161 protein-coding genes, 2 pseudogenes and 2 riboswitches (1 of these 165 only partly in view) are annotated in these 171,541 nt (G+C 52.0%); of the genes and pseudogenes, 54 read left to right on the top strand and 109 right to left on the bottom strand.

The genetic code is table 11. The features are described 5' to 3' along the window. Positions 1-409 precede the first annotated feature (409 nt). From mprF to ACX1DY_RS16015, 7 genes are all read right to left on the bottom strand, one after another. Positions 410-3,061, bottom strand: a complete 2,652-nt coding sequence (mprF, locus tag ACX1DY_RS16045; protein WP_458965184.1) for a bifunctional lysylphosphatidylglycerol flippase/synthetase MprF — start codon at positions 3,059-3,061, stop codon at positions 410-412. Positions 3,062-3,319: 258 nt separating this feature from the next. Beyond that, complete coding sequence (locus ACX1DY_RS16040; protein ID WP_458965183.1) at positions 3,320-3,679, bottom strand: FlxA-like family protein; 360 nt, start codon at positions 3,677-3,679, stop codon at positions 3,320-3,322. 101 nt (positions 3,680-3,780) lie between these two features. Then, positions 3,781-5,010 (bottom strand): multidrug effflux MFS transporter, encoded by a 1,230-nt coding sequence (locus ACX1DY_RS16035; protein ID WP_458965182.1) that lies wholly within the window; start codon positions 5,008-5,010, stop codon positions 3,781-3,783. 299 nt (positions 5,011-5,309) lie between these two features. Continuing rightward, complete coding sequence (locus ACX1DY_RS16030) at positions 5,310-5,930, bottom strand: alpha/beta hydrolase (RefSeq protein WP_458965181.1); 621 nt, start codon at positions 5,928-5,930, stop codon at positions 5,310-5,312. Continuing rightward, entirely contained in the window at positions 5,927-6,877 is a 951-nt protein-coding gene (locus ACX1DY_RS16025; protein WP_458965180.1) for a ring-cleaving dioxygenase, read from the bottom strand. Before ACX1DY_RS16025 ends, ACX1DY_RS16030 begins: the two co-directional genes overlap by 4 nt. Before the next feature lie 83 nt (positions 6,878-6,960). Then, positions 6,961-7,362, bottom strand: a complete 402-nt coding sequence (locus ACX1DY_RS16020) for a DoxX family protein (protein ID WP_458965196.1) — start codon at positions 7,360-7,362, stop codon at positions 6,961-6,963. Between the two features lie 206 nt (positions 7,363-7,568). Further along, positions 7,569-8,042, bottom strand: coding sequence for a MarR family winged helix-turn-helix transcriptional regulator (locus ACX1DY_RS16015; RefSeq protein WP_458965179.1), 474 nt, complete (start codon positions 8,040-8,042; stop codon positions 7,569-7,571). A gap of 1,029 nt (positions 8,043-9,071) precedes the next feature. On the opposite strand from ACX1DY_RS16015, the gene ACX1DY_RS16010 reads away from it, so the two are divergent. From ACX1DY_RS16010 to ACX1DY_RS15995, 4 genes are all read left to right on the top strand, one after another. Next, positions 9,072-9,773, top strand: a complete 702-nt coding sequence (locus ACX1DY_RS16010; RefSeq protein WP_458965178.1) for a futalosine hydrolase — start codon at positions 9,072-9,074, stop codon at positions 9,771-9,773. An 11-nt stretch (positions 9,774-9,784) separates the two neighbouring features. Continuing rightward, positions 9,785-10,624, top strand: coding sequence for a 1,4-dihydroxy-6-naphthoate synthase (locus ACX1DY_RS16005; protein WP_458965195.1), 840 nt, complete (start codon positions 9,785-9,787; stop codon positions 10,622-10,624). A gap of 457 nt (positions 10,625-11,081) precedes the next feature. Beyond that, positions 11,082-11,906, top strand: a complete 825-nt coding sequence (locus ACX1DY_RS16000) for a class I SAM-dependent methyltransferase (protein ID WP_458965177.1) — start codon at positions 11,082-11,084, stop codon at positions 11,904-11,906. A 135-nt stretch (positions 11,907-12,041) separates the two neighbouring features. Next, positions 12,042-12,716 carry a DUF559 domain-containing protein gene (locus tag ACX1DY_RS15995; protein ID WP_458965176.1) on the top strand — a complete coding sequence of 225 codons (675 nt, stop codon included), beginning with the start codon at positions 12,042-12,044 and terminating at the stop codon, positions 12,714-12,716. 1,078 nt (positions 12,717-13,794) lie between these two features. On the opposite strand, the gene ACX1DY_RS15990 is transcribed toward ACX1DY_RS15995, so the two are convergent. Genes ACX1DY_RS15990 through ACX1DY_RS15975 form a run of 4 tightly spaced genes read right to left on the bottom strand, consistent with a single transcriptional unit; the run spans position 13,795 to position 17,609 of the window. After that, complete coding sequence (locus ACX1DY_RS15990; RefSeq protein WP_458965175.1) at positions 13,795-14,868, bottom strand: ABC transporter substrate-binding protein; 1,074 nt, start codon at positions 14,866-14,868, stop codon at positions 13,795-13,797. Beyond that, on the bottom strand, positions 14,865-15,692 hold the full coding sequence (locus ACX1DY_RS15985; RefSeq protein ID WP_458965174.1) for an ABC transporter permease: 828 nt from the start codon (positions 15,690-15,692) through the stop codon (positions 14,865-14,867). The genes ACX1DY_RS15990 and ACX1DY_RS15985 overlap by 4 nt, the downstream gene beginning before the upstream one ends. After that, positions 15,689-16,495 (bottom strand): ABC transporter permease, encoded by an 807-nt coding sequence (locus ACX1DY_RS15980; RefSeq protein ID WP_458965173.1) that lies wholly within the window; start codon positions 16,493-16,495, stop codon positions 15,689-15,691. Before ACX1DY_RS15980 ends, ACX1DY_RS15985 begins: the two co-directional genes overlap by 4 nt. Continuing rightward, positions 16,485-17,609: an ABC transporter ATP-binding protein gene (locus tag ACX1DY_RS15975; protein WP_458965172.1), complete on the bottom strand. Its 1,125-nt coding sequence runs from the start codon at positions 17,607-17,609 to the stop codon at positions 16,485-16,487. The genes ACX1DY_RS15980 and ACX1DY_RS15975 overlap by 11 nt, the downstream gene beginning before the upstream one ends. Positions 17,610-17,928: 319 nt before the next feature. Here ACX1DY_RS15975 and ACX1DY_RS15970 point away from each other — a divergent pair, with 319 nt between their 5' ends. From ACX1DY_RS15970 to ACX1DY_RS15960, 3 genes are all read left to right on the top strand, one after another. Then, on the top strand, positions 17,929-19,029 hold the full coding sequence (locus ACX1DY_RS15970; protein WP_458965171.1) for an FUSC family protein: 1,101 nt from the start codon (positions 17,929-17,931) through the stop codon (positions 19,027-19,029). Between the two features lie 247 nt (positions 19,030-19,276). Continuing rightward, a riboswitch (cyclic di-GMP riboswitch) is annotated at positions 19,277-19,370 on the top strand. Positions 19,371-19,460: 90 nt separating this feature from the next. Then, positions 19,461-21,350: a flagellar assembly protein A gene (locus ACX1DY_RS15965; protein WP_458965170.1), complete on the top strand. Its 1,890-nt coding sequence runs from the start codon at positions 19,461-19,463 to the stop codon at positions 21,348-21,350. A gap of 37 nt (positions 21,351-21,387) precedes the next feature. After that, the gene (locus tag ACX1DY_RS15960; protein ID WP_458965169.1) at positions 21,388-22,167 is read left to right on the top strand and encodes an MBL fold metallo-hydrolase; all 780 of its coding nucleotides are present in this window, start codon (positions 21,388-21,390) and stop codon (positions 22,165-22,167) included. Positions 22,168-22,182: 15 nt separating this feature from the next. On the opposite strand, the gene ACX1DY_RS15955 is transcribed toward ACX1DY_RS15960, so the two are convergent. Both ACX1DY_RS15955 and ACX1DY_RS15950 read right to left on the bottom strand, forming a co-directional pair. Next, the gene (locus tag ACX1DY_RS15955) at positions 22,183-22,779 is read right to left on the bottom strand and encodes a flavin reductase family protein (protein WP_458965168.1); all 597 of its coding nucleotides are present in this window, start codon (positions 22,777-22,779) and stop codon (positions 22,183-22,185) included. 14 nt (positions 22,780-22,793) lie between these two features. Then, positions 22,794-23,684 (bottom strand): DMT family transporter, encoded by an 891-nt coding sequence (locus ACX1DY_RS15950; RefSeq protein ID WP_458965167.1) that lies wholly within the window; start codon positions 23,682-23,684, stop codon positions 22,794-22,796. A 95-nt stretch (positions 23,685-23,779) separates the two neighbouring features. On the opposite strand from ACX1DY_RS15950, the gene ACX1DY_RS15945 reads away from it, so the two are divergent. Both ACX1DY_RS15945 and ACX1DY_RS15940 read left to right on the top strand, forming a co-directional pair. Beyond that, positions 23,780-24,691, top strand: a complete 912-nt coding sequence (locus ACX1DY_RS15945) for a LysR family transcriptional regulator (RefSeq protein WP_458965166.1) — start codon at positions 23,780-23,782, stop codon at positions 24,689-24,691. A 24-nt stretch (positions 24,692-24,715) separates the two neighbouring features. Continuing rightward, on the top strand, positions 24,716-25,690 hold the full coding sequence (locus ACX1DY_RS15940) for an aldo/keto reductase (RefSeq protein ID WP_458965165.1): 975 nt from the start codon (positions 24,716-24,718) through the stop codon (positions 25,688-25,690). 212 nt (positions 25,691-25,902) lie between these two features. Here the strand turns inward: ACX1DY_RS15940 and hcp are convergent, their stop codons facing one another. Beyond that, positions 25,903-27,555 carry a hydroxylamine reductase gene (gene hcp / locus ACX1DY_RS15935; protein ID WP_458965164.1) on the bottom strand — a complete coding sequence of 551 codons (1,653 nt, stop codon included), beginning with the start codon at positions 27,553-27,555 and terminating at the stop codon, positions 25,903-25,905. A gap of 139 nt (positions 27,556-27,694) precedes the next feature. Between hcp and ACX1DY_RS15930 the strand changes: the two genes are divergently transcribed. Both ACX1DY_RS15930 and ACX1DY_RS15925 read left to right on the top strand, forming a co-directional pair. After that, positions 27,695-28,381, top strand: a complete 687-nt coding sequence (locus tag ACX1DY_RS15930) for a Crp/Fnr family transcriptional regulator (RefSeq protein WP_458965163.1) — start codon at positions 27,695-27,697, stop codon at positions 28,379-28,381. 107 nt (positions 28,382-28,488) lie between these two features. Continuing rightward, positions 28,489-28,884 carry a RidA family protein gene (locus tag ACX1DY_RS15925; protein ID WP_458965162.1) on the top strand — a complete coding sequence of 132 codons (396 nt, stop codon included), beginning with the start codon at positions 28,489-28,491 and terminating at the stop codon, positions 28,882-28,884. Positions 28,885-28,974: 90 nt separating this feature from the next. Here ACX1DY_RS15925 and ACX1DY_RS15920 read toward each other — a convergent pair whose 3' ends face one another. Continuing rightward, on the bottom strand, positions 28,975-29,595 hold the full coding sequence (locus ACX1DY_RS15920) for a sensor domain-containing protein (protein ID WP_458965161.1): 621 nt from the start codon (positions 29,593-29,595) through the stop codon (positions 28,975-28,977). Positions 29,596-29,762: 167 nt separating this feature from the next. Further along, the gene (locus ACX1DY_RS15915) at positions 29,763-32,729 is read right to left on the bottom strand and encodes an ABC transporter substrate binding protein (protein ID WP_458965160.1); all 2,967 of its coding nucleotides are present in this window, start codon (positions 32,727-32,729) and stop codon (positions 29,763-29,765) included. A 180-nt stretch (positions 32,730-32,909) separates the two neighbouring features. On the opposite strand from ACX1DY_RS15915, the gene ACX1DY_RS15910 reads away from it, so the two are divergent. Next, positions 32,910-33,887 (top strand): LacI family DNA-binding transcriptional regulator, encoded by a 978-nt coding sequence (locus ACX1DY_RS15910; RefSeq protein ID WP_458965159.1) that lies wholly within the window; start codon positions 32,910-32,912, stop codon positions 33,885-33,887. A 937-nt stretch (positions 33,888-34,824) separates the two neighbouring features. Continuing rightward, positions 34,825-35,286 (top strand): DinB family protein, encoded by a 462-nt coding sequence (locus ACX1DY_RS15905; RefSeq protein WP_458965158.1) that lies wholly within the window; start codon positions 34,825-34,827, stop codon positions 35,284-35,286. Positions 35,287-35,553: 267 nt separating this feature from the next. Here the strand turns inward: ACX1DY_RS15905 and ACX1DY_RS15900 are convergent, their stop codons facing one another. The 3 genes from ACX1DY_RS15900 to ACX1DY_RS15890 all read right to left on the bottom strand — a co-directional run bounded on the left by ACX1DY_RS15900 (position 35,554) and on the right by ACX1DY_RS15890 (position 39,335). Continuing rightward, the gene (locus ACX1DY_RS15900) at positions 35,554-36,645 is read right to left on the bottom strand and encodes a carbohydrate ABC transporter permease (protein WP_458965157.1); all 1,092 of its coding nucleotides are present in this window, start codon (positions 36,643-36,645) and stop codon (positions 35,554-35,556) included. Next, a complete protein-coding gene (locus tag ACX1DY_RS15895; RefSeq protein ID WP_458965156.1) occupies positions 36,645-37,727 on the bottom strand; it encodes a carbohydrate ABC transporter permease in 1,083 nt (360 codons plus the stop codon). Before ACX1DY_RS15895 ends, ACX1DY_RS15900 begins: the two co-directional genes overlap by 1 nt. Before the next feature lie 180 nt (positions 37,728-37,907). Continuing rightward, complete coding sequence (locus tag ACX1DY_RS15890) at positions 37,908-39,335, bottom strand: ABC transporter substrate-binding protein (protein ID WP_458965155.1); 1,428 nt, start codon at positions 39,333-39,335, stop codon at positions 37,908-37,910. Between the two features lie 287 nt (positions 39,336-39,622). On the opposite strand from ACX1DY_RS15890, the gene ACX1DY_RS15885 reads away from it, so the two are divergent. From ACX1DY_RS15885 to pepT, 4 genes are all read left to right on the top strand, one after another. After that, positions 39,623-40,636, top strand: coding sequence for an LLM class flavin-dependent oxidoreductase (locus ACX1DY_RS15885; RefSeq protein ID WP_458965154.1), 1,014 nt, complete (start codon positions 39,623-39,625; stop codon positions 40,634-40,636). A 503-nt stretch (positions 40,637-41,139) separates the two neighbouring features. Continuing rightward, positions 41,140-42,156, top strand: a complete 1,017-nt coding sequence (locus ACX1DY_RS15880) for a hypothetical protein (RefSeq protein WP_458965153.1) — start codon at positions 41,140-41,142, stop codon at positions 42,154-42,156. A gap of 31 nt (positions 42,157-42,187) precedes the next feature. Next, positions 42,188-42,853 carry a class D sortase gene (locus ACX1DY_RS15875; protein WP_458965152.1) on the top strand — a complete coding sequence of 222 codons (666 nt, stop codon included), beginning with the start codon at positions 42,188-42,190 and terminating at the stop codon, positions 42,851-42,853. A 95-nt stretch (positions 42,854-42,948) separates the two neighbouring features. Then, positions 42,949-44,181, top strand: a complete 1,233-nt coding sequence (pepT, locus tag ACX1DY_RS15870; RefSeq protein ID WP_458965151.1) for a peptidase T — start codon at positions 42,949-42,951, stop codon at positions 44,179-44,181. 102 nt (positions 44,182-44,283) lie between these two features. Here the strand turns inward: pepT and ACX1DY_RS15865 are convergent, their stop codons facing one another. The 8 genes from ACX1DY_RS15865 to ACX1DY_RS15830 all read right to left on the bottom strand — a co-directional run bounded on the left by ACX1DY_RS15865 (position 44,284) and on the right by ACX1DY_RS15830 (position 53,391). Then, positions 44,284-44,682, bottom strand: coding sequence for a winged helix-turn-helix transcriptional regulator (locus ACX1DY_RS15865; protein ID WP_458965150.1), 399 nt, complete (start codon positions 44,680-44,682; stop codon positions 44,284-44,286). 158 nt (positions 44,683-44,840) lie between these two features. After that, positions 44,841-45,977 (bottom strand): NADH-dependent flavin oxidoreductase, encoded by a 1,137-nt coding sequence (locus ACX1DY_RS15860; protein WP_458965194.1) that lies wholly within the window; start codon positions 45,975-45,977, stop codon positions 44,841-44,843. Between the two features lie 168 nt (positions 45,978-46,145). Continuing rightward, positions 46,146-46,520 (bottom strand): winged helix-turn-helix transcriptional regulator, encoded by a 375-nt coding sequence (locus tag ACX1DY_RS15855; RefSeq protein ID WP_458965149.1) that lies wholly within the window; start codon positions 46,518-46,520, stop codon positions 46,146-46,148. A 141-nt stretch (positions 46,521-46,661) separates the two neighbouring features. Next, positions 46,662-48,050, bottom strand: coding sequence for an ABC transporter substrate-binding protein (locus ACX1DY_RS15850; RefSeq protein ID WP_458965148.1), 1,389 nt, complete (start codon positions 48,048-48,050; stop codon positions 46,662-46,664). A gap of 90 nt (positions 48,051-48,140) precedes the next feature. Continuing rightward, positions 48,141-49,760 (bottom strand): response regulator, encoded by a 1,620-nt coding sequence (locus ACX1DY_RS15845; RefSeq protein ID WP_458965193.1) that lies wholly within the window; start codon positions 49,758-49,760, stop codon positions 48,141-48,143. Between the two features lie 7 nt (positions 49,761-49,767). After that, positions 49,768-51,540: a sensor histidine kinase gene (locus ACX1DY_RS15840; RefSeq protein ID WP_458965147.1), complete on the bottom strand. Its 1,773-nt coding sequence runs from the start codon at positions 51,538-51,540 to the stop codon at positions 49,768-49,770. A gap of 48 nt (positions 51,541-51,588) precedes the next feature. Continuing rightward, on the bottom strand, positions 51,589-52,449 hold the full coding sequence (locus ACX1DY_RS15835; protein ID WP_458965192.1) for a carbohydrate ABC transporter permease: 861 nt from the start codon (positions 52,447-52,449) through the stop codon (positions 51,589-51,591). Between the two features lie 45 nt (positions 52,450-52,494). Then, positions 52,495-53,391 carry a carbohydrate ABC transporter permease gene (locus ACX1DY_RS15830; protein ID WP_458965146.1) on the bottom strand — a complete coding sequence of 299 codons (897 nt, stop codon included), beginning with the start codon at positions 53,389-53,391 and terminating at the stop codon, positions 52,495-52,497. 237 nt (positions 53,392-53,628) lie between these two features. Here ACX1DY_RS15830 and ACX1DY_RS15825 point away from each other — a divergent pair, with 237 nt between their 5' ends. Next, positions 53,629-56,178 (top strand): heparinase II/III domain-containing protein, encoded by a 2,550-nt coding sequence (locus tag ACX1DY_RS15825; RefSeq protein WP_458965145.1) that lies wholly within the window; start codon positions 53,629-53,631, stop codon positions 56,176-56,178. An 89-nt stretch (positions 56,179-56,267) separates the two neighbouring features. Here the strand turns inward: ACX1DY_RS15825 and hxlB are convergent, their stop codons facing one another. Both hxlB and hxlA read right to left on the bottom strand, forming a co-directional pair. Then, positions 56,268-56,825: a 6-phospho-3-hexuloisomerase gene (gene hxlB / locus ACX1DY_RS15820; RefSeq protein WP_458965144.1), complete on the bottom strand. Its 558-nt coding sequence runs from the start codon at positions 56,823-56,825 to the stop codon at positions 56,268-56,270. A 6-nt stretch (positions 56,826-56,831) separates the two neighbouring features. Continuing rightward, positions 56,832-57,464 (bottom strand): 3-hexulose-6-phosphate synthase, encoded by a 633-nt coding sequence (hxlA, locus tag ACX1DY_RS15815; RefSeq protein WP_458965143.1) that lies wholly within the window; start codon positions 57,462-57,464, stop codon positions 56,832-56,834. Between the two features lie 275 nt (positions 57,465-57,739). Here hxlA and ACX1DY_RS15810 point away from each other — a divergent pair, with 275 nt between their 5' ends. After that, positions 57,740-59,125 carry an MATE family efflux transporter gene (locus ACX1DY_RS15810; RefSeq protein ID WP_458965142.1) on the top strand — a complete coding sequence of 462 codons (1,386 nt, stop codon included), beginning with the start codon at positions 57,740-57,742 and terminating at the stop codon, positions 59,123-59,125. Between the two features lie 108 nt (positions 59,126-59,233). Then, the gene (locus ACX1DY_RS15805) at positions 59,234-59,836 is read left to right on the top strand and encodes a class I SAM-dependent methyltransferase (RefSeq protein WP_458965141.1); all 603 of its coding nucleotides are present in this window, start codon (positions 59,234-59,236) and stop codon (positions 59,834-59,836) included. A 36-nt stretch (positions 59,837-59,872) separates the two neighbouring features. Here ACX1DY_RS15805 and ACX1DY_RS15800 read toward each other — a convergent pair whose 3' ends face one another. The 30 genes from ACX1DY_RS15800 to ACX1DY_RS15655 form a co-directional block, all read right to left on the bottom strand. Then, positions 59,873-60,757: a carbohydrate ABC transporter permease gene (locus tag ACX1DY_RS15800; RefSeq protein WP_458965140.1), complete on the bottom strand. Its 885-nt coding sequence runs from the start codon at positions 60,755-60,757 to the stop codon at positions 59,873-59,875. A gap of 28 nt (positions 60,758-60,785) precedes the next feature. After that, positions 60,786-61,667 (bottom strand): carbohydrate ABC transporter permease, encoded by an 882-nt coding sequence (locus tag ACX1DY_RS15795; RefSeq protein ID WP_458965139.1) that lies wholly within the window; start codon positions 61,665-61,667, stop codon positions 60,786-60,788. Positions 61,668-61,755: 88 nt separating this feature from the next. Beyond that, positions 61,756-63,111 (bottom strand): extracellular solute-binding protein, encoded by a 1,356-nt coding sequence (locus ACX1DY_RS15790; RefSeq protein WP_458965138.1) that lies wholly within the window; start codon positions 63,109-63,111, stop codon positions 61,756-61,758. Between the two features lie 113 nt (positions 63,112-63,224). Next, on the bottom strand, positions 63,225-64,025 hold the full coding sequence (locus tag ACX1DY_RS15785) for a response regulator transcription factor (RefSeq protein WP_458965137.1): 801 nt from the start codon (positions 64,023-64,025) through the stop codon (positions 63,225-63,227). Continuing rightward, complete coding sequence (locus ACX1DY_RS15780) at positions 64,009-65,781, bottom strand: cache domain-containing sensor histidine kinase (RefSeq protein ID WP_458965136.1); 1,773 nt, start codon at positions 65,779-65,781, stop codon at positions 64,009-64,011. The genes ACX1DY_RS15785 and ACX1DY_RS15780 overlap by 17 nt, the downstream gene beginning before the upstream one ends. Positions 65,782-66,016: 235 nt before the next feature. Then, positions 66,017-66,247, bottom strand: coding sequence for a cold-shock protein (locus ACX1DY_RS15775; RefSeq protein ID WP_458965135.1), 231 nt, complete (start codon positions 66,245-66,247; stop codon positions 66,017-66,019). Positions 66,248-66,377: 130 nt separating this feature from the next. After that, positions 66,378-66,578, bottom strand: a complete 201-nt coding sequence (locus ACX1DY_RS15770; protein WP_019914790.1) for a cold-shock protein — start codon at positions 66,576-66,578, stop codon at positions 66,378-66,380. 251 nt (positions 66,579-66,829) lie between these two features. Then, positions 66,830-67,108 (bottom strand): hypothetical protein, encoded by a 279-nt coding sequence (locus ACX1DY_RS15765; protein WP_458965134.1) that lies wholly within the window; start codon positions 67,106-67,108, stop codon positions 66,830-66,832. Positions 67,109-67,178: 70 nt separating this feature from the next. Beyond that, positions 67,179-68,285 (bottom strand): MBL fold metallo-hydrolase, encoded by a 1,107-nt coding sequence (locus ACX1DY_RS15760; protein ID WP_458965133.1) that lies wholly within the window; start codon positions 68,283-68,285, stop codon positions 67,179-67,181. A gap of 101 nt (positions 68,286-68,386) precedes the next feature. Next, entirely contained in the window at positions 68,387-69,100 is a 714-nt protein-coding gene (locus ACX1DY_RS15755; RefSeq protein WP_458965132.1) for an HAD family hydrolase, read from the bottom strand. 83 nt (positions 69,101-69,183) lie between these two features. Continuing rightward, complete coding sequence (locus ACX1DY_RS15750; protein WP_458965131.1) at positions 69,184-70,776, bottom strand: histidine kinase N-terminal 7TM domain-containing diguanylate cyclase; 1,593 nt, start codon at positions 70,774-70,776, stop codon at positions 69,184-69,186. 182 nt (positions 70,777-70,958) lie between these two features. Continuing rightward, positions 70,959-71,207, bottom strand: a complete 249-nt coding sequence (locus tag ACX1DY_RS15745; RefSeq protein ID WP_458965130.1) for a type B 50S ribosomal protein L31 — start codon at positions 71,205-71,207, stop codon at positions 70,959-70,961. A gap of 223 nt (positions 71,208-71,430) precedes the next feature. Next, on the bottom strand, positions 71,431-71,754 hold the full coding sequence (locus ACX1DY_RS15740) for a hypothetical protein (protein ID WP_458965129.1): 324 nt from the start codon (positions 71,752-71,754) through the stop codon (positions 71,431-71,433). Positions 71,755-71,815: 61 nt separating this feature from the next. After that, a complete protein-coding gene (locus ACX1DY_RS15735; RefSeq protein WP_458965128.1) occupies positions 71,816-72,700 on the bottom strand; it encodes a GNAT family N-acetyltransferase in 885 nt (294 codons plus the stop codon). Beyond that, positions 72,700-73,488 carry an SDR family oxidoreductase gene (locus ACX1DY_RS15730; protein WP_458965127.1) on the bottom strand — a complete coding sequence of 263 codons (789 nt, stop codon included), beginning with the start codon at positions 73,486-73,488 and terminating at the stop codon, positions 72,700-72,702. The genes ACX1DY_RS15735 and ACX1DY_RS15730 overlap by 1 nt, the downstream gene beginning before the upstream one ends. Before the next feature lie 167 nt (positions 73,489-73,655). Next, positions 73,656-74,312, bottom strand: a complete 657-nt coding sequence (locus tag ACX1DY_RS15725) for an alpha/beta hydrolase (protein ID WP_458965126.1) — start codon at positions 74,310-74,312, stop codon at positions 73,656-73,658. 91 nt (positions 74,313-74,403) lie between these two features. Further along, positions 74,404-75,258 (bottom strand): diguanylate cyclase domain-containing protein, encoded by an 855-nt coding sequence (locus ACX1DY_RS15720; RefSeq protein ID WP_458965125.1) that lies wholly within the window; start codon positions 75,256-75,258, stop codon positions 74,404-74,406. Then, positions 75,248-77,344 carry a cellulose biosynthesis cyclic di-GMP-binding regulatory protein BcsB gene (locus ACX1DY_RS15715; RefSeq protein ID WP_458965124.1) on the bottom strand — a complete coding sequence of 699 codons (2,097 nt, stop codon included), beginning with the start codon at positions 77,342-77,344 and terminating at the stop codon, positions 75,248-75,250. The genes ACX1DY_RS15720 and ACX1DY_RS15715 overlap by 11 nt, the downstream gene beginning before the upstream one ends. Before the next feature lie 29 nt (positions 77,345-77,373). After that, positions 77,374-78,624 carry a glycosyltransferase family 2 protein gene (locus ACX1DY_RS15710; protein WP_458965123.1) on the bottom strand — a complete coding sequence of 417 codons (1,251 nt, stop codon included), beginning with the start codon at positions 78,622-78,624 and terminating at the stop codon, positions 77,374-77,376. Between the two features lie 26 nt (positions 78,625-78,650). Further along, complete coding sequence (locus ACX1DY_RS15705; RefSeq protein ID WP_458965122.1) at positions 78,651-80,186, bottom strand: hypothetical protein; 1,536 nt, start codon at positions 80,184-80,186, stop codon at positions 78,651-78,653. Beyond that, positions 80,183-81,736 (bottom strand): glycan biosynthesis hexose transferase WsfD, encoded by a 1,554-nt coding sequence (gene wsfD / locus ACX1DY_RS15700; protein ID WP_458965121.1) that lies wholly within the window; start codon positions 81,734-81,736, stop codon positions 80,183-80,185. Before wsfD ends, ACX1DY_RS15705 begins: the two co-directional genes overlap by 4 nt. Before the next feature lie 33 nt (positions 81,737-81,769). Next, entirely contained in the window at positions 81,770-82,912 is a 1,143-nt protein-coding gene (locus ACX1DY_RS15695) for a hypothetical protein (RefSeq protein ID WP_458965120.1), read from the bottom strand. A 493-nt stretch (positions 82,913-83,405) separates the two neighbouring features. Beyond that, positions 83,406-84,386: a potassium channel family protein gene (locus tag ACX1DY_RS15690; protein WP_458965191.1), complete on the bottom strand. Its 981-nt coding sequence runs from the start codon at positions 84,384-84,386 to the stop codon at positions 83,406-83,408. Between the two features lie 37 nt (positions 84,387-84,423). Then, a complete protein-coding gene (locus tag ACX1DY_RS15685) occupies positions 84,424-84,816 on the bottom strand; it encodes a DUF350 domain-containing protein (protein WP_458965119.1) in 393 nt (130 codons plus the stop codon). Then, positions 84,813-85,469, bottom strand: a complete 657-nt coding sequence (locus ACX1DY_RS15680) for a signal peptide protein (protein ID WP_458965118.1) — start codon at positions 85,467-85,469, stop codon at positions 84,813-84,815. The genes ACX1DY_RS15685 and ACX1DY_RS15680 overlap by 4 nt, the downstream gene beginning before the upstream one ends. Next, positions 85,456-86,679: a glutathionylspermidine synthase family protein gene (locus ACX1DY_RS15675; protein WP_458965117.1), complete on the bottom strand. Its 1,224-nt coding sequence runs from the start codon at positions 86,677-86,679 to the stop codon at positions 85,456-85,458. Before ACX1DY_RS15675 ends, ACX1DY_RS15680 begins: the two co-directional genes overlap by 14 nt. Then, entirely contained in the window at positions 86,676-87,377 is a 702-nt protein-coding gene (locus ACX1DY_RS15670) for a hypothetical protein (protein WP_458965116.1), read from the bottom strand. Before ACX1DY_RS15670 ends, ACX1DY_RS15675 begins: the two co-directional genes overlap by 4 nt. Positions 87,378-87,401: 24 nt before the next feature. Then, entirely contained in the window at positions 87,402-87,608 is a 207-nt protein-coding gene (locus tag ACX1DY_RS15665; RefSeq protein ID WP_458965190.1) for a hypothetical protein, read from the bottom strand. Between the two features lie 682 nt (positions 87,609-88,290). Continuing rightward, positions 88,291-89,589: a nucleobase:cation symporter-2 family protein gene (locus ACX1DY_RS15660; protein ID WP_458965115.1), complete on the bottom strand. Its 1,299-nt coding sequence runs from the start codon at positions 89,587-89,589 to the stop codon at positions 88,291-88,293. Next, positions 89,583-90,197, bottom strand: a complete 615-nt coding sequence (locus tag ACX1DY_RS15655; protein WP_458965114.1) for a xanthine phosphoribosyltransferase — start codon at positions 90,195-90,197, stop codon at positions 89,583-89,585. Before ACX1DY_RS15655 ends, ACX1DY_RS15660 begins: the two co-directional genes overlap by 7 nt. 98 nt (positions 90,198-90,295) lie before the next feature. Beyond that, positions 90,296-90,399, bottom strand: a riboswitch (purine riboswitch). 212 nt (positions 90,400-90,611) lie between these two features. Between ACX1DY_RS15655 and ACX1DY_RS15650 the strand changes: the two genes are divergently transcribed. Further along, positions 90,612-91,196 (top strand): hypothetical protein, encoded by a 585-nt coding sequence (locus ACX1DY_RS15650; protein ID WP_458965113.1) that lies wholly within the window; start codon positions 90,612-90,614, stop codon positions 91,194-91,196. A 142-nt stretch (positions 91,197-91,338) separates the two neighbouring features. On the opposite strand, the gene ACX1DY_RS15645 is transcribed toward ACX1DY_RS15650, so the two are convergent. Together ACX1DY_RS15645 and ACX1DY_RS15640 are read right to left on the bottom strand one after the other, a co-directional pair. Further along, a complete protein-coding gene (locus tag ACX1DY_RS15645; RefSeq protein WP_458965112.1) occupies positions 91,339-92,019 on the bottom strand; it encodes an S-layer homology domain-containing protein in 681 nt (226 codons plus the stop codon). A gap of 84 nt (positions 92,020-92,103) precedes the next feature. Then, positions 92,104-92,487: a winged helix-turn-helix transcriptional regulator gene (locus ACX1DY_RS15640; RefSeq protein WP_458965111.1), complete on the bottom strand. Its 384-nt coding sequence runs from the start codon at positions 92,485-92,487 to the stop codon at positions 92,104-92,106. 130 nt (positions 92,488-92,617) lie between these two features. Between ACX1DY_RS15640 and ACX1DY_RS15635 the strand changes: the two genes are divergently transcribed. Together ACX1DY_RS15635 and ACX1DY_RS15630 are read left to right on the top strand one after the other, a co-directional pair. Beyond that, complete coding sequence (locus ACX1DY_RS15635; RefSeq protein WP_458965110.1) at positions 92,618-93,823, top strand: MFS transporter; 1,206 nt, start codon at positions 92,618-92,620, stop codon at positions 93,821-93,823. 53 nt (positions 93,824-93,876) lie between these two features. Further along, the gene (locus ACX1DY_RS15630) at positions 93,877-94,719 is read left to right on the top strand and encodes an aldo/keto reductase (protein ID WP_458965109.1); all 843 of its coding nucleotides are present in this window, start codon (positions 93,877-93,879) and stop codon (positions 94,717-94,719) included. Between the two features lie 337 nt (positions 94,720-95,056). On the opposite strand, the gene ACX1DY_RS15625 is transcribed toward ACX1DY_RS15630, so the two are convergent. Then, complete coding sequence (locus ACX1DY_RS15625) at positions 95,057-95,986, bottom strand: AEC family transporter (RefSeq protein WP_458965108.1); 930 nt, start codon at positions 95,984-95,986, stop codon at positions 95,057-95,059. Between the two features lie 178 nt (positions 95,987-96,164). Between ACX1DY_RS15625 and ACX1DY_RS15620 the strand changes: the two genes are divergently transcribed. Together ACX1DY_RS15620 and ACX1DY_RS15615 are read left to right on the top strand one after the other, a co-directional pair. Then, positions 96,165-96,503: a winged helix-turn-helix transcriptional regulator gene (locus tag ACX1DY_RS15620; protein WP_458965107.1), complete on the top strand. Its 339-nt coding sequence runs from the start codon at positions 96,165-96,167 to the stop codon at positions 96,501-96,503. Between the two features lie 149 nt (positions 96,504-96,652). Next, positions 96,653-97,372: an SDR family oxidoreductase gene (locus tag ACX1DY_RS15615; RefSeq protein WP_458965106.1), complete on the top strand. Its 720-nt coding sequence runs from the start codon at positions 96,653-96,655 to the stop codon at positions 97,370-97,372. A 58-nt stretch (positions 97,373-97,430) separates the two neighbouring features. Here the strand turns inward: ACX1DY_RS15615 and greA are convergent, their stop codons facing one another. Continuing rightward, positions 97,431-97,910: a transcription elongation factor GreA gene (greA, locus tag ACX1DY_RS15610; protein ID WP_458965105.1), complete on the bottom strand. Its 480-nt coding sequence runs from the start codon at positions 97,908-97,910 to the stop codon at positions 97,431-97,433. A gap of 211 nt (positions 97,911-98,121) precedes the next feature. Here greA and ACX1DY_RS15605 point away from each other — a divergent pair, with 211 nt between their 5' ends. Next, positions 98,122-99,567: an FAD-dependent oxidoreductase gene (locus tag ACX1DY_RS15605; protein WP_458965104.1), complete on the top strand. Its 1,446-nt coding sequence runs from the start codon at positions 98,122-98,124 to the stop codon at positions 99,565-99,567. Positions 99,568-99,653: 86 nt separating this feature from the next. On the opposite strand, the gene ACX1DY_RS15600 is transcribed toward ACX1DY_RS15605, so the two are convergent. Further along, positions 99,654-101,135 carry an MDR family MFS transporter gene (locus ACX1DY_RS15600; RefSeq protein WP_458965103.1) on the bottom strand — a complete coding sequence of 494 codons (1,482 nt, stop codon included), beginning with the start codon at positions 101,133-101,135 and terminating at the stop codon, positions 99,654-99,656. A gap of 191 nt (positions 101,136-101,326) precedes the next feature. On the opposite strand from ACX1DY_RS15600, the gene ACX1DY_RS15595 reads away from it, so the two are divergent. Then, positions 101,327-101,809, top strand: coding sequence for a MarR family winged helix-turn-helix transcriptional regulator (locus ACX1DY_RS15595; RefSeq protein WP_458965102.1), 483 nt, complete (start codon positions 101,327-101,329; stop codon positions 101,807-101,809). 470 nt (positions 101,810-102,279) lie between these two features. On the opposite strand, the gene ACX1DY_RS15590 is transcribed toward ACX1DY_RS15595, so the two are convergent. From ACX1DY_RS15590 to ACX1DY_RS15570, 5 genes are all read right to left on the bottom strand, one after another. After that, positions 102,280-102,567, bottom strand: a complete 288-nt coding sequence (locus tag ACX1DY_RS15590; protein ID WP_458965101.1) for a DUF6509 family protein — start codon at positions 102,565-102,567, stop codon at positions 102,280-102,282. Positions 102,568-103,018: 451 nt separating this feature from the next. Next, positions 103,019-104,116: a 23S rRNA (adenine(2503)-C(2))-methyltransferase RlmN gene (rlmN, locus tag ACX1DY_RS15585; RefSeq protein ID WP_458965100.1), complete on the bottom strand. Its 1,098-nt coding sequence runs from the start codon at positions 104,114-104,116 to the stop codon at positions 103,019-103,021. Positions 104,117-104,328: 212 nt separating this feature from the next. After that, positions 104,329-105,663: a polysaccharide deacetylase family protein gene (locus tag ACX1DY_RS15580; RefSeq protein WP_458965099.1), complete on the bottom strand. Its 1,335-nt coding sequence runs from the start codon at positions 105,661-105,663 to the stop codon at positions 104,329-104,331. A gap of 5 nt (positions 105,664-105,668) precedes the next feature. Next, positions 105,669-106,391, bottom strand: coding sequence for a hypothetical protein (locus tag ACX1DY_RS15575; protein ID WP_458965098.1), 723 nt, complete (start codon positions 106,389-106,391; stop codon positions 105,669-105,671). 221 nt (positions 106,392-106,612) lie between these two features. Then, positions 106,613-107,155, bottom strand: coding sequence for an acyl-CoA-like ligand-binding transcription factor (locus tag ACX1DY_RS15570; RefSeq protein WP_458965097.1), 543 nt, complete (start codon positions 107,153-107,155; stop codon positions 106,613-106,615). A gap of 54 nt (positions 107,156-107,209) precedes the next feature. Between ACX1DY_RS15570 and ACX1DY_RS15565 the strand changes: the two are divergent. Next, positions 107,210-107,362: pseudogene (locus tag ACX1DY_RS15565) on the top strand (group II intron reverse transcriptase/maturase); the annotation flags it as partial. 96 nt (positions 107,363-107,458) lie between these two features. Here ACX1DY_RS15565 and ACX1DY_RS15560 read toward each other — a convergent pair. The 12 genes from ACX1DY_RS15560 to ACX1DY_RS15505 all read right to left on the bottom strand — a co-directional run bounded on the left by ACX1DY_RS15560 (position 107,459) and on the right by ACX1DY_RS15505 (position 119,853). After that, positions 107,459-107,746: a hypothetical protein gene (locus ACX1DY_RS15560; protein ID WP_458965096.1), complete on the bottom strand. Its 288-nt coding sequence runs from the start codon at positions 107,744-107,746 to the stop codon at positions 107,459-107,461. A gap of 171 nt (positions 107,747-107,917) precedes the next feature. After that, positions 107,918-108,274 (bottom strand): nucleotide excision repair endonuclease, encoded by a 357-nt coding sequence (locus tag ACX1DY_RS15555; RefSeq protein ID WP_458965095.1) that lies wholly within the window; start codon positions 108,272-108,274, stop codon positions 107,918-107,920. 115 nt (positions 108,275-108,389) lie between these two features. Then, positions 108,390-109,385, bottom strand: a complete 996-nt coding sequence (locus ACX1DY_RS15550) for an NAD-dependent epimerase/dehydratase family protein (protein ID WP_458965094.1) — start codon at positions 109,383-109,385, stop codon at positions 108,390-108,392. 675 nt (positions 109,386-110,060) lie between these two features. Continuing rightward, positions 110,061-110,612, bottom strand: a complete 552-nt coding sequence (locus ACX1DY_RS15545) for a TetR/AcrR family transcriptional regulator (RefSeq protein WP_458965093.1) — start codon at positions 110,610-110,612, stop codon at positions 110,061-110,063. A gap of 236 nt (positions 110,613-110,848) precedes the next feature. Further along, complete coding sequence (locus ACX1DY_RS15540; protein WP_458965092.1) at positions 110,849-111,589, bottom strand: Bax inhibitor-1/YccA family protein; 741 nt, start codon at positions 111,587-111,589, stop codon at positions 110,849-110,851. A 77-nt stretch (positions 111,590-111,666) separates the two neighbouring features. After that, positions 111,667-112,899 carry a nitric oxide synthase oxygenase gene (locus ACX1DY_RS15535; RefSeq protein WP_458965091.1) on the bottom strand — a complete coding sequence of 411 codons (1,233 nt, stop codon included), beginning with the start codon at positions 112,897-112,899 and terminating at the stop codon, positions 111,667-111,669. Positions 112,900-113,118: 219 nt separating this feature from the next. Continuing rightward, positions 113,119-113,394 carry a hypothetical protein gene (locus tag ACX1DY_RS15530; protein WP_458965090.1) on the bottom strand — a complete coding sequence of 92 codons (276 nt, stop codon included), beginning with the start codon at positions 113,392-113,394 and terminating at the stop codon, positions 113,119-113,121. 87 nt (positions 113,395-113,481) lie between these two features. Further along, the gene (locus ACX1DY_RS15525; protein ID WP_458965089.1) at positions 113,482-114,903 is read right to left on the bottom strand and encodes a hypothetical protein; all 1,422 of its coding nucleotides are present in this window, start codon (positions 114,901-114,903) and stop codon (positions 113,482-113,484) included. A 133-nt stretch (positions 114,904-115,036) separates the two neighbouring features. Continuing rightward, entirely contained in the window at positions 115,037-115,720 is a 684-nt protein-coding gene (locus ACX1DY_RS15520; RefSeq protein ID WP_458965088.1) for a DUF6033 family protein, read from the bottom strand. A 153-nt stretch (positions 115,721-115,873) separates the two neighbouring features. Beyond that, positions 115,874-116,629 (bottom strand): class I SAM-dependent methyltransferase, encoded by a 756-nt coding sequence (locus ACX1DY_RS15515; protein WP_458965087.1) that lies wholly within the window; start codon positions 116,627-116,629, stop codon positions 115,874-115,876. Between the two features lie 289 nt (positions 116,630-116,918). Continuing rightward, positions 116,919-118,922 (bottom strand): FAD-binding protein, encoded by a 2,004-nt coding sequence (locus ACX1DY_RS15510; RefSeq protein WP_458965086.1) that lies wholly within the window; start codon positions 118,920-118,922, stop codon positions 116,919-116,921. Between the two features lie 109 nt (positions 118,923-119,031). After that, entirely contained in the window at positions 119,032-119,853 is an 822-nt protein-coding gene (locus ACX1DY_RS15505; RefSeq protein WP_458965085.1) for a MerR family transcriptional regulator, read from the bottom strand. 134 nt (positions 119,854-119,987) lie between these two features. On the opposite strand from ACX1DY_RS15505, the gene ACX1DY_RS15500 reads away from it, so the two are divergent. Next, positions 119,988-121,088, top strand: coding sequence for a UvrB/UvrC motif-containing protein (locus tag ACX1DY_RS15500; RefSeq protein ID WP_458965084.1), 1,101 nt, complete (start codon positions 119,988-119,990; stop codon positions 121,086-121,088). Between the two features lie 44 nt (positions 121,089-121,132). On the opposite strand, the gene ACX1DY_RS15495 is transcribed toward ACX1DY_RS15500, so the two are convergent. Further along, on the bottom strand, positions 121,133-121,999 hold the full coding sequence (locus ACX1DY_RS15495) for an SDR family oxidoreductase (RefSeq protein WP_458965083.1): 867 nt from the start codon (positions 121,997-121,999) through the stop codon (positions 121,133-121,135). A 255-nt stretch (positions 122,000-122,254) separates the two neighbouring features. Between ACX1DY_RS15495 and nudC the strand changes: the two genes are divergently transcribed. Then, entirely contained in the window at positions 122,255-123,097 is an 843-nt protein-coding gene (gene nudC, locus ACX1DY_RS15490; protein ID WP_458965082.1) for an NAD(+) diphosphatase, read from the top strand. A 38-nt stretch (positions 123,098-123,135) separates the two neighbouring features. Here the strand turns inward: nudC and ACX1DY_RS15485 are convergent, their stop codons facing one another. Beyond that, positions 123,136-123,723: an NAD(P)H-dependent oxidoreductase gene (locus ACX1DY_RS15485; protein WP_458965081.1), complete on the bottom strand. Its 588-nt coding sequence runs from the start codon at positions 123,721-123,723 to the stop codon at positions 123,136-123,138. A gap of 132 nt (positions 123,724-123,855) precedes the next feature. Between ACX1DY_RS15485 and ACX1DY_RS15480 the strand changes: the two genes are divergently transcribed. Continuing rightward, positions 123,856-124,293, top strand: a complete 438-nt coding sequence (locus ACX1DY_RS15480) for a MarR family winged helix-turn-helix transcriptional regulator (RefSeq protein ID WP_458965080.1) — start codon at positions 123,856-123,858, stop codon at positions 124,291-124,293. 37 nt (positions 124,294-124,330) lie between these two features. Here ACX1DY_RS15480 and ACX1DY_RS15475 read toward each other — a convergent pair whose 3' ends face one another. Both ACX1DY_RS15475 and ACX1DY_RS15470 read right to left on the bottom strand, forming a co-directional pair. Then, complete coding sequence (locus ACX1DY_RS15475) at positions 124,331-124,465, bottom strand: hypothetical protein (protein ID WP_458965079.1); 135 nt, start codon at positions 124,463-124,465, stop codon at positions 124,331-124,333. A 37-nt stretch (positions 124,466-124,502) separates the two neighbouring features. Next, on the bottom strand, positions 124,503-124,844 hold the full coding sequence (locus ACX1DY_RS15470) for a zinc ribbon domain-containing protein YjdM (protein ID WP_458965078.1): 342 nt from the start codon (positions 124,842-124,844) through the stop codon (positions 124,503-124,505). A gap of 171 nt (positions 124,845-125,015) precedes the next feature. Here ACX1DY_RS15470 and ACX1DY_RS15465 point away from each other — a divergent pair, with 171 nt between their 5' ends. Then, positions 125,016-125,501, top strand: a complete 486-nt coding sequence (locus ACX1DY_RS15465) for a GNAT family N-acetyltransferase (protein WP_458965077.1) — start codon at positions 125,016-125,018, stop codon at positions 125,499-125,501. A 17-nt stretch (positions 125,502-125,518) separates the two neighbouring features. Here ACX1DY_RS15465 and ACX1DY_RS15460 read toward each other — a convergent pair whose 3' ends face one another. Beyond that, a complete protein-coding gene (locus tag ACX1DY_RS15460) occupies positions 125,519-126,736 on the bottom strand; it encodes a chromate transporter (RefSeq protein ID WP_458965076.1) in 1,218 nt (405 codons plus the stop codon). A gap of 264 nt (positions 126,737-127,000) precedes the next feature. Between ACX1DY_RS15460 and ACX1DY_RS15455 the strand changes: the two genes are divergently transcribed. After that, positions 127,001-128,623 (top strand): histidine kinase N-terminal 7TM domain-containing diguanylate cyclase, encoded by a 1,623-nt coding sequence (locus ACX1DY_RS15455; RefSeq protein ID WP_458965189.1) that lies wholly within the window; start codon positions 127,001-127,003, stop codon positions 128,621-128,623. A gap of 48 nt (positions 128,624-128,671) precedes the next feature. Further along, on the top strand, positions 128,672-129,475 hold the full coding sequence (locus ACX1DY_RS15450; RefSeq protein ID WP_458965075.1) for an AAC(3) family N-acetyltransferase: 804 nt from the start codon (positions 128,672-128,674) through the stop codon (positions 129,473-129,475). Between the two features lie 65 nt (positions 129,476-129,540). Here ACX1DY_RS15450 and ACX1DY_RS15445 read toward each other — a convergent pair whose 3' ends face one another. Continuing rightward, complete coding sequence (locus ACX1DY_RS15445) at positions 129,541-130,083, bottom strand: hypothetical protein (protein ID WP_458965074.1); 543 nt, start codon at positions 130,081-130,083, stop codon at positions 129,541-129,543. A 114-nt stretch (positions 130,084-130,197) separates the two neighbouring features. On the opposite strand from ACX1DY_RS15445, the gene ACX1DY_RS15440 reads away from it, so the two are divergent. Continuing rightward, on the top strand, positions 130,198-131,112 hold the full coding sequence (locus ACX1DY_RS15440; RefSeq protein WP_458965073.1) for a phosphatidate cytidylyltransferase: 915 nt from the start codon (positions 130,198-130,200) through the stop codon (positions 131,110-131,112). Between the two features lie 292 nt (positions 131,113-131,404). On the opposite strand, the gene ACX1DY_RS15435 is transcribed toward ACX1DY_RS15440, so the two are convergent. The 3 genes from ACX1DY_RS15435 to ACX1DY_RS15425 are packed head-to-tail and all read right to left on the bottom strand — an operon-like array spanning position 131,405 to position 135,042. Then, a complete protein-coding gene (locus ACX1DY_RS15435) occupies positions 131,405-133,600 on the bottom strand; it encodes a carbohydrate-binding domain-containing protein (RefSeq protein WP_458965072.1) in 2,196 nt (731 codons plus the stop codon). Between the two features lie 22 nt (positions 133,601-133,622). After that, positions 133,623-134,306 (bottom strand): DUF4956 domain-containing protein, encoded by a 684-nt coding sequence (locus ACX1DY_RS15430; RefSeq protein WP_458965071.1) that lies wholly within the window; start codon positions 134,304-134,306, stop codon positions 133,623-133,625. Beyond that, entirely contained in the window at positions 134,299-135,042 is a 744-nt protein-coding gene (locus tag ACX1DY_RS15425; RefSeq protein WP_458965070.1) for a VTC domain-containing protein, read from the bottom strand. Before ACX1DY_RS15425 ends, ACX1DY_RS15430 begins: the two co-directional genes overlap by 8 nt. 317 nt (positions 135,043-135,359) lie before the next feature. Here ACX1DY_RS15425 and ACX1DY_RS15420 point away from each other — a divergent pair, with 317 nt between their 5' ends. From ACX1DY_RS15420 to ACX1DY_RS15385, 8 genes and pseudogenes are all read left to right on the top strand, one after another. Continuing rightward, positions 135,360-136,037: a response regulator transcription factor gene (locus ACX1DY_RS15420; RefSeq protein WP_458965069.1), complete on the top strand. Its 678-nt coding sequence runs from the start codon at positions 135,360-135,362 to the stop codon at positions 136,035-136,037. After that, positions 136,037-137,314: a sensor histidine kinase gene (locus tag ACX1DY_RS15415; protein WP_458965068.1), complete on the top strand. Its 1,278-nt coding sequence runs from the start codon at positions 136,037-136,039 to the stop codon at positions 137,312-137,314. The genes ACX1DY_RS15420 and ACX1DY_RS15415 overlap by 1 nt, the downstream gene beginning before the upstream one ends. 403 nt (positions 137,315-137,717) lie before the next feature. Continuing rightward, positions 137,718-138,950 carry a nitrate/nitrite transporter gene (locus ACX1DY_RS15410; protein WP_458965067.1) on the top strand — a complete coding sequence of 411 codons (1,233 nt, stop codon included), beginning with the start codon at positions 137,718-137,720 and terminating at the stop codon, positions 138,948-138,950. A 38-nt stretch (positions 138,951-138,988) separates the two neighbouring features. Next, entirely contained in the window at positions 138,989-143,197 is a 4,209-nt protein-coding gene (locus ACX1DY_RS15405; RefSeq protein WP_458965066.1) for a molybdopterin-dependent oxidoreductase, read from the top strand. A gap of 90 nt (positions 143,198-143,287) precedes the next feature. Next, positions 143,288-143,512, top strand: coding sequence for a small acid-soluble spore protein Tlp (gene tlp, locus ACX1DY_RS15400; RefSeq protein ID WP_458965065.1), 225 nt, complete (start codon positions 143,288-143,290; stop codon positions 143,510-143,512). 439 nt (positions 143,513-143,951) lie between these two features. After that, a pseudogene (locus tag ACX1DY_RS15395) lies at positions 143,952-144,113 on the top strand (ATP-binding protein); the annotation flags it as partial. Between the two features lie 80 nt (positions 144,114-144,193). After that, positions 144,194-144,658, top strand: coding sequence for a GyrI-like domain-containing protein (locus ACX1DY_RS15390; RefSeq protein WP_458965064.1), 465 nt, complete (start codon positions 144,194-144,196; stop codon positions 144,656-144,658). Between the two features lie 240 nt (positions 144,659-144,898). Beyond that, entirely contained in the window at positions 144,899-145,078 is a 180-nt protein-coding gene (locus ACX1DY_RS15385; protein ID WP_458965063.1) for a hypothetical protein, read from the top strand. A gap of 184 nt (positions 145,079-145,262) precedes the next feature. On the opposite strand, the gene ACX1DY_RS15380 is transcribed toward ACX1DY_RS15385, so the two are convergent. Further along, positions 145,263-145,937: a TetR/AcrR family transcriptional regulator gene (locus tag ACX1DY_RS15380; protein ID WP_458965062.1), complete on the bottom strand. Its 675-nt coding sequence runs from the start codon at positions 145,935-145,937 to the stop codon at positions 145,263-145,265. Between the two features lie 253 nt (positions 145,938-146,190). Between ACX1DY_RS15380 and ACX1DY_RS15375 the strand changes: the two genes are divergently transcribed. Both ACX1DY_RS15375 and ACX1DY_RS15370 read left to right on the top strand, forming a co-directional pair. After that, a complete protein-coding gene (locus tag ACX1DY_RS15375; protein WP_458965061.1) occupies positions 146,191-146,976 on the top strand; it encodes an SDR family NAD(P)-dependent oxidoreductase in 786 nt (261 codons plus the stop codon). 12 nt (positions 146,977-146,988) lie between these two features. Beyond that, the gene (locus ACX1DY_RS15370; protein ID WP_458965060.1) at positions 146,989-148,122 is read left to right on the top strand and encodes an SMP-30/gluconolactonase/LRE family protein; all 1,134 of its coding nucleotides are present in this window, start codon (positions 146,989-146,991) and stop codon (positions 148,120-148,122) included. A gap of 108 nt (positions 148,123-148,230) precedes the next feature. Here the strand turns inward: ACX1DY_RS15370 and ACX1DY_RS15365 are convergent, their stop codons facing one another. The 5 genes from ACX1DY_RS15365 to ACX1DY_RS15345 form a co-directional block, all read right to left on the bottom strand. Next, positions 148,231-149,199 carry a helix-turn-helix transcriptional regulator gene (locus ACX1DY_RS15365; protein WP_458965059.1) on the bottom strand — a complete coding sequence of 323 codons (969 nt, stop codon included), beginning with the start codon at positions 149,197-149,199 and terminating at the stop codon, positions 148,231-148,233. Between the two features lie 118 nt (positions 149,200-149,317). Beyond that, entirely contained in the window at positions 149,318-150,073 is a 756-nt protein-coding gene (locus tag ACX1DY_RS15360; protein WP_458965058.1) for a sugar phosphate nucleotidyltransferase, read from the bottom strand. A gap of 105 nt (positions 150,074-150,178) precedes the next feature. Next, a complete protein-coding gene (locus tag ACX1DY_RS15355; RefSeq protein ID WP_458965057.1) occupies positions 150,179-150,556 on the bottom strand; it encodes a RidA family protein in 378 nt (125 codons plus the stop codon). A 96-nt stretch (positions 150,557-150,652) separates the two neighbouring features. After that, on the bottom strand, positions 150,653-151,006 hold the full coding sequence (locus ACX1DY_RS15350; protein WP_458965056.1) for a helix-turn-helix domain-containing protein: 354 nt from the start codon (positions 151,004-151,006) through the stop codon (positions 150,653-150,655). Positions 151,007-151,032: 26 nt separating this feature from the next. Further along, positions 151,033-151,881, bottom strand: coding sequence for a DNA-binding protein (locus ACX1DY_RS15345; protein ID WP_458965055.1), 849 nt, complete (start codon positions 151,879-151,881; stop codon positions 151,033-151,035). 186 nt (positions 151,882-152,067) lie between these two features. Between ACX1DY_RS15345 and ACX1DY_RS15340 the strand changes: the two genes are divergently transcribed. The 3 genes from ACX1DY_RS15340 (at position 152,068) to ACX1DY_RS15330 (ending at position 153,256) form a co-directional block, all read left to right on the top strand. After that, positions 152,068-152,427, top strand: coding sequence for a helix-turn-helix domain-containing protein (locus tag ACX1DY_RS15340; RefSeq protein ID WP_458965054.1), 360 nt, complete (start codon positions 152,068-152,070; stop codon positions 152,425-152,427). Positions 152,428-152,529: 102 nt separating this feature from the next. Beyond that, positions 152,530-152,877: a helix-turn-helix domain-containing protein gene (locus tag ACX1DY_RS15335; RefSeq protein WP_458965053.1), complete on the top strand. Its 348-nt coding sequence runs from the start codon at positions 152,530-152,532 to the stop codon at positions 152,875-152,877. Positions 152,878-152,896: 19 nt separating this feature from the next. Further along, positions 152,897-153,256 (top strand): helix-turn-helix domain-containing protein, encoded by a 360-nt coding sequence (locus ACX1DY_RS15330; RefSeq protein WP_458965052.1) that lies wholly within the window; start codon positions 152,897-152,899, stop codon positions 153,254-153,256. Positions 153,257-153,361: 105 nt separating this feature from the next. Here the strand turns inward: ACX1DY_RS15330 and ACX1DY_RS15325 are convergent, their stop codons facing one another. The 9 genes from ACX1DY_RS15325 to ACX1DY_RS15285 form a co-directional block, all read right to left on the bottom strand. Then, positions 153,362-154,774 carry an alanine/glycine:cation symporter family protein gene (locus tag ACX1DY_RS15325; RefSeq protein ID WP_458965051.1) on the bottom strand — a complete coding sequence of 471 codons (1,413 nt, stop codon included), beginning with the start codon at positions 154,772-154,774 and terminating at the stop codon, positions 153,362-153,364. A 324-nt stretch (positions 154,775-155,098) separates the two neighbouring features. Then, positions 155,099-155,851 (bottom strand): alpha/beta hydrolase family protein, encoded by a 753-nt coding sequence (locus tag ACX1DY_RS15320; protein WP_458965050.1) that lies wholly within the window; start codon positions 155,849-155,851, stop codon positions 155,099-155,101. Between the two features lie 228 nt (positions 155,852-156,079). Next, a complete protein-coding gene (locus tag ACX1DY_RS15315) occupies positions 156,080-156,790 on the bottom strand; it encodes a DUF421 domain-containing protein (protein ID WP_458965049.1) in 711 nt (236 codons plus the stop codon). Positions 156,791-156,878: 88 nt separating this feature from the next. Next, positions 156,879-157,562, bottom strand: coding sequence for a hypothetical protein (locus tag ACX1DY_RS15310; protein WP_458965048.1), 684 nt, complete (start codon positions 157,560-157,562; stop codon positions 156,879-156,881). A gap of 93 nt (positions 157,563-157,655) precedes the next feature. After that, the gene (locus ACX1DY_RS15305) at positions 157,656-157,823 is read right to left on the bottom strand and encodes a hypothetical protein (RefSeq protein WP_458965047.1); all 168 of its coding nucleotides are present in this window, start codon (positions 157,821-157,823) and stop codon (positions 157,656-157,658) included. A 13-nt stretch (positions 157,824-157,836) separates the two neighbouring features. Beyond that, positions 157,837-158,484 (bottom strand): hypothetical protein, encoded by a 648-nt coding sequence (locus ACX1DY_RS15300; RefSeq protein ID WP_458965046.1) that lies wholly within the window; start codon positions 158,482-158,484, stop codon positions 157,837-157,839. Positions 158,485-158,711: 227 nt separating this feature from the next. Beyond that, positions 158,712-160,085 (bottom strand): sensor histidine kinase, encoded by a 1,374-nt coding sequence (locus ACX1DY_RS15295; protein ID WP_458965045.1) that lies wholly within the window; start codon positions 160,083-160,085, stop codon positions 158,712-158,714. Between the two features lie 10 nt (positions 160,086-160,095). Beyond that, a complete protein-coding gene (locus ACX1DY_RS15290; RefSeq protein ID WP_458965044.1) occupies positions 160,096-160,773 on the bottom strand; it encodes a response regulator transcription factor in 678 nt (225 codons plus the stop codon). A gap of 26 nt (positions 160,774-160,799) precedes the next feature. Next, positions 160,800-161,852: a DUF4097 family beta strand repeat-containing protein gene (locus ACX1DY_RS15285; protein WP_458965043.1), complete on the bottom strand. Its 1,053-nt coding sequence runs from the start codon at positions 161,850-161,852 to the stop codon at positions 160,800-160,802. Between the two features lie 180 nt (positions 161,853-162,032). Here ACX1DY_RS15285 and ACX1DY_RS15280 point away from each other — a divergent pair, with 180 nt between their 5' ends. The 3 genes from ACX1DY_RS15280 to ACX1DY_RS15270 are packed head-to-tail and all read left to right on the top strand — an operon-like array spanning position 162,033 to position 164,678. Next, complete coding sequence (locus ACX1DY_RS15280) at positions 162,033-162,407, top strand: BlaI/MecI/CopY family transcriptional regulator (protein ID WP_458965042.1); 375 nt, start codon at positions 162,033-162,035, stop codon at positions 162,405-162,407. Between the two features lie 20 nt (positions 162,408-162,427). Continuing rightward, positions 162,428-164,059, top strand: a complete 1,632-nt coding sequence (locus tag ACX1DY_RS15275; RefSeq protein ID WP_458965041.1) for a M56 family metallopeptidase — start codon at positions 162,428-162,430, stop codon at positions 164,057-164,059. 40 nt (positions 164,060-164,099) lie between these two features. Next, positions 164,100-164,678, top strand: a complete 579-nt coding sequence (locus ACX1DY_RS15270; RefSeq protein WP_458965040.1) for a class I SAM-dependent methyltransferase — start codon at positions 164,100-164,102, stop codon at positions 164,676-164,678. Between the two features lie 199 nt (positions 164,679-164,877). On the opposite strand, the gene ACX1DY_RS15265 is transcribed toward ACX1DY_RS15270, so the two are convergent. Further along, positions 164,878-165,387 (bottom strand): SRPBCC domain-containing protein, encoded by a 510-nt coding sequence (locus ACX1DY_RS15265; protein WP_458965039.1) that lies wholly within the window; start codon positions 165,385-165,387, stop codon positions 164,878-164,880. Between the two features lie 19 nt (positions 165,388-165,406). Then, a complete protein-coding gene (locus ACX1DY_RS15260) occupies positions 165,407-165,736 on the bottom strand; it encodes an ArsR/SmtB family transcription factor (protein WP_458965038.1) in 330 nt (109 codons plus the stop codon). A 204-nt stretch (positions 165,737-165,940) separates the two neighbouring features. On the opposite strand from ACX1DY_RS15260, the gene ACX1DY_RS15255 reads away from it, so the two are divergent. Then, the gene (locus ACX1DY_RS15255) at positions 165,941-167,329 is read left to right on the top strand and encodes a DUF2252 domain-containing protein (RefSeq protein ID WP_458965037.1); all 1,389 of its coding nucleotides are present in this window, start codon (positions 165,941-165,943) and stop codon (positions 167,327-167,329) included. On the opposite strand, the gene ACX1DY_RS15250 is transcribed toward ACX1DY_RS15255, so the two are convergent. Together ACX1DY_RS15250 and ACX1DY_RS15245 are read right to left on the bottom strand one after the other, a co-directional pair. Then, positions 167,291-169,006 carry an Imm51 family immunity protein gene (locus ACX1DY_RS15250; protein WP_458965036.1) on the bottom strand — a complete coding sequence of 572 codons (1,716 nt, stop codon included), beginning with the start codon at positions 169,004-169,006 and terminating at the stop codon, positions 167,291-167,293. The two genes, ACX1DY_RS15255 and ACX1DY_RS15250, sit on opposite strands and share 39 nt — an antisense overlap. A 112-nt stretch (positions 169,007-169,118) precedes the next feature. Further along, on the bottom strand, positions 169,119-169,577 hold the full coding sequence (locus tag ACX1DY_RS15245; protein ID WP_458965035.1) for an Lrp/AsnC family transcriptional regulator: 459 nt from the start codon (positions 169,575-169,577) through the stop codon (positions 169,119-169,121). A gap of 171 nt (positions 169,578-169,748) precedes the next feature. Here ACX1DY_RS15245 and ACX1DY_RS15240 point away from each other — a divergent pair, with 171 nt between their 5' ends. Continuing rightward, entirely contained in the window at positions 169,749-170,921 is a 1,173-nt protein-coding gene (locus ACX1DY_RS15240; RefSeq protein WP_458965034.1) for a serine hydrolase domain-containing protein, read from the top strand. Positions 170,922-170,944: 23 nt separating this feature from the next. Next, positions 170,945-171,541 carry the start of an MFS transporter gene (locus ACX1DY_RS15235; protein ID WP_458965033.1) on the top strand. Its footprint extends 609 nt past the window's final position, so the window shows 597 of its 1,206 coding nt (coding positions 1-597); the start codon lies at positions 170,945-170,947; its stop codon lies off the right edge, out of view.

Here is a 171,541-nt window from a genome sequence, read left to right as displayed (position 1 = left end):
GGGTACAATAGTCATCGAGTAGGGTTCCTCCTTGGTGGTTTCGCAATCCCGAGGATACCCTACTTTTTTGTTGCCTGGCTAGGCTCCAAATCTTGGTACACAACTTACTTTACGCCATCCATTCACTCTCTAACAACGGCATTTCTGCCGCTATTTCCGATCATTAGCCCTCAAAGAAAGAGAAAGAAAATCATATTCCCCTAAACAATCAAAAAATGGCGCCTGCACAGAACAGGAGCCATCTCAAAGTTGATGTGAATCTGGTTGCCAATTCTGCGGTTTCGATAATGGCAGATTGTATGTCTGTAACCTTTTATGTTGTGGATGGACATAGTATTACCGATTTCCGCCCAACCGTCTAGTATGTATCTCACCAGCACCATAGCAGTCCCCACATAGTAGTCTGCGGCTACTCCTTCCCTTCCGGGTGGCGGGAAACGAGTCTCACCAGGTCAAGCGTCAGAATCGACAGTGTCATCGAAGCGGGGTAGGCAAGATAACGCGGCTCCCACTCCGGGCTGAACTTCTCCTTGTACATCCGCAGGCCGGCGAACCCGTACCAGTGTCCGCCGCGCACAAATACCAGATGGGCCAGCTTCTCCTCCCGCAGCGCCCCGGAATTCTGGCCGACACTGGACAGCGGGGCATTGCCAAGGTTGAACCGGCGGTAGCCCTGCTCCTTCGCCCACTCCAGCAGACGGACAAACAAATAGTCCATGGTTCCATTCGGTGTTTTTTTCCGGTGGCGCATGAGGTCAACTGAAATCGTAATTCCCTTGTCATACCCCGGTGCAATGGAGGCAAAAGCCAGCACCTTGCCTGCCGCATCCCGCAGCAGCGCTACCTGTGCTAGCTGCAGATAAGACGGCTTGAACCAGCCGAGCGAAAAACCTTTTTCGCTGCGTCCGTTTAGCCACTCCCCGGAAACCCGGCGCAGCTCCTCAAGCAGCTCTGGGGAATGCGGCGCTTCCGCTATCTCGAACCTGTAATCCTCACGTTCGAAGCGGTTTTTCACACTCCGCAGATCCGAATTTTTTTTGCCGCTAAGTGTAAAATCAGCAAGAGAGATCATCGCCTCCTCACCGAGCTTGAAGAAGCGGTAGCCCTGCTCATGATAGACCGGCAGAAAGTCCGGGGTAGCCTGATAGAACACCACAGACAGACCGTATAAATCCGCAGCCTGCCGGAATTCGCTGATCGCTTCGCCTACCAGGGCACGGGGTCCCAGCGGATCACCCAGCACCACCAGCTTGTCCCGCGCTCTGGCAAAAGCAATCAGCACCTTGCCGCCCTGGGCCCAATAGAAGCTTTTGTCGCCCAGAAACAGCATATGGGTTAAGGCATTCCCCTCATTTCCCTCAAGAAATTGGCTTAGCCGCTTCATATCCTTGTCCGCCAGCAGTTCCTCCATCTTGTGCTGGGGCCGGAGGACTACCAGCATCGTCATCAGCAGCCAGGAGAGCACCAGCCCGCTGACCGCCGTAACCGCTACATTGCTGTGCCGGTGCAGCCACTCCGGGGGAATACCTACGGGGAGATGCTTCGGGAAGCCATGATGCACGTAGCTGCCCAGCAGGAAGTAAATAAACGCAATGGCAGAAGTCAGCACCAGCCACCAGATCGTGCTTTGCTTGCTGAACGGTACGCTGATCCGGTTGAAGCGGGCCCTGGATATCCAGAGGATGAGCGCTACAAGCAGCAGGAATAACGCTTCCTCGTAATCAAAGCCTTTCGTAAAGGTGAACACCGCCCCGCCAAACAGCAGCGCACAGGTCAAGATATACGCCCGGTGGACACGCAGCGAAATCCCGCGCGACAGAAGAATAAGCATGAAGCCGATCAATACGGATACATGATGTGAAATTCGCATCACCGGCAGAGAGAGCAGCTCCTCCGTTAACCGCAGCCGATACAGCAGCTCAGGCGTCGCCGCCGACAGCAGCAGGATCAGACCGCTGGCCAGCACCAGCTTGCCGAGCGCCCATATGCCAAGATCGCTCAAGAACGTATATTGGCCCGGCCAGCCCCAGATTTTCTGCCATAGATTAAGCGAAGGCTCGATGCCCACGTTACTCCGGTCAGAGCTTTTTTTACTCTGCAGTCCAATTTCCAGTGCAGCCATCACAAGGCCGATCAGCCACGGAATGAGATAATAGAACAGTCTGTAAATAACCAGAACAGCCATAGCCTTATCGCTTCCATAGCCCAATTGCGAAAGTCCGAGCAGGGCGATCAGGTCGAAGGCGCCGATGCCCCCGGGGGCCATACTTAGGATGCCTGCTATCGCAGCGATGACATAGATGCTGAAGACCGTAATGTAGCTGGCGCAGCCAAGCAGATGACTCGCAATGATGCAGAACGTGATTCCGGCGAACAGCCATTCCAGAAGCGATGCGCCGACCGAAGCCGCCACGGTGGTCCAAGGTGTTCGGCCCTGCCCCCGGTTAATCCATTTGGCAAACAGCGACGAACGCTGGATGATGATAAAAAGCGGCAAATAAAGCGCCATACCCCACACCGCAAACACCAGCCAACGGTGCGCGCGGAGCAGCTCAGCGGCCGGAAAAAATCCGAAAATATTGCCCCAGGATAGCAGTGACAGCCCTGTGATCATAAGCGGCGAGAGAAACACTATAGCCGGGGTCAGGACGGCAGTAGGCACACCGCTTTTTTTGTAAAGGAGCGTCCGCAGCCCAACCCCTGCCAGACCGGCAAAGCCGATCAGATTATTGAAGGTATTGGCAATCCACGAATAGCGGAACGTGCTCCAGTGGCTTATCTTCAAACGAAAATGCTGGCGGATCAAATAGTCATAAGCGCTCATCACAGCCACAGCGAGCAGGGCTGCCCCCATCATCTGTGCAATGGCCGCTGCGGGCACATGCTTCAGCTCGCGGATAATCAGACGGAGGTGTACCTTCTTCAGCTCATGCTGCCCCTCCAGATATACAAAGACTATAATAATCAGCGGAAAAAGCGCTCTGACCGCCCGCAGCCGGTAGATGGATATAATCAGCCTTACAATTTTGAAGCGTTCGAGCGATTGTTTTATCGAATGCATGACTTCTTTCTCCTGCCTTTACTGCCGGCTTGCACCCTTGTCCGGAGCCACCCAGCCGTGTTCATTCTTCCATTATACCAACACTATGAACAGAAGGCCCGTATAATGATCATCACTTAGGTTAGACACCCGGCAAAGGGCAATTCCCTGCAGCAGCCCGAAAAAAAGAAGACCCTGAACTATTGAACCGGAGCAATAAAAAAAGGACAGTCACCACGGCAAATGGCTGTCCTTTTTCTATGTACGCTGTGCCCGGGGTTACACCCGGATGTCAAATCTGCCTTCGCTGTTCGTGGTGGCAGTAGCGATCTCCTGCGCGCTGGCTGGAGCAAGCGCATTGCCGTTAGCCGACTTCTCAGGCGGCGGCGCACTGCTGCCTGCCGCAGAGGAACTGCTGCTGCTCTGCGATTTCTGCGCAATTTGCGCTTCGATCTGCTTGATCTGCTGCTGAAGCTGCTTGGTTTTGGTTTCCTTCGTTTTCTCGTCGTCCTTGCTGGATTGTACTTTCTCCAGGTCGGCTTCCAGCTTAGCTTTTTGCTTCTCCAGGGCGGCGGTATCGGTTGCGCTGGAGGAGGTGTACGAAGTGGAAGAGGCCGATGATACGGATGATATACTCATGCTCGTCCCTCCTTTCAATATCCAATATAACCCTTTCGAAGGAGCGGAACGTTAATTTGCGCTGAAAGTTTGCTGAAAGAACCGGACCAGTCCTTTACGGCTTATTTGCCTTTTTTCCCGCTGCAGAGCAGCAGATAGGCCAGTATAGAGCAGATGCCCGCTGACGCGATGACTACCGCCATCGGAAGCGCGGTTCTATCGCCGCCCAGTCCGACCAGCGGAGCCACGCAGCTACCGAGCAGCAGCGGCAGAAGTCCCAGCAGTGCTGAGGCGCTGCCTGCGGAATCCCCTTGATCCTGCATAGCCAGGGAGAAGCTGGTTGTGCCAACCATACCTACACTGGAAACAACGGCAAACAGGCAGATCAGGATCGGCAGCAGACCGCCGCCAGTCAGCACAGTCAGCAGCAGCAGAGCGCCGCCCGCCGTACACAGCAGCAGGCCGCTGACCAGGAGCTTGCGCTCACCGACTCTTCCGGCCAATCTGCCGGCCACTTGTCCCGAGATAATAATCCCCAGCCCGTTCACAGCAAAGATCAGGCTGTACATTTGCGGGGAGACGCCAAAAATATTCTGCAGCACAAACGAGGAGCCCGAAATATAAGCGAACATAGCCGCCGTAACCAATCCTTGAGTAAGCGCATAGCCCATGAACCGCCCGTTACGAAGCAGGATGCCGAAGGTACGCAAGGTTCCTTTCAGCCCGCTCTTGGAACGCCGCTCTTTGGGCAAGGTCTCGGGAAGCCGCAGCAGAATCGTGGCAAAAAAGATCAGCCCGGCGGCAAACAGCACCACGAACACTCCCTGCCACGTTGTGAATCGCAGAAGCTGGCCTCCGATGACCGGGGCCAGAATCGGCCCCAGCCCGTTGACAATCATCAGTAAGGAAAAGAATTTGGTTAATTCGGAGCCGCTGTAGAGGTCGCGCACTGCCGCCCGCGAGATCACTACACCCACTGAACCGGCAATCCCCTGGATAAACCGCAACACAACTAAAAGCCCGATTGAAGGGCTGAACGCACACAGTATTGAGGACACCGCATAGATGATCATGCCAATGAGCAGCGGTGTACGACGGCCATACACATCGCTTAGCGGCCCCGCCACCAGTTGTCCCGAGGCCAGCCCCAGCAAAAAGAAGGTCAGGCTAAGCTGCGCCAGCGCAGCCCCGGCCCCAAAATGCGCCCCAAGCTCGGGAAGCGCCGGCAAATACATATCAATGGACAACGGTCCAATCGCGGAAATGGCTCCCAGAATGACGGCGATTTGCAGCCGCTGCTTCCGCGATGGCCCTTCCGCCTCCAACATGCGACTATCAGTTTTTGTGATCATGATAAAAATGACGCCAACCTTTCTGTTAACAACCCTTAGGCCCTTTTGTATTTTGTATTCTTCATACTACCTGATGGCTGCCGGATTGTTCAATGCTTTTGTCACAGCTACGGTTACTGGTTGCACAAGAAGAAACGGCTTTGCCGTCCTCTGAAAGAGGTGGCGTCCGTTTCTCCAGAAAGATAAGGATAATTTGTAGCGTGAAACATATAAATTCTTATCTTTGCAAAAAACCGTCCGCAGGAGCTTCTAAGCGACATATATAGTCACTTATCGGCGGTCCTGCGGACGGCTATATGTTAAGCTTTGCCTGGTGTACCCCGCCCCTGCAGCCAATCTCTGGCGGCTTCGGCTTCAGCCGCGCTCAGGCGGTGGCCCTGATTGCCCCAGTGGGTGGTCACTTCAGCGCCAGCATCCTGCAGAAGCGACTCCAGCTCCCGGGTCTCCTCCACCCGGATGATCGGGTCATTGGTCCCCGCCCCAATGAAGACCGGGACTCCCTTCAGCGAAGGCAGCTTCAGGCCACGCAGCGGAACCATCGGGTGCAGCAGCACCGCTGAGCGGAAAATTCCGCCGTAATGGAACAGCAGGCTGCCGGCGATATTCGCACCGTTGGAGTAGCCTACAGCCACCAGGTTATCGGGATCGAAGCCGTACTTGGCAGCAGCCTCATCCAAAAACCCTTTAAGCTCATGGGTGCGGAAGACCAGATCCTCTTCATCGAAGATGCCTTCGGCCAGCCGCCGGAAGAAGCGCGGCATGCCGTTCTCCAGCACATTTCCCCGGACGCCCAGCACAGAAGCGCCGGGAGCGAGAAGTTCGGCCAGCGGCAGCAGATCACGCTCGTTGCCGCCGGTTCCGTGGAACAGGACAAGTGTCGGCAGACTTTCATCCGTTCCCTTGCGGAAGATATGGATCATCCCTGCTTCACCTCGATTTCACGAATTTCAAAAGGAGTCAGATTTTCTTCAATCAACGCGCGGTGCGGCTCGAACCAGGCCGGAAGCATCAGCTTTTGACCGAGGGCATCCGGAGCTTCATCACGGGCAAAGCCTGGAGGATCGGTTGCGATCTCGAAGAGAATTCCGCCTTCTTCCCGGAAGTAAATAGCGTTGAAGTATTGGCGGTCCTGAACCGGAGTCGGCTGATAGCCATGACTCTGGACGCGGCGGCCCCAATCCAGCTGCTCGGCATCGTCTTTGGCCCGCCAAGCAATGTGGTGGACGGTACCCGAGCCTCCGGCGCCATGCGGAACCGGCGTTGCCTTCAGGTCAATGATATTGCCAATGTCGCTAGTGGATCTGTAGCGGATATAACCGTCACCTTCAGCAATACGTTCGAGGCCCAGCGTGCGTGACAGGGTATCTGCTGTTTTGTCCGGATCTGTGCTGTAGAGAACGGCACCGCCGAAGCCTTTGATGGCATGCTCAGTTGGAACTCCGCCGAAGGACCATGTGCTCAGCGGACCATCTGCACGTTCCACAAGCTCAATCCGCAGCCCGTCGAAATCAGCGAATGAGAGATAGTTTTCTCCAATCCGGCTTACATGGGTAACCGGAATCTGGTAAGCGGCAAGCCGCTGCTCCCAGAAGCCCAAAGAGCCAACCGGCACCGCATAGGTGGTTACACCAACCTGGCCTCCGCCGATACGGCCTTTGCGTCCTGCCGCAAATGGGAAGAAGGTAATAATCGTTCCCGGCGCACCCTGCTCATTCCCGAAATAGAGATGGTAGACCTCTGGAGCGTCGAAGTTCACTGTTTTTTTCACAAGCCGCAGCCCGAGAATTCCGGCATAGAAATCGGCATTGCGCTGCACATCTCCAACAAAAGCGGTAATATGGTGAATCCCTTGGGTTTGCATAGTCATTAGTATAACCTCCTAAGTGTGGTGCGGTAGCTTGCCGCCCTAGATAAGACCAGAACAACCTTTTTTATATTTAAGCTAAGTTATCAGTTGAAAAAGAGTGCGTCGAGCGATATCGAACCCGGACCCGCGATTGCCACGCCTACAGCAACCACCAGCAGCGTCAGAGGGAACTCAACTCCGTTAGCTGTGGACCAGAATCCGTTGGGAGCATGCACCTTGACGATAGCGCCAAGCATGGCTCCGGCAATCAGTACAGCCGCCACCGGCGTCAGCAGCCCGGCTGCGAACAGCATGCCTCCGACAAGCTCCATCAGTCCCGCCAGCACCGCCATGAATACGCCCGGTTTAATGCCGATGGATTCCATCCAGCCGCCGGTTCCCTTCGGACCATATCCCCCGAACCAGCCGAACAGCTTCTGTGAACCATGCCCGATAAACGCAACCCCGATAAACAATCTCATCAATAACAATCCTACACTAACCATTTTGAACACTCTCCATTCTCTTGATTTTAATTATCTTAACCTTAAGATATTAGGTAAAAAAATTTTGGACTTCCTGTGATCTCCTGCAAATTCTCAATGCATAGGCATGATTGCTTGCCTCCATCTCCAACTCTCCCGCTAAAACTCCACTTGGCTTCAGCCCGGCTCTCCGCGCTTTGCTTCTGATCTTCGCGAAAAGCCTTATTCTACACGCCTTTGCCCAGCTTCTTCAGCAATTCAATCGCCTGACTCTTCTCTTGTTTATTTAAACCGCCCATCAAACTATGAATGGAGCTTGCATGACGGGGGAAAATATCATCGAACAGCTCGCGGCCCGCTTCCGTGATCTCCGCATAAGTTACCCGGCGGTCTTCATTGCATGGAACCCGTCTTAGCAGTCCCCTCTTCTCCAGCTTGTCGATGTTGTAGGTGATGCTCCCGCTGGTAACAAGAATCTTCCCGCCGATCTGCTGCAGTGGAATCCGGTTCCTATGATAGAGCACCTCCAGCACCATAAATTCAGCCGAAGCGAGTCCATGACTCTTCATATCCTTCACCGCCTGATCCATCAGGCTTCGGTATGCCTTGGACAGAACCACGAACAATTTCAGCGATGTCGCCTGATCCTCATCCGCCTGGCTTTCGGCCACCTTGCTTGCTGCCTCTTTATATTCACTCATCCTGCTCACCTCCCATTCGTTTTTTCATTTGTCTTTAAGTTAATTATCTTTAAGTTAAGATAAATATAATCCATTCTATATTCATTGTCAACACTTTCTTTAAAATTAAACAACTTTACCGTCCTCCGAAAGAAACGGCATTCGTTTCTCCAACAATAGAAGGATAATGGATATGTGAAATCCATGCTTTCTTCTACTTCAAAAAAAATTCGCCCGGTTTGACCTGACTTCTAAAACGGCGTATCCTTTTCCTTGGAAATGCAAGATACCTAGCCCGGGGAATGGGCGCCGGCTTAACAATAACTTGTACCAAATGAAGGGCTGACAACGCAGATTTATTAGTAAGCGGGACGCGGCTGTAAATGAAGCTGTCCGGCTCCAGGGTGATAGCGGATCTGCTGCATTTTGTACAGCAGAAGTCATTCAACAAAGGGCAAAATGCGGTTCTATTGCACTTTGTACAATCAAAGTTCGCGAAAAGCTTCCTTTTCGCGATGATCCGTTGATTCTATCCTGAAATAACGATGTCCGAACAGAGGACATTGTTATGGAAGCCTCGAATTTGGCGAAGCCAAATTGAGGGCCTTCTATGAAATTTCATCGTCTGAAGTGCCGCGAAAGAGCGGCATGGCTGTCTATTGTATGATCTGCAGCAGATTGCTTTTTTTGGGGTTGCTGGGGCTTATCTGCTGCATGTTGTGCAGCAGAATTCATTTAACGAAAGGCAAAATGCGGTTCTATTGCACTTTATACAATCAAAGTCCGCAAAAAGCTTCCTTTTGGCGCTTATATGTTGATTCTATTGTATGATCTGCAGCAGATTGCTTTTTTTGGGGTTACTGGGGCTTATCTGCTGCATATTCTGCAATAGATTGATTTCCCCGCTACCCGTACTCAATCTTATGTAAGTCTACATAGAAGCATTGCAGCTTCTCATGAGTTGGAGTTCGACACTATTACACTGGAGAATCTTCGTGCAAACAAGCGATATATGTACATGAGCACATTTATATAGAAGGAGGCTGAATGATGGAAGCATTCAATAGACAAGCTCCAGGTCCGCGAGGGAAAGCGGGGGATATGCCGCAGGCGCCGCGCATCCTGATTGTGACGGCTGTCGCGGCGGAGCGGGACGCGGTCCTGCGCGGCCTGAAGGGCAGCAGCAGGTTCCACGTCATTGCGGCGGGCGCCGGCACCGCCGCAGCGGCGGCGGGAACCGCCGCGGCACTGGCAGCCGGCTCCTACGGCTGCGTCATCAGCGCCGGGATCGGCGGCGGCTTCCCGGGCCGCGCGCCCGTAGGCTCGCTGGTCGTCGCCAGCGAGATGATTGACGCGGCCCTCGGCGCAGAGACGCCGGAGGGCTTCCGCAGCGCTGCCGAGCTCGGCTTCGGCAGCGTGTCCGTGCCGGCGGAGCGCGGCACGGTGCAGGTCCTTGCGGCCGCGCTTGCAGCGGCCGGGCTTGCGGTAAGCACGGGACCCGTGCTTACCGTGTCGACGGCGACCGGCACCGCCGGGACGGCCGCCGCTCTCGCCGCCCGCCACCCGGAGGCGGCGGCGGAGGCGATGGAAGGCCACGGGGTTGCCGTGGCCGCCCATGCGCTGGGGATCGCGGCGCTGGAGCTGCGCGCGATCTCGAACCCGGTCGGCCCGCGCGACCGGGCCGCGTGGAAAATCAATGAAGCCTTGGACATACTCGCGGCGGCGGCCGCTATACTTCAGGAGGTGCTGTAATGACAACAGGGCTGAATATCGCCTTTTCCCCTTGTCCTAACGATACATTTATATTCCATGCCTGGGCTCACGGCCTTGTGCCGGGCGCGCCCAAGCTGAATGTGACCTTTGCCGATATTGATATTACCAATAGTCTGGCTGCGGACGGTGCCGGACCCGAAGTGCTCAAAATCTCCTACGCCGCCCTCCCCTGGGTGCTGCAGCGGTATAAGCTTCTGCCCTGCGGCGGCGCGCTCGGACGGGGCTGCGGCCCGCTGGTGCTGACCCGCAAGGGAGCGGGCGCCATCAAGCATCCGGGTGAGCTGTCCGGGCGGCGGATTGCCGTTCCCAGCGAGCGCTCCACCGCGTATCTGCTGTTCCGCCTATGGGCGGCTCAGCAGGTGCCTGGCGGTCCTGCCGAAATCGTCGTCCTGCCCTTCGATGAGATCATGCCCGCGGTACGTGACGGGGAGATTGATGCCGGGCTGGTCATTCATGAAGCCCGCTTTACCTATCCGTCTTATGGCCTTAACCTGCTGACTGATCTGGGCAGCTGGTGGGAGGGCGACACCGGGCTGCCGATACCGCTCGGCGCAATTATCGCCCGCCGCGACCTCGACCACGAGGCCATTTCCGGCTGGATTCGCAGCTCGCTCCAATACGCCTGGGATCACCCGCATGATTCGCGGGAATATGTGATGGACCACGCTCAGGAGCTGTCACCGGAGGTTGCCAAATCGCACATTGATCTGTACGTCAATGAATTCTCGATGAATCTGGGCGAAGACGGCTATGCCGCCATCTCCGCCCTCTTGAACCGGGCCGCCGCTGAAGGCCTTGTTCCACCTATAGATCCGGCACTGCTGCGGTAGCGCTGCAAGCCAATTCGAAACTCAACGGCTCCTGGACAAGCTGCAACCAATCCCCGGGAGCCTGATTCTTTTACAGCTAATCTCACAGCTCAACGTTATGAAACCTACTCTATGATCTTGAACGTCCATCCCCTCGTTATGCCTTGAGCCGTGCTTATTTTTGGCCGCACATATTTATTTTTCCACCTTATTTATTGAACTATGCTTATTCACAAGGTCAACGCTCAGTATCCGTTCTCCATTCATTAAACGCTCTTTTCACATTTAAATTTGGTACCGGGCTTCAGACCGCATACAATAGACAGCCATGCCGCTCTTTCGCGGCACTTCAGACGATGAAATTTCATAAAAGGCCCTCAATTTGGCTTCGCCAAATTCGAGGCTTCCATAACAATGTCCTTCGGACATCGTTATTTCAGGATAGAAAGTAGACTAATACTCGTAAGGAGGATGTGTTGTGATTCCTAACGGCAACAGCAAGCCGAATATTGAACGCTTTTTGGGCTTTCAGGACGAATATGACCGCTACCGGCCCGAGGCTCCGCCTATGGTTATTGAATTACTGACCACATATCTGGGCCGCAGGCCTTCCCTCGTTGCCGATGTAGGCTGTGGAACCGGCCTGTCCACCTTTCTGTGGAAGGATGCGGCGGATGCTGTAACCGGAGTTGAGCCTAACCCCGATATGCTGGGCAAAGCGCTCGATAAGCTGCGTCATTTGGAGGATTCGGATCAATCGCTGTCCTTTGTGCAGGGTTATTCGAACCAGCTTCCTTTTGCAGGGGAGAGCGTGGATATCATCACCTGCTCGCAGTCCTTCCACTGGATGGACCCGTTCAGCACGCTGCAGGAAATATCCCGCTGTCTGCGCCCTGGCGGAGTGTTCGCCGCTTATGATTGCGACTGGCCGCTGGTGCTGCAGCCGGATATTGAAGCCCGCTACAATAGACTGATCGCTGGCGCGGATGATCTGCTTGCCGGGCTCCAGCCTGCCTCCGAGCAAGCCCACAAATGGGACAAGGAAGGGCATTTGGCCCGAATAAAGGCCAGCGGGGTATTTTCTTACGTGCGGGAAATTGTGTATCATCATACAGAGAGCTGCGACGCGCAGCGTTATGTCGGACTGATGCTCAGCCAAGGCGGAATCCAGACCGTGCTGAAGCTCGCTCCCGCCGCGCTGGAACAGGACATTGCCGGATTTACGGCAGACGTTGAACAGTTCTTTCAAGGCCGGACCCTGCCGGTGGTAATCAGCTACCGGATGAGAATTGGGGTTAAGTAGCCATTTTATAGCCGGCATATCTATCCATCCAGCAACATTTACTCTATACTAAAAGCAACGAGACGAAGAACGTCCCGGCCGCCCTCTAAGAGGGAAGCCGGGGCGTTTTCTATTTTTCCGGGGAGGGCGAGCATCTTGGAATTTGAAGAAGCGCATAAGCAATTTATTAACGGACATTTGTCTGGCAGACCTGCTGGAGAGCGGCGGGGACGTCTGGAGAGAGGGCATCGGCATGCCGAAACTTTGTTTTTGCGCAATGTCTGGTGGCCGCTGCGGGGGCATTTTACCGGGCTTCATCCTGAGTATGAGGTAACCGACTGGCGGGGAAGATCCTATTTCGCCGACTTCGCCTGGCTGCCCGGGTATGTAAAGCTGCTCATCGAGATCAAAGGCTATGCCTCACATGTACGCGATATGGACCGGCAAAAATACTGCAGCGAGCTGAACCGCGAAACCTTCCTGTATGCAATGGGTTATCATGTTATTTCGTTTGCCTACGATGATGTGGAGCAGCGGCCTGAGCTCTGCATGACCTTGCTGCGTATGGTGCTGGGCAGATATCAGCCCGCTGAATCGCCGGTGTCACCCCTCCAGCTTATGGAGCAAGAGGTAATCAGGTTGACCATTCGATTGGCACGGCCCATCCGCCCCTTGGATATTGAGCAGCATTTCGAAATTACCTACAAAACAGCGATCCGCCTCCTTCGCGGTCTGACTGAAAAAGGCTGGCTGCTCCCCGCTGCAGACGGCAAGCGGCAGAGAATCGTCCGCTATGAGCTGTCACGCGGGGTTTTGGAGTATTTTAGTTGATCCTAATAAGCAAAGCTGGCAGACCTGTGGCGGAAAGCATCTGCTGTTGGCCAGGTTTCCAGTTTCGTATGCGAATCGCTGGCTACTCATTTCGTTTGCTGGGCTACCAGTAACACATGCCGATTATTAGCTACTCACTCCAATTGCCGAGTTTCCCAGTAACGCATACCGGTTGCTAGTTCCTCACTCCGATTGCCGCGCTGCCAGTCACAAGTGCAAGTTACCGCATCAGCAGCCACCAACAGAATTAAGTGGAAAAAGGAAAACTAATTCGTGCGGTTTACCGTTTTTTCGATGATTAGGTGAAAAAAAGATACTTAATTCCCTCCACTTTCATCTATTCAGCGGTTTTGGGGTGATTTAAGTGGAGTTTTTCCACTAACCACCTCCGGGGAGGTAGCTCAGCAGAATTACATGGAGAAATTCCACCTAAGTGCCTCACTCCAATTGCCGGTTTTCCCAGTCACGCTTACCGGTTGCAGGTTTCTCACTCCGATTGCTGCGCTACCAGTCACGCATGCTGATTGCTGGCTACTCATTTCGTTTGCCGGGCTACCAGTAACGTGTTCAGGTTGCCATCATCAGCAGCCACCAACAGAATTATATGGAAAAAGGGAGACTAATTGGTTCGATTTTCCGTTTTTTTGACGATTAGGTGGAAAAAGGATACTTAATTCTCTCCATTTACTTCAGTTCAGCGATTTCGGAATGAATTAAGTGGACTTTTTCCCACTTGCCGGCACCGAGGAGGTTGCCATGTAGAATTATATGGAGAAATTCCAACTAAGTGACCCAGAGGTTGCCCATGTCCCATCTAACGCTACCCCGAGAATACCAAAGAGCACCTAAGCGCGGGATGCCCACGCTAGGGTGCTCTTCAACCAAGTAAGTATTTACACAAAGCCGCCGGAACAGGTACCTGTCTTCCGCATCACACCCTGCACCCGATTCCGGCCCCTCTCTCACCGCCGGATCAGGCACCCGCCTTATCCTGACATCCGCTCCTAAGCCTATCTCCCAGCGCCCCGCAATTTCAGCGGGCTCCACATACTTCCAGGCTAAATTACTCCCCGCTCCCTCACTTCTTGTTCATCTTGAACTTCAGGAACAGCTCGTTGTAGTGGGCGAGCATCCGTTTGCCGAGGTTGTCGTAGACCTCAAGGCGGTCGGTGATGTCCTTGGTCGGGTAGAAGCGGGTGTCGCCGGAGATTTCTTCCGGGAGCAGCTTCAGCGCCGGAACGTTAGGTGTGGAGTAGCCGACGTACTCCGCATTTTTGGCTGCCACGTCGGGACGGAGCATGAAGTTAATGAACTTGTGGGCTCCTTCCACGTTAGCCGCCGTGCGCGGAATGACCATGTTGTCGAACCATATGTTCGAGCCTTCCTCCGGCACCACGTAATCCAGCTTATCGTTATCGTCCATGATTTCCGAGGCATCGCCCGACCACACGATTCCAACTGCCGCCTCTTCGTTCGCGAGCATCATCTTGACCTCATCGCCGACAATCGCCTTTACGTTAGGTGAGAGCTTGTTCAGCTTGGCCAGCGCTTCCTGCAGATGCTCCTCATTCTTGTCGTTGACGGAATAGTGCAGGCTGTTCAGCGCCATGCCCATTACCTCACGGGCTCCGTCCACCAGGAAAATATTATTCTTCAGCCTGCTGTCCCACAGGGAATTCCAACTGCTGAAGTCCATGCCTTTTGTCATTTCCGGGTTGAAAATGATACCGACCGTCCCCCAGAAATAAGGCACCGAGTATTTATTGCCGGGATCAAAAGACAAATCCATAAACTGCTTGCCGATATTGGCCAGGTTCGGAAGCTTGCTTTTATCCAGCGGCAGCAGCAGATTCTCTTCCCGCATTTTGGCAATGGCATAGTCAGACGGAACCACGACATCGAAGGTGGTCCCCCCCTGCTCGACCTTGGTCAGCATGGCCTCATTGGAGTCGAAGGTCTGATAGATGACTGTAATTCCGGTCTCCTTCTCGAACTCCTTGAGCAGCTCAGGCTCAATATAATCGCCCCAGTTATAGATAGTCAGCGTATTCCCGCCGGTATACCCCTCGGCCGAGTTCAGCCGCGAAGCGAGAAACATCAGCCCGAAGGCAACGATGAGAATCGCCAGAAAAGCATTCACAAGCTGCTTCATCTAGGCACCCCCATTTCAGCGGCGGACTCAGCAAGCGGAGCTGCCGGACGGTGTTTGCGGCGATTCAGGAAGTAATACCCGATCACCAGCAGAATAGTGAAGAGGAAGATCAAGGTTGATAGTGCGTTAATCGACAGCGACACCCCTTGCCGCGCCCGGGAGTAAATCTCCACCGACAGCGTGGAATATCCGTTGCCCGTAACGAAGAAGGTCACCGCAAAGTCATCCAGCGAATACGTCAGGGCCATGAAGAAGCCGCTGAATATCCCCGGCTTGATGATCGGCAGAATAACCTTCGTCAGCACATCGCGGCGGCTCGCTCCAAGGTCGCGGGCGGCATCTGTCAGTGTCGGGCTCATCTCCTGCAGATGCGGCAGGATCATCAGCACGGCAATCGGCACGCTGAACGCCACATGCGAGAGCAGCACAGAAGTGAAGCCGAGCTTGATACCGACTATCGTGAACAGGATCAGGAACGAGGCCCCGATAATCACGTCCGGGCTGACGATCAGCACGTTGTTCAGCGAGAGCAGCGTATTTTTCGCGCGGCGGTTGCGGGTGCGCTGAATGGCTAGTGCGCCGATAATCGCAATCAGCGTAGCAATGGCCGAAGAGAGCAGCGCAATCACCAGCGTATTAATGACAATAATGATCAGCCGTGTATCCTGAAGGACCTCGCGGTAATAATCCAGCGTAAAGCCTTCAAATTTATGCATCGTGCCCCCGCTGTTGAAGGAGTAGTACATCAGATACAGGATCGGTACGTACAGTACGATGAAGACCAGCACCAGATAGAGATTCGCGAACCCGTTTTTATTCCTCACTGGCGTACCCCTCTCTTCGATCCGCCCGTCAGCACCATGAACAGCGCCATAATCACGATCAGGAAAACCGCAACCGTGGAGCCCATGCCCCAGTCCTGCGTCACGAGGAAATGCTGCTCAATCGCTGTACCCAGCGTGATGACGCGGTTGCCGGCAATGAGGCGTGTAATCATAAACAGCGACAGCGCCGGGATGAACACAGCCATACAGCCGGAGCGCACCCCCGAAATCGTCAGCGGAAAAATCACCCGCCGGAACGTCGTCCACCCGGAAGCGCCCAAATCGCGCGCCGCATCCACCAGCGATAAATTCAGCTCCTCCAGGGCGCTGAAGATCGGCAGAATCATGAACGGGATAAAAATATACACCGACACAAACACAAAGCTGAATCCCGTAAAGAGAATTTGCTGTTCTCCAATGCCAAGCAGATCGAAGAAATTGTTGACCGGCCCGAAGGTGCCGAAGATGCCGATGAAGGCATACGTCTTCAGCAGCAGATTAATCCACGTTGGCAAAATAATCAGCAGCAGCCACAGCTGCTTATGCTTCGTCCGGGTCAGCAGATAGGCCGCCGGATAAGCCACGAGGAGCGAGAACAAAGTGATCAGGAAAGCATACCAAAAAGAATTAAGCATCATTCTCATATACACCGGCGTAAAGAAATTCACGTAGTTATCCAGTGTTAAATGCCCGTCCAGGTCAAACAGGGAGTAATATATGACCAGCAGCACCGGGGCTATGACGAACAGCGCGATCCATAAGTAATAAGGGATGAGATAATACGACCGGCCCTTATTCTTCATGGCTCTCCACCTCGCCGTAAGCTTCCAGACGTTTGTCGAATTCTTCCTCCGTCTCACCGAAACGCATAACATGAATCGCTTCCGGATCAAAATAAAGCCCAATCTCGCTGCCAACCTCCGCCTTGCGCGTGGAATGCACCAGCCATTCATGGCCGGATTCATCGTAGCAGCTAATCTCGTAATGCACGCCCCGGAACAGTTGGGAATCTACACGCACGCGCAGCTTGCCCTGCTCAAGTCCGGTAATCTCCAGATCCTCAGGGCGAATAACGATTTCTACCGCTTCATTTGGCCTAAGCCCGGCATCCACACATTCAAAGCGGTGTCCATTAAATTCCACCAGATAATCCTCGATCATTACACCCGGTACAATGTTCGACTCGCCGATGAAGTCGGCCACGAAGCGGTTAATCGGCTCATCATAAATATCATTGGGCGTGCCGCTCTGCTCGATCAGTCCGCCGTTCATGACAAAGATCCAGTCCGACATCGCGAGCGCCTCTTCCTGGTCATGGGTTACGAAGATGAAGGTAATGCCCAGCCGCTGCTGCATTTCCCGCAGGATATACTGCATTTCCGTCCGCAGCTTCAGGTCAAGCGCCGACAGAGGCTCGTCCAGCAGCAGCACCTGCGGCTCGTTGACGATGGCACGGGCAATCGCCACACGTTGTCTTTGTCCGCCGGACATTTCGGTGATGGCGCGTTGATCATAGCCGGTCAGGTTGACGAAGCGCAGCGCCTCCTGCACCTTTTGCGCGATTACATCCTTCTTAAGCTTCTTGATGCGCAGTCCAAAGGCCACATTCTCGAATACGTTCAGGTGCGGAAACAAGGCATAGTCCTGAAAAACCGTATTGACCTGCCGCTCGTTGGCGGGAATGTGGTTGATAAGCTGGCCGTTCATCATAATAGAGCCTTCAGTCGGCTCGGCAAAACCGGCGATCAGCCGCAGAATCGTCGTCTTCCCGCAGCCCGAAGGGCCAAGCAGCGTATAGAATTTGCCGCGTTCAATTTCGAAGCTGACTCCCTTTAATACGGGCTCTTCGTCGTCATATTGTTTAATGACCTTATCAAAAGAAATAATAGTGCCTTCCGGGGTAGCTATAGCTAACAACCTCCCTTGTCATATGTAGTTTGATCTATTTTATCCGCTCCTTGCGGGAGATCATCCGAATGATGAGCATGTCCAGCGCGTGCAAGTGACAATTCCTTCCTTGCTTCGACATTCTTTCATATTATACAGCATAAAGGTTTAGCCCCATATATGCGATAACATACTTTGTAAAAAGCCGTAGCGTAAACTTAACAAGTTCGTAAAAATTAGTGCTCTCCAGCCCTATTTTGCGGTGCTATAATGAAAACGTCTGAAAAAGAGTTTCATTTTTCTTTACAATTCCGAAATTTTCTTAATATTCCGAAAGAAGATGACGTCCATGAACGAAGGCTTACAGGACCGCCTGGAGAAATTCGGTCTGTCTTTATATGTGATACGTGTTACAGTGGCTGCCTCTCTTTCCTGGCTCACAGTAAACACACTCTATCACGACAGCTACTTATATTTCGCCCCGCTGGCCGCGATTCTGATTACGCAGGGAAGCGTCAAGGCCTCCTTTGAAAAGGGCGTTTACCGCATGACCGGCGTTGTGCTCGGCGGAATCGTCAGCATGATTGTGGGCCGCTTCTTCCATGTTGGCGCACTCTCCATTCTGCTAATGCTGCTGATCGGGATCGGGGTTGCCACAGCGTGCCGGATCAATATTCAGGCCATCTCCCAGGTCGGCGTAACTTCTGTTCTGGCACTTACCTTCTATAATGGTCATTATATCGAGTGGCGTGTAGCCGAAACCCTGATTGGAGTAGCAATTGCTCTGATCATCAATATGATTATCGTTCCGCCCAAGGGGTTCGTCAAGGTAAAAAGCTTGGCACTGGAAGCAAGCCTGCTGCTGGCAGATGCCTTGAGCGGCCAGGCGGCCCGCGGAAGGGAAGCAGCTCAGGCCTCGGACGCACTGGGACGCTCCGCAACACTGCTGGGCAAGAGTGAACAGCAGCAGAAGGAGCTTCATTTTACTATTACCCATTATCAGTGCCGCAGTGAGCTGCGCGGATTATCACAGGCAACCGGACATCTCAAGAAAATTCATTCCTATGTAAAAGAAATCCGCACAGACATCACGCTGCTGCCTTCGCATTATGCTGCAGCCGATTGGATGGCCGAGGTCGTAACAGCCACCGCAGACTGCATCGCACTCTATGGCTCCAAGACCTTGTCGGACAACGAGTGCCAGCGTTCGCTTCCCGAAGCGCTGCACCGGGCCCGTGATCTTCAGCTGGCCTGTTTCTCCGACCTGCAGGGGCAATGCTCCCTGACCACCTTGCGCGATCTGGGTGCGGTCTTCTCCCACCTGAACCGGGTGCTGGAAGAAATTGAGCAGGCTGACTATCTGGTGATGTCGGCCGCGCCGGTGAAGGCCAAATCTGAAGCCGCACAAGCCGTACGCTTCGCACAAAAAGGACTCTCCCACAAGCTATAAGCTTGGGAGCGTCCTTTTTTCCTTTCCCTCAATCCTCACCTTCCTAATTTATGTCAATAAACCAACAATTATCTGCATTTTTCATAATTTATGCCTGAATTCTATTATTTCAGTTGAAAAATCGCTACTTTAGTACTAGAATTAATGTTGTTTGAAGAAGTTATTTTTGAACTCAATACCAGTATTGACCACTTTTGTCGATAACAGTCGATATAGATTACCTCATGCTGAGTGTATATCATTGATCTATTCCTAAAAGCAAACTGCCCGAAAGGGCAGGACGCAAAGCTATGGGCTTAAGAATGCATCAACACCGCATTTAAGGCTGCCAGGCTGCTGCTAATAGAGACACCATCAGGTCGGGTTCACGGCTCCATGATGTTCTTTTCTGTACAGATGACATTGATTATACGAAAAGCGAGGTTACACGAATGGCGCAGCATATTATGGAACGGTCACGGTATGAGTTCTTTGCTTCCATGCTGCTTGGGAGGCCCGATCTCCTGAAACTTTACTCTGTGGATGCTCAGGCATTTACCGGGACAGACAGAGATAAGAACGGCGTCATCATCATCCAGAACAACGAAATTTTTATCACCTCACCTCTGCCTGGCGGCAAGCCGGCTGTAATCTCCGCTCTCCATCCTGTAATCTTGAAGATAAACCAGCAGACAATAACAGCTCCAACTCAAGTCACCGCCTGCGACCAAATAAGCTGGGATATTTGCGAGAAGCCGCAATACCAGATTACCGTATCCGATGACAAGCTCAAAGTATACTTTACACTTTACCGTGCTGAAAAGTACGCCTGGAACCTGGTCAACACCCCTGCCTCAGCCAATGTTACTGTGCGGGCCGAACTGAACCGTGATGTGGTGCTGTCCACACTTTCAATAGAACAGATTATAGCCGGCTTTGAGAAAAGCCCCCTCATAGGCAATCTTAACATTCCGGCACTTTACGAAGAGCTGAATAACCCTACATATCTTCCTGTATGCATTGCCGAAGGCAAAGCTCCCGTTCCCGGCACGGATGCCAGTCTCGAGCTGCTGTTCCCGGAGAATCTGGCGAATGAATTCAACCGGGGAGAGCAGACGGCAAAAGAAACCGAACACCAAGGATCACCCGCTATCCGGGAAGGTGAGGTGTTCGCCCGCAAACTGCCTCCGCAGGAGGGGCTGCCTGGCTTTGACGTGTTCGGATATGTGCTGCCGCCACCGCCGCCGCAGGACATTACACTTATAGCCGGAGCATATGCATCGCTGCAGCCAAGCGGTGAGATTACTGCCCAACGTAATGGCAGACCACGCATAACGGGAAGCGGAAGCTTCGTCAAAACCGTTGATTTTCCCGAAGCACATATTATCCCTGAGGATGGCGAGCCCGCGGCCGGGACAATTATGTTCCCCGGTGATGTGGTTGTGCTCAGAGACATAGAACAACATACAGTGATTGAAGCGTTGGGAAACGTCTACATATACGGAAATGTCTTTAACTCTACAATTACTGCCACGGGCAGTATTTTGGTCCGGGGCAAGGTTGTGGACAGCGGACTGTACGCAGGGGCATTCGGAGTAATGCACAACCGCCTGTGCAGCTTCTCCAAGCTGCTCATGCAAGAGGTCGGCGGGCTGAGAGAGGCTGCCAGGCTGCTGGCAGAGACCGTCGAGTCGGTGCAGCGAACCGTGAAATACGGACTGGTTGTCTTGCTCCTGCTGGAGAATAAATACAACCACCTTCCAGCTATGATCAGCAATCTGCAAGAGCTGCTTGCCGGCATGAGCCCTGCCTATCCGCAGGATACCGAACCGCTTAAGCGCATGCTGGATATTTTCCTGCATCCCGGCCGATTTACCAGATTCTTTACGGATAACGTGCTGAGTTCCTTCGAGAAGCTGCTCATGGATTTCTATGACGGAATCGCCTTTTTGCAGGAAGAGAACGTTCGTATTGATATCGCCGGGTCTCACGGCAGCATCATCAAATCCGGCGGCAATCTGCATATTCACGAGGAAGGCATTACGAAGAGCAAGCTGTTCTCCTCCGACAATATTTATTTCGAGCGGCAAAATTCGGTCTGCGAGTACTCTACCGTAGAAGCAGCAGGCAATATCACAGCACAGACGGTTGGCCAGGATTCGGCTTCTGCATCCGCGCTGCTGGCAGGCGGGAAAATTACAGTCTGCAGAATCTGCAACACCTCAGTAACCGTTGGGGAATATTCCGCAGCGATTACTGCACCGGAGGAGGGGCTTGAGTTCACAGCAGAAAGCCTGCAGCAGAGAAATCAGGCCGACACAGCTTCCCTTGCCGCTGATTGACAAGGCCGCTTTTTCAATATGTGTGGAGGTATTTATAATGAATAATTCATGGTTTACCGTTCAGCAAATTGATGAAGCCACCTTCGCAATTAGTGAATACGGGCATTGGGAGAAGGTGCATTCCTTTCTGCTGCTGGGGCAGGACAAGGCTGCGCTGATCGACACCGGGCTCGGAATTGGCAATATCAGAACCATCACCGACACCTTAACCCGCCTGCCGGTTGAAGTTCTTACAACACATGTACATACGGACCATATTGGGAGTCACGGGGACTTTGAGCGGATTTTTGTTCATGAGGGGGATCTCGATTGGCTGGTGCACGGCATCAAGGGCCTGTCCACCCGGCAAATCCGCCGGGATATCAGCAGAGATATTACCCAGCCGACGCCAGACGGCTTCGATCCGGAGACCTACAAGCCTTTTCAGGGAGAGCCTGCAGGACTATTGCACGATGGAGACAGGATTGATCTGGGCGGAAGAACCTTGACCGTATATCATACGCCGGGCCATTCTCCGGGACATGTTGCTTTTTTTGATGAGACACATGGATTTTTGTTTACAGGCGATCTGCTGTATGACGAGACCCCGATCTATGCTTTTTACCCTTCGACCAGCCCTGTCGATTTGGTTCATTCGCTGGAACGAATAGCAGAAATTGAGGGTATCCGCACAATCTATGGATCGCACAACACCCTCGGCCTTGACCCGGAGATTTTAACGGAAGTGAAGCGGGCGGTGCGGTTGCTGCGGGACAATGATCTGGTCCGTTTCGGCACCGGCCTTCATACATTTAACGGCTTCAGCATACAGTTCTGAGTTCGTACAGGCTCTCTAATACTGCGGTCTATCCATATCGAATGTCCGGCCGATGGCCGCATAGGTTGCTCCAGCGAGACGGCTGACCGGCTTTAGCTTCGCAGCATCAATCCGCCCGTTATGAATCAGTTCATCCTCCACGTAGAAGCCCAACACTTCACCGATAATCATATCGCAGTGTCCCAGCTCCACATGCCGCGTGAGGCGGCATTCCATCGCGATTTTGCACTCTGCAACACGCGGAACCTTGACCATTTGCCCCGGAACCGGTGTTAACCCGGCCAGCTTAAGCTCGCTGATGCCTTCCGGCGCATTTATGGAGGTGTGGTTGATGGCGGCGATATTATCCTCATCCACGATATGCACCACAAACTCCCCATTGCCAAGAATATTGCTTGCCGTGTGTTTCATCTCTCCACTAGACTTCCGCACACAAGAGAACATAATCATCGGCGGCTCATCGTTCACAATATTAAAAAAACTGAATGGCGCAGCATTCACGACCCCCTGCTCATCTATTGAAGTAACAAAGGCAATCGGTCTTGGGATAATGCTGCCGATCAGCAGCTTGTAATTGTCGTGCGCGGTTTGTTCAGCAGTGCGGATATACATAAAGCACCTCCATTTTAATTGGGTACACGTCTTACCCTTCGGCTTATCCTTACATTAACCAGAATGATGCTGCTTACGATAAGCACCATGCCTATGATCAGATTCAAGGTAATCCGCTCATGCAGCAGGACCACACTTGAACCGATAGAAATCAGCGGAATCAGAAAAGTGAACGAGCCAACCTTCCCCGCTTCTCCCTCCTTGATTAGATTGAAGTATACCATCCAGCCCAGGGCAATGACAAAAACCGAGATAAACAGTGTGTTCACAATAAAGGCCTTGTTCCAGGTTATTTCCGACCAGCTCTCAGTGGCCGATCCGGCTGCCAGCAGAATGATGCCGCCTATAGTAATCTGCATCGCTGTCATCCACAGCATATCAACCCGTGCGGCATTGCGTTTCGTATAGACAGTCGCCAGTGCCCAGCTTAGTGCGCTCGCCAGAGCCAGCAGAATACCCGGAACCGAGATGCTGCCGGTAAAGCCGCCGATACTGAGCGAAGCCACCCCGAGAAAGCCGAGCAATAAACCCGCCAATTTCAGCCCGTACATGCTCTCGCCCAGCCACATCCAGGCAAAGATGCCCAGCAGCACCGGCTGCAGGAAGACAATGGCCGAGAACAGGCCGGAAGGCACATACTGCAGGCCGATGGTCTGGAAGCCATAATAGAAGACAATACTGAGAAAAGCCGAAATCAAATAAACCGGCCACAGCTTGCTGAAATGCAGCTCCTTCCGCTTCGGAAACGCGGCGGCGATGAGAATCACACCGGCGATAACCGTGCGGATGCCGGCAAACAGCAAGGGCGGGGCGTAATTTAAGGCGATTTTGGAGAGAGGCCAATTGATGCCCCAGACAATGACCAGAAAGATAAGCAAAGCTATGGTTTTCTTCTGCTGCTGCATTGATTCACCTCTTGTTCTATTTTCATACCAATGATACAGTAAATATAATCATAATTGAAATGCATAATACTCATGAGGGGCATACCGAATTCGATATGAATAACAACCAAATTCGTCTGTTTGTCAAAATTGCTGAAACCGGCAGCTTCACCAAAGCCGGGCAGGACATGAATATGACCCAGCCTGCGGTTAGCCGGGCCATTTCTGCGCTCGAAGACGAGCTGGCGGTGAAGCTGCTGCTGCGCGACCGTCGCAGCGGCCTTATGCTTACCGATATCGGCAAGCGTATCCTCATTATTTTCCGGGAAATTATCATCGGATATGACAAGGTGGAGCAGGAAATCGCTGCCGAAAAAGGACTGGAGAAGGGAGTGATCCGTATCGGGGCTTTTCCGGTCGCGGCTGCCCAACTGATCCCGAGAATAATCCGCTCAATCAGCGCCAGATACCCCGAGATCGAAATCAGTCTGTCCGAAGGCACGGTCGCCGAGGTGAAGGAGTGGCTGGCAGCGCGTGTGATTGATGTCGGGTTGATTATTCCGCCGGATGACGAGTTCGATACCGTCCCGCTCTTTCGTGAGAAGCTGTATGCTGTGCTTCAGGACGACCACCCGCTCCGGGATAAGCATGTCATCTGCGTGAAGGACCTTGAGGACGAGCCGATGCTGATCTGCCGATCCGGCTACGAGCCTCCGGTCGTGGACCTATTCCGCAGAGGCGGCAGCAGCCTGAAGGTGAAATATGAGGTCAGCAGCTTCCTTACGGCGCTGAATATGATCAAGGAAGGGCTGGCAGTCGGCGTAATGTCCGAGCTCTCGCTGCTCTCCTTGCCGCCTAATGTGATCATCCGGGAGCTGTCTCCCGATGCTTACCGGGACATTCATCTTGCCGTTAACTCTCTGGATGAGCTTTCGATAGCTGTCAAGCTGTTCATGGACACCGCTCTGGAGCTTGCCGGGAATCCGGAGACCACCGTACCGTCTGTGACTCAGGCGAAAGACCACTAATTATAGGAAGAGGAGTGCATTCATATGAAATACAATCGTTTGGGCAACAGCGGACTGCAGGTTTCCGCACTTGGACTTGGCACCAATGCCTTCGGCAAAAGAGCCGACGAGCAGACCTCAATTGATATCGTCCATACCTCGCTGGACCAGGGCATTAACTTTATCGACACGGCTAATATTTATGCCGGCTCCGAATCGGAGAGAATCATCGGGCTGGCGCTTGCAGGCAGACGGCAGGACGCTGTGCTCGCCACCAAAGCAGGACTGCCGAAGCACGCAGGCCCGGGGGGAAGCGGCTCTTCCCGCCACCATCTGATGCTGGAGCTGGAAGGCAGCCTGCGCCGTCTGAAGACAGACTACGTTGATCTGTACCAGATTCATACCTTCGATCCTTATACGCCGCTGGAAGAGACGCTGCGTACACTTGACGATATGGTCTCCTCAGGCAAGGTGCGCTACATCGGCGCTTCCAATTACGCAGCCTGGGAGCTGATGAAGGCGCTAGGCATCAGTGAAGCGCGCAACCTCGTCAAATACGTCTCGATTCAATGCAGCTACTCCCTTGCAGACCGCACACCTGAGGTCGAGCTGCTCCCCCTCTGCCTGGACCAGGGCATTGGCATCATTCCCTATTTCCCGCTTGCCGGAGGCATTCTCACCGGCAAATATGCCGGGAACGACGCTCCACCCGCTGGCTCCCGGGCGGATACCGATCCAAGCTTCAACCGATTCCTCACTCCTGAGCGAATCGAGCTCGGCAACCAGGTAAGCGAAATCGCCGGGGAACTGGACACCTCCCCCACGGCGCTCTCTTTGGCCTGGCTGATGACCAGACCTGCCGTATCTACCGTGATCGTCGGGGCTACACAGGTAACGCAGGTGCAGCAGAACCTGCAGAGCGTCTCCGTACAGTTGGGTACGCAGACGCTGGACAAGCTGGAAGAGGCCAGCAGCAGCTTCCGCAGCGGCGAGCCGTTTGCCTTCTACCGGCTGCCGTAACGGCTGCGGCCGGGAATAGATGCGGCCGGTTGGGCGGGGCGTCAACAACGGCATTTTTGCCGTTGTTCCGCCCAGTTCCCGCTGGCGGCGCTTCAACAACGGCACTTTTACCGTTATTTCCGATCAAACCGACCGGTCACGCCCCTAGCCAAAAAAGCGATACCCCAGACAGAGTGGGGTATCGCTTTTAGCTTTTTGCGGATACAGGGGTCTTATACCGCTGCAATAAATTTCTCCATATCCTCTTTCACAGTTGTGATTCCGCTGATGCCAAAGTTGTCTACCAGTACCTTCGCCACGTTCGGGGAGAGGAAGGCCGGAAGGGTAGGACCGAGATGAATATTTTTCACGCCCAGGTACAGCAGCGCCAGCAGCACAATAACCGCCTTCTGCTCATACCAGGCAATGTTGTAGGAGATCGGCAGATCGTTGATGTCATCCAGCCCGAAGACTTCCTTCAGCTTCAAAGCAATTACAACAAGGGAATAAGAGTCATTGCACTGTCCGGCATCGAGTACACGGGGAATCCCGCCAATATCGCCAAGCGGCAGCTTGTTGTATTTGTACTTCGCGCAGCCCGCCGTAAGGATCACTGTATCTCCCGGCAGCTCTGCGGCAAAATCCGTGTAGTAATTCCGGCTCTTCATCCGTCCATCGCAGCCCGCCATGACGAAGAATTGCTTGATCGCGCCGCTCTGCACGCCCGCTACTACCTGGTCAGCCACGTTCATTACAGCAGCATGTGCGAAGCCGCCGACAATCTCGCCGGTCTCAATTTCAGTTGGAGCCGCGCAGCTCTTGGCTTGCTCGATGATCGCGGAGAAATCCTTCACACCGTCTGCACCTGGTACAATGTGCTGCACCCCTGGGAAGCCGGTATTGCCCGTTGTGTACATGCGTGCTTTATAGCTATCCTTCGGCGGCACAATACAGTTCGTGGTCATCAGAATCGGGCCGTTAAAGCTCTCGAATTCGCTCGTCTGCTTCCACCAGGCGTTGCCGTAGTTCCCTACGAAGTGGCTGTACTTTTTAAAAGCCGGATAATAGTGGGCCGGAAGCATCTCACTGTGCGTATACACATCCACGCCGGTTCCCTCAGTCTGCTTCAGCAGCTCCTCCATATCCTTCAGGTCATGCCCACTGATCAGAATCCCTGGACGAGTCCCAACACCGATATTCACCTTGGTGATTTCCGGGTTGCCATAAGTCGATGTATTCGCACGGTCAAGCAGCTCCATTACAGCAACGCCCAGCTTGCCGCACTCCATGACGAGGGCCGTCAGCTCTTCGCCGGTGAGTGTGTCATCCAGCACTGATGCAAGACCCTTTTCCATAAAAGCGTGCGCGCTAGATTCATGATATCCCAGCACCGCCGCATGCTCCATATAAGCTGCCATGCCCTTCAGTCCATAGGTCAACAGCTCACGCAGGGAGCGGACATCCTCATGCATCGTAGAGAGAACGCCTACAGTTCCCGCCTTAACGAGCAGTTCTTCGTCCGTGCCGGCAGTCCACAGAGCCGCATCATGCCCGGCCAAAGGAACCACTGTATCTGCAGCCTGCAGCTTGTTTTTCCACTGGTCACGAAGCGCGAGCCCCTCTCTTATTCTTGCTGTGAAGCTTTCCGGGGTGAAATTCGCATTGGTAATGGTTGCGAACATACTCTCTATAATAAACTTCTCTGTGGCTGAATCCGTGATTCCAAGCTCGCGGCCGCACCGTGCAAAGATGGAAATGCCTTTTAGCGTATACAGCATAAGATCCTGGAGATTGGCCACATCGCTGGTTTTACCGCATACACCCTGAATGGTGCAGCCCGTTCCTTTAGCCGCCTCCTGACATTGAAAACAAAACATTTCGCTCATTTCATCACTCCTTAGGATGTAGTCTACCGGGACAGAATGCTTCTTCAGCCCGCCTTTACAGGTACAGCTAATTGTAGTAGACTTTCGCCATACAATCGGTAACGGTTGTTACCGAATAATTAAACTTTGGAGGAAATCTATGAAGCCTGACCCAGCTCAGCTGCATAACTGTTTGATTTTTCGGGGGAAGTCAACGGAAGAGATCGAGTCACTGCTGCAAAAAATGATGTACACGGTCAGCAGCTTTCACAAAAATGCCATAATCATGGCTGAAGGCGACACTGTGGAACGGCTCGGCATCGTGCTCTCCGGACGGGTTGAGGTACAGAAAAACCATCCTACCGGCAGCAGTGTAACCATTGCCCATCTGAGTGAAGGACAAACCATCGGAGAAGCGGTGCTGTTCCGCAGAGAAAATATTGCTCCCGCCACAGTAACCGCCTCAGTTCCCTGCTCGATGATGTTCATCAGCAAGCAGGAGCTACTGCACATGTTCACGCTTGATACAGATATGCTAACCCGTTTTCTTGAGAATCTGTCGGAGCGTCTGGTGCTGGTCAACCGGAAGATTCAGATTCTATCCGCCGGACCGCTCAGACGGCGGATTGTGGATTTCCTGCTGGAGCAGGCGGAACTGCAAGCCTCCGACCTGATCCGGCTCCCTTTCAGCCGAAAGGAATGGGCCGAGCATTTGAATACCGCGCGCCCATCGCTATCCCGTGAAATGGGGTACTTGCGTGATCAAGGCTGGCTGCGGTTCAAGGGAAGCGAGATCACTCTGCTCGACCGGGCCAGGATGAGTGATTACATCCGCAGTATCCAGTGATCCTGCCTCATCCACCATCCACATGGAGATAAAATTAAGCTTGCACGAAGGCTGTTGAAATAGTAATCTTTTAAGGTTGAAAATCTAACATACAGCAGGAGGATATTGTGGAGCGTAAACAAGTGTTCACGGGTTCGCCCTGGGAGTCCACTGTGGGGTACTGCCGGGCGATCCGTATCGGAGACCGGATTGAAGTGGCAGGAACAACGGCGATGCAAAGCGGAGAAGTGGTCGGTAAAGGCAATCCGTATGAGCAGACAAGATTCATTTTGCAGCTCATTGAGAAGGCGCTTGGCGAGTTGGGCGCCAGCCTCGCTCATGTTGTAAGAACAAGAATGTTCGTTACGGACATCTCCAGGTGGGGGGAATTCGGAAGAGCCCACGGCGAGTTTTTCAAGGATATTCAGCCTGTTGCGACAATGGTTGAGGTAAAAGCGCTGATCGACCCTGATCTGCTGATCGAAATCGAAGTGGAAGCTGTTGCACCAAGCGCAAAAGGATAACTCTACCGAAAAAGCGAGGCAGTCACCTCAATATAAGAGGAGCTGCCTCGCTTTAGATTTTAGGAACTTTTTCAGGGGTAGGATCATGTATTATGTACTGGATACCATGTGTACCCATGCGGCGTATAACCGCCCAAGTTTTCTTAAGATCAGCGGCAGCAATAAAACTAAGCCCAAGCCGATGCCGCCTGCTACCCAGGAACGCTCGTAAGGAGACATGTCAGAAAGAAAGTACACCCAAGTAGTATCATATGAGAAAAGCTCGAAGGAGAATAGTCTGTCACTCACCCAATAGGCTAATGGAGACAGTAAAACCCCAAAGGCTGTAACCGGCAGAACGATTGCAAATGTAAACCCTGCAATCCCTATGGGAAGCTGCGCTATGCTGTAGATGATTCCCCGGTAGGTCTGCCCCTGACCCAGAAGTGTGAATAACGACCGCCAACCGTCCCTGCGCTGAGGTTCTGGATCGTCCGTACGTTCAGGCTGCCCATGATCTCCGCGAATCCAGCCCTCCACCACCTGCTCTTCTTGTACCATCATTCTGCGGCACACCGCAAGTGTCGCTGCCAGCAAGGGCAGCCCGATCCATAATATGATCAGCGGTACACTTACGCATATACCCGCAACTGCAATAACAAATGCCGCGATCCCTTTCGGAAGAGACATCACAAGCATGGTCCAAGCCTTCATGGAACTTTGTTTTTTCATTAAAATAGCTCCCCTTCACTAATCTCCTTTCAGTATAGTTGCTTACTCTTGTATGAACACTAACCCCTGGTCTGAAATGTCTGCCCGACCTTGGTCCAGTCTTTTGTGCGGAATGGACCGGCTGCCCCGGGATTCCCCAGCATCCAGCATCAGTATTAGCATCACCCTCAGCCCGCCAGTCTGTCCGCAACCCAGCCGGCAACTTCATTTTCCGGGATCGGTCTGCTGATGAAGTAGCCTTGAATCTTGTCACAGCTTGTACGCTCCAGAAAAGCGAGCTGCTCCGGCGTTTCCACGCCCTCAGCAGTCACATTCAGCCCCATGTCATGGCCGATGGTGACAATGGAGCTGGCCAGCGACATATTGTTCGGCGTATCAATACTGTCGATGAAAGACTTGTCAATTTTCAGCGTGGTAATCGGCAGCTGCTTCAAATAGCTCAGTGAGGAATAACCTGTCCCGAAGTCGTCCAGGGCGATGCCGATTCCTCTCTGCTTCAGCGTTTCCAGCTTGGAGCTGATCGCCTCGAAGGATTCCATAAAGATCGACTCCGTGATCTCCAGCTCCAGATACTCCGGCTCAAGTCCGGTATCTTGCAGCACCCTCAGTACCATGTCCGTGAAGTCATCCAGCATCAGCTGAATTACAGAAATATTGACCGAGATATGATAGCCCTCATACCCTTGTTCATGCAGCTCTTTCATGAAGCGGCACGCACTGCGCAGCACCCATTCCCCAATGGGAACGATCAGCCGGCAATCCTCAGCGACAGTGATAAAGGAAAACGGCGATACGAACCCAAGCACCGGACTGTTCCAGCGGATCAAGGCCTCGAAGCCCCAGATTTCGCCTGATCCGGTATCCACGAGCGGCTGATAATGCAGCGACAGCTCATCGTTCGAAATCGCGTTCCTTAAATGATGTTCAATAATCATCCGTTCATCAAAATGCTGCTGCATCGCCTTTCCATAGACGATATAGGTGCCTTTCCCCGCTTCCTTCGCCTTATACATCGCGATATCGGCATTTTTCAATAGCTCCTCGGCATTTCCCCCATTTTCCGGATATTGGGCAATGCCGATGCTGGTTGAAATATGTACCGAGCTGGCATTCAGCTCAAAAGGCTCCTTGAAGCCTTGGACCAGCGATTCCGCATAGGAGAGTACCTCTTCGAACCCTTCAATATTTTTTAACAGAATGACAAATTCATCACCGCCAAAGCGGAAATGCTTGCTCCGTCCGTCCGACAATCCCAGAAGGCGCTCACCCACCTTCACCAGCAGCTTATCTCCGAAGGTGTGGCCCATCGTATCATTAATATATTTGAAGTTATCAATATCGAGGAAAAAGAGTGCAGCGTGCCCGCCGGAATGCTCCTCAATAAATTTCTTCAGCTCTTCGGACAGCGACAGGCGGTTCGGCAGGCCGCTCAAAACATCGTTATACGCCAGCAGCCGGTATTTCTCCTCACTGGTCTGCAGCAGCTCCTGATTCTCCACTACCTTGTTATACTGTTCCAGCAGCTCATCCTGCAGCGCCGCCAGCTCCTCATAGGTTGACTCCAGCTCCTGATAGCTCATCTGCAGCTTGCTCTCGAAGCCCTTTCTGTCCGTCACATCTATCATGGACCCGGCAAAACGGATATACCCGCCGTCCGCATTCCGCAATACTTTGCCCCGGGCCTGGAACCATTTGTATTCCCCCGATTTGCCGCGCATCCGGTATTCAGCGTAATAATAGGAGGAACGTCCCTCCAGGTGCTCTGTCCGCTGCCGTTCCTCCTCCCCGGCATCCTCAGGATGGATAATCTCCTTCCACCCCAGCCGGCTCTCATCCATCTCATCGCGTTGATAACCAAGCAGCTCATACCAGCTATCCGAAAAATAGTAGATCATAGTGGACATATCCACGTCCCAGATCACCGCATCCGAGCCGTAGGTCGCTAAGCTGAACCGCTCATTGCTTTTTTCCAGGTTTCTTCTGATCCGTTTCACTAATTGCACATAGAATAACAGAATGAGGATAAAGGCTACCAGGACGGCAAAGGCCGCAATAATGCTCAGCACCAGCGCCTTGTAGGTCTGATAGAAGGAAAAAGGCTTGTTGATAATTTCGCTGCCCGCAGGCAGCTTGCTCTGGGAGATACCAAAGCGCTGCAGCTCATTATAATCAAACACATTGCGCACGGTGCTGTCCGTAACAATCGGAATGTTATCTGCACGTTCCCCCTGCAATATGCGCAGAGCGAATCCGGCTGCGATCCGGCCTTGAATTTTACCGCTGATCAGGCTTCCGCCAAAGGCCCCGTTGTTCAGGGCAAAATCATACGTATGATATACCGGAACGCTGCTGCTTCTGCCCAGCTCACTCGCAAATCGCTCAAATTCGGTAATTTTCCCGGTGGAGTCGCTATAGTATGTAGTCATGAGAGCAATGCTGTCTGAAGAAAGTGTGGACGCGGTTGCTATTATTTGTTCATTGGAGAGTTGATTCATAGGGATGACCTCAAGCCCCAGCTTCAGCGCGGAAATTTGGTCCATCACCATTTTGCCCGTAGAGAGTCCGCTCTCCGAGTTGTCAAATATGACGTAGACCTTACGGATAGACGGGTTGATCTCCATAGCCATTTGTATCGTTCGGGTAGGGTCAATCTTCTCGATAACTCCGGTGATGTTGCTCTTGTCCTGAATGCTTTGCACACCCAGTTCATTGACACCGCTGAAGATAATCGGGGCGTTATTCAAAAGCTCCTTACGATACTTCAATGCGAAGTTCGTCGCAGCATCATCTGTGGTAATTACAGCATCAATCCGGATGTCCCGATATTTGAACTTGATAGTTTCGTAGAAATGCCGGAGGTTTTCCTGATTTGGATAGCGTTTCCAATCCATGTATTCGGTGTAGATTGCTGGGATATTGGGTGCACTTTTGAGCCGTTCCTCAATACCCGTGCTCTGGTCATCCGTCCAGGAAAAACCCTTCTGATAGGAATGCAGCACCAGCACATTATGCGGAGACCCAGCCTCCGCTCCGGCGGACAACGGTGGATACAAGATCGTGCAAAGCATGACAAACAGAATTAGAGGCAAAAACCCGCTTTGTAATTTCTTGAGATGAATTTTTCCGACGCCCATTAGCACACTCCCATTCATCTATCTCCAAGTCATGCTTCTATGCTTCATTTCATTAATTATACGGGGAACGATAATTTTTTTAAATAATCAAATAGACAGGAGCGGCTTGCTTTGTGGACAGGGCCACGCATACGGGATAGAATGAACTTGCATTGACCCGCTTAGACAGGAGACATGATTATGCCTACAATTAAAGACGTTGCGCTCAAGGCAGGCGTTTCCGCGACATCCGTATCCCGGGTGCTGAACAATAGGGGATATTTAAGCGAACAGCTGAAGAAAAAAGTCTACAGCGCGATGGATGAGCTGAATTATAGGCCCAACGAGCTGGCGCGTTCGCTCAGCCGTTCCAGGTCCAACATTATCGGCCTCATTATCCCCCATATCTCGCTGCCCTTCTTCGGCGAATTAACCAGCCATATTGAGGAGTATGCCTACCGGAGCGGGTATAAGCTGCTGCTCTGCAATTCCCAGCAAGACAAACACAAAGAGCTTGAATATATTGATATGCTGCGCTCCAGCCGTGTGGACGGCATCATTATGGGCAGCCATACGCTGGAGGTGGAGTCCTACCGGCAAATGAGCCTGCCGCTGGTCACCTTTGACCGGCAAATTTCGCCTGACATTCCTTATGTCTGCTCGGACAACTACGCCGGGGGACAGCTGGCCACTTCATTACTCATTGAAAAAGGCTGCCGGAAGCTGGCCCACATCGGCGGGCATCCGGGATTGAATATATTATCCCACCGGCGGTATGAGGCTTTTGCCGATACCGCCCGTAAGCATGCTGTATGGTTCACTTCGCTGCATACGGACAATAACAGCTTTGATGTCGAGGCCTACGAACGGCTGCTGAAGCAGCTATTCCGGGAGCATCCCGAAGTTGACGGCATCTTTGCCGGCAGCGATATGATTGCTGCCTACGCCCTCAAGGCCTGCCGGGAAAGCGGGCGGCGCGTGCCCCAGGATGTGCGGATTGTGGGCTATGACGGAATCGCGGTGCGCAGCCTGTTCCATCCCTCCATCAGCACCATCCGCCAGCCGATGGAGGAGATGGGCAGGCTGGCCGTCGATCTGATCATTAAGCAGGTGGAGGGCGGCACCGTCTCCACGGAGAATATTTTGCCGGTGGAGCTGGAGGAGGGCTCCACGACGTAGCGGGCTGGGAGGGGTGCAGCCCGGCGGGGGCGGGGGAGAATCGCACGGGCGGTAGCCCGTAGGCGGAGCAGCAAGGCGTGGGGGGAACGCGTGGGGCGAGGGCGGGCGCGAACGCACGAGCGGTGGACGCGCACGGCGAGGCGGAACGCGGACGGGCGGCGCGCGCGCTGGACAGAACGCGTGGGCGGTGAGCCAGGACAGGCGGGTGCGGTGGTACGTGGGCGGGGCGCGAACACGCGAGCGGCCCGCTGAGCGGAAGTGCGCAAGAGATGGGACACGGCGGGCGGTGAGCCAAGTCGTGCGGACACGGTCATGCGCCGGCGGGGCGCAAACGCACGAGCGGTGGACGCGGGCGGCGAGGCGGAACGCGGACGGGCGGCGCGCGCGCTGGACAGAATCGCATGAGCGCGGTTGCGCGGGAGACGCCGGGTGGCAGAGCACAGTGGTGGGCCGCCACCCGGGTGCAAGCCGTGCCCAATGCGGCCACGAGCAGTGTCGGGATAACTGCTCAAGCGTGAACCTAGATTAGCGGCTCGGCGTCGAGCGAGGGCGCTTCTGTAGATACTGCTGCTGTACTCTGCTGCGGCGTTTGCCCCCTGCTCCCTCACCCTCATTAACTCCAGTTCATGCCCCTAGCAGCAGGCTGCACCTAGTGAATCTCTGAGATAGCTGTACTTTATACAACTACTCAGGTCAAATTCGCTTCAAAACGAGCATTAAGTGTACTTCGTACAATTAAAAATCAACATTTTCCGCCCAATCGCTGTTATCGGGGAAAATAACTGCAGAGAATGCAATTAAACCTTCCTCCAGTGAAAAATAGTGATTTTTAGTTGTACGAAATACAACTACCCCACAACTGAGACACTCTGCCCATCAAAAACCACCTCTTTTTATCCATTATTTCAACATAATAATCGAAAGGCGATGAGGACCTGTGATCCAGTCCACGATTTCAGCTTTGCAAATACTTTTGAAGGAGGTTCCGGCAGCATTCACCTCCCTTTCCGACGAAGAAGCCGCGGCCCCGCGGCCGGGAGGCAAATGGTCCAAGCAGCAGTTGCTCGGACATTTATGCGATTCAGCCATCAACAATCTGTCCCGATTCATCAAAGTGCAATACGAACCGCAGCCGCTGAGTCTTGCTCTGTACGATCAGAACGAATGGATGGCCGCCCAGCAGTACGCCGGTGCCCCACGTGATGAAATCTTGAACCTATGGGTAAGTGTCAATCAGTCCATCCTTCGGGTCATTTCCAGCCTTACCTCTGACCAGTTGGCCCTTCTCTTCCTGCTGAACAGCGGCGAAACGGTTACCCTGAAGTGGCTGATCGAGGATTATTTGGATCACATGCAGCACCATCTGAGCCAGATCTTCCCGGATCAAAATATGCTGTAAGCGACTCAGGCCAGGATCGCAGTAACACCAAATACCCCGCCCGGCTTCATTCCAGGGAAAGAAGCCGGGCGGGGTATTGTTAGTTAGGGTTTGAACAGCACCAGCAGGTCGGCTACGCCAAGCTGCATTCGTAGCAGTGAACCATACCACTGTTCAAATGAGCTGCGTAGCCTTCAATGCTCAGCTCAATAATACGGGAATCGGTCACATTAAGCATCGCCCGGTTACGGGAAGGATAGCCGTATGCCCCTTAGGGAGTATACACCGTCAGCCCTTCACCGATCCGCCCATAAGCCCTCTGACAAAATACTTCTGCAGCAGGAAGAAAATCGCCAGCGGCATTAGCATAGAAATGAACGCAGCCGAAGTCAGCAGATGCCAGTCGTTGCCGCGTGAGCCGACAAGGTCGGCGATTTTCATCGACATAACCTGCACAGAAGGCTGGTTGCCAATAAAGATCAGCGAGACCAGGTAATCATTCCATACCCATAGGAACTGGAAGATTCCGATCGAAGCCAGGGCGGGTACGGACAGCGGCAGAATCAGTCTGCTAAATATTGTGAAATGGCTTGCCCCGTCAATAAAGGCCGATTCGAACAGATCCTTGGGCAACTGGCTGATAAAGTTATACATGAAGTAGGTAACCAGTGGCAGACCAAACGCGGTATGCGCCAGCCAGATCCCCAGGTAGCTGCCGTTTAGCCCCAGTGCAGTATAATCCTTAAGCACGGGAATCAGCGCCACCTGAATCGGAATAACCAGCATCGCTATAATAATGACGAACAGCGTTTTGCGGCCCGGAAAGCGCAGCCAAGCGAAGGCGTAAGCGGCAAAAGAGGCAATCAGCACCGGAATGACAGTAGCTGGAACAGCAATCGTCAGTGTATTCCAGAAGGCCTGAGATAAGCCTGTGCCCTTTTGCACCGTTTCACTGCCGTCGGCCTCCTTGAGTTTGTACTCCTTACCCGACAGCACATTGTTATAATTGTCCAGCGTAAGATCCGGCACGGTTTTCCAGCCCTGCTCCTGCACGTTGATCGTACGCGCTCTGCGGTTCTCCCACATCAGGCGGCTGTCATCGACCTTAACGCCCGCCTTCAACTGATCGTCCGTAAAGGTTTTACCGTTTACTTCAATCGGCCCCCTCAGGTCTACGTCCTTGGATAACTGTAGGGTCTCCCCCGCCTTCCACTCCTGATGGGGAAATACCTTCCACCAGCCGGTCTGCAAAATATCCGCGGCAGGACGGAAGGAGGAAATAAACAAGCCGAGTGTCGGAAGCAGCCAGATGAAGCAGATCACACCAAGTATGAGATTAACGATGGTCTTGCTGCCTTTTCTTTTCTTTTTGCCGGCCATTAGAATCCCCCCTGCTTGCGGAACTGACGCAGATTAATAATGATTACAGGCAATACCGCGATCAAAAGAACGATAGCCAGCGTCGAGCCGTAACCGAAATTACGGTACATAAAGAACTGCCGGTAGAATTGTGTCGCTACCACTTCTGTATCGTATTGACCTCCCGTCATCACCATGACGACGTCAAATATTTTCAACGTAAAGACAATAATGGTTGTTGTCACTGTCAGGATTGTGGCGGAAATGAACGGAATCATAATGCCGAAGAAAATCTTCACCTCACCGGCGCCATCCACACGTGCGGCTTCCAGGATGTCATCGGGAACCCCTTTGATCGCTGCGGAGAAAATAACCATTGCAAACCCGGTTTGCATCCAGATCAAAATAATAATGAGGAAAAAGTTATTCCAGGGCTGCAGCATACTCGCCCAAGCCTGCGGTTCGCCGCCAAAATAAGTCACAACCGCATTCAGCAGCCCGATTTGCTCGTCGCCAGGCTGATAGTAATAGACAAATTTCCAGATTACACCCGCAGCCACAAAAGAAATAGCCATTGGCATGAAAATGATCGACTTGGCGATTTTTTCATAGCTGCTGCGGTCGGCTAAAATGGCAATAAGCAGCCCGAAAGCGACGCACGCCAAGGTCCCTACGAACACCCACAGCAGATTGTTGCGCAGCGCTATCGCCATAAGATGGTCACTGAAGATCGCGGCATAGTTGCTGAGTCCGACAAATTTTTCCGAAGAAGCATTGAAAAAGCTTAAATACAACGTCCGCAGCGCGGGCAGTATCAGCAGCCAGCCGAGAACAATCACCGCCGGGCCAATGAACACATAAGGCTGCACCCTTCTGCGGACATGATCGGGATACTGCTCCACCGCCCAGTTCAGGGTATAGTAGATTAGATAAACGCCCAGCACGCCCCAGAGCACGGCAAAAACTGCGGTCAGCAGCGGATTCAGCGTAGAATCGCGGAAGAACAAGAAGATCAGCCCGTTGATCACGATGTTGGCTGCAATTACGCCAAGAGATAGCAGCAATGCTCTGACGCTGATTTTTGGCTTTGCTTGTACATCCATTATTAGCTCCTCCTTAAGTTTTGCGCAGCAAAACTCACTTCGTAAGCATATGCTTAAGTTTTGCGGAGCAAAACTCTCTTCGTAAGCATCCCCTTTAAAAAACAAAAAGAGAGGCAGGTTATCCGCACTGCTGACTGCCCCTCTTTTGACCACTAGCGCGTTATCTCAGGCCTGTTCCTATTAATTCTTCCAGCCGGACTGAATCTGCTCCAGCGCCTGATCCAGTGTGGCTGTTCCGCTCACATAGTCGGTCATGCCTTTCCAGAAGGTGCCCGCGCCTACTTTACCAGGCATAAGGTCAGAGCCATCAAAACGCAAGGTAGACGCATCCTGTACCAGCTTTGCCATACGGCGGTCAGACTCGGATTTGTACCAGTCAAGGGAAGCATCGTTCATCGGAGCAATCACGCCGCCGGATTGAACCCAGGTCTTAATAGATTCGCCTGTAGTGAAGAATTCCATAACCGCACGTACTTCAGGACGGTCGTTGAACATAGCGTAAATGTCCCCTGCTACAAGCACCGGCTTGCCATATTTCTGATCAATCGGCGGAAGGTAGAACCAGTCATAATCGGTATCGACCTTGGCAGTTTCCGGGAAGAAGCTGGTGATAAAGTTGCCCATCAGGTTAAACCAGGCTTTGGGCGGATTCTCAAACATCGGTTTTGGAGCATCGCCGAAGGCTGTAGTTACGATTGATTTAGTGCCGCCGTAGACATAATCCTTGTTCAGCCAGATTTTAGACATTACATCCACTGCATGTTTAACCTCTGGAGAGGTAAAAGGCAGCTCGCCCTTAACCCATTTGTCATAGTTCTCAGGAGTAGTCGTACGCAGCATGATATTTTCCACCCAGTCCGTAGCCGGCCAGCCGGTGGCAGCACCACTCTCAATGCCGATCGCCCATGCCGGGTCACCGTCTTTGGCGATTTGTTCCGTCAAAGCCATCAGGTCATCCCATGTTTCAGGAACCTTGTAGCCTGCTTCATCAAATTGCTTCTTCGGATACCAGACCAGGCTTTTTACATTGCTGCGGTTCCAGATCCCGGCCATAATTTTGCCGGCTTTGCCGTCCATCGTGGACATATCAAGCCAGCTCTTATTGTAGTTAGCTTTCAGCTTCTCCTGATCCAGCACGCTGGTCAGATCGACAACCTTGCCGGTTTTGGCGATAGAAGCCAGGAGACCCGGCTGCGGGAAGTCAGCGATATCCGGCGCATTGCCGCCATCCACGCGAATATTAATGGTCGCTTCGAATTCCTTGGAGCCTTCATATTGAATATCAATTCCGGTTTTTTCTTCAAATTCTTTGATGCTTTTCTCGAATTTCACCTGGTCCTCGTCCACGAACGGTCCGAACATCGTTACCTTGGTTCCTTTATAGTCACCCTTCATCGCCAAATCGAGCGGTGAGCCTGCAGTAGCGGCCTCTGAAGCCTCTGGTGATGCTTGGTTGTTATCCGCAGTTGGCGCTACTGTTGCTGCTGGCGAATCCGTAGGCGCAGCATTATTGGTATTATTATTTCCGCCGCATCCGCTAAGCAGCATGGTGAAGGATAAACACAGCACCATTGCGAGTGAGAGTTTGCGTCCTGGAGCTTTCTTCATCTTTTCATACATCCCCTTTAATTGGTTTAGAGACTGCACTTTAATTTCTATTTTTTTACATGATCTATGCCTTTCCAATACCACACATTCCTATGTTCCACATCAATTAATTATTCTTATTTTGTGCCGATCCCCGTATACCCAGCCCCAAAAGGCTTATCAATAGGACTATACTTACTTAAAGTGTGTAAATAATATTATTTCATGTTATAATTGTGAGGTTCATCACTTCTGCTCTGCAAATACTGCCTATAGATATGAAAACAACTATTTGGGAGGGATTATTCGTGAAAAAACTGCAGGACATCCCAGTTTCCGTGCTGGATCTGGCTCCGATTGTGGAGGGCGGAACAGCGGCGGATTCTTTTCATAACACGCTGGATTTGGCCCGTCATGCCGAAGAGTGGGGCTATCACCGCTACTGGCTAGCTGAGCATCATAATATGCCGGGCATCGCCAGCTCCGCCACCTCGCTTGTGATCGGCCATGTGGCTGCGGGCACCAAGCATATCCGCGTAGGGTCGGGAGGCATCATGCTCGCAAACCATGCCCCCCTTATGATTGCAGAGCAATTCGGGACACTCGAATCGCTGTATCCGGGCCGTATCGACCTGGGGCTTGGCAGAGCCCCAGGCTCCGACCAGGCTGCTGCAAGAGCCATGCGCCGCAGTCTCGGCAGCGACGGCAGTGAATTCCCCGAGCAGCTTAGCGAGCTCAGAGCCTATTTCGACCCTAACGGAGCCGGCTCGCGGCCGCTTGGCGTGCGTGCGGTTCCAGGCGAAGGGCTGAACGTTCCGATCTGGCTGCTCGGCTCCAGCGGCTTCAGCGCCCAGCTTGCGGGCCAGCTCGGTCTGCCGTTCGCTTTTGCCAGCCATTTCGCCCCTGACTATCTGCTGCCGGCTCTGCATTTGTACCGCAGCAGCTTCAAGCCGTCAGAAGCGCTCGACAAGCCGCATGTGATGGTCGGACTAGGCATTACGGCTGCAGATACAGCAGCCCAGGCCCGCTGGCTTGCCACCTCGCAGCAGCAGCAATTCCTCAATATCATCCGCGGCCGTACCGGCAAGCTGCAGCCTCCGGTGGACAGCATGGACGGTCTGTGGTCGCCGCAGGAAAAAGCCCTGGTGCAGAGCAAGCAGCTCTACTCCATTGCCGGAGACAAAGATTTGATCAAGGAACGTTTGCTTCAAATTGTACAGGAGACGGATGCCGACGAATTCATTATTGCTTCGCAGATCTATGACCACTCAGCCCGTATCCATTCTTATGAGCTTATAGCAGAGCTAATCAAGGAAAGCTAAACGGCTGGGTTAGGTTGGCTAGACTAAGCAAGATTAGCTATGCAATTGCTTGTACACAGCAAGGAGATTGTGGAGGCACGGGAGCGGATTGATTCCGTTCCCTGCTCATAATCTCCTTGCTTTTTTTGTAGGCATAACAAGGATAATGTTCTTTATAAAATACGATGGTCACCGTCTAAAACAGAGAAATAATAAGGATGCAGGAGCTAATTGGAAATAATCTGGTCTCAGATCATATGCATGCCTCCTTTTGAAGAATAGGCGTGATTTACTCTATTTTTCTTTATCCATAATTTTGATTATACTGTAGTTATTCGTTATAACGAACGTAACTATGACTGTTTCCTTGCCTTTATTCTTTTTTGGGCGCACCAAAGGAATTAGTGGTCCTGCAAAAAACCACTCCATTCGACAGGATGCGAGCAAACAGCCATTTTCAGTGAGGATTATGCCGAAAGTCTGCCGGGTGGCGGAGATACTTCCCAGAAGAAAGGAGCGGGAAAGTGAGTAGAAAATACCACAAGGCTTTTATAGGTTTGTATGTTCTGATCGTTCTGGCGGGAGTCATCTGGCATGCCGGGGGAGTAAGCGCAGAGGATACGATAAAACTAACAGTAAATTCGCATACAACCAGCACCGCGAAGATGCACAATATGCAGCCGGGAGATACAACGACCTCGGAATATACGGTGATTAATGAAGGCAATGAGCAGTTCGACTACTATGTGGACTTCAAATTCCTGTCCGGGGACGAAGAATTGTATAATATTCTGCAAATGACCCTGCAAAAAGAGGGAGTAATCCTCTATTCAGGAGTGATGAGCGAGGCGGAGGGCCGGGTGGCCGTTGGTACGCTGGCCGGAGATGAGCAAGAGACCATTCAAATGAATGTAATCTTTCCGCCCGAGGCCGGCAACGAATATCAGGCGAAGACAACCAGTGTAGCCTTTGATTTTTCCGCATCAGCTACACCTGGCCCATCGGCTACACCGGGCGCGACTCCTACGGCTTCAGTTACACCTGTTCCATCAGCTTCACCGAGTGCGACTCCAACGGCTTCTGCTACACCTGAGCCGTCAGCTTCACCAAGCGCAGCTCCTACAGCTTCAGCTACACCTGTTCCGTCGGCTTCACCGGGCACAACCCCGCAGGCCTCTCCTGCGCCTACGGATTCACCGCCTTACAGTCAAGTGCCGGGAACAGCGGTCACACCTTCCGCTTTGCCTGCTGTAACAGCTTCGCCGGGTGCTGCTGTAGTTACCGTAACAGATCCGCCTGTTCCGCTTGGCGGCGATGATCCATCGGCTTCACCGGGTACGGGAGCGGCCACAAACGGCAGCGCGCCTTCGCCATCGCCGGATAACGGGGTAACATTACCCGATGACGAGCTTCCGCTTGCAGCACCAGGGGACGACCGGCTGCCGGATACCGCTGAGCCTTGGTATAACCTGATTCTGCTCAGCTTGGCTGTAGCCATTGTCAGTATCATCGTCTTGCGCAGACTGAACTCCAAGAAGTAAGGCCATTTCACCATAGTTCGGAGGAGAGAGTATGAAGAAGTTTTCCGGTCTGTCCATTGCCGTGAAGCTGATTCTCATACTCTCTTTGTGCTTGCTGCTTTATTCTGTCTTTCAGATCCTCAAAGCTCCTGCCGAAGCCCGCCATGCCCTGCAGGATTGGGAGAAAAAGAGGGAGGAAGCCTCGCGTCTCACCGTCCCGGAAGAAGAAACCCCGCTGCCTGCCGGAATGGTCAGCCCTCCCAAGGAGAAAAATAGGTCCAAGTCAGCCTACACAGAGGGCGAGATTATTGGAGAAATATATTTGCCCAGGCTGGACCGGAGAATTGCAATTCTGGAGGGAACGGAGCGTCCGCAGCTCAAGAAGGGGGCTGGTCATTATGAAGGAAGCGCTGCAATTGGCGCCAAAGGAAACAGCGTGCTGGCCGGTCACCGCGACACTGTGTTCCGTGGCCTGGGCGATTTAGTGAAGGATGATCTTATTGAAGTGGAATCCGCTGAAGGGAAATTCATCTATACCGTTACAGGAAGCGCCATTGTAGACGGGGATGCCAGGGGAGCAATCCGCCAGAGCACCGAGCCCATCCTGACGCTGATTACCTGCTACCCGTTCACTTACATCGGCTCCGCGCCTGACCGCTATCTGCTAACGGCATCTCTGCTCCGCAAGGAGCCACTTTCGCCGTCCCTGCGGCCATAAGCCGTATTTTGTCCAGAATTTGGGGGTAAGGGATGAGACATTGAATAGAAAGTGATAATATAGATATACGATGATACTTTAGGAGATGACCTGTGATGAGAGAAGAGCTGATAGAACGCTTTATTTCGTATGCAAAGATAGATACCCAATCGAACGAGGACAACGACAACTGTCCCTCTACTCCGGGGCAGATGAATCTGGCCCGCAAGCTGGTAGATGAGCTGCAAGCACTAGGGTTAACAGAAGTTGCGGTGGACGAGCATGCCTATGTTATGGCTACACTGCCCGCCAACACTGACAAGGAGGTTCCGACCATCGGCTTCCTGGCGCATCTGGACACCGCTACTGATTTCACCGGTGCAGGTGTGAAGCCGCAAATTGTCGAGAACTATGACGGCAAGGATATTGTTCTTAATAAGGCGCTGAATATCGTGCTCTCCACGGAAAGCTTTCCCGAGCTGCCCCATTATAAAGGACACACGCTGATCACAACAGACGGAACTACTCTGCTGGGTGCGGATAACAAGGCGGGAATTGCTGAGATTATGACTGCTATGGCTTATCTGCTGGAGCATCCGGAAATCAAGCATGGCAAGATCAGAGTCGCTTTTACCCCCGATGAGGAAATTGGACGCGGACCGCATAAATTCGATGTTGCCCGCTTCGGCGCTTCCCACGCATACACCGTTGACGGTGGACCGCTTGGAGAATTGGAGTATGAAAGCTTCAACGCTGCCGGCGTCAAAATCAGCTTCAAGGGGGTAAATGTGCATCCCGGAACCGCCAAAGGCAAAATGATCCACTCCGCCAAAATCGCCATGGCCTTCCATCACAGACTGCCGTCCGGGGAAGCACCGGAATTCACCGACGGCTATGAGGGCTTTTACCATCTGACCTCGATGCAGGGGACGGCGGAGCACAGCAAGCTGCAGTATATTATCCGCGACTTTGACCGTGAGTCCTTCGAGAGCCGCAAGGCGTATATCACCGCGATTGTAGAGGAATTCCAGTCCACCTACGGAGCGGAGAATATAGTGCTTGAAATGAAGGATCAATACTATAACATGCGGGAAAAAATCGAGCCTGTGCGCCACATTGTCGAGGTCGCCGAGGAAGCGATGAACAATCTCGGCATTACGCCGGTGATTCGCCCGATCCGCGGCGGTACGGATGGCTCGCAGCTATCCTATATGGGACTGCCTACACCGAATATTTTTACCGGGGGTGAAAACTTCCACGGCAAATTTGAATATGCCTCTGTAGATGATATGCTGAAAGCCGTTCAGGTCATTGTCGAGATTGCCAAGCTGACCGAGCAGAAAGCCTAGAACGGACGCCTGTACCTACACTGCATGCACTGTAAAACACAAATATCCCCGGAGGGCAGCTTTTAGCTCCCATCCGGGGATGTTTGCGTTCATTCCGGGCGACTATTTGACAGAGGAAGCCGATGCAGGAGCCTCCGGCGGCTGCGGATGTTCCTTGCAGTATTCCTCCCGATAAGCTTCTCCCCAGCTTTTGATGTTCAGAAGGGCTGTCTCCAGCCCTCTGCCCCACTCTGTTAGAGAATATTCCACCTTCCGGGAGACCTGCGGATACACCTTGCGGTGAACCAGACCATCGCGCTCCAGATCTCTGAGCTGAATAGCCAGCATCCGCTGGGTAATATCCGGGCACAATCTGCGTATTTCATTGAAGCGCTTCGGACCGCCGATCAGATGATAGAGCAGAACACCCTTCCATTTGCCGCCAATCAGCTCAATGGTATTCTGGAGTGAACTGGGGTTGCTGTTCGGGCCGGATGCTTCGCTTATCCTCTGTGTATTCATAGTCTCCGAACTCCTTTTTCCCTAAATATGTATATCCCTAAATAATACAATTGTATCATACATAATTGGAAACTAAAGAGAAATAACCTCAAATTGCCCTGATTTATCGGCAATCTGAGGTTATTTGTCATGAAATATTCGTTCATTAGAGCAGGCGTTTATCCCTTAGTCGGTATCCAGCCTCCAGTGTGGATCAATGCACCCCATAGCGGATCAGGGATTACAAGAGCGTTTTGGGCGGAAAGGTCGAGCTCGGTCTCAATTTCATCGGCCCGGCCTTCAGCGATCTTCTGCACGAAGTCTGGTTCGATCAGCAGCGGGCGGCCCAGAGCCACCAGGCTGATTCCACTATCCAGACTCTTGAGCGCAGCGTCCGCCGTATATAGGGAACCTACCCCAATCACCGGTAGTCCGCTGCCTGCGCGGTCAACGATTTGCTCAATCCGTGGGCGGCTGTCCTCGGTGCCGCGCCGGGGCAGTGACCATAGCTCCTGCAGCGAGACATGGAGATAATCAAGCCCTTCCTCTTTAAGCGCATCTACAAGCGCAAAGGTTTCGGCCATCGTAATCCCGGGTGTCTCAGGTTCTTCTGGAGAAAAGCGGTAGCCCACAAGAAACGGCGATGTCGCATGCGATTTCACCGCGTCTTTCACTGCACGCAGAACGGCCAGCGGGAACGTCAGACGCTTCTGCAAATCTCCGCCCCAGCGGTCATCGCGCGTATTGGAATGCGGGGAGAAAAACTGCTGCAGCAGATAGCCGTTCGCACCATGAATCTCCACGCCGTCAAATCCGGCTTCAATCGCCCGGCGTGTGGCCGCAGCGAAATCGGCAATAATGCCTTCGATTTCTTCATTGGTCAGCGCACGCGGAACAGGTCCGTGCCCGCCGCCCGGCAGCTCAGCCGGCACAGCGCTTGCGCTGACGGTCTGTCCGTCAAGCAGCAGCGCCGGAGGGCACTGGCGTCCACCATGAAAAATTTGCAGAACCGCCTTCGCACCTTCGCCCTTGATCGCATCGGCTAACTGCCGCAGGCTGGGAATCAGCTCATCACGGTCGGCGCCGAATTCACCCGGGAATCCCTTGCCTCCCCGGGATACGTATACACAGGCAGTAATCACCATACCGACACCTTTGGAACGGCGGATATAGTAATCCAACTCAGGCCCGGTTACCTCACCTTCCTCATTTGAGGAGAAGTTAGTCATGGGAGCCATAACTACGCGGTTTTTCAAGGAGACTCCGCTTGCGAACCGGAACGAGTCCAGCAGTGGACTATAATCTGTTTTTAACATCACCCAATAATCCCTCCAATATAGTTATATACCGAATATCTAATATCTTTTAGTAAGTTTCGTACATAGTGTAACCCAGTTGAACACAAAAAGAAAGCAGGCACATTTTTGTAACGTACTTTCCCTGCAGATACTATCTATATGAGCATTGAGGCATCTATCCACTTGCTATCTTTCACTTAGAGGGATGTCCTTCCAGATTACATTCTCGCCGTAGTTTTTGCCCCAGTCGTACATCATGCGCAGCACAGGAAGCAGACTTTGCCCGTACTCCGTCAATGAGTATTCTACTCTCGGCGGAACCTCGGCATACACTTGTCTGGATACAAGCTGATCCTCCTCCAGCTCACGGAGCTGGTTGGTCAGCATTTTCTGTGTGATATGGGGAATCAGCTTCTTAAGCTCACTGAAACGTTTGGTCCCTTCCAGACCCAGATGCCACAGAATAATCAGCTTCCACTTCCCGCCAATGACAGCAAGCGTAAGTTCCTTCTCACAGTTGATTTCCTTCAGGTTAATGCGGTCCTTAATCTCCGTCGCCAATTTGAAGCGGCCCCCTTTCGTTCCTAATCATACTACAAAATGCTCAGGGAACGCACACTGCAGCGTGCCCGCAAAGCTGCTCCATATACGCGAACAGACCGCCAGCTTGTAAGCCGGCGGTCTGTTCACTGCGGTATTATTTTATTTATTTGCCAATGATCCTTGCAGATTGCCTGAACTGAAATCCGGCTGCGCTGCAATAGTTGTGTCGCCTGCAGCTTTGGCTTTTTCAAGCGCTGCATTGTAGCGGGTGTTCAAATCCTGAAGCTCCTTGTCCAAATCGCCGCCGTCAAAAATATATTTATTGAAGACATCGACCTTCTTCAAGCCTTCCAGACGTCCTTCGGTAATAACCATCGGAGTCGCCGGATAAATTCCATCGAGCTTCGTTGGCAGGAAGTTCTCGATTCCCGCAATGTCCGGTGCCTTTGCAGCGGCAGCAACCGATGGGATAACCGAAACCCCATACCCGCCTTCCTGGTAAGCAGTCTGCACATCATCGCTATACATCCATTCGATAAATTTCCAGGCGGCATCCTTATGCTCTGAATCCTTGCTCATCGCCAGATAGCTGCCCGCAATAACCTGGCTGGCGCCATTCTGTTTTCCGTCAACGGTCGGAGGAGTTGCAGCAGCCCAGCGGATGTTCGTCGGGAATTGGGTTTTGTAGACACTCGGCTCAACCGAATGGTTAAAATACATGCCGATCTTGCCCTGGGCGAACTGTGCGCGCAGCGGGTCGATATCGAGCGATTCAGAGCCTGGCATCATACTTCCGTCCACCTTGATCTGCCGCAAAGCCTCAGCAACCTCTTTATACATGCCAAAGTCGAACTGGCCGGTCTGGAAGTTGAAGCCCTCAGTACCAACGGTCTTGCTGAGTGTAGTTATCGGATAAGCGATGCGCTCAAATCCGCTGGAGCTTTTGAAATTTCCGGCGAAGCCGTAAGCTCCGCTGTCTTTACCCGCTGCTGTAATCTTCTTAGCATCCTCCACCATCTCTGCCAGCGTAGTCGGCGGCGCTTTGATGCCGGCCTTCTCGAACAGATCAACGTTGTAAATCAGCCGCCAGAACTGGCCGATATTCGGCAGGGTGTATATTTTACCGTCGATGGTGTTCTTTTCATTAATGAGCACCTTCTCGAACCGGCTCTTCATCTCCGGTGTAATATAGCTGTCGAAGGATTCCAGGTAGCCTTTTTTAACCCATGTAGGCACATTGCCTGTATCCACGCGAAGAATATCAGGCGCCTGCTTGCTGGCGAAGGCGATATCCACCGACTGTGCGTAGTTCTCCGCCATCACCTTCATTTCAATGTCGATATCGGGATTAAGGCCCTCGTACTCACTAATTTTTTGCTCGATAAAATCAGAATCATGACGGTCGATGGTCCAGTAGACCAGCTTTGTTTTCTCCCCGGCGGCATTGCTCTTGCCTGTCTCCGCTTTCTCATTTGACGATGAGCAGGCGGCCAGCGAACCGGCCAGCAGCAGCGAAGCTCCAGTCAGCAGCCATTTGTTTGTTTTCATCTAAATTGCCTCCCTTTTGTCTTGTAATCGCATTCATTTCATATAAAAAGTATAAAATGCCGGCCCATTTCTAAGTGAAGGAGAAAACAACTATTCATGGGAGACGAAATCACTGTTTCCCCTCTCTTTAGCCAAGGCATATTTTGCGCGAAAGTCAGTAGGCGTCATGCCCGTATACTTTTTGAACAGCTCCGTGAAATAGGGACGGTCCTCATACCCCAAAGAGACAGCAATATCCTGTACCTGCATACCTTCCAGTACCAGCTCCTTGGCCTTCTCCATTCTTCTCCCGATAATAAATTGGGCAAGCGTCATCCCTGTCTCCTTTTTGAACAGATTGGAGAAATAACTGGGACTGAGATGAACCTCTCTCGCACAGTCGGCGACCGACATATTACGGTGCAGATTTCCATTGATATGGGTGATGGCCTGCTCCACGAGCTGACGCGCGTCACTGGACTGTCGTATATGCACGTACGCACAGCCCTGGCGGCAAAATTCCCGGATCTGTCTACGGAGCTCTTCAAAGGAAGTGGCGTCGTTCATGTCGGCCAGCTTCTTTTCCAGCGTCTTGACTTCGGAATCCAATGCCTTTTCCGAGAAGACCCGATGGATGGAATGGGCAAGCTCAAGACAGAGTGTCTTCACGATAGACGGGGTAGGAAGCGCCGGTCCAGCAAGCCATTCATTCCAGATATCATCCAGTTGTTCCTCAGCCTTGGTCAGGTTAGCTGAACGCAGACAATAGAGCAGTTCCTTCTCTTTGTCATAGGAGTATCTGGGCATGGCGGCATCCTCGTCCGTACCTTCTACATAGCGGTACACACTGTTCCCGCCGGTCAGAAAGGTGTGGGCGAGTGCGGACATCGCCTGCGCATAGGAAGCTGACAAATGCCCCGCTTCCTCCACTTCTCCGCCCAGCCCGATGGACACAGTCTGGTACGTATGCCGGCGTACGTTCTCACGGCATTTCTCCGCGAGCTGTTCTGCATCGAGCCCTACCGGAGGATTCATGACAATGACGAACTGGTTCACATTCTCACGGAATACGATGCCCTGCGTTAAGCCGGTTATCGTCTCTTCCAGAATATTTTGCACCGCAAAGCGGATCAGCTCCACCTCGGGAACCGGCAATTCAGCGGTCCGGTCCGCAAAAAAATCCATTTCCGCCACCATCACGCAGAAATGACGGCTGTTCATTTTGATGGCGTAGAAATCCCACTGCTGGCTCCGGTGCTGCTGTCTTGTGCCATAACGGATGAGCAGCCGCATATACTCCTGACGCAAATAGGGGAGACTCTCCCGCAGCTTCTGCTCCATGCCCCGCATCTGTTCGGCCTGGCTGCGTTCCCGCTCCAGCACCTCTTTGGCCTTCAATACAGACTCGATCACTTGCTCTTTGGTGAAGGGCTTGACAATCAGATCAAAGGCCCCGAGCTTAACGGCTTCCTGGGCATAGGCAAAATCGGAGTAGCCTGTCAGAAAAATCAGCTTGATGCCCGGCTGCTCTGCCTGTATGGTCCGCATCATCTCCAGACCATCGACAAAAGGCATCCGGATGTCGGTTAATACAATATCGGGACGATGCTGGCGAATTTGCTCCAGCCCCTCTTCACCGTTGGACGCGGTTGCTGCGACCTCAATCCCATGCTCCGCCCACGGAATCCGCAGCGACAATCCCCGTACCACTGAGGGAATATCGTCAACAATGCATATTTTAATGGTCTGAGCGTTGTTCAGGGTTCATTCCACCTTCCAAAGGAATTGACAGGAGTGCCTCGGTTTCAACATGCGGGCGGCTGCGGAAGGATAATTCAGCTCCCCTGCCATAATACAATTGCAAGCGGCTGCAGATGTTGGACAGTGCATACCCTCCGCTGCCGCTTGGCTCCTTCAGCCTGGCATTCAGCTTCTCCGCGTCCATGCCCGCTCCATTGTCGGTAACCCGGATAATCAGCCTGTGCTCCGCCACCTCCGCAATGATCCTGATGTCTCCCCCGCCACGCATCTCCTTCAGCCCGTGCAGGATGGAATTCTCCACCAAGGGCTGAAGAATGACCTTCAGCACAGGAAGCTCCAGCAGCTCCGGTCTCGCAGTTATGGTATATTCAAACAGCCCCTCGTAGCATTGCTGCTGGAGGTTAAGGTATTGGCGGACATGCTCCAGCTCCTTACCCAAGGTGGTAATTTCCTGCCCGTTGTTCAGGCCAAGCCTGAACAGCGCAGACAGGGAAATGACCATCTGTTTCACATCGTCATATTCATCCATTTCACATTTCCAGAAGATCGTATTGAGTGTGTTGTATAAAAAATGAGGTTCGATCTGCGCCTGGAGCGCCTTGATCTCAGCTTTCCTCTTTTCCTTTTCCGTATCCTTAACTTCAAGAATCAGCTCGCCGATCCGGTCCAGCATCTGGTTGAATTTGCGGCCCGCTTCCCCGATCTCATCCTGAAACGGGCTCTGGAACCGGGCATTCAGATCCTCCTGCTCTACCCGTGACATCGTCTTCTGCAGTTTCAGCAGCGGTCCAAGCAGTAGGGCCGACAGATATCTCGCAAGAAAAAGCGCGAGCACAATACACACCGCCATGATCATCAGCATCAGCCACTGGATGCTGCGGACAGGCTGGAGCAGCTCCTTCTTGGACAGGTAGCTAACCAATACCCAATCGCCCGCATAACGCGAAGTGGCATAGCTGACCAGCATCGGCCCATCACCGGCGGAATATTCGAAATTGCCTTTGTCCGCTTCCAGCAGCTTGTCTACAAACACGGAGGCCCGTGTCCATTCCGGCCGGTCCCGGTCTCCGAAGACACTTGCCCCCGCTGTGTTGATCAGCAGAAAACGCGCAGAGCCAAGGCCGGCACCGCCGCTTACGGTATCCTCCAGAATATCCTCTTTTACATTGACGGTCAGAAAAACATCGGGCACATAATTTTCCGAGAGCGGCTGCAGGAGCAGGGAGATGACGTCGTGTTTCCCGACAAACAGCTCATCTTGATGGCTCTCAACCCAATTGGATTCCGGGTTGTCTTTAATCCGCTGGTATAGCGAGGAATCAATAAATGATGTCTCTGTCCGGCGCTGGTTGCCAGTGGAATAGAAATCTCCATCCGGCGTACTGATCAGGATGGATTCGATAGAGTTTTCCGTCAGCTCCGCCTGAGTGAAGGGGCCTTGCAGCAATGAAAAATCGGCAAAAAAACGGTCTTTATTATGGGCCTGGATATCACGGATAGCCTGCTTATAAGCTTCACTCAGCATCATGGTAGAGGACGCCACAATAATCTGCTTCAGCTTCTGGTCCAGCACATTAACCGATTGATTCAGCACATTTTGGTTGAGCGTGGTGGAGTTGCGCTCCATCGCCCGTGAAGCAATGGAGTAAGCCCAAAGGCCGGTGACGGAGATGCAGAGCACCGTCAGCGCGGCAAACGATAACCATATTCTCTTCTTCAGCGAGGTCCGGTAAAGCCAGGCCTTCAGCATGTATACACACCCTTCTTGAATAGCTGTCCGGAGCCCGCTGTCTTGACCTTAGCCCTTTACGGAGCCTGCAGTCATCTGCATAAACGATTTATTGGCGAAGATATAGACAATAATCATGGGCAGCATAGACAAACATGCGCCGGCAAGCATTAGTTGCGGCTGAGCGGCATCACCGACGCCGTATTTCAGTCCCGCTAATCCTACGGTGAGCGTCTGCAGGGCAGGCTGCGTCATGGTGAACACCAGCGGCAGGATATATTCGTTCCATGCCCCGCGGAAGGTCCAGAGCGCAGTGACCCCCAAAGCCGGAGTCAAAAGCGGCAAGACCACACGAAAATATACGCTATAAAAGTTACAACCGTCAATAAATGCGGCCTCGTCCAGCTCTTTCGGAATCGCCCGCACAAAACCGATCAGCATAAAGAACGCCGTGGCATGGGCACTGATCAGGATGATGATGACGCCCCAGAGCGATTTTTGCAAATGAAGCGCTACCATTAGATCGAACTGAGGCCGCAGCACTACAGCGCCGATTGAGATAAACAACGTACAGGATTGAATCATAACATATAGACGTTTGCCGTAGAAATCAACTCTTGCAACTGCATAAGCAGCCATCGTTCCTATTAATAGAGTCCCTAAGGTTGTAAACACACTGATAAATACACTGTTCCAGGTAAAACGGGCGAAATTGGCCGAATTCCAGGCCTGCGCATAGTTTTCGAGTTTCCATTCTTTTGGCAGCAGGGTCGTCCCTGTCGTTAATTCCAGGTTGGTTTTTGCAGATCCGAAAAATGCCAGAATAATTGGAAACAACGCAAAGGCCGCCACCAGGAGCAGGAAAATCCACAGCAGTGTCCGGGACAGCGCCTTTCGGGTCTTGGCCGAACGGGCCTGGTCCGAAATCATCTTCGTTTCCGCATGCAAAGTACTCACTGTTCATTCTCCTCTCTTTTAATAGATATCATTCAATTTCTTAGAGATGTAAAAGTAAACCAGCGTGATCATACCCACGATAACCGCAGTAGCAAAGCCGACCGCACTTCCGTAACCGAACTGCTGGATGCTTGTGCCGCCACTGGATACAGGGAAAAACAGCTTATAGAGATATAGATACATAACTTCCGTTTTGCCGTAAGGCCCGCCCTCGGTAAGCACCATAATGCTCTCGTAGCCCTTGAGTGAGGCTGTAATCGCAAGCATAATAATCATTTGCAGCACAGGTCCCAGCATGGGGATGGTGACACTCCACATTTTTCTCAGCGGTCCGGCCCCGTCCAGGGAAGCCGCTTCATAGAGATCCTCTGGAATGTTCTGAAGGCCGGCGATGAAGAGCAGCATATAGTTGCCGATTGCCCCCCAGATCGCGATAATAATCGCCGTCAGCAGGGCGTATTTTGGACCCAGCCAGTCAATTGGAGCAGAAATAATTCCAGAACCGAGAAGCAATTGATTAACCATTCCGTTGTACGAATTAAAGATAACGTAGAATACAATCGCCATGACCGAAGCACTGATAACGGTAGGCATGAAGTAAATCGCTCTCAAAAGCTGCCGGCCCTTCAAGGCGCGGTTGAGGACAACGGCCAGCACAAAGGACAGCGGAAGGGTGACCAGCAGCTTGCCGCCCGCATAGATGAAGGTGTTGACCACCGAATGCCAGAATTCCTTGTCCCGCAGCAGCCGTTCGAAATTATCGAGTCCGATGAACAATGGCTTTCCAAACCCCTGATAATCATAGAACATGTACTTTAACGCCCAAAAGATGGGATACACCCCAAAAATCAGCGTCAGAATCAAGCTGGGAGCAACGAAGGTCCAGGCATTAATTTGACGTTTCGATTGATTCATTTATTGTTCCCCCTGTCATTGAACTAAGCTTCTGTCCTTAATGATAATTCGCTCCCTTCAAACCGGTTATGGAGAAAGCGACTGCGCTTGGGGGAGAATTTCACTTTTTCAGTCGCTTTGTCCCCTTCCTTCCCTGTGTTTTTCTATCCCGGTCCTGGTGCAGGCACAGCTATACTTATGGAAGAAAGCGAAGGCCAGAGAATCATTACAACGTCACAGGGAGGTTCGAAAAAAACGATGAATTCAGCATACGGCAACGGGACTTACGCCCGGCCCTTTGGCTGCTATACGGAGGAACAACTTGAGAGCATTCGCGGCAGAATTGAACATCTTCCCGCGATCCGGCGGGAATACGAAAGACAACGGCGTTTGTCCGGGCAATTTGCCGCCCGGGAGGCGGCCGCTCCACTTCACGGACTCGGAGCGTTCCGGGTGGAACCCTTTGTTTTCGAAATCCCTTCCGAAGCGTCCTTTCTAAAGCTGGCTGTGCAAATTCAGGGGCGGGGAGAAGCACGCATTGGCGGCCTGAGTCTGACCCACTCCCAGCTTGGCTTGCCGGTTGCGCTAACGAACGGAAATTTGCAGTACGCTTTGACAGGATGGTGTCAGGAGCCGGGAAGCGGCAGCAGAGTTTATCTGGAGCAGATGGCTGGCGGGCAGCACGGCCTGCAGCCATCCGGTGTAACTCCATCAGGCGCTGCTCCGGCAGACGATCTGCAGTGCATATATATAAGCAATGAGGAAGAAACCGGATTGACAGTCCTTCGTTATGAGGAGATCATTCCTGTACGCGAAGGCGACCATTACAGCATGCAGACGGCGCTTAGTCTGGAGGCCCCCCTTAGCGGAGGCATCTATGCAGAGGTCCGTTTTCTGAATGCCGATAGGCACCCGCTCGGGCAAGCTCTGCTCTCTCCGCCCTTTAACCGGCCGACGCTTACCAACTGGGCCTACCTGCTGGAGGCTGCGGGTGCAGACGCCAATGTGTATATGATGTCGGGCGAGCATGTCTTTGCGGACCGGGCCAAGCGAAAGCTGAAGTACATGCTTGCAGACATGAGGATTGGTATGGATATTTTCCGCAGAGACGGCTGGCATGACGACGATACGTACGGTGCGGTGCATATCGGGAGGGGGCTGGCCGCAACCTCGGTCATTTACGACCAGATTGCCGGCAGCGGGGTTCTGGTTGCCGCAGAACAGGAAGAGCTACTTGACCATTTCCGCTATATCGCAGCGATGATGATGGATACCGGCTACTACCGGTTTGATCTGGAGACCTTCCCGGACGAGAAGGGCGGCAAGCGCAGCAACTGGAATGCGGACCGGGCGACCGGACTCGGCGTGTATGCCCTGCTGTTCCCGCAGGAGCAACAGAGTGATGCCTATCTGGAGCATGCGCTCTCCGTCATCGACTGGCAGCTTGCAGAAGTGGTGGACCAAGACGGCGCATGGCCGGAGAATATCCGCTACCACGGAGCTGTACTGCACCGTTATTTCCTGTTCTTTGTCCTGTTGAAGCGCCTGAAGGGTGTTGATTATTTCAGGCACGACAAGATCAAAGGCATGTACCGGTTCCTAATCGGCACAGTGACCGCAGCAGACATCATCCAGGGCGGCCCCTCCGGCTCTCCCGTCCTGCTTACACCGGCTGTCGGCGATGCCAATGTGCAGGAAAAGTGGTTCCGCCTGCTCGGCTATGCGGCTTCCTTCTACGCGGAAGAGGACCCGCAGCTTGCCGGGGAAATGATCTGGACCTGGAAGCACGGCGGGGAACCGGTAGAGGATAACGGAGCGTATCCTCTGCCGCTGGTTGCTCTGCTGTATCCGCAGCCGAACCTCCCAGCGCTGAGGCCCACTCTTGGTTCCGTACATTATCCCGGTATCGGCTATGTCATCTTCCGCAGCGGAGAGCAGAATCTGCAGCACTATGCGATCTACGAGGCTTCACCGCTAACTTATCATGCTCATCACGATGAGGGACACTTCTCAATCTGGGCAAACGGGATTCCGGTCACTCTGGATTCCGGAACAGGAGGCTATTACAACGGAGACCGGCATTGGTATGTATCCGGTGCGGCGCATAATGTCGTCCAATTCGCCGATACCTGCGGCCGATTCGTAAACGGCCCGCTGCAAAGTAACTGCAAGGAAGTCAGGTTCTCGGAGGAGCTGGATTATGCAAGAAGCAGCATTCCAGATGCTAACGCCGGAGAGTACGAACGAAATTTCTTATTCATTAAAGCAGGGTTTGACGTTTACTTGGTCTGGGACCGTATCGAGGGAGCGGCGGACAGCGTCTGGAATTTGCATACGCTTAGCACGGGGGCAGAAATAACGGAGCAAGCCATTGATGCCGCGTGTCTCAGCGGCATGAGGCTGAGTGCGCATATCGCTGAGCCCGCGCGCCCAGTTATCACTGTACGGGAAGGCGCTGTAGGCGGGGCTTACCCGCTGGCGGCGCAGCAGCATTTCCGCGTATACGGGGGAGCAAGCGACTATGTAATTCTGCTGCAGCCCCGGACAGAGGACACTCCCCCGCTCCGGCTGGAGCGGATCGACTGTGATGAGGCTGCCGAAGGTGTGCGTTTGTACAAAATTTCCCGCGCAGATGGTGCGTGGTTTATCGCTGCCATCAACGGCACCGGGCAGGCCCGGTATATCACAGTCCCGGGCATCGGCCTGCTTAGGCTGCTGGGCGAGCCTGACACGGCTGCTTCCGGACAGTCTGAGCAGAACGGGCTGACGCTTCAGGCTGGCAAGGTTCACATCTACATGCCGCGATAAATGGTCAGATGTCTTTTGAACTTGAGCTGCGCCGAGCGCTGCATACACAAACAACGCCTGTCCATTCTCCCGGACAGGCGCTCTTTATGTTATTCCAGATTGGCATGCTTGCCGAACATCCGCGTGGAGGTCTGGCCGGTCTGCTCCATGATCCGCAGGATCACGGCATCATAGAACAGCAGCAGGGTCTGCTCGAACAGCGATGCCATCGGCTGGATAGTAATCTGGCCGCCGTCCGTCTGTTCTTTGGTTGCGCCCGGCAGCCGGACGATCAGATCGGCCAGCCGTCCTATAGACGACTCCGGGGAAATCGTCACTGCTACAACGGCGGCCCCCACGGCCTTGGCTTTTCCAGCCATGGACAAGAGGCTTGCCGTCTCGCCGGAGCCAGTGCCCAGCACCAGCACATCGCCAGCAGCGATGCCGGGCGTCACCGTCTCACCGACGACGTAGGCCTCCTTCCCGGCATGCATCAGCCGCATGGCAAATGCCCGGCCCATCAGGCCCGAGCGGCCTGCTCCGGCAACAAATACCTTGCCCCCGCGCAGAAGCAGCTCCGCCAGCCGCTCCGCCTCCACTGAGTCAAGCTGCGAGACTGAGCGCTGCAGCTCATTGACAATTTCCTGGGCATATTCCACTGTATCCATGAATTTCTATGCCTGGCTGACAAGGCGTTTCATTTCTGCCGCCGCTGCCTTCTGGTCGCTTTCGCCGGTAATGCCGCCGCCCACAATCACCAGATCAGGACCTGCTGCAATGACTTCAGGCAGCGTACCCAGCTTGATGCCGCCAGCAATCGCCGTCTTCGCTTGCTTCACGACGCTCTTGATCGCCTGCAAATCGGCAAAGGAGTTTTTGCCTTCAGCCTGATGGTCGTAGCCGGAATGCACACAGATATAATCCACGCCAAGCGCATCCACTTCAGCCGCTCTGACCGAAATATCCTTCACGTTGATCAGATCCACCAGAATCTCCCGGCCGCTCTTCTTCGCTTCCTCAACGGCGCCTTTGATTGTCGAGTCGTCGGATACGCCGAGTACCGTTACAATGTCCGCCCCCGCTTCCGCTGCCTTCATTACCTCATAACCGCCGGCATCCATAATTTTCAGATCGGCCAATACGGCCAGAGCAGGAAATGCGTCCTTAATCGCCTTAACCGCATGCAGCCCTTCATTAATGACAATCGGAGTTCCAATCTCCACGATATCAATAAATTCGGCGACCTCCGAGACAATTTCCTTTGCTCCGTTAATATCTACAAGATCCAGCGCTAATTGCAGCTTCATCTATACCAGACTCCTTTTTTATATAATTAAGTAAGTGCTGTACATAGTGTAGCGTCCATAGGTTTAATAAGGGAAGTAGGCACTTTATTGTGGTGTAGTCACCGCGAGGATACTATTGTACGTATGTAAGATTTGCTTCAAGCGTATTTTGGAAAAATACACGATGATTTTTTTCAGTATTTTCGTAAAATTACTGCAATTTCATAAAAGCTGTGCTAACATACACCTTGTTTACAGCGATTCGGCAACAAGGAATAACTTGAAGAAGGTGTGTAATGGAGCAGACAAAACATCAGGATTTTAATTTGATTAAGCTGACCTGGCCGATTTTTCTGGAGCTGTTTTTGTTCATGCTTATGGGCAGTGTAGATACATTTATGATCAGTTCCGTATCGGATGATGCGGTGTCTGGAGTTGGTGCAGCAAATCAGATCATTACAATGGCTATATTGATACTCAGCGTGATCGGCAACGGCGCAGCGATTGTTGTCTCGCAATATCTCGGAGCCAGGAACCCCAAGGAGGCCGCAAAGGTCACCGGCAACGCCGTTACTCTTAATCTGGCTGTGGGCATCGTCCTTAGTACGGTGCTGCTGATCTTCGGAGAAGCACTGCTGCGCATGCTGAACGTTACAGGAGATATTCTGGTTCACGCCAAGGTGTATATTCATATTGTCGGGGGCGGGATTTTTCTGCAGGCGCTGCTGAATGCTCTGGCGACTACCATCCGTACGTACGGCTTCACCAAGCAGACGATGCTGGTATCTCTGCTGATGAATGTGATTCACGTTGTCGGCAACTATCTGCTGATCTTTGGACATTTCGGCTTGCCGGCTCTGGGTGTAGAGGGTGCTGCGATTTCCACGATAGCCAGCCGGCTGATCTGCCTCGTACTCTTCTTCCTGCTGCTCTACAGCATTATGGAAGTGCGGGTCAAATGGACCTATTACATTCATCTTTCCAAAAAATATGTGCTGCAAATTCTCAGAATCGGCATCCCGTCCGCTTTTGAATCGGTCATTTATCAATCCTGTCAGCTGGTATTCACCTTATATATTACGTATTTGGGTGCTGAAGCCATGGCTACCCGCCAGTATGCACTGAATATCTCCAACTATATTTATCTGTTCAGCGTTGCGGTGTCCATGGGTACCTCGATTATCGTGGGGCATCTCGTCGGAGCAAAACGGCCGGAGGAGGCCTACAAGCGGGTGTTCGACAGTGTGAAGTGGGCGCTGCTCGTCACGGTCATTATAGATGCCGCCGTCATTTTCTTCCGCGTGCCGCTAATGGGGCTGTTCACGGATAATCTGGAGATCGTCGCCTTGGGCGCACAGGTGATTCTGCTCAGTATCTTTCTGGAGACGGGCCGCACCTGCAACCTCGTTATTATCAACTCGCTGCGCGCCTCCGGCGACGCCAAATTCCCCGTCTATATGGGGCTCATTTCGATGGTCTGCCTTAGCCTGCCGCTCGGTTATGTGCTGGTGTTCCAGCTTAATCTGGGTCTGGCCGGGGTCTGGCTGGCTACCGCTTTTGACGAATGGCTCCGGGCAGTCATCATGTATTTCCGCTGGAAGAGCAGAGCCTGGGAGAAGCACGGCCTGATCAAGCACGATGCGGCAGAACCCGCCAGTCCTACCCCCGTAGCGGCTAACTGACGTATAATAGAATGAATAAGCGGTTCCGCGAGATCTTTTCAGATCCGGCGAACCGCTTTTTTATACATATCATAATCCAATTTACAACAAATAAGGAGGATGTTTACGATGACAATGAATAAGCGGAAAGAAATAGAGACTCAGCGTTTCAACAACCTCGCGCCTGTCTGGAGCAACAATAATGAAACGATTGGGCAGGCGGAAAAGGCTGTCCAAGCTCTTGGCATACAAAGCGGACAGAGCCTCATGGATGTAGCGTCCGGCAGCGGTGTCATTCTCCATGCGCTACAGAAGCTGCAGATTGCACCCCGGCGCTACTTGGCGATGGACATTTCCCCGGCCATGCTGGAGGAGCTGCACAGAAGCTTCCCTGAGGCGGAGACCGACTGCGCCGATTTCGAGAGCCCGCTCGCTTACCATCCTGGCTTCGACTACGTGCTGATCTATAACAGCATCCCCCATTTCTCTGATCTGGACATGCTGTTCGCCAACGCGAAGCGTTGCCTGCTGCCGGGCGGTACCTTTATGATTGCCCATTCCAGAACACGGCAAGGCCTGAAGGAGCATCATCAGCGCATCGGTCACACCAGTGAACGCCCGCCTATCCCTGCTGATGAAGAGCTGGCTGACCTGGCAGCCAAATATGCTTTTGACCATGTTGTGACCGCGGATGATGAATTTTTCTATTTTTCTTGCCGCAGCAGGGGGTGAATCTCTTCTTCGGGCGCAGCGCACTCGCCTCACACATTACCCTTTTACAGAACCAGCCGCAATTCCCTCGACAATCCGCTCGCTCATAATCAGGAACACCAGCAGAATCGGCAGAATGCTGATCATCAGAGTCGCACCGATGGCGCCCCAATCCGTAGTGTATTGGCCGATGAAATTCTGCACCCCAACCGTAAGCGTCTTTAAATGATCCGAGCTAATGAATGTGTTGACGAAAATGAACTCGTTCCAGTTATAGATCATATTAATAATTGCCGTGGTAGCCAGCACTGAAGAGGTCATAGGCAGCACAATCCAAAAGAACATCTTATTCACAGAGCAGCCGTCGATAATCGCCGCTTCCTCCACTTCCTTCGGCAGTGAATAGTAAAAACCAAGCAGGATCATGATGGTTGTCGGCAGGTTGAACGCTACATACGACAGGATGATAGAGACCGGGTTGTCCGTCAAATGAAGCTTGTTGAACGTACTGAACAAAGGAATCAGCGTAGAATGGACCGGGATCATAAGTCCTACCATGAACAGGCCCAGCACAAACGAGCTGCTCTTCCATCTCATCCGGGTTACCGCAAAGGTAACAAAGCTGGCAAGTAGTACCGTAAGCGCCAGTGACACCGCTGTAATCCACACACTGTTGATGAAATACTGGCCAATATTTCCGTTCGACCACACATTGGCGTAGTTGCTCCAGTGGGGATGGGCCGGAATCGCAAAGGGAGCCATATTGAAGACTTCCTGATTGTTCTTCAGCGAGAAAATAAACAGCCAGACCAGCGGCAGCACCTGAATTACAGCCACGGCAATGAGCGCAATATAGAGCACGCTATATCCAGCTCTGCGCAGCAGATGGCTTCCGCTCCGATGGCGCAAGGGGGGATAGCTGTAAGCAGCTTCAGTTCTCATTGTATACTCTCCTTTCCCGTGGGCTGGATCAAGAATATTGAATCGTCTCTTTGGAGGCGGTAGCCTTACGGATCAGGAAGGTCGCTACCAGACAGATCAGCAACAGGAAGAATCCGATGGCGCTGCCATATCCGAAGTCAAAGCTGCGGAATGCTTTATGATACATATAGGAGGCCATCACCTCACTGGCTCCGTTCGGGCCGCCGTCGGTCATCACATAGATGAGGTCAAAGTATTTCAGCGAGCCCACTACCGACAGCACCACCGTAACCTTAATCACCTCATTGATCAGCGGAAGCTTGATCCGGGTGGCGATCTGCCAAGGGTTGGCCCCGTCAATCCGCGCCGCTTCGGTCAGCGACTCGGGGATGTTCTTCAGAGCGGCATAATAGATCAGGATATAAAATCCGGCATACTGCCAAATAATCGGTATAAACAGCGCTATCAGCACTATGGACGGTTCGGCCAGCCAAGCGGGCGGGTTATCGACTCCCAGCGACATCAGCAGGTCGTTCAGCACCCCATTCGTAGGATGGTAAATTTTCATCCAGAGCTGAGCAATGGCCACCGAAGACAACAGCATCGGGATCAGATAGATTTTGCGCAGCAGATTCGCACCTTTGATCTTGCCCGAGAGCACCAGCGCAATCCCCAGGTAGCCGATCAGACTGATTCCCGAGAATAAAGCGAGCATCAAGGAATGCAGGGCACTTTGCCAGAAATCGGAGTCCTTCATCAGTTCCTTATAATTATCCAGCCCGATAAAGACCATCTTGCTGATTCCATCCCATTGGTTCAGCCCGTAATAGCCGGTCAGTACAATCGGAATATATATAATGCCCATGATCAGCAGCAGGGAAGGCAGCACGTAGAGCGCAATCACCAGCTTGTTGGACATCACTTTCTCCATAGGGGTAAACCCTCCTTTCCTTGTGTTGCGAGAAACAGAAGGCCCCTAGCACCACAGGAGACTTCTGTTTCTGCTAATCACCCGATCTTCAGTTTCCTTTTTCTATCGCTTCTTTATGCTTGGCTGCGAACTGCTCCGGCGTAACTGCTTTGCCGAATAACGCCTGAATCATATCCAGGTGGACCTGGGCTGCGTTCGGCTTCATCTGCACATCCGCAAACAAAGTGATGCTGCTGGCATTGTTCAGCTCGTTCAGCAGATCTACATATAGCTGCGGCAGCTTGGAATTGGAGGTATCCACTTTGGTAGCCGGAATAACGCCTGCTGTAGTAACAGAGTCCTGCCCCCATTTGGATACGAAGTATTCAACAAAGGCTTTGGCTTCTTCCTTTACCTTGGAGGATTCAGCTACGAACAGGCCGACACCGGGACCGCCTACCCAACTGTTAATGTTTCCTTTACCGCCGTCCACAGTAGGGAATTTGAAGAATCCAACCTTGTCCTTGAAAGCCTGCGGGATATCCGGGTTCGTGGTGAAGTTCGGCAGCTCCCAGGTTCCCATCAGGTACATGGCCGCTTTTTCATTCATGAATTCCGATTTACCTTCGTCATTGGATAATCCGTTGAAGCCCTTGTTGAAGGCATTCATGTCTACCAGGGACTGCACTTCAGCCGCTGCCTTGATCAGCCCCGGATCTTCGAAGGAGCCTGAACCATTGGTTGCTTTCTTCAGCGTATCGCTGCCGGCAATCCGGTCAGCCAGGTACATGTACCACAGGGACCCGGTCCAGCGGTCCTTGTTGCCCAGAGCAATAGGGGCCACGCCATTATCCGAGAGCGTTTTTACAACTTTCTTAAACTCATCATAGGTAGTGGGAATCTGCAGATTGTATTTGGCGAAAATGTCCTTGTTATAGTAAATCGGCGAGATGTTCAACTCGATAGGCAGGGCATAGGTTTTACCGTCCACCGCATAAGCCTCCGTAGTACCGGCGACAAATTTATCCTTCAGCTGTTCACCGCCCAGAATATCATCCAGCGGCGCGAACAATCCGCCCTTCACATAAGGCTCCATGAAGCCTGCCGCCCATGTAATGCCGACATCCGGCAGCTCGTTGGAGGCCGACAGCACCTTTAGCTTGTTCTTATACTGTTCATTCTCCAGCACTTCCTGCTTGATCGTAACGTTCGGATGCTCCTTCTGGTAGTCATCAATGATCTGGCCAACCAGCTTATTCTGCTGGGCCGAGCTTCCCGCCGGCCACAGGTGCATCATCTTGATCGTAACTTTCTCGGCCGGTTTATCAGTAGATGCCGCCGTATCAGCCGGGGCTGTAGTGCTGTTCACTGCCGCATTGTTTCCGTTCCCCCCGCCGCAGCCCGATAGAACGAGCGCCAGCATGGATGTCAGTACCAGGCTTTTGGTTATCTTGTTCTTTGGCATTCCTATAACCTCCATATTTTTCGTTTGTGCGGTGGATGTAACCGCTCTCAGACAAATTTTAACATCACGGCCGGAGGACTATAAGATCACGCTCATTGGCTATAATTCCACTTTTATTGGATTTCGCTCCGCTCATCCTTCATTTGCTGGCGGTACCGGCTTGGGCTCATAGCCTCCAGGGACTTGAACACCTTGATAAAATATTTATCCGTGCGGTAGCCTACACGCTCACTGATTTCTCCGATGGGCAAGCGGGTCTGCAGCAGCAGCTCCTTGGCCCGCTGAATTCTCAGGCGGGACAAATACTCGCTGAACGATACACCGGTCTGCTCCTTGAACAGCACGCTGAAGTAGCTGGCATTCAAGTGAAGCCTCCCGGCCACCTCAGCCATAGTCAACTGCTCGTGCAGATGCTGCTCCACAAGGGCCAGAGCTTCTTTCACCGGCTCCCCCATGCCCTCCGTATCGGGATCAATTTCCAGCAGCTTGTGATCGGCCAGCTTCTCCAGCTTCTCACGGCGCTGCTGCTCTTCCTCCTGCTTCAGAGCCGTCTCTACGACCTCCAGCAGCTCCCCTTTGTCCAGTGGCTTAAGCAGATAATTGAATGCGCCGAGCCGCAGTGCCTGCTGCACATATTCAAATTCGGCGTAGCCGGAAATAACAATAATAACCGGCTTGCGGATCTGGCCTTCCATGGAGCGGATCAAGTCCAGTCCACTGACCTCCGGCATGCGGACATCGGTAATCAGCAGATGCACCCGCCCATGCTGCAGCCGCTCACGCGCATCAATTCCATTGTCAGCCGTCTCTATGATATAGCGGCCAGCCGCCCACACCTCCAGCGTCTGGCGGATACCCTGCCGCGTTCTCGGTTCATCATCCACAACCAGAATTGTCCTATTGCCCAGGCTCATACGTATGTCCTCCATTATTCGGGATTTCAAAAGTAATTAGCGTTCCCTCAGACGGCTTACTCTCAATGTCAAGCCCTTCCATCCCCGTTCCTTCCGCTTCATAGTACAGCTTAAGACGCCGCTGCACATTTACGAGCCCTACGCCCGTTCCCTTGGCAGAGATGGGCGGTCCGCCCGCAAGCGCGCTGCACAGCAGCCGCAGCGTGTCCGCATCCATACCCGGCCCATTGTCCCGAACTGTTATCCGGGTCCAGCCTTCACGGTGGGACGGAGTGGCGCTTACCCCAACTGTTCCGCTGCCTACCCGGCTCTCCACCCCATGAAGAATGGCATTTTCGACAATAGGCTGAATAAGCAGCTTGGGCACGGGTACGACAGCCTCTGCCGGTTCGAGCTGGATATTCCAGGACAGACGGTCCCCCATCCGCATCTCCATTATTTTCAGATAACGCCTAACCTGCTCCATCTCTTCTCCAAGCGTAACCCATTCATCCGTGTTCGGGTTTCCGATAATGTACCGGAACAGTCTCGACATGATCACAACTAGCCCGGCCAGCTCTTCTTCGCCCTTCTCCTCAAGCGACCAGTTGAACGCTTCTAACGTGTTGAACAAGAAATGAGGATTAATCTGCGCCTGCAGCGCTTTAAGCTCTGTGCGGCTCTGCAGCACTTCCTTCTCGTACACCACCCGGATCAGATCATTCATACTCGCAATCATGCCGTTATACGTATTATTCAGTTCCCTCAGCTCCATTGTGGATACCGACTCTGCATTAGGGGTAAGCACCCCGAGCCTGGACTTGCGCATCGCCCGGATCAGATGGATGATCGGCCTCGTGATCATGGTGGACAGCACAAAGGAAATAATTAAAAACAGCAGTGTTCCAATTCCGCCCGAGACCAGCAGCACCGTTCGCAGAACAGAGAGGCCTTCAGTGACATAGCTTACCGGAGTGAGCACCAGCAGCGTCCAGTTTGTCTTGTCCGAGCGCAGCTTCACCTGCACATATTCCTTGCCCCGGAAGGTGACTGTCTGGTCCTTGCTGGCAAGCAGCGGCAGCAGCTCCGCCTGCGGTTCTTCGCTGCTGCCCAGCAGCTCGCCTTCGTCATTCACCAGCAGCACAGACTCGCCCCCGTCACTGCCGGATAGCGGGTCATCGAGCTGGAAGTAGCTGCGCTGGATGCGGGCCATTAAATAACCGCCCCGCGAGAACCAGCGGTCCATCAGACTGACCTGGCGGATAGCCAGAAGGCTCTCATCATCGCTTGGATCAACGCCGATCCAGACCAGCCTGCCCTTTTGAATATTGGCTTCGGTAATGTAAGAATCGCTGATTCTAGTCCCCAGGCTGCCATCCTTGATCGGGAACAGCAGCCGGTAGTCCGCCGTGTACAGCTCCAGCGAACCCACACTCGGCATATAGGCCTGGTAGCTGGAAATAATCTGCAGCAAGGACTGCCGCTGATTGAAGGACACAGATTCACCGTTCAGTTCCTCCGTCAGCAACTGCTGAACGGTCGGATGATTCGCCACCTGCTCCATCAGACTGTCGATCTGGCCGATCAGCGCATCCAGCCTCCCGTTCGCCTGCACCGCAGTCTGCTGGATGTGACGCTCGGCATTATTTTTCAGCAAATAGGATACTCTGTTGTACACCAATGCCCCGGACACTGCAATAATAATCAGCATGACCAGCAGGAACCCGATGAATATTTGATTGCGCAGCGTGTTCAGTTCTTTGACTCTCGCATACATTTGGAATCCCTTCTTTCCTCGCGGAAGCGTTTACATCTTTATTCTCCAAAATTCCCAGCCATTGTCAAGAAGTATTGCTATCCTTGGCCAGCCAATTAGAATATCGTCTTTTACCGGTCAATTGTCAAACTATGCAAACAAAAAAAGCAGCCCGCTCCGCAAAAGGAACCGACTGCTAAAGGCTATTCACTGGTACTCGCCTTAATTCAATGGAGCCACTCTTAGGATTGGCGGATTACTTAATGGTAATGCCCTTCTTAATCGCCTTCATGTCCAAATTGGTGTTCACAAGCATAGGCAGTATCTTCATGCTTCTAGTCATCGGAGAATTGCATTGCCAGCAGGTTGGCACATATTGAAAGGCGAAATTATCGCGTATCCACCCGGTACAGCCCTCTTTGGTACAGGACCAAATAGCTGTGTCTTCTTGTGGAAGATCCTCCAGCGCTTTTTTACGAAAATACATAAGTACCCTCCTTGGTTCGAATTGAGACGATTTCTACGCCTATGGACGTTATGGCAGGGCTGCAGAGGCTTGTTTGAAGTCAAAAAAAAGGCTGCCCTCAACTTGTGTCAAGGGCAGCCTGATTTCAAAATTACAGTTTTACAACGTTTTCGGCTTGTGGTCCACGAGCGCCTTGAGTTACGTTGAACTCAACGCGTTGGCCTTCGTCCAAAGATTTGAAGCCGTCGCCAGTGATTGCGGAGAAGTGTACGAATACGTCGCTTCCGCCTTCAACCTCGATAAAACCGAAACCTTTGTCTGCGTTGAACCATTTAACTGTACCTGTTTGCATGATATTACCTCCAAAATTTTATTTAACACATGTCCTTTTATTCCTACGTATTGTACGAACAAATAAAAATTCACACATTGGAAAAGGATTCATACGCACAAATGATAACCCTTTCCAATATGTGAATTAAGGTTTAACTTCATGTTTGAATTCATTGTAGCACACTAATTCCACGAAAGCAAAGCAATCCCTAAAAATAAAAATATCCTGCCCGGCATGCAAGCCTCCGCACACCGAGCAGTAGCACGGGATCAGTCGATATATCCGGCTAACCCTTTATCCATTAAGTAGTCCATTTCCGCATCGAGAATGGTCTCCACGGTCAGCTCATCCAGCTTCACATCACGCTGAGCCACAACATAGTCAACCAGATCGTCGCTGTCGATATCAACCTCGCCTTTGGCATTGGCTTTAGCGTTATTAATGAAAGTCTGCTCATGCTTCAGCACCAGCCGGATCAGCTTGGGGTCCACCTTAGTCTTGGCGGACAGAACCTTCACCAATTCCAGCTCATTTACTTGATCACTCATAATTGTTAGTCAGCTCCTCGGCATTTATGCGCATTCATTGTAACACAACTCTCTACACTGCCGCGCCCTCTCATTTCCACCATGAACGCGACGGAACCTCCGCCGAACCGGCATAGACCGGCTCGCCGATTCGCGGTGTAGCCAGCCGCACTCCCCGCGCCTTCGCAGCCGCGAAGACACGCTCCACCGGATCGGTCCAGTCATGCATTGACAGGGTGAACGCTCCCCAGTGGATCGGAATCATCAACGCACCCCGCACATCGAGATGCGCCTGCACCGTCTCTTCAGGCACCATATGAATGTCTGCCCAGCGCGGATCGTACTGGCCGCATTCCATCAGCGTCAGATCAAATGGCCCGTATTTCTCGCCAATCTCGGCAAAGTGGGGGCCGTAGCCGCTGTCACCGCTGAAAAATATTTTCGTCTTCTCTCCCTGTATGATCCATGAGCACCACAGTGTAGAGTTCCGGTCCAGCAGGCTGCGGCCGGAGAAATGCCGGGCGGGAGCACTGGTAAAGGTAAGATCAGCATAGCGGATCTCCTCCCACCAGTCCTGCTCCCGGATTTTCTCGCGGCTTATCCCCCACCGCTCCAGGTGAGCCCCGACCCCAAGCGGCACAATGAACATACCTACCTTATCCTTCAGTTGTCTGATCGAGCCATAGTCAAGGTGGTCATAATGATCATGGGAGAGCAGAACGGCATCAATGTGAGGGAGTGCGGAAATCTCGACCGGCAGCTGTTTGCTGTAACGCCGGCCCCCGATAAACGGAAATGGCGAAGGCGAGCTTCCCAGCATGGGATCGAGGAACAACGTTACTCCATCTATCTCCAGCAGTAGGGCAGAGTGGCCGAACCACGTTACCCGGGTGTCCCGGGTCTGCTGAATGGAGCCCGGCTGCAGCAGCTGAGGTACTAGCGGGTGCTCCGGCCTTGAGCGCGGATTGCCCTTGATGAAATCTCTAAGGATCGAGAGGCTGCTTCCCGCATTGTTATCCGCCATCACGGCTGTAGCCGGATAGGAGAACTTGCCATCCTTATAATTCAGCGAGCGGCTGAGCACCTGCTTCTCCTTCTTGGAGGCTCTCCGCCCAAATGAAGGGTAGAACGTCATTACGCTGTAAGCCAATGCAATCAGCACCCCAATGGAGGCCGCAATAATAATCAGTAAGGTCATATAATAGTCCTTCTCTCCGGTGTGTTAAGATCATGGACATATTATACGGCGGCTCAGCCAAGCGGGGCAAATATCGGATCGGCAGGAGAGGACAAGGGAACCTACAGATTCCAGCCGGGTATTTTACGCAAATCCCCATCCCAGATCTGCACCGTGCTCTGCACCGGAATGTTCTCCGGGGAAGAGGCGGTACGAATGAAGCAGGAGTCGATCCCTACCGCCGTTGCGCCGGCCATATCGGTACGCTGATCGTTGCCAATCATGATTGCCGAGCTTAAATCCGCGCCGTAGGTCTGCGTCAAATAGCGGTAGAACAGCGGATCGGGCTTGCTTATCCCGGCCTCCGACGAAATCGCCACGCCATCGAACAAGTGGAGAATGCCCAGCATGGTCAGCTCTGCCTCGATGAAGGTTTTCTGTCCGTTGGAGAGCAGAAATACCTTTTTGCCGCCGGATCTCAAGCGCTTCAGAATCTCTTCAACTCCGTCATACAGGGAAATCCGAATCATGGACAAGGTCCGCAGCCATCTTACCGTCTCATGCAGCCAGGCTTGTCCAGGGTTGCCTCCCAGTTCAAGGGCTACAGACCGGAAGACCTCCTCCATCACAAAATCGGGGAACTCGCAGTGCTGCGCAGCGGCAGCAAGCTGACGGTCCCGCTCCAGAAGAAAACGCCTCTGCAATTCATCCCCGGTAATGCTCAAACCCTGATAACCGAAATGAAGCGCTAGGCGCTCCCAGACCTCGGGCCGCTCCTCGTCCGTTTCAATGTCGATCAGCGTGCCGTACAGATCAAAAATATACGTCTGATACATCCTGCACTCTCCCATCCATTGCTTCCGCTGAAGCTGTTGATATTTTTTTCATTTCACCATAATTTACAGAGCAGCAGTCCAGCCTACCCTTTCAGCGCTTCGCGCATGGCAGGCTCACGGCCCAACGTCACTCTATTCTTGCCGGTGGCCTTGGACAGATATAACGCATCGTCCGCCTGGCGGTACAGCTCCTCAAAGGTTACATCGCTGCGCTCCGTGAACGCAATGCCGATGCTGACGGTAAGCTGGATGCTGTGCCCGTTGTCCAGACGGACCACATGTCCGCCCATCGTAGCCCGGAAGCCCTCCGCCTCCTTCAGCGCCGCGCTCTCGCTGCCCGCAAAAAAGCAAACGGCAAACTCTTCACCGCCGATTCTGCCGGCGATCCCGTTATTCTGGTAGACCTTAAGTATTTTTTGGGAGAAATCAACCAGTGCCTGATCACCGGCCATATGTCCATATGTATCGTTAATCAATTTGAAATCGTCTATGTCGAACAAGAGCAGCGCGATACCCGCGCCTTCCTGCACGGTATATTGCTGCACCAAACGCATGAAATGCCTGCGGTTATACAGCCCGGTCAGATCATCGACGGTAGCCTGCAGCAGCAGCTCGCGCTCATACCGCTTCTTCTCGCTGAGGTCACTAAGCACAATAAGCATGCCGGCAGCATTCGCACTAACCCCTTCAATCGTAATCAGCGAAACGCCGTACCAGGCATCTCCCCTTCCGGGCGCGTCAATCTCGAACTTTCCTTCCAACCTGCGGGCGTAATGACCGGCGATGTCCTCACAGCGGTTCAGGTTCAGCAGCAGATGGATACTCCTGCCCATCCATGTACCGGACTTCTGCTCAGACTCCTCCCCAAGCAGCACGGATAACATGGACTCTGCAGCCCCGTTCACATCAATGATGTTGTCATAGCGGTCGGTCAGCACGATGCCGTCTTTCATATTTTCAAAGATTTTATTCTTAGCCAGCGGATAGAGCGCAAGCCGCGGATCACGGAACAGGGAGAGATACCCGGCAACAATCGGCGGCAGATATGTAAATGCCGTGAAACCTGTAATCGTAATTTTCAGGAGTGGAAGCAGAAAAACAGAAACCACCGGAATCAGCAGCCCCGCCAGCAGCATCAGATTCCGCCGGAAGTAATACTTGGGTGAATTAAGCAAAGAAATCGCCAGCAAATAGACGGCATACACGCCAAAAAGCTGGTCATACGCAATGAGAAGCATACTGAGGACTGTCGGCTGAACAACAATCCCGCTGACCCCTGCCACTGTGGCGACCCCTATCTCACTCCGCATCAGGTGATGATACGAATCGGTGAAGATCAACAGAACATCAAGCGCCACCGGAATGCAAAAGAGAGCAAGCCTCCTGGCTAGCCCTTCCGAAGAACGGGACACATACTCTCTGATCACCGCATACGTAAAGATCGTACTCAAAAAGAGAGGAGCCTGCTGCAGATTTTTCCACCAAAGCTTGCCCTGGAACGAAACCGATAAAATTTCTCCGGCCGTAGCCGCGAATATTGCGCTGACCAGCAGCATTAGAATCCATAAATAGCGTCTTCCTGGTGTTGTGCGATGCTTGAATGAACTGACGCCCATGTAGAGACTTAGAACACTGCCCATTAGTAGATAATACGGGTAACCCTGCATCCACGGCATGTCATATTTCCCCTATTTTTCATGATAGCTTGGCCTTATTATATCTCACTCCTTCACACAAATGAATTCTTTCTCCCAAAAAAATACTATCGCCCTCAGAACGGGCGTTTGGGCAAAAAAAAGAGGACCACCCATCCGCCATCTGCATGGCTGTGGAGTAATCCTCTGTACGGTTCAAACCGTTATTTCTTCTGGGCCAGCCGTTGTTTGAACTTGTCAACACGGCCGCCAGTTTCGGTTTCTCTCTGTTTACCGGTATAGAACGGGTGGGAAGCGGAACTGGAGTCCACACGGATCACAGGGTAAGTGTTGCCGTCTTCCCATTCCATCGTTTCATTAGACGATCTCGTGGACGAGCTCAGGAATTTGAACCCTACGCTGGCATCCAGAAAAATCACCTGATTGAATTTTGGGTGTATGCCTTCTTTCATTGCCGTAGCCTCCTTTCCACACATATTCATCTGTATGCTAATCTGAAGCGGTCTCTTGGTCTATTGGAGAATTTACGTTAGACAAAGGGAATTAATGTAAACCATTGGATTTACATGCCACAACGTTATACGTGATGCCATCCAGGGAGTCAAATGCTGATTTTAATCCCCGCCGATGTTAATCCCAGGGCGATCGTTTACAGATTTTTTTGAACCCCTGTACTCAAAGTTTCAGGAAATAATGGCTTCGCCCCAACAACGGCATTTCTGCCGTTATTACCGGGCGCACCACACAATCTTGCTCCAACAACGGCATTTCTGCCGTTATTACCAGGCGCACCACCCAATCTCGCTCCAACAACGGCATTTCTGCCGTTATTACCGGGCGCACCACACAATCTTGCTCCAACAACGGCATTTCTGCTGTTATTTCCAGGTGTACCACCCAATCTTGCTCCAACAACGGCATTTCTGCTGTTATTTCCAGGTGTACCACCCAATCTCGCTCCAACAACGGCATTTCTGCCGTTATTTCCAGGCGAAGCACCTGCTTTCGGTTCCCCTCGTTTCACCTATTTTTATTTCTTTTTCGTAAGTGACAGCCCTGATTAATCTATCGGCCGCTGCATATAGAGAAGCTCGTTGCCGAGCCGGAAGCCCGCCCGTTCCAGCCAGCCTCGCATCAGGCTGTCGGAAGAAGGGACATGCACCGCACTCAGGCTGACCCCGCTCCCGCTGAAGCGGAATACCCTGGTGAGCAGCAGATGAAGAAGCTCCCCGGCATGCGGCAAGCCATCTCGCAGCTTGCCAGGGTAGAGCTGAATGCCGCTAAGCTGTCCCGTCCCGGAATATACCCGCCGGAACTGGATATACCCGGCAGGGATACCGTCCTGCTCGGCAATCAGGCAGCGTCCATCCTTGAGACTCTGCCAGTGGGTCTGCCAAGGGCCGGAGTAATCGTAGAACGGCAGCTCTGCGGCCTCCGCCGCTGCGCACTCGCGAATCTGCAGGCCAGCGGCCGCAGAGCCTTCGTACGCCCGGGGAACGGACAGCTCTCCCTCCAGTGAGTAGAGCAGGGTGGTCCCTTGTCCGCGGTACCCGTATTTTTCATACAAGGCAATCGCGTTCTTGTTCTGCACAAAGGCTTCAAGGGTCACTATCTGTGCACCAGCCACCTTATATCTCCTTATATTCTCTTCCAGCAAACGCCCGCCTATTCCTTGACCCCGGTAGGCCGGAAGCACGGCAGTGCCTCCGTTCCAAGCCATTTTCACCCCATTCACCATGCGGTATCCGTTCAGTGTGAAACCTACTACCTGCTCGCCCGCATAGAGCATGACCGATTCCTCAGGCTGCAGATCCTCCCGGTAGAAGCGGCCGAGAAAGGTACGGTAATCCATTTGCATATTGGCGTAGTAATCCTCAAAGCCCGAATTCCAGGCCGTGAGGGCTGCCTGCAGCGGAATCTCATTCAAAGTTCTGAAAGTAACCATTATAGCGCCTTCACCATCCCGCCATCAATCAGCAGCGACTGGCCGGTGATATAGGTGTTGGCAAAAGAGCCGAGGAACACGGCGGCTTTGCCGAACTCCTCAGGAGTACCGGTTCTTCCGATTGGAATCTGAAGCAGCGCTTCCTGCTCAATCTCCTCCCGGGAGATGCCCTTTGCCTCCGCCCGCTTACTGTCTAGTTGCAAAATCCGGTCCGTGCCGATGCGCCCGGGCGCAAGAGAATTGATCAGAATGCCCTCCGGCGCAAGCTCAGCCGCAAGCGTCTTGAACAGTGCGCTCACGCCGGCCCGGAAGACATTCGAGAGGATCAGCCCGCGGATGGGCTGCTTGATAGATACCGAGCTAACGCCCACAATGCGCCCGCCGCCCTCTGCACGCAAGTAAGGCAGCGCCTCGCGGATCATGCGGACCGTGCCCATCAGCGTAAGCTCATAGCCGCCTTGCCAATCGGCGTCGGCCATGTCCTCGAAGCCGCCGCCCGGAGGTCCTCCGGCATTCGTGACCAGCACGTCCAGCCCGCCGCCGTATTCGGCCGCAGCCGCAATTGCCCGCCGGATATCCTCCGGGCGGGTCACATCCATCTCCGCCACGGCAACTTCCTGGCCGGTCGCCTCTGTGATCGTCCGCCGGGCGGCCTCTAGCTGCGCCAGGTTCCGGCTGGCAATAGTCACCTTCGCCCCTTCACGCGCGAACTCCAGCGCGGTGGCAAGACCCAATCCTTTGCTTGCCGCCGCAACAAATACCGACTTGCCTGTAAGACCCAAATCCATTCTCTTCGCCTCCTTATTCAGACCATCATACTATTGCTTGCGTAATCAATCTATACAAGTTGAGCTATAGACTTTCCATATTGGGGTCTGGTAGTAACTGCGGGGAATGTTTGGACTTCCGGCCGCTGCCCATCTGCAGATTTCTTGATTATATACCGCTGTTTTCTTTAGTTTAACTTATCTAGTAAGGCATCCTGCTTCAGCCAGTCCAGCAGATCACGTTGATTCTCCGGCAGCACGCCATGGCCTGAAGGATAAGTGCGGAAGGTCAGCCGGGAGGTCAGACCTTGGAAATAAGCCGCTGTCTCCTGGCCGATCCGTATCGGAAAGACAGAGTCGTGTTCGCCGTGGGAGATGAACACGGAGACGTGTTCCATATTCTTGATCGCATATTCCGTCTTCACAAATTCCGGAACGTAGCCGTTCAGCGCGACAATTCCTTTGATCGCATCGCCCATTGAAAGCCCCAGCGACATCGAAAGAATCGCGCCCTGACTGAAGCCCAGCAAGTAACGCCGGCTAGAGTCAATCGGGTATCGTTCGGAAGCATACTCTATAAACTGCTCCAGCTTCTCTACCGCATGATCGAACTGCTCCCGGAGAGGATTGCCGATACTCTTAAGCTCGTAGTATTGATAACCGGTCCCGACGCTAAGGTCACCGCGTATGCCAATCAATATGAATTCGCCGGAGAGCGGCCCGGCAAGCGAGAGCATATCGCGCTCATCGGAGCCTTTGCCGTGCAGCAGGAAGACGACCGGGTACTTCCCCTTCTCCTGATAACCCGCTGGCAGACTTATTTCATATTCATAGGGTGCATTCATCACCTAACACTCCTCCATTTGTATTTGTACTGCTAAGTATATCAAAAAAATAAAGGCGATGAGCCGCCCACCGCGCTCATCGCCATCTATACTACACATCATATTCCAATTGCTTCTTGGCCTGGACAATGAAATCGAACGGATTCTCAATCGTCTCCGCATCATATTGCATGGCACCGATTTTCAGTCCCAGGTTCACCTTGTATTTGTTCGAGAAATCCGTATCGTTTAATTCCTGCAGCTTCAGCTTTATCCGTTCGATGACAATCTTGGCCCCTTCACGGTCCGTGAACAGCAGGAGGCCCCAGGTGGCGTCTTCCTTGTCCAGCAAATACAGCGCATCATTAGTTCGGATGCTCGATTGGCTGAGCTGAGACACATCATAGATCGCCTCGGACAACTGCTCTCCAGGGATCAGCCGGCGGATTTCATTCCAATACTTCACCTTGATCACAAGCAGGGTCAACGGAATTTGATACCGGGTTGATATGCCGGTGAACAGATTAGCATCCTTCTGGAACGAAATGCTGTTCCGCAGATCTGTATTCTCGTCAACGGCGGCGAGATTGGCGGTTCTTTTCTCCAGCCGCTCATTCTCGGCCTGCAGCTCCCGGATGCTTGCAGTGAAGACCCACAGCACCACAGTAAGCAGCGGAGTCATAATGAGCCAGAAATACGTGCTGACGCCAATCGTATCCCCCTGCGACACAGTCTGGTAGAGAATAAAGGAGCCATAGCCGAAGATAAAGGCAAGGTTCAATACCAGTCCTGCAGTTACTGTTGTGAAGTAAGTGACCAGGGCCAGCAGAAATGCAATATTCAAAATAACAATGTTCTGGATGTAATGATCCGGCGAGCCTGCTATATACACAATGCATATGAATATCAGTACCAGAAAGACCAGAAAGCCGAGATCGGAGAACAGGCTGCTGCGGTTACGTTTCACGCTTATCACCACGTTTCTTCAGATGTTTGCGAAGCAGCAGAAGCAGCGCCACAATCACCAGCGTGACTGCAAGCACGACCGCTGCCACGAACCCGAGCACATCGCTGCGGTCCGTGATCTGCGCGATAACAGATTCCTTCGCCGCTCCGGTAATGGTTTTGAAGCGGTAGGCGCTGACGTTGCCATCCTTGTCAGCGATTACGCCGTCTCCGTATACCCGCCATTTGTCCTTCTCACTGGCAATCAGCTTGGAGACCAGATAAGTCTCCTCCGAGCTGACACCTGTCACCGCCAGCAGCCCCCGCCCGCTCTCATACGGCGAGACTACTAGCTGCAAGGTGCCGATTTCCGCACCGTACCGCTCCTCAATGCTCATCTTCTCATTAGAGACGATTGTGCTTCCGTCCTTGCTGTACCGGAAATACAGCTTATCATTATTGTCACGGATCACCTTGTTGTTCGCATAAGACCCGATGGCAATAATATTATCATCCTTCAGAGTAGCGGCATCAACGGCATCAGTATAATAATTGACCTCCCCCGTGTTGCCGCCGGCATATTGGCCGAGCAGATTGAACACGTTAGCCACGCTCTGATAGGTATAGCTATCCATCTTCTGCGGCAGCACTACTGCCACATGATTATAGATTCCATCCCGCAGGAACGGATACGGATAATTGTTGAGCAGCAGGTCCGTGCGGTCCTTCGTGTTCAGATGCATTTCTGTTTCCTTGCTGATATAAGCCCAAGGCATCTGCTCTGAATTCGGAGTGCAAACCGCACTCAGCATCTCCAGATCAAATGCCACCTTCACCGAGAAGTTGCCGGAGAGGTTCAGGCTTTTCGGGATCACCAGATTCAGGGTGTCGCCATTGGCCAGCTCCTTCGACAGCCTCTTACTGCCAATCGGTGTATCGCCAACGCTCACCGTTACCAGCGAACGGTCAAAATCAAGATTTTCGGCATAGCGGAAATTCAGGCTGATTTTACCGGAATCCGCAATCGAGCGATTGGACGGCAAAGCCACAAAATAAGTCTGCTCCTGATGATTCGGGCCGGTCAGCTTGTCCCCGGTTTCGGTTAACGTGATGTTGGAGCTAATGGCAAGCGATGGGGAAGCCACCTCAGTTGCATCATCAACTACCTTCGTGTCACTGCTGATCTGGCTTACTAGCTGGTTGTTCTGCATCAGCCGTCCGGCTTTGATCAGCAGACTTTCTTCCTTGGAGGTTACGACCAGCGTAGGCTGGCTATCCTTGTTCACCAGTTGGATCAGGGCATGAGTACCCAGATCCACGGAGGAATCGAGCAGGCTCGCCAGCTCGCTTGGCAAGTGGTCAGCCATCGCCACCAGCACTACCAGCCCTTTGTCCTTGACGGCTTCCTCACTGTAAGGCAGCAGGGGCAGAGTTTTGTCATTTATCGTATTGGACTTGGCAAAGCCCGATAAGGCGTAGGTCGCTGCTTCCAGCTCTGCGCCGCTGGCATTGTCCGTTACGGTCAAGAGGCTGATGCCGCTTTTGATGTTATCCATGCCGGAGAACCGTGCACTGAAATCGCTGATGCCGCCGGTCAGAGCCTTAGGGGTGTAGGCCACCTCAACACTGGAGGTATTGTACAGATGCAGCCAGTTCTCCGGTGTATTGTCCACATAACAGACCTGATTGTCTGAATTGGCTGTTCTCAGATAACCCTGAATACCCAGCGTGTTGACCCCTTTCTTAAGGAAGCCCTTCGGCGCTGGAACGATCAGGCTCTGCTCCCCGTTATTTTCACGGGAGGGCCTGAAGGAGTAGAACGGGCTGCCGTTCAGCGACAGCGTCACACTGGAGATCCGGTCCTCGTTAATTTGCGAAACCTGAAAATGCAGATTGACCTTCAGGCTGTCCACATTCCAATAGTCCATTACTGTAAAAGACTGCTGCTGCGAGCTTGATCCCTTAAGCGAATTATCGCTTCCGCTAAAGAAAGTTTCGTAGGTGAGCCTTCCGTCCCCGGGAACCGCAGCTAGGGCGGATGCCGCCTGGATCGGGATCAGGAAAAGGGAGAGGCAAAGCACCCATATCATCATCTGTTTTTTGTTCATATTCTGTCTCCTGTGTCGCTGATTTCGTTTCAGTAGCGTTCGGTTTTGTACCATTTGGCTTCCCGTTTAAAAATAACGTCCTTGAGGTAGTTATATAAGCCATAAGCGGCAACGACCATCCATAGCTGGCAGTAAGATACATACATGAGCATTATGATCCACAGATTGGACAGACTCATCTCACCCTTCTCTGTCGTCAGCGTGACGAAGATGCCCACAACGAACAGAATAATGGCGAGCAGCCACAAGAAGCCGCTGAGTGAAGCAATCGTCGTATGCACATAACCCATTGCATGAAGCACCAGCAGTAAATCGGAAGTCACCAAGGAGATGAGCAGCAGGAAGTAGATGGACAGGTAATATAGTATATCAAAGCGGATTTTTGCCGCTGATTTGTTGAACAGTAGCGGGATGTTCTTCACGATCACATAAATATTGCCCTTAGCCCAGCGGGTACGCTGCTTGAACCAGACCTTCACCGTCTGCGGCTCCTGCTCCCAGGTTACGGATTTCGGCTGGAACTTGATCCGGTAGCCCATCATGTAAATTCGGAAGCTGATCTCCGTATCCTCGGCTATCGCCTTAACGTCCCAGCCGCCGATGCTCTCTACAATGGATCTGCGCATAATGAAGTTGGTCCCGGGAATCGTACACAGCTTGAACAGCTTCCAGCGCCCGGCCTGGGCCATCCATTGAAACGACAGGGTCTCAATATTGATGAATCGGGTGAGCAGGCTCGCATTGCGGTTGCGGGTGCGGAATTTGCCGATGACCGCGCCAAGCGTGGAATCCTGCATGATCTCGGCCACCAGATATCTCAGCGCGGGCTTCTCCGGTGTATTGTCCGCATCGTAGATCGCGATCAGTTCACCTTTGCTGCGGGCAAAGCCGATGTTCAGCGCATTCGACTTTCCTTTGCCGCCTATGACAGAGTCCGTATTGATAACAATCAGATTGCGCTGCGGAAAGCGGCTCTGAATATTCCCCAGCAGTACGGCGCTGTTATCAGAGGAATTGTCGTTAATTACAATGATCTCGTACCGGTCGTGCGGGTAATCGAGGTCCAGCAGGGACTCGACGGTCTTGCTGATGACGACGCCCTCATTGTGCGCGGGAACCATAATCGTCACGAAGGGGTGCTCGCCCTTAATTTCCGGCACAGCTTCTCTTTCGGTCTTCATGTAATACAGATAGCCCGCAATAATCAGAGCCACATTCACCAGCAGCAGGGACCAGATGCAGATCACCGCAATTACCATCAGCACGTCCGAGATCGTCATGTTCCTTCTCCTAACCCGAATTTTCGTTACTTCAAATATTTCTTCCGGTACAGCCTGTAACCGAACAACAGCAGGACAGCCAGAAGCAGCAGTGCAACAATAATCACAACGATAAAAAATTTATTCTGCACACTGAACAGCTTCGTGAAGCTTTGGAACTGCTTTTCCTTATAGCTATAATCGCTGCTTACAGCTTCCGGGGTATAATCGACATTCATTTCCTTGCCGTTGACCCTGATCACCCCGTCCGAAGAGAGCACGGTGTTCGTGTCTGTAACCACCTTATGGGCTTCCTGCTTATAGTCGGCAAAAGCAATCCACTCCTGATCCAGACTCTGCAGCAGCTTCTGCAGCCCTTCTTCACTGTCCGGAAAATCATAGGTGACCGCGATATCCATCGGCATTTGAGGCGTCGATTTGGAGCTGTGCCCCAGCCTCTGTAAGAATTCCGGCGGGAGACTGTATATGGAAGAGGGGAACACCTTGGATACATTCGTCCGATCCATATACCTCGCCGCTACATCAGGATACAGCACCGCCGAATCAAAGAAGCTCATCCCCCGCCCTGCATATTCCTTGTCATAGGACCAGTAGCTTTCCGCACCGACACCCAGCGGAGCCAGACCGTTATTTATCAGGACATTGATAAAACCATTCATTTTACCGTTCAGCGTATGATCGTTACTGTTAATAGGAGGTCTAACCGCAGGCACGTTGACAAGGATGCTGCCGTTGCGGGACTGCACAATTTTCAGCGCCTCCAGATAACGCTTCATCGCCGGAAAGTCCGTATTGCCGAACACTGGCTGAACACTGGCTATGAACGGAATACCGTTCTGATACAGTTGATCCGCCGCCTTCTCCAGGAGATCCAGATTGGAGAACGGGTAAATCTCTTTTAGCAGCAGATAGGTATGGGGCGTTTCCGAATAAGCAAGCCAGTCCTTCAGCACATAAGCCATAGCGACTGCACTTGCGTCTCCTTGCTTCAAATAAGGCGCATACGTGTATTGTCCGCCGCTTACTGCATAAGGCACCTCGCGGTCACCGTTTTGAAACGACAGGCTGCCGTATGACCGTGCCGCCTTGCTTGCCGCAATATAGGGCATTTCCTCTACCTGCAGATATGTACCGGAGAACCCGCCCACCGAGAGCGCCACGCTCCCTTCAGACCACACAGCCGTGGTAAGGTGCAGCTCGTGCTTCATGCGGCCCGGGATGCTGTATCCTGTATACAGCAGCTTGCCCTGAAAGCTCTCGATATCCTGGAGATAATCTTCGTTTGTAATGGACAGATCCGCCTTGTTGATAACTGTAATGACTCTGGAGTAGGAGTCCAGGGTTCCTTTCTCATACTCATCCAGACTCAACACCGTAACCTTCGTGCTGTAGGCGGCCAGCAGCCGCTGAAGCTCTGCCACATTGCCCTCCCGCGCAGTTCCTTTCGCCAAGCTGTCGTATAGCAGCAGGACATGCTGAGGCGCAGCGGCGGAATGTGCCGGAGCAGGAAGCAGCAGCGCCGCCACGAGCAGCAGCACAATAATCAACCCTCCACGCTTCACACGCTCACGCCCTTTCCGGCTCCAGGATTCGCAGGGAGAGCGGGAGCGGCTGGTTTCGCTGCCGGAAGCTTTCTCCGGGAGCGGAATCCACGGCTGATTACACCGGCCAGAACCAGGAATGACACCAGGTCAAAGGATTGTGTAAACAGAAATTCATGCTTGGCTATGTCGGCATCCCCCGCCCCGATGATGGAGACGAAGATCCCGGATAGACCCACGAGCATAGTCGCCACGATCAGCATTAATCGCTGCATGGAGCGGAAATTCCGCGCCTTGACCGCCGCCACGAAGGACGGCATATAGATTCCCGTGATCACGGCCATCCAGAGGAGGATGAAGCCGAATGTCCGCGGAGCCAGCTTTTCTTTTAGAACACTGTATAGCGTGAAGAAGTGGCTCTGCGCCCGGAACTCTTTTCCCACCGATTTCTCGTAATTCCCCATGGCGGCAGGCTTGATGGTATACGCGCTTTTGGCGGCTGTGTTCAGAATGGAGCCCATCTGATCGGGATGAGTGACATAATATTTCAGAATCGAAACAAACCCGTACCGGCTGTAGAAATCCTTCTCCAGAACATCCGATTTCACATCAACGGTTCCGTATTGGTCGTAATACGTATTTTCCTTCAGAATGGCGTATTGTTCATTGATTCCGAATGACTTCAGGGCCGTCTCCGGATTCTCCGATTCCATCAGCACCCCGCGGGTCATCGCATGATATTGGTTGATATTCACAAATTCCTTGGAAATGTTCAAATAGGTTGCTATTCCGGCAAGCATCATGAGTGTAATGGCAGCAGCCGTAAGGTAACGAAACACACGGTCTTTACGAATCCAGATAAGCGAAACGGCAAACACGGAAATAACCATGCCCACCGGAGCATTTTGTTGCTTGGAGGTAGTCAGGATGAGGGTGCTGATCAGAAAAAGGGCCAGCATAGCATAATCGTTATATCTTTTGCGGTATAGCAGCAGCCACGAGGCGAATACGAAGATCATCATGATCATCACCACGCTCTCGCTGAAAAAGGAGTTGAAATAAGCGGTATAACCCGTATCCCCGAAAATAAAAATAGCAATCGCCGCAACTATCATTCCCCGCTTGCGGGACATTGTGTATGTAACAGCTTCGATCAATAAGTAGACGGCAGCCACATATAAAATCATATAAATGGCCGCTTGAAAACGGATATCGAAGACCTCTTTGCTGAATACCAGCTTATTGACCACGATGGCCAGCTTGATAAACAGCGATTGGGAGGATACCAGCATCGAGCTATTCTCGTTATAGTACTGATAGATTCCAAACTGCTTCACGAAATAGCCAAAATACCTGCTGTCGTAATCCGGCAAATTGAAATACAGACCGTTGCTGTAGATAATACGAAAAAAGTCGCCGTTGTCCGCCATCCCTACATAAGGAGCCGTAAACAAAGCGAACGCTGTAATCAGCAGTACTCCTAAGGCTGCTACCGAAGCGGGCGATATCCGGAGGCCAGTGAGCATGACAGGCTTGCGCGGTGCGGTTTGTAATGTGTTGTCTTCAATCATGCGGGTTCACCCTTCACTGCTTTCGGTTTGGAGTTAATAGGAATAGGCTAATAGAGCCATAAGGTTGTCAAAAGAGTAGGCCTGTCCGGTATCCGTATCTCCGAACCCGCCGTACAGCGGACTTCCGGCATCCGTAACACGGAATTCATTCATCCGTTCAATGCCCGCCTGATAGAGAGCGTCGTCGCCCACCTCCGCGCCAATCATGGCCACAAGGGCGTAAATCGCCGTGGAACGGATATCATTCAGCGGTTTCCCGTCACGGGTATATTGCCCGTACAACGTTCCTGCCGCAACCTGCTCCTTGATATAGCGGATGCTCGCCGGCTTCTCCCGGTCAATCTCGGCCAAATGCAGAATCGAGAGCAGTGATTCCACCGTATTAATCCCCTCTGAGCCATAGGTCCCGGTATCATAATTGAATCTAGTCTCATAGAACGGGAACGCATCCGACAAATATCCCTCTTCGAGAATTCCATCCATATTATGCAATAATATACCGCGCTTTTCTATAGGAATCGCTAAATTTCGCAGAACACTCAGATCAATATAACATAAAGTCATAAACTTGTTAGTATTTTTGTAAACATCGTCATAAAAATCATACATATAACCATCTTTTACATTATTATTATAGAATCGCTGTCCGTATTTATCAGCCTCTTCGGTGTAGGCGGGTTCCTTAAAAGCTTGTCCGGCCTCATACAAGGCTCCGATCAGACGCAAGTCATCCACTGCCGCGTTCACAGGATATTGCTTCTGCAGTTTGGGACTGTAACGGTAGCTGAAGCCGCCGTCCCTATCAAAGGTATGCTTCGCCAGAGCCCACTGGGCGGCAAATTGCTCCTTGTTGCCTTCAAGCACAGCCGTTCTCATCAGGAGCGAGGCCGATTCGCTAAGGACCTCATGACCGCTCGCAGCTTCGCCCGATTCGTCTGTGTCCAGCAGATTCGTATACACCCCATAGGGGCCCGTAAGCTGCTTGTTTATAAAAGCATATAGCTCTTGTCGCTCTTTCCGGTTATGGGTGCCCCGGTCAGATGCTGGCGCAGGGGATACAGCCGTGATATCGGCAGTTGCGGCGGAAGGCTCCGGCGTGGCTTCAAAATTACTGCAGGAGGACAATATGAGTAGAGACAGTACAACAACGGTCACTGAGCTGAATGTATTTCCCAATCCATCACGTCCTTCAGGATAAGGTTGTTTTGTTGCCTGTACTATTATAACGGTAATATTTATCACATAATTAACTGTACAAATGATCATTGTATGTCGAAATCGTCGAAAAATCCAACTTTCCTGAACAAAACGGCTTCGCCGTCCATCATGGACAACGTAGCCGTATTAGTTTATGAATCCTTTGGAAATTCCAAGTGGAAAAAGGATCACTAATTTGCTCGAGCACCCTATTCTCCGCAGGTAAAGTGGAAAAAGGTTAACTAATTCAGCTCCTTTCACTCTTGACGAAGGAATATGACTCAATTAAGTTTCCTTTCTCCACTTAAAACCCACAATTGTTGATTTTGGGGAGAAATAAGTTCCTTTTTTCCAACTATACAACTCACGAGAAAGAGAAATCATAATTTCCTAAACAATAAAATAATAAAGCTGCCCGTCAGGCCTTATGCGGTCCGGGCAGCTTTATTGCTTATTAGTATATAATGGCCGGTTATCCTTTGATCTGCCGGTAAGTCTCCTCATCCGATATGATGTATAATCGGGCATCCCTCGGGATGGGCTGACCCAGCTTGCGGTTGATGCCCAGATCGCCGCGGTCGGACAGCAGGGTTGCTCCCCGGAGCAGCAGCGCCTGAAAGGCATCACCGTAGGTATGCCAGGCAGCATCCCGGGGGATTTCATAGATGTCGTCCCCATGCTGCCGGCTGAGCAATTGGGTAATCACCTCGGAATTCCCCTCCTGCAGCGCTGACCTTACGGCAAGCCTTGAGATCGCATCGTGCGAAAGCACGAACTCGTTCACATTAACATGGTGGAAATTCTGAATGTTCTTTTCCTGCATAATTTCCACTGTGGTATGTACCTGGGGAGCAATCCGGTCAAGGCTGGAGGCGATCAGCAAGGTTTTGCCATCCGTCAGCGAGGCTTCATCAATCCGGGTATCGCCGAATACGATAGCCGCTCTGGCTGTTTGAATTTTCGCCTTCAGCAGAACGTCGTCGCTCGAAGCGTCGCCGCTGATGAAGTGAACCTGCTCCATCTGCTCCAGCGGATGCTGCCCGCTCTCATCAATGATCACAATCCGGCAGTCCGGCGCGTAGCTGAGAATCTCGTCAACGGCAGCCTGTGTTTTGCGGTTCCAATTAATCACTACAACATGATCTTTCCCGTGAAAGCTCAAGGTCCCGGCTCCTCTCCTTCTTTGCAGCTCACCCATTGCATCTATAATCTTCCCGATGACCAAGCTGAGCAGGCCAATGCCGAAAATGTACAGGAATATGGTAAATAGCTTACCGATTACTGTTTTGGCAAAAAAATCTCCATACCCAACCGTGGCCATCGTAGTCATCACCCAGTAGAAGGCATTGAACCAATTTTGGAAGGTGCCCGGTTCCAGCGTAAACGCGATAGTTGCGCTCAGAACAATAAAGCTCAGGATAATCAGTCCGATGGACCGTTTCCTTAGACGCATCAATTTAGTAGAGATTCTGAGTAGGAAATGCATCGGCTTAAATGATCAGACTGCTGACAGCGAAGGCTGTTCCGATGAACACCATGCAGAGCATAGTGCCAACGGCGGTATTTCCCTGCTTCAAATGATCGGAAATTTTAAATCCCGGTGTGAACAGCTCAAAGATCCAGTAAGCGGCGATCAGGCAGACATAGCCTACCGCGAACCAGAACATCATGAACCAGATCGAAGTATTCGTATACGCTGCTACGCCAAGGATAATCGCCGTGGCCAGGAATTTGCCGCCAAGCGCCAGGGCTACGGCCACATTGCCCTTCTTCAGCTCCTCCATGTCCTTGAACGGAGTCATCAGGGTGAACACAAACATTCCAAGCACTTGAAGCAGAATAATCGTTAATACACTGACTACCAAATTAATAACTATCGTCATTTCGCCCACCCCCGAAATTTTGCATAGGCCGAATCATAATCGGCGAAATCATGCACTTCCTCCAGTACCACAGAGGCCTTCTTTTGTTTCTCCAACGCCTTGTAGCGGTTATCGTCGATCGGCTGCTTGATCCGGTTGCCGGAAGGCAGCTCAATTACAGCAAAATTTCTGGTTTTGTTCTTGTATTTGGTCTTATACACCCCAACCAGATCCACATCGGTAGTGATCGACACCTTCAGGTTCTTCAGATCGGCGATAGCCGACTTCTGATCTCCATAGGATTTGATCGTAGACCAGGAAGACAGCCGGATATCGTTCTTCTGATCGGCATCCGTCACAAGCTCGGCATCCATGAACTGCAGCGTCCATATCTTGTCACCGGTAGCATAATTGCCGTCGTTCGGAAGCATCTCATTGTCCGGCAATACCGTCATGTCGCTGCCGATCAGATCGCCCACCGTGCCCTCTACCACCCGGTAATCCCACGGCACACGCGACACGCTGTCTGTCGTCTCGGTATCTGTATGAAACACACTATTGCTATTGCCCGAGCATGCGCTGAGCAGCAGCACTGCCATCAGCAGCATGCTGAGTACTGCTCCTATCCGGGCCAGCCTGCGGCCTCCGGTCCGGCGTTCTCTACCCTTGTTCATCTTCAACCCCCCTCACTCCTAGCGCAATAAAATGACTGGCATTGCCTGTAATCGGTCCGCCTGCCCGGCCCAGAAGCCCGCAGGGCTTGCCGTTAATTACGAACATGCCGGTCAGCAAATGAAGCTCCCCTTCCACTGTCTGTATGCGGGCCATTTCGGCTCTCTTCTGGTATACCGTAGGAAACAGTACGCTGCTGTCAAAACCATCCTCGTCTTCAATTTCCAGCGACCCGCTGTCGTCGAAGATCCGCACCGAGCCTCCTTCGCGGCCGAAGACGGATTTGGAGACAAAACCGCCGGAGAATACAGGCTTATTATAGGTCGGCAAAATATAGCTCGATATGGCTTGGCGCTCCTCTTCATTGTAGAGCAGACCCAGCTCATACATCCCCCATACTACCGCTACCAGCCCCTTGGACTGCAGCAGAATACTGTGCGGACCGTTGAATAACTGCAGCTTCCCGGTCTCAATGGCATAGGCGAGCGCCTCGCCGCCATCGTCCACAGCCATCCACTCCTTGGGGTAAAGGGCGAACATCCGCTGGATCACCCGGTTCTCTCCGTCCATAACGGTTCCTTCGTCGATCCACAGATCCAGACAGTCCACGCAGCGGATATCCAGACCGCTGTGCGCCACCAGTGCCTCAATGGTCCCGGAGTCCTCCATATGTGAACCATAGGCGACACAAGCCGCCGTATCCGGCCGCTCGATAGCCCAAGCAGCGGCGAGCTGGTCCTTCATTGTGGTATTCCGGCTGGCAATTCCGGCCTGCTCGCAGATCCACGGCGTAGCGATGGAGGCTTCTACATAGCCGGTTGGCGTATCCGCATTCAGCTCCAGCAGCTTAATGGTCCCGTCACCAGCTACAGCAAAATCAAATCTCGCGTAGCGGCTGATCAGCCCCTGCTCCGGTATTGGCGTTTCATCCAGCATCTGCCACAGTACGGGCGGGATACCAAGCAAATCATACAAGTCATGCCGCTGATGAACATAGCGGACGGCCTTGTCAAGAATAGACCAGAGCTTGCTTGACGCTTCCTCCAGCTCCTTGTAGGTCTCGCCGCGCATCACGGCAATCGCATCCATCCAGTATTCCTCATCCTCCAGGTCGGCCCAGGTAAAGCCCAGTTCATGCAGCCTTGCTACCCGTGGCGCCCGTTCCAACCCCGACTGATCCAGAAACTCAAACACGCTGTCTGCTGGGATCATCCGCCAAAACCGCTTTTACTTGAGCTGCTTCTGCCGGAGCTTGATCTCGATATCGAACCTGATTTGCTGCCCTTGCTTGAGCTGGTGGACGAGCTCAGCCCGCTGGACTTGCCCCCTACTCCGCCCGCTTTGGATGAAGTATTTCTTCTGGTAATGGAGCCGGTGGATGAGGTTGAGGTCCGCGGCTTCACCACTGAGCCTGCTACCGGCTTGTTCTGGAAACTGCCGCTGTTGTAGCTTGGCGCCTTGTAAGTCTTCTTCGTGCCTCCATAGTAGGTCCGATGATCGCTGTACCAGCCTCTTGAAGAATAGTTCGAGCCGCTGTTGAACAGCATGTGGTACAGCAGCAGATCATCCCAGCCAAAGCCGGAATTATAGCCGCCGTAATTGTTGATCACTGTCGTCCCGCCCGAAGTCGTCGCCCCTTGGTCTTCCTGAACAACCTCTGCGGCGTTCTCTTCCGGGTAGGGAATGTTCCAGTCTACATTTTTGTCGAAATAAGCTTTGACCTCTTCAGTAGACCAGGATACCAGTGTCGGCTCCTCTGCGGAGCCGGTTGCGCTCACGCCCCCCGGAACGAATAAAGCATTGGCCAGCAGGGCAATGCCGAGTGAGGTGGACAATACCCGGATCGGCTTGCCTTCAGGGGTGAATAGCTTTGACACGACGGGTTCTTTCGCCTGTTCATCTTTTTCCAACTTGAGACTCTCCTTTCCTGACATTTAACCTTCGACGCGCATCGGGACGAGCAGAAGCTCCAGCTTCCCTTCGTCCACATTCAGCCGTCCTTCAACCGCTTCGAACTCACGGCCGCCGACTACAATATAATTGACATGCTCCAGGGCAGTAATCATATTCATGCTCCAAGTACGCTCCTCAATGATACGCAGATCGCCTTCCGGCATCTTTTCAAACAGGATGACATTCATTCCATTATCCACTTATTACACATCCTTCCTGATCACTATTATGCTTCTGATACGCTGTCAGCACCATTTCGTTTCACCCTGCCACACGTAAGCGATGAGATTTGGGCGGATGGAAGCTTTTATACAACAACCCTAGCAAATTATACCTTGGAATACATTAGCAGATAAAGAAAAAAAGCCGATTTCCGTTATTTCGGAGTCGGCTGACTAATTTTTTATTAAAATTTTTCATATTAGGGTACTGGTCGTAACTGCGGGGAATGTTTGGACTTCCGGCCGCTGCCCGCCTGCAGATTTCTTGATTTAAACCGCTCTTCGCGGTAGAAATCCGCAGACAGCCTAATCATACGGTCAGCTTTCCTACGGAAAGCTCTCAGGCGGACGCATTCGCTCCGTAAGTATCCAAACCTCCCCTCCGCACTCTGCCTTTTTATGATTTTTTCAAGTTCACCTTATAGATGGTCCGACTTGAAATAACGGCAGAAATGCCGTTGTTAGAGCAAGATCGGATGGTCCCTCCAGAAATAACAGCAAAAATGCCGTTATTGGAGCAAAGAGAAGTGGGGGAAATTCCACCTCAGGTACCTGACAAATAGGGTAAATGCTTCCGAAACCATGTATTCCTGAAACCTTGAGCACAGGGGTTCAAAAAAATCCGTAAGCGATTAGCCTGGTGGAATATTCACTTCGCTTCCGGTGCTGCGGCAGCGGAGGCTGCACTCTCCTTCGTTCTGGAGAGGAAGATATTCAGGATGATCGCTGTAAGTGATCCCGAGACAATCCCGTTCTGCAGCAGCATTCTGGCGAACCCCGGGAGCTGGTCGAACATCGAGGGCAGTACAGCCGAGCCTAGGCCTACGGCGATGCTGCACGCGGCGATCAGCAGATTGCCATCCTTACGCAGATCCACCTCGGAAAGAATCGACATCCCGGAGGCTGCGACTGAGCCGAACATTACAATCATGGCACCGCCAAGCACCGCATTAGGCACCACCGTCGTGAGTGCCGCGAGCTTCGGCAGCAGCCCCAGTACAACCATAATTCCTCCTGCCGCAAAAATAACATTTCGCGTCTTTACACGGGTCAGCGACAGCAGCCCTACATTCTGGGAGAATGCTGTATAAGGAAAAGCGTTGAACAATCCGCCCAGCATAATGGCGAGTCCTTCGGAGCGCAGGCCATTAACGATTTGCTTTTGCTCAACCTTCTGGTCCGTTGCTTTACCTACTGCAAAATACACGCCGGTCGATTCCACCATCGAGACAATATTGACGATAATCATCGTAACGATTGCCGTAATGCTGAATTCAGGCCACCCGAAATAGAAGGGCTTGGCAATACTGACCCATGAGGCGCTGCCTACGCTGGAGAAGTGAACCAGACCCATGGCATAGCCGATAGCCGTTCCGACCACCAAGCCGACCAGTACAGAGACAGAACGCAGAAATCCAGTGGCCAGGCGGTTGACGGCCAGGATAACGAGCAGCGTAATCAAGGCCAGCAGCAGATTGCGGGGTGCTCCAAAATCGGCGCTGCCCTGTCCGCCGGCCACATTATTCATTGCTACCGGAATGAGCGACAGTCCGATGATAGTTACTACGGAGCCGGTCACCACTGTAGGGAAGAACTTCAGCAGCTTCCCGTAGACCGGGGCTGCCAGAACGACAAATAGACCGGATATAATGATTGCGCCGTACGCCGTTGCCAGGTTCGACCCCGAAGCAATGGCAATAATCGGACTCACCGCAGTAAAGGTGCAGCCCAGAACAACCGGCAGTCCGCTGCCGAAATGCTTGCTGCTCATAATCTGCAGCAGGGTCGCCAGCCCGCAGGTGAATAAATCCGCCGCGATGAGGTAGGCCATTTGTGCGCCGCTCAGATTCAGCGCGCCCCCCACAACGAGCGGCACAATCACAGCCCCTGCGTACATCGCCAGCACATGCTGGAGCCCTAAAGCGAAGACTTTCTTTTTGCTTAACATCCCGCACTCTCCTTGGTCATTTCTTCTGTATTGGTATTATCAATGAAATGGACTTCCCCCGGCGCCATCGAAGAGATCCGTGCCAGAGAATGCACAGCTATCCCCCTCTTCTCCAGCAGGCCGCGTCCCTCCTGAAAGCTTTTCTCGATCACGCAGCCCACACCCAGCAGCTCCGCCCCCGATTCCTCTACAATATCTGCGAGTCCAACAAGCGCGGCCCCAGTAGCCAGAAAATCATCGACAATCAGCACTTTATCCCCGGGTCCGAGATATTTCTGCGAAATGCTGATCGTGTAATCCTCTTGACGGGTGAAGGAATGGACCGGCGCCGAATATACCTTTTCTGACTGCGTAACGGCTTTCTTTTTCTTCGCGTAGATGAACGGGACACCCAGCGCAATACCTGCAGCCATGGCGAATTGAATTCCGCTGGCCTCGACGGTCAGCACTTTGGTGATGGGTTGATGCCCGAAGATCCGCCCAAATTCCTCTCCAATTTGCAGCGCGAGCTCCGTGTCCACTTGATGGTTCAGGAACGAGTCCACCTTCAGCACCGTATCCGATAGAATCAAACCTTCTTGCCTAATGCGTTCCTCTAACACTTTCATAATGCGAATGATCTCTCCTTTTTTTGTAAAAAAAAGACAGACCCCTTGAGCGTTTCTCTCAAGTGAATCTGTCCTTCCAGGGCATTGCAAAAGAACCCCGGATGCGCTATTTCACTCATAGTCGGACAATTACAGTGGTTATCCGGTAGAAACTTATGGGCCCTATTCCCAAGATTATATGAGTAGATATGAATGTTCTGTTTGAAACCTTTGTATATCTTACACGCTCTGTGCACTCCATACAAGCAAAATTTTAAGTGTTTCATACAGTTTCCGAATTTTTCATGAAAACATCTCCGCTCCGGGTGACTGTCCGTTTAGGCAGATGCGGGTTTACGGGGCAGCAGCGCCTTTATCCCTCACGCTTTGAGCCACAGCGCATTAATGGTAAGGAAACCTAATCTGAGAGGAACGATGCGGGTGTCTAATCTTAAAGCAAAGGACCGGATAGTCGTCATTATTCAAAAAGGATCGCGGCGGATCATTACCCGCACACCGCTGGCAGGCGTAGACCGGCTGGTGTTCGTCATTAACAATCAATATACGAATGCGGCCAACACTACACAAATTGCCAGCGGAGCCGGACGAAGCAGCGCCAGCGGCAGCAACGCGGCTATTGCATCACCCTATACCCGCCAACAGCAGAGCGTTGGAGCGGGAGGAGATGCTGCGAACCTGGGAAGCGGAGGCAAGGGACAACGCAGAAGCAAGACGCACCTCCCTCTCCTCTATCCACATGGCAAAGAAGTGGTGGTTGTGATCAACAACCAGACCGTCAAGCTTCCAAGGGGCAGCAAAAACTCCTCGGCAACCCAGATTGGCAGCGGCGGAGGAACCTACAGCACGGGCGGAACCAACTCAGCCATCGACAGCCCCGCCACAAGACAGCAGCATGCAGTCGGCGGCGGCGCAGGCGGTCATGCCCTGAACAAAGCCTCCGCCAAGCGGCGGCGGGATAGCAGATATTCCGGGCAGAAGCGGCAGATCACCCGCCGGTAAGTCCATGCAAAAACCGCAAGTCTCCCGAATGGGAAGCTTGCGGTTTTTTGTTATTCGCTGCGCCGGATGCCTTACCAGGAATGGGCCTGCAGCCTATTGTGTTTAGGCCCGTACCTACCCGGGCTATCTTCCGCCCTTGACCTTACTCCGGGAGGCCTCCAGCCGGAGCCGGATGTGCAGCGATATATTCGAGCGCATTATAGATCATTTCAGCAGCTTCGGCGCGGGTGATGTCAGCAGCCGGATGGAATTTGCCGGCACTGTCCAGACTGGTGATTTGCAGCGCCAATGCCCGCTGGATGGAGCCGTCATAGCCGTTAGTGAACTCAGCGCTGTCGGCAATGTTCACCGGCATGATTTTGATCATCGGAAGATTGCTGCTCTTCTCAATGGCCAGGATCAGCCGATGGGTGAATTCCTCGCGGGTCCAGTTCTTCGCAGGGTCCAGATCAGCAGGCAGGTCCATAGCGTTATTCGCGGCAATAATCAGCGCATTTGCATACCAGGCATCATTGCTTGCTTTTAAGAAATAGTCCGTAGCCAGTGGTGCTTTGACGAAACGGATTGTGTCCAGGTTAAGTCCGAAAGCATTGACGAACATTTGGATGCCTTGAGCCGCAGTAACGGGGGCATTAGGCATGAATTGAGCAGCACTTACACCGTGAAGCACACCCTTCTGCTGGAGCGCCACGATTTTATCTCTGGCAGGCGTGCCGGAGAGATCCTGAAAAGCAGCCGCAGCCGCAAAGCTTTGTCCGGCAAAGGTTAGCGCCAGCAGTGCTGCCGCCGATAAAGTCAGCCAATTGAATTTAGTTTTTTTCATTTCTCCTCACCTCTTCCCTTCAGACGGATAGCCTGACCAAAGGTTGCAGCAGAGCTGCCTATACTTGGAGACGAGTTTCGCAGATTACGCCTGCACATCTTCCATCTTCTTGTTGTTCAGCACATTGTCTTCCAGCACAGCGAATTTGTCGCCATATTCCTTGATGATATGCCGCTCTCCCCATGCACACAGTGAATCCAGAATCGACTGCAGCGTCCGCCCGTAATCGCTTAGCTCATATTCTACCTTCGGCGGCACCTGGTTATAGCTGATCCGGTTCACAATACCGTCCTGCTCCAGCTCTCTTAGCTGCTGAATCAGCATCTTTTGCGTAATAGCCGGCATGAGGCGCTTCAAATCGCTTGTCCGCAGCTTGCCGTGTGTCAGATGGCAGAGAATGACACACTTCCACTTGCCCCCGATCACCTCCAGCGTAGCTTCGACTGATATATTATATTTTTTAGCCATCGTTGCTCCTCCTCTTATAGTTACTTTTTAGTAACTATATAACTAAAAAGTACGTACTACCCATAATCGCCTCAGTAACTCATAATAGCACTTACCGGCCGGTCATTACCATACTGTAGGAGTGGAAACCATGTCCTTAAATAGAAAAAGAAGTACCCTGGCGCTGCTCGCGCTGGCGATCAGCGCCTTCGCCATTGGAACAACCGAGTTTATCAGTGTCGGGCTGCTCCCGCTGATTGCTGATGACCTGCATATATCCGTGACGACAGCCGGATTAACCGTAACCTTGTACGCGCTCGGAGTAACCTTCGGAGCGCCTGTATTAACGTCGCTGACGACAGCAGTCTCGCGCAAAACGCTGCTGCTCGCACTGATGCTGCTCTTCATTGCTGGCAACAGTCTGGCCGCCGCTGCGGGCGGAATAACTGTACTGCTGCTGGCCCGGGTAATTTCCGCGCTCTCGCACGGCCTGTTTATGTCGATTGCTTCGACCATCGCTGCCGATCTCGTGTCCGAAGACCGCAGGGCCAGCGCCATCTCGATCATGTTCACCGGGCTGACGGTCGCCACCGTTACCGGTGTCCCGCTGGGCACATTCCTCGGGCAGCAGCTCGGGTGGCGGGCTGCTTTTATCGCCATTGCCGCTGTTGGTGTTATCGCGCTCATTGCCAACCTGATTCTCATACCGGCAAGTCTGCGCAAGGGAATCCGGACCCCGCTCCGGGATCAGGTCAAGCTGGTGACCAACAGCCGGCTGCTGCTTGCTTTTGCTATTACTGCTCTGGGCTATGGAGGCACCTTCGTTGTCTTCACATATTTATCTCCACTGCTGCATGAGATCAGCGGCTTCAGGGAAGAGACGGTTGCCGTTATTTTGCTTGTCTACGGTATCGCCATTGCGATTGGCAATGTGATTGGAGGCAAGGCCGCCAACCGCAGGCCGTTGAATGCCTTGTTCTATATGTTTGTCCTGCAGGCGGTTGTGCTGCTGGTGTTGACCTTTACTGCTCCCTTCAAAGCTGCAGCTCTGATCACCATCTTCTTCATGGGGCTGCTCGCCTTCATGAACGTGCCCGGACTGCAGGTCTATGTAGTGATGCTCGCAGACCGGTTCGCCCCAAGCGCCCGGGATGTCGCTTCCGCCATGAATATTGCCGCCTTCAACGCGGGCATAGCCATCGGCGCCTATCTTGGCGGTGTTGTCACCGATCATATGGGACTGATTCACACCGCTTGGGTCGGCTCCCTCATGGTGCTTGGCGCGGTAATCCTTACCGCCTGGAGCCGCGTTCTGGAGAGCAGGGACGCGCGACTGCCACAGAGCGATGCGGCCTAATCGGCATTCACTGCTCATTCTCATACTATAACCATTCAGGAGGTTTTTACATTATGGCACAGCATTTACAAGATACGACCCGCTTGCACAGCGGAGTGAATATGCCCTGGTTCGGGCTTGGAGTTTTTCAGGTGGAGGAAGGTGCGGAGCTGGTGCAGGCGGTTAAGTCAGCCATTGCACACGGCTACCGCAGCATAGACACCGCTGCCGTCTATCAGAACGAGCGCGGCGTGGGCCAGGCGATAGTCGAGGCTCTGAACGAGCACAGTCTGAGCCGCGAGGAGCTGTTCATCACCTCTAAGGTATGGAACGCAGATCTTGGCTATGAAGCAACACTTGCCGCTTACGAGGCCAGTCTGGAGAAGCTGGGCCTTGCTTATCTGGATCTGTATCTGATTCATTGGCCGGTGAAGGGCAAATACAAGGAGGCCTGGAGAGCGCTCGAAACCCTGTACAAATCGGGACGGGTCAAGGCCATCGGGGTCAGCAACTTCCAGATCCATCATCTGGAGGATGTGATCAGGGATGCGGAAATCAAACCGATGGTCAACCAGGTGGAATTGCATCCCTACTTGTCCCAGCAGGCGCTGAGGGACTTCTGCAAGGAGCAGGGCATCCAGATTGAAGCCTGGTCGCCTTTGATGCAGGGCCAATTGCTGGAACAGCCTGTACTAACCGAGATCGCAGCCAAGTATGGCAAATCGGTAGCCCAGGTCATTCTGCGCTGGGATCTGCAGCACGGGATTGTCACCATTCCGAAGTCGACGAAGGAGTACCGGATTATCGAGAATGCCTCTGTGTTCGATTTCGAGCTGAGCGCGGAGGATATGAACCGGATCGACGGTTTGAACCGTGATCAGCGGGTAGGTCCCGATCCCGACAACTTCAATTTCTGAGCTGCGCTAGAGGAGCCATTGCAGGGATTGCAGAGGTCAGCACTTACCGGTCATCGGGGAGACCAAGTGGAAAAAGTACAACTATTTCCATGACTTTCGGCGCTTTCCAGGCATTTAGGTGGAAAAAGGGTACCTAATTCATCTGCTTCCCCTTGATTTACACGTTAACGGAGAAAATAAGTGAACATTTTCCCACTTGCCGCTTTCCCGCTTCTGAATTACTGAATTTAAGTGGAGCAATTCCCACAAAATATAGCCCAGCCCTTCCTTTCACCTGCTGAAAGGAAGGGCTGTTTGCTGTATCCTGCCATGCTGCTCTGTCCACGGTACCTCCATTTTATGCGCCGCCTACAATGGCAATAAGCACCGGCAGCACAAGGAAGGAAGCCAGCGTTGTCCATAGAATGCACCGCGACACCAGCGAAGGCGAGCTGCCGAAGCGTTCGGCCAGCACGACGGAATTAACGGCGACCGGCATGGAGGCCAGAATGAGCAGCACCGCGAACAGCGTTCCGTTGATATCCAGCAGGAGCAGCAGCAATGCGGCAATCAGCGGGGCCAGCAGCAGGCGGACCGTAATGCCGGTCCAGAAGGCGAGCTGCACGTTCCGGGCTGTACGGACTGTTTGAACTTTTACCATCTGGGCGCCGAGAACAGCCAGCACCACAGGTGAATAGGCCCCTGCCACCATGGATACTCCAGAAGCCACCTCATGTGGCATATGCAAGCCGAGCGTACGCAGCAGGAGGGCCAGAATCGCAGCGTAGATGGACGGCAGAGAGAATACCGAACGGATGGCGCTGCGCACGGAGAACTGCGATCTTGCGGCGAAATAGACGCCGATTGTATTGACGATCACCATCTGGGCGATGACATAGACCGATGCCTTGTCGAGACCAAGCTGGCCGAAGGCCAGGAGCACCAGCGGCAGGCCGTAATTCACGCTGTTCGTAAAAGTGGAGATCAAGGTCAGGCCGGCGGCCTCCGGCGGGGCCAGCTTCAGTATTTTGCCAAGCAGCTTGGCGGTTGCCCACAACAGCAGCAGGTTCAGCAGCGCAAAGGCGAGTGTTTTGTACACATCATCGAAGGAAATCTCAGCGGTAGCCAGCGTATCGAGAATAATCGCCGGACTCAGAAAATACAGGTACAGCGTCAAGAGCGGCTTCGTATCCAGGTTTTTGAACCGCCCCAGCAGCGCTCCTGCAAGGACCGGAATGGACAGCGGCACAATCACTTGGGCTAAGGTCGATAACACGGACTGAATCAATTGCCAGGACTCCTCTGCTCTATAGTTTCTCCTAATATACCCCCCTCAGGCAAAAGCCGTCTAAGATAAGGAAACAATATGTGTAATAGAAAATACCTATGAGCAGCATGCTTCCCAAAAGATAGTATTGTGTTATGATTAGCTAAAACCGTTATTTTTACAGGAGGCTGACTTAGAAATGGATGTTATGGAACCAGTCATTCTGACCAAGGGCACCCCAGGCGAGCCCTGCCCCATTGCCAAAACCCTCGACGTTATCGGAACCAAATGGACCTTCCTGATTATCCGTGATTTGCTGATCTGCGGCACCATGCGCTTCAGCGATCTGATCCGTTCCCTGGAGGGCATCAGTCCGAAGACGCTTGCGCTGCGGCTTAGAGAGCTGGAGAATCACGGCATCCTGGAACGCACCGTATATCCCGAGGTCCCGCCCCGTGTGGAGTATACCCTGACAACAAAGGGGAAGCAGCTTGAGAACATTTTCATTGAGCTGAAAAGATATGGTCTGGCGCTTTAAAAAATATTTATCCGCACATCTCAGCAGCCACACAAAACTATACTTTCTGTAACTGCATGTATGAAATGTAACTACTTCCCTAAGGGAAGTTATAGGATTATACTCTCCTCACAGAGCACTCAGCAAGATACTTTGGAGGAGGAATTCACATGTTAACAGGACAAAAGGTAGTTATTATCGGGGGCAGCTCAGGAATCGGTCTTGAAACGGCGAAGCTGGCCGCAGCAGCAGGCGCGGAGGTTGTCATTGCCAGCCGCTCGGCGCATAAGCTGGAACAGGCCAGGGAGGCTATCGGCCCGGATGCCAAAGTAAGCTCCTATGCGCTGGATATCACGAATGAGGATCAGGTGCAGTCTTTCTTCGGAGAGCTGGAAGCCTTCGATCATCTGGTGGTCAGCGCAGCCGAAACAAGCGGCGGCGCTTTTCTGACCACCGCTACAAGCGCTTCGCGTAAGCTGATGGAGAATAAGTTCTGGGGCCAATATTATGCCGCTAAATACGCTGCGCCGAAGCTGAATCCCCACGGCTCTATCACGCTGTTCTCCGGGGTTGTGGCCTTCAAAGCGATGGCCGGCTCATCCATGCTGGGCGCAGTAAATGCCGCAGTGGCAAATCTCGGCCAGACCTTGGCCCTCGAACTTGCTCCGCTGCGGGTCAATATCGTCTCGCCGGGCATCATCGACACCCCTTCCCGCGCCGGAATGGCGGCAGAGGCCCGAAATGCATTCTACAGCAGCATAGCGGGCAAGCTGCCGGTGCAGCGGGTAGGCACGGCTGCCGATGTCGCACAAGGCGTACTGTATCTCATCCATAACGGCTTCGTGACAGGCACCGTACTCCATGTAGAGGGCGGCCATACCCTGATCTGAGCCGCCAAGGCGCAAAAATCCCTGTACCCCTTAGCGATAAGGGGACAGGGATTTTGAATTACATCATTTTAATTTCCAGCAGCTCGTATTTAATGATACCCATCGGGGCATCCACATTGATAATGTCGCCCACCTGTTTGCCGAGAAGCTCCTTCCCTAGCGGACTTTCGTAAGAAATCTTGTTATCCAGCACATCGGCTTCAGCCGGTCCCACGACTCTATATTCAATCTTCTCCGAATACTCCACATCATTCAGGGTCACAAGGGAACCGACACTTACCTTGCTCAGATCCATAGTGCTCTCATCCACGATCTGGGCTTTGGTCAGCATTTTTTCCAGAATCATGATGCGGGTCTCCATGAACGACTGGTCTTCCTTGGCAGAGTGGTACTCGCTGTTCTCCTTGAGGTCCCCGTAGCTGATGGCCAGCTTAAGCCGGGCCGCAAGCTCCTTCCGCTTCACCGTCTTCAGATCCTTAAGCTCCTCTTCGAGCTTAGCCAAACCTTCCTTTGTCAAGAACACTTCTTCATTCGACATGTCTACAACTCCTATTTTAGCTCGCTTTTATTGTATTTTACCCCATAATCGGCTAATATGCGAAATGAAAGCAACGCTGAAAGCAAATCGTCACATTTCACGCACAGGAAAATAGCCCCATAATGTGTAGGATATTCATTGAGTACTTTATACGCTTAAGATACAGTATACATATATAAAATCCAACAGACAGTCAGGAGCGCAAGATTACATGTTCACGTCAACCCAAGGTTTCCAACGCTTCAAAAGCATCTTGATCGCCGCACTAATCCTGTTGTTGCTGCTTCTATCAATCAAACCCTCCCGCACCACTGCAGTACGGTCCACCGTCCCTTCCGGAACATCAGGCTATGATGTTGTGGTCATCGGAAGTGAAATTCAAGGCGTTCTGCTCGCCAAGGAAGCCGTCAAGGCCGGCCTGAAGGTGCTGATGCTCGATCCCCGCAGCAAGCCGGGCGGAGAGCTGATTCAAGGGCAAATGTTCTTTCTCGATGATGTGAACGACAATAAGCGGAGAAGTCTGGTTCAAGGCGAAATCAAGAATCTTTTTACCGGATACAAAGCAGGAAAGATTCGTAAAGCCGCCGACTTCAACAAATATTACGATAAGCTGATCCAGGGAATTCCCCTCAAGAGCGGAATTGTCATTGACTCGGTTAACACGGTGGCTCTAAGCAGCGGCAAGACGCTGAAGGCCCTTAGCTATCATGGCAAGGACGGCGCCAAACATACTATAGAGTCCCGTTACTGGGTTGAAAATACCGATTTCAACGCCTTGAGCGGCCGATTGAGCGAAGCGCGGATTCCGGGGATGGAGTCGCTCTACAATGGCAAAAAGCCGGACTATATGGCGGCAACCTACATGCTCAATTTCAAGAATGTGGATTGGGGCACTCTTCATCAGAGCATTCTTGACGATTACCCGTTAACCAATGTACGCAAAAAATACGGTCCCAACACCTATGTCGATTGGCACTTCGCGACCGGATTCAGCAATATTACCAACCACTTTGCTTCCCAAGATAAACAATTGCGGCTGCGCGGATTAAATGCCGCCTATCAGAATGACGGCCAGGTGATCATTAACGGCTTGCTGATTTACGACGTGAATCCTTCCGACCCTAAATCTGTGCAGGCGGCGATTGCAAAAGCCAAGGCCGAAGCGCCCCAAATTCTAAGCTTTTTGAAGGGCAAGATCCCCGGGTTCGCCAAGGCAGAGCTTAACGGCTACCCTGAATACCTCTATATTCGGGATTACAACCGCTATGAGACCAAATATGTTCTCGGTTACTCCGACTTAATGAGCAGCCGGATGTTCTGGGATAATATCAGTATTGGCGGCTACCCTATAGATTTACAGGGAACGCGGGCCATTCCCAGAGGAATCGGCTTCGGCAAGCCGGACCGCTATGGTCTGCCGCTGCGCTCCTTTGAGCTTAAATCCTATGACAATGTGCTGGTGACAGGGAAAAATGTGGGGGCGGGCATTAAGGCCTACGGCAGTGCGCGGATTATGCCAACCACCGCCTTGGCGGCACAGACCATCGGGATCATTCTGGGGCGCGAACGCGACAAGCGGCTGGCTGATCTGAACACAGCGGACTTCCAGAGAATCCACGCCTATCTGCGCAATGATTACAAGATTGTCCTGCAGTAAGCTGAATCTCAATTCTGCACGAATGCCAAAACCGCCTCTCCGGTTCGAATGAACCCGGGGAGGCGGTTTGTTGTATGGCAGCTTCTTTAGCTATTCAGTTCCCGCTCCGCAGCAGCGGGGTTTAGTCTGATGCTCCGGGCTTTAACCGTTCCGCTTCTCAGCAGAATGGTTAACGGAATCGCCAGAACCCCAATCACTGTGGCAACCAGAAAAACATCCTGAACGGCCAGCGTCATGCCCTGCGCCTTGATCAGTGCGCCTGCCGATGCCGCCCCGGCACTTAGCTCCTTCTGATGCGTCAAGGCTCTGGCTGTCAGCAGTGAGCTGAAGACGGCAATGGAAAGCGCCCCGGCCGCCTGCTTCACCCAGTTCGTGACCGATGAGCCATGACCGGTGATCTGCTTCGGCACGGACGACATCCCGAAATTGGTAACCGGCATAAAGGCTAAGGATATCCCGACATTGCGCACACCCATCAGCCAGGATAGCTGTGCATGCGTAGTAGCCATTGTGATCCGGCTTAGCTCCCAGGTGGAGCCCACCAGGAGCAGAATGCCGCTAAGGATCAGCCAGAACGGCCCAACCCTGCTGTACAGCTTGCCGACAATCGGCGACATCACAGCCATAGCAATTGAGCCCGGGAGCAGCACCAGCGCCGTATTAAGCGGAGTAGACTGCTGGATATCCTGCAGAAATACCGGGATCAGGAACGTGCCCGAATATAAGGCGATGGTAATGATGCAGTTGATAATCAGACTGAATGTGAAACGGCTCTGCTTAAACACCTTCAGACTCAGCAGCGGCTCTTGCAAGGAAAGCTCCCGGCGGATGAAGTAAGTCAGAGCCGCCGCCCCGACAATCAGGAGTGAGAGGGTTTTCCATGAGGTCCAGCCCCAGCTATTGCCTTTGTTGAAGGCCATAATGATGAATGCGCTGCTTAGAATAACTGTGACGAAGCCCGGCAGATCAAAGGATTTTGAGTTGCCGGTAACCCGCTGGTAAGGCAGGCATTTAAGAGCGACGGCAATCGCAATGATGCCGATAGGCAGATTGATCATAAACAGTGATCTCCAGCCCAAATAGCCGGTAAGCCAGCCGCCCAGCGTCGGTCCGAAGGCCGGAGCCAGCATGGAAGACAAGCTCCACAGGCTCATCGCGAAGGCCTGCTTTTCTTTTTCGATAAATTGATAAATCATGGTCATCGTTGTCGGAATGATCAGCCCGCCGAATACCCCCTGCAGAATGCGGAAAGTTACCAGCGAATGAATGCTCCAGGCGACCGTACACAGTCCCGAGAAGAACGTAAAGCCGGATAATGCGAACAAATACAAATATTTATAGCTCCACTTGTCGCCGAAATAGCCCACCACTGGCGCGATTACCCCGGTGGCGAGCAAGTACCCGGTAATCATCCACTGCACCGTGCCAATCTCCGCATGAAAATCCTTCATGAATACCGGAAACGCCACATTAATGGTCGTTGTGCTCAGAATCGCTATAAAATTCCCGAAAAAAATTGCTAAAATGATCAGCCAAAAGGATGAACCCCGGGCAGTTTGAGTATTCAATAGTTTCTCTCCTCTTTCAAAACACAATGAATGAAAATTAACTTCTCTGCATTTTAGATGTATGATACAATTAAATTATTATATGTGTATTATACAACTATAGTTCTGTAAGTCAATATGACTTATTTCATTCTATTTTCATTCCGGCTTATAATGGAGAAGAGTACTGAATAAAGGAAGGAAACTACACTATGGATGATAAAAATCTGGAGTCCCTCAACAATGAACTGATGACACTCATTCGCCGGTCCCCCCTCGACAAAAAACACGGCGGTCTGGACCGCTCGACATATACGTTGCTCTACCATCTGGCCCGCCATGAGAAGGTTGGGGTCAAGCTGCTCGCAGAAGAATTCGGTCTCGATACCTCTACGATCAGCAGACAGACCAGCGTACTTGAAACCAAAGGTTATGCTGTACGGGTACCCGATCCGCAGGACGGTAGATCCAGCTATTTTCAGATCACCGAACTGGGCGCAAGCAAGCTGGAGGAAGCGCGGAGCATTCGCCTGGAGCGGTATGGGGAGATTTTTGAGGACTGGTCGCCTGAGGACTGCCACACCTTCAGCGGGCTGCTGGCCAGACTTAACCGCAAGCTGGCACTGCGCAGCGCCCAGGCCAAAGGATTGACGGAAGCGGACGAAGCTGGAAGATTGACGCAGGAGCAGCGCTGATTTCTGCGGCTACTGCACCAGCAGGGTGTGGCAGGTGCCGTAAGCACCGTGCAGCGCCCAACCAGGAGACGGCGAGGAGCTCATCCGTAGCAGCGGCTTTTCGCTGGCGATCAAGCTCGACCTCGGCTCCGGGGCCAGCATGGCCTACAATCGCAGTAACATCTCCCGAGCTGCAGCAGCTTTTTGACGCCAAGCCCGTGGGCGGGTGTTTGTAGTTAGTATAGAAACCATCAACACTTCTGCTGTACTTTGTACACTCAAAAAGACCAAAATCGCTCATTTGCTGCCTTTTATCGAAAATCTGCTGTACGGGGTACAACAGATTGAGTTTTTGGAGAGTTAGCGGTGCGATCTGCTGTATAAAGTGCAATAGAGTGGCCGCCATCGTCTATAGTCGGTGAATACAACAAAATGAGGGAACCGCCAGATCAGCAGTTCCCTCTATTTCACTTAGACTTCTATACACCATCTTATGCTGACAGATGTTCCTTACAGAACAGCTCAAGGTCTGCTTCCTCATCCTCTTCCAGATCAAAATCGAGAATCCGGCCGGTTGTGGTTTCCAGCAGATCGTAGGTGACGATGCTCGCCTGTTCTTCTAACACTTTGACGATTACCCGTGCAGAAACGCCGCCCTCTTCATAGAGCTCGTCGTCCTCCGGCACGTCCAGTGCAATCATGAACTCATATCGCTTGCCGCTTATAATACCGAAAGGGTCTCTAACATCCTCCACGGTATAGCTTTTAAATGTCAACACTTCTCATACCTCTTTTCTTCAATCACATCCAGGCTATTGTATCACAAAATCCAAGGCAAAGGCTTCTGCCCCACTGCGCAATAATCTTGTTTCCTGCAAAAAGAAGAGCAGCGCAAGTGTACAAACCCTTTGCACGGCTCTTGCGGTAATACGACACCTGCTCATTGCCTCGATAAACTTAGCAGGCTTGGCTCGCACTCGTGACGAGAGAATATTTAACGGTATTTCTGCCGCTATTTCAGCCCGTCCCCGGCGCAGGAGCCTATTTAACGGCATTTCTGCCGTTATTTCAGCCCGTCCCTGCCACGGGAGCCTTTTTAACGGCATTTCTGCCGCTATTTCAGCCCGTCCCCGGCGCAGGAGCCTATTTAACGGCATTTCTGCCGTTATTTCAGCCCACCCCCGGCACGGCAGGCCGCAGGGAAGCGGGACATTGCCCGCGAACTACCGCTTACCCGGCGGCCACGCCGCTTTTCCCAGCCTCGCCGGCTTTGGCCTTCTTGATCTGCTTGCTGCGCAGCTGGCCGCAGGCGGCGTCGATGTCGACGCCGTGCTCAAGACGCGTGCTTACGCTGACGCCCTGCTTTTTGAGCGTGTCGAAGAAGGCCCGCACGGATTCGCGTTCACTCCGCTGGTATTGGCTGTGCTCATCCACCGGATTATACGGAATCAGATTCACATTAGCCATCTGCCGCCGGTCTCCGATCAGCTCGGCCAGCTCCAGGGCATGCTCCTCGCGGTCATTGACATCCTTCAGCAGAATGTACTCCAGCGTAATTCTCCGGTTCGTCTTCTCCAAATAGTAGTCGATGGCCGGCATCAATTTCTCTATAGGAATCGCGCGGTTGATCTTCATGATCCGTGTCCGCAGCTCATTGTTCGGCGCATGTAAAGAAATCGCCAGGTTGACCTGCGTGCCCGCATCAGCGAATTCTCTGATCTTGTCAGCCAGTCCGCTTGTAGATACTGTGATGCCTTTACCGGCAATCGCCAGCCCCTTGTGATGCTTGATGATGTTCAGGAAATTCAGCAGATTCTCGAAATTGTCGAACGGCTCACCGATGCCCATCACAACCACATGGCTGACTCTTTGCCCAAGCCCCAGGTTATCCAGATGCTGCTGAACCTTCATAATCTGCTCTACAATCTCTCCGCTGGAGAGGTCGCGGCTCTTCGCCAGAAGTCCGCTCGCGCAGAAGCTGCAGCCGATGTTGCACCCGACCTGCGTGGTCACACAGACGGACAAGCCGTATTTCTGCCGCATCAGCACCGTCTCAATCAGGTTGCCGTCCTTCAAGCGGAACAGGAATTTGATTGTGCCGTCCGCCGACTCCTGCTTCACATGCTCTTCCATCGACTGAAAGACAAAATGCTCCGCCAGCAGCTTCACCGTCTCGCCGTTCACCTCGGTCATTTCCGCAAAATCCGTAACCCGCAGGCGGTACAGAGAGTCCCATATCCGGGACGCGCGGGATTTCTTCTCGCCGTGCTCCACCAGCCAAGACGCCAATTGTTCTAAAGTTAATCCATAAATGGATGGTTTATTCATTTCTTATCCTCTTTTCAAAACAGTAAAGTTCAATTCATTCTACCTTGCAAAGACCCGGCTAACAACATGCATTTATTGTCTCAAATTTCTTTTATTAAAACAAGAAGAATCCCCGTCCGCCACCGCCACCGGTCTCCGCATACAAAAAAGCGTACCCACAGCCGCAGGATACGCTTCTTGCCTTTAATAGAGCATAGATTATATAGGATGAACTATTTCAAAACAGCAAATTTCAGCTTCTTACTCTTCAGATAGTCAATAATTCCAGGCAGCGCCTTGACGGTAATTGCTTTTTCGTGCAGAAGATATATGCCCCCTGAAGGATCGGTATTGTGAAAATAATGGAGGATCTGCTCCGCTGTATCCACCTTCCAGTCCTCGGGATCACGGTTCCAGAGCAGCACCTTGAGGTGCTGTCTGCTGACTTCTGCAGCAAGCTTACTATTAATAGCTCCATAAGGCGGACGAAATATAGTTACTGGCACCCCAGTATCCTGCTCCAGCTCGCGGACCGACCGGGCCAGATTGGTCCGGTTCTCTTCAATGCTGTTCTTCGTCATCTCGCTGTGATCCCAGGAATGACTGCCTACCGGCATCCCATGCTCAGCGGCATAGCGTACTTCTTCAGGATGCTGCTTCGCATTCTGGCCGATAAACAGAAAGTTCGCCGCAACCCCATGCTCCTGCAGAATATCCACGATTTGCCGGGTATACTGCGACGGTCCATCATCAAATGAGAGCGCCACATAACCTTTGGCCAAACTGTAATCATATCCGCTTCCGTCCAGCTCCAGCAATTCAACCAGCGGGTTCTGTGCCTGGGCGGCTTCCGCCTTTTCCGGTGCCTGCTCCGGTGCCTGCTCCGGTTCCTGTGTCGGTTCCGGTTCCGGTGACTGCTCCGGCTTCGGTTCCGGTAAAACCTCATCCTGCTCACCCTGCAACGAAGCCAATTGGACCTCTGAGACAGGGGAGGCAGAAACGAGCTTCCCGGCAGTTTTTTCAGGCTTAATGAAGTTTTCATGGGCTTCAGCGCTGTTGAGCAATTTGTCATCCATCCGCAGGAAGAACAAGACGAACAGGAGGCTGAACAGGATATACCGCAGGACAATGGGCCGGGCAAGCCGGATGGCATCTTTTCTACGCTTCACGGGTTGGAGCTCTTCGGAAGGGAGTTCAGCTTCAGCCTGAACCGTCCTCATTTCTTCTTGCGGATGGTGCTGCTGCTTAAATTGTAGTAGCTGTGAGACATACTCTTCGGAACAGGCAAAATACAGCGGCTCGCTGAATGTGCTGTTCATCTTGATGAGAGTGCTGAAATAGGTGCGGCGAAAAGGGTCCCACTTGGAGTAAAGCGACAGCCTTACTCTTTGTCCTTCAAAAGGGCCAAGCGAGTTCATTTGCAGGTATGTAAATTCATCAATGAGGAAAATTTGCTGCGTATATCCGCCGCTATGGGTTATACCTACCTCTATCTGATAACTATCCTCCTGATGCTTAAGCGATAGCAGTTCTATCAGGAGAGCGGCGTTTTGTTCAACAAGTGGCATAAGACCTATGTATCTCCGTTCCCGTCATTCGGTTCTACCGGTAGGGCACTGCCCCCAAAGGGTACCGTCATGCGGGTGGTGAAATCGCTGATCATGCTGGAGAGGTAGGCTTTCTCCTGCCGGACCGTATCATATTTCTGCTTCAAATGGGTGTTCTCTGTTTCAAGACGTCCGATCTTTTCTTCCAGCTCGTTCATTTTCTTCAGCTTTTCCGAAATCGCATCGTTATGCTTCTGGACAAGATTGGCATACTTTTGCTGCTCCAGCTCGATAGTGCTCTTGAGCTCATCCATATCCGAAGCCAGGGTGGTGTGCAGCTCACGGTAATCTTCCATTACCTGATCCACCTTCAGATTCCGTTCCACCAATTTATGCTCCAGCTCACGGATGTTTTTCTCCCGGTCCTCAATGACCTTATTTAAATTCTTCAGGTCCTTGTTCAGACGCTCCACATGCCCACTCGAATGGGTCAACCGGTCCTGCAGCTCATGAATAGTCGATTCTGCGTGCCCTCTGGCCTGAATCATCTGTTCTACCGCAAAAATTAAATCCAGCGACTTCTTGTCAAGCTGCGCTTTCCCCGTGGAAACAATACCGGAAAGACTGTCACCTGGTTCGTATGCTTCTGCTTCCTCAGGAGGACCTTCCGCCTCTTGAACCTTTTGAACCATGTCAGGCCTGAGCTGCTTGTCCACCGCGTCTTTCTTCTTAAAAAAAGGTGTCGCCATCTATCCTATCACCCCATTAAAAATGTCAAAAAATGTCGAGCGTATACGCATTTATTATAGTTGATTTAGCCTGTATGTAAGTGAGCCTAAATATCTAACTTTTCAATTGCATCCTAAGGCCTACTTTAACCTTTTACAGCATTGTAGGATTAAAAAAGACACCCGCCCGGAGTGCCTCTGCGTTGTTGCCTATAAAGTTGATCTGCAGATTTGCTCCTGCTCTACAAGGGCAGGCCTTCCTCCAGTTTGCTTAAAGCCTCCTCCAGCAAAGTGGAAAAATCGGCTTCCGCATGCTCTGCATAATGCAGCATCACCGATATATTGACACCTATGATTGCCCCGGCGAAGGTGCGTACCGCGATATCCTCCCGCTGCCGGCCCGTGCGCTTACAGGTCATATCAATGATTAAGTCCATCATGCTCAGCATGTTATTAAGCATAGCCGCCCGCAGCTCGGGGACCGACATCACCAGCTCGTTCCGCTCACGCATCGTCGCCAGCTCCCCGGGAGTCATCTCTTTAACACCAGATAACATAGCGTTGCGCAGCGCCTGCAGCGGACTCAGCTCCGCCGGCTGGCTCTCAAAGGAGGAGATCAGCAGAGGATCGTAGTTATCAATAATCAGCACATCTTCCTTCGAAGAGAAGTAGCGAAAAAAAGTGCTGTAGGAAATCTCCGCAGCCTCTGCGATTTGCTCCACAGTTGTCGCTTTATAGCCAAGCTCGCGAAAGAGCCGCAGCGCGTGCATTTGAATGCTTGCCATTGTTTTTGCTTTTTTGCGTTCACGTAAGCCTGCTTGCCGATGATTCAACGTCAATGCAATATCTTTGTGGCGAGTAAGCGAGTAGGCGAGCGTATCGTAGAATCGGTCAGCCGGTTTGTAGAAGGGAAGCTAAAACTGAATTTGAACCGGGAGAAAAGTGCGGTAGCCAGACCCTGGCACCGGAAGTTTTTAGGATTCAGTTTCCTGATGTATAGCACTACTTGAGTATTAGGTTCAATTGGTGCTTTTAAATTATAGAAATAATGCTTACAAATAAAGGAGAAGCAGAATTATTATTGTAAGTTATGGAGCATGAATAATCCACATGATGTATAAAGGAAACAAAAAGTCTGCTAAATTGATTCCTATCCCCAAAAGAGCGACATATCTATTTTTTTTATTCTTAAGGCCCATTAATCCGAAAACCAATCCTATAGGGCTAATATAAAAGAGAGAGATAATGCCGATACCATCTCCAAGTTGACCAGCTTTTATAGCATAGTAATCAAAAAGAAAAATTAAGACTACAAAAACACCAATTATTAAAGAATAAAATGGATATGCTAGATTTGATATTCTTTTTTTACTCATTTCAATTTCACCCTCCATACATTTATATGTAAAATAGAACTACAGATTTTGATTCAAGTTTACATTATATAGAAATTTTTGGCTATTCAAGGATTTTGAAATAGAATGGGTGCAAAAAAGTTAAGAAAAAAAGCGCAATCCGTTTGGACCACGCTTCTTACGCTTAACAGCTTATTTATAAAACACTTTTTCCACATTGTATTTGGCTCTCAGCTTGTTCGCAATGTATGTCTCATAGATTTCCCGGTCAACGGGGTCATCTACGATGCATACATCAATCTTGGTAACTTTGTCGCGGTGCGGCTTCATTACGGAGACTGTATCTTCGAATTGCTTTTTGATTCGCGGTCTCAGCTTTCTCGCCTTGCCCACGAACAGCAGCTCATCCTTGTCATTGTAGAACATGAAGATGCCGCCCTTTTCCCGGGTGATCAGGTGGAAATCCGTAAATCCGTAAATATGGCTGAGTTCAGGATTCTCCTGCTTCGTAATCGTAACATCCGGCGTTGGAATGGTAATGCTGATCATTGTAGCTCACTTCCCTCTTGGATATAGACATACATAGTATCACAGTTCAGGAACCCTGACTATGCAGAGTGAACGCAGCTTATCTGTTCCTTATCTTTTGCGGGCTTGCTGCATATTATGAGCGGCGCTCAGGCATTTTGGCCTGCCGGCTCTGGATCGCGCTAATTGTCTCTCTAATGCCGTCCTCAAATGAAGTTGCCGGAATGGGACCCGCCAGACGCTCGTATTTTCGGCCGCTTAACCGCAGCGGCTCCTTCGTCAGATAAAGCATCTCCACAATCTCTTTCATGACCGGAATAAAAAGGCCAAGCAGCGATAAGCCGAATGCGCCCACCGGGAGGACCGGACCCGACTTGCCGCTTGCCGCCCGGGCGAGGCGGACGATGTCTTTACCTGAAATGCTGCCCGCCCCGGGAATATTCCAGTTCTGCCCGTAGGCTTCATCTCTCAAGGCCAGTTCGACGATCATCACCGCCGCATCGGGCAGATATACATATTCACGCGGAACCGTCATACTTCCGATGAACATCGCCGGTTTACCGGCAGCAATCGCCTCAAGTGTCGAGCCCAAATACGAGGCTTCATTAGCAGTTGGACCATAATAATCAGGCAGCCGGACAATCATCCCCTTGCTCCGGTTCCAGCGCGGACTGAAGAACATCCGCTCGAACTCAAGCTTGATTTTGCCCTTTTTCGTGTGTGGGTTCTTGGGGAAATCCTCGCTGATCGGCTGCTCATCCTTTCTTCTGCCATAGGGGTAGATTCCGTCTACCGCAACTACTTTGGCGGCGAGCCTGTTCGCGGCTTCCATCACGGTCTCTCCCATCGGGAGCAGTCTGGTAGTCATTTCGTTATAAGGCACCGAAGCACTATGAAAAATAACATCTGCCCCCTGTACTGCAGCAAAAACATCGTCTGCACTGAAGACATCTCCCGTCTTCAGGCTGAGTCCCGCCGGATTACCCAGCTTGGCTGCAAGCTGCTCCAGCTTCGGCAAAGACCGTCCAAAGGCCACCGTTTCTACACCTCTTTTCAGCAGCTCGGCAATAATAACTGTTCCTGTTCCTCCGGTTGCACCTAATACGAGAGCCTTCTTCACTTTATTTGTCATTGTAATTCCTCCTATTTATTTATTATTGATTAATCACTAACTTGATCCTAAAAAAAATTTTGCCCAGAGATAAAGGCGGGGATTATGGCAGTTGCAGTGAGTGTGCTGTGAATGTGATTGTTTAGTGAATATGAGTTTATAGTGATTGTGAATGTATGATGGATGCGACTGTATTGTGAGTTTGAGTGTATGATGGATGCAATTGTATAGTAAATGCGATTGTATTGTGAAAGTGAATGTTCGGTAAATATGAGTGTATTGTGAATGTGAATGCTTGGTGATTGATTAATCACTACTAAATGGCTATGAAGGAACTAAGGGCTTCCCCCTATTTGATCGTCAGACTCTAAATGCTGGAGTTCAAACGATACCCCGCCGAACGGATTAGGGCGTGGAGATCACGCCGCAGGCGTATCAGGCCCCACGAACAGAATCATCCCCTGATCGGAAGAGTCTGCCCGTGTGTAAACGGACTGAGCAGCTCTTATTTCTACTTGAAGTCATTTTTCCGCAAGTTAACGGACTCCAGAGCCCTTATGGGCGGACATTCACCCCAAATATACCTGCTGAAGAAGCAATAAGCGCTTCATGGTCCGTTAGCTCGTCCTGAGCCACAGATTTAGAACTGATGCTGATCTGGTACAATCCGCAGTTTTTTCCTCACGTCTGCCGTGTTTACTCCAGATGCTTCGGCTTCAGCTCCGGCATCTCCAGCGCCATCGCAGCATGGCAGAGCATGCCGTTGGCCATAAATATACTGACCTCCACTTCGGGATGTGCCATTCCTGCTGCTGCAAACTTTTTTTCCATCAGGCTGGTTACCGATTTCATACCCGTCTGCATAGACCGGCGAATGGCTTCGTCACGGATTCCAAGCGCCTGCACCTGGAGAATGATCTCGCTGGGATGGGTCTCCATCAATTGCTCATACACACGGATTGCCTCCCCAAGCAATTCTTCCCCGGAGGCCTCCACTGCTGTAAAGGTGCGGATCGTCCGCTCAAACGCCCGGTCCAGCGCCGCCACAAACAGCTCCTCCTTGTTCTTGAACAGCTTGAAAATATACGGCTGGGATATTCCCACTTTCTCCGCTACCTGGGCGGTAGTCGCTTTGAAATATCCATGTTCCGCGAACACAACCACAGCCGCCTCCAATATTTGTTCCCGGCGGTTCACCGGGGTGGCTTCGTCTGTCTTTGTCCGCCTGCTCCCTGATTGCTTATTCATCATGTCCTCCTCTTCCCGCAATATTAGGTTATTGATCAATCACTCCCTTGGTGAAGAGTATATCCTCCTGCTATAAAATTAGCAAGCCTTTATTTAAAATTCTTGGTAAGCATAAGCGGCCCGCCGTCCTTACAGGAGCATAAGCTTCCGTACAGCGAAAAGAAAAAAGGCCCCACACACGTGAGGCCTAACAGATAAATTTACTATTTTACTTAAGCAAATCCGTCTACCCGCGCTTAATCGCGGCTCCGCAGCTTAGCCAGCAGGCGAAGAATCTCAACGTAAAGCCATACCAGTGTGACCATGAGGCCGAATGCTCCGTACCATTCCATATATTTTGGAGCGCCTTCCTCTGCCCCTTTTTCGATAAAATCGAAGTCGAGCACCAGATTGAGCGCAGCCACAATGACGATAATGATTGAAATCCCGATGCCAATCGCGCTGTTACTGTGCAGATAAGGTACGGTTACGCCAAACAGCCCGAGCACAAAGCTGAGTAAATACATGATGGCAATTCCGGCTGTCGCGGCGAATACGCCAAGCTTGAAATTTTCCGTCGCCTTGATAATTCTCGTCTTATAAGCGAGCAGCAAAGCCACAAATATGCTCACCGTCAACAGGGCCGCTTGCAGCGTTATGCCATAATACAGAGTCTCATACGACGCTGACAAGGCGCCCAGGAACAATCCTTCAGCAAGCGCATAGAAAGGTACCAAATAAGGTGCGGTTGCCGGCTTGAAGCTGATGATCAGCGCGAGTACGAACCCGGTAATCACGCCCCCGATAGCAAGAGCGCCCACATCTTGACCGTTGAAATACATCGACCAGGCGCTAAAAGCTCCTGCCAGCAAAATGGTCAGTGTAATGAAGGTTTTGTTAACTGTTCCGTTAATGCTCATCCGTTCCTGACCCGAGTACCGCTCTTCACGCTCAAAGGTCTTGTCATTTAGAGTAGGGTTACCACTGCGTCCGATCAAGGGATCATCTCTTTTCATCAATTATTTGTGTTCAATCTATTATATCGGCAGGAATGTAAATATTCGACTGTAAACTCTTATTTCGTATGATGAAAGGGACAGATCGGCTCTGCCGTTTGGCCCGAGTCAGGTTCTGGAGCTTTGCTATGAGCAATATTCTCTGGTTCAACCTCCGCATCCTGCCCCGGCCAATCGGCATACATTGGCTTCTGATACACAAGCTTTGGGCTAAGCTTCAGCTCCTTCAGCTTGTTGTCATTCCATATCGGTGTAGCCGACGGAGACATCGGCGGAATTAACCAGCCCCACTTGCCGGACACCTGGCGCCCCTGCTCCTGCTCCCGTTCCTGAAAACGGACGAACTGCTCGGCTGCCGTATGATGGTCTACGATACTGACCCCGGCCTGCTTGTAGGAATGGAGTACAGCCCGGTTCAATTCTAATAGTGCCCGGTCCTTCCATAATGAGGTATTGGTGGAGCGGTCCAGGCCAAGCAGATCCGCAACATCCGGGAGACGGTTATAGCGATCAGCATCTCCGAGATTGCGGGAACCGATTTCCGTCCCCATGTACCACCCGTTAAAAGGGGCTGCCGTATAAGTAATCCCCCCAATCTCCAGTAGCATGTCGGAAACGATAGGAACTGAATACCAGCGCAGTCCAAGCTCCGGGAACCGTTCAATTTCAGGATGGCTCAGCGGGACCTCCTGGACCAGCTCAGGCGGAATAGCGAACCAGTGCGGCGGTTCATTACCGATGCTGACCACCAGCGGCAGCACATCAAAGTCGCCGCCACTCCCCTCCCAGCCCAGCCGTCGGCAGACCGCTGTAAAAGCATCCGATGCAGGATCACCCTTCCTGGCATGACCATTCTCCGCCGGATAGCCGGCATAGCGGATCAATTGATGATTCCAAATCCGGATTGCCTTCGCAGCATCCCTGCTACTGTGGAAGACGGTCATCGTAGGGCGGATACGTCCACCATTGTTCGCTTGTTCCACATGCCGCAGCAGCTCCGCCGCCACCTCCTCTGCGGTCTCAGCCGCCCGGGCGTCAATGACTTGAAGACTCTGCCAGAATAATCGCCCGATGCAGCGGCTGTTATTGCGCCAGGCCATTTTTGCCCCATGCGCCAGCTCTTCCTCCGTATGTATATAAGTGCCGGATTGCTCTACTTCCCTGTGTATGGCCTGAATGCGTTCTGCCGCTTGCTGTTCTGTTTTCTCCAGTTCCGCATAGCATTGCCGAATGAACGATTCGGACTGTTCCATCAGCTTCGTGCGTGATTCTCCAAGCTTCAAATTCTCCATACTGTCCACTCCCCGGTTCCGGCGGGTCACGCCGGACATTCTGCTCCATGGTATTACTTACCACTCAATCATAGTAACTCCTATAGGGACATGCAAGAATGGCCGTCCGCTCCATTCCAGCGTAGAGGGCCATTAACAGCAAAAAAAGCACTCCCGGCAATAGCCGGAAATGCCAAAGCAGTCGGTTGTTTCATAAAGCTGTACATGAAATTGTGACGCTTATTGTTTCCCTTTCAGATTCTCCACTTCGGCAAGTCTGCTTTTTTCGGCTTCCAGCCGTTCTTCGGTCAAATCCACCCCATGGCCTCCCACGGAGCCTTCCGGGGCATGGCGGACCGCTTCTTCGGCATGCTCAAGACTGTTCTCCGCCTGGGTAATGGTCTGTTCGTTCGGATGGCTAAGCGCCTGGCTCACTGAATTGTGCAGCCGGGTCACCGCATCTTGCGCCTGATCCACTGTACTGTTGGTCCGCTGACTGGACTCGTAATGCCTCATAATGTATATCTCTCCCTTCAGGCACGCTTTCTGTTCCCCTTTAGCATGGATGAAGAGAGCTAATCTTATTCATCATCCCCGCAGCAGCTAGACCAGAAGCATGGCGACAATCGTCATCGCCGCAAGACCAAGCAGGACCGGCTTCAGATTGCGCCGGGCCAGCTCGAACGGGCTGACACCGCAGATGGCAGCCGCCGGGATGAGCGCCCACGGAATCAGGGTGCCGCCGCCAACCCAGATGGCGGCCACCTGGCCCAGGGCGGTCAGCGTTGCCGCGCCGGAGTGAATGGCGGCGGCAAATAACTGGGCAATCGAGCCGGCCAGCGAGATGCCGGAGAAGCCGGAGCCGTCGAGACCGGTGATCGCTCCGATCACCGTCATCGTTACGGCTCCTGCAGCACCGTTAAGCGGCACGTCGTTCGCCAGAGCGACGCCAAGATCGTTCACGATGCCGTGCGAGCCCTCCGGCAGCACCTTGCCGAACAGTTCGGCAAAGGCGGAATCGCCGAGGTAGAAGAAGGCCGCAATCGGAATGACCGGGCCGAATACTTTGAAGCCGAAGACGAAGCCTTCGATCAGGTATGAGGTAATTTTCTCCAGCCCTTGATTGCGGTGGGCCAGTAGCGTGATGACGATCAGAATGAATACGGCAGTTCCGCCGACGAGGGCCGTGGCGTCTCCGCCTTGCAGGCCAAGCGCAAACATCGCCGCTACATCCAGCAGAAAGAGCAGCGGAATGACAATAGCCAGCGCTTGCCGCAGACGGGGAGCGAGCTGAACCGGGGCCTCCTCCACCGAATTCGCATCCGGCCCCCTGAGCTTCCCGCCTGAGCCTTTGGCGGAGACCAGTCCGTCTTTCCATGTGCCGTTCTTCTGGTCACGGCGCATCATCCAGAATGCAGTGACGGTAGTGACAAGACCCATCACTATAACAAGCGGAATGCTCGCTTCCATCACACTGGAGACCGGAAGCCCCGCTGCATCTGCGGTGAGCTTCGGTGCGCCTTGAATAATGTAATCCCCGGATAACGCGATTCCATGACCGAACAGATTCATTGCCATTGCGGCGCCGAGCGCGGGCAATCCGACCCGGATAGCTACCGGCAGCAGGACTGCGCCTACCAGTGCAACCGCAGGCGAAGGCCAGAAGAAGAAGGAGGTCACCATCATAATCAGCCCAATTCCCCAATAAGCCATCGCCGGCGTGCGCAAAAAACGGGTAACCGGGGCAACCATCGTCTCATTGATGCCGGTGATGATGAGAATCCGGCTCATCGCCACAATGATGGAAATGATCATGATCGTCCCAAGCAGCTCCTTGGTGGCATAAACAAAGGAATTGAAAATCCCAGATACCGAGCCGCTAAGCGTCTCCGTCGCAAGCAGCCCCAAGGCAAAAATACCGGCCACACAGATCATCGTCGTATCGCGCCGCCGGATCAGCAGCACCAGTATAAACACAATAAAGGCCAGATAAACCCAGTGAATGGCTGTAAGCTGAATGCCCATATTGAATGCGCCCCCCTTCCTACATCTAGCAATTTGGTGCTACATGCTATGCAGGAGGATGGGCTATTGTTCGTATGGAGTCTATTGTCTTGTAAACTTTGTAATCCCTCTAGTGAACTACTTCAATCCGAAGTCAGTGTCCTCTGTGTGACCTTATGGCTCGCATCAGCAGAATCTGGTGCAGCCATTCCTGTGACGGTGCTTCATGCACGGAAACTGCATCCGAAACCGAATGAGCATCCCCTTTCAGGGAAAGCAGGTTTCTGGATAAGACCGGAAGCGCGGATTGAAATGACTGGAGCCCTCCAGAAGTTTCCCGCGCTTTTTCCTTCTGCTCTTGCTGCTTCTCCACATCCTCCGGGGAGGCTGCCGAAGATGACCCATACACTGTGAATGTGCCGTCCTTATGTATAATCAGACTGCGGCCCATCGCCTTCATCCCCAGCTTCTGCCCCATATGATTCAGACCCTTCGGCTCTTCATTGACGAAATCATCAATATAACTGTATACCTTCTTGCTTAAGACAGTGTCCTTAACCATCTGCTGCAGGATATTTGGAGCAATCACAAGCTCCGGCAAGCTGTCACTTGCACCGAGGTCTGTAATTTCCTTCTCATCACTCCCGACCGATAGAATGCCGACATTCAAGCCATATTTCCGCTTAATTCTCTGTACCTGCGCCTGGCTTGCAGCGGTAACAGCCGCCAGGGTTGCGGTGAAGCTAAATGGAGAAGTCTCAGTAGAGGCTTTGATCTCTGGCTGCTGCGGCGGCCGGGTTAAGGAGATGGGATTGATTCCGTTTATGGGAATATTCATCTTATATTCCTCCTCTCAGATGCTCGTAACCTTTATATCGGCTGCGGGAGGATGATATCTTAAAAACCACTCCGGCAAGCCGAAGTGGTCGATTTGAGAAGCTTGGCGCAGCCGCCTATAAGTCAAGCCGCAGCTTGATAATCTATTGCCCGGCTATTTGCCGGCCGTAATAAAAAACCTGTGCTCCGTGCTGCGGATGCAGCCTTCTTGCGCAAGTCTTTGCTGGAGCAGACAGAGCCTATCGAAGCATTTCTCCACGGTGAAGCCGGGGAATTCCCATTCAATGATTTTAGCGAAATATACTAGCGCCCCTATATCATAGAACCTAAGCTCGGGGAAACATTCCGCAGCCGAAGACACAGTAAATCCGCCCCGCCGCAGTTCATCACAAACCGCGTCCAAGTAAAAAGCCTCATCCACTGCCGCAGCTTCTCCGCCAAGCAACATTTCGGACAAAGCCCGGTTATTCTGCCCGCCCACCTGCTGGGTTACAAACACACCGCCCGGCTTCAGAATCCGGTATACCTCTTGAATCGAAAACGACTCGTGGCGGTTGATCACCACATCGAAGAACCCGTCCTCAAACGGCAGCTTATCGTCACTGAACACCTGTCTGACCTCAATGCCATATGGCGGCAAAAGCTTCTTGCACAGCTCATAATTGGGTGGGTATGCTTCCGTGGCAAAGGTCTTCCCCCTTGGCGGTTCCAGGGATAAGAGGAACTCTCCTCCGCCTGTGCCCATATCCAGCAGGGTGGTCTTGTCATTTATATATTGTCTAACAGCCGCTTCATAGCTCCAAGGCGGTTCATCCCCTGCCATACGCCCATCCAGCGATGAGAAATCCCAACCCTTGAAGACTCTCTGTTCCTCCTGCAGCCATTGCTTCTTCAATTCCTTGATATCCATATCCTGTACCCCTCTCGCATTTTAGTTAAAATAACAGCTATGCGGATAGGTGCAGTTGATCTATCAAACTGATAACATCATTTGTATTACGCCCGGTACATCCTGTTATCAGGTTCCCTCAACCGCACCGGGCAGTTACCGAATTTGATCACCATTTGATTAACTCCTCTATCAATTTAACCAGCATGTATCCACTGATTTCCATATCATCATATCATGAAAACAACCAGATCTACCACGCGAAAAGAGGGAAGCCTCTGGCTTCCCCCTTATCTCAGAACGCTAAATATTATTTGCCTAAAGCTCCTGCTGCCGCATCCTCGCCGCCAAGACGGCCGGAGGTGAATGAATAGCCGAGGCCTACGCCGTTGCCGACATAAGTATCATTGAACAATACGCCTTCGGATTCAAGTCCTACCGCGTACAGGCCTTTGATTGGCACACGTTTGTCGTTCAGCACCTGGAACTTTGTATTTACAAGCAGCCCGCCAACCGAACCCAGATTGTTAACCTCGGCGATGATGGCATAGTATGGACCGCTCTCTCCCATTGGAAGCAAATATTCCTTCGCTTTGCCGAACTCAGTATCCACGCCTGTCTTCGTTGCTTCCTGGTATTTCTTGAAGGCATCGCTAAATACGGCGGCATCCATACCAGCATTCTTAGCCAGTTCTTCAATGGTGTTGCCTTTATAACCATCGCCGCCAGCGACCATGGATTCGAATACTTTATCGGCATCCTTCCAAGGGTTATCCAGCTTGAATTGATCTTTGAAGGTAGCATAGAATTCCGGCGGCATTCCTGGCAGCGCAGGCGCTTTTACACCATTCATACCTTTCGCCTTCAAAGCGTCGATCTGTGCCTGCGAGACGATTACCAAGTGATACGCGCCGTTAAAAGCACTGGTATTGGCAGCAGCTACGGCAGTAAGTGTAGCCGCTTCGTCTCTGAATCTTGCTCCCGAAGGACCGACATTCATCAGCGTAGGCAGGTAGGAGAGCATCAGCGGATAGCTGGCCTCGAACGGCTTGTACTGTGCTTTAAGCTTTTCTGTGGCTCTCGCCAGGGTCTGGTGCAGCATTTGTCCGCCGAAATTATCGGGAACCTTGGCCCCGGCATCCCAGGACATCTTCAGCCCTTCGCCGACATTCTGGCCCAGCCCGCCGTTGACGCCTTCAAAGCCGAAGGCCTCTTTAACCATTTCTTTATTTCCGGCATAACCGCCGGTGGCCATGATGATACTTTTACCGGTAATTTCAAGCGTTGTGCCGTCAGCCTTCTCAGCTACTACACCAGTCACCTCGCCGTTAGCGCCGGTAATCAGCTTCTTGGCGGTCGTTTCGGTGAGGACCTGTCCGCCGCCCTTCTCTACCGATGCCTTCAGCATTGCCCGGAGTGTCGGCTGACGGGTTTCATAGGCCGGAAGCATATGCAACTGCTCCCCGGCAAAGTTGATAAAGGTAGTTTTATAGCCTTTTTTGTTCAGCCAATCATAGGTTTCACCGGACTTCGTCACATACTGGCGGATGGCCGCCGCATCAACTCTCCAGTGATTGTTAACGATCCATTCCGAGATTTCCTTCTCTACATTTACCTTCAGCCCGCTGCTGACAGCAGCCGAAGAGTTGTAGAACTTGCCTGCCCAGGACAGATTGCTCGCTCCGCCGATGGTCGCTGTTTTCTCAATGATAATAACCTTCGCGCCCTTATCTGCCGCCGAGACGGCTGCCGACACACCGGATGCGCCTGCGCCTACAACGACAACATCCGCCGACAGTTGCTCGGTTTTGCCTTCGCCGGCTTTGGCTACCGTTCTGGATTTGAACGCCTCCACATTGCCGCCCGCCTGCTTCACAGCATCTTCAACAGCGGTCAGAATGGCCTTGCTGGATTCAGAAGCCCCGCTGACAGCGTCAATCGCCAGGGTCTGGCCTGCGATGATCTCATCCTTGATCTTGTTGATGGCCTCAACGCCGATCCCTGCGGTCTCCTTCTGGCTGACCACCTTAATGTCGGTAATCTTCGACTCTGCATCCAGAGTGACCTCTACCTGGATCTTTCCGTCCTTCCCGTCGGCTTCCGCCTTATAGGTTCCTGCTTTAAAAGAAGCCGGTACCCCACTGTTCTCTGCCGCCTGCTGCGTCGCCTCAGGCGATGCCGATGCTGATGCTGACGGCTGCTCCGAAGCCGCCGGCTCAGCCGAATTATTGCCGCTGCAGCCGCTGATCAGCGACAGAATCATGACGAGACACACGGATAACAATAACATTTTGTTCTGTGCTTGCTTACGCATTAGTTTTCCCCCTGTGTGAATTAGTGCGCAGCCCCCTGTCTCTTTCTGGCGGGACCGCTAGCCTACGCACAGAGTCTAAACCTTGGTGCAGCACCAAGGTCAATGAATGTTATGTGAAATTTTTCGCAATCGGAATGTTGATTTCAAGAAATGTTGTGTTGCATTCGCCCTTTCTTTCCGTGAACAAAATCTTGCCGCTGATATCGCCGGTGATGGCATAGCGCTGCCCGCAGGCGTAATCCAGCATAAATTGAAATGCCTCCCGCCCAAGATCCTCCTCATAGGAGCTGGCAATCACTGCGGAAATGCAGGTAGACGGCTCAATGTACTCCATGCTCTCATTCACATCAACCCCCAGCCGCTGCTGATCGTCTTCAAGCAAGGCCAGCCCCCAGCTATATTCCAGCTCTGCACTCCCTAGAATATCCTCCGTGTTCTCGATTCTGAAGGAATAGAACGTAAAGGGCAGCAGCTCCATCCAGGCCTGCACTGTTCTTTTGATACAATCCTTTTGCAGCAAATGATTTTTGTTCGTCTGCTGAACTCTGTACATTCCGGGGACCTGCTTGATTCGGCATGTATAAAAAGCTTCGCCGATCCTCCGCAGCTCCGTGTGGATCTCATTGATTTTATCCAGCAGCATGGTACTGCGCTTGATTTCCTCCTCCAGCTGCAGTTGTGCGGCGGCGATAGACTCCAGAACCTGCTCGGCAGGAGCGTCATTAATCAGCCCGGCGACATCCTGCAGCGGAATCTGCATGCTCCGGTACCACCGGCTGGACAGTAAATTTCTGGCGTCCAAATCGTTGAAATAGCGGTAATTGTTATGATGATCCTTCATGGGGCGGACAATGTCATGCTTCTCATAGAGCCGCAATGTATCCGCCGTCACGCCCAGAATTGAGGCAAACTCGCCGATTGAATATTTCATGAAAAGCCCCCCAGCCTCATTGCTTTCAATCTTCTTGTTATTTATGATAGAGGGTTTTAATAGAAGGCTTTGTGGATTATGTCACATCGTTTATACTGAAATATACTAGAGAACGCGAACTTGGAGGGAACCTCATGGATTTGACAGAGAAGGTAGCAGAGCTCCCGTTATCGCCCGGCGTCTACCTGATGAAGGACAGTCTGGGCCATATCATCTATGTCGGCAAGGCCAAACAGCTGAAGAAACGGGTACAGTCCTATTTTTACAATTCCAAGGGTCATTCCCCCAAGGTTAAGCAGCTGGTAAAACACATCAGAGATCTCGATTACAGGCTCACCGATACGGAATTTGAAGCCTTTTTGCTGGAGTGCCAGCTCATTAAGGAAATCAAACCGATGTACAACAAAAAAATGAAAAATCCGCTCGCCTACAGCTACATTGCCATCCGCACAGATACTCCTTACCGGCAGCCGGCTGTGACCTATGATCCCGGCGAGTTTGAGGACAGCCTGTATTTCGGGCCTTATACGAGCAGGAGTACCGTTGAACGTGCGCTCCAGGGAATTAAGGAATGCCAGAAGATTCTCTGCAGCACGCCCCATGCCAAAAGCACCCTCTGTCTCAACCATTCGCTCGGTTTATGTATCGGCATGTGCGGGGGCGGGGCGGCGCTTGAGCGGTACAATGAAATTATTGGCGATGTTATTGAACTACTGCATGGGAATGACAATAGCATCCTGAATGATTTGGAGCGGCGCATGAACACCGCTGCGGAGAATTTCGAGTTCGAGACTGCGGCCAAATACCGCGATTATGTCACCGCCGTCCGTTCCCTGCTGCAGAAAGAGAAGGTGATCGGCTTCACTGCGCAGAACCAGAACATCGCCGTCCTTGAGCCAATAAATGAACAGACCCTTAAGCTTATGCTGATAAAAGGCGGCGAGATTATCTTCCGTTCCAGGCTGGAGGCCGGGGATACGCCAATGGAGCAGCTCTGTGGCGTCATACAGACAGCCATTACGGACAGCTTCGGGAAGCTAGTGCACAGGGAGCCGGAGGAAATCAGCCGCCATAAGCTGGATGAAGCCCAGATTATTTACAGCCACCTGGCAAGCAGCTCCGGCAGCTATGTCCTGATTCCTGAGAAATGGCTTACACCGGAAAATGAGGCGGAGCTGGCCGCAGCGGTCAGCGAACTGCTCCAGAATATTAAAAAATCCCCTCGCCTGATCTGATGGCGAGGGGATTTTTATTAAGTATAGGCTAAATATAGGCCAGCTTAAGCGTTCAATCCGGCCAGCAACTCTTTTACGCCTTCGCTAAGCGGTGTAAGCGGACGCTGCAGCAGCTTCGCGAAATCACTGCTGGTAATATCGAGTGCGCCTTCGCGGATCGCGCGCTGGATTCCAACTACGATTGGCAGGGCTGCCTCCGGTACTCCGACTCCAGCCATGATGCTGGAATACGCAGCATCATCAACCTGCTGCACCTGAACCTCCTTGCCAAGCACTTCTCCGACAATCGCCGCTAGCTCCGCCTGGGTTACCGGTGTGCCGGACAATTCATATACAGTATTGTTATGGCCTTCGCTTGCCAGCACGGCTGCTGCCGCTTCAGCATAATCGCGGCGTGTCGCCCAGCCTACCTTGCCTTCACCCGCCGAAGTCACCCAAGGCGCTCCTGCTTGTACAGCCTGAATGGAGCCGGCCTCATTCTCCAGATACCAGTTATTGCGCAGGAAGGAGTAAGGGATGCCGGATTCGCGGATAAATTGCTCCGTTGCTTTGTGTACTGGAGCGAGGAACAGCGAGCTGCTATCAGCACGGCCCACACTTGTGTAGACGATGAAACCGACACCGGCACGCACGGCAGCATCGACGGCAGCCTTATGCTGGCGAATCCGGGTGTCATTGTCTCCGTCTGCCGATACGATCAGCAGCCGGTCCACTCCGGCAAATGCCGTATCCAGCGTCTCCGGCTTGTCAAAATCCCCATGACGAACGTCTACTCCGCGGGACCGCAGGCTTTCAGCCTTCTCCGGATTTCTGACACTGGCTACCAGGCTGTCTGCCGGAACCGACTTCAGCAAAGCTTCTGCCACAATGGAACCAAAATGTCCTGTTGCTCCTGTTAATGCGATTTTCATTTTTCATTCCTCCATTTGGGTATATTTATAATGTAATGCCTGATACTTGCTGGGTTTGTTGTAAAGAACCTCTCTACATGTAACCATTTTAGTTACAAGTGGGCGAAATGTCAAACACAAAAAAACGGCTCATCCAGAGCACGTTGTATCTGTACATTCAGCCGTAATATGCGCAGGCTCATTGCATAATTGTTAGCCTTCCCGCTTTTTGCTATTCTTAATAGTAAACACTCACTTTCAGAAAGGTCTTGCGCCATGTCTAAACCAAGAGCAAGCATTTATAAACGATATATTCCGGCAGTAAGCCCTGACCCTGACTTCAGCGGTTCCGCCTATTGGCTGATCTTCCACTCCGGCAAGCTGCTGGTTACGGAAACCGGCGGGCTGACCGGCATTCCTCTGGCAATATCACTTGAAGAGCTATCCATGACTCCGATTAGAACACTCTACCTTGGAACATTCGAAGACATCCCTTGTTTCGCAGCAGAGGTGGCCGCTGAGACGGCCGAGCCTGAGGGCATGGCTTTCCGTCCGCTGCGCCCCCTGTATGAGCTGCTGGACGAAGACCTGTTCCACCTCGCAGGCAGAGGCATTCAGCTCCTGGCCTGGGATGAAACCCATCAATTCTGCGGCAAATGCGCTACTAGCACTGTCCTGTCTCAAGTCGAGCATTCACGGACCTGCCCGGCATGCGGTCAGGTCAGCTATCCCCGGATTGCCCCTGCAGTAATTACCGCAATTCTTAAGGACAATAAGCTCCTGCTAGCCCACTCCCCCCATTTTGTGAACAACATGTATGGACTGATTGCCGGATTTGTTGAACCTGGCGAAACGCTGGAGGACTGCGTGCAGCGCGAGATCCAGGAGGAAGTAGGCATCCGGGTCAAGAACATCACCTATTTTGGCAGCCAGCAGTGGCCTTTCCCCCACTCCCTGATGGTGGGCTTCCTGGCGGAATACGAGAGCGGGGAAATCACCGTGGACGGCGAGGAGCTGGATCATGCCGATTGGTTCGAGCTGGATCAGCTCCCGGTCATTCCTCCCCACGTCAGCATTGCCCGTAAAATCATCGACTGGGTGGTCCAGCACCATTCCTGAGGCAAGTATAACGCCGCTCTCTAACAAGGGCGGCTTTTTTACTCGCTGATTGTTTTGAAATACCGGTAGATTCTATCCAGCTTCTGAGCGTGCTTGCCCCGCTTGCTCTCCATGCTTCCGAACTCAAAGAATTTTACTTTGCGCATGCCGACGTAGTTGAGCAGCGCTTTGCGCATCAGCACCTTGTGCGCGTTATGCAGCCACAGCAGCGGGTAATTGGCCGGACCTTGCATCGTGGAGATGCACACTACCGATTTATTTTTCAGCAGCCCCTCCGGCATCAGTCCGCCTGTATTCTTATAGGCGAACCCCGCAGCAAACATCTTGTCAATATAACCCAGCAGCATGGCCGGAGGCCGTCCCCACCAGATCGGATAGATGAAGACAATTTTGTCCGCCCATAGCAATTGCTCCCTGTACTTCGCCAATTCCGGGTCCTTATGCATGTCCCTCCTGCGCTTATTTTCATTAAATACCAGAACAGGGTCGAAGCCCTCCTCATATAAATCAAGCACCTTAACCTCTGTCACCTTCGTGTTCTCCCGGATCCCCCGGAGCACCTCCTGCATAAAAGCATAGTTAAGACTCTTATGATTCGGATGCGTATAGACAATCAGCGTGTTCATACCGCCACTCCTTTACTTGTCATTTGATAAGTAAATCCTAGCATCTAACTATTTAGTTGTCAAATGATAATTATTATATGATAATTGTTTTATGATAATTATTTTGCTATGGTGTCTCAGGAGGTGATCTTTATGGACAAGAACAACTTATTCCAGAAATTCGTAACCTTTACGACTGCCGTCCATCAAATAACAAGTGAACTAAGCAAAGATGTGAAATCCGAAGCTCTGACACCCGTTCAATATAGAATTCTCGAATATATCGCTGTCAGCCAGCCTGTCACTCTCAGCGAGATCAGCGATTGTATGAACATGTCGATGCCGAACACAAGCCGTGAGCTGAAGAAACTGAGCACGAAAAATCTGTGCGACAAAATCGTCGACCCGGCCGACCGCCGCAAGCACAGCATTACTCTCTCCGCCGCAGGCGAGACCATGATGAACGAAGCGTTTCAGGTTATCGCCTCCCGGTTTGCCGAGCGCATTGACAATGTAACGGGCGAGGAACGCAAAGAAATCGAGCATGCGCTCGAGGTGCTGCAGGAGAAGGTATTTTACTTGGACAAATAATTAAGCCTTTGTGCAAAAAAGGAACCGTCCGGTCTGATCAGCCTGAACGATCGGATTGTCTTGTAACAACGGCAGAAATACCGTTGTTGAGGCCCGAAGCGTCGGATTGTCCTGTAACAACGGCAGAAATACCGTTGTTACAAGACAAAATAAAAGCCGCAAGGGTGGTCATACCAAATGACCTCCTCGCGGCTTTTTTCCTTATATGCCTATGCTTTTCTGACAAACTCCGATTTGAGCTTCATCGCACCGAAGCCGTCGATTTTGCAATCAATATCATGATCGCCCTCTACCAGCCTGATGTTCTTCACTTTGGTGCCTATCTTCAGCACGGAAGAGCTGCCTTTGACCTTCAGATCCTTGATTACAGTTACCGTATCGCCATCGTTCAAAATATTGCCATTGGCGTCCTTAACCACCTTCTGATCCTCGCTGCCCGCATTCTCCGAACCTTGAGCCCACTCATGGCCACATTCCGGGCAGATCATAAGCCCACCGTCTTCGTAAGTGTACTCCGAGCTGCATTGCGGGCAGTTTGGCAATTCATTCATGTTTTCATTTCCCCATTCTTTTCGACAATAGTAGTCTTAGATAAATTCTATTTATTGTAGCATGTCCCTTGATTTCACGCATAAATTTTATTATTATCTAATTAGATATTTATTTAATTCACTGTCCACTAATCTAGCATTTCCACCATTACATTACGGAAGGTGTATCCATTGATCACTTTAGAACCCGTTGCCGATCCGTTGTCCTCAGAAAGTATCGAGCTTCAAGCTGCTATCCTTAACTCACAGCCTGCGTTCAACCTCATGGTGCTGCACAAAGAGGCTCTCACCGCGGAGGAGATCCGCGAGGAGAACCGGCAGAATCTCGAGATGAACGAGAAGATGCTGTTCATCAAGGAGAATAATCAGTACATCGGCATTGTTACCTATCTGCCCAACAACCCAAGCGATAATGTCCCTTGGATCGGTCTTTTTATACTTCACAGAAGCTATGCCGGACAGGGGATCGGATCTATTGCCGTGAATGTGCTGGAAAGACACTTGAAGCAGAACAATGTAACGTCAGCCAGACTGGCAGTCCAATTGGAAAATGAGATTGGGGCGTTATTTTGGACCAGGAACGGCTTTATCAAAACCAGCAGCAACAGGGATCAGCATGGAAATAAGGTCGATGTGTACGAGAAGCAATTTGCTTAAGACGCATGGGACGCTCCTCACATGAATCCCAGCAGCGTTCCCCCGGCAGCGCCGGCGAGAACAATCACCCAAGGCGGAAGCTTCCAGAAGAACAGCATCACAAACAAAATAACAGCCAAGGCAAAGTCCAGCGGTTGCAGAATTGCAGTGGTCCATAGCGGATCGTAGAGTGCCGCCAGCAGAATCCCCACCACAGCAGCGTTGATTCCTGCAAGTGCACCCTGGACCTTGGGGCTGTTCCTGAGGCCGTTCCAGAACGGAAGCGCTCCGACCACTAGCAAAAAGGCAGGCAGGAAGATCCCAAGCGTAGCAATCACGGCCCCTGGAATCCCTGCAGCCATCGCCCCAAGGTAGCCTGCAAAGGTGAACAGCGGTCCCGGCACGGCTTGTGCCGCTCCGTAACCAGCGAGGAAATCCTCCCGGCTGACCCATCCGGTAGGGACAACCTCCCGCTCCAGCAGCGGAAGCACAACATGCCCTCCACCAAACACCAATGAACCGGAACGGTAGAAGCTGTCGAAGATCGCAAGCCCTCCTGCACCGTCAGATGTTCTGAGCAGCGGGAGAACAATCAGCAGAATGAAAAACAACGCCAGGCAGAGCAGGGCAACTGTCCGGCTAATTGCGATCGGCAGCTCCGCTGTTCCCTTCTCCGGTTCCTTCCGATACAGCCACAGCCCGATCATACCGGCGGCCATAAGGATCAGAATTTGACTGTATGCGGCATGCCAGGACAAGACGAGCGCAGCAGCAATCGCCGCGATGGTAACTCTTCCCCGGCCTTGCGTGAGCTTTTGCCCCATCCCCAGCACCGCTTGGGCTACAATCGCAACTGCTACAATCTTCAGCCCATGAATCCACCCCGCACTAGCTATATCAAATCCCTGAAGCAAAAAAGCAAATGCAACCAGCGCAATAACCGAAGGCAGCGTGAACCCCAGCCATGCGACCAGGCCGCCAAGCAAGCCGGCTCTCACAACTCCAATGCCGATTCCTACCTGGCTGCTCGCCGGACCCGGCAGGAACTGGCAGAGCGCTACCAGATCCGCATAGCTGCGTTCATCCATCCATTTCCGGCGGCGGATATATTCATTATGGAAATACCCGAGATGTGCAATAGGCCCCCCGAAGGAGGTAAGTCCCAGCTTGGCGGATACACCAAGCACTTCCAGCAGTGCAGCCCATTTTCCTTGTGGAACCCGGGCTTCCTTTGACTCCTGTTTCAGTACTTCCATGCGGCAGACTCACCTCTTCTCTCTTTACTCGTTTCAACTCACACAGTACGCAGCTCCAGAATAGCACGGCTTTGTTAACACTGAATGGTCTGGGGATTAAAGCTGTGAAAAAACGTCAAAGGGAACTGACATTCGTATGCACTTTTTAAAGGAGGTTGTATTCTTGGCATCCTAATTATATATTAGAAGCAAGATACAAGACTTTAGGCCCAAAGCCCACATATAAGACTATTATAAGCAAGAAGGTGTAATTTATTGGGTTTAGTGGTGTGGATTGATCTGATACTATTTTTTATTTTGTTTGCACTATTCGTCTATGTTTTTGTCTCTGTTACAATAACGAAGCTGCACAAAGTATACTTAGCTTTTCATTTTTCCATGATGTTGTGGCCCTTCTGCCAATTTGCCATCAAGACCACCGATGATCCCATCTTTCAATTATTTTATGTGAAGGCCGCCTTTGTAGACGGAGCATTTCTGAGTATAGGGTGGATGTTCTTTACCATTTTATTGACCGGACAAATCCAATTTCTGAAAAAAAGGGTATTGCTGCTTCTGTCCGTTCCGATAACCCTGGCCTCGCTCGGCCTGATCCTGAATCCCTACGGCTGGTTTGTGCAGCCTGTAGACGGAGGCTACGTCCAAAGAACCTATGGACCTGTTTTTTGGTTCTATATCGCCGTCATCGTTATCCATGTCATCGTTTCGCTATACGTTATCACTGTTTCTCTGACTCACAGTAAGGTCCCCCGTATCAAAACACAGATTATGCTTGTGCTCAAGGGCCTATTGTCAGCGGCAATATTCATCATGCTGGATGTTCTGCTGAACGTGGTCCTGGACCGGTTTCTTCCGGTGATCCCGGGGATGACTTCGCTTGGCATTTTACTGTCGGCGATCTTTTTTGTGATTTCCATAGACCGCGATAAGGTATTTGATATTATAACCATTGCCCACCGGGATGTGATGGACACGATTGCGCTGGGTATTCTGGTGATCGACGATAACGAAATGGTATTAGAAATCAATAAGGCGCTGCTTCCCCACACCTTGCTGCGTGTTGGAGACCGCTTCAGCATCGAGAACATTCTTCCGGGGGGAAGCATCCGCGTTGCGGAGTTCCTTCAGGCCTACCGGGAGCGTCCGCTGGCGACAATCGAAATCGAAGTGCTGCATCCAGCCATCAAGCGGCATCTCCACATTCAGGCTGCACCCATTTTGGTTAGCGGGGAGCGGGTTGGACGTATTATCACGTTCCAGGATACCAGCGAGCTGCAGCGTCTCATTGAAGAAACCCATAATCAGAATATGATCCTGCAGGAGCGCAACCAGGCGTTGATCGAGGTGCAGAAGAAGCTGTTCCAGACCAATCGGCAGCTTAAACAGATGGCGATAACCGACAGCTTAACCGGCTGCTACAACCGTCATTATCTGACCCAGCAGTTAGAGGCCGAAGTGGTTAAGAATAGAAAATTGCAGAATCCTTTCGCTCTGATCCTGCTCGATATTGATTATTTCAAACAGGTGAACGATACATACGGCCACTTGGCCGGGGATGAAGTGATCTGCAGCACGGTGGAGATCATCAAGCGGTCTTTGCGGAGGACTGACATATTTGCCCGGTATGGCGGCGAAGAGTTCATCATATATTTACCCCATGTCGGTGAATCTCAGGCACATCTTATAGCGGAGCAAATCAAAACAAGCGTGGAAGCCAATCAGGTGATTATCGCCAATAACTTCCAGCCTATATCCGTTACCATAAGCATGGGACTGCTGACCATCAATGATTTCTCAGTTGAGAGCGATCTGCTTGAAGCTGTGGACAAGGCCTTGTATCAGGCGAAGCACGAAGGGCGCAACCGGATCGTTCATTTGAAAAGATAGATCAGGGCTCATTTCGTTATTCACAAACGATGAAAGGCGGAGGTCCACATGTCCAACAGCAACGAGAGAAGAGTCATTTTAACCAAAGAAGATTTGGTGACCCAATTCAGAAGCTGCGGACTAACACAAGGACAGCATATATTTGTGCATACTTCCTTAAGCAAACTGGGTTTCGTTGTAGGAGGACCCGAGACATTCATCCGGTCTCTCCTTGAAATTGTCGGTGAAGAGGGAACCTTGATGATGCCCTCCCAGACCTGGAAGAATCTCGATCCTTCAACCGGAGTCCACTGGGAAGCGCCCGCAGAATGGTGGCCGGTGATTCGGGAGCACTGGCCCGCCTATGATAAGGACATTACTCCGGCCATTGGTATGGGCGCCGTGGCTGAGATGTTTCGCAAATGGCCGGGAGCGGTAAGATCGGATCACCCGGCACGTTCCATCGCCGCAGTAGGCAAGTATGCGGAATATTTAATGAAAAATCATGATCTGAGTAGTATTTTTGGCCAGGGCTCTCCGCTTGATAAACTGTATCATTTGAATGGCCATGTTCTGCTCGTAGGCGTCGGCTATGATAAAAATACATCTCTGCATTTGGCAGAAACTAAAGCTGACTTCCCCGCTAAAAAATTTGTCTATGAAAGCAGCGCAGTTATGGCAGAAGGCAAGCGCAAGTGGGTGACTTATGAAACGCAGGCTGTTGACGATGAGGATTTTGTCCGGTTAGGTGAAGAATATGATCAAGAAATGGGGATCAAAACTTATACCGTTGGAAATGCGGAGGTCAGATTTCTGGAGCAACGCCCACTGGTCGATTGGGCCACTGCCTGGATGGAGAGGAACAGGCTGTAAGCTGTAAGCTGTAAGCTGCAGGCTCTCAGCCGCCTCTCAATACTTCATGTTGTTATGAACCGCAATCATTTCTCCGGCACATATTCGCTTAATTTCCCTTGATAAATCAATTGCAGCCTGTCGCTCTGGCGGAAATCATCCGGCGTAACGAGCGCAGGCAGCTTGTTCCACAGCTTGATGCCTGAACGGTCCAGAATTTCAGCCACAAACTGCGAGCAGAAGTAGGAGTTGCTGAATTCGACCGGTTCTTTGAGGGCAACGCCAATGATGCCCAGCAGGTTGTAGAGGTATTTTTGACGGCTGCGGATGAAGATGTGCAAGACCCGCCGCATTTTCTGGGTCTCGCGTTCCGATACTGTAAGCTCGTAGATCACACAGGTCGTATTCGGGTATTTGCTGAATGTGCCTGTCTGCAAATCTTCTCTCACGAACCCGCCATTCAGCGGGTTATTAGGATGTTTCCGCCCGAAGCTGTACAGCTCCGACAGCGCCCGGTCAAAGGAAATTGAGGCATGATTGTAAGGTGCCTTGGTGTAGCCTTGTATAAGCTTGGTAAAAAGCGTACCTGTATTCGTAAGCAGGATAAAAACCGAGTGCCCAGCATCCATCTGCAAAATTTCCCCTTATCCAGATTGAAAAGTTAACATGTAACTTGTGCTTTTAGATATATTAACATATGATGCCTCTGTTGGAATCCTATTCTGCGACAAGTTGGTGATTGCTTGAACAGCTCGCTTTTTACATTACTCCTTATACTAGCAGTTCTATCTGCCATTCATTTGATATATGTGGTGGTGAGCAGACTTCAGAAAGACAAGGATTATACGGGCATTGGCTTCCGCCTCAAAACATGGTGGGGCATGCTATTCATCTTCTGTCTGGCCACGCTGTTCAATCCAGTCGTGTCTCTGCTGTCCCTGATGGTGCTGGCCTTCTTCGCGCTCAAGGAATATTTCTCTATGATCCGCACGAGAAAAGCTGACCGCAGACTGTTTCTATGGGCATACCTGTCCATTCCGGTGCAATTCTACTGGATCTATATTGAGTGGTACGGCATGTTCATCGTTTTCATTCCGGTGTATGTCTTCCTGCTCCTGCCGCTTCCCAGGCTTATCAACAAAGGCACACTTGGTTTCCTGCGCAGCGTAAGCGCTACCCAGTGGGGGCTTATGCTGATGGTGTTCGGGCTTAGCCATCTGGCCTACTTCCAATTTGCCACACCGGAGTACGGTGCAGGACTCGTGCTGTTCCTTGTGGTGCTCACTCAACTGAATGATGCCGTTCACTATTTGGCTTCAATCTATATCGGCAAGCGCAAGGTCGTTCCGACCGCCAATCCGAATCTGACCTGGGAAGGCTTCGCCTGCGCATTTGTGGTCACTACAGGGGTGTCTTATCTGATCTACCCTTACTTCACGCCGCTGACCCCGATATTCGGGCTGTTCTCCGGGGTGTTGATTAGTCTCGCCGGCTTCTTCGGCAGCTTAACGGTATCCGTACTGAAGCGCGATCTGTTGATTGGCGATGACGACAAGTTCGTCGCCCTCCAGACAAGCTACCTCAGCCGCGTCGACAGCCTCGCCTACACCTCCCCGGTGTTCTTCCATGTGATCCGTTATTTTTTTGATTTTATGTAGACTACAGTGACCTCAAGTGGAAAAAGTCCCACTATTCCTGGACGTCCTGCTCATAAACAGTTCCTAGTGGGAAAAAGTAGACCTAATCTGGTTAAATCCCCTCTTATCCGGTGATTTCGCTGAAAATAGGTCTACTAAATCCAACTAAATGCCGCCGCTGAACAGATTTGAGCCAATTAGTTGGACAAATTCCACCTAGCTCTGTCACCTGAGTAGATATTGTAATTCCAAACAACAAACGGCCCTCTCTATTTACCAGAAAGGGGCCGTTTGTTGTTGTTTACCGCTGCTTTTAATTTGCAGTTCCGCTTGTACCATCTGAAGAGGTACCACTACCGGTTCCACCCTGAGGCGGTGTGCCGCCAGCGCCCCGGTCCGGTCTGGCGCCGCCGCCAAAGCCTCCTCCGCCAGGCCCACGGCCTGTATTGGCGGTGGTGACTCCAGACTCATTGAGCCAGGTTACGCTGCTGGAGATATCAAACGCTACTACCTGGGTGCCGCCGCTGTACTCACCGTCTGTATACAAACCATCTACAGCAGTACCGGTAGACGTTCCACCCGAGTAAAGCTTGTAAGAGCCGCCCTGCTTCAGATCCGGGGAGCTGACGACTACGGACCGATAATTCTTGGAAGGTGCAAAGGTCAGGATGTTATTACCGTCACTGTCTTCCAGATGAACTAGAGTGCCTGCCTGCTGGTCTTCGGTGAAGCTCATGCTGACCGAATATTGGCTGGAATCCTCACCCGGTGCCTGAGCCATGCCTGCGCTGCCCGCAGCGACTAGATAACCGCCTGTCATATTGAACGTTCCGTCATAATCCAGCGGGCCGTTCCCGTCATTGGTAGGACCATTGACAATCACGGTGCCGCCTGTCATGGTAACCGATCCGTTCGAATCCAGTCCGTCGCCGGTGGCATCAACCGTTAGAGTACCGCCGCTGATCGTCAGCATGTTGCTGCCGGAGCTTGCGAATTGATCCTGCTGCGCTGTTCCCTGTGCTGCGTTGTCGTCATTGCCGCCCGCAACGTTTACACCGTCATCCGAGGCTACGACATGAATCTCCCCGCCTGCAACCGTGATATTCGCGCCTTCAATGCCTTCATAGCTCTTCGTAATATCAATGGTGCCGCCGGATACCGCCGCAAGGCTGTCCGCATGGATGCCGTCGTCGCCGGCAGTAATCTTGAACTCGCCGTCCGTAACAGAGACATTGCTGTTGCTGTGCACCGCATCATCTGCGGAATTAATCGTGAAGCTGCCGCCGTTCACGGTAAGATCTCCACCGGCCTTGAGCCCCTTGGCGCTCGTAGACTCTGTTTCGGCCGTCGTTGCAGTCGTCGCCGTTGTAGTCACCGCTGCTGTAGTCTCCACTGCTGTAGTCACTGCCGCCGTATCTGTGGCAGCCGCAGACGTGGTTGCTGCTGGAGCCGCCGCATCGGCTGAAGCTGCCGAGGTTCCGTCCACTGCACCCTGATTGCCGAAGCCTCCGCCTCTGTTGCCGCCCATGCCCATGCCACCCGGCCCTTGGTCGCCTGTCTTCACTTCAGCGTTCTCATAGCCACCTTTCGTCACGATGCTGTACGTGCCGCCATCAATCACTTCCGCAGTCTCGGCTTGAATACCGTCGTTGCCTGCCGTAATGTCGAAGGTTCCAGCTGCAATGGCTACGAAGCCTTTGGTCGTATCTTCGTCATTGGTGGACTTGATGCCGTCTCCCTCCGCTTTGATCGTAATCGTTCCATCTTGAACCGCAACCATGTCTTTCCCGACAATGCCGTCGTCTGCCGCCTGAATCTCAAGCGTGCCGCTCACAAGCTTCAGGTCGTCCTTGCTGGAAATGCCGTCATTGTAGTTCCCCATAACCGTCAATTTCCCGGTGCCGTTAATGGTCAGATCCGCCTTGCTGAAGATGGCCGCGCTTGGCTCATCGGTGGTGCTGTCAGCGAACACATAATTCGCTCCATCGGCAACGCTGTTCTCCGTGCCTTCCTGCAGGGTAATCACGACCTTGCCAGCTTCCTTAATGTAAATTGGCGCGCTATCACTGTCCTTCAGGTCTACTCCATTCAGTACCAGCCGCACAGTTCCCTTCGCCTGCTCATCAACGATGATCCGCCCGTCGCTCAGCTTCCCGGAGAGGATATAAGTCCCCGCCTCTGTAATCGTTACAGATCCATCCTTGACTGTAGCACCAGTGCCGCCTTCGATCTCCGCAGTTGTTCCCGCCAGGAGAATATCAGTGGAGGTATCAGCAGTCCATGCGGTGGTGGTATCGTCTTCATCATAAGTTACCAGATCACTCGTCTTAACATTTGCCAGTTCTACAGCAGCAGCAGTTCCACTCGTTGCACTGGCTGTAACGGCTGCACCTGTTGCCACGCTATTCGCAGCATTCGTCGCCGACCCGCTATTCGTGCTGCATGCCGTCATAAGCGCCGCAGCCAGCAGCACCAGTCCCACCTTGCTCCCCGTCATAAAATTCTTCATATGTCATCGTTCCCTTCGATTATTAATAGTCGGTTGTAGTTGGACTCATCGTCAGCGAGAGATCCAGATTGCCGTTGCGGGTGCGGATCGCATCCAGAAATTCCTTCTGGCTGGTGCGCTCATCGAGTGTAACGTCATAGACCAGCTCGTATAAGCTGCCCAGCTCGGTAGTTCGAATCTTTTTCAGCTCAAAGCGGACATTGAATTTCTTAAATACTTCTGCAAAAGCTTCCTCATACCCCAGATTCTCAGGAATGGTTACCTTGAGTGTCTTCTGTAATGTCTTTCTCGCTCCGAAGCCGATGCGGCTCAGGATGAACATCAGCGCGCAGAGAACAAGGGTGAAGAGTACGGCGTAACCGAAGGAGCCAACTCCGCAGGCAAGACCGGCAGCCATAGTGAACAGGACAAAGGTGATATCCTTCGGGTCGCCAGGTGCGCTGCGGAAGCGGATGATCGAGAATGCTCCGGCAAGGCTGAAGGCGCGGGCTACGTTGCTGCCGATGAGCAGAATAATGACCGCCACAATCACCGGCAGCAGAACCATCGTGAGCGTGAAGCTTTGCGAATACCCTCCCGGATTGGTCTTCATATAGGTGAGGCTGATCATGCCGCCCAGTACAATCGCGATAACAATAGTCAGAATAGCGTCAGTGAAGGTTAATTCGGTGCTCGACAGAGCGGCGGAAAAAATAGAATCAAGCATAGAGGGCACTCTCCCTTTCGATTTTGCTGTCCTTGAGCATTTTTTTATATTCATTGCCGTATTTTGAGAAGCTGGTGCGGTACATCCGGTGCTCCGAGAGCATTTTTGCCAGCCAGACGGGAATTGTCTTCTCGGCCTTCACTTCCATCAGCCACTGGCCCGGTTCCATCAGGTACTCGCCATGTGTGCCATGCTCCAGCTTCAGATCATAGCGGCGGCTGCGGATATTGGTGTCGAAGGTGATCCGCAGATCACGGTTGTTTTTGCAGAACAGCGCCTTGCGGTCATAGGAGAGATACACCTTGGGCTGCAGATCATAACGGGATAAAAAATACTTGATCTCCTCGATCACCTGCTTGTTCATATAATCCCTCCATTCCGGCTCCACGCCGGTAGCGACAAAATCATAGGCTTCCTGCAGCCCCAGCGAGGTTCTTCTTTTGTTGACCAGACCGAAGACCTTCTTCTTGATTTCCAGATATACCTTCGTCTCCTGGTTCGGAATCCCGTAAGCTCTTAACCGGAGCTTCTCTTTGTATTTCGGCTTTGCCAGGCTGCTGCGGATCAGGGAATCATGGGCGGTGTCGTAATAGAGATTCGTGATGGAGTAAAATTCATGCTGCTTGTTGTAATCGTCCGGCTCCATATATTCCAGCAGGTCATTGTAAAGCTTCAAATAGGCCGCGTGATCGAACAGATATTTGTTCTCGTATCGGTTGAATACCTCAATCGCCATAAAGGTCAGATCCTTTCATAAGTAGAGTGCATTTTGGGATGCCGTATGTGTGTGCGCTTTTTGTATGTTTCCGGTGTGATCCGGTGTATCTCGCTTGCTATGAATGTATCTTAGCCCCGGAACCTTTAGTGAATCTTAAATGGTTTTACACCGCCCTGATCTTTTTACACCCGTTTAACAAATGGCTGTTGCCCATCACGATTCCTTCATCTATAGCGCCACCAGCGGATAAAATCCGGTTAAGGTTGGTTAAAGGTAATCTTGCTATAATGGCTTAAGCAATAAGCAAACTTTCGATGCAGAGGATGGGCATACCCATGAGAATATTGATAGTGGAAGACGAAGTGCATCTGGCGGAAGCCTTGAGCCAAATATTGAAGAAGATGAACTATTCGGTGGATGCGGTCCACGATGGCAGATCGGGGCTGGATTATGCACAGAGCGGGATCTATGATCTGCTGCTGCTGGACATTATGATGCCGGAAATGGATGGAATCACCGTACTGAAGAAGCTGCGCAGCGAAGGCGTGTCCACACCCGTGATCATGCTGACCGCCAAGGGGGAGATTTCGGATATGGTGACCGGACTCGATTATGGAGCCGATGACTATATCGCCAAGCCCTTCTCGTCGGAGGAGCTGCTGGCCCGGATTCGGGCGGCGCTGCGCCGCAAAGGCGAGGTTATCCCGGATGATACCCTGAAGCTTAGGGATATAGAGCTGAATACGGCGAACCTGAAGCTATCCGTCAAAGGCAAGGAAATCAAGCTGAATCTGAAGGAGAACGAGCTGCTGGAGCTGCTGATCCTGAGAAAACAGGCGGTGACCTCGAAGGAGCAGATTATCGAGAAGCTGTGGGGCTTCGACTCGGAGGCGGAGCATAACAATGTGGAGGTGTACATCTCTTTTTTGCGGAAAAAGCTGACGTTCCTGAATTCGGAGGTACGCATTAACACGATTCGAAATGTAGGCTATGTATTAGAGGTGACAAGCTGATGTTCAAAAAGCTCAGGAACCGGTTTCTAATCGTCAATCTGACCACCATCTCGGTGATTATGCTGATTGCTTTCACTTCTATCTACGTGTATACCTACCAAAATGTGCAGAGCGATATTAATATGACTCTCCACCGGATTGCGGATTATCAGCAAAAAGGCCCCGGTGATACAGGCCGCCCAGGCACTGACAAAGGAAGCACACCGCCCAAAGGCGGCAAAGATAGCGGACTTATGGAGGGGGGCAACCCGCCGCCGGAGCGCTCCGTTTCCTTCATGCTGCGAGCAGACAAAGACGGAAACCTTGTGGAGACGGACTCTAAATTTACGATGGACAATGAGTTCTATACGGCAGCGCTTAAGGAAGCCCTTAGCATTGACAAGGATATCGGACGGTTCACCCTGGATGATAGCCGCTGGATCTTCACGGTCAAGCATACGACTGACGGGTCGATGATTGTCTTCCTGGACATCACCGCCCAGCAGAAAATCCTCACCAACCTGATCTACACCTTCACCGCCGTCGGCCTGCTGATGCTGATAATTCTCTATTTCACCAGCCGTTTTTTCGCCAATCGCTCGATTACACCTGTCCGGGAGGCTTTCGACAAGCAAAAGCAGTTCATCGCCGATGCCTCGCATGAGCTGAAGACACCACTGACGATTATCAACACAAACGCGGATGTGCTGCTGTCGAACAGCGACGACACGATCCGCAATCAGGCGAAGTGGCTCCAGTACATCAAGTCGGAGACCGAGCGGATGACGCGACTGACCAATGACCTGCTGTACCTGACGGAGATGGACGATTCCAGAACAGGCATGATCCATAGCAAATTCAATATGAGCGATGCGGTGGAGAATATTATTTTGACGATGGAAGCCGTAATTTTCGAGAAAAATATCTCCTTCGACTATAACATCGAGCCGGAGCTGAGTGTGCAGGGCAACAGCGAGCAGATCAAGCAGGTGGTGATGATCCTCCTCGATAATGCCGTGAAATACACAAACCCTAAGGGCGCTGTAACCATCTCGCTCAAAAAACAGCATAACGATGTGCTCCTGTCCGTCACGAACACCGGAGAAGGCATTGCCGCCGAGCATCTGACCCGCATCTTCGACCGCTTCTACCGCACAGATACTTCACGGGCGCGCAAGCAGGGCGGCTACGGGCTGGGCCTGGCTATCGCCAAGTCGATTGTGGAGCAGCATAAAGGAAAAATCTACGCCAAAAGCGTGGCTGGAGAATCTACAACGTTCTATGTTCAGCTTACTTGAAAGCCTATCGCTTGATGTTGAGGATAGCAGAGCTTTAATAGAGTTAGATTATGTGACATTTAACACGAAAAAATCGATGAATAAATCATAAAAATCAATTATTTTAAATTTTTATGTTATTATTATTGACATTTCATTTGAAGCTAATTATATTGACAATATAAGATTTCAGCGACACAACAATGTGTCAACTCAGGACGCAACCGTGCATCTCCCACAATGCTGTGGCCGGATAGGCGTGTTGTACCGGTGTTCTTCCATCCAATCACAAAGTCAGCCACGAAGACGTGGCTGCAATGGCAACGGGGCCGATTAGCAAAATCCGCAGATGTGCGGGTTCTGTCAGTCGGCCCTTTTTTGTCGGTTCATTTACTTGGGGTTCATAAAAAGGAGGATGTCAGCAATGGAAGCAAAAAGTTTTCGCAAGGCGGGTCATGCCCCGAGTTTATTGTCAGCTTTTTTGTATTTTGATGTAAGCTTTATGATTTGGGTGCTGTGCGGGGCTTTATCGCTCTATATCACCAAGGATTTCGGCCTATCTGATACCCAAAAAGCTGCTATGGTCGCCATACCCATCCTGGGCGGTTCGATCTTCCGGATTCCCATGGGCATCCTGGCTGACCGCATTGGCAGCAAAAAAGCCGGACTAACCGGAATGTTCCTCACCATTATCCCTCTCTTGTGGGGATGGCTGGGCGGAACCAGTCTACTGCAGATCCATATGATCGGATTCCTGCTCGGTTTTGCGGGCGCGAGCTTCGCTGTATCGCTATCCCTCGCCAGCCGCTGGTACCCGCCTGAGTATCAGGGACTGGCGATGGGCATTGCCGGCGCAGGTAACAGCGGAACTGCACTGGCTACCTTTTTCGGGCCGCAGATCGCTCAGGCTTACGGATGGCACAGCGTGTTCGGAATCGCGCTGATTCCCCTGGTCCTCGTTATGATTGCTTTTGCTATATTAGCCAAAGATGCCCCGAACTCCCCTGCTCCTAAGCCGCTCAAAGATTATCTCAGCGTCTTCAAGCATGCGGATACCTGGTGGTTCTCGATGTTCTACGCCATTACCTTTGGCGGGTTCGTCGGGTTCGCCAACTATGCGAGCATTTTCTTTTATGACGTGTATGGCGACAACGCACATGCCGGGGGTTTGACCAAGGTTCAGGTAGGATACCTCGTCACCATCACTGTCATCGCAGGCAGCTTCTTCCGGCCTTTAGGCGGCTGGATTGCGGACCGGATTGGCGGCATGCGGCTCCTTCTTGTTTTGTATAGTGTCATTTCCGTGTGTGCGTTTGCCATTGCGTCTATGCCCAGCTCCTTCCTGGTGATGCTGCTCTATACCAGCGTGATGATGGCCTGCCTTGGGATGGGCAATGGCTCAGTATTTCAGATTATCCCTCAGCGTTTCTCCAAAGAAATCGGAGTCATTACGGGAATTGTCGGCGCTGCAGGCGGTCTGGGAGGATATTTGCTGCCTACCTACGTCCTGGGTCCGCTTAAGCAATCTACAGGCTCTCAGGTTACAGGATTTCTCGTGGTAGGTTCAATCGTACTCATAACAACCCTTATTTTCTATGCCGTAACCCGTTCATGGAGAAAATCGTGGGCAAAAGCAGAATCGGGGGTCAATTTCTAAATCGCATTCAAGAGAAACTTCGGTGGTGGTGAACTTACATGACAACGAATAAAGTCAAAAGCGTCTGTCCTTACTGCGGCGTAGGCTGCGGAATCGTACTCGAAGTGTCTGGCAACCGCGTTGTCAAAATCACCGGAGACAAGGAGCATCCGGCCAATTTCGGCAGACTGTGCACTAAAGGCAGCACTGCCGCCGTGGCCCTTACGGAATCGGGGCGGATGGAGAACGCATATATACGTCCTGCGAGAACAGCACAGCCCGTTAAGACTGGCATGGAGGAAGCAATCCGCGATACAGCCAGGCGGCTCCGTTCCATCCTTGATGAACATGGCCCGGATGCGCTGGCCTTCTATGTCTCGGGCCAAATGTCGCTGGAGGCGCAGTACCTGATCAATAAGCTGGCGAAAGGCTTCGTGAGGACGCAGAATATGGAATCCAACTCACGCCTGTGTATGGCGGGCGCGGGCAACGGCTACAAGCTGTCCCTTGGTGCGGACGGACCTCCGGGTTCTTATCAGGATATGGATAGGACGAATCTGTTCTTCGTAACTGGCGCCAATATGGCGGACTGCCATCCGATTCTGTTCCTCCGCATGATGGACCGGGTCAAAGCCGGAGCGAAGCTGATTGTTGTCGATCCGCGCCGGACTGCCACGGCGGATAAAGCTGATCTCTTCATGCAAATCAGGCCCGGTACGGATCTTGCCCTGCTGAACGGGCTGCTGCATTTGCTGCTGAAGAACGGGCATACGGACCCTGATTTTATCTCCAAGTATACCTCCGGGTTCGAGAGCATGCCGGAGTTCCTGGAGGATTATCGGCCGGACACCGTTGCTGAGATTACCGGTATTCCCGAGGCGGATATCCGCCTCGCTGCCGAGTGGATCGGCGCTGCACCGGAGTGGATGTCCTGCTGGACTATGGGGCTTAACCAGAGCACACACGGCACCTGGCACACGAACGCCATCTGCAACCTCCACCTCGCTACAGGTGCAATCTGCCGCCCGGGGAGCGGACCCTTTTCGCTCACCGGACAGCCGAACGCGATGGGGGGCCGGGAGATGGGATACATGGGTCCTGGCCTGCCCGGACAGCGCTCCCTTCTGGCCGAAGCCGACCGGAGCTTCACCGAGGAGCTGTGGGGTATCCCCCAAGGCACTCTTCGCACCGAGGCAGGCAACGGCACCATCTCCATGTTCGAGAACATGATCTCTGGCAGCATCAAAGCCTGCTGGATTATTTGCACCAATCCAGTGGCGACAGTTCCTAACCGCAGGAAGGTAATCGCCGCCCTCGAAGCGGTCGAACTGGTCATTACGCAAGACAGCTTCCTGGATACGGAAACGAACAGATACGCCGATATCATGCTCCCCGGAGCATTATGGGCCGAAGCCGACGGGGTGATGGTCAACTCCGAGCGCAACCTGACCTTGATGCAGCAGGCGGTCGATCCGCCCGGAGAGGCCCTGCCCGACTGGCAGATCATTGCCAGGGTAGCCTCTGAAATGGGCTATGCCTCCGCTTTTTCCTACAGCTCCTCGGCAGAGGTCTATCAGGAAATCCAGCAAGCCTGGAATCCGAAGACCGGCTATGACCTGCGCGGGGCAACCTATGAGCGGCTGCGCGAAACTCCTGTGCAGTGGCCTGCTGCGCCTGATAGCAAGGATGACCGGAACCCCATCCGTTACTTGAATGCCACAGTCAGTGAAGCTTCGAATGGGCATGAAGCTGGCTCCGGTGAACCGCGTATCATGTTCCCGACCGAAAGCGGAAAGGGAGTATTCTGGGCGCGTCCATATATGCCCCCGGCAGAAATGCCGGATAATGATTATCCCTTTGTGCTTAATTCCGGAAGGCTGCAGCATCAATGGCACACCTTGACCAAGACCGGGAAGATCGACAAGCTGAATAAACTGAATCCCGGCCCCTTTGTGGAAATTCACCCGGAGGATGCTGCAAATCTTGGCATTGAGGACCGCCAGCCGGTCGAAATCCGCTCGAAGCGGGGGCATGCCATTCTCCCTGCGGTCCTCTCTGACCGGGTGCGCCCCGGGAACTGCTTCGCCCCTTTTCACTGGAACGACGTATTCGGGACGCAGCTTGCGGTCAATGACATCACTAATGATGCTGTCGATCCCCTGTCCTTGCAGCCTGAATTGAAATTTTGTTCCGTGTCGCTGGTTAAGGCCGCAGAGATGCCGTTAAGAGAGCAGAATCCGCCTGAAGCGAGCCGGATTCAGAGTCCGGGCGGTGCAGAGACCGCCCATCCGAAGGAGGAGGCAACGATTATGGCGCAGCTTGATACGCTCTCAGGTCTGCTTGGCCTTCCGGCTCCCCAAGCCATAAGCCTGGATAGCCACGAACAAGCTTATCTATCGGGCTTCCTGTCAAGCCTGCGCACCGGGGAAGCCCGGACAGCTCCAGGTATTCCGGTTCTGCCGCCCACCGCGCCGTTTGAACCTTCCAGGCGTTATTTTGTCGATGGCCTGCTCGCCGGAATGTTCTCCCGCATCCCGCTCCCCGCTATGGGGACCCCTCTCATGCAGGAAACGCTCCCGGCCCCGGAGACGGCTGCAAAGAGCAAGCCTGCCGTCACTCTTCTGTGGGCGTCGCAGACCGGCAATGCCGAAGGTGCGGCCATCCGGTGCGCGGAGCAATTGCAGGAATCCGGGCTTGATGTAAAACTCGTTAATATGAATCAATATTCTGCAGCAGAGCTGGCTAAGGACCGTTTCGCCCTGTTCATCGCCAGCACCTTCGGGGCAGGCGATCCTCCGGACAATGGCGAGAGCTTCTATCAGTCGCTGCAAGGGGAGCACGCCCCCCTTCTGAGCAATTTACGCTACGCCGTGCTCGCATTCGGAGATTCTAATTATGATCTCTTTTGCGGCTTCGGACAAAATCTGGATACCCGCCTGGCGGCGCTTGGCGCGCAGCGGCTTCTGGACTGCGCTTGCTGCGATACGGATTTCGAGGAGCAGGCGGATGCATGGACAATGGCCGTCTCGGAGCTGTTAAGCGGGTTGGCAGAGCACACGGAGCCATCCTTACAGGTGGCATCCGGCAATCCCGGCCCGGCTCCGGTAACCACCGCCAGTACCACTCTACAAAGCATCGAGCAACGCGGCTATCACCGGAATCACCCGCTGCATTCACGTATTCTATCCAAACGGCTCTTGAATACAGCGGGCTCCGCGAAAGAAACGCGCCACTATGCTTTCGATCTCAGCGATACCGGGCTGCAATTCGAAGCAGGGGACGCACTGGGCGTATGGCCGACCAATTGCCCTGATCTGGCAAATGATTTGCTCCGCACGCTGAAGCTGGACCCTTCCACTCCGGTAACGGTAAAAGGCCAGGGGGAGTTACCCATCGCCGAAGCACTTCTCCGGCATTTCGAGATTGCCCGCGTCACACCGGAAATGCTCCGGCGCATCCGGGAGAGGTCACAGGATGAAAGGCTAGGCACGCTCCTGGATGCTGAAGACCCCGCCCTTCTGAAGCAATGGCTATGGGGACGCCAGCTCATAGATGTGCTGCTCGAGTTCCCGGTTTCCTTCAGCGCGGCAGAGCTTACACAAATGCTCAAGCCTCTGCAGCCTCGCCTGTATTCTATTTCATCCAGTCCGAAGGCGAATCCGCAAGAGGTTCATATTACAGTGTCCACTGTGCGTTACGAGAACAACGGCAGCCCCCGCAAAGGGGTGTGCTCTACCTTCCTCGCTGACCTAACCACAGCGGATACAGAGGTTCCGATTTTCATTCAAAAGAACGCCCATTTCCGTCCTCCGGCCAACCCGGATGTGCCAATGATCATGGTGGGTCCGGGTACGGGCATCGCTCCGTTCCGCAGCTTCCTGCAAGATCGTAAGGCCGCCGGGGCCAAAGGCCGGAACTGGCTGATCTTTGGGGAGCAGCATGAAGAGAGTGATTTCTACTTCCGGGAGGAGCTTGAAGCGTTCCGGGAGGAGGGCTACCTGGATCGGCTCGATACCGCCTTTTCCCGCGATCAGGCTGACAAAATCTATGTGCAGCACCGGATCACCCAGCATGGCGCCGAGCTATGGGCCTGGCTTCAGGAGGGGGCCCACTTCTATGTATGCGGAGATGCCGATCAAATGGCCAAAGCGGTAGATGCCGCCCTGAAGACGGTGATCCGGCAGCATGGCGGGCTGAATGATGAAGAGGCACAGGAGTACGTGAAGGAGATGTCGCTTAGCAAGCGCTATGCGCGGGATATTTACTAAGAGGATGCATAAAATCGTACGCTGACGATCAATCTACTGGTTAGCGCGCGCTCTTAATGGGCGCGTCAATTACCAGGAGGCGATTAACGAATGGCAAAGCCGGATAATCGGGCAGATAACGTTGAACATTTACAGCAAAGTATTCAGCATACCATGCAAAACCTGCATGAAGCCGAAGACTATTTAGACGAATTTTCTTCTGAGATCAGCAGTGAAGAACGTCAGCAAATCGAAGAAAAGAACGAACGCCGCAAACACAGCATTAGAGGCTTCCGCGAGGAAATCAAGGACGAAGCCGCGCATTCACAGGAGTAGACAGCTATTAGCGATGCCGCCCCGTTATACCGGTGTGGCATCGCTGTTTTTTTACTGCGGCGCTATGCTCTTTATTTGGAGCAGCTAAGCCGTTTGTCCAGATGGCAAAGTAAGTGATGATGATGTTAAGCGGGTTGCCGCTTGAACGCTGCTCTTTACCAGCAGGACGGTTTCCGGCCCCCCGGCTTGCCACCTGCGAATTCAGGTCTGTTGCCCTCCCGCCTGTTCCCTCCTTGTGCTCTCCAATATTCAGGCCCGGAAAAACCACCTCAACCAGTTTTTGCTCCCCCTTCTGCTGCTGTTTTTGACCATTGCTTGGGTCTTGGCGACGAGCTTGGAAGCTTGGGAGAGAATATGAATCAACTAGCGGCCATTATCGGCCAGTGATGAAGACGAAGCCAGCCGCAACGAATGTTGTGATGTCTCAACCGATAAAGCCCGGACCCGCGGAGACAGCGGTACAGGTCTGGGTCTATCCATCGTCAAGCGTATTATCGAGCTGCATGGAACCAGTTGTGGAGTGCAGAACACAGAAGATGGAGTTGTTTTCTGGTTCGAGCTTGAGATGGCGCATGCTTTTTATGATTCAATTCAAGTGTGATGCATGTTATTTCCTAATTCATCCATTAAACTTATGTTTCTAGGTAAGAAACTGCATCTATCCACTGGAGGTCAGAGAATATGGAGAGTATCCGTGTAATCGAAATTCCGCCGCTTAAAGTCGTTAACTCGGGAAGCATATCGACTATGGAGGATTTCGAAGCGTTTGATCAATGGTGGTCGTCCATTGATGTCAAGCATTACATTACGCCCCGCGACTTTATGTGGTATAACGTCAAGAAACAGTATTTGGAATGGTTTTTTGCACTGCCGGAAGGGTACAAGGATACGGGCGGGTACGAGGTTGTCGATTTTCCTGGGGGACTGTACGCGGTAGCGGCTTCAAAAGACGCAGAGGAAGAGGTTGAGGAAACGAAAGCATCCATCCGCTCTTGGATAGAGGAAAGCGGTTACTTCGCATTGTCAACAAATGAGAATGATCCCGCAGAACGTTATGTGATGGCCCACGTCACTACACCCAAGATATTCAAAGAGAAAATGGGCTATCATTTATCGGATATATTCGTTCCGATTGTCGTGAAATGACAACACAGGCCGCGTAATGATTCCACTTAATCAACCGGTAGCCTTTGTTCACCTAACGAGGAACGTTAGTCCAATAATCCAGTGGTCATATCTCGATGGGTTGCTTGTTGTAAGTGACTGGAGTTCGTTGTTGATTTATGAGGCGGTCCTTGGCGCATAGTTCTCTAAGATGAGACACACACTATTAGGGTGATTTGCCATATCTTCCGAACGAGAATAAGATGAGGAGGCGCTATTTTCATGTCCAATAAAAAAAGTTACTATGCATTTGAGGATCCGCATGGCGTCACAATTGAATTTCAAGCCACTAGCCTACAACAAGCCATGGTGATTAAAAAGAAGAAGGCTCAAGAACTGGGGATTCCTAAAGAGGCTTTTGAACTTACAAGCATACGCAAGAAACCAAGCCAGAGCGCATAGCCCTTTTCGAGTGGCTTCCTCATACATGCATAAAGCAATTACGATTTCATCGTAAATGTCAATCTGCCGGGCATTCGGCAAAATGGTTATTCCGGGCAGCCGGACTATGATCAGCTGCCCATTTTACTTTTAAAAACTACTTGCTCGGCCGATAGGCCACACCGTCAATCTGTACCTTCAAGCGCTATCGCCTGGATGCTGCAAACAAGGCTTGAGACAGTAAAGCCATAGTTTGTTTGTATACGACATGAGCCGCATTGACATCACCAAGGAACCCGCCCATATAAAGGTGGATTACCCCGTGGAGCGCAGCCCATATGGTGCTGACAATGGTCTCAGTCTCTTCCTGGTCCGAAATCTGTCCTTGCTGCTGGGCGGTACTGATTAGAATCTGCAAACGGCGTATGGCAGTCATCGTTCCCTGCATACTCTCCGCATCCGGCTTGAACTCGGCAAAAGCTCCTCCGAACATCAGCTTATAATAGCTGGTATACTCCTGACTGAACTGCCAGAAGGCTTCGCCCAAATCCAGCAAATGCTGCAAGAGGTCCGAGGACGCCGGCACTTCTTCAAAACGCTGAGCCAGCAATTTGCAGCCTTCCAGATATAGCTGCTGGGCCAGGCCTTCTTTATTGACGAACAAGCTGTAAATAATCTTGGTGGAGCAGCCCATCTTTTGCGATACTTTACGGACGGTAACGGCCTCCGGCCCTTCCTCCTGCAAAATAACAGCGGCCGCGTCAACCACAAGCTTACGGAGATTTTCCGTATTTTGCAGACGAGCTTCCTGATATGTCTTTAACTCCCGCCCCGCAGATTGCGAGGGCTTGTCTTCGTTATGGATAAGGATCACCTTCATTCGGTTATCGTGTTGTTCACAGGAAACGAGGTTACTGGGTTATAACAGGCATTCTAACCATTTGCAGAAGGGTTGTCAATTGAACCATCACGCTGAAAAAAAGATTTGACACACGTGTACCCTTTGGGTTACGATGATTCACATCAGAAACAGTGTTACCGAATTATGTGCATATGTGGATTTGGCGTTATTTTTTTGACGATTCGGTAACATTGTTTCCATAACAAAACACTGTGTCAAAGGAGCGGGAATCATGAATATTAAAGGGAAATGGTCGCTGATCACCGGAGCATCTTCGGGCATTGGCGAACAATTTGCAAGACAACTGGCAAAGGAGGGCAGCCATTTGGTGCTTGTAGCCAGATCCAAACGCAGACTTGATGCACTCGCCGCAGAATTAACCCGCAGCTATGGAATTCAAGCCCAGGTTATTCCCCTGGATCTCTCAGTCGAAGGTGCTGCCGGAGAATTATTCGAGAAGTGCCAGCAGCTTGGCCTCAAGATCGAGCTGCTCGTCAACAATGCGGGGTTTGCCACTCACGGTCTGTTCGAGCAGGTCTCTGGCGAGCGCCAGCACGAAGAAGTGATGCTAAATGTCGCCGCTGTAGTGGATATGACTCATTTGTTCCTGCCGGGGATGCTCCAAAGAGGCGCTGGCGCTGTGATCAATGTTTCGTCTACTGCAGGCTTTCAGCCGCTGCCCTATATGGCCGTCTACGGGGCGACCAAAGCTTTTGTCTTGTCCTTTACCGATGCCCTTTGGTGGGAGAACCGTGACCGTGGCGTACAGTTTTTTGCTCTCTGCCCAGGCTCGACGGATACCAATTTCTTCAATGTCGTTGGCACGGATGACGCCTCTGTCGGTGCGAAGGACACGCCGGAGCGTGTAGTGGCAGTCACACTGCGCGCTATGAAAAAAGGGAAGCAGTACGTTGTTCCAGGATTCCAGAATTATCTGGGCGCCCAGATTTCCCGTTTCATGACCCGCAGACAAAGCCTGCGGCTGGTTGGGGGCATGCTTCGTCCCCGCAAACAATAAGGAGGATTAATAATGTCTACAGAACCAAAGCAACGCAAACGTTCAATACGTCAACAAGTCGGCAGATGGAGCTTGGCCCTGCTCGGGGTAATTGTGCTGGGAATCGCTGTATTTCTGCTGATACCTGCTCCGGTAGATCCTGCTGTATGGTCTGCGCCTGCCGCCCCTTCCTTTGAGAAAGACGGTCCCTGGAAAGAAAACAGCAAACTCAGCTCGGCAGAGCTGGTTACAGACCGCGCAAAGTACCCGGAATTTATCACTTTTGATGCAGAAGGACGGCTATATACAGGTGACTCCGACGGCAAAATTTACAGAGTAGCCTTTGACACGGCAGGCAAGGCGCAGCCGGCTGAAGTGTTTGCCGATACCCACGGAACACCTAACGGACTGAAATTTGACGCGGCCGGAAATTTGATTGTGGCGGATATTCAGAAAGGGCTGCTGTCAATTGACCCGGAGGGAAATGTTGAAGTACTGGCCAATCAAGTGGAGGGAGGACCGATCTACTTGGCGAACGAGCTGGACATTGCGCAGGACGGTTCAATCTATTTCTCCGATACTTCAAACTATGGCAAGGTTATGTTCAAAGAAATTGCCGAGAACAAGCCGCATGGACGATTGCTGAAATATGATCCGCAGACCAAGCAGACCACCGTTCTGCTGGAGGATCTTTATTTTGCCAATGGGGTAGCGTTGTCTTCCGATGAAGATTTCGTACTTGTCGCTGAATCGTATCATTATCAGTTGACCCGATACTGGCTGAAGGGGGCCAAACAAGGCACCTCGGATATTTTTGCAGAGAATATTGCTGGATTCCCGGACAACATCACACGTGATGCGCAGGGACATTTCTGGGTAGGGGTATTCACAACGCGTTTGCCTTTTGCCGATTACATGCACAGTCATCCCTGGTTAGCAGCTACAATGTCCAAAGTTCCACAATCCTTGTTAAATGGAGCAAGTGCGCCGGTGAAACATGGACTTGTCGCGGAATATGGACCCGAAGGGGAGCTTGTGAATAGCTGGCATGACCCTGAAGGAACGTTGTATGGTGTCACCACTGCCGTAAGCCAAGGGGGATATTTATATCTCGGAACCGCACCGGGCGGAAGCCAGGGGGTTCATCGGGTGCCTTTGAATCCGTAAGGGTGGTTCCGCCGACACTTAAGGCATACAAAGGAGGTGTCTCAAAAGCCGTGAATGGCTGCTGGGGCACCTCCCTTTTTCTGGCATCCGCTAGGTGCTTTGTATTGATTATGGCTTCCGTACTGGCCTGATATACTTCAGGAACCGCTCCGGATCGTGATAAACGTAAATGATTCTCCCAGGGGAAGTATCAAAGCAGTAACCAGTGCCTGCAAAATCAAAGGTTGCCATTACCTCTTCCATCTTTTCCTCCACACTACGATTTTCCTGCTCATAATTGAATGACCCATGTTCAAAAACAATATACTCGGCTTCGGGAACATCAATCATAAGCATTTGTGGTGGTACTTCGCCTGTATAATCAAAAGGAAGACGTACACCAAAACACTCTGTACGTAGAATACCCCAATCGCAGAGTCTGCCATCCGGGTCATTAATGTAAGCCATAATCTGACCGCCGCCGCTGTTAGATTCGCTACCGCCATCGTCATCCAATTTGCCCTTGATGCTATCGAGTAAGCCGCAGATGGTTTCGCAGTCCTGTCCCGGAATAAGGCTTTGCTTCTGCCAAAAATCCCAATACCCGTTACTCTCATAGTTTTTAATGTGTAAAAATTTGTGTGCGGGAATAGTTACAAAATAAATTTTAGCATCATCTGTAGATTTGATCATACCCATCTCTCCAAATCCGAAAAAGTAGCGGTCGAAAGAGTTTATCTTTGTACGAAGGGCGACAGGCGTAGGCTTTTTTCGGTATTCACTTGGAGTTACACCATATGTTCCCTTGAAAGCCCTGGTAAAAGCTTCATGTGAGGAAAAACCATAATCAAAAGCAATATCCAAAATGCTTTTTTCACTATCCCGCACCTCTTTTAGTGCAAAGGCTAATTTTCTTTGCCGCAGATAGTCCCTAAATGGCAAACCCGATATTTCCTTGAATTTTCTCGTAGTATGAAATTCGGAATAACCTAACTTGCGGGAAAGAAATCGTAGTGTTATTGCTTCACCGTTGCGATTTTTAATACACCCGTCAATTTCATTCACGATGATTTGGATTTGCTTGTGCCACTCGTACATTCGTCTGTTCACCTCGTTTCAACTACCCTACCGTCATTATAGAGTTATGGAAATTGCATTTCTTGATTTTACTTGCGGAAAAAAGCAGCCCATCTCTGTTGGATGAACTGCTTCTATATTAACCTTTGTCCTCCGGCCCGCTCCCCAGCCTAACCCGCATTTGCGCATAAGCTTCAGGAGTACCTACATCTTCAATAGTTCCCTCCGTATAGTAGGCCCGGAGCTCCTGGCGGGTGTGCAGCCACGCAGGAAAATAACTCGGCGCATCCGGGTTGCCCCCTTCGGCAAGATAACGCGCGAACAGCGGCAAAGTTGACCGTCTATAGATATAGAGTGCGAATACGCCAATGTTCGTTCGGGGCGCCTGAGGCTTTTCTTCCAAGGATAGGACCCGCATCTCTGCATCAAGTTCAGCCACGCCAACACTGCGAAGCTCCCCGATGTCGTCCACCGTTCGGACCAGAATACAGTCTTTGTCCACCTTATGAAAAAAATTCAAATACCCCTCAAGGCCAAATCCGAGCACATTATCGCCCGCCAGCACCAGCAGATCATCCTGCAATTGTTCCCGCCCGATAACAAGCTGAATATCCCCAATCGCGCCTAACCGCCCATCCGGGGAGGAAGTGCCGTCATTCAGAATACGGATCGGCTTCGTCCCCCTGTACTGGTGATGCCACTGCTCAAAAGCATGAAAAAAACGGTCATTCGTCACAATGAGAATCTCCGTAATTTCCTCCAGCACCTCCAGGCGGTCAATCAGCAGATCCAGAATTGTACGGCTCCCTTGAACCGGCAGCAGCGGCTTCGGCGTATCTCTCGTTAACGGATAGAGACGGGTCGCATACCCCGCAGCCAAGATTAATGCAATCATGCCTGTTCGCTCCTCTGCCTGCAAAATATTCCCCTCTACTATATACCACCGGAGACGGCCAGCCAAGCTTTCCGCTGCTGCAATCCTCTTCCTTCTACTGTTGCTCTATTCGTCGCTGCGCGGACGGTACGCGATACCATCCATCTGAACCTTCAGCCCATCCGGCCCGCCGACATGCGCGAACTCAGTGGAAATGGTTTTCCGCGCCGGGTACCCGCCCTGAAATCTACGCTTGAACACTGCCTCCATCACCGGAATATCCCATACATCCCGCAGCAAAATATCCAGCTTCACCACATCCGCAAGCATCAGCCCCACCTGCCGCAACCGGTCACTCATATGATCCAGCGCACCTTCCACCTGCTCCTCCACCGTCCCCCCCACATTGCCCACACAGAAGCTGAGGAAAACAAAATCCCCCGCCTCCACAAATCCGGAATACGAATACTCCTCGTTTACATCATGTCTGATGATCTCGCTCATACCTGTCTTCCTCTCCTTGTCGGTTAAGATAAGTTCATTATAGGAGGGGAAATCGGACAACTGTGTGTCATGGTTTGGGTGAGTTCGCATATTAAACTATGAAGAAGAATTGCCCTTTAAAATTTCTCTCAACACATTTTTAGCTAACTGCACCTTATCACCGTTCGAATCACGAAGCATCTCTACAACTTCTTGAATGTTATTTTCTTGTTCAGTGAACTCTATTTCCTCATCTACATAAGCAAAAAGCTGAATCAAATTAACGCCCAAAGCCTCAGCTATTTTAGACAAATTCAGTAACGATACATTCTTCTCACCACGTTCGATTTGCCCTATATATGAAAAATGAAATCCACCCTTCTCCCCAAGCGCTTCCTGTGAAAATCCCTTTTCCTTCCGAAGAATGCGTATCCTCGCTCCCACAAGCTTGAGTATTTCTTTGTCTTTCACGGCGTCCACCTCTCTATATGGTTTCATTAGACCCCCACATACAGCAGTTCAAGGTGCTCCAAAGCCACCTGCCCCAAGCACTCCGTCATCGCCTCATGATATCGCCGGGCCTGCTCTGTCGTAACCCCTTCACACAGTAATTCGAACAATGCCAGACAGCGCTTGAAATTCCCGTCATGTCCTGTCTGGTGGGCCAGCATTAAAGAGTGTATTGTCCAGTCCAGCGCCTCCGGCAGCCTGCCTGCCCGCTTATGATATAACGCCAAGTGATAACAATAGCTGAAATAATGTGAGATATTGCCTGCATCCTCATAGTCTCCAAATCCGGCACTCTGTTCAGCGAACGTATGCAGCAGATCGTCCACATCAAGCCCGTACTGCACCGCAGCCTGTAAAATAGTCCCTAGCCCCGGCAGCAGTTCCTCGGGATTATCCCGCAAAAACCCTGCATACCCCTCCAGCAGTTCCGTCTTACCGGACAGAATCTCCACTATATACAGGTTAGCACGAGCCAGATATCTGAACTCCTCGGCAATCTCCTCCACTTCCTCCCCCAAGTCCTCAATCCAGCCAAGCTCGGCATAACGGTATATGGATTCTCTGGCCTCATCATACTTCCCCAGCTTCTGGCACACGATGCCCCGCATCAGGTGACTGAACCCGAAATAATAGACCAACGGACGCTCCATATCCAGAATCGGCATTGGAAGCTTCTTGGCCTTGTGATACTGCCGCTCCTCATAAATGCACTGCGCATAGCTGTACAGAATCCCCGCCGTATTCAGCATCTTGTCCCAATCCTCGAAGCGATAAGCCATTTCCAGCATTTCAACAATAATATCCGGCTTGAGTGATTTCAGAATGGAAGGGCGCACGGGTGAGCCTCCTTCGTTTGGTAGGATATAGTTCCGATTTATTGGTAACGTGTATTTTATTGAACTAAAAGGAAATAATGGAACTTGCAATCATTATCTATAAATAATATTTAAAAGTCAAATACAATTTATAGTGTGTTAATAAGGCGTGTTTACTCAGTTAAGCTTGTCATGAGGTGAGCCAAGATGCCAGATGAATCCAAGTCAGAGCTTGTAAAAAGAATCGGAGAACGTATTCGGAAATTGCGTAAAGAAATGAAGCTGTCTCAAGAGCAGCTTGCAGAACGGTCAGGTTTACATACGAATTATGTGGGACAAGTCGAACGTGGAGAAAAGAACCTAACACTTGAGACTTTGGAGAAAGTGGTTGAAGGTTTAGACATATCGTTAGAGGAGTTATTCAGATACATTGGGCCAATGGAGAAACAAGACACTCTTGGACAAATTGTAGAGCTGCTTGTTGAACGTCCCTCAGAGGATCAGAAGATGGCGCTTAGTATCCTAAAGTCGGTTATGGAGTGGGAAGAACAGAAGCGTAACCTTTGAATGTACTGCAAAGACTATAATTCCCCGTTTAATATCGAAATTGGCTTATCCTCGCCGCTAGTAATGCCAATGCCCTCTTAACCTTTGGAAAAGGTGATTACCATGACAAACTTACGGAATACAGTCGGAGACAGAATTCGGGCTATTAGAAAAGCAAAGGGATTAACACAACAACAGTTAGCTGAACTATCCACCTTGGATGATGCATACATAGGGGCAGTAGAACGTGGAGAACGGAATTTTTCTATTGATACATTGGAGAAAATAGTAATCGCACTAAAAATTCAACCAACAGAATTATTTCAAAATCTTGATGATTTGAGTGAGGTTGAAGCTGCACATAGAAAAGCAATTGATGAATATGCGGTTACTGTGAGTGATTTGAGTATTAAACAGATTGATACTTTGAAGAAGATTGTTAGAGAGGTTAAGGGAGTTTTCGAGGATTAGGCATACACGAGGTGATCCCATGAATTTACCAGAAAGTGTAGGAAGGCGTATACGTGAGTTAAGAAAAGCAAAAGGATGGACCCAAGAGCAACTGGCCGAAGCAGCATCGCTTCATTACAGTTACATAGGTAGCGTAGAACGAGGCGACCGTAATATTTCTTTGGAAACTCTGGAGAAAATAATTAGTGCCTTTCAGGTTCCGACTGTTGAAATTTTTCGTTTTGAGGATGAAACCGACCACCGCAAAGCATTAGATGAGCATATGACTTTGATCAGTGATAGGAGTACTGAGGAAATAGCAGCAATCACTAAAATCAATCGGGAAGTGATTGCCACTCTGGATATGTCTGGAGACAGAATTGCCGTCAATATCCTTTAGCCGTTCTCCCTTTATTTCCAAACGATAATAAAAGAAACGGGCAGCTCCCTCAATAACAGAAACGGCAAAAAGGCTCCGTTACCGGAGCCCTTGTACGTAACAATACTAATTTCCCAAACCTGAAGCGTTCTCCCAGCATTCAATGTGATCCAGACCCTTAATGCTATCTTTCACAAAGACCGGGTCTTTCCCTGCCCGCTTCTGCCGCTTGTAATCCTGAAGGGCTGCAAAGGCTACCTTGGATAAGAGAAGGATGGCAATCAAATTCACTACCACCATGAGTCCCATAAATAAGTCCGCCAAATCCCATACCAATTGAACCTTGGCTACAGAACCGAATAAAATCATGGCCAAAACACTGTATCTGTACAAGGTTAGTACTGACTTCTTTGAATTTAAGAATTCTATATTCGTTTCTCCGTAATAATAATTTCCAATTAACGTGCTGAAGGCGAACAAGAATACCATGATGGCCAGAGTGCCGGATGCCCAGGAACCGATATGCTCACTTAATGCCGCCTGCGTAAGCTTGATGCCATCGAGCCCTGGCTGCTTATACGCATCAGATAACAAAATAATGAAGGCCGTGCTCGAACAAATAAGCAGTGTATCCGTAAGTACGCCGAGCGCTTGCATAAGCCCTTGTTTTACGGGATGACTTGTGGTTGCCGTTGCTGCAGCATTCGGCGCACTCCCCATTCCCGCTTCGTTCGAGAATAAGCCACGCTTCACACCTTGCACAATCACAGCCCCCAGAGATCCGCCCGCGATTTGTTCGAATCCGAATGCACCCTTCACAATAAGCGCCAGAACCTCTGGCATCTTTGTAATGTTAATCAGCACAATGGATAAAGCCACGCCGATGTAAACCACAGCCATGATGACCACGATATATTCCGATAATTTGGCAATCCGTTTGATACCGCCGAAGATAATCCCTGCAAAAGCAACCGCCATGAGAAGGCCAACAATGAAACGATTGGTGCCGAATGAATTTTCAAAAGCAACGGTAATTGTGTTGGACTGGACCGCGTTAAAGACGAGGCCGAAAGACAATGTAATCAGCACCGCAAATAATGCTCCCATCCAGCGCTTCTTCAAGCCTTGTTCCATATAATAAGCAGGACCCCCACGAAATCCCGTCTTATCTTTCACCTTATACACCTGTGCCAGAGTACTCTCAATAAAGCTGGATGCGGAACCAATAATCGCAATAATCCACATCCAGAAGACCGCACCTGGCCCGCCTAAAGCAATTGCAATCGCAATTCCTGTTATATTGCCCGTCCCTACTCTCGCTGCCATGCTGATACAGAAGGCCTGGAACGAGGAGATGCTGTCTTTAGACTTTACATTGGACTCTTTTAGCACAACAAGCATTTCCTTCAACATGCCGAGTTGTACAAATTTCGAACGAATGGTGAAATAAAGACCACAAACAATAAGAAGAACGATCAGAAGCTTCGACCAAAGAAAATCGTTTGTCAGACCAATGAAACTCTCTAATATCTGTTGCATGTAAACCCGCCCCTCATGCTATTATGCCGATACCTAAGCTGCCTACCCTTTTCTAGCATTGCATTTTCAAATATAACAGCCATTATTTCAAAAGCCAACAAAAAAGATTTACCTTATAGCGCCAAAAATCATGAGCCGCCACTGGGGAGTTTGGACGGCAATTCTTGGTCCCGAATTTTATTACGCATTATATTAGGTTATCCGTCGAGAGCGGGATTTCCATTGCCCGATCATGTTTCTAAATTCATATGATTGCAAAAAGGGGCTGTACCAAACTCCACAGAATGGATGTTTGATACAGCCCGATAACTAATGCGGCTTTCCTTATAAGTATCTGTGCAGCCACGCAACAACGGCATCGAACATTTCCGGTGGCACGATATGCCCGGTTCCTTCATATTCAATGTACTGGTAATCTTCTTTGTCTGGCGCGACCCTGCGGATTTTGGTGTCCAGATCCCTCGCACCCTGGATGGGAATCACCTCGTCCTCCACACCGTTCTGGACCAGCAGGGCCATAGGGAGCAGACGCTCCACATGAAGCAGTGCATCCGCCTCGCGAAGCCGCAGGTTGAACTCGCTATCGCCCTGCAATTCTTCGCTGGATAGAAGCACATCCCAGGTTGGGGAGGCGATCATAGGGGCCAGAACTTTAATCCGATCATCCTGAAGCGCTAGCATGAAGCTGGTGAAGCCGCCCATGGAGACCCCTGTAATGCCGGTCCGCTGTGTATCCACTCTGGGATCGCCCTGCAAATCGTCAATAATCGCCCGGATATCCTCGACATTGCCGCATACCATGTCTAAGCAGGTTTTTTTGAAGGCATCCGGTCCCCCAAATAAGGCTTCAAAATCTGCTGGCTTCCGCTCCCCATGCAGCCGCGCATCAATCAATACCGTGAAAAATCCTTCCTCCGCCAGCCGGACCCCGTAAGCGATATCGCCCATCTTCGATCCGGTATAGCCGTGCATAAAGAACACCAGCGGAGCCTGGACCAGTCCTGGCTGATACAGCATGACAGCAGGGACACCCTTGTCGGTTACATGATCATGCTCAATAATTACCGTCTTCTTCATCTCATTTCCTCCTTGTTAGCAGAACCGTTATCCTCACAAGATACAGCGCACTGTTGGTAGAAATTTCATCATAGTTCATAACTCTCCTATTGTCGATGAAAGTCTCCCAGACCAGAGTGATAGCTTACAGTAGACGTGACAAAATAAACCCGGAAAAGCCTATGCTTTCCCGGGTCTTCGTGCATTCTCCAGCTTCGCAATCCGCAGATTGCCACCGCCCTCTCACTGCTACTCCCGATCCACCGGCTGCTGTATCCCGTCCTCATAGAAATCGAACACGAGCTGCTGGTGCGTGCCTTTTACCGCATAGAACACATCTGCCAGCATCTTGCCCTTATGCTTCTTCCGCAGCTCATTCTCCAGCCACTCCCTTGTCAGTCCGTGCGGCTTCAGATTGTCCTCCACCAGCTTGCCATCCATAATCAGCTCCACAGGGAAAGCCTGCGCATGCAGAAGAAGCCCCACATCCTGCTTGGTTATGGGCTGGTAGGCTTCCTTCCTTAGAACGGAGACCCGCCCGTTATCTTCAAGCACAGCATATTCGACCTCTTCGATATTAAAAATCTCCCTCTCCCTCAGCGCCTGGTCCAGTGAATCCAGCGTATAGTGAATCTTCCGCATGTTGGCTTCCATGATTTTACCTTCTTCGATCAGGATAGTGGGGGAGCCGGAGATCCAGCTACGCATTTTACGGCTTTTGAGCGCAATGAAGGAGAGCAGGAATGAGGTGGCCGTGATTACAACAATGGACAGGACAAGATAAGACGATCTCAGACTGATATTGAATGCCAGATTCGCCGCCAGGGAGCCCATCGTAATACTGGTTACAAAATCATTGGATGTCATGTTCGACAGGGTCTGCTTGCCCAGTATTCTGGGGATGAGCAGCAGCAGTCCCACTGATAGAATCGTCCGAATCAGAATTTCTACATAGTTCATGTTCAAGCCTCCTCCCCTCATTATTTCCAAACGCCTGCAAAAGAAACTGCGGGTCCCCTTGGAATTCGCGAGGAGGAGCGTTTATGAATTATGGTATAGCTTCCATTACATGCTTGCTGAAATCAGGTTTGAACTTTTGTTCAAACACAGCCTCATTGCCAGCGCCACCACCTTGTTGAACCAACAACAGACCGTTCTCAACCTTTAATTCGGTTTTCGGCAAAAAATAGGACTGGTCAGAAGTACCTTCCCGGGTAAGGAACTGTAATGGAAAAGCCCCTTCTTTCGATACATCGATCAGATAAAAAGATATCCCATGACAATCCTTATAATTCGGCGCTATCACGAAGACATCATGCTCAGGAAACGCCAGTTTTTTCAATTGAATGGTCTCATTTCGAGGCTGAATAAAGCTGGTCAATGAGGATAACGTCAGCTCAGTAACTTTGTTAGCCGTATCTGTGAACTGTACCTTATACGTACCGCTAATCTTGTAATCTTCTGCGGTACCAAAGCAGCTTGGAGCACCTAATTTTTCAACCTTCTCCGGGCCAGTAGACTGGATTTCCAATTTCCCGTACTGGGATTCCCCGGCTGCTCTTACTTGTGGAGTAGTTGCTGGAGATGGAGAAGGACTGGAAGAGGCTACTGCCATTGCCGCAGTATGCGGGGCAGCGCTAACGTTATTTTGTTGCTGCTCAGATTTGGTGCATGCCGTGGCAAAAACAAGCAAAGACACTCCTAAAACAGATAGAAAAATACGTTTTAACATAAAATTTCACCCTAGCCAAATATATCATTTTTTCCATTTACTATGCAATTAGAGAAAAAAAGAAGCGGGAGGTTGTCCCACTTCTTTTAACAGTTATAGCTTTTCAATAACTTCTGCCTGGGAAACATTTCGAATTAATTGACCTGCACCTTCTACAATGAGGTCGAAGCTTCTGGCTTTACGCAGCAGCTCCACATATTGATCCTTGGGTATCGTTACCTGCAGGTCTTTGTTCTCTTTTTCACATCCACAATCAGCCATACATGTCATCCCCTTAAAATGAAATATTGGTAAATTTATAGAGGTTAGGGTCACTGCTTTGGATATAGTTGTATACATTTAGACAAGTGTTATTGGTGCCGTTGATCGTAATATACAAGCCACTGTATCCTGCGGTTGCCCATATTCTTTTGGTTGAAGATGAATTTTCAGCATAGGTTTTGTCGGAAGGGCAATATGAAGCACTGGTCGTGTTATCCACATCGTAGCCTGCTGAAAGGGCATTGCATGCTTTGGTAAGTCCGGCCGATGTAGCAATGCCGCCATGTGAATAAGCCGATTGAACACAAGGATAACCCGCTATAAGCAGATGGGCATAAGCCGTAACCCCTTCTATCAGATCGTCAAATTTATATCGTTTTCCAGGGATTGATACCCCCGGAATGATAGAGCCTTTATAACCACAGGTAAAATCCATATTGCCGGGGTTATTTCGCGCAGCAAATTCACTCAGACTCCAGCCCATTTCAAACCCCCATTGCCCGAGTATGATGCTGATAGGCAAAGCTCCGTAATAGGGACTCAAGTAGGATTGATAGGAGACCCATTTCGCAAGATCCAGAACTGCAAAGTTGTGTGTAAATGAATCGGTGTAGGGTACTGTTCCAGTGACAAAGGTGTTGATATTCGATGCACAAGGCATTCTAAGTTCCTCCTAATATAGTATTCTTCCGGAAGGTAATAACATTTATATGCCACTCTATCTTTTTTGCTATCAAAATTATAGATTCGGGCTGGAAGATAATTAGAATTCCTATACAACAAAAAGAGGCTATCCCAGCCAACGTAATGGCTTGTGGGACAACCCCCCGATGATCTTATGCTCTTGTCTATTGAACCTAAGCTGCACATGCTCCGCGAGGGTCTCAGCTATCCCCCAATGAACCGCAGCGTCACTGTCGTACCTTGCCCCGGCGTGCTGTCGATGGTGATTGAGCCTCCATGCCGCTCCATGATGGCTTTGGCAATGGCGAGCCCCAGGCCGGAGCCGCCCTGGGTCCGGCTCCGTGAGGCATCCGCGCGGTAGAAGCGGTCGAAGATATGCGGAAGCTGCTCGGGAGATATCCCGATTCCTGTATCGGCTACGGTTAAGACAACCTGCCCATCCGCTGCCAGGTGCCTGACTGTTACCGTTCCGCCTTCGGGCGTGTACTTCAGCGCATTCTCGACAATATTGCGCAGCACCTGATAGCTCGCACCTCCGGGCATGCAGATCAGCAGCGCCTGTCCATCCGGCAGCCCGTCATAATCAAGCTGCACGCCGGGACTTACATGCACCGTCTGAGGCAGCAGCTCGCGCAGAGTCTCCCGAAGGTCGCAGCGCTCCTCTCCACCGTCCATAAGCGGCGCTTCCGCTTCGGCGAGAAGCAGGAGCTGGGCAATCAGCTCCTTCATTCTCCGGGTCTCATCCATCATGAAGGCGAGCGACTCGTCCAGCACCTCCGGCGATTGCTTGCCCCAGCGCTGAATCATATGCGTATGGCCCTCGATGATGGCGAGCGGGGTCTTCAGCTCATGCGAGGCGTCCGCGATGAAGCGGCGCTGCTGGTCAAAAGAGCCCTCCAGCCTATGCAGCAGCCCATTGAAGGTCTCCCCGAGCTGGTGCAGCTCATCCTCGGCAGCGGGCACATGCAGCCGCCGGGACAAGCTGTTCGTCCCGATGCTCCGCACCTCGCCGATCATGCTGCGAATCGGCTTCAGCGCCGATCGGGCGACGATTCCCCCGGCTATGACGGCCATGCCTGCGGCCAGGAGCAGGCCTAGTAAAAGCAGTCTGCCGACCTCCCGCTCTGCCGTCGCACTCCGTGAATGTCCGCTGTCCGTAAGCCGGAGGCGGACGGTACCATATACGAGCAGTGAGAGCTCCCTCTCCGCCTTGTAGCTCGCGGCGGCATCCTCTGCTCCGCCTGTTCCCGCCTCTGCTAGCACCCGTCCGCTTGAATCGAGTATCTGCAGCAGTTGCCCCTCATCCAAGTCTGAAGCGAATGACGACAAATCCGGCTTCAGTACCGCTGCTGCTCCACTTCCTCTACCAAGGCCCGGCTTAAGCAGGGAAGGCAGGAACTCCACCTCGCCGATCTGAAGCTCGAACTGCTTCAGCTTGGCATCCAGCAGCTCGGCCTCCTGGTTCTCTGTCCAGTGCTTGAAGGTAATGTAGACAAATCCGCTGACAAAACCCGCGATAAGAAGAGCTGCCAGCGCAATAGATGCACTGACTTTGCGCGAGAACGTCCATGCCTTCATTCGCTCACCTTCAGTCTCTTAGAATATAGCCGCTGCCACGGACGGTATGGATCAGCTTGTCTTCGAACCCTTCATCTACCTTCATGCGCACGTACCGGATGTAGACATCCACGACATTCGTTTCACCCTCATAAGAGTAACCCCATACGAGATTCAGCAGCGCTTCACGGTTCATCAGCCGGTTCTTATGTGCAAGCAGACAATGCAGCAGCTCGAACTCGCGCTGTGAGCATTCGATCTCTATTCCCGCACGGGTGACGCGGTGCGCGGCCACGTCGAGCATCAGATCCTTGGCATGCAGCACTTCTTCCCCGGCTTCCGCCACATGGAGCCTGCGCTGCAAGGAACGCATGCGCGCAAGAAGCTCCTCAATCGCGAACGGCTTTGGCACATAATCATCCGCTCCGGTATCCAGCCCCCGTACCCTGTCGCTGACCGTATCCCGGGCCGTCAGCATAATAATCGGCGTCATCTTGACCGCGCGTACACGCTTGCAGACTTCAATCCCGTTAATCCCCGGCAGGTTCAAATCCAGCAGAATCAGGTCAAAATGCTCCTTCAGCGCTTTATCCGCCCCCGTAAAGCCATCGCCCGCGACTGTGATGTCATAGCCTTCATAGGAGAGCTCCAGCTCCAGTAGGCGGATCATGGCGATTTCATCCTCGATGATCAAGACACGTTCCTTCAATCTCTTTGTCCACCTCTTTGTACTAATCAGTTCATCTTCAATAGCGACAGCTCCGCCATAGACTGCACATCAATCCGGTACGTGCCCTTACCGATCTTCCCGGTTGCCTTGTGATTCTTCACGGTCAACGGGAAATCCGTCTCGATCTCACCGAAGGAAGATTTCGCATCCACCTGCACGTCTGCGCTGCCGGGCCAGGCCAGCTCCACATCGCCGAACGTCGTGGACACCTTCCAATTGCCGCCGACCTTTTTGCTGGCTATGTCGACACTTCCGCTTACAGCAGCAGCTTCTATAGTGGAGAGCGCATTCCGGGCAGTCAGATCGCCATTCGTTATCTTCATCTCCAGGGGTCCCGTGATCTGATTAGCCTCTACATTTCCATTGGTCAGTGAGATCGTCACGCTTGCTTCAGCATCGGACACATCCACGTTGCCATTTACCAAATGCAGGGAGATGTCATTCTCGATGCCGGAGGCTTCGATGTTACCGTTCACCGTAGATAATTTGATTTTACCTGTGTTAGAAAGTTTTGACAAAGTAAGATTGCCGTTCTCCTCCTTTACCTCAAGAGCAGCCTTTAGCTTCTGCGGCAGGGTAACCGTCAAATTAATGCTGGGATAATGCAGATTTCCATAAGGCTCACTATAGGTCTTGATCTCCAGCTTCGCGCCTTTGCTCACTCGCATACCTGTCTTGTCTGCCGCCCGCTTCGCTTCCTCCTTGGAAGCCTGATCTACATCCACGGTCATATGGATTTCAATGTCCTTGACATTGCCCTCCTGGATATCAATCGTTCCATTGGTATTCGCGATAGAGACACTTTGTGTGCTGGACGGCACATTGACGCGGGTGGTGCCTTTGTCAAAAGAATACCCTCCTAGCGAAGTCCTCGTCACTGCCTGTGAAGATACCGTAACCGCAGCGGCGGTGGGAAGCGGCTTAGAAGCCGGTACTGGGGCTGAAAATTCGAAGACTGACTCAACCACTTGCCGTGATTCGGCCGCCCCATTTCCTATATAAAATACTACCGTGGCTACAGTAGCCCCTGTCAGCAGTAATTTCCATGTGTTTTTCATATTCCGTTCTCCTCCATTCATTGTAATTACCTTTAGAGTAAGGCATGAAGGATGAGAAAGACTTTGCAGGCAGATTAGAATTTGATGAGAGGATCTCCAGGGCAGTTGACAAGGATGGATTACAAGTGTAATATCTGATTTGTGATTACAAGTGTAATCAACTAAGCGAGGAGGGTTAGTATGAGCAATGTTCCCCGGATATCCGATGCGGAATGGGAGGTGATGAAGATTTTATGGACCCACAGCCCACGTACGGCAAATGAGGTCATTGAGGCTTTGGAGCAGACCACGGATTGGAAACCGAAGACCATAAGAACGCTGATCACGCGGCTGGTGCAGAAGCAGGCGATTTCCTATTCACAAGAAAACCGGGTGTATTCCTATTTTCCGCTCGTTACTGAAGACGAGTGTGTGAAGTCGGAAACCGATTCCTTCCTCAAAAGAATCTATGGCGGTGCCTTCAAGCCGCTGCTGGTCAACTTTCTGAAGGAAGAGCAGCTGTCCGCAGAAGATATTAAAGAGCTGAAAAATATCCTCGACGGCAAAAACAAATAATATTCAAGGGAAGGATGTATGTGAACCGAATCAGCGAAGCGCTCTTGGCTCTCTTCCATCAGGTGTGGACAACGTCCGCTATGGCCGTTGTACTGGTGCTCTTGATTGCCGTGCTGCTGGGTATGCTTAAGCATCATTTGAAGCCGCGCTGGCATTACCTGATGTGGCTGCTCGTCATTGCGCGGCTTATCCTGCCCTGGGGACCGGAGAGCGAATTCAGTATTTATAATTGGATCGGCAACTCTGCGCCTGCCGCTGTGCAGACAGGACCGGCTGCATTGCAGCCAACGGCTGCCGTGCACGAGACGATCACTCAATTCATCTACCCGTATTTATGTATTGTATGGCTGGCCGGAGCAGGCTTGCTGGGTGCCTATTCCCTTGCAGTTAATCTGGGGTTCGCCCGCAAGACCAGGAAGGAGATTACTAAGGTCACGGATGCACGGCTGCTGCGGATTTTTAACGAATGCAAGCAAATGATGGCTACTGAAAAATCAATCACCCTTGTGGAATCCCCAAGCGCAGCCACTCCATCCCTGTATGGATTCCTGCGCCCGCAGCTCATCCTGCCCCAGGGAATCGCCAAAGCGCTGAATGACACTGAGCTGCGCCATGTTTTCCTCCATGAATGGGCCCATAGGAGACGAAATGATATCTGGGTCAACGGGTGCATGCACCTGTTATTGATTGTGCATTGGTTCAATCCGTTCCTCTGGTATGCAGCCAGCCGGATGCGGGAGGAACAGGAGATCGCAAGCGATGCGCTTGCACTTAACTGCCTTGCGCCTGATCAGCGCCTGGGCTACGGACATACTCTGATTAAGCTGCTGGAGAACCTCTCCCAGCCCCTTCAGCTTGCGGGAAATGTAAATCTCGCCGGCAACAAAAAACAATTGCAGAGGAGAATTCAAATGATCGCTCGCTTCAAATCGAACTCTTACCGCTGGTCGGCCCTTGGAATCGCAACGCTGATCTTTATAAGCGGGTGCGCCCTGACGAATCCCAAGGAAAGTGAGTCTGCTTCACAAGCTCCCGATTATGCGCTGTCGGATAAGCAGTCTGCCACTGCCCCGCCCGCACAATCCAGCCCAAGTGCAACGGCCGCTCCAACAAGTAAAGCTGGCACGACCGGTGACGTTACTGGAAACGTACCAGGTAATACTTCTAGTGATGCTTCTGCAAAAGCCTCCGGCGGCAAACAACCCCAGGCAGCTTCAGCACCAGCGGCTTCTGAGGAGGCCGTTCTGGCTCCCGCTCCCATAGCGCGAGGCGAAGGCACTAAAGCAGCGGCTCAGGCTAAAGCGGATCAGAAGCCTATGGTTGTACCGTCGAATCCAAAGGAACGCTCCCGTACAGCTGCTACAACAGAGCCGAGTGCCGTTGCAGGCACGAGAAGCTCAAGCACCGCTGTCTCTCTTGAAGCTGAGCCGAGAGCAGTCGCAAGCACGAGAAGCTCAAGCACTTCGGTTCCCGCTGAAGCAGAACCGAGAGCGGCCACAGGTGCGAGAAGCTCAAGCACCTCTACCTCCCTTGAAGCTGAGCCGAGAGCCGCCACAGGCACGAAAAGCTCAAGCGCCTCGGCCCCCGCTGAAGCCGCGACAAAAGCCGCAGCACCGGTGCTACGCCCAAGCGCTGCAGCCAAATCGCATTAATTCAAGTTCACTGGTATTATAGATAGAAAAGGAGGCAGGTATGCCCATCGTAGACATCATTCCGTGGCTCCTTGCGATTGGAGTCCTGCTGTCCGTACTATCTATTGTGCTGCAGAGCTGGCGCAACGGGATATCTCCCATGCCCGCTTCCGGGGCGGTAAGACAAGCCGTAGCCGAAGAAGTGCGGCGAATTCCGGGGTATGCTAATATCGTGGAGGCCGGTTCTGGCTGGGGTACGCTGGGTCTGGAGGTTATTCGCCGTTGTCCCGGCAAGCGGCTGACCGGCATTGAGAATTCAAGTATTCCTCTATGGGCTTCCCGGCTGCTAGCCGGGATAGCTGTTCGTACGCTGCCTGCTTCCGGTAACAGAGAACCGCTTCATGGAAGACTAAGCTATATCCGGGGTGATATCTACCGCAGCTCCTATGCGCATGCCGATATTGTCCTCTGCTACTTGTTCCCCGGCGCAATGGCGCGGCTGGCAGACAAGTTCAGGCAGGAGCTGCCTCCCGGCGCGGTCGTGATCAGCGTGTGCTTCGCCCTGCCGGGCAAGCAGCCCGTCCGCACGGTAACCTGCGGGGATGCACTGCGGACCAAGGTGTACGTGTACACTTTTTAAAAATATAAGAATTTATATGTTTCACGCTATAAATTATCCTTCTATTTCTCGCTGAAACGGATACCGTCCTTTTAAGGACGGCGTAGCCGTTTCCACTTGTCAGCTCGCTAATAGGCTTATCGCAATCCCCGCCACAAAAATGTCCTTCAGGAGAATTCTCCCGAAGGACATTTGCGTACTACTTAAAGGTTTCTTAGATTTATTGAACCGATTGCAAATGCTCGGCGAGGCGGTCCCAGGTTTCGGTAATGCCTTGTTCCATACCCATATCCATGACTGTCTTGAGCGCTTCGTCGGAAGCATATTTCGACCGGCTGATAAGCTTTGTTTTACCGTCATATTCTTCGAAGAGCATCGCAACCAGCGTGGATGGCATGTCTGCATTTTCGTTGCCTTCGGCATCCGAGAAGTAATCGACGTAGACGATTTTCTCCCCCGTAACAATTTCCTGGTATACCGCTTTACCCCAGGATTCCATTCCGAAGAAATCCCCCTGCTGCTCGTCAATACATTTCATACAGTAATGCCAAATGCCGCCCGGACGGAAATCAACCGTGCAAACCGGAAGCGTCCAGCCGCGGGGCCCCCACCAATGCTTCAGATGCTCCGCCTCGGAGAAGGCTTTGAATACAAGCTCTCGCGGCGCGTCAAACACACGCTCCAGAATCAATTCCTGACCTTCCACCTTGGAAATCATTTTGTTCGACATTTCAAAATCCCTCCTGAAATCATTTTTTATTGTTTTTTTCGGATTGCAGTTTCTGTAAGTAATTCTCCAAGTTGTCGAAGCGTTCATTCCAAATCTTGCGATAGGCCGCGAGCCAGGCATCGAGTTCCTGCAGCGGCTCCATCCGCAGCCGATAGTTCCGGCGATTGGCTACAGCCTCCACCTCCACCAGCCCGGCCTCCAGCAGGACACGCAGATGCTTCGAGGCCTGGGGCTGCCGGACTCCGAGATGCTCAGCGATATCGCCTACAGTCATAGGACCGTCCTTCAGAAGCTCCACTATCCGCATACGGGTGGGTTCGGCCAGTGCGCTAAACGTCATTATTTCCATAACTCTGATTTTCCTTCAGTAAATAAGTTTTTACTTGTGGTACGAATATAATATACCCCATGAGGAATATTCCTGTCAAGGAATATTAAAAAAAACTCCAAACGCGCGAAGTCCCTGCAAGCAAATCTACTAAGACAAAATTGCGAAAAAAGTAGATTCAGTCTATGATTATTTCAATTATTTATAGCCAAAGGAGCGCCAATCATGATTGACAAGTCCATAACCGAAGGAGTCATTCGCACACGTACGAAGCTCCGCAAGGATCTACTGATTTCCATCTTTGATGAATTTGACGGCAGCATTATGGGACTGAATGCGGAGAAGAGAGCGGAGAAGTATTTGAAGATGTCGCAGAACGCTTTTTCCTTTTACCGGGGGAGCGCGTATTTGTTCTATTTCGATACGACCCGGCAATACTTTCCCTATCATACAGCAGAAGACCGGCCTACCTGGATTCAGGGAGACCTGCACTTTGAGAACTTCGGCGCGATCCGCAGCGAAGACGGAGATATCGTCTATGACGTCAATGATTTTGATGAGGGATATGTCGGCTCCTATCTGTACGACCTTCTGCGCATGGCAAGCAGTATCGCCCTTGTAGGCAGACAGTTCGGGTATGGCAGGGAAGAGCAGCTAAGCTTCATCGCAAGCTATGTTCATGCGTATTTCAAGCAGATCCGCCGTTTCGCCCAAGGCAAGGACAACCCTGAGACCTTCATTATGGATGAAGACTCGGCCAAAGGCCCCGTGAAGAAGCTCCTGCGCAAGCTGGAGAAACGCAGACGGGCTCATTTTCTGGAAAAGGTTACGGCTCAGATGCAGTCCGGCAGAGTGTTTCTGGAGAATTCCGAGCTGGCTGTCCCTGGAGCAGCGGAACAAGCACTTCTGGAGAAGGCCTGGCCCTCCTATATTGAGACCGTTACCGCCCGCAGCCTGAACGAGGAGCATTACCGGATGAAAGACATCGCCATTAAGCACGGGTCGGGAACCGCGTCTATCGGGCTGGACCGTTATTATATCCTCATTGAGGGTGAGCAGGAAAAATTGGATACCGACGACACTATACTCGAAGTAAAAGAGGTTCGTGTGCCGGTTCCGGCTTATTTCATGCCTTATTCCGAAGCCTTCTGGAATTCCTTCGAGCATCAGGGCAAGCGCGTAACAGCTACGCAACAGGCGATGCACCATAAGGCAGACCCTTATCTCGGCTATCTGGCCTTGGAGGAACGGCACTTTTATGTAAGAGAACGCTCCCCTTATAAAAAAAGACTGAAGCCAAAAGATATAAAAACTGCGGATGATATGATTAGGGTGCTTGAGGTGATGGGCTGCTTAACCGCAAAAATGCATGCCCGGGCCGATGCCGATGTGAACCAGGGCATTCCGACTTATCATAGTGAGCAGGAAATTGCCAAGGCTATGGGACCGGACCCGGATGCTTTTGCCTCTTACCTGTCGCATTGGGCTTACGCTTATGCTGATCAGGTGGAGAAAGACTATGTTATGTTCACGGAATGGTTCCAGGAACGATTCCCCGCGAGCGCTGTGGAGCCGTCAGTCCAGCTCGACACGGGAGAACAGGTCCTGAATTAGCGCCTCATTCTCGCAAGCCTTTTTGAACCCGGCGGCAAAGCTAAGGATAGCTTCCTTATTGCTGGAATATGCACAGAACATATCGGCTTCCGGGTCAAAATGGATCGAGTCCGCCAGCTCCGGCATTTGCTCCTGCAAGAACACCGCCGCCAGGGAAGCCCAGTCGTAGCCGCTGCCTTCGAAGCCTTCGTCTGCCCGCGTGTTGAACATCCAGGATTTGTACGAACCGGCATTTAGAATAACCGACATCCCGCCGTGTTCCTGCTCCACCAGGATGAACGGGGCTACACTTCCGGCCGCAGGCACGGCTATGCTGTTCAGCTTGTGCAGCAAGTCCTCTCTCGCCTCATCCGTGAAGGCAAGCGCACCACCGAGTTCGACAATCCTTGCCTCACGGACCTGCTCGTCCAGCCAATCCGAAATGAACGAAGGCGCGTAGCCGCCTGTTCCGAATTCACCGCCGAACGCGATCATTTTCGAATAAACCTCCAGGTAGTCTGCCCGGTTCGTGTCCGGGTTGGCTCTGGTATAGAGCCAGAACTGCACATCGTACATCAAGGTGGACCGCTCATCGGCATGGAGAGAAAAATGTCCTTTATCTTCTACAATCTCCGCGCAGACCGTACGGATTACGCCCTCTATATCGTCTACCTCCGTAACATTGCCGCACAGCTCCGCTAACAGGGGCGAAAAAGCTCCACTTGCAACCTTCCGTCGAGCCTCTTCCTTATCCGCTTCGGATGTATCGTAGACCTCCTCATTTACCAGTCCGCGCACAAAGCTCTCGAAGTCCTTTGCCAGAAAGGTAATCTCGTAATCCGCTTCCTGATCCACATGAATTACCGCCGGTTCGCCATCTCTACCGCAAGCCCGGTAATCGAGCATGATCACATCATGCCCGGCGGAAGGGCAATCCCCGAAGACCACACCGATATCGGGATAACCCCACTCTTCGATCATAAAGCGGCTGCCTAAGTCACCGCACAGTGAATAGCTCTTCTCCCGCCCGATGCCCATAATTCCTGTAATCGCCACATGGTCTTCTGCCCAGGAGGTCGCTTCCTCGGTAGGGAAGCAGGTGTTGTTGGGAACCCCGCCATTATGCTGCTTCATCATCCCTAAATAAAAGGCCGGCAGCTTATAGCCCAGCTCCTGCTCGACCGATGCAATCAGCTCGTCTGTAGGCGGATCGGACACATAGGAATTCAAGGCATAGTCGCTATCCTCCCAAAAGTCCGCGAACTCCTGCGGATCAAAACGGCCCCCGCCCGAAGGTCCGCCACCTGTCTGCGCTGCCGCAAAACGCCGCCGCTCCCGCTCCTCCCGCTGAGCCGCACTCCGGCTCCAGTCAAGCAGATCCAGGATGTCTTCATCGCCGGGTTCAAGCTCATTGGCCCGCTCGAATGCCCGTACCGCTTGCTCATATTGTTTCAGATAGTAGTAGGAATACCCTGCGCGGTAATGCCACACCGGGTCCTGCTTGCCAGGCCCGGCAATGCTCAGCAGTTGCTCCAGCGCCTCCTCGTACCGTTCCAGGTTGTTGAGCGCTCTGGCTAATAGGCCGACTAGCGTGTAATCTCTCTCCGGTTCAGGAATGTCCGTGATCGTCTTGACGATGCTGGAATGTTCATCTTCTTCATGCCACGCCGCGAGCTGATCTAGTAAATTTTCTTCCACAATGTATGTACCTCCTCTGCCGTTTTTATCTATTCCCCACTCCAAACAGGGGCTAAACATTCTTACATAAATGATCCTCACATTAGGTACAATACGGCCCCCTAGCTGCTAACTAATCCAGCAAATTTACGTTCGTCTCATCAAGCGAAGGAATTAGATACTTAGGCTCAATAGGTGATGACATCACGATCAGGGTCGTATACGTGCCGTATTTATCAGATTCGATCCCGAACGCCTCAAGCCCCTGCGTGGAGTCGGACATTACCTTTAACAGATAATTGTGTTCTCCACTGATGCGATAGCATTCGACGACATCGGGATGGTCACGGCAGAAATCAAGGAAGCCATAACAATCTCTTGTACGAAAAAGCATATAGGCAGCAGATGACCTTCCGATTTTCTCAGGGGAAATAATGGTCCGGTACTCACTTATAATTCCTTTTTCCTCCATGCGCTTAACTCTTTCCGTTACTGCGGGTTGCGACAGTCCAACACTCTTCCCCAGCTCCGTCATGGAAATTCTCGCTTGGCCTTGAAGATGGAACAGGATTTGCTTATCAATAGAGTCCATATTTGACCACTCCTTTAATATTAAGGTTTGTTATCTGAAACTCCGTTCTTTTTAACGTTTTATGTGGATTTTATCTTTATTGGCTTATGTAATCAAGTCTGGTGATTTTATATAATGTGCTTACAATAGTAAAGCGGACACCGCTTTAACTATAGCGAAAGGATGTTGAATATGCACTATTCGAACATAATTAACCCGGACCGGCTCCCGGAACGCATCAACCAAGTAGTTGACAAGACGTTAACCGATAAGCGCCTGGCCGGTGCTGTCATCAAGGTAGCGATGGATGGGAAGGTCGTATACAGCCGGGCCGCCGGCTTTGCCGACCGTGAGCTGAACCTGGCTATGCGGGAGGACGCCTTGTTCCGGCTCGCATCGGTTTCCAAACCCATTACCTCTACGGCTGCTCTGGTGCTGGTTGCCCAAGGCCGGCTGAGCCTTGATGAACGCTTGGACCACTGGCTGCCGGAATTTCAGCCACGCCTTACGAACGGTGAAGCCGCGGCAATGACGATCCGTCACTTAATGACGCACACCGCTGGATTAACCTACCGCTTCTTTCAAGAAGAGGGTGGTTCCTATGAGCAGGCCGGTGTATCCGATGGCATGGATCAGCCCGGCATCACGCTCGAAGAGAACCTGCGGCGGATCGCCTCTGTCCCGCTCCTATATACGCCAGGCACGATGTGGAGATATTCTATCGCAACAGACGTGCTGGGGGCTGTGATTGCTAGAGTCACCGGGTCCACACTCAGTGAAGCCATCTATTCGCTCGTGACCCGGCCGCTCGGCATGAACGATACCGGTTTTGTTGCCATCGACCCGCAGCGGCTGACCACGGCTTATGCCGATGATGTTCCGGGGCTGCGGCCTTTAGCTAGTCCAGACAGCCTTGCTTTTGTGGAAGGCACGGCGGGCTTCAGGCTCGCCCCAGGCCGGGCGCTTGACTCTGACGCCTTTCCTTCCGGGGGCGCCGGCATGGTCGGCAGCGCCGGGGATTTTCTGCAACTGCTGGAAACCTTGCGCAAGGGTGGGGCGCCTCTGCTGCCAGAGTCCCTGGTTCACGAAATGACCACCAATCAAATTGGTGATCTGCCTATGCCTTACTGGCCAGGGAGAGGTTTTGGCTTGGGGATTACGGTGCTTAAAGACCCTATTGCCGCAGACACTGCAGAATCCCCTGGCACATGGCGCATGGGCGGCACCTATGGCCATTCGTGGTTCGTCGATCCTAAGCAGCGGTTAAGCGTGGTAGCCTTCACCAATACCGCGCTGGAGGGCATGTCTGGTCCGTTTACAGTTGATTTATGCAATGCCGTCTACGGCAGATTGAATAATGAATGAATAACACAAGAAAGGGGTGCGAAATGAGCAGCGGATCAGCTTCATCCTCACAGCAAGTCTCCAATCCGCCCGTTCCTGAGCGCCTCCCCTGGACCGGGCTGCTCGCTCTGGCTATGGCGGGGTTTATCTGTATACTAACCGAGACGATTCCCGCCGGATTATTGCTCCAGATCAGTAGCGGGCTTGGAGTGACGGAGGCCATGGCAGGCCAACTGGTTACCCTGTACGCCCTGGGCTCGCTGCTTGCTGCAATTCCTTTGACTACCGCAACACGCGGATGGAGACGGCGGCCCTTGCTGTTGACATGTATCCTTGGTTTCCTTGTATTCAACACCGTTACTACGTTCTCTTCGAGCTATCCCCTGACGCTTGTGGCCCGTTTCCTCGCGGGTGTATCCGCTGGTGTCCTATGGGGAATGGTCGCAGGCTATGCCCGGCGCATGGTACCGGAGCAGCTCAAAGGCCGCGCTATGGCCGTTGCTATGACAGGAACGCCGCTTGCTCTGGCGCTCGGTGTCCCTCTCGGAACCTGGATAGGTGATCTTGCTGGCTGGCGCAATGTCTTCGGCAGCCTGTCACTGCTCGCGCTGCTGCTGACCGTTTGGGTGCTCTGGAAGCTG

Source organism: Paenibacillus sp. BAC0078, from assembly GCF_054483875.1.
This window is presented reverse-complemented; position numbering and strand designations above follow the sequence as displayed.

Excerpts from the sequence above, each read along its gene's own strand:
- mprF (WP_458965184.1), bottom strand. The coding sequence starts at position 3,061 with ATGCATTCGATAAAACAATCGCTCGAACGCTTCAAAATTGTAAGGCTG.
- ACX1DY_RS16040 (WP_458965183.1), bottom strand. The coding sequence starts at position 3,679 with ATGAGTATATCATCCGTATCATCGGCCTCTTCCACTTCGTACACCTCC.
- ACX1DY_RS16035 (WP_458965182.1), bottom strand. The coding sequence starts at position 5,010 with ATGATCACAAAAACTGATAGTCGCATGTTGGAGGCGGAAGGGCCATCG.
- ACX1DY_RS16030 (WP_458965181.1), bottom strand. The coding sequence starts at position 5,930 with ATGATCCATATCTTCCGCAAGGGAACGGATGAAAGTCTGCCGACACTT.
- ACX1DY_RS16025 (WP_458965180.1), bottom strand. The coding sequence starts at position 6,877 with ATGACTATGCAAACCCAAGGGATTCACCATATTACCGCTTTTGTTGGA.
- ACX1DY_RS16020 (WP_458965196.1), bottom strand. The coding sequence starts at position 7,362 with ATGGTTAGTGTAGGATTGTTATTGATGAGATTGTTTATCGGGGTTGCG.
- ACX1DY_RS16015 (WP_458965179.1), bottom strand. The coding sequence starts at position 8,042 with ATGAGTGAATATAAAGAGGCAGCAAGCAAGGTGGCCGAAAGCCAGGCG.
- ACX1DY_RS16010 (WP_458965178.1), top strand. The coding sequence starts at position 9,072 with ATGGAAGCATTCAATAGACAAGCTCCAGGTCCGCGAGGGAAAGCGGGG.
- ACX1DY_RS15990 (WP_458965175.1), bottom strand. The coding sequence starts at position 14,868 with ATGAAGCAGCTTGTGAATGCTTTTCTGGCGATTCTCATCGTTGCCTTC.
- ACX1DY_RS15980 (WP_458965173.1), bottom strand. The coding sequence starts at position 16,495 with ATGAAGAATAAGGGCCGGTCGTATTATCTCATCCCTTATTACTTATGG.
- ACX1DY_RS15970 (WP_458965171.1), top strand. The coding sequence starts at position 17,929 with ATGAACGAAGGCTTACAGGACCGCCTGGAGAAATTCGGTCTGTCTTTA.
- ACX1DY_RS15965 (WP_458965170.1), top strand. The coding sequence starts at position 19,461 with ATGGCGCAGCATATTATGGAACGGTCACGGTATGAGTTCTTTGCTTCC.
- ACX1DY_RS15960 (WP_458965169.1), top strand. The coding sequence starts at position 21,388 with ATGAATAATTCATGGTTTACCGTTCAGCAAATTGATGAAGCCACCTTC.
- ACX1DY_RS15955 (WP_458965168.1), bottom strand. The coding sequence starts at position 22,779 with ATGTATATCCGCACTGCTGAACAAACCGCGCACGACAATTACAAGCTG.
- ACX1DY_RS15950 (WP_458965167.1), bottom strand. The coding sequence starts at position 23,684 with ATGCAGCAGCAGAAGAAAACCATAGCTTTGCTTATCTTTCTGGTCATT.
- ACX1DY_RS15945 (WP_458965166.1), top strand. The coding sequence starts at position 23,780 with ATGAATAACAACCAAATTCGTCTGTTTGTCAAAATTGCTGAAACCGGC.
- ACX1DY_RS15940 (WP_458965165.1), top strand. The coding sequence starts at position 24,716 with ATGAAATACAATCGTTTGGGCAACAGCGGACTGCAGGTTTCCGCACTT.
- hcp (WP_458965164.1), bottom strand. The coding sequence starts at position 27,555 with ATGAGCGAAATGTTTTGTTTTCAATGTCAGGAGGCGGCTAAAGGAACG.
- ACX1DY_RS15930 (WP_458965163.1), top strand. The coding sequence starts at position 27,695 with ATGAAGCCTGACCCAGCTCAGCTGCATAACTGTTTGATTTTTCGGGGG.
- ACX1DY_RS15920 (WP_458965161.1), bottom strand. The coding sequence starts at position 29,595 with ATGAAAAAACAAAGTTCCATGAAGGCTTGGACCATGCTTGTGATGTCT.
- ACX1DY_RS15915 (WP_458965160.1), bottom strand. The coding sequence starts at position 32,729 with ATGGGCGTCGGAAAAATTCATCTCAAGAAATTACAAAGCGGGTTTTTG.
- ACX1DY_RS15910 (WP_458965159.1), top strand. The coding sequence starts at position 32,910 with ATGCCTACAATTAAAGACGTTGCGCTCAAGGCAGGCGTTTCCGCGACA.
- ACX1DY_RS15900 (WP_458965157.1), bottom strand. The coding sequence starts at position 36,645 with ATGGCCGGCAAAAAGAAAAGAAAAGGCAGCAAGACCATCGTTAATCTC.
- ACX1DY_RS15895 (WP_458965156.1), bottom strand. The coding sequence starts at position 37,727 with ATGGATGTACAAGCAAAGCCAAAAATCAGCGTCAGAGCATTGCTGCTA.
- ACX1DY_RS15890 (WP_458965155.1), bottom strand. The coding sequence starts at position 39,335 with ATGAAGAAAGCTCCAGGACGCAAACTCTCACTCGCAATGGTGCTGTGT.
- ACX1DY_RS15875 (WP_458965152.1), top strand. The coding sequence starts at position 42,188 with ATGAAGAAGTTTTCCGGTCTGTCCATTGCCGTGAAGCTGATTCTCATA.
- pepT (WP_458965151.1), top strand. The coding sequence starts at position 42,949 with ATGAGAGAAGAGCTGATAGAACGCTTTATTTCGTATGCAAAGATAGAT.
- ACX1DY_RS15865 (WP_458965150.1), bottom strand. The coding sequence starts at position 44,682 with ATGAATACACAGAGGATAAGCGAAGCATCCGGCCCGAACAGCAACCCC.
- ACX1DY_RS15860 (WP_458965194.1), bottom strand. The coding sequence starts at position 45,977 with ATGTTAAAAACAGATTATAGTCCACTGCTGGACTCGTTCCGGTTCGCA.
- ACX1DY_RS15850 (WP_458965148.1), bottom strand. The coding sequence starts at position 48,050 with ATGAAAACAAACAAATGGCTGCTGACTGGAGCTTCGCTGCTGCTGGCC.
- ACX1DY_RS15840 (WP_458965147.1), bottom strand. The coding sequence starts at position 51,540 with ATGCTGAAGGCCTGGCTTTACCGGACCTCGCTGAAGAAGAGAATATGG.
- ACX1DY_RS15835 (WP_458965192.1), bottom strand. The coding sequence starts at position 52,449 with ATGATTTCGGACCAGGCCCGTTCGGCCAAGACCCGAAAGGCGCTGTCC.
- ACX1DY_RS15830 (WP_458965146.1), bottom strand. The coding sequence starts at position 53,391 with ATGAATCAATCGAAACGTCAAATTAATGCCTGGACCTTCGTTGCTCCC.
- ACX1DY_RS15825 (WP_458965145.1), top strand. The coding sequence starts at position 53,629 with ATGAATTCAGCATACGGCAACGGGACTTACGCCCGGCCCTTTGGCTGC.
- hxlB (WP_458965144.1), bottom strand. The coding sequence starts at position 56,825 with ATGGATACAGTGGAATATGCCCAGGAAATTGTCAATGAGCTGCAGCGC.
- hxlA (WP_458965143.1), bottom strand. The coding sequence starts at position 57,464 with ATGAAGCTGCAATTAGCGCTGGATCTTGTAGATATTAACGGAGCAAAG.
- ACX1DY_RS15810 (WP_458965142.1), top strand. The coding sequence starts at position 57,740 with ATGGAGCAGACAAAACATCAGGATTTTAATTTGATTAAGCTGACCTGG.
- ACX1DY_RS15805 (WP_458965141.1), top strand. The coding sequence starts at position 59,234 with ATGACAATGAATAAGCGGAAAGAAATAGAGACTCAGCGTTTCAACAAC.
- ACX1DY_RS15800 (WP_458965140.1), bottom strand. The coding sequence starts at position 60,757 with ATGAGAACTGAAGCTGCTTACAGCTATCCCCCCTTGCGCCATCGGAGC.
- ACX1DY_RS15795 (WP_458965139.1), bottom strand. The coding sequence starts at position 61,667 with ATGGAGAAAGTGATGTCCAACAAGCTGGTGATTGCGCTCTACGTGCTG.
- ACX1DY_RS15790 (WP_458965138.1), bottom strand. The coding sequence starts at position 63,111 with ATGCCAAAGAACAAGATAACCAAAAGCCTGGTACTGACATCCATGCTG.
- ACX1DY_RS15785 (WP_458965137.1), bottom strand. The coding sequence starts at position 64,025 with ATGAGCCTGGGCAATAGGACAATTCTGGTTGTGGATGATGAACCGAGA.
- ACX1DY_RS15780 (WP_458965136.1), bottom strand. The coding sequence starts at position 65,781 with ATGTATGCGAGAGTCAAAGAACTGAACACGCTGCGCAATCAAATATTC.
- ACX1DY_RS15775 (WP_458965135.1), bottom strand. The coding sequence starts at position 66,247 with ATGTATTTTCGTAAAAAAGCGCTGGAGGATCTTCCACAAGAAGACACA.
- ACX1DY_RS15770 (WP_019914790.1), bottom strand. The coding sequence starts at position 66,578 with ATGCAAACAGGTACAGTTAAATGGTTCAACGCAGACAAAGGTTTCGGT.
- ACX1DY_RS15765 (WP_458965134.1), bottom strand. The coding sequence starts at position 67,108 with ATGAGTGATCAAGTAAATGAGCTGGAATTGGTGAAGGTTCTGTCCGCC.
- ACX1DY_RS15760 (WP_458965133.1), bottom strand. The coding sequence starts at position 68,285 with ATGACCTTACTGATTATTATTGCGGCCTCCATTGGGGTGCTGATTGCA.
- ACX1DY_RS15755 (WP_458965132.1), bottom strand. The coding sequence starts at position 69,100 with ATGTATCAGACGTATATTTTTGATCTGTACGGCACGCTGATCGACATT.
- ACX1DY_RS15750 (WP_458965131.1), bottom strand. The coding sequence starts at position 70,776 with ATGCCGTGGATGCAGGGTTACCCGTATTATCTACTAATGGGCAGTGTT.
- ACX1DY_RS15745 (WP_458965130.1), bottom strand. The coding sequence starts at position 71,207 with ATGAAAGAAGGCATACACCCAAAATTCAATCAGGTGATTTTTCTGGAT.
- ACX1DY_RS15735 (WP_458965128.1), bottom strand. The coding sequence starts at position 72,700 with ATGGTTACTTTCAGAACTTTGAATGAGATTCCGCTGCAGGCAGCCCTC.
- ACX1DY_RS15730 (WP_458965127.1), bottom strand. The coding sequence starts at position 73,488 with ATGGATTTGGGTCTTACAGGCAAGTCGGTATTTGTTGCGGCGGCAAGC.
- ACX1DY_RS15725 (WP_458965126.1), bottom strand. The coding sequence starts at position 74,312 with ATGAATGCACCCTATGAATATGAAATAAGTCTGCCAGCGGGTTATCAG.
- ACX1DY_RS15715 (WP_458965124.1), bottom strand. The coding sequence starts at position 77,344 with ATGAACAAAAAACAGATGATGATATGGGTGCTTTGCCTCTCCCTTTTC.
- ACX1DY_RS15710 (WP_458965123.1), bottom strand. The coding sequence starts at position 78,624 with ATGACGATCTCGGACGTGCTGATGGTAATTGCGGTGATCTGCATCTGG.
- wsfD (WP_458965121.1), bottom strand. The coding sequence starts at position 81,736 with ATGATTGAAGACAACACATTACAAACCGCACCGCGCAAGCCTGTCATG.
- ACX1DY_RS15690 (WP_458965191.1), bottom strand. The coding sequence starts at position 84,386 with ATGCGTCTAAGGAAACGGTCCATCGGACTGATTATCCTGAGCTTTATT.
- ACX1DY_RS15685 (WP_458965119.1), bottom strand. The coding sequence starts at position 84,816 with ATGACGATAGTTATTAATTTGGTAGTCAGTGTATTAACGATTATTCTG.
- ACX1DY_RS15680 (WP_458965118.1), bottom strand. The coding sequence starts at position 85,469 with ATGAACAAGGGTAGAGAACGCCGGACCGGAGGCCGCAGGCTGGCCCGG.
- ACX1DY_RS15675 (WP_458965117.1), bottom strand. The coding sequence starts at position 86,679 with ATGATCCCAGCAGACAGCGTGTTTGAGTTTCTGGATCAGTCGGGGTTG.
- ACX1DY_RS15665 (WP_458965190.1), bottom strand. The coding sequence starts at position 87,608 with ATGAATGTCATCCTGTTTGAAAAGATGCCGGAAGGCGATCTGCGTATC.
- ACX1DY_RS15660 (WP_458965115.1), bottom strand. The coding sequence starts at position 89,589 with ATGTTAAGCAAAAAGAAAGTCTTCGCTTTAGGGCTCCAGCATGTGCTG.
- ACX1DY_RS15655 (WP_458965114.1), bottom strand. The coding sequence starts at position 90,197 with ATGAAAGTGTTAGAGGAACGCATTAGGCAAGAAGGTTTGATTCTATCG.
- ACX1DY_RS15650 (WP_458965113.1), top strand. The coding sequence starts at position 90,612 with ATGCGGGTGTCTAATCTTAAAGCAAAGGACCGGATAGTCGTCATTATT.
- ACX1DY_RS15645 (WP_458965112.1), bottom strand. The coding sequence starts at position 92,019 with ATGAAAAAAACTAAATTCAATTGGCTGACTTTATCGGCGGCAGCACTG.
- ACX1DY_RS15640 (WP_458965111.1), bottom strand. The coding sequence starts at position 92,487 with ATGGCTAAAAAATATAATATATCAGTCGAAGCTACGCTGGAGGTGATC.
- ACX1DY_RS15635 (WP_458965110.1), top strand. The coding sequence starts at position 92,618 with ATGTCCTTAAATAGAAAAAGAAGTACCCTGGCGCTGCTCGCGCTGGCG.
- ACX1DY_RS15630 (WP_458965109.1), top strand. The coding sequence starts at position 93,877 with ATGGCACAGCATTTACAAGATACGACCCGCTTGCACAGCGGAGTGAAT.
- ACX1DY_RS15620 (WP_458965107.1), top strand. The coding sequence starts at position 96,165 with ATGGATGTTATGGAACCAGTCATTCTGACCAAGGGCACCCCAGGCGAG.
- ACX1DY_RS15615 (WP_458965106.1), top strand. The coding sequence starts at position 96,653 with ATGTTAACAGGACAAAAGGTAGTTATTATCGGGGGCAGCTCAGGAATC.
- greA (WP_458965105.1), bottom strand. The coding sequence starts at position 97,910 with ATGTCGAATGAAGAAGTGTTCTTGACAAAGGAAGGTTTGGCTAAGCTC.
- ACX1DY_RS15605 (WP_458965104.1), top strand. The coding sequence starts at position 98,122 with ATGTTCACGTCAACCCAAGGTTTCCAACGCTTCAAAAGCATCTTGATC.
- ACX1DY_RS15595 (WP_458965102.1), top strand. The coding sequence starts at position 101,327 with ATGGATGATAAAAATCTGGAGTCCCTCAACAATGAACTGATGACACTC.
- rlmN (WP_458965100.1), bottom strand. The coding sequence starts at position 104,116 with ATGAATAAACCATCCATTTATGGATTAACTTTAGAACAATTGGCGTCT.
- ACX1DY_RS15580 (WP_458965099.1), bottom strand. The coding sequence starts at position 105,663 with ATGCCACTTGTTGAACAAAACGCCGCTCTCCTGATAGAACTGCTATCG.
- ACX1DY_RS15575 (WP_458965098.1), bottom strand. The coding sequence starts at position 106,391 with ATGGCGACACCTTTTTTTAAGAAGAAAGACGCGGTGGACAAGCAGCTC.
- ACX1DY_RS15570 (WP_458965097.1), bottom strand. The coding sequence starts at position 107,155 with ATGGCAAGCATTCAAATGCACGCGCTGCGGCTCTTTCGCGAGCTTGGC.
- ACX1DY_RS15560 (WP_458965096.1), bottom strand. The coding sequence starts at position 107,746 with ATGAGTAAAAAAAGAATATCAAATCTAGCATATCCATTTTATTCTTTA.
- ACX1DY_RS15555 (WP_458965095.1), bottom strand. The coding sequence starts at position 108,274 with ATGATCAGCATTACCATTCCAACGCCGGATGTTACGATTACGAAGCAG.
- ACX1DY_RS15550 (WP_458965094.1), bottom strand. The coding sequence starts at position 109,385 with ATGACAAATAAAGTGAAGAAGGCTCTCGTATTAGGTGCAACCGGAGGA.
- ACX1DY_RS15545 (WP_458965093.1), bottom strand. The coding sequence starts at position 110,612 with ATGAATAAGCAATCAGGGAGCAGGCGGACAAAGACAGACGAAGCCACC.
- ACX1DY_RS15535 (WP_458965091.1), bottom strand. The coding sequence starts at position 112,899 with ATGGAGAATTTGAAGCTTGGAGAATCACGCACGAAGCTGATGGAACAG.
- ACX1DY_RS15530 (WP_458965090.1), bottom strand. The coding sequence starts at position 113,394 with ATGAGGCATTACGAGTCCAGTCAGCGGACCAACAGTACAGTGGATCAG.
- ACX1DY_RS15525 (WP_458965089.1), bottom strand. The coding sequence starts at position 114,903 with ATGGGCATTCAGCTTACAGCCATTCACTGGGTTTATCTGGCCTTTATT.
- ACX1DY_RS15520 (WP_458965088.1), bottom strand. The coding sequence starts at position 115,720 with ATGAATATTCCCATAAACGGAATCAATCCCATCTCCTTAACCCGGCCG.
- ACX1DY_RS15515 (WP_458965087.1), bottom strand. The coding sequence starts at position 116,629 with ATGGATATCAAGGAATTGAAGAAGCAATGGCTGCAGGAGGAACAGAGA.
- ACX1DY_RS15510 (WP_458965086.1), bottom strand. The coding sequence starts at position 118,922 with ATGCGTAAGCAAGCACAGAACAAAATGTTATTGTTATCCGTGTGTCTC.
- ACX1DY_RS15505 (WP_458965085.1), bottom strand. The coding sequence starts at position 119,853 with ATGAAATATTCAATCGGCGAGTTTGCCTCAATTCTGGGCGTGACGGCG.
- ACX1DY_RS15500 (WP_458965084.1), top strand. The coding sequence starts at position 119,988 with ATGGATTTGACAGAGAAGGTAGCAGAGCTCCCGTTATCGCCCGGCGTC.
- ACX1DY_RS15495 (WP_458965083.1), bottom strand. The coding sequence starts at position 121,999 with ATGAAAATCGCATTAACAGGAGCAACAGGACATTTTGGTTCCATTGTG.
- nudC (WP_458965082.1), top strand. The coding sequence starts at position 122,255 with ATGTCTAAACCAAGAGCAAGCATTTATAAACGATATATTCCGGCAGTA.
- ACX1DY_RS15485 (WP_458965081.1), bottom strand. The coding sequence starts at position 123,723 with ATGAACACGCTGATTGTCTATACGCATCCGAATCATAAGAGTCTTAAC.
- ACX1DY_RS15480 (WP_458965080.1), top strand. The coding sequence starts at position 123,856 with ATGGACAAGAACAACTTATTCCAGAAATTCGTAACCTTTACGACTGCC.
- ACX1DY_RS15475 (WP_458965079.1), bottom strand. The coding sequence starts at position 124,465 with ATGACCACCCTTGCGGCTTTTATTTTGTCTTGTAACAACGGTATTTCT.
- ACX1DY_RS15470 (WP_458965078.1), bottom strand. The coding sequence starts at position 124,844 with ATGAATGAATTGCCAAACTGCCCGCAATGCAGCTCGGAGTACACTTAC.
- ACX1DY_RS15460 (WP_458965076.1), bottom strand. The coding sequence starts at position 126,736 with ATGGAAGTACTGAAACAGGAGTCAAAGGAAGCCCGGGTTCCACAAGGA.
- ACX1DY_RS15450 (WP_458965075.1), top strand. The coding sequence starts at position 128,672 with ATGTCCAACAGCAACGAGAGAAGAGTCATTTTAACCAAAGAAGATTTG.
- ACX1DY_RS15445 (WP_458965074.1), bottom strand. The coding sequence starts at position 130,083 with ATGGATGCTGGGCACTCGGTTTTTATCCTGCTTACGAATACAGGTACG.
- ACX1DY_RS15435 (WP_458965072.1), bottom strand. The coding sequence starts at position 133,600 with ATGAAGAATTTTATGACGGGGAGCAAGGTGGGACTGGTGCTGCTGGCT.
- ACX1DY_RS15430 (WP_458965071.1), bottom strand. The coding sequence starts at position 134,306 with ATGCTTGATTCTATTTTTTCCGCCGCTCTGTCGAGCACCGAATTAACC.
- ACX1DY_RS15425 (WP_458965070.1), bottom strand. The coding sequence starts at position 135,042 with ATGGCGATTGAGGTATTCAACCGATACGAGAACAAATATCTGTTCGAT.
- ACX1DY_RS15420 (WP_458965069.1), top strand. The coding sequence starts at position 135,360 with ATGAGAATATTGATAGTGGAAGACGAAGTGCATCTGGCGGAAGCCTTG.
- ACX1DY_RS15415 (WP_458965068.1), top strand. The coding sequence starts at position 136,037 with ATGTTCAAAAAGCTCAGGAACCGGTTTCTAATCGTCAATCTGACCACC.
- ACX1DY_RS15410 (WP_458965067.1), top strand. The coding sequence starts at position 137,718 with ATGGAAGCAAAAAGTTTTCGCAAGGCGGGTCATGCCCCGAGTTTATTG.
- ACX1DY_RS15405 (WP_458965066.1), top strand. The coding sequence starts at position 138,989 with ATGACAACGAATAAAGTCAAAAGCGTCTGTCCTTACTGCGGCGTAGGC.
- tlp (WP_458965065.1), top strand. The coding sequence starts at position 143,288 with ATGGCAAAGCCGGATAATCGGGCAGATAACGTTGAACATTTACAGCAA.
- ACX1DY_RS15390 (WP_458965064.1), top strand. The coding sequence starts at position 144,194 with ATGGAGAGTATCCGTGTAATCGAAATTCCGCCGCTTAAAGTCGTTAAC.
- ACX1DY_RS15385 (WP_458965063.1), top strand. The coding sequence starts at position 144,899 with ATGTCCAATAAAAAAAGTTACTATGCATTTGAGGATCCGCATGGCGTC.
- ACX1DY_RS15380 (WP_458965062.1), bottom strand. The coding sequence starts at position 145,937 with ATGAAGGTGATCCTTATCCATAACGAAGACAAGCCCTCGCAATCTGCG.
- ACX1DY_RS15375 (WP_458965061.1), top strand. The coding sequence starts at position 146,191 with ATGAATATTAAAGGGAAATGGTCGCTGATCACCGGAGCATCTTCGGGC.
- ACX1DY_RS15370 (WP_458965060.1), top strand. The coding sequence starts at position 146,989 with ATGTCTACAGAACCAAAGCAACGCAAACGTTCAATACGTCAACAAGTC.
- ACX1DY_RS15365 (WP_458965059.1), bottom strand. The coding sequence starts at position 149,199 with ATGTACGAGTGGCACAAGCAAATCCAAATCATCGTGAATGAAATTGAC.
- ACX1DY_RS15360 (WP_458965058.1), bottom strand. The coding sequence starts at position 150,073 with ATGATTGCATTAATCTTGGCTGCGGGGTATGCGACCCGTCTCTATCCG.
- ACX1DY_RS15355 (WP_458965057.1), bottom strand. The coding sequence starts at position 150,556 with ATGAGCGAGATCATCAGACATGATGTAAACGAGGAGTATTCGTATTCC.
- ACX1DY_RS15340 (WP_458965054.1), top strand. The coding sequence starts at position 152,068 with ATGCCAGATGAATCCAAGTCAGAGCTTGTAAAAAGAATCGGAGAACGT.
- ACX1DY_RS15335 (WP_458965053.1), top strand. The coding sequence starts at position 152,530 with ATGACAAACTTACGGAATACAGTCGGAGACAGAATTCGGGCTATTAGA.
- ACX1DY_RS15330 (WP_458965052.1), top strand. The coding sequence starts at position 152,897 with ATGAATTTACCAGAAAGTGTAGGAAGGCGTATACGTGAGTTAAGAAAA.
- ACX1DY_RS15325 (WP_458965051.1), bottom strand. The coding sequence starts at position 154,774 with ATGCAACAGATATTAGAGAGTTTCATTGGTCTGACAAACGATTTTCTT.
- ACX1DY_RS15320 (WP_458965050.1), bottom strand. The coding sequence starts at position 155,851 with ATGAAGAAGACGGTAATTATTGAGCATGATCATGTAACCGACAAGGGT.
- ACX1DY_RS15315 (WP_458965049.1), bottom strand. The coding sequence starts at position 156,790 with ATGAACTATGTAGAAATTCTGATTCGGACGATTCTATCAGTGGGACTG.
- ACX1DY_RS15310 (WP_458965048.1), bottom strand. The coding sequence starts at position 157,562 with ATGTTAAAACGTATTTTTCTATCTGTTTTAGGAGTGTCTTTGCTTGTT.
- ACX1DY_RS15305 (WP_458965047.1), bottom strand. The coding sequence starts at position 157,823 with ATGGCTGATTGTGGATGTGAAAAAGAGAACAAAGACCTGCAGGTAACG.
- ACX1DY_RS15300 (WP_458965046.1), bottom strand. The coding sequence starts at position 158,484 with ATGCCTTGTGCATCGAATATCAACACCTTTGTCACTGGAACAGTACCC.
- ACX1DY_RS15295 (WP_458965045.1), bottom strand. The coding sequence starts at position 160,085 with ATGAAGGCATGGACGTTCTCGCGCAAAGTCAGTGCATCTATTGCGCTG.
- ACX1DY_RS15285 (WP_458965043.1), bottom strand. The coding sequence starts at position 161,852 with ATGAAAAACACATGGAAATTACTGCTGACAGGGGCTACTGTAGCCACG.
- ACX1DY_RS15280 (WP_458965042.1), top strand. The coding sequence starts at position 162,033 with ATGAGCAATGTTCCCCGGATATCCGATGCGGAATGGGAGGTGATGAAG.
- ACX1DY_RS15270 (WP_458965040.1), top strand. The coding sequence starts at position 164,100 with ATGCCCATCGTAGACATCATTCCGTGGCTCCTTGCGATTGGAGTCCTG.
- ACX1DY_RS15265 (WP_458965039.1), bottom strand. The coding sequence starts at position 165,387 with ATGTCGAACAAAATGATTTCCAAGGTGGAAGGTCAGGAATTGATTCTG.
- ACX1DY_RS15260 (WP_458965038.1), bottom strand. The coding sequence starts at position 165,736 with ATGGAAATAATGACGTTTAGCGCACTGGCCGAACCCACCCGTATGCGG.
- ACX1DY_RS15255 (WP_458965037.1), top strand. The coding sequence starts at position 165,941 with ATGATTGACAAGTCCATAACCGAAGGAGTCATTCGCACACGTACGAAG.
- ACX1DY_RS15245 (WP_458965035.1), bottom strand. The coding sequence starts at position 169,577 with ATGGACTCTATTGATAAGCAAATCCTGTTCCATCTTCAAGGCCAAGCG.
- ACX1DY_RS15240 (WP_458965034.1), top strand. The coding sequence starts at position 169,749 with ATGCACTATTCGAACATAATTAACCCGGACCGGCTCCCGGAACGCATC.